Origin of the sequence: Massilia sp. TWP1-3-3, from assembly GCF_049897805.1 — a bacterium.
Lineage (GTDB): Bacteria > Pseudomonadota > Gammaproteobacteria > Burkholderiales > Burkholderiaceae_D > Telluria_A.
Genome location: NZ_JAFCWX010000001.1, coordinates 1 through 229,027 on the forward strand (window position 1 = coordinate 1; position 229,027 = coordinate 229,027).

General features: G+C 63.1%; 205 protein-coding genes, 1 tRNA gene and 5 pseudogenes (1 of these 211 cut by a window edge). 76 read left to right on the forward strand and 135 right to left on the reverse strand.

All coding sequences use genetic code 11. From position 1 onward, the window contains the following. From ACP7D4_RS00005 to ACP7D4_RS00025, 5 genes and pseudogenes are all read left to right on the forward strand, one after another. Positions 1-152: pseudogene (locus ACP7D4_RS00005) on the forward strand (IS630 family transposase); the annotation flags it as partial. A gap of 25 nt (positions 153-177) precedes the next feature. Beyond that, positions 178-722, forward strand: a pseudogene (locus ACP7D4_RS00010) (transposase); the annotation flags it as partial. Between the two features lie 210 nt (positions 723-932). After that, positions 933-1,151: pseudogene (locus ACP7D4_RS00015) on the forward strand (fasciclin domain-containing protein); the annotation flags it as partial. Positions 1,152-1,175: 24 nt separating this feature from the next. After that, positions 1,176-1,871, forward strand: a complete 696-nt coding sequence (locus tag ACP7D4_RS00020; protein WP_426103600.1) for an SDR family oxidoreductase — start codon at positions 1,176-1,178, stop codon at positions 1,869-1,871. Between the two features lie 532 nt (positions 1,872-2,403). Further along, entirely contained in the window at positions 2,404-4,407 is a 2,004-nt protein-coding gene (locus tag ACP7D4_RS00025; RefSeq protein ID WP_426207427.1) for a serine hydrolase, read from the forward strand. A 26-nt stretch (positions 4,408-4,433) separates the two neighbouring features. On the opposite strand, the gene ACP7D4_RS00030 is transcribed toward ACP7D4_RS00025, so the two are convergent. After that, entirely contained in the window at positions 4,434-5,963 is a 1,530-nt protein-coding gene (locus ACP7D4_RS00030; protein ID WP_426207428.1) for an acetyl-CoA hydrolase/transferase family protein, read from the reverse strand. 33 nt (positions 5,964-5,996) lie between these two features. Further along, positions 5,997-6,938 carry a bestrophin family protein gene (locus ACP7D4_RS00035; RefSeq protein WP_426207429.1) on the reverse strand — a complete coding sequence of 314 codons (942 nt, stop codon included), beginning with the start codon at positions 6,936-6,938 and terminating at the stop codon, positions 5,997-5,999. Between the two features lie 152 nt (positions 6,939-7,090). Between ACP7D4_RS00035 and hpaR the strand changes: the two genes are divergently transcribed. The 3 genes from hpaR to ACP7D4_RS00050 all read left to right on the forward strand — a co-directional run bounded on the left by hpaR (position 7,091) and on the right by ACP7D4_RS00050 (position 10,513). Further along, the gene (gene hpaR, locus ACP7D4_RS00040) at positions 7,091-7,561 is read left to right on the forward strand and encodes a homoprotocatechuate degradation operon regulator HpaR (RefSeq protein ID WP_426207430.1); all 471 of its coding nucleotides are present in this window, start codon (positions 7,091-7,093) and stop codon (positions 7,559-7,561) included. Positions 7,562-7,771: 210 nt separating this feature from the next. Continuing rightward, positions 7,772-8,935: a cytochrome P450 gene (locus ACP7D4_RS00045; RefSeq protein ID WP_426207431.1), complete on the forward strand. Its 1,164-nt coding sequence runs from the start codon at positions 7,772-7,774 to the stop codon at positions 8,933-8,935. A gap of 171 nt (positions 8,936-9,106) precedes the next feature. Further along, positions 9,107-10,513, forward strand: a complete 1,407-nt coding sequence (locus ACP7D4_RS00050; protein ID WP_426207432.1) for an aspartate kinase — start codon at positions 9,107-9,109, stop codon at positions 10,511-10,513. Positions 10,514-10,542: 29 nt separating this feature from the next. On the opposite strand, the gene ACP7D4_RS00055 is transcribed toward ACP7D4_RS00050, so the two are convergent. Beyond that, positions 10,543-11,487, reverse strand: coding sequence for an MYG1 family protein (locus tag ACP7D4_RS00055; protein WP_426207433.1), 945 nt, complete (start codon positions 11,485-11,487; stop codon positions 10,543-10,545). A gap of 190 nt (positions 11,488-11,677) precedes the next feature. On the opposite strand from ACP7D4_RS00055, the gene ACP7D4_RS00060 reads away from it, so the two are divergent. After that, on the forward strand, positions 11,678-11,842 hold the full coding sequence (locus ACP7D4_RS00060; RefSeq protein ID WP_426207600.1) for a DUF2256 domain-containing protein: 165 nt from the start codon (positions 11,678-11,680) through the stop codon (positions 11,840-11,842). Between the two features lie 11 nt (positions 11,843-11,853). On the opposite strand, the gene ACP7D4_RS00065 is transcribed toward ACP7D4_RS00060, so the two are convergent. After that, entirely contained in the window at positions 11,854-12,063 is a 210-nt protein-coding gene (locus ACP7D4_RS00065; protein ID WP_426103588.1) for a DUF2945 domain-containing protein, read from the reverse strand. A gap of 234 nt (positions 12,064-12,297) precedes the next feature. On the opposite strand from ACP7D4_RS00065, the gene ACP7D4_RS00070 reads away from it, so the two are divergent. The 3 genes from ACP7D4_RS00070 (at position 12,298) to ACP7D4_RS00080 (ending at position 17,187) form a co-directional block, all read left to right on the forward strand. Then, a complete protein-coding gene (locus tag ACP7D4_RS00070) occupies positions 12,298-13,239 on the forward strand; it encodes a histone deacetylase family protein (protein ID WP_426103587.1) in 942 nt (313 codons plus the stop codon). Between the two features lie 28 nt (positions 13,240-13,267). Then, positions 13,268-15,955: a GNAT family N-acetyltransferase gene (locus ACP7D4_RS00075; protein WP_426207435.1), complete on the forward strand. Its 2,688-nt coding sequence runs from the start codon at positions 13,268-13,270 to the stop codon at positions 15,953-15,955. Positions 15,956-16,104: 149 nt separating this feature from the next. Next, a complete protein-coding gene (locus ACP7D4_RS00080; RefSeq protein WP_426103585.1) occupies positions 16,105-17,187 on the forward strand; it encodes a phospholipase A in 1,083 nt (360 codons plus the stop codon). 84 nt (positions 17,188-17,271) lie between these two features. Here the strand turns inward: ACP7D4_RS00080 and ACP7D4_RS00085 are convergent, their stop codons facing one another. Both ACP7D4_RS00085 and ACP7D4_RS00090 read right to left on the reverse strand, forming a co-directional pair. Then, complete coding sequence (locus tag ACP7D4_RS00085; protein WP_426207436.1) at positions 17,272-17,400, reverse strand: hypothetical protein; 129 nt, start codon at positions 17,398-17,400, stop codon at positions 17,272-17,274. 101 nt (positions 17,401-17,501) lie between these two features. Then, positions 17,502-19,040 (reverse strand): hypothetical protein, encoded by a 1,539-nt coding sequence (locus ACP7D4_RS00090; RefSeq protein ID WP_426207438.1) that lies wholly within the window; start codon positions 19,038-19,040, stop codon positions 17,502-17,504. Positions 19,041-19,660: 620 nt separating this feature from the next. Between ACP7D4_RS00090 and ACP7D4_RS00095 the strand changes: the two genes are divergently transcribed. Next, positions 19,661-21,241 carry an isocitrate lyase gene (locus ACP7D4_RS00095; protein WP_426103583.1) on the forward strand — a complete coding sequence of 527 codons (1,581 nt, stop codon included), beginning with the start codon at positions 19,661-19,663 and terminating at the stop codon, positions 21,239-21,241. A gap of 67 nt (positions 21,242-21,308) precedes the next feature. On the opposite strand, the gene ACP7D4_RS00100 is transcribed toward ACP7D4_RS00095, so the two are convergent. Next, positions 21,309-23,363, reverse strand: a complete 2,055-nt coding sequence (locus ACP7D4_RS00100) for a M13 family metallopeptidase (protein WP_426207439.1) — start codon at positions 23,361-23,363, stop codon at positions 21,309-21,311. Between the two features lie 131 nt (positions 23,364-23,494). Continuing rightward, positions 23,495-24,034, reverse strand: coding sequence for a DUF2058 domain-containing protein (locus ACP7D4_RS00105; protein WP_426103581.1), 540 nt, complete (start codon positions 24,032-24,034; stop codon positions 23,495-23,497). A 140-nt stretch (positions 24,035-24,174) separates the two neighbouring features. Here ACP7D4_RS00105 and ACP7D4_RS00110 point away from each other — a divergent pair, with 140 nt between their 5' ends. The 6 genes from ACP7D4_RS00110 (at position 24,175) to ACP7D4_RS00135 (ending at position 27,776) form a co-directional block, all read left to right on the forward strand. Next, positions 24,175-24,486, forward strand: coding sequence for a metalloregulator ArsR/SmtB family transcription factor (locus tag ACP7D4_RS00110; protein WP_426207440.1), 312 nt, complete (start codon positions 24,175-24,177; stop codon positions 24,484-24,486). Further along, entirely contained in the window at positions 24,483-24,890 is a 408-nt protein-coding gene (locus ACP7D4_RS00115) for a hypothetical protein (RefSeq protein WP_426207441.1), read from the forward strand. The genes ACP7D4_RS00110 and ACP7D4_RS00115 overlap by 4 nt, the downstream gene beginning before the upstream one ends. Before the next feature lie 11 nt (positions 24,891-24,901). Beyond that, positions 24,902-25,240 (forward strand): rhodanese-like domain-containing protein, encoded by a 339-nt coding sequence (locus ACP7D4_RS00120; RefSeq protein ID WP_426207442.1) that lies wholly within the window; start codon positions 24,902-24,904, stop codon positions 25,238-25,240. A 209-nt stretch (positions 25,241-25,449) separates the two neighbouring features. Further along, positions 25,450-26,202, forward strand: coding sequence for an ice-binding family protein (locus tag ACP7D4_RS00125; RefSeq protein WP_426207443.1), 753 nt, complete (start codon positions 25,450-25,452; stop codon positions 26,200-26,202). Between the two features lie 159 nt (positions 26,203-26,361). Further along, complete coding sequence (locus ACP7D4_RS00130; protein ID WP_426207444.1) at positions 26,362-27,267, forward strand: CAP domain-containing protein; 906 nt, start codon at positions 26,362-26,364, stop codon at positions 27,265-27,267. A gap of 80 nt (positions 27,268-27,347) precedes the next feature. Then, entirely contained in the window at positions 27,348-27,776 is a 429-nt protein-coding gene (locus ACP7D4_RS00135; protein ID WP_426103575.1) for a DUF2177 family protein, read from the forward strand. Here ACP7D4_RS00135 and ACP7D4_RS00140 read toward each other — a convergent pair. Further along, entirely contained in the window at positions 27,763-28,503 is a 741-nt protein-coding gene (locus ACP7D4_RS00140; RefSeq protein ID WP_426103574.1) for a LytR/AlgR family response regulator transcription factor, read from the reverse strand. The genes ACP7D4_RS00135 and ACP7D4_RS00140 overlap by 14 nt on opposite strands. Then, positions 28,500-29,651, reverse strand: a complete 1,152-nt coding sequence (locus ACP7D4_RS00145) for a sensor histidine kinase (protein WP_426207445.1) — start codon at positions 29,649-29,651, stop codon at positions 28,500-28,502. Before ACP7D4_RS00145 ends, ACP7D4_RS00140 begins: the two co-directional genes overlap by 4 nt. 345 nt (positions 29,652-29,996) lie before the next feature. On the opposite strand from ACP7D4_RS00145, the gene ACP7D4_RS00150 reads away from it, so the two are divergent. Then, on the forward strand, positions 29,997-31,844 hold the full coding sequence (locus ACP7D4_RS00150) for a hypothetical protein (RefSeq protein ID WP_426207446.1): 1,848 nt from the start codon (positions 29,997-29,999) through the stop codon (positions 31,842-31,844). A 115-nt stretch (positions 31,845-31,959) separates the two neighbouring features. Here ACP7D4_RS00150 and ACP7D4_RS00155 read toward each other — a convergent pair whose 3' ends face one another. The 4 genes from ACP7D4_RS00155 to ACP7D4_RS00170 form a co-directional block, all read right to left on the reverse strand. After that, the gene (locus ACP7D4_RS00155) at positions 31,960-32,193 is read right to left on the reverse strand and encodes a hypothetical protein (protein WP_426207447.1); all 234 of its coding nucleotides are present in this window, start codon (positions 32,191-32,193) and stop codon (positions 31,960-31,962) included. A 99-nt stretch (positions 32,194-32,292) separates the two neighbouring features. Beyond that, positions 32,293-35,610, reverse strand: a complete 3,318-nt coding sequence (locus tag ACP7D4_RS00160) for an SNF2-related protein (protein WP_426207448.1) — start codon at positions 35,608-35,610, stop codon at positions 32,293-32,295. Positions 35,611-35,644: 34 nt separating this feature from the next. Further along, complete coding sequence (locus ACP7D4_RS00165) at positions 35,645-36,268, reverse strand: phospholipase domain-containing protein (RefSeq protein ID WP_426207449.1); 624 nt, start codon at positions 36,266-36,268, stop codon at positions 35,645-35,647. Continuing rightward, positions 36,174-37,691 carry a phosphocholine-specific phospholipase C gene (locus ACP7D4_RS00170; protein WP_426207450.1) on the reverse strand — a complete coding sequence of 506 codons (1,518 nt, stop codon included), beginning with the start codon at positions 37,689-37,691 and terminating at the stop codon, positions 36,174-36,176. Before ACP7D4_RS00170 ends, ACP7D4_RS00165 begins: the two co-directional genes overlap by 95 nt. A gap of 105 nt (positions 37,692-37,796) precedes the next feature. On the opposite strand from ACP7D4_RS00170, the gene ACP7D4_RS00175 reads away from it, so the two are divergent. From ACP7D4_RS00175 to ACP7D4_RS00185, 3 genes are read left to right on the forward strand one after another with little or no spacing between them, the layout of a single operon-like run. Beyond that, a complete protein-coding gene (locus ACP7D4_RS00175) occupies positions 37,797-38,192 on the forward strand; it encodes a GntR family transcriptional regulator (RefSeq protein ID WP_426103567.1) in 396 nt (131 codons plus the stop codon). After that, positions 38,185-39,012: an ABC transporter ATP-binding protein gene (locus ACP7D4_RS00180; RefSeq protein WP_426103566.1), complete on the forward strand. Its 828-nt coding sequence runs from the start codon at positions 38,185-38,187 to the stop codon at positions 39,010-39,012. The genes ACP7D4_RS00175 and ACP7D4_RS00180 overlap by 8 nt, the downstream gene beginning before the upstream one ends. Continuing rightward, positions 39,009-40,364 carry a hypothetical protein gene (locus ACP7D4_RS00185; RefSeq protein ID WP_426207451.1) on the forward strand — a complete coding sequence of 452 codons (1,356 nt, stop codon included), beginning with the start codon at positions 39,009-39,011 and terminating at the stop codon, positions 40,362-40,364. The genes ACP7D4_RS00180 and ACP7D4_RS00185 overlap by 4 nt, the downstream gene beginning before the upstream one ends. On the opposite strand, the gene ACP7D4_RS00190 is transcribed toward ACP7D4_RS00185, so the two are convergent. The 3 genes from ACP7D4_RS00190 to ACP7D4_RS00200 are packed head-to-tail and all read right to left on the reverse strand — an operon-like array spanning position 40,361 to position 46,233. After that, entirely contained in the window at positions 40,361-40,666 is a 306-nt protein-coding gene (locus ACP7D4_RS00190; protein WP_426207452.1) for a hypothetical protein, read from the reverse strand. The genes ACP7D4_RS00185 and ACP7D4_RS00190 overlap by 4 nt on opposite strands. A gap of 22 nt (positions 40,667-40,688) precedes the next feature. Continuing rightward, complete coding sequence (locus ACP7D4_RS00195) at positions 40,689-43,979, reverse strand: response regulator (protein ID WP_426207453.1); 3,291 nt, start codon at positions 43,977-43,979, stop codon at positions 40,689-40,691. Positions 43,980-43,986: 7 nt separating this feature from the next. Further along, complete coding sequence (locus ACP7D4_RS00200; protein WP_426207454.1) at positions 43,987-46,233, reverse strand: TonB-dependent receptor; 2,247 nt, start codon at positions 46,231-46,233, stop codon at positions 43,987-43,989. A 337-nt stretch (positions 46,234-46,570) separates the two neighbouring features. Between ACP7D4_RS00200 and ACP7D4_RS00205 the strand changes: the two genes are divergently transcribed. The 9 genes and pseudogenes from ACP7D4_RS00205 (at position 46,571) to ACP7D4_RS00245 (ending at position 59,107) form a co-directional block, all read left to right on the forward strand. Beyond that, positions 46,571-48,724, forward strand: a complete 2,154-nt coding sequence (locus ACP7D4_RS00205) for a putative bifunctional diguanylate cyclase/phosphodiesterase (protein ID WP_426103561.1) — start codon at positions 46,571-46,573, stop codon at positions 48,722-48,724. 104 nt (positions 48,725-48,828) lie between these two features. Next, a pseudogene (locus tag ACP7D4_RS00210) lies at positions 48,829-49,295 on the forward strand (host attachment protein). Between the two features lie 148 nt (positions 49,296-49,443). Continuing rightward, a complete protein-coding gene (locus tag ACP7D4_RS00215; RefSeq protein WP_426207455.1) occupies positions 49,444-50,676 on the forward strand; it encodes a branched-chain amino acid ABC transporter substrate-binding protein in 1,233 nt (410 codons plus the stop codon). A 104-nt stretch (positions 50,677-50,780) separates the two neighbouring features. After that, positions 50,781-51,083, forward strand: a complete 303-nt coding sequence (locus ACP7D4_RS00220) for a PsiF family protein (RefSeq protein ID WP_426103559.1) — start codon at positions 50,781-50,783, stop codon at positions 51,081-51,083. 18 nt (positions 51,084-51,101) lie between these two features. Further along, entirely contained in the window at positions 51,102-52,241 is a 1,140-nt protein-coding gene (locus ACP7D4_RS00225) for a TIGR04552 family protein (protein ID WP_426103558.1), read from the forward strand. Positions 52,242-52,284: 43 nt separating this feature from the next. After that, complete coding sequence (locus ACP7D4_RS00230; protein WP_426207456.1) at positions 52,285-52,818, forward strand: hypothetical protein; 534 nt, start codon at positions 52,285-52,287, stop codon at positions 52,816-52,818. A gap of 168 nt (positions 52,819-52,986) precedes the next feature. After that, a complete protein-coding gene (locus ACP7D4_RS00235; protein WP_426103556.1) occupies positions 52,987-54,189 on the forward strand; it encodes an ammonium transporter in 1,203 nt (400 codons plus the stop codon). Positions 54,190-54,346: 157 nt separating this feature from the next. Next, complete coding sequence (locus ACP7D4_RS00240) at positions 54,347-57,661, forward strand: DUF2339 domain-containing protein (RefSeq protein WP_426207457.1); 3,315 nt, start codon at positions 54,347-54,349, stop codon at positions 57,659-57,661. Continuing rightward, entirely contained in the window at positions 57,662-59,107 is a 1,446-nt protein-coding gene (locus ACP7D4_RS00245) for a DUF3999 family protein (RefSeq protein WP_426207458.1), read from the forward strand. 30 nt (positions 59,108-59,137) lie between these two features. Here ACP7D4_RS00245 and ACP7D4_RS00250 read toward each other — a convergent pair whose 3' ends face one another. The 4 genes from ACP7D4_RS00250 to ACP7D4_RS00265 form a co-directional block, all read right to left on the reverse strand. Next, on the reverse strand, positions 59,138-59,563 hold the full coding sequence (locus tag ACP7D4_RS00250) for a BLUF domain-containing protein (RefSeq protein WP_426103553.1): 426 nt from the start codon (positions 59,561-59,563) through the stop codon (positions 59,138-59,140). Positions 59,564-59,584: 21 nt separating this feature from the next. Continuing rightward, positions 59,585-60,292, reverse strand: coding sequence for a GTP cyclohydrolase I (folE, locus tag ACP7D4_RS00255; RefSeq protein WP_426103552.1), 708 nt, complete (start codon positions 60,290-60,292; stop codon positions 59,585-59,587). Positions 60,293-60,354: 62 nt separating this feature from the next. After that, a complete protein-coding gene (locus ACP7D4_RS00260) occupies positions 60,355-61,173 on the reverse strand; it encodes a pyridoxamine 5'-phosphate oxidase family protein (RefSeq protein WP_426207459.1) in 819 nt (272 codons plus the stop codon). Continuing rightward, positions 61,170-61,781: a glutathione S-transferase family protein gene (locus tag ACP7D4_RS00265; protein ID WP_426207460.1), complete on the reverse strand. Its 612-nt coding sequence runs from the start codon at positions 61,779-61,781 to the stop codon at positions 61,170-61,172. The genes ACP7D4_RS00260 and ACP7D4_RS00265 overlap by 4 nt, the downstream gene beginning before the upstream one ends. 100 nt (positions 61,782-61,881) lie before the next feature. Between ACP7D4_RS00265 and ACP7D4_RS00270 the strand changes: the two genes are divergently transcribed. From ACP7D4_RS00270 to ACP7D4_RS00320, 11 genes are all read left to right on the forward strand, one after another. Beyond that, on the forward strand, positions 61,882-62,769 hold the full coding sequence (locus ACP7D4_RS00270) for a LysR family transcriptional regulator (protein ID WP_426207461.1): 888 nt from the start codon (positions 61,882-61,884) through the stop codon (positions 62,767-62,769). Between the two features lie 55 nt (positions 62,770-62,824). Beyond that, on the forward strand, positions 62,825-63,232 hold the full coding sequence (locus ACP7D4_RS00275; RefSeq protein WP_426207462.1) for a hypothetical protein: 408 nt from the start codon (positions 62,825-62,827) through the stop codon (positions 63,230-63,232). Positions 63,233-63,390: 158 nt separating this feature from the next. Next, positions 63,391-63,927 carry a DUF882 domain-containing protein gene (locus ACP7D4_RS00280; RefSeq protein ID WP_426103547.1) on the forward strand — a complete coding sequence of 179 codons (537 nt, stop codon included), beginning with the start codon at positions 63,391-63,393 and terminating at the stop codon, positions 63,925-63,927. Positions 63,928-64,088: 161 nt separating this feature from the next. Beyond that, positions 64,089-64,802: a hypothetical protein gene (locus tag ACP7D4_RS00285; RefSeq protein ID WP_426103546.1), complete on the forward strand. Its 714-nt coding sequence runs from the start codon at positions 64,089-64,091 to the stop codon at positions 64,800-64,802. Then, positions 64,799-65,140 (forward strand): hypothetical protein, encoded by a 342-nt coding sequence (locus tag ACP7D4_RS00290; RefSeq protein ID WP_426207463.1) that lies wholly within the window; start codon positions 64,799-64,801, stop codon positions 65,138-65,140. Before ACP7D4_RS00285 ends, ACP7D4_RS00290 begins: the two co-directional genes overlap by 4 nt. Before the next feature lie 68 nt (positions 65,141-65,208). Further along, positions 65,209-66,825 carry a diguanylate cyclase domain-containing protein gene (locus tag ACP7D4_RS00295; RefSeq protein WP_426207464.1) on the forward strand — a complete coding sequence of 539 codons (1,617 nt, stop codon included), beginning with the start codon at positions 65,209-65,211 and terminating at the stop codon, positions 66,823-66,825. Further along, positions 66,771-67,181: an EAL domain-containing protein gene (locus ACP7D4_RS00300; protein ID WP_426207465.1), complete on the forward strand. Its 411-nt coding sequence runs from the start codon at positions 66,771-66,773 to the stop codon at positions 67,179-67,181. Before ACP7D4_RS00295 ends, ACP7D4_RS00300 begins: the two co-directional genes overlap by 55 nt. A 99-nt stretch (positions 67,182-67,280) precedes the next feature. Further along, the gene (locus ACP7D4_RS00305) at positions 67,281-67,652 is read left to right on the forward strand and encodes a nuclear transport factor 2 family protein (RefSeq protein ID WP_426207466.1); all 372 of its coding nucleotides are present in this window, start codon (positions 67,281-67,283) and stop codon (positions 67,650-67,652) included. A gap of 295 nt (positions 67,653-67,947) precedes the next feature. Then, on the forward strand, positions 67,948-68,547 hold the full coding sequence (locus ACP7D4_RS00310; RefSeq protein ID WP_426103542.1) for an RNA polymerase sigma factor: 600 nt from the start codon (positions 67,948-67,950) through the stop codon (positions 68,545-68,547). Positions 68,548-68,569: 22 nt separating this feature from the next. Then, on the forward strand, positions 68,570-69,052 hold the full coding sequence (locus tag ACP7D4_RS00315; RefSeq protein ID WP_426207467.1) for a hypothetical protein: 483 nt from the start codon (positions 68,570-68,572) through the stop codon (positions 69,050-69,052). Between the two features lie 22 nt (positions 69,053-69,074). Next, positions 69,075-70,145: a hypothetical protein gene (locus ACP7D4_RS00320; protein WP_426207468.1), complete on the forward strand. Its 1,071-nt coding sequence runs from the start codon at positions 69,075-69,077 to the stop codon at positions 70,143-70,145. A 93-nt stretch (positions 70,146-70,238) separates the two neighbouring features. Here the strand turns inward: ACP7D4_RS00320 and ACP7D4_RS00325 are convergent, their stop codons facing one another. Further along, the gene (locus ACP7D4_RS00325) at positions 70,239-70,724 is read right to left on the reverse strand and encodes a DUF3016 domain-containing protein (RefSeq protein WP_426207469.1); all 486 of its coding nucleotides are present in this window, start codon (positions 70,722-70,724) and stop codon (positions 70,239-70,241) included. Between the two features lie 150 nt (positions 70,725-70,874). Here ACP7D4_RS00325 and ACP7D4_RS00330 point away from each other — a divergent pair, with 150 nt between their 5' ends. Continuing rightward, positions 70,875-71,351 (forward strand): DNA-formamidopyrimidine glycosylase family protein, encoded by a 477-nt coding sequence (locus ACP7D4_RS00330; protein WP_426207470.1) that lies wholly within the window; start codon positions 70,875-70,877, stop codon positions 71,349-71,351. Position 71,352: 1 nt separating this feature from the next. Then, positions 71,353-71,637: a hypothetical protein gene (locus ACP7D4_RS00335; RefSeq protein WP_426207471.1), complete on the forward strand. Its 285-nt coding sequence runs from the start codon at positions 71,353-71,355 to the stop codon at positions 71,635-71,637. Here the strand turns inward: ACP7D4_RS00335 and ACP7D4_RS00340 are convergent. Next, entirely contained in the window at positions 71,634-72,164 is a 531-nt protein-coding gene (locus tag ACP7D4_RS00340) for a hypothetical protein (protein WP_426103537.1), read from the reverse strand. The genes ACP7D4_RS00335 and ACP7D4_RS00340 overlap by 4 nt on opposite strands. A 598-nt stretch (positions 72,165-72,762) precedes the next feature. Here ACP7D4_RS00340 and ACP7D4_RS00345 point away from each other — a divergent pair. After that, positions 72,763-73,134, forward strand: coding sequence for a hypothetical protein (locus tag ACP7D4_RS00345; protein ID WP_426103536.1), 372 nt, complete (start codon positions 72,763-72,765; stop codon positions 73,132-73,134). A 268-nt stretch (positions 73,135-73,402) separates the two neighbouring features. On the opposite strand, the gene ACP7D4_RS00350 is transcribed toward ACP7D4_RS00345, so the two are convergent. Further along, the gene (locus tag ACP7D4_RS00350; protein ID WP_426103535.1) at positions 73,403-74,146 is read right to left on the reverse strand and encodes a metallophosphoesterase family protein; all 744 of its coding nucleotides are present in this window, start codon (positions 74,144-74,146) and stop codon (positions 73,403-73,405) included. A 165-nt stretch (positions 74,147-74,311) separates the two neighbouring features. Between ACP7D4_RS00350 and ACP7D4_RS00355 the strand changes: the two genes are divergently transcribed. Then, on the forward strand, positions 74,312-75,175 hold the full coding sequence (locus ACP7D4_RS00355) for an outer envelope protein (protein WP_426207472.1): 864 nt from the start codon (positions 74,312-74,314) through the stop codon (positions 75,173-75,175). Positions 75,176-75,216: 41 nt separating this feature from the next. On the opposite strand, the gene queC is transcribed toward ACP7D4_RS00355, so the two are convergent. Beyond that, positions 75,217-75,930, reverse strand: coding sequence for a 7-cyano-7-deazaguanine synthase QueC (gene queC, locus ACP7D4_RS00360; RefSeq protein WP_426103533.1), 714 nt, complete (start codon positions 75,928-75,930; stop codon positions 75,217-75,219). An 80-nt stretch (positions 75,931-76,010) separates the two neighbouring features. Here queC and ACP7D4_RS00365 point away from each other — a divergent pair, with 80 nt between their 5' ends. Together ACP7D4_RS00365 and ACP7D4_RS00370 are read left to right on the forward strand one after the other, a co-directional pair. Further along, entirely contained in the window at positions 76,011-77,867 is a 1,857-nt protein-coding gene (locus ACP7D4_RS00365; protein WP_426207473.1) for an autotransporter assembly complex protein TamA, read from the forward strand. Further along, complete coding sequence (locus ACP7D4_RS00370) at positions 77,867-82,339, forward strand: translocation/assembly module TamB domain-containing protein (protein ID WP_426207474.1); 4,473 nt, start codon at positions 77,867-77,869, stop codon at positions 82,337-82,339. The genes ACP7D4_RS00365 and ACP7D4_RS00370 overlap by 1 nt, the downstream gene beginning before the upstream one ends. 170 nt (positions 82,340-82,509) lie before the next feature. Here ACP7D4_RS00370 and ACP7D4_RS00375 read toward each other — a convergent pair whose 3' ends face one another. After that, on the reverse strand, positions 82,510-82,668 hold the full coding sequence (locus ACP7D4_RS00375) for a hypothetical protein (RefSeq protein ID WP_426103530.1): 159 nt from the start codon (positions 82,666-82,668) through the stop codon (positions 82,510-82,512). 121 nt (positions 82,669-82,789) lie between these two features. On the opposite strand from ACP7D4_RS00375, the gene ACP7D4_RS00380 reads away from it, so the two are divergent. Both ACP7D4_RS00380 and ACP7D4_RS00385 read left to right on the forward strand, forming a co-directional pair. Further along, positions 82,790-83,299: a hypothetical protein gene (locus tag ACP7D4_RS00380; protein WP_426207475.1), complete on the forward strand. Its 510-nt coding sequence runs from the start codon at positions 82,790-82,792 to the stop codon at positions 83,297-83,299. Beyond that, a complete protein-coding gene (locus ACP7D4_RS00385; protein WP_426207476.1) occupies positions 83,296-83,817 on the forward strand; it encodes a hypothetical protein in 522 nt (173 codons plus the stop codon). Before ACP7D4_RS00380 ends, ACP7D4_RS00385 begins: the two co-directional genes overlap by 4 nt. Positions 83,818-83,909: 92 nt before the next feature. Here the strand turns inward: ACP7D4_RS00385 and ACP7D4_RS00390 are convergent, their stop codons facing one another. The 5 genes from ACP7D4_RS00390 to ACP7D4_RS00410 form a co-directional block, all read right to left on the reverse strand. Next, positions 83,910-85,319, reverse strand: coding sequence for a HipA domain-containing protein (locus ACP7D4_RS00390; protein ID WP_426207477.1), 1,410 nt, complete (start codon positions 85,317-85,319; stop codon positions 83,910-83,912). After that, entirely contained in the window at positions 85,319-85,615 is a 297-nt protein-coding gene (locus tag ACP7D4_RS00395) for a helix-turn-helix domain-containing protein (protein ID WP_426103526.1), read from the reverse strand. The genes ACP7D4_RS00390 and ACP7D4_RS00395 overlap by 1 nt, the downstream gene beginning before the upstream one ends. Positions 85,616-85,866: 251 nt before the next feature. Further along, positions 85,867-88,698, reverse strand: coding sequence for an AAA family ATPase (locus tag ACP7D4_RS00400; protein WP_426207478.1), 2,832 nt, complete (start codon positions 88,696-88,698; stop codon positions 85,867-85,869). 8 nt (positions 88,699-88,706) lie between these two features. Further along, positions 88,707-89,423: a hypothetical protein gene (locus ACP7D4_RS00405; protein ID WP_426103524.1), complete on the reverse strand. Its 717-nt coding sequence runs from the start codon at positions 89,421-89,423 to the stop codon at positions 88,707-88,709. Next, positions 89,416-90,786: a hypothetical protein gene (locus ACP7D4_RS00410; protein WP_426207479.1), complete on the reverse strand. Its 1,371-nt coding sequence runs from the start codon at positions 90,784-90,786 to the stop codon at positions 89,416-89,418. The genes ACP7D4_RS00405 and ACP7D4_RS00410 overlap by 8 nt, the downstream gene beginning before the upstream one ends. Positions 90,787-91,017: 231 nt before the next feature. On the opposite strand from ACP7D4_RS00410, the gene ACP7D4_RS00415 reads away from it, so the two are divergent. Then, the gene (locus ACP7D4_RS00415) at positions 91,018-92,793 is read left to right on the forward strand and encodes a DUF885 domain-containing protein (RefSeq protein WP_426207480.1); all 1,776 of its coding nucleotides are present in this window, start codon (positions 91,018-91,020) and stop codon (positions 92,791-92,793) included. A 75-nt stretch (positions 92,794-92,868) separates the two neighbouring features. On the opposite strand, the gene ACP7D4_RS00420 is transcribed toward ACP7D4_RS00415, so the two are convergent. Genes ACP7D4_RS00420 through ACP7D4_RS00430 form a run of 3 tightly spaced genes read right to left on the reverse strand, consistent with a single transcriptional unit; the run spans position 92,869 to position 94,756 of the window. Next, complete coding sequence (locus ACP7D4_RS00420) at positions 92,869-93,156, reverse strand: hypothetical protein (protein WP_426207481.1); 288 nt, start codon at positions 93,154-93,156, stop codon at positions 92,869-92,871. 60 nt (positions 93,157-93,216) lie between these two features. Continuing rightward, positions 93,217-94,368: a serine hydrolase domain-containing protein gene (locus ACP7D4_RS00425; protein ID WP_426207482.1), complete on the reverse strand. Its 1,152-nt coding sequence runs from the start codon at positions 94,366-94,368 to the stop codon at positions 93,217-93,219. A 16-nt stretch (positions 94,369-94,384) separates the two neighbouring features. After that, positions 94,385-94,756, reverse strand: coding sequence for a hypothetical protein (locus tag ACP7D4_RS00430; protein WP_426207483.1), 372 nt, complete (start codon positions 94,754-94,756; stop codon positions 94,385-94,387). A 39-nt stretch (positions 94,757-94,795) separates the two neighbouring features. Between ACP7D4_RS00430 and ACP7D4_RS00435 the strand changes: the two genes are divergently transcribed. Beyond that, positions 94,796-95,053 (forward strand): DUF885 family protein, encoded by a 258-nt coding sequence (locus ACP7D4_RS00435; RefSeq protein ID WP_426207484.1) that lies wholly within the window; start codon positions 94,796-94,798, stop codon positions 95,051-95,053. 22 nt (positions 95,054-95,075) lie between these two features. Here ACP7D4_RS00435 and ACP7D4_RS00440 read toward each other — a convergent pair whose 3' ends face one another. The 17 genes from ACP7D4_RS00440 to ACP7D4_RS00520 all read right to left on the reverse strand — a co-directional run bounded on the left by ACP7D4_RS00440 (position 95,076) and on the right by ACP7D4_RS00520 (position 110,842). Next, entirely contained in the window at positions 95,076-96,239 is a 1,164-nt protein-coding gene (locus ACP7D4_RS00440; protein WP_426207485.1) for a serine hydrolase domain-containing protein, read from the reverse strand. After that, the gene (locus ACP7D4_RS00445; protein WP_426207486.1) at positions 96,226-96,510 is read right to left on the reverse strand and encodes a hypothetical protein; all 285 of its coding nucleotides are present in this window, start codon (positions 96,508-96,510) and stop codon (positions 96,226-96,228) included. The genes ACP7D4_RS00440 and ACP7D4_RS00445 overlap by 14 nt, the downstream gene beginning before the upstream one ends. A gap of 215 nt (positions 96,511-96,725) precedes the next feature. Then, a complete protein-coding gene (locus tag ACP7D4_RS00450; protein WP_426207487.1) occupies positions 96,726-97,889 on the reverse strand; it encodes a serine hydrolase domain-containing protein in 1,164 nt (387 codons plus the stop codon). A gap of 33 nt (positions 97,890-97,922) precedes the next feature. Beyond that, positions 97,923-99,629, reverse strand: a complete 1,707-nt coding sequence (locus ACP7D4_RS00455) for an ABC transporter ATP-binding protein (RefSeq protein ID WP_426207488.1) — start codon at positions 99,627-99,629, stop codon at positions 97,923-97,925. Beyond that, positions 99,626-100,951 carry a TolC family protein gene (locus tag ACP7D4_RS00460; protein WP_426207489.1) on the reverse strand — a complete coding sequence of 442 codons (1,326 nt, stop codon included), beginning with the start codon at positions 100,949-100,951 and terminating at the stop codon, positions 99,626-99,628. Before ACP7D4_RS00460 ends, ACP7D4_RS00455 begins: the two co-directional genes overlap by 4 nt. Next, entirely contained in the window at positions 100,944-102,206 is a 1,263-nt protein-coding gene (locus ACP7D4_RS00465; RefSeq protein WP_426207490.1) for an ABC transporter permease, read from the reverse strand. The genes ACP7D4_RS00460 and ACP7D4_RS00465 overlap by 8 nt, the downstream gene beginning before the upstream one ends. After that, on the reverse strand, positions 102,203-102,865 hold the full coding sequence (locus ACP7D4_RS00470) for an ABC transporter ATP-binding protein (RefSeq protein ID WP_426103516.1): 663 nt from the start codon (positions 102,863-102,865) through the stop codon (positions 102,203-102,205). Before ACP7D4_RS00470 ends, ACP7D4_RS00465 begins: the two co-directional genes overlap by 4 nt. Next, positions 102,858-103,931 (reverse strand): efflux RND transporter periplasmic adaptor subunit, encoded by a 1,074-nt coding sequence (locus ACP7D4_RS00475; protein ID WP_426207491.1) that lies wholly within the window; start codon positions 103,929-103,931, stop codon positions 102,858-102,860. The genes ACP7D4_RS00470 and ACP7D4_RS00475 overlap by 8 nt, the downstream gene beginning before the upstream one ends. Next, a complete protein-coding gene (locus tag ACP7D4_RS00480) occupies positions 103,918-104,511 on the reverse strand; it encodes a CPBP family intramembrane glutamic endopeptidase (protein ID WP_426207492.1) in 594 nt (197 codons plus the stop codon). The genes ACP7D4_RS00475 and ACP7D4_RS00480 overlap by 14 nt, the downstream gene beginning before the upstream one ends. After that, a complete protein-coding gene (locus ACP7D4_RS00485; RefSeq protein ID WP_426207493.1) occupies positions 104,493-105,113 on the reverse strand; it encodes a GNAT family N-acetyltransferase in 621 nt (206 codons plus the stop codon). The genes ACP7D4_RS00480 and ACP7D4_RS00485 overlap by 19 nt, the downstream gene beginning before the upstream one ends. Continuing rightward, complete coding sequence (locus ACP7D4_RS00490; protein ID WP_426207494.1) at positions 105,110-105,565, reverse strand: GNAT family N-acetyltransferase; 456 nt, start codon at positions 105,563-105,565, stop codon at positions 105,110-105,112. Before ACP7D4_RS00490 ends, ACP7D4_RS00485 begins: the two co-directional genes overlap by 4 nt. Beyond that, positions 105,562-106,494: a lysophospholipid acyltransferase family protein gene (locus ACP7D4_RS00495; RefSeq protein WP_426207495.1), complete on the reverse strand. Its 933-nt coding sequence runs from the start codon at positions 106,492-106,494 to the stop codon at positions 105,562-105,564. Before ACP7D4_RS00495 ends, ACP7D4_RS00490 begins: the two co-directional genes overlap by 4 nt. Positions 106,495-106,641: 147 nt before the next feature. Further along, positions 106,642-106,869, reverse strand: coding sequence for a hypothetical protein (locus ACP7D4_RS00500; RefSeq protein ID WP_426207496.1), 228 nt, complete (start codon positions 106,867-106,869; stop codon positions 106,642-106,644). Between the two features lie 92 nt (positions 106,870-106,961). Further along, complete coding sequence (locus ACP7D4_RS00505; RefSeq protein WP_426207497.1) at positions 106,962-107,219, reverse strand: acyl carrier protein; 258 nt, start codon at positions 107,217-107,219, stop codon at positions 106,962-106,964. Beyond that, on the reverse strand, positions 107,216-108,439 hold the full coding sequence (locus ACP7D4_RS00510) for a beta-ketoacyl-[acyl-carrier-protein] synthase family protein (protein ID WP_426207498.1): 1,224 nt from the start codon (positions 108,437-108,439) through the stop codon (positions 107,216-107,218). Before ACP7D4_RS00510 ends, ACP7D4_RS00505 begins: the two co-directional genes overlap by 4 nt. Before the next feature lie 726 nt (positions 108,440-109,165). Further along, a complete protein-coding gene (locus ACP7D4_RS00515; RefSeq protein WP_426103507.1) occupies positions 109,166-109,903 on the reverse strand; it encodes a DUF3108 domain-containing protein in 738 nt (245 codons plus the stop codon). Between the two features lie 15 nt (positions 109,904-109,918). Continuing rightward, positions 109,919-110,842: a DUF3108 domain-containing protein gene (locus tag ACP7D4_RS00520; protein ID WP_426207499.1), complete on the reverse strand. Its 924-nt coding sequence runs from the start codon at positions 110,840-110,842 to the stop codon at positions 109,919-109,921. 207 nt (positions 110,843-111,049) lie between these two features. Here ACP7D4_RS00520 and ACP7D4_RS00525 point away from each other — a divergent pair, with 207 nt between their 5' ends. Continuing rightward, the gene (locus ACP7D4_RS00525) at positions 111,050-111,775 is read left to right on the forward strand and encodes a PhaM family polyhydroxyalkanoate granule multifunctional regulatory protein (RefSeq protein WP_426103505.1); all 726 of its coding nucleotides are present in this window, start codon (positions 111,050-111,052) and stop codon (positions 111,773-111,775) included. Positions 111,776-111,844: 69 nt separating this feature from the next. On the opposite strand, the gene ACP7D4_RS00530 is transcribed toward ACP7D4_RS00525, so the two are convergent. From ACP7D4_RS00530 to ACP7D4_RS00555, 6 genes are all read right to left on the reverse strand, one after another. Next, positions 111,845-112,060, reverse strand: a complete 216-nt coding sequence (locus ACP7D4_RS00530; RefSeq protein WP_426103504.1) for a hypothetical protein — start codon at positions 112,058-112,060, stop codon at positions 111,845-111,847. A gap of 175 nt (positions 112,061-112,235) precedes the next feature. Continuing rightward, positions 112,236-113,915, reverse strand: coding sequence for a tetratricopeptide repeat protein (locus ACP7D4_RS00535; protein WP_426207500.1), 1,680 nt, complete (start codon positions 113,913-113,915; stop codon positions 112,236-112,238). After that, the gene (locus tag ACP7D4_RS00540) at positions 113,912-114,619 is read right to left on the reverse strand and encodes a sensor histidine kinase (RefSeq protein ID WP_426103502.1); all 708 of its coding nucleotides are present in this window, start codon (positions 114,617-114,619) and stop codon (positions 113,912-113,914) included. Before ACP7D4_RS00540 ends, ACP7D4_RS00535 begins: the two co-directional genes overlap by 4 nt. Before the next feature lie 154 nt (positions 114,620-114,773). After that, positions 114,774-116,450, reverse strand: coding sequence for an FAD-dependent 5-carboxymethylaminomethyl-2-thiouridine(34) oxidoreductase MnmC (gene mnmC, locus ACP7D4_RS00545; RefSeq protein ID WP_426207501.1), 1,677 nt, complete (start codon positions 116,448-116,450; stop codon positions 114,774-114,776). Then, positions 116,419-116,982 (reverse strand): DNA-3-methyladenine glycosylase I, encoded by a 564-nt coding sequence (locus ACP7D4_RS00550; RefSeq protein ID WP_426207502.1) that lies wholly within the window; start codon positions 116,980-116,982, stop codon positions 116,419-116,421. The genes mnmC and ACP7D4_RS00550 overlap by 32 nt, the downstream gene beginning before the upstream one ends. Before the next feature lie 81 nt (positions 116,983-117,063). Continuing rightward, positions 117,064-118,548 (reverse strand): PLP-dependent aminotransferase family protein, encoded by a 1,485-nt coding sequence (locus ACP7D4_RS00555; RefSeq protein WP_426207503.1) that lies wholly within the window; start codon positions 118,546-118,548, stop codon positions 117,064-117,066. An 89-nt stretch (positions 118,549-118,637) separates the two neighbouring features. Between ACP7D4_RS00555 and ACP7D4_RS00560 the strand changes: the two genes are divergently transcribed. Further along, on the forward strand, positions 118,638-119,102 hold the full coding sequence (locus tag ACP7D4_RS00560; protein WP_426207504.1) for an OsmC family protein: 465 nt from the start codon (positions 118,638-118,640) through the stop codon (positions 119,100-119,102). Between the two features lie 3 nt (positions 119,103-119,105). Next, complete coding sequence (locus ACP7D4_RS00565; protein ID WP_426103497.1) at positions 119,106-119,702, forward strand: FMN-binding negative transcriptional regulator; 597 nt, start codon at positions 119,106-119,108, stop codon at positions 119,700-119,702. A gap of 436 nt (positions 119,703-120,138) precedes the next feature. Here the strand turns inward: ACP7D4_RS00565 and ACP7D4_RS00570 are convergent, their stop codons facing one another. From ACP7D4_RS00570 to ACP7D4_RS00635, 14 genes are all read right to left on the reverse strand, one after another. Further along, positions 120,139-120,663 (reverse strand): hypothetical protein, encoded by a 525-nt coding sequence (locus tag ACP7D4_RS00570; protein ID WP_426103496.1) that lies wholly within the window; start codon positions 120,661-120,663, stop codon positions 120,139-120,141. Between the two features lie 179 nt (positions 120,664-120,842). After that, positions 120,843-123,716, reverse strand: a complete 2,874-nt coding sequence (locus tag ACP7D4_RS00575; RefSeq protein WP_426207601.1) for a diguanylate cyclase — start codon at positions 123,714-123,716, stop codon at positions 120,843-120,845. A gap of 79 nt (positions 123,717-123,795) precedes the next feature. Further along, entirely contained in the window at positions 123,796-124,932 is a 1,137-nt protein-coding gene (locus tag ACP7D4_RS00580; RefSeq protein ID WP_426207505.1) for an AEC family transporter, read from the reverse strand. Positions 124,933-125,007: 75 nt separating this feature from the next. Next, the gene (locus ACP7D4_RS00585) at positions 125,008-125,838 is read right to left on the reverse strand and encodes a DUF4142 domain-containing protein (RefSeq protein ID WP_426103494.1); all 831 of its coding nucleotides are present in this window, start codon (positions 125,836-125,838) and stop codon (positions 125,008-125,010) included. A gap of 144 nt (positions 125,839-125,982) precedes the next feature. Then, positions 125,983-127,278 carry a sugar MFS transporter gene (locus tag ACP7D4_RS00590; protein WP_426103493.1) on the reverse strand — a complete coding sequence of 432 codons (1,296 nt, stop codon included), beginning with the start codon at positions 127,276-127,278 and terminating at the stop codon, positions 125,983-125,985. A gap of 24 nt (positions 127,279-127,302) precedes the next feature. Next, on the reverse strand, positions 127,303-128,286 hold the full coding sequence (locus ACP7D4_RS00595) for a glucokinase (RefSeq protein WP_426103492.1): 984 nt from the start codon (positions 128,284-128,286) through the stop codon (positions 127,303-127,305). Beyond that, positions 128,283-130,790, reverse strand: a complete 2,508-nt coding sequence (locus tag ACP7D4_RS00600; protein ID WP_426207506.1) for a glycoside hydrolase family 3 N-terminal domain-containing protein — start codon at positions 130,788-130,790, stop codon at positions 128,283-128,285. Before ACP7D4_RS00600 ends, ACP7D4_RS00595 begins: the two co-directional genes overlap by 4 nt. Positions 130,791-130,870: 80 nt before the next feature. Beyond that, on the reverse strand, positions 130,871-131,887 hold the full coding sequence (locus ACP7D4_RS00605; protein WP_426103490.1) for a LacI family DNA-binding transcriptional regulator: 1,017 nt from the start codon (positions 131,885-131,887) through the stop codon (positions 130,871-130,873). Positions 131,888-131,897: 10 nt separating this feature from the next. Continuing rightward, positions 131,898-132,977, reverse strand: a complete 1,080-nt coding sequence (locus ACP7D4_RS00610; protein WP_426207507.1) for an ABC transporter ATP-binding protein — start codon at positions 132,975-132,977, stop codon at positions 131,898-131,900. A 4-nt stretch (positions 132,978-132,981) separates the two neighbouring features. Further along, a complete protein-coding gene (locus ACP7D4_RS00615) occupies positions 132,982-133,854 on the reverse strand; it encodes a carbohydrate ABC transporter permease (protein WP_426103488.1) in 873 nt (290 codons plus the stop codon). Next, entirely contained in the window at positions 133,851-134,735 is an 885-nt protein-coding gene (locus ACP7D4_RS00620; RefSeq protein ID WP_426207508.1) for a carbohydrate ABC transporter permease, read from the reverse strand. Before ACP7D4_RS00620 ends, ACP7D4_RS00615 begins: the two co-directional genes overlap by 4 nt. Before the next feature lie 223 nt (positions 134,736-134,958). Then, a complete protein-coding gene (locus tag ACP7D4_RS00625) occupies positions 134,959-135,123 on the reverse strand; it encodes a hypothetical protein (RefSeq protein WP_426207509.1) in 165 nt (54 codons plus the stop codon). 111 nt (positions 135,124-135,234) lie between these two features. Beyond that, a complete protein-coding gene (locus ACP7D4_RS00630) occupies positions 135,235-135,474 on the reverse strand; it encodes a hypothetical protein (protein ID WP_426103485.1) in 240 nt (79 codons plus the stop codon). Between the two features lie 90 nt (positions 135,475-135,564). Continuing rightward, a complete protein-coding gene (locus ACP7D4_RS00635) occupies positions 135,565-135,912 on the reverse strand; it encodes a ribonuclease E inhibitor RraB (RefSeq protein ID WP_426103484.1) in 348 nt (115 codons plus the stop codon). 84 nt (positions 135,913-135,996) lie between these two features. Here ACP7D4_RS00635 and ACP7D4_RS00640 point away from each other — a divergent pair, with 84 nt between their 5' ends. Beyond that, positions 135,997-136,362, forward strand: coding sequence for an SLOG family protein (locus tag ACP7D4_RS00640; protein ID WP_426103483.1), 366 nt, complete (start codon positions 135,997-135,999; stop codon positions 136,360-136,362). A 92-nt stretch (positions 136,363-136,454) separates the two neighbouring features. On the opposite strand, the gene ACP7D4_RS00645 is transcribed toward ACP7D4_RS00640, so the two are convergent. The 24 genes from ACP7D4_RS00645 to ssuE form a co-directional block, all read right to left on the reverse strand. Further along, entirely contained in the window at positions 136,455-137,762 is a 1,308-nt protein-coding gene (locus ACP7D4_RS00645; protein ID WP_426207510.1) for a glycoside hydrolase family 3 C-terminal domain-containing protein, read from the reverse strand. Beyond that, positions 137,738-138,895: a glycoside hydrolase family 3 protein gene (locus ACP7D4_RS00650; RefSeq protein ID WP_426207511.1), complete on the reverse strand. Its 1,158-nt coding sequence runs from the start codon at positions 138,893-138,895 to the stop codon at positions 137,738-137,740. The genes ACP7D4_RS00645 and ACP7D4_RS00650 overlap by 25 nt, the downstream gene beginning before the upstream one ends. Positions 138,896-138,954: 59 nt before the next feature. Continuing rightward, on the reverse strand, positions 138,955-141,678 hold the full coding sequence (locus ACP7D4_RS00655; protein WP_426207512.1) for a TonB-dependent receptor: 2,724 nt from the start codon (positions 141,676-141,678) through the stop codon (positions 138,955-138,957). Positions 141,679-142,033: 355 nt separating this feature from the next. Next, positions 142,034-144,118 carry a carbohydrate-binding protein gene (locus ACP7D4_RS00660; RefSeq protein WP_426207513.1) on the reverse strand — a complete coding sequence of 695 codons (2,085 nt, stop codon included), beginning with the start codon at positions 144,116-144,118 and terminating at the stop codon, positions 142,034-142,036. A 147-nt stretch (positions 144,119-144,265) separates the two neighbouring features. Continuing rightward, the gene (locus ACP7D4_RS00665; RefSeq protein WP_426207514.1) at positions 144,266-145,660 is read right to left on the reverse strand and encodes a glycoside hydrolase family 5 protein; all 1,395 of its coding nucleotides are present in this window, start codon (positions 145,658-145,660) and stop codon (positions 144,266-144,268) included. 81 nt (positions 145,661-145,741) lie between these two features. Next, positions 145,742-146,755 carry a LacI family DNA-binding transcriptional regulator gene (locus ACP7D4_RS00670; protein WP_426207515.1) on the reverse strand — a complete coding sequence of 338 codons (1,014 nt, stop codon included), beginning with the start codon at positions 146,753-146,755 and terminating at the stop codon, positions 145,742-145,744. A gap of 432 nt (positions 146,756-147,187) precedes the next feature. Continuing rightward, positions 147,188-149,599 (reverse strand): FtsX-like permease family protein, encoded by a 2,412-nt coding sequence (locus tag ACP7D4_RS00675; RefSeq protein ID WP_426207516.1) that lies wholly within the window; start codon positions 149,597-149,599, stop codon positions 147,188-147,190. Next, complete coding sequence (locus tag ACP7D4_RS00680; RefSeq protein WP_426207517.1) at positions 149,599-150,288, reverse strand: ABC transporter ATP-binding protein; 690 nt, start codon at positions 150,286-150,288, stop codon at positions 149,599-149,601. Before ACP7D4_RS00680 ends, ACP7D4_RS00675 begins: the two co-directional genes overlap by 1 nt. Before the next feature lie 182 nt (positions 150,289-150,470). Next, entirely contained in the window at positions 150,471-151,073 is a 603-nt protein-coding gene (locus ACP7D4_RS00685) for a TetR/AcrR family transcriptional regulator (protein WP_426103474.1), read from the reverse strand. Between the two features lie 273 nt (positions 151,074-151,346). Beyond that, complete coding sequence (locus ACP7D4_RS00690) at positions 151,347-151,724, reverse strand: hypothetical protein (protein ID WP_426103473.1); 378 nt, start codon at positions 151,722-151,724, stop codon at positions 151,347-151,349. Between the two features lie 19 nt (positions 151,725-151,743). Then, positions 151,744-152,523 carry an enoyl-CoA hydratase gene (locus ACP7D4_RS00695; protein ID WP_426103472.1) on the reverse strand — a complete coding sequence of 260 codons (780 nt, stop codon included), beginning with the start codon at positions 152,521-152,523 and terminating at the stop codon, positions 151,744-151,746. A gap of 108 nt (positions 152,524-152,631) precedes the next feature. Beyond that, positions 152,632-153,828, reverse strand: coding sequence for an acetyl-CoA C-acyltransferase (locus tag ACP7D4_RS00700; RefSeq protein WP_426103471.1), 1,197 nt, complete (start codon positions 153,826-153,828; stop codon positions 152,632-152,634). Positions 153,829-153,888: 60 nt separating this feature from the next. Continuing rightward, positions 153,889-154,335, reverse strand: a complete 447-nt coding sequence (locus tag ACP7D4_RS00705; RefSeq protein ID WP_426103470.1) for a PaaI family thioesterase — start codon at positions 154,333-154,335, stop codon at positions 153,889-153,891. A gap of 60 nt (positions 154,336-154,395) precedes the next feature. Next, complete coding sequence (locus tag ACP7D4_RS00710; RefSeq protein WP_426103469.1) at positions 154,396-156,792, reverse strand: 3-hydroxyacyl-CoA dehydrogenase/enoyl-CoA hydratase family protein; 2,397 nt, start codon at positions 156,790-156,792, stop codon at positions 154,396-154,398. A gap of 171 nt (positions 156,793-156,963) precedes the next feature. Further along, entirely contained in the window at positions 156,964-158,754 is a 1,791-nt protein-coding gene (locus ACP7D4_RS00715) for an acyl-CoA dehydrogenase C-terminal domain-containing protein (RefSeq protein ID WP_426207518.1), read from the reverse strand. Between the two features lie 101 nt (positions 158,755-158,855). Further along, positions 158,856-159,455, reverse strand: coding sequence for a TetR/AcrR family transcriptional regulator (locus ACP7D4_RS00720; protein ID WP_426103467.1), 600 nt, complete (start codon positions 159,453-159,455; stop codon positions 158,856-158,858). Positions 159,456-159,624: 169 nt separating this feature from the next. Beyond that, the gene (locus ACP7D4_RS00725) at positions 159,625-159,999 is read right to left on the reverse strand and encodes an RNA-binding S4 domain-containing protein (RefSeq protein WP_426207519.1); all 375 of its coding nucleotides are present in this window, start codon (positions 159,997-159,999) and stop codon (positions 159,625-159,627) included. 35 nt (positions 160,000-160,034) lie between these two features. Then, positions 160,035-161,195 (reverse strand): phospholipase D-like domain-containing protein, encoded by a 1,161-nt coding sequence (locus ACP7D4_RS00730; protein WP_426207520.1) that lies wholly within the window; start codon positions 161,193-161,195, stop codon positions 160,035-160,037. A 26-nt stretch (positions 161,196-161,221) separates the two neighbouring features. Then, the gene (locus ACP7D4_RS00735; RefSeq protein WP_426207521.1) at positions 161,222-162,037 is read right to left on the reverse strand and encodes an endonuclease/exonuclease/phosphatase family protein; all 816 of its coding nucleotides are present in this window, start codon (positions 162,035-162,037) and stop codon (positions 161,222-161,224) included. Positions 162,038-162,103: 66 nt separating this feature from the next. Then, a complete protein-coding gene (locus ACP7D4_RS00740) occupies positions 162,104-162,874 on the reverse strand; it encodes an ATP-binding cassette domain-containing protein (protein ID WP_426207522.1) in 771 nt (256 codons plus the stop codon). Positions 162,875-162,886: 12 nt separating this feature from the next. Then, entirely contained in the window at positions 162,887-163,666 is a 780-nt protein-coding gene (ssuC, locus tag ACP7D4_RS00745; protein ID WP_426103462.1) for an aliphatic sulfonate ABC transporter permease SsuC, read from the reverse strand. A gap of 1 nt (position 163,667) precedes the next feature. Then, positions 163,668-164,816: an FMNH2-dependent alkanesulfonate monooxygenase gene (gene ssuD, locus ACP7D4_RS00750; protein ID WP_426103461.1), complete on the reverse strand. Its 1,149-nt coding sequence runs from the start codon at positions 164,814-164,816 to the stop codon at positions 163,668-163,670. A gap of 15 nt (positions 164,817-164,831) precedes the next feature. Continuing rightward, a complete protein-coding gene (locus tag ACP7D4_RS00755) occupies positions 164,832-165,821 on the reverse strand; it encodes a sulfonate ABC transporter substrate-binding protein (RefSeq protein WP_426207523.1) in 990 nt (329 codons plus the stop codon). Next, positions 165,818-166,390, reverse strand: a complete 573-nt coding sequence (ssuE, locus tag ACP7D4_RS00760; protein WP_426207524.1) for an NADPH-dependent FMN reductase — start codon at positions 166,388-166,390, stop codon at positions 165,818-165,820. Before ssuE ends, ACP7D4_RS00755 begins: the two co-directional genes overlap by 4 nt. Positions 166,391-166,594: 204 nt before the next feature. Between ssuE and ACP7D4_RS00765 the strand changes: the two are divergent. Further along, positions 166,595-166,876, forward strand: a pseudogene (locus tag ACP7D4_RS00765) (acyl-CoA dehydrogenase family protein); the annotation flags it as partial. 169 nt (positions 166,877-167,045) lie between these two features. Then, positions 167,046-167,462, forward strand: coding sequence for a hypothetical protein (locus ACP7D4_RS00770; protein WP_426207605.1), 417 nt, complete (start codon positions 167,046-167,048; stop codon positions 167,460-167,462). 1 nt (position 167,463) lies between these two features. Here ACP7D4_RS00770 and ACP7D4_RS00775 read toward each other — a convergent pair whose 3' ends face one another. Genes ACP7D4_RS00775 through nudB form a run of 4 tightly spaced genes read right to left on the reverse strand, consistent with a single transcriptional unit; the run spans position 167,464 to position 169,417 of the window. Continuing rightward, complete coding sequence (locus ACP7D4_RS00775; RefSeq protein WP_426207525.1) at positions 167,464-167,874, reverse strand: hypothetical protein; 411 nt, start codon at positions 167,872-167,874, stop codon at positions 167,464-167,466. Between the two features lie 9 nt (positions 167,875-167,883). Next, on the reverse strand, positions 167,884-168,207 hold the full coding sequence (locus tag ACP7D4_RS00780; protein WP_426207526.1) for a hypothetical protein: 324 nt from the start codon (positions 168,205-168,207) through the stop codon (positions 167,884-167,886). Continuing rightward, positions 168,182-168,931, reverse strand: a complete 750-nt coding sequence (locus tag ACP7D4_RS00785) for a substrate-binding periplasmic protein (RefSeq protein ID WP_426207527.1) — start codon at positions 168,929-168,931, stop codon at positions 168,182-168,184. Before ACP7D4_RS00785 ends, ACP7D4_RS00780 begins: the two co-directional genes overlap by 26 nt. A gap of 42 nt (positions 168,932-168,973) precedes the next feature. Next, positions 168,974-169,417, reverse strand: a complete 444-nt coding sequence (gene nudB / locus ACP7D4_RS00790) for a dihydroneopterin triphosphate diphosphatase (RefSeq protein WP_426207528.1) — start codon at positions 169,415-169,417, stop codon at positions 168,974-168,976. Between the two features lie 335 nt (positions 169,418-169,752). Here nudB and ACP7D4_RS00795 point away from each other — a divergent pair, with 335 nt between their 5' ends. Beyond that, complete coding sequence (locus ACP7D4_RS00795) at positions 169,753-170,445, forward strand: hypothetical protein (RefSeq protein WP_426207529.1); 693 nt, start codon at positions 169,753-169,755, stop codon at positions 170,443-170,445. A 143-nt stretch (positions 170,446-170,588) separates the two neighbouring features. On the opposite strand, the gene aspS is transcribed toward ACP7D4_RS00795, so the two are convergent. From aspS to ACP7D4_RS00810, 3 genes are read right to left on the reverse strand one after another with little or no spacing between them, the layout of a single operon-like run. Further along, complete coding sequence (gene aspS / locus ACP7D4_RS00800) at positions 170,589-172,385, reverse strand: aspartate--tRNA ligase (protein WP_426103597.1); 1,797 nt, start codon at positions 172,383-172,385, stop codon at positions 170,589-170,591. Positions 172,386-172,415: 30 nt separating this feature from the next. Then, positions 172,416-173,018, reverse strand: a complete 603-nt coding sequence (locus ACP7D4_RS00805) for a DUF502 domain-containing protein (protein WP_426103453.1) — start codon at positions 173,016-173,018, stop codon at positions 172,416-172,418. Positions 173,019-173,052: 34 nt separating this feature from the next. After that, positions 173,053-173,370, reverse strand: coding sequence for an FmdB family zinc ribbon protein (locus tag ACP7D4_RS00810; protein WP_426103452.1), 318 nt, complete (start codon positions 173,368-173,370; stop codon positions 173,053-173,055). A 162-nt stretch (positions 173,371-173,532) separates the two neighbouring features. On the opposite strand from ACP7D4_RS00810, the gene ACP7D4_RS00815 reads away from it, so the two are divergent. Next, positions 173,533-174,465, forward strand: coding sequence for a peptidylprolyl isomerase (locus ACP7D4_RS00815; RefSeq protein ID WP_426207530.1), 933 nt, complete (start codon positions 173,533-173,535; stop codon positions 174,463-174,465). 195 nt (positions 174,466-174,660) lie between these two features. On the opposite strand, the gene ACP7D4_RS00820 is transcribed toward ACP7D4_RS00815, so the two are convergent. The 5 genes from ACP7D4_RS00820 to ubiE all read right to left on the reverse strand — a co-directional run bounded on the left by ACP7D4_RS00820 (position 174,661) and on the right by ubiE (position 179,106). After that, the gene (locus tag ACP7D4_RS00820; protein ID WP_426103450.1) at positions 174,661-175,275 is read right to left on the reverse strand and encodes an SAM-dependent methyltransferase; all 615 of its coding nucleotides are present in this window, start codon (positions 175,273-175,275) and stop codon (positions 174,661-174,663) included. 7 nt (positions 175,276-175,282) lie between these two features. Then, positions 175,283-176,845: a ubiquinone biosynthesis regulatory protein kinase UbiB gene (gene ubiB / locus ACP7D4_RS00825; RefSeq protein ID WP_426103449.1), complete on the reverse strand. Its 1,563-nt coding sequence runs from the start codon at positions 176,843-176,845 to the stop codon at positions 175,283-175,285. Beyond that, positions 176,845-177,477: a ubiquinone biosynthesis accessory factor UbiJ gene (locus tag ACP7D4_RS00830; protein ID WP_426207531.1), complete on the reverse strand. Its 633-nt coding sequence runs from the start codon at positions 177,475-177,477 to the stop codon at positions 176,845-176,847. Before ACP7D4_RS00830 ends, ubiB begins: the two co-directional genes overlap by 1 nt. Before the next feature lie 143 nt (positions 177,478-177,620). Next, positions 177,621-178,361 (reverse strand): Tim44 domain-containing protein, encoded by a 741-nt coding sequence (locus tag ACP7D4_RS00835; protein WP_426207532.1) that lies wholly within the window; start codon positions 178,359-178,361, stop codon positions 177,621-177,623. Positions 178,362-178,371: 10 nt separating this feature from the next. Continuing rightward, entirely contained in the window at positions 178,372-179,106 is a 735-nt protein-coding gene (ubiE, locus tag ACP7D4_RS00840; protein ID WP_426103446.1) for a bifunctional demethylmenaquinone methyltransferase/2-methoxy-6-polyprenyl-1,4-benzoquinol methylase UbiE, read from the reverse strand. A gap of 169 nt (positions 179,107-179,275) precedes the next feature. Between ubiE and ACP7D4_RS00845 the strand changes: the two genes are divergently transcribed. Then, a complete protein-coding gene (locus ACP7D4_RS00845; protein WP_426207533.1) occupies positions 179,276-180,424 on the forward strand; it encodes an alkane 1-monooxygenase in 1,149 nt (382 codons plus the stop codon). Between the two features lie 38 nt (positions 180,425-180,462). On the opposite strand, the gene ACP7D4_RS00850 is transcribed toward ACP7D4_RS00845, so the two are convergent. The 5 genes from ACP7D4_RS00850 to ACP7D4_RS00870 all read right to left on the reverse strand — a co-directional run bounded on the left by ACP7D4_RS00850 (position 180,463) and on the right by ACP7D4_RS00870 (position 187,636). Then, positions 180,463-180,879, reverse strand: coding sequence for a gamma-butyrobetaine hydroxylase-like domain-containing protein (locus ACP7D4_RS00850; RefSeq protein WP_426207534.1), 417 nt, complete (start codon positions 180,877-180,879; stop codon positions 180,463-180,465). Continuing rightward, positions 180,879-181,307 (reverse strand): HIT family protein, encoded by a 429-nt coding sequence (locus ACP7D4_RS00855; protein WP_426103443.1) that lies wholly within the window; start codon positions 181,305-181,307, stop codon positions 180,879-180,881. The genes ACP7D4_RS00850 and ACP7D4_RS00855 overlap by 1 nt, the downstream gene beginning before the upstream one ends. Beyond that, complete coding sequence (locus ACP7D4_RS00860; RefSeq protein ID WP_426207535.1) at positions 181,304-185,332, reverse strand: DUF3683 domain-containing protein; 4,029 nt, start codon at positions 185,330-185,332, stop codon at positions 181,304-181,306. The genes ACP7D4_RS00855 and ACP7D4_RS00860 overlap by 4 nt, the downstream gene beginning before the upstream one ends. A gap of 418 nt (positions 185,333-185,750) precedes the next feature. Further along, positions 185,751-186,518: a LytR/AlgR family response regulator transcription factor gene (locus ACP7D4_RS00865; protein WP_426103441.1), complete on the reverse strand. Its 768-nt coding sequence runs from the start codon at positions 186,516-186,518 to the stop codon at positions 185,751-185,753. Beyond that, entirely contained in the window at positions 186,515-187,636 is a 1,122-nt protein-coding gene (locus ACP7D4_RS00870; protein WP_426103440.1) for a sensor histidine kinase, read from the reverse strand. The genes ACP7D4_RS00865 and ACP7D4_RS00870 overlap by 4 nt, the downstream gene beginning before the upstream one ends. 157 nt (positions 187,637-187,793) lie before the next feature. On the opposite strand from ACP7D4_RS00870, the gene ACP7D4_RS00875 reads away from it, so the two are divergent. Beyond that, entirely contained in the window at positions 187,794-189,905 is a 2,112-nt protein-coding gene (locus ACP7D4_RS00875; RefSeq protein WP_426207536.1) for a TonB-dependent receptor plug domain-containing protein, read from the forward strand. Positions 189,906-189,916: 11 nt separating this feature from the next. Here the strand turns inward: ACP7D4_RS00875 and ACP7D4_RS00880 are convergent, their stop codons facing one another. After that, positions 189,917-190,408 carry a YqaA family protein gene (locus ACP7D4_RS00880; RefSeq protein WP_426103438.1) on the reverse strand — a complete coding sequence of 164 codons (492 nt, stop codon included), beginning with the start codon at positions 190,406-190,408 and terminating at the stop codon, positions 189,917-189,919. A gap of 217 nt (positions 190,409-190,625) precedes the next feature. Here ACP7D4_RS00880 and ilvA point away from each other — a divergent pair, with 217 nt between their 5' ends. The 6 genes from ilvA (at position 190,626) to ACP7D4_RS00910 (ending at position 197,553) form a co-directional block, all read left to right on the forward strand. Further along, positions 190,626-192,164, forward strand: coding sequence for a threonine ammonia-lyase, biosynthetic (gene ilvA / locus ACP7D4_RS00885; RefSeq protein WP_426207537.1), 1,539 nt, complete (start codon positions 190,626-190,628; stop codon positions 192,162-192,164). A 12-nt stretch (positions 192,165-192,176) separates the two neighbouring features. Then, positions 192,177-193,007: an NADPH-dependent 7-cyano-7-deazaguanine reductase QueF gene (gene queF / locus ACP7D4_RS00890; protein WP_426103436.1), complete on the forward strand. Its 831-nt coding sequence runs from the start codon at positions 192,177-192,179 to the stop codon at positions 193,005-193,007. A 421-nt stretch (positions 193,008-193,428) separates the two neighbouring features. Beyond that, positions 193,429-193,911, forward strand: a complete 483-nt coding sequence (locus tag ACP7D4_RS00895) for a PTS sugar transporter subunit IIA (RefSeq protein WP_426103435.1) — start codon at positions 193,429-193,431, stop codon at positions 193,909-193,911. A gap of 60 nt (positions 193,912-193,971) precedes the next feature. Continuing rightward, entirely contained in the window at positions 193,972-194,907 is a 936-nt protein-coding gene (gene hprK / locus ACP7D4_RS00900; protein WP_426103434.1) for an HPr(Ser) kinase/phosphatase, read from the forward strand. 158 nt (positions 194,908-195,065) lie between these two features. After that, positions 195,066-195,929 carry an RNase adapter RapZ gene (gene rapZ / locus ACP7D4_RS00905; RefSeq protein ID WP_426103433.1) on the forward strand — a complete coding sequence of 288 codons (864 nt, stop codon included), beginning with the start codon at positions 195,066-195,068 and terminating at the stop codon, positions 195,927-195,929. Between the two features lie 898 nt (positions 195,930-196,827). Further along, positions 196,828-197,553 (forward strand): SMI1/KNR4 family protein, encoded by a 726-nt coding sequence (locus ACP7D4_RS00910; protein ID WP_426207538.1) that lies wholly within the window; start codon positions 196,828-196,830, stop codon positions 197,551-197,553. A gap of 363 nt (positions 197,554-197,916) precedes the next feature. Here ACP7D4_RS00910 and ACP7D4_RS00915 read toward each other — a convergent pair whose 3' ends face one another. The 8 genes from ACP7D4_RS00915 to ACP7D4_RS00950 form a co-directional block, all read right to left on the reverse strand. After that, positions 197,917-199,005: an enoyl-CoA hydratase/isomerase family protein gene (locus ACP7D4_RS00915; RefSeq protein WP_426103431.1), complete on the reverse strand. Its 1,089-nt coding sequence runs from the start codon at positions 199,003-199,005 to the stop codon at positions 197,917-197,919. A 93-nt stretch (positions 199,006-199,098) separates the two neighbouring features. Further along, entirely contained in the window at positions 199,099-199,452 is a 354-nt protein-coding gene (gene hpf, locus ACP7D4_RS00920) for a ribosome hibernation-promoting factor, HPF/YfiA family (RefSeq protein WP_426103430.1), read from the reverse strand. A gap of 70 nt (positions 199,453-199,522) precedes the next feature. After that, a complete protein-coding gene (locus tag ACP7D4_RS00925) occupies positions 199,523-201,007 on the reverse strand; it encodes an RNA polymerase factor sigma-54 (RefSeq protein ID WP_426103429.1) in 1,485 nt (494 codons plus the stop codon). A gap of 13 nt (positions 201,008-201,020) precedes the next feature. Further along, positions 201,021-201,779, reverse strand: coding sequence for an LPS export ABC transporter ATP-binding protein (gene lptB, locus ACP7D4_RS00930; protein WP_426103428.1), 759 nt, complete (start codon positions 201,777-201,779; stop codon positions 201,021-201,023). Further along, positions 201,776-202,381, reverse strand: coding sequence for a lipopolysaccharide transport periplasmic protein LptA (gene lptA, locus ACP7D4_RS00935; protein ID WP_426207539.1), 606 nt, complete (start codon positions 202,379-202,381; stop codon positions 201,776-201,778). The genes lptB and lptA overlap by 4 nt, the downstream gene beginning before the upstream one ends. Then, positions 202,378-202,974: an LPS export ABC transporter periplasmic protein LptC gene (gene lptC, locus ACP7D4_RS00940; RefSeq protein WP_426207540.1), complete on the reverse strand. Its 597-nt coding sequence runs from the start codon at positions 202,972-202,974 to the stop codon at positions 202,378-202,380. The genes lptA and lptC overlap by 4 nt, the downstream gene beginning before the upstream one ends. A 57-nt stretch (positions 202,975-203,031) precedes the next feature. After that, entirely contained in the window at positions 203,032-203,562 is a 531-nt protein-coding gene (locus ACP7D4_RS00945) for a KdsC family phosphatase (protein ID WP_426103425.1), read from the reverse strand. Further along, positions 203,562-204,584, reverse strand: coding sequence for a KpsF/GutQ family sugar-phosphate isomerase (locus ACP7D4_RS00950; protein WP_426207541.1), 1,023 nt, complete (start codon positions 204,582-204,584; stop codon positions 203,562-203,564). The genes ACP7D4_RS00945 and ACP7D4_RS00950 overlap by 1 nt, the downstream gene beginning before the upstream one ends. Before the next feature lie 85 nt (positions 204,585-204,669). Here ACP7D4_RS00950 and ACP7D4_RS00955 point away from each other — a divergent pair, with 85 nt between their 5' ends. After that, positions 204,670-206,655 carry a monovalent cation:proton antiporter-2 (CPA2) family protein gene (locus ACP7D4_RS00955; protein ID WP_426103423.1) on the forward strand — a complete coding sequence of 662 codons (1,986 nt, stop codon included), beginning with the start codon at positions 204,670-204,672 and terminating at the stop codon, positions 206,653-206,655. Between the two features lie 111 nt (positions 206,656-206,766). On the opposite strand, the gene ACP7D4_RS00960 is transcribed toward ACP7D4_RS00955, so the two are convergent. Together ACP7D4_RS00960 and ACP7D4_RS00965 are read right to left on the reverse strand one after the other, a co-directional pair. Next, positions 206,767-207,906 (reverse strand): DUF484 family protein, encoded by a 1,140-nt coding sequence (locus ACP7D4_RS00960; RefSeq protein ID WP_426207542.1) that lies wholly within the window; start codon positions 207,904-207,906, stop codon positions 206,767-206,769. Between the two features lie 114 nt (positions 207,907-208,020). Beyond that, positions 208,021-208,872: an MOSC domain-containing protein gene (locus ACP7D4_RS00965; RefSeq protein ID WP_426103421.1), complete on the reverse strand. Its 852-nt coding sequence runs from the start codon at positions 208,870-208,872 to the stop codon at positions 208,021-208,023. 174 nt (positions 208,873-209,046) lie between these two features. Here ACP7D4_RS00965 and ACP7D4_RS00970 point away from each other — a divergent pair, with 174 nt between their 5' ends. Continuing rightward, complete coding sequence (locus ACP7D4_RS00970) at positions 209,047-210,723, forward strand: hypothetical protein (protein WP_426103420.1); 1,677 nt, start codon at positions 209,047-209,049, stop codon at positions 210,721-210,723. Between the two features lie 100 nt (positions 210,724-210,823). Here the strand turns inward: ACP7D4_RS00970 and ychF are convergent, their stop codons facing one another. The 3 genes from ychF to ACP7D4_RS00985 form a co-directional block, all read right to left on the reverse strand. Further along, positions 210,824-211,915: a redox-regulated ATPase YchF gene (gene ychF, locus ACP7D4_RS00975; RefSeq protein ID WP_426103419.1), complete on the reverse strand. Its 1,092-nt coding sequence runs from the start codon at positions 211,913-211,915 to the stop codon at positions 210,824-210,826. Positions 211,916-212,027: 112 nt separating this feature from the next. Then, the gene (locus ACP7D4_RS00980) at positions 212,028-212,579 is read right to left on the reverse strand and encodes an HD domain-containing protein (RefSeq protein ID WP_426103418.1); all 552 of its coding nucleotides are present in this window, start codon (positions 212,577-212,579) and stop codon (positions 212,028-212,030) included. A 165-nt stretch (positions 212,580-212,744) separates the two neighbouring features. Next, on the reverse strand, positions 212,745-213,833 hold the full coding sequence (locus ACP7D4_RS00985) for a patatin-like phospholipase family protein (protein ID WP_426101421.1): 1,089 nt from the start codon (positions 213,831-213,833) through the stop codon (positions 212,745-212,747). Between the two features lie 71 nt (positions 213,834-213,904). Here ACP7D4_RS00985 and ACP7D4_RS00990 point away from each other — a divergent pair, with 71 nt between their 5' ends. Both ACP7D4_RS00990 and ACP7D4_RS00995 read left to right on the forward strand, forming a co-directional pair. Next, positions 213,905-214,429 (forward strand): hypothetical protein, encoded by a 525-nt coding sequence (locus ACP7D4_RS00990; RefSeq protein WP_426101423.1) that lies wholly within the window; start codon positions 213,905-213,907, stop codon positions 214,427-214,429. Between the two features lie 173 nt (positions 214,430-214,602). Continuing rightward, positions 214,603-216,444, forward strand: coding sequence for a DUF3857 domain-containing transglutaminase family protein (locus ACP7D4_RS00995; RefSeq protein WP_426207543.1), 1,842 nt, complete (start codon positions 214,603-214,605; stop codon positions 216,442-216,444). A gap of 3 nt (positions 216,445-216,447) precedes the next feature. Here the strand turns inward: ACP7D4_RS00995 and pth are convergent, their stop codons facing one another. From pth to ACP7D4_RS01030, 7 genes are all read right to left on the reverse strand, one after another. Beyond that, a complete protein-coding gene (pth, locus tag ACP7D4_RS01000; RefSeq protein WP_426207544.1) occupies positions 216,448-217,032 on the reverse strand; it encodes an aminoacyl-tRNA hydrolase in 585 nt (194 codons plus the stop codon). 112 nt (positions 217,033-217,144) lie between these two features. Next, positions 217,145-217,786: a 50S ribosomal protein L25/general stress protein Ctc gene (locus tag ACP7D4_RS01005; protein ID WP_426101429.1), complete on the reverse strand. Its 642-nt coding sequence runs from the start codon at positions 217,784-217,786 to the stop codon at positions 217,145-217,147. A gap of 251 nt (positions 217,787-218,037) precedes the next feature. Beyond that, positions 218,038-218,988, reverse strand: coding sequence for a ribose-phosphate pyrophosphokinase (locus tag ACP7D4_RS01010; RefSeq protein WP_426101431.1), 951 nt, complete (start codon positions 218,986-218,988; stop codon positions 218,038-218,040). Between the two features lie 151 nt (positions 218,989-219,139). Next, positions 219,140-219,216: transfer RNA gene (locus ACP7D4_RS01015), tRNA-Gln, on the reverse strand. Between the two features lie 66 nt (positions 219,217-219,282). After that, complete coding sequence (gene ispE / locus ACP7D4_RS01020) at positions 219,283-220,188, reverse strand: 4-(cytidine 5'-diphospho)-2-C-methyl-D-erythritol kinase (protein WP_426101433.1); 906 nt, start codon at positions 220,186-220,188, stop codon at positions 219,283-219,285. A gap of 2 nt (positions 220,189-220,190) precedes the next feature. Then, entirely contained in the window at positions 220,191-220,817 is a 627-nt protein-coding gene (locus tag ACP7D4_RS01025; RefSeq protein WP_426101435.1) for a lipoprotein insertase outer membrane protein LolB, read from the reverse strand. Between the two features lie 75 nt (positions 220,818-220,892). After that, complete coding sequence (locus ACP7D4_RS01030) at positions 220,893-222,671, reverse strand: tetratricopeptide repeat protein (RefSeq protein ID WP_426101437.1); 1,779 nt, start codon at positions 222,669-222,671, stop codon at positions 220,893-220,895. A 76-nt stretch (positions 222,672-222,747) separates the two neighbouring features. Here ACP7D4_RS01030 and mutM point away from each other — a divergent pair, with 76 nt between their 5' ends. The 3 genes from mutM to mutY are packed head-to-tail and all read left to right on the forward strand — an operon-like array spanning position 222,748 to position 226,656. Continuing rightward, positions 222,748-223,581, forward strand: a complete 834-nt coding sequence (gene mutM / locus ACP7D4_RS01035; protein WP_426101439.1) for a bifunctional DNA-formamidopyrimidine glycosylase/DNA-(apurinic or apyrimidinic site) lyase — start codon at positions 222,748-222,750, stop codon at positions 223,579-223,581. Positions 223,582-223,630: 49 nt separating this feature from the next. Beyond that, entirely contained in the window at positions 223,631-225,562 is a 1,932-nt protein-coding gene (locus ACP7D4_RS01040) for a dynamin family protein (protein ID WP_426101874.1), read from the forward strand. Then, the gene (mutY, locus tag ACP7D4_RS01045; RefSeq protein WP_426101441.1) at positions 225,559-226,656 is read left to right on the forward strand and encodes an A/G-specific adenine glycosylase; all 1,098 of its coding nucleotides are present in this window, start codon (positions 225,559-225,561) and stop codon (positions 226,654-226,656) included. The genes ACP7D4_RS01040 and mutY overlap by 4 nt, the downstream gene beginning before the upstream one ends. A gap of 42 nt (positions 226,657-226,698) precedes the next feature. Here the strand turns inward: mutY and ACP7D4_RS01050 are convergent, their stop codons facing one another. Continuing rightward, complete coding sequence (locus ACP7D4_RS01050) at positions 226,699-227,838, reverse strand: deoxyguanosinetriphosphate triphosphohydrolase (RefSeq protein WP_426207545.1); 1,140 nt, start codon at positions 227,836-227,838, stop codon at positions 226,699-226,701. 29 nt (positions 227,839-227,867) lie between these two features. Further along, positions 227,868-229,027: the 3' portion of a bifunctional shikimate kinase/3-dehydroquinate synthase AroKB gene (aroKB, locus tag ACP7D4_RS01055; RefSeq protein ID WP_426101876.1), read on the reverse strand. 469 nt of this gene lie beyond the right edge of the window; only the last 1,160 of its 1,629 coding nucleotides appear in the window; its start codon lies off the right edge, out of view — the gene reads right to left on this strand; the stop codon is at positions 227,868-227,870.

The window sequence follows — 229,027 nt, forward strand, 5'->3', positions numbered from 1 at the left end:
AGTCAGTCCCAGACCTGACCGAATCGATTGGACAGTTCATTGCAAAACATAATATGGCACCGAAACCGTATATATGGACCGCGAAAGCGACCGACATTCTTGCCAAAGTCACGCGCGCTCGTGCCAAACTTAATAAGCTTCAATCTGTTTGACGCACTACACTAGATGCCGGCGCCAAAAGTGAACAGGATCAGGCAGCAGCGTACGCGGAGCTTGCCGGAAATGCTGCACGATTTGCCCAGCGTTTGCGACTGCGGCGCGAAGTGCAACGCGCAAGGCTACAAAAATAGCTGGAACGGCTATTAGCTACACATCGACACAGCCGATTGCGGCGTGCCGGTCAGTGCCGTTCTCACCCGCGCTTGAGTGCACGACAGCCCGGCGGCGGAGCCGCTGGCGACGATGACGGCGGCGCGCGTGACAAACCTGTATGGGTGTTCGACGCGGCGTACTGCAGCAAGTAATTGCACGAGCATAGCCGAAGTCTGAGCCACGTTGCGCCGATCGACTACAACGCGCGCGGCGGACTGAAGGAAAAGTTTGAACCTGCCGACGCCGTGCGCTACAAGGAGCGCACCGTGGCCGAGCGCAGCAACGCAAGGCTCAAGGATGAATTTTGTGGGCGCAACATCTGAGTGCGCGGTCCGGACAAGGTGATGTCGCATTTGATGTTCGGCTTGGTGGTATTGACGAAAAATCAGTTGATGCGATTGTTTAAATAGCAGCGCAGGCCGGAGATCGGGAATTGCACCGATTGCGCGCGGAGGCGTTGCAGTCACCGGCGCCATCGGCGGCTATAGTGGACCCACGATTTGAGACAGCGGTTTAAGCTATGGTCCTTACTGGAGGATTGTGGCAAAGCTTAGCCGGGTGCGCTGCTGAAGGATTAAAAAGCGTTGGCAAAGGTGCTGACCTACTAAGTCGTCTCGGGCAAGGTCAAGACAGCTGACGTCGCGCCCGGGATGGTCAAGACAATGGAAGGCGGTCCGGTGATCGTCAAGTTCAACGTAGGTAAAATAACAATCGACAAGGCGCGCGTTGCCAAAACCGGCATTGTGGCCGACAACAGCGTGATCCATGTCATCAACACGTTAGCGATGTCAAATATGCAATTCAAGCAGCGCCAGCATCCGTGCTGTTGCTATGTTTAATCAACCATGGAACCGCACCCAATGATGAATAGCTTACCTGACCAGTTTCACGCGTTGATAATCGGTGCATCCGGCACGATCGGCGCCGCGTTTATTGATCTGCTCCGGGAATGCCCGCGTTGCGCCTCGGTGCAGGCGCTCCACCGGCAGACCAAGCCCCACCTCGATTTCAATGACGAAGACAGTATTGCCGAAGCCGCACGCGCACTGGCTGCTGGCCCGCAATACCATCTCATTATCAATGCTGCCGGCGTCCTGCATGCTGAATCGTTCATGCCTGAAAAGCGCTTGGCAGATATGAATTACGCGCAGATGCAGGCCACGTTCCAAGCCAATGCCTTCGGTCCTGCGCTGGTAATGCGCCACTTTGCGCCGCTCTTGCACAGCGAACGGGCGATCATGGCCATGCTGTCGGCGAAGGTGGGCAGCATTGGCGACAACCGGCTGGGTGGCTGGTACAGCTACCGAGCGTCAAAGGCTGCGCTAAACATGCTGATCAAGACTGCTGCGATCGAGCTGGCGCGCACGCAGGCTAACAGCGTGCTGGTCGCGCTGCATCCGGGCACAGTGAACTCGCGCCTGTCGCGCCCGTTTCGTGGCGAATCCATCGGCCGTGCCGCGCGAGATGCTGCGGCCGACATGCTAAACGTGCTTGACGAGCTTACGCCCGCCGAAAGCGGTTCATTCAGATCGTATGACGGAGCGGAACTGCCCTGGTAGCAAAACCTTGGGCCAGGCAATAGACATGCACTGTGCCAGCGCGCGCCCGCTCAACCAGGCCGCTTCGACGGTGCAGTCGTTCAGCTAGTGTCCCGAGTTTGAAGTTCGCAGTATAAATATCCCGAGAATCCCCGCGATACTGCGTCAAAAATGCTCGCAAGGCCTCGGCCTTGCTCCGCTTTTGTTCCTTGTCTCTCGGCGATTTCGGAACATTTATAAGCAACGAACTTCCAACTCAGGACACTAGTCGCCACACGACCCAACCGCAGCGCATCCCAGTGGCTGACCTCATCCGGCGCATGCGCCGTGCTGCTGCAGCGCCAGCGGTGGATGCGCGAGCCTTCCGGCGCGAACGCTCCCGATTCGGCAAAGGCGGAATACATGACTTTGCGCCGACTGCCTGAAGGATCGGAACCGTCCGGTACGCTTCGGCCGCGAATGAATTGTCAGCCGGCATATATGTATCCGAAACAATAACATATATAAATATTATCCAGCTATGATGAGTTTTGATCAACTTATCAAGGCTGCCATGAAGTACTCCTTCGCCGTTTTCGCCACCGTCCTGCTCGCCAGTCCTGCGTTCGCCGCCGACACCGACATCGATGCCTTGTTCTCGGCGTGGAGCAAGCCCGATTCCCCCGGCGCGGTGCTGGCGGTAATCAAGGACGGCAAGGTAGTGCGGCGCGGCGCCTACGGCATGGCCGACATCGAACGCGAGGCCCCCAACAAGGCCTCCACTCCCTTCCATGTCGCTTCGGTGTCGAAACAGTTCACCGCCTTTGCTATTTACCTGCTGGCCCAAGATGGCAAGCTCGGCCTGGACGACGACATCCGCAAGTACCTTCCCGAGCTGCACGACTTCGGCCGCACGATTACCATTCGCCAGCTCATTTCCCATACCAGCGGCTTGCGCGACCAGTGGAACCTGCTGGCCTTGGCCGGCTGGCGCCTGGAGGACGTGATCACCGAAAACGACGTGCTGCGCGTGGTCAGCGCCCAGAAGACGCTCAATTTCACGCCCGGCCGGGAGCACCTGTACTGCAACACCGGCTATACGCTGCTGGGGATTATCGTCAAGCGGGTCGCAGGCACATCGCTGGCGGCGTTCACCAAGGAGCGCATGTTCGATCCGCTCGGGATGACGCACACCCATTTCCATGACGACTACCAAACGCTGGTCAACGGGCGCGCATCGTCGTATGCCAGAGGCCGGGACGGCAAGTGGCAATACGTCGCGCTGTCGTATTCGAACGTGGGCGCAACCAGCCTGTTTACCACGGTCGACGACCTGGCCCTGTGGGACCAGAATTTCTACGACGGCAAAGTCGGCGGCAAGGCGCTGCTGGCGCAGCTGCAGACCAAGGGCAAGCTGGCCGGCGGGCGCGAGATTGACTACGCGGGCGGCCTGGCGATCGGCCAGTACCGCGGCCTTGACATTGTCGAGCACAGCGGCGGCGACGCCGGCTACCGTTCAAATATCGTGCGTTTCCCCAAGGAGCACCTGTCGGTGGTGATCCTGTCCAATGCCGGTGACCTGAACGCGCCGGGTCTGTCGCGCCAGGTGGCCGATGCCTACCTCGGCACCAATGCCGAGCCGTTGCCGGTGGCAAGCGCCAAGATCGAACAGAAGGAGATCAAGCTCGATCCACAGCGCCTCGATGCCTTGGTCGGCGACTTTGCCCTCACCCCGTCGTTCGTGATCAGCTTCACCAAGGAAAACGAGCGGCTGATGACCCAGGCCACCGGCCAGCCCAAGTTTCCGCTATTCCCGTCGAGCGAGCGCACCTTCTTCCTGAAGGTCGTCGAGGCACAGTTCACCTTCGACGCGCCGGGCCCGGACGGCATTGTCAACGGCGGCACGCTGCACCAGAACGGCCAGGATCACCCCGCCAGACGGGTGAAGGCCACTGTACTAAGCGACGAGGAACTGCGTGCACGCAGCGGTACCTTCTACAGCGCGGAACTGAACGTCATCTACCAAATCAGCCAGAAGGATGGCACCTTGGTGCTGCACCACCCGCGCGACGACATGGCGCTGAGCGCGATTTCCGCCACCACGTTCAACGCACCATTCCCGATCGGGAAAGTGGAATACCGCTGCGACGCCAAGCGCGCCTGCAACAGCTTTAGCATCAATAACGGGCGCGTGCGCAATCTGGTGTTCAGCAAAGTGGCGATCACACCGCTGGCGCCCCCTGCCCCGCAGGTATCGGCCTTCGCCGCCACCCCGGTCTACCTGCGCGGCAGCATGAACCAGTGGGGCGTGGGAACGCCCTTGCGGGCGAAGGGCAAACAGTTCACGGCCACGGTCACGCTGGAGCGCGGCTCGCACGAATTCAAGATCGGCTCGGACGACTTTGCCGCCATCGACTTTGGCGCCGTGAACGGCAGTGCCGCCATGGCGCCGGGCGAAACGCGCAAGCTGGAAGCAGTCGGCGCCAACATCAAACTGAACGTGCCGGCCACGGCGGCTTATACCTTCATGGTGGACGTGTCCGACCCGGAAACGCCGTCGCTGACGGTACGCCAGTAAGGTTTGCTGCAACGAGCCGTCAGGCGCTATTGCCCGCCAGGCCCGCTGTCACCTGGCTCGGGCAGCATTGAACCGGTCGCTGCGTAGCGCACATGCCACGACAAGGCCTGTTCCAGCACGTGCGGGGTGTGGCCGCCGCGCAGCTTCGCCGCCGCCACATAGTCGCGCAGCATCTGGCGGTACGGGTCGGCCACGCAGTTTTCGATAATGACCTCGGCGCGCTCGCGCGGCGCCAGGCCGCGCAAGTCCGCCAGGCCGATCTCGGTGACGATGATGTCGACGTCGTGCTCGTTGTGGTCCACGTGCGACACCATCGGCACGATGCTCGACACGCGGCCGCCCTTGGCCAGCGACTTGGTGGCAAACACGGCCAGGTAGGCATTGCGCGCAAAGTCGCCCGAGCCGCCGATGCCGTTCATCATGTGCGTTCCGCCCACGTGGGTTGAATTGACGTTGCCGTAGATGTCCGCTTCGAGCGCGGTATTGATCGCAATGATGCCGAGCCGGCGCACCACCTCCGGGTGGTTGCTCACTTCTTGCGGGCGCAGCACCAGGCGCTCCTTGTAGCGGCCGATGTCGCCGAACACCTGCGCCGCCTTGGGCGCCGACAGCGTGATCGACGAGGCGGACGCGAAATCGAGCTTGCCGGCGTCGAACAGGTCGAAGGTCGAATCCTGCAGCACTTCCGAATACATGGTCAGGTGCTGGAACGGGCTGTCGATGAACCCGGCCATTACGGCATTGGCGATGGTGCCGATCCCGGCCTGGATCGGCAGCAGGCGCTCGGTCAGCCGTCCGAGCGCGACCTCGCGTTCGAAAAAGGCGACCAGGTGGGCGGCGATCGCCGCCGTGTCCTCATCGGCCGCCAGGATGGTCGAGCAGCTGTCGCTTTTTTCGGTGATGACGATGGCGGCGATTTTTTCGGGGGCGATCATGATGGCGGTGGTGCCAATCCGGTCGTTCGGCGTCATCAAGGGAATCGGTTCGCGTTGCGGTCGGTGTTTCGGAATAAAGATGTCGTGCAGGCCTTCCAGCGCCAGCGACTGGGCCAGGTTGATCTCGACGATTACCTTGTCGGCCAGGATGGCAAAGCTGGCGCTGTTGCCGACTGAAGTCGTGGGAATGATGGCGCCGGTTTCGGTGATGGCAATCGCCTCGATCACGGCGATATTGATTGGCGCGATCTGGCCGGTGCGCAGCAGCTCCACCGTTTCGGACAGGTGCTGGTCGATGAACATGACTTCACCGCGGTTGATCGCCGCGCGCAGGGTCGGATCGGACTGGAACGGCATGCGGCGCGCCAGCACGCCGGCCTCTGTCAGGATCTTGTCGACATCGCTGCCCAGCGAGGCGCCGGTCATCAGGGTGATCTGCAGCGGATCATGGCGCGCCCGTTCGGCCAGCGCCAGCGGCACTGCCTTGGCGTCGCCGGCCCGCGTGAACCCGCTCATGCCGACCGTCATGCCGTCTTCGATCAGCGCGGCGGCAGCGGCGGCGCTGGTGATGCGATCCCACAAGAGGGGGTTGCGGATGCGATCCTGATACTCGTCATGCATGGTAAGTCCTTTTTTACGGCAGAAATGGGGCAATCAGGTCAGGCAATCATTGACGGGCGCCAGCGGCGCCGGCACATTCACGTCGCACAGCGCCGAGCGCAGGTCGATTTCGATGGCGCGGCAGATAGCGTCGAGCGGCAGGTCGTTCGGTTCCAGGCCGAACGGTTCCTCGATCTCGTCGCCCAGGGCGTCGAGGCCGAAAAACGTGTAGGCGACAATGGCCACCACGAACGGCGTCATGAAACCGATCGAATCGACCAGCCCGAACGGCAGCAGAAAACAATACAGATACGCGGTGCGGTGCAACAGCAGCGTGTACGAAAACGGCACCGGCGTGTTCTTGATCCGCTCGCACGAGGCGCCGGCGCCGGTCAGGGCCGACAGCGTGGCGTCGATGGCAGCGGCCAGGCACGGGTCGATCCGCCCTTCTTTCAGGCACCGGCGCAGGTCCATTCCCATCTGCAGCATCAGGAAGTCGGGCTTGTTGCGGGCGCGCTCCATCTGCTCCCATTCGGCCGGCAGCAACAACGCTGTCAAGCCCGCGTCCGATGGCTGGTCGCGCAGCAGGTCGCGCACGGCATGCGTGAACGCGATGGCCCGGTACACCATGCGCACTCGGGCGTCGGCCAGCCCGTCTGCAAAGTTTGCCGGCGCGGGATAGTCGATCAGGCTGAGGCACTGGCGCGCAAAATTGCGGCTGCGCAGCACCAGTTCGCCCCACAACTTGCGCCCTTCCCAGAAGCGGTCGTAGGCGGCGTTGTTGCGAAAGCCGAGAAAGATCGACAGCGGCAAGCCGATCAGCGTGAATGGAATCGTCGTCAGCGTGATTTTTAACTGGAACACGTCGCCATGCGACCAGGTTACCAAGGTGGCAATGGCAATGTTGACGACCAGTGCCGGCAAGATGCGCGGCAATACGGAACCGCGCAAAGCGAGGAATAGCCTGAGCCCGGACGGCCGGTCGCGCACGATCATGGCCGGTCTTTTCTGTCAAAAGGGAAGGAAGTACGGGTATAATTCACTAGCATATGAGTGATTTAATCACTCATATGCTAGCAAGTCAAGTCATGCGTGCATGCTTGCCGACAATTTTGCCCATTTCACCGCGACCGACATCAGGAGTTAACGTGGCTCACCGCTTCACCCACCGCAACTTGCCGCAGCAGTTGCTCAAGGCGCGCGACGCGCTGATGACGCATTTTCGCCCCGTCCTCAATCACTACGGCTTGACCGAACAGCAGTGGCGGATCCTGCGCGCGCTCGATGAACACGCGCAACTCGAACCGCGTGAAATTTGCGCGCTGTGCCAAATTCTCAGCAGCAGCATGGCGGGCATCCTGGCGCGCATGGAAGAAACCGGACTCGTGCAGCGCAGCCGGATCGAAGCGGACCAGCGGCGCTTGCTGATCAGCCTGGCGCCAAAAGGGGATGCACTGATCGATCATATGGCGCCGCTGATCGAATTGCAGTACCAATACCTTGAGCAAGCGTTCGGCAAGCATGCACTCGAGGCGTTGTCGAGCGCGCTTGAAGGTTTCATCGACGCGCAAGCCAAGCCCGTGGCGCGGGTGGCGTTGCCACCAATAACAAGTTTGTGAACCCGTGGCCGGCAGCGTACGCACTGGCTGGAACGGACTCCCAATAAAGATGCATATAGTATATTGCTTTAAGCGAGGCATTACCCTAGACTGGTCTCCAGTGGACAGGGCCTGGCATGCACGGCGCCACCTGAGGTTCTGCGCCGAGCATGGCGAAGGCTACGATGCGCGCGATTGCGGCAAAACACGCATGCGCTTATAGGGGGCAAGATGACAAGCGAACCAAAAAACGATTGGGATCCAAGGGGTGAAGCGGCGCTTGGCGATCAGATTGCCGTGTACGATGACATGCGCCAACGTTGCCCGGTGGCGCACAGCGACTATCTGCACTGGTCGCTGTTCCGGCATGAAGATGTGGCGCGCGTGCTGGACGACCACGACAGCTTCAGCAATCACGTTTCCAGGCACCTTTCCGTGCCAAATGGCATGGATCCCCCGGAACACACTGCGTACCGACGCATTCTTGATCCTTATTTCAGCGCGCAGCGCATGGACGCTTTCGAGCCTGCGTGCCGCGGCATCGCCGCCAAGCTGGTGAGCCAGATGGCGGCGCGCGAGGAAACGGATCTGATGGCGCAGTTCGCGCAAGACTTTGCGCTGCAGGTCCAGTCCGACTTTCTGGGCTGGCCGGCCGCTTTGCACGAACCGCTGCGCCACTGGATCGGCAAGAATCACGCGGCCACCCTGGCGGGCGACACCGGCGCCATGAACGCTCTGGCGTTCGAATTCGACAGCTATATTCAAGCCTTGCTCACCGCGCGCCGCGACGCCGGCGCCGACGCCCCCGACGATATCACCACCAGCCTGCTGCGCGACAGGATAGGCAAGAGCCTGCTGGGCGATCGGGACATTATCAGTATCTTGCGCAATTGGACGGTAGGGGAACTGAGCACGATTGCCAGCTGCGTGGGCATTCTGGTCCATTACCTGGCCGAGCGACCGTCGCTGCAGCAACAACTGCGGGAGGAACCGGCATTATTGCCCGCCGCAATCGATGAAATACTACGGATTCATGCCCCGCTGATTGCCAGCCGCCGGATTACCACCAGGCAGGTCAAGATCGGCGAGCGCACGCTCGCGGCAGGAGAACGCATCAGCCTTATCTGGGCCTCCGCCAACCGCAGCGAAACCGTCTTTGGCAATCCCGATGAATTCCGGCTGGACCGTGACCCAGCGCTAAACCTGCTGTACGGTGCAGGCATCCATGTTTGCCCGGGCGCGCCGCTGGCACGGATGTCGCTGCGCATTTGCATGGAGCAATTGCTGGCACGCACCGTCCACATCGCCCTGATGCCGGGAATGGAAGCCTTGAAGGCGGTGTATCCAGCCTCCGGGTTTTCTGTACTGCCACTGTCAATTCGGTACGCACCCTAGCGTTGTTCGCTGCAAGCCAGGTGGCTTGGTGGTACGCGGCAAACTTTGACAAGCACCGGAGGCGCCGCCATACTTCCAGAGTCTCGCACAAGGCAAGCCTGCCGCGCGGCGATGCCGCGCCAGTTGCCAGCGCCACCCCACATGATCGCCATGCCCATCCAGGAACATCAAATGAAGAAAATCGTCGTCAAATTCGGGGGTTCCAACCTGCGCCGCCCCGAAGACATCGATCGCGTGGTCAATGTCGTGCAAACCTACCAGCGCCCGCTGGTGCTGGTGGTGTCGGCCTTTTTCGGCATCACCAACGCGCTCGTTGCCTGCGTCCAGGCGGCCAAGGAGGGGGCCGGCAAGCTCTCCGCGCTGGCCGAGAGCCGCGACTACACGCTCACCTTGCGCACGCTAAAGAAGGACATCCTGGACGCCAACATCGCCGACCTGGAGCAGCGCAGCCGCACCGAAGCGGCCCTGAACGCGCGCCTCGACCAGCTGGAGCGCTTCCTGACCGGCATCCACTATATTGGCGACGTTCCCGACTTCGTCAATGATGTCATCTTGAGCTATGGCGAACGCCTGTCCAGCCTGCTGGTGACGGCGGTGCTGCAAAGCCGCGGCATCGCCGCCCGCGAAGCCCTGCCGGAGGATATTGGTCTGTTTACCGACGGCGTGTTCGGCAACGCCGCCTGCGATTTTGACGCCAGTACCGGCCCGGTGTCAGCGGCCCTGGCCGGCGACGGCATCGTTGTCGTGCCGGGCTTTTACGGCGTCAGCCGCGACGGCAAGACCACCCTGTTCGGGCGCGGCGGCTCCGACTATTCGGCCGCGTCGATCGCGCGCTGCATCGGCGCCGAATCGCTCGACGTCTGGAAAGACGTGGACGGCTTCCTGAGCGCCGATCCGGGCGCGGTCGAATCGCCCCATCCGATCGCGCGCCTGCACTACCTGGAAGCTGCCGAGCTGTCCTACTTTGGCGCCAAGATCCTCCATCCGCGCACCGTGGAACCGCTGTTCGACCAGGCGATCCCGATCCGCATCCTGAACATCACCCGTCCTGACCTGGGCCTGCACGCATTTACCGTCATCGACGGCGAACGCACCGTCACCCATGATGTGGTGAAAAGCGTCTCGTCCAGCGACGACGTCGCCATTCTCAAGTTGCACGGCCCGGGCGTGGGCTTCAAGCCCGGCATCCTGGCCGAGGTCACCTCCACGCTCGACCGCCAGGGCATCAACATCAAGAGCGTATTGACGGCCCAAACGGCGATCAATATCTTGCTCGCGCGCGAGCACCTTGAAGCAGCGTACGATGCGCTGGCAACCCATCACATGGCGGGGGTCGTCGAAGTGAGCCGCAATGATGCGGTTGCCATCGTGGCGGTGGTCGGCGACGGCGTGCTCGACGCGTCCAACGTGGGCAGCGCGATCGCCAGCCGGGCCTTGTCGGCGGCGCTCGCCGGCGGCGTACGCGTGACGCTCAGCGCTGCCGGCGCCAGCGAAGTGGCCGCCTATATGCTGGTCGATCGCGAAGACCGGCGCCTGGCCTTGCGCCTGATCCACGCCGAATTTTTCAGCGCGAGGTAAATCGCAAAAAACGCGCCGGCGCCAGGGCGCTACTGCCCGAGCGCCTGCAGCGCCTGCGCCGCCATGCTGCGTATGCCTTCATACGACTTGGCCGACGCGATGAAGCGGCCATTATGGCAAAAACCGGCATCGGCCACGCCGGTGACGGCAGCGAGTTGCGCGTCGCGCAAGCCGGCCCATGCGTCGGGCAGATCGGCGCGCGCCTTAAAACTGTCAGGGCTGACCGGGATCGTGTGAATCATGTAGCGCTGCTCGGCGATATTGTGGCTGATGACAAACATCACCTTGGGCATTTCCTTGCGCACCACCTGGGTCCAGGGCAGCGCGCCGTTTTCCAGGAACAGCACCCTGCCATCGTCAAGCACTGTTGCCTGCCTCACCTGCTCCACCGACAGCAGCGCGCCAACGCGGTATTTGACGGCGTTGATCATGATGTCGGTGAGTAGTTCCATGGCGCGCGTAAATTGGCTCAGCCGGTAGGCAGCGTCGGCGTCGCCGTAACCCACCCTTTGCTCGTCGAGCCAGTTGGGGTTGAAGCCGGACACCACGGCCGAGAGGCCATAGCCGCCCGGCGCATTCTTGGCCGCGCCCACATCCGACAAGTCCAGATACTGCACGACATCGGCGTCGATGGCATGGGCCATCTCGACCGCCCTGTCGTCGGCCAGGGTGGTGCCCGTATGCGCCGCCGCCAGGGCGCTGACGCAGCGCGCGCCGTATTCCTTCCATACCAGCCCCGCGCTGGCATACGGCACGCCGGTCGCGCGCGCGCCGCAAAAACCTTTCTGGTGATGGTCGAAGCGCCCCGTCGCCGGGTCCCAGATACCGCCGACGTCGACGGCAAAGTCAGCCGCCTCAACTATTGCGGCATCGCGCGTGCGCACCACTTGCGCCTGCGGGAACAGTATCTTCAGCGCCGCGACGGCCCACGCGTCGTCGGCGTGAAACTTGCCGCTGTGAGTCACAATTACCATACAAAAATCCAGTCTCGTTCATGTGCGGCGCCTGGAAAATGCCCATCCTGCATAGGCGCCCTCGCGCAATGATACCGGGTTTGGCGCACGGTAACCGTGCATCTGCGCCGCATTGCCGGCGGGCGCGCGCTGCAGGCCGTGGTCCGGTTCCGGTCCGGCGAGGTACGGCTGTAGAATGGCCGGCATGAAGATGCGAAAAAAATCCGAGCTGCCCTCCAAGCTATGCGCCCACTGCGCGCTTCCTTTTACCTGGCGCAAGAAGTGGGAACGCGACTGGGAACAGGTCAAATATTGCTCAGAACGGTGCCGCCGCGCGACCGCCCCGAGCCCAACTGAGGGTGGCGAACGGCGCTGACGCCGTTTGCCTTAGGCTTTTTTCAGTGCCGAAGCCTTGTGCGCGGCCTGCGCGCCCGTCTTGTCGCTGACCACCAGGTATTCAGGGTTATCAGGGGACGCCGCCACATGGTGGCCGTGGATTTCCATTGGCTCGGTGAGCTTTTTCTGGATCGTGCCATGCACCGTGCCCTGCGCTGACTGCCATTGCACCTTGTCGCCCACCTTGAATGCCTCTGCCATGGTGATTCCCCTTTCCCGTCAATCGTGGTCTATCAGTCCATTTGACCATAGCGACAAGACGCGTGGCGCACTGTGTACTGAGATTGTCAATTTTGATCTGGATCAACGAATTGTTTGACATCGATCATTACACTGAGCTAAAACCACATCATTACATTCCCGATCAAGTACGGGCCCGGGTACGCCGCGTGCCTGCAACGTCAAACAAAGGCAGCGATGCTCCCAGCCTCAACGATGCTCCCAGCTTATATCTCCCACCCCGACTGCCTGAAGCACACGATGGGAGAGCAGCACCCCGAGTGTCCGGAACGCCTAGGCGCCATCCGGGATATGCTGCTGATCAAGGGTTTGCTCGACTTCATGCAGCCGTGCGAGGCACCGCTGGCGACCGAAAAGCAACTGGCGCAAGCCCACTCCAGCCTGTATATCCACACCCTTGCCGCGCTCGCGCCCGAGGAAGGATCGGTGCAGGTCGATCCTGACACCAGCATGAACCCCTTCAGCTACCAGGCTGCGCTGCGTTCGGCAGGCGCCGCCGTGCTGGCCACCGATATGGTCTTGACCGGCGCCTGCGCCACCGCCTTTTGCAATGTGCGCCCGCCCGGCCACCATGCCGAATATGCCGCGGCCGGCGGCTTTTGCTTTTTCAACAATGCCGCCGTCGGCATCCGCCACGCCCTCAACGTGCATGGCTTACAGCGGGTCGCCTTGATCGACTTCGACGTCCATCATGGCAATGGCAGCGAAGACATTTTGCATGATGACGAACGGGTGCTGATGTGCTCCATTTTCGAAGACAAGCTGTATCCGTTTTGCGGCAACATCGCGCGCGGGACAAACATGATCAACGTCGCCCTGCCGGCCCGTTCCGGCGGCGAGCTGCTGCGCCAGGCTGTGACGGACCAGTGGCTGCCCGCGCTGGAGCGCTTTCGCCCGCAACTGATTTTTATGTCGGCCGGCTTTGACGGCCACCGCGACGACGACATGGGCAACCTGGCCCTGGTCGAAGCCGACTATGCCTGGGTCACCAGGCAAATCCTGGACGTGGCCCGGCGCCATTGCCAGGGCCGGATCGTCTCCTGCCTGGAAGGCGGCTACGAGCTGTCGTCGCTGGCGCGCAGCGCCGCCGCCCATGTCAAGGCACTGCTGGGGCTTGACGACCAGTCCGACCTGTAACGCCCCCCTTCACTTGCCAGGCACGCTCATGGAAAATCACTACCTCACGCCGCTGTTTTCACCCCGCTCGATTGTCGTCTTCGCGGGCAAGGCCGACCAGCCAGAGCTCCCGCCGTCCCAGACCAGCTACGGGCGCGACATCGGCGCGCAACTGGAGCAAGGCGGCTTTACCGGCCCGATCACCTTCCTTGACGTCGGCATGAGCGGCACCCTGACCGACCTGGCCCAGTCGCGCGCCGACCTGGCCGTGATCGCGCTTCCCAACGACGAGCTGGCGTTCGCGCTGGAAGTGGCCGGGCGCATCCAGTGCCGCGCCGCGCTGATCCTGTCGAGCGGCGTGCAAAGCCCGCTGGCCAGGGAACTGCACGCCATCGCCCGCAAGTTCGGCATCCATTTGCTCGGCCCTAACTGCCTGGGCTACCAGCGCCCGCGCCTGCATATCAACGCCAGCGTCGCCGGCGCCATGGCCCAACCGGGCAGCCTGGCGCTCATTTCGCAATCGGGCGCGCTCACCTCGGCCATCCTCGACTGGGGCAGCCAGAATGCGGTCGGCTTTTCCACCGTGGTCTCGCTGGGCCCGAACACCGCCGTCGACCTGGCCCAGACGCTGGACTTTCTGGCCACCGACCCGGCCACCCAGAGCATCGTCATCTACATGGAAGGCTTGACCGACGCGCGCCGCTTCCTGTCGGCCCTGCGCGGGGCCGCCAATACCAAGCCGGTGGTGGTGCTCAAGGCCGGCAACGCGGCCGCCGCGTCGCAGGCGGCGCTGACCCACTCCGGCGCCTTTGTCGCCAGCGACGACGTGTTCGACGCCGCGCTGCGCCGCACCGGCGCGGTACGGGTCAAGTCGTTCGTGCAGCTGTTTTCGGCGGCCAAATGCCTGGCCTCGCGCTACCGCCCGGTCGGTCCGCGCCTGGCCATCATCACCAACGGCGGCGGGCCCGGCGTACTGGCGGCCGACTGGATTGGAGAGCTCGGCCTGCAGCTCGCGCGCCTGTCCGAGCCCAGCGTGCAGGCGCTGGCCCCGCTGCTCTCGCCCCTGGCCACCCTCTCCAATTTGATCGACCTGTCCGAGGAGGCCGACGCCGACGCCTTCTGCGCCGCGGTGCAGGCCTGCGCGCGCGACGCGCTGGTCGACGGTATTCTGGTGATCTATTCGCCCAAGCTCGGGGGCGACCCGGCGGCCGTGGCGCGCGCCGTGAGCACGCTGAACGCCAGCCTGGGCAAGCCGCTCCTGACTTGCTGGATGGGCGACCGGCAAGTGACGGCAGCGCGCCAGATCATCAACGCGGCTGGCGTAGCCACCTTCCGCACGCCGGAAGCGGCGGTCGACGGCTTTAGCAATATCGCCGCGTTTTACCAGAACCAGCAGTTGCTGCGCCAGACCCCGCCGCCGCTGTCGCAACTGACCAAGCCCGATCTGGACGGCGCGCGCCTGCTGATCGAAGGCGTGCTGGCCGAGCGCCGCAAGGTGCTCACCGAGATGGAATCGAAGGCGCTGCTGGCAGCGTTCCACATTCCGATCACGCACACCATCCTGGCGCGCAGCAGCAACGAAGCCATGCTCATCGCCAGCCAGCTAGGCTACCCGGTGGCGCTGAAAATCGACTCGCCCGATATCGCCCACAAGTCCGACGTGCAAGGCGTGGTGCTCAACCTCACCAATGCGGCCGCCGTGCGCGACGGCTACTGCGACATGATGGCCACCGTGCGCCGGCTGGCGCCCGAGGCGCGCATCAATGGCGTGACGATCCAGAAAATGGCCGGCAAGCGCCATGGCCGCGAGCTCTATATCGGCGTCGTCACCGATCACCTGTTCGGCCCTGCCATCAGCTTTGGCGCGGGCGGCACCATGATCGAATTGATCAACGACCGCGCCGTCGAATTGCCGCCGCTGAACCAGTTCCTGGCGCAGCGCCTGATCGGCAGGGTACGTGCGTCAAGCATGCTCGACGAATGGCGCGGCGCGCCGCCGGCGTGCCGCGAAGCGGTCGAGAACATGCTGCTGCGCGTTTCTGAAATGGTGTGCGCGCTGCCGCAGCTGCGCGAAATGGACATCAACCCGCTCATCGTCGACGAGCACGGGGCGCTGGCGGTCGACGCCCGCATCGTCGTCGACGCCGCGCCGCAAGCGTCGCACAGCTATGCTCACCTGGCCATTTTGCCTTACCCGTCGAACTACACGCAGGAGTGGCCGATGCGCGGCGGCGGCCAGTACCTGCTGCGGCCGGTGCAGCCGGACGACGCCTGCATGCTGCAAGACCTGGTGCGCGGCCTGTCGGAAAAATCGCGCTACTACCGCTTTGCCTCCTCGCTGCGCGAGCTGTCGGTGCCGATGCTGGCGCGCTATACGCTGATCGACTACGACCGCGAAATGGCGCTGGTGGCGGTGCAGACGCAGCGCGCGCCAGGGCCGGACGGCGACTTTGTCGAAACGACCAGCATCATCGGCGTGTCGCGCTATATCGCCAACCCGGACCGCAGCAGCTGCGAGTTTTCGCTGCTGGTCGACGACCGCTTCAGCGGCCAGGGCTTGGGCACGCGCCTGATGCTGGGGATCATGGAGGTGGCGCGCGACAAGGGCCTGACCGAGATCGACGGCCTGGTACTGTGCAAAAACAGCGGCATGCTCAAGCTGATGGGGAGCCTGGGTTTTCAGATTCGTCCGTACACCGAGGACCCGGACTTTCGCCTGTGTAGCAAGGCACTGTAGAGGCGCGCTTGGCGGCACCGCCGGCGGCAGGCGCGTGGCAGCCGCCGGGCAGTGGGTGTCTGTCTGCAAAGAAAATGCCTTTAGGCTAAACTGCGTCGCGTTCAAGCGAGCGCGCCACGCTCTTTCCCCTTCCTATAGAAATTATTTGTATGCACCTTGCCGTACCCCGAATCGTCGTCGCCACCCTCCTCCTGTCCACCGCCGCCGCGCAGGCTGGCGAACTGGAGCAACAATTGCTGCGCTGCTCGGCGCTGGGCGACGCCAGCGCCCGCCTTGGCTGTTTCGATGAGCTGACCCGCGCGGCCACCGCCGCCACCGTGGCGGGCAACCCCACGGTGGACCGCACCGTCGCCCCCGCCAACCCGGCCGCCGCAGCCACAGCCGCCGCCGAACCCAAGGTGATCGCGCCGGTGGCGTCGGCCACTGCCGCCCCGCCCGAAACGCCCATTTCGCGCACCGAGCAATCATGGGAACTGGTGCCGTCGGCCCGGCGCGGCGTGTTCTCGTTCCGTCCGCACCACGAAAACTACCTGCTGCTGGCAAACTACAGCGCGCAGTCAAACACCGAGCCCTACCGCGCGCTGACGCCGGCCGGGCTGCCGCCCAAGCGGGTGGAAATCAGCTATCAGCTCAGTTTCAAGGTCAAGGCGGCCGAGCAGGTCGCCGGCTCGCCGATCGATATCTGGCTCGGCTACACGCAGCAAAGTTTCTGGCAAGCGTATAACCGCGCCGCTTCCAGCCCGTTCAGGGAAACCAACTATCAGCCAGAAGTCATGGCGGTGGTGCCCATCAAGAAGGAATTTGCGGGGCTTCACTTCCAGTATTTTAACGTCGGCATCGTGCACCAATCGAACGGCCAGACCAGGACGCTGTCGCGCAGCTGGAACCGGATGTATGCCGAACTGGGCGTGGACCGCGGCAACTTTTCAGTGGCGGGACGGCTCTGGCGGCGCCTGGACAATGCCAAATCGAACAACGACAACCCGGACATCACGGACTTCCTGGGCCACGGCGACATCCACGCCGTGTACCGCGACAACGGCTATGAATATTCGGTCACGGCGCGGCGCAACTGGCGCACCAGGCACGGCGCGCTGCAGGCGGCCTGGGCTTATCCGATCACGACCAATCTGAAGGGCTACCTGCAAGTGTTCTCCGGCTACGGACAAAGCCTGATCGACTACAACTATTCGCAAAAATCCATTGGCGCCGGTTTCAACGCCGACTTTTAAAAAAAGTGCCGGCCCCTGCCAGCCCCATTAAAAAAGCCGCCCTCAGGTGGCTTTTTTTGCTACGCGGAAACGGCCGCGAGCTGATCAGTTCGCGATCAGGTAGATGACGACCAGCACGACCGCCGGAATACCCAAAATCCATCCCAATACATATTTGCCCATGCTTGCTCTCCTGTGATTGTCACTGCTGGAGAACAGCATGGCAGGGTCCATGCACATGCTCTGTACGGTGCTGCACGGAAATCGGCATCTTGCCTCACTGGTTGACACTGAGGCTGTAAGCGCCGCCGGCGTTGCTGTAATAGCTGGACACTTCAATCGTGTACACGCCGCCGCTGCCGGCAGGCAAGGTAAAACTGTCGCTGCCGTACGGGATGCGAGTTGGTGCCGCCACCGCCGTCGTCATCGGACTTGATCACCACGCCGGAGGGGTCGCGCAGAAAGAGGTAGGTGTCGAAGGCGGACGAAGTCAGCAGGATCGTCACCTGCCGCCCCGGCATGCTGGAAAACGTATAGCGGTCGGTGTACAAATTGGCGCCGCGCGCGCAGGCGCTGCAGGCCGACGCCTGCAAAGTGCCGCTCGACGGTAAAGCGCTGCCAAGCGCATTCGTGCAGGCACCCGGCGCACCCGCCGACGCTTGGCTCAGGCCAAAAGTGGAGGACACGCCGGGACCGGTCACCGCGCCGTTGGCGCTGCGCGCCGCGCCATTGTTGGCGCCCACGGAGAACGAAAAACTGCCGTCGCCGGTACCGTCCGCACCCACGGTGAGCGTGACCCAGCTTGGCAGCGCGCCCACATGCCACGGGCAACTGGCAGCTGCGCTGACGCTGACGGCGCCGCTGCCCCCACCTGCCGTCAGCGCCGCGCTGGTCAAGCTCAAGGCGGGTGCGCTCGGGCACAACGGGGCCGCTTCCTGGTTCATGGTAAACGCGCCGCTCATGTCCAGCGCATCGATCCGGCCCTGGCCGCTGCGCGCGGCGCCCCCGTTGGCCGCAACCGCATAGCTGACGCTGCCGTTGCCCTTGCCGCCCAGGCTTGAGGTGGCCGTCACAAAGCCGGGCAGCGCGCTGATGCGCCACGGGCAGCTCGGTGCGGCGCTCACGTTAATGGCGCCGGTGGCGGCGCAAGACTTGAGCGCATAGGTGGGCGAAAAGGTCGGCATCGACGGGCACGCCGGCACGGATGGCTGGGTCAGCGTGGCCGTCTCGTTGCCCAGCATGAAGCTGGCCGTGCGCGGCGAGCCGGTGGTGTTGGGCGCGGCCATGAAACCCATTGCCAGGCTGCCTTCGGCCGCCATTTCCAGCGCTTCGCCAGTGACGCGCGTGAGCCAGGCGGGCAAGTCGGCCGCGTCAAAGTGGCAACCCGGCGCGCCCGTCACGGTCCAGCTGAGCGCGCCGCCGTCGCCGTCCACGCCTTGCGCGGGCAGCGGCAGCGCCAGCTTTTGCGGGGCGCACGCCGGGTCCCATAATGCGGCACTTGCGGTGGCGTCGTTAAGGGCGGCGCCGCCGGCCAGCAGCAGCTTGCCGTTCGACAGCCGCGTCACGCTGGTGTCGCGCGTGGCTGCGCGCTTCGGCCCCGTGACATTCCACGCGCCCGTGGCGCTCTGGTAATGCATCAGATTCCTGGACGTGGGGCTGGTCAGGATGACGTTGCCGTTCTCGAGCAGCGTGGCCGTATCGATCTTGAGCGGCTCGGGCATGGCCGTGGCCTGGTGATACGTGCGCGCAGCGCCCAGGCTGCCGGTGGTGGTGGCGCCGGTGCTGGCGCAGTAGAGCGCCAGCACCGGCAACAAGGCACAGGCCAGGACGCTCATGGCGGAGAAACGGGTAGGTGGCACGCGCGAAAGTGGCAAGGTTTTCTCCTGGACGGTGGACGGCGCAGGTGGACGGAATAAGTGGACAAGATCAGGTCGATCCAGGATGTGTCGAGCCTCAAGCTGCTATGCGCATTTACAATATTGCTGTAGCGCATTTTTTTCTACGATCAACTTTGGCGCAAGGTTTGCACAAATCCCACACTGCGATGTGCCCGCCACTTGCGCCGCACCAGTTAGCCTGCCCCGCTGGCGTGCAGGTTGACACCGTCTTTACAGCATGCCATCCTAAAACGTCGCCTTCGCGGGACCAGACGCGGCTTCCAGGCGGCGGCGCTGTGTTTTCGCATGCCTGGATTGCTTGAGCTGAAAAACCATTTCACAATGTGAGAGGCAGCCCGCCTGCAAACCCCGCCGACCATCCCATTTTTTGAAAATTCATTCCACATACCGAAATGCAAGTACCAAGTGCTTGAAAACGCACGAAAAAAATAGAGTTATATGTCTTATATAAGACTCGATCGTTTTCGAAAAGTCGTCTATCATTCTTGTGTGCAGTTTTGCTTTCGATTTCCGCCCCCGGGCAGTGCGAGCGTGAACAGAAGGTGCGTTTCGAATCCGATTTTTCTCATTTTTGCTTCATCATCTAGGAGATTCACATGTCCCAGTATCAAGACGACATTCAAGCCATCGCCAGCCTGAAAGACAAAGAAGGTAGTGCCTGGAACGCGATCAATCCTGAGTCCGCCGCACGCATGCGCGCCCAGAACCGCTTCAAGACCGGCCTTGACATTGCCAAGTACACCGCAAAAATCATGCGCGACGACATGGCGAACTACGACGCCGACTCGTCCAAGTACACCCAGTCGCTGGGTTGCTGGCATGGTTTCATCGGCCAGCAAAAGATGATTTCGATCAAAAAGCACTTCAACAACACCGACCGCCGCTACCTGTACCTGTCGGGCTGGATGATTGCCGCGCTGCGCTCCGAGTTCGGCCCGCTGCCGGACCAGTCGATGCATGAAAAAACCGCCGTCGCCGACCTGATCCGCGAGCTGTACACCTTCCTGCGCCAGGCCGATGCGCGCGAACTGGGCGGCCTGTTCCGCCAGCTCGACGCTGCCGAAGGCGCCGCCAAGGCTGCCATCCAGGACCAGATCGACAAGCACATTACCCACGTGGTGCCGATCATCGCCGACATCGACGCCGGTTTCGGCAATGCCGAAGCGACCTACCTGATGGCCAAGCAGATGATTGAAGCCGGTGCCTGCTGCATCCAGATTGAAAACCAGGTATCGGACGAAAAGCAGTGCGGCCACCAGGACGGCAAAGTCACGGTCCCGCATGAAGACTTCCTGGCCAAGATCCGCGCCGTGCGCTACGCCTTCCTGGAACTGGGCGTGGACGACGGCCTGATCGTCGCCCGTACCGACTCGCTCGGCGCCGGCCTGACCAAGCAGATCGCCGTCACCCGCGAGCCGGGCGACCTGGGCGACAAGTACAACTCGTTCCTGGACGTGGAAGAAGTGTCGACCGAATCGATGAGCAATGGCGACGTCGTCATCAAGCGCGACGGCAAGCTGCTGCGCCCGAAACGCCTGCCGAGCAACCTGTTCCAGTTCCGCGCCGGCACCGGCGAAGAGCGCTGCGTACTTGACTGCATCACGTCGCTGCAAAACGGCGCCGACCTGCTGTGGATCGAAACCGAAAAACCGCATATCGCCCAGATCGGCGGCATGGTCAGCGCGATTCGCAAGGTGATCCCGAACGCCAAGCTGGTCTACAACAACAGCCCATCGTTCAACTGGACGCTGAACTTCCGCCAGCAAATGTTTGACAGCATGAAGGCCGAAGGCAAGGATGTTTCATCCTACGACCGCGCCAAGCTGATGAGCGTTGAGTACGATGCGACCGAACTGGCGCTGGCCGCCGATGAAAAGATCCGCACCTTCCAGGCAGATTCTGCCCGCGAAGCCGGCATCTTCCATCACCTGATCACGCTGCCGACCTACCACACGGCCGCCCTGTCGACCGACAACCTGGCCAAGGATTACTTCGGCGACCAAGGCATGCTCGGTTACGTGGCCGGCGTGCAGCGCAAGGAAATCCGCCAAGGTATCGCCTGCGTCAAGCACCAGAACATGTCCGGTTCGGACATCGGCGACGACCACAAGGAATACTTCAGCGGTGAAGCAGCCCTGAAAGCGTCGGGCAAAGACAACACCATGAACCAGTTCTAAACACTGCAGACAGTGACAAGAAAGCCCGCTCAAGCGGGCTTTTTTTCGTCCGTAGACCCACTTCACTTCACCAAAAAATCACCCGCTGCTCCGGCGGCAAATACATTTTGTCGCCCGGTTTGACGTCGAAGGCCTGGTAAAACCCCGGGTGATTGCGCATGCTTCCGTTGACGCGGAACTCGGCCGGCGAATGGGGATCGGACTTGACCTGCGCGATCAGGCTCGGCTCGCGCGCCTTGCCGCGCCGCGCCTGCGCCAGGCCCATGAACAGGCGCTGCTCGGCGCTAAAACCATCAATCACCGGCCCCTCCTTGCCGCCTTGCGAGATGCGGTACGCGCGGCTGGCCATGACCGCGCCCGCGTTGTCGGCAATATTTTCGCCCAGCGTCAATTCACCATTGATGAAGTATCCCGGCAGCGGACTGTAGGCGCCGTATTGCGCCACCAGCACCTTGCCGCGCGCGGCGAACTTGGCGCTGTCTTCCTTGGTCCACCAGTTGCGCAGGTTGCCGTCGCCGTCGTACTGCGCGCCCTGGTCGTCAAAGGCGTGGCTGATCTCGTGCCCGATCGAAATGCCGACCGCGCCATAATTGATCGCCGGCTCGGCGTTCGGATCGTACAAGGGGTACTGCAGGCGCGCAGCCGGAAACACGATCTCGTTCATCTCCGGGCTGTAATACGCGTTCACGGTTTGCGGCGTCATTTCCCACGCCAGCCGGTCAACCGGCTTGCCCAGCTTGGCGATATCGTGTTCATGCGCAAAGGCGCGCGCGCGCATCACGTTGCCCAGCAGGTCCGCGCGCGCCACCTTCAGGGCGCTGTAGTCGCGCCATTTGTCGGGGTAGCCCACCTTCACGCCAATTTTCGACAGTTTGACCTGCGCCTGTTGCTTTGTCTCGGGCGACATCCAGTCCAGCGTGGCGATGCCATCCTTGAACGCGGCCAGGAAGTTTTTCACCATCGCTTCCACCTGCCGCTTGCGCTCGGCCGGGAAATGCGCCTTCACGTAGGCCGCGCCCACCGCTTCGCCCATCGCGCGGTTCACTTCACCAATGGCGCGCTGCTGCAACGGCCGGTTCACTTTCGCGCCCGACAGCACCACGCCGCGAAAGCCAAAGCTCTCGTCGGCGAACGGCTGCGACAGGAAAGGCGCCGTTGAACTGAGCAGGCGGAAGGTGAAATACGATTGCCAGGTTGCCAGCGGCGTCTCGTGCATGATGGCATCCAGCGCGCCCAGGTAGCTCGGCTGGCTGACGATCAGTGACGTCACCTTGCCTTGCACACCAGTTCCCTTCAGGTAGGCCGGCCAGTCAAAGCCGGGCATCAGCTTGTTCAGCGCGGCCAGGTCGAGCTTGTTGTAAGCCTTTACCGGGTCGCGGTTGTCGACTGCGCTCCACTGAGCGCGCGCGATCTCGGTCTCGAGCGCGACGATGTTCGCCGCTTCGGTCGCCCCCTGCTCGTGGCCGGCCAGCGCCAGCATGCTTTGCACGTGCGCCTGGTACTTGGCGCGGGTGGCCGCCAGCTTGGCGTCATCGAGCGCAAGGTAATAGTCGCGGTTGGGCATACCAAGACCGGACTGCGAAATATTGACGATGGTGCGTGTGGCGTTGCGGTTGTCCTGGCCCACCGACAGGTTGAGCGGCGTGCCCACGCCTATGCGCGTAAAGTGGGCGATCAGCGCTGCCAGCTGGCGCGTGTCGCGCAGCGCGGCAATGCCGGCCAGCTCGGCCTTGAGCGGCGCGAGACCGAGCGCGTTGCGGCGCTTTTCATCGATGAAGCTGGCGTAGTAGTCGCCGATCTTGCGCCCGTCCGCGCCGGCCTGCGGGTCTTGGTCTGCCTTTTCAACCAGCGCCAGGATTTGCTTCTCCACATTATCCTGGGCGATGTTGAAAGCGCCCCAGCTGGCACGGTCCGCCGGAATCTCGACGTCATTGAGCCACTTGCCCAGCGAATAGCGAAAGAAGTCATCCTGGGCGCGCACCGCGCTGTCGTGCGAGCCGACGTCAACGCCGGAGCGCGCGGCCTCCACGATTGGCGCCGCCGTGGCCAGACCCGCCGAGGCCACGCACGACATGCCGGCCAGCAGCCCCACGATGACGGTATTGCACAAGGTTCGTTGCATGTTTCGCTCCTGACGAGGTTTGTTGTCCGTCAGATGCTAAAGCAGACGGTGGTCACTGAACAGGCCACGCGCGATAAATCGGATATGCATGTGTGGCGCCGCCGCGTACGTACGCAGCGCGCGCCCCGCGGCTACCACATCAGGTCGTCGGGAATCTGGAACGCCGCGTACGGATCGTCGGCATCGACCTCGGTGCTGGCTTTTTTGTTCACACGGACTACCATCGAGGCGTCGCGTTCGGCGATCTTGTCGGCAATCACGCGCGGCACCAAGTCGGTGGCCGTACCCTGACGCACGATCACCAGGCGCCCCGCCATCAGGTGCGCCTGCACCGCGGCCGATACATAGATCCGGTCGATCTTGTTGTTGTGCGTGAAGTTGTAAGCGATGTCGCCATTGCCCTTGTTCTGGCGGTTCTTTTGTACCATTTGCGCAATCTGCGCCAGGATCGCCTTCTGGGTGGCGGCTGCATCGCGCTGGGCGTTCGCTTCGCGCGCCTGTTCGGCTTTCTTGCGCTGCGTTTCCAGCGCGGCCAGGCGCACTTCATCGACCGTCTGCGTGCCGCTGCGGCGCTCGTCCTTTTTTTGCTTGGTCTTTTCCTGGTTGGCCTGCTTGGCCTTGTTCTTGTCGACCAGGCCGGATTTCAAAAACTGCTCTTGTAACGAGGCCATACTTGCCACTTTCGTAAAATAAAGGCACCTGCGCGCGCCGGTGCAAAGGCGCTAGCATAGCAAACCTGGCGGCCCGGCAGATTGGGGATTGCCGCCGATTTTGCTTGCAATAGTTCGATGGTTAGCTAATAATCGATCACATGAGCACAATCTTCAAAGCCTTGTCCGACCCCACCCGCCGCCAGGTCCTGCAGCATTTGCAGCAAGGACCGCTGGGCGCGGGCGAACTGGCCGACCTGTTCGACGTTTCCAAGCCAACCATGTCGGCCCACTTTGCCGTGCTCGTTGCGGCCGGTCTCATCGCGCCGGAAAAGCAGGGGCGCACGATCACTTACCGCCTCAAGCTGTCGGTGCTCGAAGATGCACTGCTCATGTTTGCGCAAACGTTCGGCCTGCAGGTAAGCCGCCCGGAAACGGGCACGACCAACTCGTCATCGAAGGAGAAACCATGAGTGCCGCCAATACCGCTTCCCCGCTGGGCCGCTCCCTGCTTGCCGCGGCCATCATCATTGCCGTCTCGGCCGCACTGGCATGGCTGGCGCCGGTGTATATCAGCACCGAGCTGTCGCACCGGCTGCTTGGCGCCATGCTGGGCGCGGTGGTGGTGGTGTATGCCGACGCTATTCCCAAGGCGCTGGTGGCACGCGCGCGGCGACGCTGCACGGCCGCGCAAGACCAGGCTGCGCGCCGCTTTGCCGGCTGGGCACTGGTGCTCGGCGGCCTTGGCTACAGTACGGCCTGGCTGTTGGCCCCGTTCGCCATGGCTGGCCTGATCGGTGGCGCCGTGCTCGCTTTTGCGCTGATTCTTGCCGTGCTGCGCTGCGTGCGCACCGGCGCCGGCAACGCACCAAGCTGAAGGAGGATGCCATGTTCGCCATGCTGATGGGACTGAAGTCCATCTCACCACAAGACTTGCACGTGCGCATGCAGGGTGGTGCGCTGACCATTATCGACGTCAACTCCCGGCAATCGTGGCAGAAGGCGCGGGTGCCGGGGGCGATCAATCTGGGCGTCGACTTCGATGCGGGCGCGCTGCCGGCTGACAAAAGCGCGGGCTTGGTGTTTTATTGCTCGAATCCACTGTGCAGGAAGGCGCCGGGCGCTGCCAGGCGCGCAAAGCAGCTGGGGTACACGGACGTACGGGTGATGTCGGCCGGTATCACGGGCTGGACCGCGGCCCGGCTGCCGGTCGAGAGCGCCGGCTGACCATTTTCCCGCGCCTTCGGGCGCGCTTCTCGCTCCTGAATGTCAAATATGGAGCCCAGTCAAATGTAACTTGTGTAACTAAGCGCGCTACCGCACACAATAATGTAAAGCAACAACTGTATAACGTAGGCACTGCAACGGCCCCCGTGCCGGCCCATTCATCACCCGAAAAACCCGGTGGTGGATGCGCAAAAAATAGAGAGAAACCCATGACCCGTTTTGACACCCAGCCACGCGCCTTATTCCTTGCCACGCTGTTGAGCGCACTGCTCGCAGTGCCCGCCATTGCCGGCGCAGCAAGTTCACAGGCTCCGGTCAAGCTCGGTTCAGCGGGCACCTTTGCCCTGCTGAGCAAGACCGGCATCACAGATGTATACGCTTCGGTCATCAACGGCGACGTGGGCGCCAGCCCGATTACCGGCGCGGCCATTGGTCTTACCTGCGGTGAACTCGCCACCGGCATCCTCTACACCGTCGATGCCGCCGGCCCGTTGCCTTGCAGCGTAACCGCGGCCACCCTGCTCACGTCAGCCGTGAGCGACATGCAAACTGCCTACCTCGATGCAGCCGGCCGTGTGCGCCCGGATTTCACTGAACTCGGTACCGGCGAAATCGGCGGCTTGACGCTCAAGCCAGGTCTGTACAAATGGGGCACCGACGTCAAGATCTCGACCGACGTCACGCTGACCGGCAGCTCGACCGATGTGTTCATCTTCCAGATCGCCGGTGGCATCAAACAGGCCAGCGCCACGCGCGTGAACCTGACCGGCGGCGTGCTGGCCAAGAACGTGTTCTGGCAGGCAGCCGACGTGGTCACGATCGGCACCACGGCCCACTTTGAAGGCGTCGTGCTGGCCAAGACCTTGGTCGCCGTGAAGACCGGCGCAACGATCAACGGCCGCCTGCTGGCCCAGACCGAAGTGACCCTGCAAAAAAATACCGTGACCCAGCCCGCGCCTTAATTGCGCACGCTGGCCGCGATGAGCGGCAAGATAAACGCACCAAGAAAAACGCCAACCCTGGGGTTGGCGTTTTTTTCGTCCGGCCACATGCGCTGGCAGTCATGGCGTATCCTCCTGGAACCGACATTGCCCGTAACGTCAGGACGACATTTTCTCTTCATGGAAACGAAAAGCACGCTGTACTTACAATTGCACCATGCCGCGCGCCCGTACGGAGCGCCAGGCCTGGCCCTGGCAGTGGCGCTGCTCGCCGCCAGCCCCGTGCTGGCCGGGCAGCGCGACCCGTTGATCGACGCCGTCAATGCCTACCGCGCCGCGCCCGGCCGCTGCGGCGAGCGCGTACCGGCTCCGGTGGCGCCCCTTGCCGCGCATCCGGCCCTGGCCGATCTGAACATCGGCGCCGGCGTCTTCCTCGACCAGGTGCTGGAACGGGCCGGCTATCCGGTGGCGCAGGCCGACGCCATTTCGGTCAGCGGCGCGGGCGAAGCCCGGTCAGTGCTGGCCGCCATGCTCGTCACGCACTGCGCCGCACTGCTGAACCCGCAATTTACCGCTGCCGGCGTTACGCGCACGGGCGACACCTGGATGCTGGTGCTGGCCCAGAGCGCCCCGCCGGCGCCGGTGCGCATGCTGCCGGACGCGCACAGTGCCGGCCCGGCAATCCTGGCGGCCGTCAACGCGGCGCGCGCCGCGCCGCGCACCTGCGGCAAGCAACAGTTCGACGCTGCCGCGCCGCTGGCCTGGAATAACGCGCTGGCCCAGGCGGCGTTCAGTCACAGCAGCGACATGGCCGAGCAGCGCTATTTCAGCCACCAAGGCAAGGACGGGCGCCAGGTGGCGCAGCGCGCAACACAAGCGGGCTATGGCTGGCGCCTGATCGGCGAAAACATCGCCGCCGGGCAAGATAGCGCGGCCGATGCCGTCGCCGGCTGGCTCGACAGCCCGGGCCACTGCGTCAATATCATGAACCCCGGCTTTACCGAGATGGGCGCGGCCTTTGCCATCAGCGGCGGCGAGCGCGCCGGCCGGGTGTACTGGACCCAGGCACTGGGCGCGCCACGCTGAACGGCGCGTCACGCAGGTTTGTGTTAGCGTTCAAGAACTTACTTCTGAAATTGAACAGTTATCCCGCAAAGGTTCCCCGCATGAGTGTCCGCAAGCTGCTGTTCGCCTTTTTCGCCACCATGCTCACGCTGCTGGCCATCGACGCCCTCTGGCTTACCGTGCTGATGGGCGCTACCTACCAAGCGTATATCGGCGCGCTGATGCTGGCCGAACCGAAGCTGGCGCCGGCAGCGCTGTTTTACGTGTTGTACCCGATGGGACTGGTCGTGTTTGCCGTCGCGCCCGCCGTGCGCAAGCGCGACTGGCGCGCCGCGGCCGGGCTGGGCGGCCTGCTTGGCCTGGTGGCATATGGCACCTATGACTTGAGCAACCTAGCCACCTTGCGCGGTTGGCCGTGGCAGCTGACCATCATCGACATGGCCTGGGGCACGTTGCTGTCGGGCGTGGCGGCTGGCGCGGGCTATGCCGCGGCCACGCATGCTCCCGCCAGCGCCGCTACATCTGCTTGAACAAGCCCTGGTACGCCACCGACACCCTGATCCGCTCCGGCCGCTCCTTCAGGATCACTTCCATGTTCTCATCGACCCGGTACACGCTGGCCACGTGCCGCACGTTGACCACCGCGCTGCGGTGCACCTGCCAGAACCACTGCGCATCGAGCTGCTCGATCAACTCGCGCAGCGGCATGCGGATCAAGGCTTCGCTGTCGGCCGTCACCACGCGCGTGTACTTCGCGTCCGACTCGAAATAGTGGACGTCGTCCACGTGGATCAGCCGCACTTGCGCGCCGACTGACGCCTTGATCCATTGCAGCGCCTGCGACGGCGCCGCATGCGCGCTCGGCACTGGCGCTGGCGCCCGGCTGGCCACGCCCTGCACGATGCGCTCCTTCAGGCGCAGCACGACCTTTGCCAGGCGCGCCAATTCGACCGGCTTGAGCACATAGTCGGCCACGCCTTTTTCAAATGCGCTCAAGGCGTAGTTGTCGTACGCCGTCACCAGCACCACGATGGTTTGCCCGCCCAGCGCCTCGGCCACTTGCAGGCCGGTCATGCCGGGCATGCGGATGTCCAGGAACGCCAGCGTGGGCCGGTGCGCCTGGATCGCCTGGAAAGCGTCAAGGCCGTCGCGGACCGTGGCCAGCACGGTCAGTTCCGGCCACACCTGCGCCAGCGCGTCGACCAGGCCGGCCAGCGCGAACGGCTCGTCGTCGGCAATGATGGCGGTCACGGTCATGCGGGGTTCCCCGCAATGGTGACGGTGGCGCACACGCCGCCGCCATGCGCGGCGCTGATGTCGAGCCGGGCGCGGCCCTCATAAGCTGCGGCCAGGCGGTCGCGGATGTTGCGCAATCCCACGCCGCCGCTGACCGTCTCGGCCGCACCAAACCCAACCCCGTTATCCTCGACGCTGATGACAATCTCCCGCTGCGCGCCAAGCGCGACGCTGCGCGCCAGCACGGCAATGCGCACGGCGCCGGTTTTCATTTCAATGCCGTGCTTGATGGCGTTTTCCACCAGCGTGTGGATGATCAGCGCGGGAAAGGCCACTTGCGCCAGCGCCAGATCGCAGTGCACGTTCACCTCGAGGCGAGCGCCCATGCGCACGCGCACAATGTCCAGATAGGTCTGGACCGACGCAAATTCGCGCTCCAGCGTCGACGCCGCGCCGCGCACTTCCGGAATCGCTTGCCGCAGGTAGCTGATCAGCTTGGTCAGCAAAAAATCGGCCTGGGCCGGATCGTTGCGCACCAGGTGCTGCACGCTGGCCAGGGTATTGAACAAAAAATGCGGCTCGATCTGCGCCTTGAGCATCTGCAGCCGGGCTTCTGCCAGCGCCTGGCCTTGCTCGGCGGTGTGCCGCTTGAGCGCTTCATTGGCAACGCGTTCGTGCCACAGGCGGATGATCACCAGCCGCCAGTAGCTGGTGGCAATCAGGAAGCCGACGCCAATTTCCGGAAAAAAGCGCATGAAGCGCGACACATTGGCAATCGGCTGGACTTGCTGCAGCAAAAAAAATGCCAGGTGGCCCAAAGGCAAGCCGAGCACCGCCGTGAGTGCAGCCCAGGCGGCAAATATCCGGTTGGACGGCGGCCGGTCCGGATGCTTGTCGAGCGTGTGCGCCAGCCAGGTGCTCACCGCAACGGGCGGCAAGACGCACAACATCATGGCAATGCCCGTCCAGCGCCTGGGGGAACGGTTTGAACTCCACCACATCAGCAGCTCAAAGGCGACAATGGCCGCCATGAGCAGGAACTGCACCAGCACGGCCTCGCGCGAAATGCGCGTAACCCACACGCCGCTGTGCACCGACAAATCGTTACCTTGATATACCAGACTGCCCGCGCGGCGCAGCCCCTTCCAGAGCGTGTTGAAAAGTTTCATTGTGTTTCAAGTGTAATGGTTGCGTTGCAGATCGACAATCGATCCCTAGAGCACGGCCAGCGCCAGCACCAGGAACAGCCCCATCAAAACTTGCGCCATAACGGCCGCAAGCGGCACACGGCTCACTATCAGATTCATGGAAAAGTCCTCGCAGCGTTGTTGTGGTGCGACGAGGATAAGCGCGCCACCGCCCCCCGGGGAAACGCGTGCGACGAACACCGGAATCGAAGGGACCAGTGCGGGGCGCGGCGGACGAACGCGCGGCGGGAACTCGCCGCCCCGCCCCGCATCTAAGCTACTCCGACGTCGCATTCGGCCCCATACGCACAGGCCGAAGGGGGAATTATGAAACTGAAACAGACGATCATTGCCGCATCGCTCACTGGTGGTGCGCTATTTGCCGTAACCTTCGTCAGGCCGTCGCTGGCCGCGTTCGATCCCATCGCGTTCGATCCGGTCGCGTTCGATGCCATCGCGTTTGATCCCGTCGCGTTCGATCCTTTGTTTTCCTCTGGCGCTGCGTGCATGCCAGCACAAGGCGGCCCGCCGCTGCTCTTGGCGCGGCTGATCCAGGCCCAGGGCGAAACGGCGCCCTTCCGCTCTGCGCAGCAAGGTCCCATTCAGATCAACGCAGCCCTGCCGCCACTGTTTGCCGACCTGGGAAAACTGCATGTTCCCGTCAGTACGGCCAACCCCAGGGCCCAGGCATATTTTGACCAGGGCATGCGCCTGACGTTTGCCTTCAACCACGCCGAAGCGGCCCAGGCCTTCCGCGCCGCCCAGCGCTTCGACCCCGGCTGCGCCATGTGTTTCTGGGGCGAGGCACTGGTGCTCGGTCCCAACATCAACGCGCCCATGTTTCCCGCCGCCGCAGCGCCTGCCGCAGCGGCAGCCGCGCAAGCGCTGCGCCTGGCCGGTAGTGCGCGCCCGGCCGAACAGGCCTTGATCCGCGCCGTCGCCCGCCGCTACACCCACGAGACGGCGGCCGACCGGGCCCCGCTCGACCGCGCCTACGCCGACGCCATGACCGAGGCCGCGCACGCCTTTCCCAACGACGACACGATCCAGGTCTTGTTCGCCGAAGCGCTGATGGACCTGTCGCCCTGGGATTACTGGGAAGCGGCCGGCAGCAAGCCCAAGAACCGCACCGCCGAGATGGTCGACGCGCTCGAACGGGTACTCGAGCGCAACCCCACCCATCCCGGCGCGGCCCACTACCATATCCACGCGATGGAAGCGTCGACCCACCCCGACAAGGCCTTGCCGGTGGCGCGCGTGCTGGCCCGGCAAATACCGGGCGCCGGCCACATTGTGCACATGCCGTCCCACATCTACTACCGGGTCGGCATGTACAAGGAAGCGCTGCAGGCCAACCTGGACGCGATTGCCGCCGACGAACGGTACTTCCGCCGCTCCGGCAGCGATCCGGTCTACAAGGGCGCCTACTACCCGCACAACATCCACTTCGTGATGGTGTCGGCACTGATGGGCGGCGACGGCAAGACGGCGCTCGCCGCTGCCGCCAAGCTGGACCGGGCGCTGCCGGCGGCGCTGCTCAAGGACTTTGCCAACTTGCAGCCAGTCAAGGCCGCGCCCTATTTTTCGCACGTGCAGTTCAGCCGTCCGGAAGTGCTGCTCGCGCTGCCCGATCCCGGCCCCGACCTGGTGCTGGTCCGGGCCATGTGGCATTACGCGCGCGCCACCGGCTACGCCCGTACCGGCGCGCTCAGCGAGAGCCAGAAGGAAATCGACGCCATCGCGCAGATCGAGCGCACGGCCGACTTTACCCCGATTGCCAAGTGGGGCATCCCGGCGCAGGACATGGTGCATACGGCGCGCGCAGTAGCGGCCGGGCGCCTGGCTGACGCTGCGGGCGACTTGCCGCGGGCGATCCGGGCTTACCAGGAGGCGGTCGCGGTGCAAGATGCCCGGCCCTACACCGAGCCGCCGTACTGGTACTACCCGGTGCGCCAGTCGCTGGGCGCCGTGCTGCTGCGCGCGGGCCGGTTAGACGACGCCGAACAGGCCTTTCGCGCCTCGCTGGCGCGCACGCCGTCGAACGGCTGGGCGCTGCGCGGGCTGGTCGAGGTGTATCGCCAGCGCGGTGACGCGGCCGCACTGGCAGCGGCGCAAAAACGCTTTGCGACCACGTGGCTGGGGAAGCCCGGCGGGCCGGCGCTGGCCGTGCTGTAGCGTTTTTAACAGTTTCCTCAATCGACAACGCCAACCCACAGCTTGGCGTTGTGATTGACGGCTAAGCGCACGCGGGCCGGAGCGAACGCCGACCTTGCGTGCGCGCCAGTATTCGTCAGCGGCGTGCTACCCCGCCGTGATGCCGGCATTGGCGCACCACGCGCCGCGAGCCGTCGCGGCAGCGCACCAGCTTTTGCGCCCTCACGCGCGGCGCCATGCGCTGCTGTTGCTCGATCTGGACCGTCGCCGCGCCGGGGTTGATGGGACGGGTGCTGCCCGATTCGAAGTGGACCTGGGCTTGCGCGCTTCCGGCAAGCACCATGGCCAGCATGCAAAGTAGTTTTTTCATCGTATTCCCAAGTCAATGTGTTGGAAAACGATTGTCGCACGTTAGCACCGCAGGGCGCCGTCCAGGACGGCACCCTGCCTTTGCCGTGGCTGCAGCGCGCTACTTCTGTTCGTGCAGCGGCGCCAGGATGGCTTGCAAGTCGTCCTGGGTCAGCGCCAGGTTTTGCGAGGCGCCGCCGTCGAGCACGGCATCGGCCAGGTCGGCTTTCTTGCGTTGCAATTCCTGGATTTTCTGTTCCAGCGTGCCGCGCGCAATCAGCTTGTAGACAAACACCGGCTTGTCCTGGCCGATGCGCCAGGCGCGGTCGGTGGCCTGGTTTTCGGCCGCCGGATTCCACCACGGATCGTAGTGGATCACGGTGTCGGCCGCCGTCAAGTTCAAGCCCACGCCGCCCGCCTTCAGGCTGATCAAAAATAGCGGTACATCGCCGCGCTGAAAAGCGGCCACTTGACCGGTGCGGTCGCGCGTTTCGCCCGTCAGCAGCGCGTACGCTATGGCGCGCGCGCGCAGCTCGTCCTCGATCAATGCCAGCATGCTGGTAAATTGCGAGAACACGAGGATCTTGCGCCCTTCGTCGAGCAGCTCGACGATCATGTCCATCAGCTCGACCAGCTTGGCCGACGGCGCCGGGGCACCCTTTTTGCCGGCGATCTTGACCAGGCGCGGGTCGCAGCAAACCTGGCGCAGCTTAAGCAGCGCGTCGAGGATCACGATCTGGCTGCGCGCCACGCCCTTGCTGGCAATCGCGTCGCGCACTTTTTTATCCATCGCCAGGCGCACCGTTTCGTACAGGTCGCGCTGCAGCCCGGTCAGTTCGACTTCGCGCACCATCTCGGTCTTGGCCGGCAATTCCTTGGCCACCGCGTCTTTGGTGCGGCGCAGCAAAAATGGCTTGATGCGGCGCACCAGAAAATCCTTCCGGCTGGCGTCGCCCAGCTTTTCGATCGGTTTGCGGTAATTCGCATTGAACGCTTTTTCCTCGCCCAGCAGGCCGGGCATCAGAAAATGAAACTGCGACCACAATTCGCCCAGGTGGTTTTGCAGCGGCGTGCCGGTCAGGCACAGGCGATGCGTGGCCACCAGCAATGCTGCCGTCTGCGCCGCCTTGGCGCGGCTGTTCTTGATGTATTGCGACTCGTCCAGGATCAAGAGGTGGAAGCGCTGCGCGCGCAGCTGCGTTTCGTCGCGCGCCAGCAAGGCGTAGGTGGTCAGCACCAGGTCGTACTGGCCGATATGGGCAAAATGCTGCTGGCGCTCGGCGCCGTGCAGCAGCAGCACGCGCAGGCCGGGCGCAAAACGCGCCGCCTCGGCCTGCCAGTTGCCCATCAGGCTGGTGGGCGCCACCACCAGTGCCGGCGAAGTCAAACGGCCGGCTTCTTTTTCCACCAGAATGTGGGCTAGCGTTTGCACCGTCTTGCCCAAGCCCATGTCGTCGGCCAGGATGCCCGCCATGCCAAACTCGCGCAGGAACTGCATCCACGCCAGGCCGTCGAACTGGTAGGCGCGCAAGCTGGCCTGCAAGCCCGCCGGCGCGGCGACCGCCTGCACGCCCTTGAAGTCGCGCAGCTTGTGGCCGAGCGCGCGCAGTTGGGCGCCGCCCGCCCAGCGCAGGCGCGCGCTCGCCTCCAGTTCGGCCAGGCGCGCCGCGTCCAGCGCCGACAGGCGCAGCGTGCTGCCTACGTGGTCGGTGAAATACAGTTCGCCCAGGGTGCGCAAGATGGGCTTGATGCGGCCCCAAGGCAGCGCCACGCGCACGCCGTCGGGCAGTTGCGCGAGCAATTGTTCATGGTCCGGATGGGCTTCGAGCGCAGCCGGATTGAATTCGTGCGGCGCGCTGCCGATCAGCTGCAGCAGCAGCGGCATGAGCGCCACGCGGCTGCCATTGACGACAATGCCAAGTTCCAGGTCGAACCAGGCGCTGCCCCCTTCGTCGCCCTGCTCGACGTCGGCATACCAGTCGTCGACCTCGGTCAGGTCGAACCGGAACGACGGGTCTTGCTCGATCTCCCAGCCAGCCTCGCGCAGCAGCGGCAATTGCTCGCGCGCGAAGCGCATCCAGGCGTCGAGGTGCGCCAGGCGCCGCATGCCCTTGAGCGCGGCCGGCACCGAAAAGCCGAAGTCGGCCAGCATGGCTGCCGCTGCTGCTTCGCGCGCCATGTCGCGCACGATGGTTTCAAAACCGGCCGCTGTATGCCGGTGGATGTCGCCGGCGGGGCCGGCGCGCTCGCCGTCGTAGTCGAAGCCGAGCACCGCGTAGTCATCCCAGCCGGTCTGGCCGGTATGCGGGTCGCGCTTGGCAATGCTGCCCAGCCACAGCACGGGTAGCGGCGCGATATCGCTGCGCACCGAGTTCTGCAAGTTGGGGGGCGCGGGCAGCAGCAAACCGAGGCCCTGCTCGACGATGCGGCGCGCGACGGCGTCGCGGTCGCGCGGGCTGACCGGCGGCGCGTGCAGCAGCAGCGCCTGCAGTTCGGCGATCGGCACCGTCCGGGCCGAATCGGGCAGGATGAATTCGCCCACCCGCCCGCCATGCACATACATGGGCGGCACGGTTGGCAAGACGCAGGCCACCGCTTCGGCGCCCGTGAACTGCCAGTCCAGGCGCAGACTGTCGCTGTGCTCGCCCTCGGAAATCCAGGCGATCTGGCCGGCGCGCGCCGGCCCCTGTTCCAGCAACTGAAGGTTGCCGGTCTTGAGGTCGCTATGCTCATCGGCCCAGGCCAGCGCGCCACCGTCGAGCGCCTGGCGCAGGAAGCGGGCGCCGTCTTCGCCGTGCACCTCGGCGGTCGGAGAAGCGTACAGGCCGCCGTTGGCCATGCCGACCAGCAGCGCCACGGCGGCCCGGTCGGCAGCCCGGACAAACGGCTGCGTGTTGCGCAGCAGGCTGTAGGAGTCGCCGAACAGGGTGGCGGAAACGACCTTGCCGTCGTCCATTTTTGCCTTGGCCACGCGCACATCGATGCGGTGGAAGATGTGATCGGGCTGCAGCACGAACAGCAGGCGCAGCGACGCGGTCCGCACTTTTTTTGGCTTGGCGGCGCTCTTGTCGGCGATCTTTTGCATCTGCTCGACCTGCTGCAGCCAGGCCGACATGGCTTGCGGGACGACCGGGCCGGCATCGGGCTCGTTTGCCATGAACGGTTCCCGGTCCAGATACGCGAGCAGGGCCGCCACCACGTGCTTGCAATTCGATTGCATGGGACAAGAGCAGTCGCCGTCAATGACGACGCCCGACTTGGAGGCGCCGAATGAAATGGACTGGCGGTACAGATGGCCGCCGCTACCGCTCACTTCGCTCTGGATCACGCCGCGCACCATCGCCAGCGCGCGCACCTTGCCGCGCTGCGCATAGTCGTGGCCCCGGGAATAGGTGCCGCGATCGTAGTGTCGAAGGATATCGTTCAGGGAGAATTGCATGGAGGGACGGCCGGGACATGGAGCAAGGCAGTCATTATCGCAGAACGGCGCCCATCGCCGGGTCGCTGATGCCGTCGCTCCCGGTTTCGATGCGCCAGGCCAGACGCCGCAGGTAGCCGGGCCACGCGTGCACCTGCACGCTCAGGTCGTACCAGTTGCCGCTGGCGGCAAGCGGCCAGAGGCGCACCGCGCTCGCGCCTGGCGCGACGGTGACAATCCAGGCCGGCGCGCCATAGACGTTGTCGCTGACCGTGCAGGCGAGCGCGCCAGGTTCGGGATTGGCCAGCGCGATGGCAATGCCGTCAACGCCATCAGCGCAGCGCACTGCCAGGCCTTGCGATCCGTGGCCGCAAAAATGGCGATGAAAGCCGTTCGGGCCCAGCACCCACAAGTCGTAGCCGCCGTCGGCGTCGGGCAGCCAATCGGCCCGCAGCTCCTTGCCCGCTTCAACCGTGTAGCGGCGCGGTCCAAGCTGCAGGCGGCGCTCGTCATAGACATGGAACACGGCGCCGGCCTGCCCGCTGTTGACGAAGGCAAGCGCGATGCGGTCATTGTCGATCAGGTCATGGACGTGCAGCACGTAGGGCAGCGCGCGCGATGGTTTGGTGCCGCCCTGCTGCACAGGCAGGGAGGCAAGCGGCGGCGGCGCCGGCAACACGGTGCCGGCCAGTTCGCGCGCGCGCGGCCAGCTCGCCGGTGGCGGGCAGCGCGGCGAAAAACGCGCGATCATCCGGACGGGTGAAGTCAAAAGCGCTCGTCAGGTCGCCGCACACGGCGCGCCGCCATGGCGAAATATTCGGCTCCGGCACGCCGAAACGCCGCTCCATGAACCGGATCACGGAGCTGTGATCGACCACCTGCGAATTGACCCAACCGCCCGTGCTCCACGGCGAAATCACATACATCGGCACGCGCGGGCCCAGGCCATAGGGGCGGTGCATCAGCTCCGGCGTTTCGCTCGCCTCGGTGCTGGCAAATTCGTGGTATTCGCCGGCCGTGGTGACCGTCGAGGCGCCCGCCAGCACGGCCTGGTCCGGATCGGCGTCCCAGCGCTGGTACGAGGGCGCGGCCGGGGGCGGCATGTGATCAAAAAAGCCGTCGTTTTCATCGAACATCAGCAGCAGCACGGTCTTGCTCCACACCTGGGTGCATGCGCTGAGCGCCCCGATGACGCCCGCCGTGTAATTGGCGCCCTGCGCCGGGCTGGAAGGGACGGGATGCTCGGATCCGTCGGCGGTGGCGACGATGAACGACACCTGCGCCAGGGTGCCAGCGGCAACGTCGGCGCGCAGCTGGTCCAGCGTGCGGGTGCTCATGCCGCGTTCGCGTAGCGCAGGATCCGATCCGCTCACGCCGGCTAGGGCGTCGCGAAATGCCTTGAAACCGGCCAGCGGATTGTCGGTGTCGTTGTCGGCCGTGTCTTGGTACACCTGCCAGCTCACGCCCGCCGCCTGCAGGCGCTCACCATAGGTGCTCCAGGTGTAACCGCCGTCCGGGTCGAAAAGCACGTTGTCGTAGCTGTTGCCGATGACCGGACTATGGCCCTGCCGCAGCGGATCGATGCTGCCGGTCCAGGCGTACACGCGGTTCGGATTGGTGCCCGCCTGGACCGCGCAATGGTAGGCGTCGCATACCGTAAAGGCGTTGGCCAGCGCGAACTGGAAGGGGATGTCCGCTTGCGTGAAGTAGCCCATCGCGTGCTTGTGCTTGTGCGTGGGCCAGGCATCGAGAATGCCGTTGTTCCAGGCGCGCTGCGCGTCCGGCCAGGTGTGGGGCGTTCCCGCTGCGCGCATGTGCGCGAAGGATTGTCCGGTATCGAGATGGAATGGCGAGATCAGTGTGCCATCGGCGGCGCGCTGGGTCCAGACGTCGCGCTCCTGCCCGCTTGGGGCGAGAGCTGAAACGGGAACCGGGATCGGGAAGCGGTCGCCAAAGCCGCGCACGCCGGGCATGGTGCCGAAGTAATGGTCGAAGGAACGGTTTTCCTGCATCAGGATGACGATGTGCGCCACGTCCATGATGGTGCCGCTGCGGCAATTGTCTGGAACTGCGCTACCGGCCGGCTTTTTATTCGACGCCATAACTTGCTTCCATTAACTCGCTAGCAACCATTCTATTACAGCAATACTACCAGCGCGCTGAAAAGAACTAGCTAGGTGAATTATTGTAGTGATACACTGATTCACATGGACTTTGACATCTTTCCGAACGCCCCAACCCCGATCTACCGCCAAATTGTTGAGCAGATACGGCGCCGGGTCGCCAGCGGCCAGCTCAAGCCTGGCGATGCGCTGCCTTCCGTGCGCGCCGTGGCGCAGCACTATGCGATCAACCCGATGACCGTCAGCAAGGCCTACAGTTTGCTGGAAGGCGAGCAACTACTGGTGCGGCTGCGCGGGGTGGGCATGGCCATCGCCGCGGTCACAGGCGTCACGCCGCACCAGGAAAAGCTGGCAATGCTGCAACCGGCGCTCGACGCCGCCGCACGCACGGTCCGCCAGCTTGGCCTGAGCAACGCCGACGCAATGTCCCTGTTTGAACTGAGCCTGCAACAATTTACCCAGAAAGAAGATAATGAATAAGCCGGCCATCAGCGCCCAGCGCCTAACCGTCCGCCACGCCGACGCCACCATTCTCGACCGCATCACCTTCGACATCCCGTCCGGCGCGGTAGTCGGTCTGGTGGGGCGCAACGGTGCGGGCAAGTCGACCTTGCTGCGCTGCCTCGCCGGGCTGCAGGAGCCCGACAGCGGCGCCAGCCAACTGCTGGGGCGAGCCTCGCTTGACCTGGACGACGCCACCCGCGCGCGCCTCGGCTACGTCGGCCAGACGCCTGACCTGCTTGAATGGATGGTGGTGTCGGACCACCTGCGCCTGGTCGGCGAAGCGTATCCCGGCTGGAGCCTGGAGCGCTGCGACGTGCTCGCGGCGCGTTTCCAGTTGCCGCTGGCGGGCAAGGTGGGCGAACTGTCCGGCGGCGACCAGCAAAAAATGGCCCTCGTGATGGCCCTTTCGCACGACCCGGACTTGCTGCTGCTCGACGAACCGGTCGCCAGCCTCGACCCCCTCACGCGCCAGGAATTCATGCGCGCCATGTTCGCCCGCGGCGACGCGTGCGAACGCACGGTCATGATCTCCAGCCATGTCCTGACCGACCTTGAACGGGTGGTCTCGCACGTCGCTTTCATGCGCGGCGGCGTTTTGCAACTGCTCGACACCTGGGATGCCATGCTCGACTACCTGCGGCTGGTGCCGGCCGCCAGCGCCGTGGACCCGGCCGCCATCGTCAGTGCGCCGCCGCGCCACGCGAGCATGATCATCGACACTCGCCACGCGCCCTCACTGGCCGCTGCCGGCAAGGCCATGACACTGCCCGAACTATTCGCGGAACTGAATCAATGAGCACCGCCATCCTCAAACCGATGCGCCATGCACAAGCCTACCTGCTCGTGATGGCGATTTTCCTGGTGTACTGGATCTGCATGCTCGTCTTCGATGCGGCTCCCGGGCGGCCGCTAGCAGCGGCGAGCACCGTGCTGATGTTGCCCGTGATGGGTACCATGTTTTGGGTGGCCCGCTTTCAAAGTGCACAGCTGGTCCGCGCGCTCGTCATGCTCGGCGAACGCCAGTCGCCGCGCCGCCTGCGCCAGAGCCTGATCCGCGGCACCAGCATGCGCCTGGCCCTGACCTGGGCTTTCCTGTCCGCGGGCATCGGTTTGCAATTCCAGCTTCCGCACTCCCCGTACACCCCGCTGAGCGGCGCCGCCCTCGTCTCGCTCACGGCCTGTCTCGGCCTGTTAAGAAGAGCGCCGGGCACTGGCCGGGGGAGCATGGCGCTGGCCTGGCTGCTGGAAGCGGCGCCTTGGCTGGCGGGCGTCGCAGTGCTGATCGGCGGTGTGGACAAGGTGCTCGCCGGGCTTGACGGCTTGCCGCCGCTGCTGCTGGCCGGATGCGTACTGCTGTTCCCTGCCCTGCTATTGGGCACACAGTTGCAACGCGAACGTGGCTTGCAATCGTACCGCTCGCAGCCGAAGCGCACGGGTGGCTTGCACCTCTGGTTCGGTGCGCAACTGCGGCGCTGGACGATCCTCGGCTGGGACCAAAACGGCATCCCGGGCCCCGCTTCCACGGCAGCACTCCTGACACAGCGGGTACTCCAAATCGGCATGCCGCTGGCGCTGCTGACGACCCGGCCGGTGGCCCATGACGGCGTGCTCGACCTGGCGCGCTTGGGCGGCCTGGCGATGGGCGCTGCCTTCATCAGCTGTTCATTGCTGATGCGCGACCTGCACCTGCGCGAACTGCTGGTGCCCGGCGGTCTGCGGCGCGGCCGCATCGCAACGCGCATTTTCGGCTTCACGTTCGCGGCGCAATTGCTGCTCATGCTGGCCGCGTATGCACTGCTTGGCGCCTGGTTGCTTGGCCGCGGCGTCAGTAGTTCACTGTTGCTCGCCAATCTGCTGGGCTATTGGCCAAGGCTGCTGGAATTGGCTCTGATGACCAGTGGCGCGCTGGTACTGGCGGGCCGTTACGGTCCGGCGCGGATCAAGCTGGTTGGGGGTATTTACTGCGTGAGCCTGCTGTTTTCTCCGTCGCTTGACGCTTCGATGCATGTGCGGGTGGCGCCACTCACGTATGCGATCTGCACGCTGGCCGCGTCGGCTTTGCTGCTGTGGTTTGCCAACCGCACCTGGACGACGGGAAAATTGTTCGGCCGGTACGGTCAGCGCCCAGGGTTCCCATCGGCCAGTTAACTGCCGCTATAGAGCTTTTCCGTTGCCTTTTTAAGTTCGGCAAGCGGCAAGAATGGATCCGAAATGGTGAGAATGGCGTGCAAATTGTTCCTCAATTTATCGCGCTCGATGGGTCCTGGCGCAATTGCTGTTTGCAATAAATGAATCGCCATGTCAGCCAACAGTAAACGCTGCTTCTCGCGCCAAGCGTCCGCGGCGTTCTGATCTTGCCTGGTGGCGGGATGGCGAAGGTAGGCTTCTTCCACCGCACTGTGCATTTCCCAACCCGTTTGTATAAGTTCGTGTCGCTTTTTTTCATCCATCCGTCATTCTCGCACAGGCTCGCTACTCCCCTCGGTCTGCGTCTGCAGGTTGAGCGCGTACGTCAGCCAACGCCGCGAGCAGCGTGTCGAGCAACTCAATCAGTTCGGGCGCGAGCGCGGCCGCCTGTTCGGATCGCCCGGCGCGCAGCGCCTGTTCGACCGTGTTCGACATGGCCGACAGCGCGCTCGCGCCCACGTACACGGCGCTTGACTTGAGGTTGTGCGCCAGGCGCTCGAGCGCATCGTAGCGACCGCTCGCGACGGCGTCGCGCACCACTTGCGGCGCGCGCGCGTACTCGCGCAGAAAGCTGCGCAGGCGCTTGTGCAGGCGCGGCAGGCTGCCGTCCACGTCGGCCAGCGCTTTATCCCACTCAATGCCGGGCACCGGCGCCGGCATGCCGTCCGCGCCCGCGACCGCCGCTCTTGCGTTCTCCACGGCGCGGCGCCCGGCCAGGCGCGCCGGGTCAATCCACTTGAGCAGCGTGCGAAACAGGTGTTCCGGGTCGATCGGCTTGGTCACATGATCGTTCATGCCGGCCGCCAGACTTTGCTCGCGGTCGCCCGCCATCGCGTGCGCCGTCATGGCGACAATCGGCACCTCGTTGCGGTGCCCCAGCGCGCGGATCTTGCGGGTGGCGGCCAAGCCGTCGATGTCGGGCATGGCGATGTCCATCAGGACCAGGTCGTAGTCGTGCTCGCGCACCATGCGCACCGCGTCGGCGCCATGCATGGCAACGTCCACCTGCATGGCGGCGGCAGCCAGAAAGTCGAGCGCTACTTCGCGGTTATTGGCGTTGTCTTCCACCAGCAAAATGCGCGCACCGTTCAAGCCCGACAAATCGGGCACGCGCGGCCCCACGCGTCCCGGCTCGCCCTGCGCCTCGCCCAGCTCGGGGCGCAGCACCTGCAGCAGGCTGTGATACAAGAGCGACGGCCCCACCGGCTTGGACAAAAAACCGTCCGGCTGCAGCTGGGCGTGGGCGTTGGCGTTGGCGTTGGCGTTGGCGTCGGCGTCGGCGTCGGCGCGGACCATGTCTTCGCGCGTAAGGGCGCTCACCATCAGGATCGACGGCGGCGCCGCAAAGCGCGCATCGCCGCGAATCCGGCGGATCGTTTCGATCCCATCCCAGCCCGGCATCATGAAGTCCATCAGCACCGCGTGGTACGGCGTGCCCGCCTCCACCGCAGCGGCCAGCATCTCGAGCGCGCGCTCGCCTGAATGGGCCGACTGCGCATTGATGCCGAACGAGCCGAGCATCTCGACCAGCGCATCGGCGGCCGTCACGCTGTCGTCGACCACCAACACGCGCACCTGGTGCAGCAGCGCCACGGGAGTGGCCAGCGGCACCACGGCGTCGCTGCCGATTCCCAGCTGCACGGTAAAGCTGAAGCGGCTACCCACGCCCGGCGTGCTGCTGACCGCAATCGTCCCTTTCATCAGTTCCACCAGTTGCCTGGAGATCGACAGGCCAAGCCCGGTGCCCCCGTAGCGGCGCGTGATCGAGCCGTCGCCCTGGCTGAACGACTGGAACAACCGGGCCTGCTGCTCGTGGTCCATGCCAATGCCGGTATCGGTCACGCTAAAGCGCAGCACCAAGGCATCGTCCAAGCGCTCGGCGACGTCAACGGCGACGACGATGTCGCCTTTTTCAGTGAACTTGACGGCGTTGTTGGTCAGGTTGATCAGCACCTGGCCCAGGCGCAGCGGGTCGCCCACCAGCGTGGAAGGCACGTCGCGCCCCACCCGAAACACCAGCTCCACGCGCGACGCATCGGTCTTGATGACCGTCATGCTCGACAAGTGCTCGAAAATGTCGGCGAGCTTGAAGGCCACCGATTCGACACTGAGCTTGCCCGCTTCGATCTTGGAAAAATCGAGAATGTCATTGATGATGCCCAGCAGGTGCTCGCCGGCGCCGTGGATCTTGGCCAGGTAGTTGCGCTGCGTGGCGTTCGGGCTGGTCATCAGGGCCAGCCGGCTCATGCCGATAATCGCGTTCATCGGCGTGCGGATTTCATGGCTCATATTGGCCAAGAAATCCGACTTGAGGCGGCTTGCCGCTTCGGCGCGCAACATCGCCTCTTGCGCGGCTTTGCTGCGCATACCCAGGATGCGCATGAAGATCAGCATGTCGAGCGTATTGCCGAACTGGCCCACATGCATGGTCCAGAAGGTCGCCCCCACCCTGCCCGAGATGACCTGCGCCACTGTCAGCGAAGCGACAAAGCTGATCGCCCAACCGACTAAAAAATATGTGCCGACCGTGTCGCCGCGGCGCGCGCGCAGAAAGGCGCCCGGAAGCCCGAGCAGCATCGGCATCAAGCCCAGCGTGCTGACGATCAGCACCAGTTGAGCCACGCTGACCAGGTCCAGGCCATAGGCGAGCGCGGCGAGCACCGTCAGGACCGCGCCGGTTTTCATGAGGCAGCTGAACACGTGGTCCTTGCCGGGGCGCGCCAAGGCCTGCTCGACAAACAGGTAAGCGCCGCATGACGCCATCAGCGCGAAAATGCCGCCGCAATGCACGGTCATCCACAGATTGTTCTTCCACAGGTACTGGGTGCCGATGCCGAAAAACTCGATCGTGAACAGATTCAGCCCCGCCACCATCAGCGCATATTTGGCAAACAGCGGCGAGCGCAGGTTGACCCACTGCGCCAGGCTGTACAACAGCAGGCAAACGCTCAAGCCGATCAGCAGCCCCTGCAGCATTTGCTCGTTCATGGCCGTGGCATGAAAGGCGTAGGGCTTAGACAGGCGGATCGGCAAGATCTTGGCGCCCGAGTTTTCGACCCGCAGCAGCAGAACGTAACTGGTGCCGGGCGTTAGTTCAAGCATGCTGGCCGGCGTGCGCCCGGCCAGCGACGCTGCCGAATTGTCGCGCAGGCTGCCCAGCGCGGTATGGCGCGTGAGCTTGCCGCCATCGATGACATACAAGTCCACGCGATTGAGCAGCGCGTAATCGATGTTCATGATCCAGCGGCCATCGCCGGCGGGCGCCACCACCACGGGAATGCGCAGCCACACCACTTCCTCGCGCACACCCAGCGTGGCGTAGGCCGAGGTGGGCGCGGCGAAAGCGCCGGCCTTGGCCAGCGCGGCGGCCGGCGTGAGCTGCCCGCCGGCGTCGTACAGCACCCGCACGGCGGGCCAGGCGTCAATCTGGGCGTCCTGGTCCTGCAGCAGCAGCGGGGCCGCGGCCGGCGAGGCAGCGGCCGGCGGCACGGCCAGCCATATCAGGCAGGCCAGCGCCAGGGCCAACAGCCGCGTCAAGCCGGCGTCCTGTCGACGGTTGAAGATCGGCGTTGCCATGTCGCCCCTAAAAGCGGTAGTCCAGGCGCACCCCGCAGGTGCGCGGATCGCTTGGCTGGACCATGCCAAAGCTGTCGATGGCGATCGGCGCGACCTTGTTCTGGAGGTTTTTCACGTGCGCATGCAGGCTCCATGCGCCCTGCTGCGGCCGGTACCCAACGCTGATGTCGCTTTGCGTGCGGCGTGGCACGCGGTACTGCAGCAACTGGCTCGGCACGCTGATGAAGTAAGCGGCGCTGGTGCGCGAAAACATCCCCGCAGTGAGCTGCGCCGCCTGCAGGCCAAAGGTATGCTCGTAGCCGAATGTGACGCTCGCGCGCGGCGCGCGGTCGAGCTTTTTGCCGGCCCACGACGTGACGCCGTCCGGCAGGTAGGCGTCGTAGTGGGCGTCGAGCAGCGCCAGCGCATAGCTGATGCTGTCGGCCGCGCTTGGCCGCAGCTGGCCTTCAAGTTCGAACCCCGTGACCTTTGCCTGGCCGGCATTGGTGGTCGTAAAGCGCGGCGCGCCGGAGATCACCACCACGCCCGACAGCTGCAAATTGGCGTAGTCATAATGGAAGGCGCTCGCTTGCAGACTTGCCTTGTTGCCCCAAAAGCTGGTCTTGACGCCGGCTTCCCAGGATGTCAGCGTTTCTGGCTGGTACAGCAGCGCCGCTTCGGGCACCGCCAGCACGGCCGGGCAGGCGATGCCGTCGGCGCTGGAACCGGCGCGGCAGCCGTCATTGAAGCCGCCGGCCTTGTAACCGGTGGAAACGCTTGCGTACAACAAGGTGCGCGCGCCCAGGTCCCATTCTCCCCCCAGGCGCCAGGTCGTCTTGTGCGTGTCCAGCGATGCTGCATTCGGCAGGCTGAAGTCGGTTGCCGCGTTAAATGCGGGGCCTTGCTGGAAACTGGTGCTGCCCAGGCGCGACTTGCCGTCGTCCGAATAGCGCGCGCCGAAGGTCAGGCGCGCGCGTTCGGTGAACGCCCACGTTGCCTGCCCGAACAGCGCCTTGCCGACGGCCACGGTCGGGCCCTGGTGGAACAGGTAGTAAGGCGGCAGACCGAGCAGTTCCAGGTCGCGGAAATCGGCGCGCAGGTCCGATTTTTCGCGGAAGTAGTAAATACCGGCCTGCGCGGTGAGCGGTCCCTTGGCCGCGGTAGCAACGCGCAACTCGTGCGAGTCCTGCCGGTACTGGCCGCTGTAGCCCGCGCGCACGCCGATCGCGAACGCGGGGGCGATGCGGTAATAGTAGTTGACGCGGTAGTCGTGCGCAAAATGACGGTGCGAACCGAGGTAGTGCACGCTGTACGGCCCCAGGTTCCAGTCGAGCTGTGCGCCCAGGCCGGACGTCTTGCCGCGGCTTGCGCCCTGCTGCAGTGGCGCGTTGGGCGGCGCAAAAGCATTGGTCAGACGGGCGTTTGCGTTGCCGCCAACCCAGACCGGATGGCCGGCGGCGTCGCGCGCATAAAAATTCGATTCGGGGACGATGCTGTCCTTGTTCTGGTCCTGGGTGGCGCTGTCGTAGCGCAGCACCAGCGCCGCCGCCGGGCCGAGCGCGAGCCTGGCCGACAGGCGCGCGGCGCGCTCGTCGCGGTCCAGTCCCAGACCAAAGCCGGTGCCTTGGCCGTTGATCAGGTAGCTGCCATGCTTGTTGTAGGCAAGCGCGGCGCGCAAGGCCAGTGTTGCCGACACCGGCACATTGAGCATGGCGCTGGCATCGCGGCTGGCATAGTTGCCAAGGGCGATGCTGGCCGCGCCTTCCAGCTGACCGGCGGGCGTGTTCGAGACCACGTTGACGACGCCGGCCGTTGCATTGCGTCCGTACAGCGTGCCTTGCGGGCCGCGCAGCACCTCGACGCGCGCCAGGTCGAACATGCTGACGTTCATGCTTTGCGGGCGCGCTATATATATACCGTCAAGCATGAAGGCGGCCGACGGGTCGCCCTTTTCGCTGGTGTCGTTGTTCGACACACCGCGCATGGTAATGCGCAAGCCGTCGGCGGCGCCATCGATATGCACGTTGGGAAGGCGCGCACCGATCGCGGCGGGGTTGTCGATTGCGGCCCGCGCCAGGGTGGCCTCGCCCAGCACCGACATCGAGACCGGCGTTTTGGAGGCGGGCGCCGCGCTGCGCTGCGCCGTGACGATCACTTCGACCCCGTCGAGCACGTCGAGCACTTTGGCCAGCGCCGGCGCGTTGACCGCTGCGGACGGCTGCTGCGCCGCAGCGCCCGAAAACACGCACATCAAAGCAGCTGGCAACGCCCGCATACATCGCCCAGACTGTCTTGTCATCGGGTGCGTCCCCTGTCGTTGTGTAAGAGTGATTAGGCGTGCCGCAGCCGGCCCGGATAGCCTGGTCTTCGCGAGACCAAGCTTGCTAAAAAATTCATACAAGCAGGAGAAGTTTCATCTGGACATCTATTTTCAAAATTTTAACAGGTAGGCAGGACATTGCCAACCGTCGCAGGGCGCGAGTGCAAAAAAACCGGAGCAGAGTGCACAGCGCCGTGAAATTTGCAGGCTTCAAGCACATTACTGTAGCGCATTGATTGTCACTTCTGGCTTACACTGGCACACGCGGGACATCAATTTTCAAGGACAGCAAATGGCGCGGGACGATGGCGAATACGGCAAGCAACGCCTCGAGCTGGTGATGGAAGCTGCGGGCATGGACCTGTGGGAGAACGATCTCGTCACGGGCGCCGTGACGCGCAAGGCAGCCAAGATTTTTGCCGAGCTCGGCTACACCGACGGGGAAGCGGCTGCCTGCATCGACGACCTGTTCCTGCTGGTCCATCCCGACGACGTGGCCGGCGTCAAGAGCGCGCTGGCCGAGCACCTGGCCGGCGTTACGTCAACTTACCGCTGCCAGTTTCGCCTGCGCTCCAGCGCCGGGCAATGGGTGTGGTACGCCAACCACGGCAAGATCATGGGGGACGACACGGGTGTGCGCGGACACAGGCTGATCGGCGTCACCTTCAATATCGACGAGCGGCGCCGCCACGAAGAGCAGATCGCCGAGCAGCAGCGCCAGCTCGTCGAAAGCGAACGCGAGCACCGCGAACTGCTGCGCAACCTGCACACCGCCATCGTGGTGCACGCCCCCGACACCAGCGTCATCTACTGCAACCCGCACGCCTCGGCGCTGCTTGGCCTGTCGCCGGAGCAAATGCGCGGCAAGGTTGCGCTCGATGTCGCCTGGTGCTTTGTCGACGAGCAAGGCGCGCCGATTGCGCCGCAAGATTACCCCGTCAGTCGCGTCATCCGCAGCAGCGAGCCGCTCGAAGCGCTGGTGGTGGGCGTGCGGCGCGACCAGACGCTGCGGGTGGTCTGGCTGCTGGTGCACGCATTTCCCGAATTCGACGGCCAGGGCGTGCTGCGCCAGGTGGTCGTCAATTTCGACGATATTTCGCCGCGCAGGCAGGCCGAGGAAAAAATCCATCATCTGGCGTTTTTCGATTCGCTCACCGGCCTGGCGAACCGGCACCTGTTGATGAACCGGCTGCAGGTAGCGACGGCCACCTCGGCCCGCAGCCTGCATTACGGTGCGGTGATGTTCATCGATCTGGACAAATTCAAGGCCATCAACGACGTGCTCGGGCACGCCGTGGGCGACCAGATGCTGATGCAGGTGGCGCAGCGCATCCTCGGCTGCGTGCGTGAAACCGACACTGTCGCGCGCATCGGGGGCGACGAATTCGCCGTATTGCTGGGGGAACTGGACCCTGGCGTGGAAGCCGCTTCGCAGTCGAGCGCCCTGGTGGCCGAGAAAATCCGGCGCGCGCTCACCACCCCGTTTTACCTCAAGGGCAGCGCGCACCACAGTTCGCCCAGCATCGGCGTAAGCCTGTTCGTGGGCAATGGCGAGAGTGCCGACGTGCTGCTGCGCCAGGCCGACATGGCCATGTACAAGGCCAAGGATGCCGGGCGCAACACCATGCGCTTTTTCAGCGCCGCCATGCAGCTGGCGGTTGAAACCCACGCCGCGCTGGAGGCCGACCTGCGCCACGCGGTCGGGCGCGGCGAACTGAGCCTGCATTACCAAGTGCAGATCGACGCCGACGCCCGCGCGCTGGGGGCCGAAGCGCTGGCGCGCTGGACCCATCCGACCCGCGGCGCCGTCTCGCCGCTGCAATTCATCCCGATCGCCGAAGAAAGCTCGCTCATTCTCGACATTGGCGACTGGGTGCTGGCCACCGCCTGCGCCCAGCTGGCGCGCTGGCACCGCGACGCGCGCCTGCAGCACCTGACGCTGGCCGTCAACGTCAGTGCGCGCCAGTTCCACCAGAGCGATTTTGTCCCGGCGCTGGCCGCGCTGCTGGGACGCCACGCCTTTGACGCCGCCCGGCTCAAGCTGGAATTGACCGAGAGCGTGGTGCTCAACGACGTGGCCGACATGGTCACCAAGATGGTGGCGCTGCGCGCCCTGGGCGTAAGTTTGTCGATGGACGACTTCGGCACTGGCTACTCGTCGCTGTCGTATCTGAAGCAACTGCCGCTGGACCAGATCAAGATCGACCAAAGTTTCGTGCGCGACATCACCACCGATGCGACCGATGCGGTGATGGTCAAGACCATCATTGACCTGGCGCGCAATTTTCATTTTCATGTGATTGCCGAAGGGGTGGAAACGCAGGCGCAGCTGGACTTTTTGCAGCTGCACGGTTGCACCGCCTACCAGGGCTATTTGTTCAGCAAGCCGGTACCGATTGCAGCGTTCGAGAAAATGCTCGAAACCCACTATCTGCCGGCCCTGTAACAGCTGCATGGCACGTCCCATGCGCTGCACAAAAATTGCGGCAGCGCGGGAACATAAGCGCCCTCAACCCACTCTAACCTCTAGCCAACTTGCCTGGAGCCGCCTTGGACCATACCTGGATCGTCGTCGCCAACGCTTCCCGCGCCCGTCTTTTTTCACGCGCAGGCGCCAACGGCGCCCTTGATGAAATCGACGACATGGTCAACGCTGCCGTTCGGCTGCGCACGGCCGAGACCGAAACGGACCGCCTGGGACCAACGTCGGCGGGAAACAGCATCCACAACACCGGCGGCGCCCTGCCCAACAAGGCGTACGAGCCGCCGCAAACGCCCACCGAACATGAGACCGAACTGTTCGCCCGCAGCGCCATTGCCGCCTTGCTGCAGGGCAACAGCAAGGCCGCTTCCAGCACGTTGCCCTGATCGCCAGTCCCGAATTTCTCGGCTTGCTGCGCCAGTTGCTCGACCCGCAACTCAAGCCGCTGCTCGCCTGGGACTTGAACAAAGACTACACCCAGGCCAGCCTGGCCCAGCTGCGCGAGCATATCGACGCCCAGCGCTTGCCCGGTTAAGCGGCGCCGCCAACAGCAGTTTCCTGCAGCGCAAGGTCCGCGTTGCCAGGGTGTGGCGGTGCGCCGGCGTACCGGGCGCCGCGTGCAGAGCGCCACGCTACAATCAGGGGTCACGGCCTGCCAGCCGCACACCGATGCCAAGGATCCCATGCGCGCGACCTTTTCCCCGCTGTCCCTTTCCTTTTCCCTCTCCCTTTCCCTCGACTTCGACTTCGCCTTCGCCCTCCCCCGCGCCCTCCCGCGCGCCCTCGCCCTCGCCCTCGCCCTCGGCCTGACTGCCGCCAGCTTCACCGCGCGCGCCGCCGACGACGTGGTCCGCATTGGCAGCGCCGCCCCCGCCAGCGGCGCCGGCGCCCACCTGGGCAAGGACATCGAGAACGGCGCCCGCATGGCCATCGAAGACTTGAACGCCAAGGGCTTCACCATCGACGGCAAAAAAGTGCGCCTGGTGCTGATGGCCGAAGACGACGGCGGCGACCCCAAGCAAGGCACTGCGGTCGCGCAAAAGCTGGTTGACGCCAAGGTCGCCGGGGTGGTCGGTCACCTCAATTCCGGCACCACCGTGCCAGCCTCGAAAATCTATGACGCCGCCGCCATCCCGCAAATCACGCCGTCCGCCACCACGCCGGTCTACACGCGCCAGGGCTTCAAGTCGGCGTTTCGCATTGTCGCCAACGACACCCTGATCGGCAGCACGCTGGCGCGCTATGCGCTGGGCAAGCTGCAGGCGCGCCGCATTGGCGTGATCGACGACCGCACCGCCTTTGGCCAGGGCCTGGCCGACGAATTCATCAAGGGTGTCAAAGCGGGCGGCGGATCGGCCCGGATCGTGGGCCGCCAGTTCACCAACGACAAGGCCACCGACTTCAGCGCCATCCTCACCCAGCTCAAGAGCAAAACGCCTGACCTGGTGTTCTATGGCGGTCTGGACGCGGTCGCCGGCCCCATGCTCAAGCAAATGCAGGCGCTCGGCTTCAAGGCCCGCTTCATGGGCGGGGACGGCATCTGTTCCGAAAAACTGCCGCTGCTGGCAGGCGAGGCGCTCGGCGAGGGCAATGTCACCTGCGCGGTGGCCGGCGGCGTGACGCCGGCGCAGGAAAAGGGCTACACGGACTTTGTGGCGCGCTACCGCAAGACTTACAAGGTGGACCTGCAGGCTTATGCGCCGCACGCCTACGACGCGGTGATGGTGCTGGCCACGGCCATGCAACAAGCGAAATCGCCGGACCCTGCGCGCTACGCCCCCTACATCAAGCGCATCAACTACCAGGGCGTGACGGGCAACATCCGCTTCGATCCGCAAGGCGACTTGCTCAATGCGGCCATGACGATCTACACTTTCCGGGGCGGCAAAAAGACCAAGCTGGAGGTGATCCGCTGACGCGGCGCTTGCAGCGCAAAATAACGGGCGAAAAATGCCGGGCTATCGTATAGTCGTGATGTTGCAAAATTGCATTCATTCCTCAACGACTGAAGGAGACTTATATGAAAACACTGTTTGCCCTGATCGCCGCCCTCACCCTGTCCAGCGGCGCCTTTGCCGCCCCTGAAGCTGTCGCGCCGGCCAAATCCGCGCAGCAAAACAAGATGGTCACCTGCAACGCCGACGCAAGCGGTAAAAAGGGCGATGAGCGCAAGTCGTTCATGAAGCAATGCCTTAGTGCCAAGCCAGTCAAGGCCATGACGCCTCAGCAGGAAAAAATGAAAAGCTGCAACACCGACGCCACCGGCAAAACTGGCGGGGAGCGCAAAGCCTTCATGAAAACCTGCCTTTCCGCCACAAAGTAAAGCGCGCCGCCCCAGTTTATGTCGGAGCACGTTGCATCGCTCAAAAGCAAGCACAAGTTTTCGCTGAACTGGGGCTATCTCACTGCCATCACCAATGGCATGTCGGCCATTGACCTGGCGTCGCTGGCGCTGCGCAATATGCACGACGCGCGCCAGTTCGCGCGCGAGTACGGCTTTGACCTTGAGAACGCGGCCACGGTCGCGCGCATTGTGCGCGGCCACCGCGAAGCGGTCGCCTTCATCCTGTCCCATTTCCTCGAACCCAAGCAGAGCGAGCTGATGCCGGCGCAAGTGCGCCTGGCCGAGGATCCGCTGCAACTGCTGGTCTACGCCTCGCAGCGCGCGGAGCACAATGACGCGCTGCACATGTGGTCGTGCGCGGTGCTCAAGGTCATGCACGGGATCTTCTACATCGACAGCGACCTCAAGCTGCGTCACTTCCACACCATCCGCGAGCAAGTGTTCGCCAGCCTGGATGAAGTGATCCGCAAAGATGGCGAGCAATACTTCCTGACCGACGGCGAAGTTTGCCTGCCGCTGCTACATTACGACAAGAAAAGCAACAAGGGACGCGACAGCATTCTGTTGAAACTGCTGCAAAAGGCAGCCTACCTGGCGTCCGACATTTACGACCATCTGGGCGTGCGGCTGACCTTTGCGACACGCTTTGAATGCCTGCTCGCGCTGCATACGCTGCAGCGGGTTCATTTGCTGTCGGTCACCAATATCGATCCCCAGCGCACGCGCAATACGCTGCTCGACCTCGATGCGGCAAAGCAAGTCTTCGTCAAGTACCGCACTCTGCTCGACCGCAGCGGGCCTTATCCGGCCGAACTGCTGCAAACAATGGATGACGAGCTGCTGGCGCTGTCCGAACCGCAAACCCGCAGCGACAATCCGCACAGCGGCAGTGGCTTCAACAGCTTGCAGGTCACGCTGCGCAAGATGATCCACCTGCACGGCGAGGGCGGCGATGTCGATTTCTTTTTCGAGTACGAAATCCAGCTGATGGACCGAGAAAGTCACGAACGCAGCTTGAGCGGGCCGGCCAGCCATGCGGCGTACAAGCGGCGTCAGGTGGAAGCGGCGCGCATTCGCGTGTGCGGGCGCGAATTGCTGGACTGGATTGCGGCGCAGGCCGGCGGTACAGCGTCGTAAAAAAGGAAAACCAGTGAAAGCACCGTTATTTACAGCAGTCCTGTTGACCTGCATGTCCGGTGCGGGCGCGTACGGCGTACCGGACGCGCCCGCACCGGACTTGCACGCCATGAGCGCCAGGCAAATCAACACCCTGTTTGGTGAAGATCGCCAGGACACGCTGAATAACGATTTCTTGTTGAAAGATGCTATCAACCTGTCGATGGGTAATCCCGCACCGAATGAAGTATTAACGGATGGGACAATACTAATCCACGGCTGCCGCCCCCATAGCTGCATTGAAAAATCCGCAACGATCATGGAAGGAGCCGCCGGCCGGGTCCTGGCCGCCGGCTTGCTGCATTTTAATTGCCGCCTGCTGGTGCGCGAAGACGTCCCGGCGTCGAACGCCGCCCTGCCGGACCGACCTTGCAGGCAAGAGCCGACGCTGGAGGTGTTCATCATCCGGCGCAGCGACACACCGCAAGCATTGGCCCGGGAAACCGGCTACCTGTCGGCGCTACGGCAATGGGGCAGACGAAGCGGATACGAGGGCGAAAGCGTGCACGTCAAGGTCGTCGGCGCCAGGCGCAGGTAGCGGCGCGCACTGAAAAGGGGCAAACATTTTGGTGCAAGCGGCGGGCACCCGAAAGCGTGGGACAGAAAAAGTTCATTACGAACAATGACTTAGTTTACTGCACCAATTTGGAACGATTGTTGCTTAGCAACTGCTATCTTCCACTTTTGCACCTTTTTCGGGAATCCCATGAACGTCATTCACAGCGGCGCCGACGCCCTCTTTATATTGCTCGGTGCCATCATGATCCTGGCCATGCACGCAGGATTCGCTTTTCTTGAACTGGGCACGGTTCGCAAGAAAAACCAGGTCAACGCCCTGGTCAAAATCCTTGCCGACTTTGCCGTCTCCACCATTGCCTATTTTTTCGTCGGTTACAGCGTGGCTTACGGCGTCGATTTCTTTTCGGGTGCCGAGATCCTGGCCCAGAAAAACGGCTACGAGCTGGTCAAGTTCTTCTTCCTGCTGACCTTTGCCGCGGCCATTCCTGCCATTATTTCGGGCGGCATCGCCGAACGCGCCAAATTTCATCCACAGCTGATCGCCACCTTTATCCTGGTGGCGCTGGTCTATCCACTGTTCGAGGGCATCGCCTGGAACCAGCGCTTCGGCTTCCAGGCCTGGCTCAAGCTCGCCTTCGGCGCCGAATTCCATGACTTTGCCGGGTCCGTCGTGGTGCATGCACTGGGCGGCTGGGTGGCGCTGCCGGCCGTGCTGCTGCTCGGCGCGCGCCGCGGGCGCTACGGGCGCAACGGCGCCATCGCCGCCCACCCGCCTTCGTCAATTCCCTTCCTGGCGCTGGGCGCCTGGATTCTGACGGTGGGCTGGTTTGGTTTTAACGTCATGAGCGCGCAAACGCTCGAAAAAATGAACGGACTGGTGGCGGTCAACTCGCTGATGGCCATGGTCGGCGGCACGCTCGCCGCGCTGATTGCTGGCAGGAACGATCCCGGCTATGCCTACAACGGCCCGCTTGCCGGCCTGGTGGCCGTGTGCGCCGGCTCGGACCTGATGCATCCGCTGGGTGCGCTGGCCACCGGCGCCATTGCCGGCCTCATTTTCGTGGGAATGTTTACGCTCACCCAAAACCGCTGGAAGATCGACGACGTGCTGGGTGTCTGGCCGCTGCACGGCCTGTGCGGGACCTGGGGTGGCATCGCGGCCGGCATTTTTGGCCTCAAGGCGCTCGGTGGGATGGGCGGCGTGTCGCTTGCCTCGCAAACGATCGGGACTTTGCTCGGCATCGCCATTGCACTGGCGGGCGGCTGCGCTATTTATGGCGTGCTCAGGGCGACGATGGGTTTGCGGCTCGATCCCGAGCAGGAATTCCAGGGTGCCGACCTGTCGATCCACCATATTTCGTCGACACCTGAGCGCGAATCGAACTGGTAATGTGCGCGTGCGCTGCGGGCCGCGCTACCCGAGGTCGCGCGGATTGATACCACCGAACCAAGGTAGCATAAGTTAATAAAGAATTATTCTTTTGCACCCGCCGTCAGTATACAATCCTCTTTGGAAACTTTTTCAGAATGACAAGAAGAGGGGTTGTATGTTTCTGGCGGCGGTATTTGGTATTTTATTCATCTTCGGCTATCCGTTCCTGGCGGCGCTGATAGCGACCGGGGCGGTCCGGCGCCGGCTTGACAATCTCGAGAGCGCCAATCGGCGCCTGGAAGCTGAGCTCGACGAGGTGCGGGCCAAGCTCAAGACTGCTGCTGCGCCGGCGCAAGCTGAAAAGACCGCGCAGCCCGTGCCTTCCTTTGTGCCGCGCGCCAGACCTGTACCGGCACCTGAAACCATCCCTGCCCCCACCCCTGCGCCGGTGTCGGAACCGGAACCACTGTCTCCGCCGCCGCTCGCGCCGCAAAAGCCGGTGCCCGCCATGGCCGCTGCTACCCCTGCGCCTAACACTGCCTCGGCGCCGATTCCCGCATCTGCACCCGCACCTGCACCTGCACCCGCACCTGCACCTGCACCTGCACCCACAATGCTGCCCGAGCCGAGCCCCGTCTACCCACGGGCGGAAACGCCGGCATGGATCAAGGCCGTCAAGAACTGGCTGTTTACCGGCAACCTGGTGGCCAAGATGGGCCTGCTGATCCTGTTCATTGGCGTGAGCTTCCTGCTCAAATACGCGTCCGAGCACGTCACCGTGCCGATCGAACTGCGCCTGGCCGGCATCGTGCTGGCCGACATTGGCCTGCTGGTATGGGGCTGGCGCATGCGCCTGACGCACCGCGGCCTGAGCCTGCCGATCCAGGGCGCCGCCCTCGCAATCATGATGCTGGTGACCTTTGGCGCCTTCCGCCTCTACCACCTGATTCCCTCCGGCCTGGCCTTTGGCCTGCTGTTCGTGCTCACTGCCTTTACCTGCCTGCTGGCGGTGCTGCAAAACGCCTTCTGGCTGGCCGCCTTCGGCATTGTCGGCGGCTTCGTCTCGCCGATTCTCACTTCCACCGGCAGCGGCAGCCACGTGGCGCTGTTTTCGTACTACACGCTGCTCAACGCCGGCATCCTGGCCATTGCGCTCAAGCGCAGCTGGCGCGCGCTCAACCTGCTCGGCTTTGCGTTCACCTTCGTCATCGGCACCGCCTGGGGCATGCGCAGCTACGTGCCGGAACTGCACTACCTCTCCACCCAGCTGTTCCTGATCCTGTTTTTCGTCTTTTACGTCGCCATCGCCCTGGTCTGGGCCATGCGCCAGTCGCTCCAGCTGAAAGCCTATGTCGACGCCACGCTGGTGTTCGGCACGCCGCTGGCCGCCTTCGGCCTGCAGATCGCATTGATGCAAGGCACCCACTTCGGCAACGCGTTTTCGGCCCTGGCCATGGGCGGGTTTTATACCGCGCTGGCGCTGGCCCTGTGGGGCCGCCGCAAATCGCGCCTCAAGCTGCTGATCGAATCGTTCCTGGCGCTTGGCATCGTGTTCGGTACGCTGGCCATTCCGTTTGCGCTGGACGGGCGCTGGACGTCGGCCGCCTGGGCGCTCGAAGGCGCAGGCGTGGTCTGGGTTGGCCTGCGCCAGCGCCAGAAACTGACGATGATGTTCGGCCTGCTGGTGCAAGCAGCGGGCTGGATCTCGTTCCTGGGCGCCGTCAGTGGCCTCGACCAGCAGGCCGCCAGACAGTCGAACCTGTGGCTCGGCTTCCTGATTTTGGCCGGCACCGCCTTTTTCATGGCGACCACCTTCCGCGCCCAAAAAGATGAAAACGGCACCGACCACGCTTTCCCGCGCGCCGCCGCGCTCTTTCTTGGCCTGGCCGCTGCCTGGTTCATGGCCGGCGCCTGGACCGAAATCATCCTGCACCAGCGCGGCACGGCAATGGCCAATATGCTCGTGGCCAGCGGCCTGGCGACAGCGAGCATCCTGGCCGTCATCGCAGCGCGCATGCAGTGGGCGCGCGCCCGCACCTTCGCACTGGTCGCACAGGTGCTGTCGGGCGTTGCGCTGACGCTGCTGATCGCCACCGAATGGTCGTGGACCGAGCCGACGGCCGGCCTGTTCGACAATGCTTTGCTGGGCGCCTTGATGATTTTCGGGGCCGCCTTTTTTACCAGTTGGACCCTGTGGCGCTCGCGCGACGCGCAGGACCTGGAAGGCATCTCGCGCCTGATGCTTGGCTGGTCGGCGTTATGGTGGTTCGGCCCCATCCTCAATGCGTTGTCGGGTTTTCTGATGCTCACGATCACCCCGCTCGCTGCCGACACCATGCGCGAGCATGCCTGGTGGTCGTGGTACCTGGTGTGCATCGGCGCGTCCACCGCCGGCTTTGCCTTGCTGGCGCGCCGCCTCTCCTGGCCAGTGCTGCGCCTGTACAGCGCCAGTGCGTGGCTGGCGCTGGCCCCGGCCACGCTGCTGGTCCTTGCGCTGCTTTTTGTCGAGCAGCGACTGCCTGTCGCGCTGGTTTGGATCGGCTTTGGCGCGACCTGGGCCGCCAGCGAACTGATGCTGCGCCTGTGGCCGGCCAGTGGCTGGAACACGCCTGACTTTTTGCTCAAGCCGATCCACCTGCTGCGCACCGCGGGACCGTGGATCATGCTGTGGAAAGTGGGCGAAATTGCGATTAGCACCTGGCTGTACGGCGCCGGCGCCGAGGCGCGCCTGCTGGCCGAAGGCGGCTTTCAGGTGAGCGGCAGCTGGGCCAACTTCGTGCCGGCGTGGGCGATGATGCTCGCCGTGCTGTGGCTGATGCGCCGCAGCGCGCAGGAACGCTGGCCGGCGGCGCCGCTGGCCGCCTGGTACCGTCACCTGCTGCTGCCGGCGGCGACCATTTGGTCGCTGGTGCTGGCGGCCGTCTGGAATCTGTTCCAGGACGGTTCAATGGCGCCGCTGCCGTACGTGCCGGTCCTCAATCCACTCGACCTGACCACCGCTTTTGCGCTGATGCTGGGCGCGTTCTGCTACCGCATGCTCAAGGCCGACAGCGCGCAACTGGCCGGGGCCAGCAATGCGCTGGTGGCACTGGTGGCACTGGTGGCACGCTTGCCGCTGGCCGGCATGATCGTCGCGTACGCCTGGCTCAACCTGATTTTGCTGCGCAGCGCCGCGCACTACCTTGACATCGGCTACCAGGCCGGCGCGCTGATCGCGTCGCTGTTCGTCCAGGCCATGCTCTCGTTGGTGTGGAGCGTGACGGCCATGGTCATCATGCGCGCCGCCACCCGCCGCCGTTCGCGCGGCTGGTGGATGGTGGGCGCGGGCTTTTTGGCGCTGGTCGTGGCCAAGCTGTTCCTGATCGACCTGGCCAGCAACGGCAGCGTTTCACGCATTGTCTCGTTCGTGGGCGTTGGCTTGCTGATGGTGCTGATCGGCTATCTGGCCCCGTATCCGAGCGAGCAGGAACCACAACCCTCAGGAGCATAAATGACAAACATGACCATTCTGCGCAGCTTGACGCTGGCCGCTGGTTGCTGGGCGTTGGTGGCGGCGGCCCAGCCGGCCAGCGACACCGCAGCCGACTATTCGCACGCAATTGGGCTCACCGTCAGCGGCAAAAACGCAGTGGTCCAGCTGCGCCTGCCGCAAGCGGTATACCTCAACGCCCGCAGCGCCGACCTGCGCGACCTGCGGGTGTTCAACGCCAGCGGCAAGGCGCTGCCGTTCGCGCTGGTACAGACAGCGGCGCAATCGCAGGCCAGCAGGCGTGAAGTGCCGGTGACGGTGTTCCCCGTCAACGCGCCCGGCCAGGCCGCAAGCGTGAAGAACGATGTTGAGATCAAGACCTCGGCCGACGGTTCGGTCACCTCGGTCACATCAATTACGACGCGCCACGGCGCCCCGCTGAAGAGCGGCGCCGACGGCGCGCGTCTCGAGGCGCTGGTGTTCGACATGGGCAAGGCGCAAGGCGCGCCTGCCGCCTTCGACGCGCTCTCGTTCACGCTGCCCGACGCCGTGACCAATTACCACGCGCAGGTGGAGCTGGAAGTGAGCGACGATTTGCGCAGCTGGGAAAGCCTGGGCTACGCGAGCCTGAGCTGGCTGGCCAACAGCGAGCGCCAGACCCTCACCAGCAACCGCATGGAGTTTGCGCCGCGCGCGTTTCGCTATGCGCGCCTGTCGTGGCGCGAAGGCACGCCGATCCAGTTTGCCCGCATCGTGGCCGAGTCGCCCACGCTGACCGACCTGCCGCCCGCGTTCGACAGCGTGGTGCTCAAGCCGGAACCCGGCAAGCTCGCCGGCGACCTGGTTTATAACGCAGCCCAGGCGATTCCGGTGCGCCGCATGAGCCTGCAGTTTTCGGATAAGAACGTGGTGCTGCCTGCGGTGTTTGGCAACTACGTCGAGCTGCCCGCGTTGAAAGGCGCAAGCACCTCGCGCTGGGAATTTCGCCCGCAGCTGCAGGCCACGTTCTTCCAGATTACGCAAGACGGCAAGCTGCGCAAGTCGGGCGACGTGATCGTCGACGACGCGCATGAAGCGCGCTGGGTGCTGCGGCCAACATCGGCGCCAAGCGATGCGGCCCCCGAACTGAAACTGTCGTGGCTACCGGCCACGCTGGTGTTCATGGCCAGTGGGCCGGGGCCTTATTCGATGGTCTTCGGGCGTGCTGGCGCCAAGAGTGCGGCGCTGGACGTGGCGCAAGTGGCGCCTGGATTTTCAGCGGCGGAATTGCAGGCGGTGGAGCAGGCGGTGGCAGGTCAGATGAAGGCTGGCAGCGTGCAGGCGGCAGCGCCGAGCGACGCCGCCGCTGCCGGCAGTGCGGCGCGCAACCGGATGCTGATGCTGTGGGGCGTGCTGCTGCTGGGAGTGTGCGTGCTCGGTTTCATGGCGTACCGGCTAATCGGCCAGATGAAAAACAGCGGCGAATAAGCGGCGCGAACCGTCCGTTGCCGCCTTTTCTTACGGGCGGCCGACGATGGTGGCGGTCGCCATCAACTCGTCGATCAACGCCAGCGAATTTTTGCCCGACATGGCATGCGGATCGATATCGGGCAGGTCGCAAAAGCGCAGCAACACCGAGGCATTGACCTTGGACAGGTTGGCCTGCCCCATGGTCCAGCCGGCGTAATGGCGCTCGCCGATTTCTTCGTAGTGCAGCAGCACCACGTCGGTGTGCCGCTCGTCGCACAAGATCTTGGCATACAGCGAATTGATGGCGTCGCGCCCACCTTCGAGCACTTGCATGTACACCTTTTCGCTATGGCACAAGATGCCCGTCACGCCGTTGCTCGGATTGTAGGCATGCGATTTTTGCATGATGTTCTGGACCGCTGCGCAATCGATCTTACCGACGGCACGGCTGGCATACAGGAGTCGGACTAGCATGGTGGCCTCTTTCGTGTTCGGTTAGCGTTTGATCAGCGAGAGAAACTCGCGCCGCAGGTTCGGGTCCTTGAGGAACGAACCGTGCATGACACTGTTGATCATTTTCGCATCCATGTCCTTGACGCCGCGCCACTGCATGCAAAAGTGATCGGCTTCCATCACCACGGCCAGGCCATCGGGCTGCATTTTTTCCTGCAGCAGGTCGGCCAGCTGGACCACGGCTTCTTCCTGGATTTGCGGGCGGCCCATGATCCACTGCGCGATGCGCGCGTACTTCGACAGGCCGATCAGCGCCGAGTGCTCGTTGGGCATGACGCCGATCCACACCTTGCCAATTACCGGGCACAGGTGGTGCGAGCAGGCGCTGCGCACGGTGATGGGGCCGACGATCATCAGCTCGTTCAAGTGCGATGCGTTGGGAAACTCGGTCACCGGCGGCATGTCGACGTAACGACCGCCAAACACTTCATTGATGAACATCTTCGCCACGCGGCGCCCGGTGTCCTGGGTGTTGTGGTCGTTCACGGTATCGATGACCAGGCTTTCGAGCACGCCCTGCAACTTGGCGCTCACTTCGTCAAGCAGGGCGTCAAGCTCGCCCGGTTCGATGTAGGGCGCGATATTGTCGTTGGCGTGAAAGCGCGTCTTGCTCGCGACCAGGCGCTCGCGGATACGCTGCGACACCGGAACGTTGACCGGCGTGAAGGACATTGTCAAATCAGTTGGCATGCTCGGGCCCATAAAAGTGGAACTGCGACTCAAATTATACTGTGACAACTGAACTGTAGCATTTAATGCCAGCAGAATGGGAGGGCCGCCGGCGCCAGCAGCCCCTGGGTGCAGCGAAAACGCCAGCTGCGCGCGTTTTCTTCCCACGCGATGACCACCGTGCCGGCCGGCGTCAAGACGTCGCCGGAGGCAAAATCGATGAACAGCAGCGCCGCGCGCGCGTCCAGCAGCAGGTTGCCAAAAGTGTTGAAGTAGCGGTTGCCGCTGAAGTCGGCAATGACCAGGCTGTCGCCTTCGGTGTCGCCTTGAATATGCACAAAGCCGGGCGGACCGCCGCGGTGCGAGATATCCAGCCCGTGCCCGGCGCCGCTGCTGGCCACAAAAAAAGTGTCGGACGCGGCCACCAGCGCGCGCGCCGCCTCGCTGAGCCCTTCAAAGGCGATCGGCGCGAGCGGCAAGCGCGGCGCCGTTTGCACAGTGCGCGGCGTGATGTACTTGGGGCAGTTGCCAAAGCTTTCGCGCACCTCGATGACCAGCTTGCCCAGCGCATTGCTGCGCACCACCCGGTTGGCGCGGTTGCGGCGCCGGGTGGCGAAATCGATCCCCAGCAACCCCACCTGCGCGCCCGCCGCCAGCTGGCAATTGCACGCAACTTCCAGCGTCTGCGGATCGGGACTATGGATGAAACCGGGGGCGCCGTACAGCACTTGCGCTCGCGGTGAGCCCTCGTGCGCGGCGCTGGCAAGCAGCACAAAAGGCAGCGCCTCGAAAGACAGGCGGTGCTGTTCGGTCATGAACTCGTTAATGCCGTGGCGGGCCGGCGCCTGCCCCGCCAGCTGCTGCGCCTGCAGCTCACCGGCATGAAAGGGAGCGTCGATCATGGCAGCGGCGAATCGGACATCGGAACAAAGCCGGGCAACGCTTCAACGCGTTGCAGCCAGGCGTGCAGCGCCGGGTAGCCGTCCAGCTTGACGCCACCCTCGGGCGCATGCGCCACGTAGCCGTAGCAGGCCAGGTCGGCAATGGTGGCGTGTTCGGCTGCCAGGAATGCGCGCCCAGCCAGGTGCGTTTCCATAAAGCCAAGCAGACGCTGGGCGATGGCGCCGGCGCGGGCCGGGTCGCCCGGCGCCTTCCATAGGGCAATGGCGCGTGCATTGGCGGGACCGAAGGCCAGTTCGCCGGCGGCAATGGAAAGCCAGCGCTGCACGCTGGCGGCCCCGGCGGCGTCGTCTGGCAGCCAGTTGCCTTCGGGAGCGTAGCGCTTGCACAGATACACCAATATCGCGTTGCTGTCGCAGACGGTCAGCTCGCCGTCCTGCAGCACCGGGATCTGGCCGAGCGGGTTCAGGGCGCGAAAGGCGGCGCTGGCGCGCACGTCGGCGCCCGCTTCCACAAAAGCGTAGGGCAGCTCCAGCATGTGGAGCAACAGTTTTACCCGGTGGACGTGGCCGGACAAGGGGGTGCCGTGCAGGGTGATGGTATTGGTCATGGTGCCTCCGCTGTCAAAGAAGATCCCATCCTAGCCATTTCACGGCTTGACCACAATAATGTTAAAGTGGAAATAATTATTTCATTTACTGGAAGAATCAATGGACCGCATCGATGAACTTGAAGTTTTCATCGCCATTCTGGAGGCCGGCAGTTTGAGTGGCGCTGCGCGACGGCTGCGGCGCTCGCCGCCGTCGGTGACGCGTTCGCTTGCCGCGCTCGAAGAGCGGGTCGGCGCGCGGCTGGTGGAGCGCACCACGCGCCGCCTGGCGGCCACCGACGCTGGCCTGCGCCTGGCCGACAGCGCCCGGCGCGTGCTGGCCGACTACCAGGATGCGGTGCGCGAAGAAGACAGCGCCGAGCTGCGCGGCAAGTTGCGCATCACGGCGCCGCACGTATTTGGCCGGCGCCATGTGACCCCGGCCATCATCGCGTTCCTCGACCTGCACCCCGCGCTGCAGGTGGAAATGGTGTTCCACGACCGCAATCTGGACTTTATTGAACACGGCATCGACCTGGCAGTGCGCATCGGCCCCCTGCCCGACACTGGCATGGTGGCGCGCAAGGTGGGCGAAGTCACGCGCGTGCTGGTCGCCAGTCCCGACTACCTGGCGCGGCGCGGCGCACCCGCCACCCCGCAGGAACTTGAAGGACACGATGTGATCTATAACTCTGGGCTTGGCAACAACACCGAATGGCGCTTTCGCGACCAGGTGGTGCGCCTCACGCCGCGTCTGTCGGTCAATGAAATCGACGCCATGCTGATGGCCGTGCTGGCCGGGCGCGGTATCGGTCGGCCGCTGTCGTACCAGGTCGCCGACCAGCTCGCCAGCGGCGCGCTGCAGCGCCTGCTGGTCGCGTACGAGCTCGCGCCCGTGCCGGTCCAGCTGGTGCTGCCCAGCGCGCGCCACATGCCGCCCCGACTGCGGGCCTGTTTCGATTTTCTGCTTGAAAAATTATCCGCGCTGCCAGTGCTCTCGCCGTTCTAGCGCTTTTCTTGCGTGCCGCGCTTGCCAACACGGCAAGCGTGGGCGATCATCAAGCATGAACATCTCGTCTTCCGTCGTGCGCCTGTGCGGCGCGGTCCTGCTTGGCGCTGCGGGCAGTGCCTGCAGCGGCGTGAGCACGCAGGCGGCGGCGCCCGCTCCCAGCACGGCGTTGCTGCAGCAGTTGCGCGCCGAAATTGGCGGCGCAGCCTGCGACGCGGCCCAACAATGCCGGACAGTCGCAATCGGCCACAAGGCATGCGGCGGACCGGAAACTTACCTGGCCTGGTCCACCAAAGGCACCGACGGCGCCAAATTGCAGCGCCTGGCCGACGCCTACGGCGCGCGGCGCAAGGCCGACAACCTGGCCTCGGGCATGTTGTCCAATTGCTCAGCGGTCATGGATCCGGGTGCAAGCTGCAGTGCGGGACGCTGCGTTAGCGGCGGAAACAACGGGGCGCTCTGACTGGTCTTGCCAAGGCGCAGGCGTCGCACAATCGCGACAATTGACAGAAGTTGCCCGTTAAATACTTGACAATAAGAACATTGCTGCTCGGAAATCTCAGCAGAAAGTTGCCGATGGGGTTATCATGATCCCTTATGAACACGTGCAGGGGACTCTCCATGAACCAACGCCGCTCCTTCTTAAAGACTTCCGCTGTCATCGCTTCGGCAATGAGCGTGCCCGCCCTGGCGCGCGCCGCGGTGACGGCGCCCAACGAACGCGTTTTGCGCTTGTACAACACCCACACCGGTGAAAGCGTCAAGAGCGTGTTCTGGGCCGAAGGTCAATTCGTCCCAGACGCGCTGGCCGACATCAACAAGCTGCTGCGCGACCACCGCAACGACAGCATCGCCAATATGGACCCGCAACTGCTGCTGCTGCTTGAGCGCGTGAGCAAAAACGTGGGCCCGAACGACATGTTGCACGTGATCTCGGGCTACCGCTCGCCGGCATCGAACGCCCTGCTGGCCGCCGCCAGCGACGGCGTGGCCAAGCACAGCATGCACCTCGAGGGCAAGGCAATCGACATCCGCATGCCGGGGCGCAGCCTGGCCACGCTGCACAAGGCGGCCATGAACGCCAACGGTGGCGGGGTCGGCTATTATCCCGCCTCGCAATTTGTCCACATGGACACTGGCCGCCCGCGTCACTGGTAACGGCCATGCGCCACTCGCGCTCATTGCCAGCACCGCATCGGCTCCGCGCGGTGGCGCATTGGTTCGCCTCTTGCGCGGCCATCGCTGCGCTCGCCTTGCTGGTGCCCGGCAGCGCGGCGCTTGCTCAAGCTCAGGTCCAAGCCCAAGCGCAGGCAGCGCCAATGCAAACCGTGCACGTGCCCTTTGTACGCGATCCGGTCGACAAGTCCTACCCCAAGATGATCAAAGGCATGGAGCGCTTCGCGCGCGAACATGCACTGGCCCCTGCAGCCACGCTGCGCTTTCGCGTGCTGCCGCGCTTGCCCAATTCAAAGCTCGACGGCGTCACGCTGCGCGTGCTTGCCGACAATGCGACGGTGCCGGTGCCAGTGGCGCCCGACTACAGTTTTGTGCTGCCGCGCAACGAGCAGGCGCTGCGCGAAAACGCCGCCGTCATCGCCAACCGCCGCAGCGACTCCATGACCTGGCGCGCCTGGGTGCAAACGCCGGGCCTGGCGAGCGGCACCCGCCGCCTGGGCGACCTGCGGCTGGAATGCCGGGTCGGCATGGACGCGGGCCTCATTTCCAACAGTTCGCCCATGTTCGGCTGGCTCTCGAACGCGCTGGCCAATACCGACCAGGTGTGCAGCAATGCCGATGGCAATTACCTGTTTTTTGCCGACCGTCCCGTGTTCAGCGTCACCCTGCGCCACGGCGGGCGCAGCGAGGTGTTGCCATTCAAAATGCTGTACGCCGGCGGCGACCAGACGCGCGAGACGCTGCCGTTCTGCGATTGCCAGGTCTTGCTCGACCGCAGCTACTACGCGCCGCTGTGGGACCGCAGCTGGCCGGACGACACCATCATCGAATTCGATTATATGGATGGCCAGCCATGACGCGCCCCGTTTTTTCTGCCGCGGCGCTGGCTTGCCTGCTAGTCCTGGGCGCCTGCGCCACCAGCGCGCCGCCGCCCGGCACCCAGGTTGACGAGCAGCGTTTTTCGGCCAGTGTGGTTGCGGGCGCCACCAAAGCAAGCGTGCAGGCCGCGCTCGGCCCCACGCGCAACATTGCCTTCGACAGCGGTTACGAAGTGTGGCTGTACCAGACGCCACGCGCGGGCGGCCAGTTCGCCGAATACGTGGTCTTGTTCGACCGCGCCGGTATGGTCAGCAAGACACGCCGGCGCGAGCCGCTTCCCGCCGTTCCCGTTCCCGCTCCCGCCAAATCCAACTGAACTCCATACCGCCGCGATAGTCTAAAAAGGTTCACTCCTTTTGGCGCGTGCCATGAACCATTCATCTGGTGCAGTTTTACGAAGATGACGTTCTCCTCATCAAGGGCTTGGCCGACTACATCGGCAATGCCATTGCAAGCGGAAGCCAAGGCATCGCCATCGCCACGTCCGAGCATCTCCACATGCTTGAAAGCTCGCTGGCGGCACGTGGCTTGCTCGACGCGCAGGGCTGCGCGCGCAATGGCACCTATCTGCCGCTGCGGGCCGATGACATGCTACCGCTATTCATGCACGCTGGCATGCCTGACGAAAACCGCTTTCGCGATGCCATCGGCGGCGTGATCCGCCACGCTGCCGAGCATGGCGGCGGCCAGGTCTATGTCTTTGGCGAAATGGTGGCCATCTTGTGTGCCACCAGCCACTGTTCGCTGCAGTCGGCGGGCAAGCATGACGCTGCCATCCGGGTCGAGCGCTATTTCAACAATCTGCAGCGCCATTTTGCCTTTTCGCTGCTGTGCGTCTACCCGCTCAACGCTTTTCCCAGCGCCAATGACGCCAGCATGTTCAACGAAGTGTGCACCTTGCACAGCCACGTGCTGCCGGCCGAAAGCTTCAACCCCGGCGTCAATGCGCAGACGCTGCACCGCACCATCGCCGCGCTGCAGCAGCAGCAAGCTTATTCGCTGACGACAGAGGTGCGCGACCGCCAGCAAATCGAGCAAGCGCTGCGCGAAGTAAACGTCGACCGCTTGACCGGCCTGCCCAACCGCAACGTGTTCCACGACCGCCTCGAAATGGACATCAAAAAGGCCAACCGCAGCGGCTTGCCGCTGGCGCTGCTGTTCATCGACCTGGACCACTTTAAGGAAATCAACGACACGCTGGGGCACGCTACGGGCGACCTGCTGCTCAAGCAGGTGGGGCAACGGCTGCAAACCTATGTGCGCGAAACCGATACCGTGGCGCGCCTGGGCGGCGACGAATTCACCGTCACGCTCAGCGAACTGCACGACATTCACACCGCGACCGACATCGCGCGAAAAATCCGGCACGACCTGGCGCGCCCGTTCCGGCTGGGCGGCGAGCTGGCCTACATTTCGGCCAGTGTGGGCATTACGCTCTACCCGCGCGATGGCACCACCGTGGGCGACTTGTTGCGCAACGCCGATCAGGCCATGTACCAGTCCAAGGACCACGGCCGCAACCGCGTCACTTACTTCACCAGCGGCATGCAAGAGGCGGCCCAGGCCCGCATGGCCATGAGCAACGAGTTGCGCCGCGCCCTAGACGGCGACCAGCTCGACGTATACTATCAGCCGATCATCGACATGACGAGCGAGCGCATTCGGAAGGCGGAAGCGTTGCTGCGCTGGCAGCACCCGGAGCGGGGCGACGTCAGCCCGGCCGACTTCATTCCCATCGCCGAGCACACCGGCCTGATCGTCGGCATCGGCAACTGGGTGTTCCACCAGGCGCTGGCCGAGGCGCGGCGCTGCCGGGCCTGGAACGCGGAACTGACCATCAACGTCAATGTGTCCCCGGCGCAGTTCTATCACAGCAATGGCGAAGACTGGTGGAACTGGCTGACGGGCGACGGCATGCCTCTTGGCGGGGGACGGGCACGCCGGAAGTGGGACTCGAAATCACCGAAGGCTTGCTGCTCGCCTCCAACAGCGCCGTCATGAAGCAGCTGCTCGCGTTTCAGCAGGCCGGCATCAAGATTTCCCTGGACGACTTCGGGACCGGCTATTCGTCGCTGTCCTATTTGCGCAAGTTCGATCTCGACTATCTGAAAATCGACAAATCCTTCGTCTACAACCTTGAGAACGACGCGGCCAACGTGGCGCTGTGCGAAGCGATCATCGTCATGGCGCACAAGCTCAATCTGAAGGTCATCGCCGAGGGCGTTGAAACGCAGCAGCAGTACGACGTGCTGCGCTCGGCCGGGTGCGACTATGGCCAGGGTTTCCTGTTCAGCGTTCCCTTGCCCCCGGCAGAGTTCGAAGCGCTGCTCAGGCAAGAAGGAGCGGTCGCCGCCTGACAGCGGGTCCGCAGCAGCAAAGTTTCTTGGTGCCAGTACAATCATCGGGCCGGGCGCAGCCGCGCCTGATCACGTCCATCCCACCAAGAAAAATACCATATGACCGACCCTACCCCCGCCGCCGTCGTCCAGCGCCAGCTCGACGCCTACAACCGGCGCGACCTTGACGGCCTGCTCGCCACTTACAGCGAGCACGCGCGCCAGTACGAGCACCCCGCCACGCTGGCCGCGAGCGGCGCGGCGCAGATCCGCGAACACATGGCCTTGCGTTTCCAGGAGAGCGACTTGCACGCCAGGCTGGTGCAGCGCGCCGTCATGGCCAATATCGTTATCGACCAGGAAGTCGTCACCCGCAACTTCCCGGAAGGCATCGGCGAAGTCGACCTCGTCGCCATCTACGAAGTCATCGACGGCAAGATCGCCTCGGCCAGCGTCCAGATCAGCAACAAGCGCCTGCGAAACATTTTTTAATAGGGGTCAGACCTCCAAATCCGGGCAATGTTTTTTAATTGGGGTCAGACCTCCAGATTTGAGAAATATTTACGCGATGAAAATTGCTAGCCGCAAATTTGCACCGTTTCGGCCAGTGCCCGCCCGGAGAATCCACGCACCGCAATGCCGCGTACCGCATCGCAACAGATCCATTTCAAAAAGCAAAGCGATTCCTTGCACGCTGTGAAATGTTTTTTAATTGAGGTCTGACCCCGGGGTTGAAATAGTTGGAACTTTTCGCGGTCGAAACGGGAATAGTAGTAGAGACACGACAATGACAACGAGCACCCCTGCCACCGATACCGATACCGATTTGCTGCGCCAGCTGCGCTGCGGGATGGCGGCCGCGTTCCAGGCCCTGTACCGGCGTCACCAGGGTCCGCTGTACCGCTTCGCGCTGCTGCGCTGCGGTTCGCCCGATACCGCGGCCGACGTGGTGCAGGAAGTGTTCATGGGTCTGCTGACCGACAGCTTCAAGTTCGATCCCTTGCGCGGGACGTTGCCCAACTTTTTGTTCGGCGTGACCCGCAAGCTCATTTTGAAACACGAGCATCCGCGCCAGCGCGAAGACCAACTCGCTGAGCCAGATGACGAGGGCGACGAGGATCCGGACAGCGCCAGCACCGCCCACGAGCCGCTCGCGCGCCTGCTCAGCGAGGAATTGGCCGAGCAAGTGCGGCGCGCCATCGCGCTGCTGCCACCCCATTACCGCGATGTGGTCATTTTGTATGAAATGCACGAGCTGTCCTACCTGGAAATCGCCGACATTTGCCAGGTCGATATCGGCACCGTGCGCTCGCGCCTGTCGCGCGGGCGCGCGGCGCTGGCCAAGCGACTGGCGCTCCACCGCCGCGAACCGATCAACGCAGCCTGATGCTGCAACTAAGGTGCAAACAATGAATATCGACCAAGCAGCCGACCCCGCCCTCGCCGCGCCCCTGGCCGCCCTGCGCGGCGCCATGCAGGCACAGCACGCGCCGCCAGCGCTGGAAAACGCACTCATGGCAGCCTTCGCCACGCGTTTTCCCACACGGCGCTGGTATCACGCATTCTCGCCACGCCAGTGGCGCGTAGGCGCCGGCAGTACCGCACTGGTGGCACTCACGGCCCTGATGCTGACGCTGCAAGCCACGCCCGAGCCGGGCGCGGCCCCCGCCATGATGGGCCAGGACAGCGGCGCCTTCATTGCACTGGAATCGGCCGAACGCATCGAGCAGGAAACCGACCCGCGCGTACTCGAAGCCGATGTCCCGCGCACCGCGTTGGCCGCGCTGGGCCTGCCGGTCAGTCCCGAAAACGCGGGCGACTCGGTCCGCGCCGAGATGCTCGTCGGCGCCGACGGCGCGCCGCTGGCCCTGCGTCTTGTTTCACTCCCTTAGCAACCCACCACCAGAGGACGACATGAATACCAAGCATATCCTGATCGCCGCGCTGCTGACCGGCGCCTTTGCCCCGGCCATGGCCGGCGCCGCCGCGCTGCAGTTCCACGCCACGGCCTTCGCCAGCGGCGCCGCCGACGACACGGGCGGACCGCGCGACGTCGAGCGCGAGCGCATCGTCATCCAAGGTGAGGACGTGGGCGGCGCGGTGCCGATCGGGCGCGGCCCCCTTGGCGGCCCGATGATGCAGATGCATGTCAAGAGCATCAAAAATGCGCCCTACAGCGCCGAAGTGGTCACCGAACAGCAGCACAACCTCGCCGACGGCAACCAGATCGTCAACAAGACCAGTTCGATGAGCTACCGCGACAGCGCCGGGCGCACCCGCCAGGAACTGCGCGACGCGTCCGGCAACGTGCGCAGCGCGACGATCCACGATCCTGTGGAACAGGTGACTTATATCCTCAATCCGCAAGCCAGGACCGCCACCAAAGTTGGTCCCCACCGCGACCTCGCCCGCCTGGCGGCCCAGAAAGCCCGCGCTGCCACCGACAAGGCGCGCGCGAACGTTGAAGAGGCGCGCTCGGACGACGGCGAACAAGTCATCGTCAAGCGCATCGAACGCCCTGCCGACGGCGAGGCGCGCCAGCGCCTGCGCGAAGATGTACGCATTCGCGTCCTAAAGGACATCGGCGACGGGCCGGCCCGCGCAGCCTTGGAACGCCTCGGGCCGCTCGTCGCAGGCGCCTTTGGCGACATGAAATGGGCTGCAAAAGCCACCGTCACGGACCTGGGAACGCGCGACATCGAAGGGGTGAAGGCCCAGGGCAAACTGAAAAGCTACGAGATCCCGGCCGGCGAGATAGGCAACCGCAATGCCATCGTAGTGACGACCGAGAGCTGGTATTCGCCCGAGCTGCAGGTAACGTTGCTCAACAAGCGAACCGACCCGCGCTTCGGGGAGCGCACCTGGCGCGTGGCGGGCATCAAGCGCGACGAACCGGCCGCGTCGCTGTTCAGCGTACCGTCCGACTACACCGTCCGCGATATGATGGCCCAACTCAGGAAAGGCGACAAGATCGAAAAAAGGTAAGGCCCTGCCCCAGCAGTCAGGCACTGGGGGGCGGGCAAGACAGGCAACGGTTTTTCACCCGTGCCCCGCAAGCCGTGCCGCAAGCCGTGCCGCTTAGCGCACCGCCGTCAGCGTCTTGAACCAGGTATCGAGCATCTGCTTTTCATACCGGAGCGTATCGCCGCTCGAATACCGGTTCAGCCGCGACAGATAATCCATGCTGTGCAACATCTCGTCGCCGCCCTTGACCACCTTGCCGTCGTGCGAAATTGTGTACCGGAACTTGATATGCGGCCAGTCCGCGCCGCCGTCAAGCACCCGCAATTCGCGCATGCCCCAGCCGCCGGGCCAGCTGCGCCCCGCCATGTCAACGTCCAGTACTTCCACCTTCATTTCTTGCCCGGCAGGCAGCTTGGCCGCAAGCGCGCCAAAATGCTCGCCCAGATCGGCCAGCACCTGCTCGCGTTGGTAAGCGTCGCGCGGCAGGTCGGCGAATTGGTCCGGATTGGCAAAGCTCACGCTTGCGGTGCCCGCGCTAGCCGCGCCAGCGGCACACAGCAGCGCCGCAGCGAGCGCCAAGGGGCGTATCAGGGTCATCATGGTCTTTCCTTTCGATTCTTTACTGTACCAATATACGCCGTTTCGCATCGTCCGCCAGCGGCAGATCTTCGCAAGTTTGTATCGAATTGTTAGAGGACGCACACAGCTGTTTCCATTTCGCCCGCACAATGGCGTGAAAGGAGGCGCACCGTGCCAGAAGGACCATCGCTTGTCATCTTGCGGGAACAATCCGCCGATTTCGCCGGCAAACAAATCGTCCGCGCAGAAGGCAATACCAATGCCATCGACCTGGACAGCCTGGCGGGCCAGCGCGTGCTGGCGCTACGCAGCTGGGGCAAGCATTTCCTGATCGCCATGCCCAAGTCCGCCTTGCGGATCCACTTCATGCTGTTCGGGAGCTACCGCATCAACGAACGCAAGGAAAGTGCGCCCCGCCTGTCGCTGCAGTTCACCGACGGCAGCGAACTCAATTTTTACGCCTGTTCCGTCAAGCCGGTCGACCAGGACCTCGATGCCGACTACGACTGGGACGCGGACATCATGTCGCCCACCTGGGATGCGGCCAAGGCACGCAAGAAGTTGCGCGCCCAGCCGGACATGCTGGTGTGCGACGCCCTGCTCGACCAGGACATCTTTGCCGGTGTGGGCAATATCATTCAAGAATGACGTGCTGTTTCGCATCCGGCTGCACCCCTTGTCGACCATCGGCGGCTTGCCCGCGCCCAAGCTGCGCCAGCTGGTGGAGCAGGCGCGCCAGTACAGTTTTGACTTCCTCGCATGGAAAAAAGCGTTTGTGCTGAAGAAAAACTGGCTGGCACACACCAAATCGACTTGCCCACGCTGCAAGATTGCCTTTTCAAAGGGGCGCCTTGGCAATACCCCGCGGCGCTCCTTTTATTGCGAGCGCTGCCAGAAGCGCTACCCGCCGCTGGCCGGCGTGACGGAAAGTTAGCCGTGCTGCGGTGACGGATCGCGAAAGTCGTTTTCAATCCACTTGATGGCGCTTGAGGTCGACAACTTGAAGGCGGCCGAGGTGCGCACCTTGCCAACCTGTTCGCCATCCATGTCGAAAGCGGCCAGCATCGCATACGGATGCTCTTCGTCGGGAACGATGTCGAGCGTGACCTTGTATTCGGTGCCCTCGATATTGACCCAGATATTCTTGTGCAGGATGGCATGCAGTTGCTGCTCGTGGCGGCGGATGACTTCGGCGGCGGTCTTGACCAGCGTATGGAAGGCGTTGGTGTCGAGCGGCTTGGGGTTTTTCTTGTCGCGCCCCATGGTCCACGGGCCGACCAGCGCCGGTTCGGGCTCGCCATCCTTGATCATGGCCACGGCCCAGCCTTCGTCATCTTCGTTCTTGATCACCTTGGCGGTCCAGCCATTGCCCTGCCACAGGCGCGGCTCCTGGACCAGGCCGTCGCCGGTGTCTTCTTGCTCGGGTTCGTCGGCGGCGGCGTCGGGTGCGTGATCGGTCATGTGCGGGGCTCAAGTAGGGAAAACTGCAGGGGCCTGAATGATAGTCCAATTCCAGCCAGTTCGCAGCGAGCGCGGCGCATAGGCGCACCAATAAATAGCCCGCTTGACGCGGGCTGGGCCTTACTGAAGTGCGCTTTCGAAGCGGCAATCCGGACGGCGCGGCGGTCGGATCGGAGGACCCACGGGCGTCACGCGCGGATCGATGGCCGGACCGGGCGTCTGGTAGCTGAACGGATTGATGATAATTGGCGGAATCGCAGGGGGCGCTGATGGCGGCCCCTTCGGTCCCCCACCGCCGAGCAAGGTACGCAGCTGGCGGGCCAGATCCCCGAACGCCGCGTAGGCGAGGTGGTCTGCTGGATAATAAACGAAATGCATATTTTGAATCCCTATACCGGATAGAACAGGCATTCAGTATAGGCAACGTAAGACAATTTACAAGGTGAAAAATTGCCTCATTTCCCGTGTTGGCAAGGGTGCAATTTGATGTGCCCAAAGCCACCATTCGACCCCGCGAACATGCAGTCTGTCGCAAACGGATGGCGCCGTTGCAGGCTTCTGGCTACAGTCAAGCCATACCACTTGACGAGGTTCCGACATGAAAAAGCTCTTTCCCTTTCTTCTTTTATTCATCATGGCGATGTGGATCTGGGATGCCACTTTCGATCCCTGGCAGATGTCGTTCAACATCGACGACGCCGATGCCGACGGCCCGCTCGGCGCCCTGCTTGCGGGCGGCGGCCTGCTGGTCGCCATGGTGGCCCTGGTGGTCGCCGCAGTGGTGACGGCAGTGGTATGCGCCGGCGTGGGGATCGTGGTCATCGTGGCCGTGGTGCTCGCTGCCATCGCCGCCGTGCTCGCGCTCTCGCCGCTGATGCTGCCGGTGTTGATCCCGGTCGCGATCATCTGCTACCTGTCGCGCCGTGACAAGCGTCGCCACCACGACCTGAAGCAGCGCGCTGGCTCCTAGCCGGGCGACGCCTTTGAAAACAGGGTACGGTGCCCCGCCAGGACCACGCTGTCTATGATGACGAGCATCTCAACAACATCGTCCTCGCGCACGCGGGGACCTATAGAACGGTGCGATTTAGCAACTGTTCCATGGGTCCCCGCGTGCGCGAGGACGATGTTATTTGGGGTTTCAAGGTGGGAAATAGCGCGGCGTTTGTGCAGTCAAAGGGTCGCCAAAAGCGTTGCAACACTCACACGCGCAAGGACGATGTAGGCAATGTGACAGGTCAAATCCCCTCGATCAGGCGCATCGCGAACACGATCGGCAACCCAGCCGCGATCACCTTGCGCGCCGCCGCTCCATGGTCATACGGCACCCTGAAATAGCTCAGTTCGCGCGTCTGGTCGTCATACAGCGCGTAGCACGCGGCGCTGTTGCCGTCGCGCGGCTGCCCGACTGAACCGGGAATCACCAGATACTGGTGCTGAGGATGAATCGCGATCCGCTTGCCCGGACCCGGTACATGCGAGCCCATGCGGCCATCGTCCGCCCTGCGGTACAGCGCCGGCGCGTGCACATGGCCCGAAAACACCATCTTGCAATCGGTCGCCTGCAAGCTCAGTTCAGCCTCTTCCAACCCCGTCACGTACTCCCACTTGGGCGGATTGTTGGCGCTGGCGTGCACGAACAGCATCTGCTTCATCTCGCGCACCAGCGGCAGCTCGGCCAGAAAGCGCACTTGTCCGGCGTCGAGCTGGCGGCGCGTCCATTCGATGACTTCGCGCGCTTCGGCATGCATGCTCGGACGCGAGTCGCGCGTGGCCGCAATGTCGTGATTGCCCTGGACCGCGATCGCGCCGCGCTCGACGTAAGCGGCCACGGTATCGACCACCCAGGCCGGATCCGGACCGTAGCCGACAAAATCCCCCGTAAACGCGTACTGGTCGGCCTTTTGCTGCTCGGCGTGGGCCAGACAGGCGCTGGTGGCCTCTCGGTTGGCGTGCAGGTCGGTCAGTAAGGCAAGGCGCATGGTCACAATCTGTGGGTTTTACTGCAGAATGGGTCGGTCCGCTTTTTTCAGAAAAACAACACCCATACCAACATTGCCGTGCTGCTGTATGACTGCGCACTGCAAGGTGCGATGATTATAGCTCGGAAAACCATGCTATACGGATAGCCCCTACAGGAGCAAATCATGGCCAAAGCTAAGCCTGCACTGCTGCAGTGCGCGTGCATTTTCTTGCTGTTTTGCCCGGGCGTCCACGCCGCCGACTGGAGCGACACGGCGCTGAGCTGGCGCATCGGAAACACGTTCCGCGAACCCTACAACCCGCTGGACATTCGCAAGAACATTGTTGCCCTCACGCACGCCAGCGGCTACCGATACGGCAGCAATTTCCTTAACGTCGACTTGCTGCAGTCCGATGAGAACGACCCAGGCTCGCTGACCCAGCGCGACGGCGCCCAGGAAGCCTACGTGGTGTACCGCCACACGCTCGACATCGGCAAGCTGCGCGGCAGCGAGATCAAGTTCGGCGCCCTGCGCGGCCTTGGCGCGACCATCGGTTTCGACTGGAATAGCAAGAATGATGTCGGCTACAATTCGCGCAAGTGCATGCTGGTGGCCGGTCCCACGCTGATGTGGGATGTGAAAGGGTTTTTCAACACCAGCCTGCTGTTGCTACGCGAAAGCAATGCGCCCAGCGGCGCCTTTGCGCCCATTTCCACCGTCACCGGCCGCTACACCTACAACACCCACCCCATGCTGACCGCTTCCTGGGGCTTGCCAATCGGCGAGCGGCTCGCTTTCGAGGGCTATGCCAACTATATTGCCGCCAAGGGCCGCGACGAAGTGGGCAATGACACGGGCGCGGAAACCAATATCGACATGCAGATCATGTACGACGTCGGGCTGGACCTGGGGCAAGGCAAGAACAAGTTCCGGATCGGGCTGCAATACCAGTACTGGAACAATAAATTCGGCAATACGTCGGCCACGACGGGAGGCCAGGGTTATCGGGCCAGTACGCCAATGCTCAGGGCCGAGTACCACTTTTAAAAAGCACTTTTGATGTGGTGCGCTGACGCGGTATGGCCGGACTATGGCATTGCCGCGGCGTATTGCTGGTACCCGCGCGCGCGCAGCTCGCAGGCTGGGCACGTGCCGCACCCGTAGCCCCACGCATGCAGCGCGCCCCGCTCGCCCAGGTAGCAGGTATGTGTCCCGGAGCGAATCAGGTCGACCAACGCCGTGCCGCCTGCCGCATGGGCAAGCTGCCAAGTTTCCTTTTTGTCGATCCACATCAGCGGCGTTTCCAGTTTGACCCGGGTGGCCATCCCCAGGTTCAACGCCACTTGCAGTGCTTTCATCGTGTCGTCGCGGCAATCCGGGTAACCCGAAAAATCGGTCTCGCACATGCCCCCCACCAGCACGTTCAAGCCGCGCCGATAGGCCAGCGTGGCCGCCACTGTCATGAATAGCAGGTTGCGGCCAGGTACAAAAGTGTTCGGCAGCCCATTGTCCTGCATGGCGATGGCAACGTCGCTGGTGAGCGCGGTATCGGATATCTTGCCAATCACCGACAGGTCGACCATGTGATCTTCGCCCAGCCGCGCGGCCCATTCGGGCTTGATAGCACGCACGCCGGCCAGCACTGCGGGGCGCACGGTCAGCTCCACGGCATGCCGCTGGCCGTAGTCGAATCCGACGGTCTCGACGTGCCCGTAGCGCTCCAGCGCCCAGGCCAGGCAAGTGGTGGAATCTTGCCCGCCGCTAAACAAAACGAGGGCGCTGTCGGTAGGGTGAATTGGCATGAAGTTCTCTAATGTTAAGCGTTCGCCACCAAAGTAGGCAATCCGGTAAGATGTGCCAGCAATTTCCCCAATGGAGCGACATGTATTCTGCACGACCCGCACACACGCCAGCGCATGCGCCGCGGCGGCCACGAATTCTGGCACACATTGCCATCACCGTGTTCAGCTTGCAGGCAGGAGCCGCCGCATGGGCCCAGGGCATTAAATACAGCGTGGCAATCGACGCGCCCCGCCCTATCGAAAAGCTGCTCAAGGAAAACCTCGACCTGCTGCGCTGGGAGGGCAATCCGCGCCTGGACATCGACCAGCTGCAGCGCCTGGTCAAGGCCGCGCCCGACCAGGTCAAGACCCTGATCGCCACCGAAGGCTATTATTCGCCGCGCGTTTCCGCCGGGCTGGACACCAGCGGCGCCACGCCGATCGCGCGCGTGCTGGTCGAACCGGGCGAACCGGTGGTGGTGGGCGACGTCGAGCTGATCTTGCAGGGGTTCGAGCCGATCGAAGGCGGCGCCAAGCCCTTCGACAGCGCCGACCTGCGCAGCCGCTGGTCGCTGCCGGCGGGCCGCCGCTTTCGCCAGGACGACTGGGAAACGGCCAAGCGCGACCTGCTGCGCCGCGTGATCCAGAACCGCTATCCGCGCGCCCGGCTGGTCGAGTCGAGCGCCGTCGTCGACCCGGACGTCAAGCGCGCCCTGCTCAAGGTGGTCCTCGACAGCGGCCCCGAGGTGCGCTTCGGCGAACTGCGCATCGAAGGCTTGAAGCGCTATGCCCCCGCCATCATCCTGAACCTGAACGAAATCAAGCCGGGCGAGGTCTACAACGAGGCGGCCATGCAAGCGTTCCAGGCGCGCTTGCAAGATACCGGCTATTTTAGCGGCGTGGAAGTGAGCACCGACCAGACCGAAACGCTGGCCGAAGAAATCGAAGCGCTGACCGACGAGCAAAAAGCGGCCGCCCCCAAGAAACCGGTCGACAATCCCATGCTCCTGCCGCTGCTGGTGCGGGTGACCGAGAACAAGCAAAAAAATATTTCAGTCGGCCTGGGTATTTCAACCAACACCGGCAACCGCGCCCAGATTACCTACGATGACCTGTCGGTGTACGGCCTGCGCATGAAGAGCAACCTGATTGCCGAGACCAAGCGCCAGAGCGCGCGCGCCGACTTTTATTTTCCGACCAAGCCGGGCGGCTACAACGACAATTTCGGCGCCGGCTTCGAGCGCAACGACGTGCAGGGCGAGGTCACCGCCGTGGCCTCGCTGGCGGTGCGCCGGGCCTGGGGTTCGCCCCTGCTGGAACGCTCCATCACGCTTGAATACCTGAGCGAGAAACGCAGCGTCGACGGCTTGCCCGACCGCGGTAGCAAGAGCGTCCCGTTCACCTACAACTTCACCAAGCGCGCGTTGGACAACCTGCTGCTGCCCACCAAAGGCTATGTCTTCAACGCGCAGGGCGTGGCCGCCGTGCTGCCGCTCCTGACCGACGAGCGCTTCTTGCGCCTGACCACGCGCTACATCACCTACCGTCCGCTGGGCGACTCCGGCACGCTGGTGCTGCGCGCCGAAGCGGGCGCGCTGGGATCGAAACAAAAAGCGGGGGTACCGGCCACCTTCCTGTTTCGCGCCGGCGGCGACCAGTCGGTGCGCGGCTACGGCTACCAGCAACTGGGCGTGCGCGAAGGTAACGCCATCGTCGGCGGGCGCTACCTGCTCACCGGCAGCGCCGAATACCAGTACTGGTTCAAGCCGCCCTGGGGCATCGCCTTTTTCTACGACGCCGGCAACGCCGCCGACGCCATCAAGGACTTGAAACCGGAGTCGGGCTACGGCGTGGGCGCGCGCTGGCGCAGCCCGGTCGGCCCGATCAACGTTGATATCGCTTACGGCCAGGCCGTTAAAAAAGCCCGCCTGCACTTCTCGCTTGGATTTACATTCTGATGAACGACGACGCCCTACCTGCAGCTGCAGCTACACTTGTGCCCACACCAGCACCGGCAGCCACGCCTGCCGAGGCAAATTCGACTGTTCCTCCAGCGGCGCGCGCGCGCCGCTGGCCGCGCCGGGTCGGAGTTGGCGTGGCCGTCACCGGCGCCGTGCTGGTTGGCGCCTACTGGTACCTGGGGCGCGAATCCACGCTGCAGTCGCTCGCTGCCCGCGTGGCACGCGAGAGCGGCGGCAGCATCGTCATCACCGGCGTCACCGGCTCCCTGTACAGCTCCATGCACATGGACAAACTGGTGTTTCGCAGCCCGGAACAACTGATCACGGCCGAAAACATCGCCATTGACTGGTCTCCGTTCCAGTATCTGACCAAAGGCATTGCCATCAGCAAGCTGCACGTGATGACGCTGCGCATGGACACGCTCAAGGAAGGCGAAAAAGCCAAGATGCCCACCTCGCTGGCCGCGCCTTTCACGCTGCAGCTGAACGACGCGCGCATCAATGAAGTCATCATGACCAACAAGGGCGTCAAGACCGTCATCGCCGACGTGCGCTTCGACCTGGCGGGTACCAAACAGCAGTGGAAGCTTGGTAACGGCAGCGCCATCACGCCGGTGGGCTACGCCAAGGCCAGCGGCACCATCAACGCGAACAAACCATTCAAGCTCGATGCCAGCGCCAGCCTGACTCAGCTCGCGCCGCCCAAGGGCCAGGCGGCGGCGCAACTGAACTTGCACGCCACGGGCGACCTGGTAACGACCGAACTGGCCGCCACCGGGCAGTCGGGCAAGGCGATTGGCGACGCCCGCTTCACGCTCTCCCCGTTCGATCCGGTGCCGCTGCGCGCCATGTCGATCAACGCAAAAAATCTGGACCCGGCCTTTTTGAACCCGGCCCTGCCCAAGGCCGACCTGACCGTGACGATCGCGGCGCGCATCGAAGCGAACCGCAACGTCAAGGGTAGCGTCAACATCGAAAACCAGGGCCCGGCCGGCACCATCGACCAGCAACTGCTGCCGCTGCGCGCCATGCATGGCGACATGAGCGGCAACCTGCTGGCGCTGGTGTTCAACAACGCCGTCATCGACTTTGGCGGCGCCGGAAAATTTACCGGCTCGGGCAGCCTGGCGCGCCAGGAAGAACAGGTGGGCCTGGGTACCGCCAACTTCGTGCTGCACACCGACCGGCTCGACCTCAAGCAGCTGCACAGCCGCATGAAGAGCACGAAAATTGCGGGCGACCTGTCGCTGGCAAGCTACGGCAATACGCAAACCTTGAGCGCCAAGCTGGCCGAAGCGGGAATGCGCCTGGACGCCGACGCCACCCTGGCCGACAATCTGCTGCAGATCAAAAAAGCGAGCATCGCGGCCGGCAGCAGCGTGGTGCACCTGACCGGCAACGCGAGCCTCACGGGCAACCAGGAATTCAAGGTCAGCGCCAGCGCCAACAGCTTTAATCCCGCCTCGTTCGGGGACTACCCCAAGGCCGACATTAATGCCGACATCAACGTCAACGGCTTCGTGCTGCCCAAGTGGCGCGTGGCTGCCGACGTCAACCTGCGACCGAGCCGCGTGTTCGACCAGCCGCTCGCCGGCAAGGCGAAACTGAACGCGGACGCGGCCCACATCAGCAACGTATTGGCCACGCTCGCGATGGGCGGGAACGTTGTCGATATCCGCGGCAGTTTTGGCGCCCCGGGCGAAAAACTGCTGTGGCGCGTCGACGGCAAGCAGCTTTCCGCCGTGCGCAAGGACCTGTACGGCACGCTGGTGGCCACCGGCGCCGTCAGCGGCACATTCGGGGCGCCGCGCACCTCGTTCGAGGTCGACGCCAAGGGCCTGGGTTGGGCGCCGGCGGCGCGCGCCAACAACCTGGGCGTGCTGCACGCCAGCGGCGACGCTTATCTGACAGCGCCGGCCAAGGATGGGGCGCGCTTTGTCGAAGTCAAGGCCAAGGGCGCGGCGCAGCAGTTCAATCCCGCCGCCTTGGGTTCCCCCATGGCCGGCAGTATCAACGGCAGTTTCGACGCCGACGCCCGCTTGGGTCCCGACTGGCGCGGCTCGCTCAACCTGGCGCTGCAGCCCTCGACATTGGGCACTTCGCCGCTGACCGGTTACGCCAAGCTGGCCGCCGACGCGCGCCACGTGTCGAACGCCGACGTCGACCTGCGCCTGGGAGCGAACGTCGTCAACGCCAAGGGCAGTTTTGGCGCCGGGGCCGACGTCCTCAACTGGCGCATCGATGCGCCGCAACTGGGCGCGCTCGGTCCCGACTTTGCCGGCGTGCTGCGCGGCTCGGGCACCGTCTCGGGCACCATGGCCGCGCCGGCGGTCAACGCGGCGCTCGAAGGCCAGAACCTGCGCCTGCTCGGCAAGCATGAAATTCGCGCCATCAAGGCGTCGGCCAACCTGGGCACCGGGCGCGGCGCGGCCGACCCGTTGGTGAGCAACATTGTCGTCACCGGCTACGTGAATGGCGACACGCGCGTCGACACGGCCAGCTTGACCACTGGCGGCACGCGCGGCGCGCACACGCTGCGTTTTGCCGCCCGCAATCCTGACCTGGACGCGGCCGGCGACGTGCAAGGCGGCTGGAACGCCGGCGTCTGGAGCGGCACCGTGGCCGCCTTGCAGAACAAGGGCCGCTACGCGTTCGCGCTGCAAGCGCCGGTACCGCTGCGCATCGCAGGCGCCCCGGGCTCGGGCGTCATGGGTCTGCTCAAACCGACCGACATCGCGCTGCGCGACGCCGTCGTGCGGCTGCCCAACGGTACCGTCAGCCTGCAAACGCTGGACAAAAAAGGCCTGCACTGGACCAGCAAAGGCGCCGCCGCCGGCGTGCCGCTCAATTACCTGGCCCAGTTTTCGCCCGCCATGCGCGAGAACGTTTCCGGCGACCTGACCATCGGCGCCGACTGGTCGCTCGACATGCAGGGCCCTGCTGCGGCCGGCGCGCCGCCTGCCCTGAACGGCATGCTGCACGTGTTCCGCGAAAAGGGCGACCTGATCGTCGGCTCAGAAATTCCCGTGGTGCTTGGCCTGCGCACGCTCGACGTGCGCGCCGACGTGGCCGGCGGCGCCTTGCGCACGCAAGTGCGCTTTGACGGCGCACGCGCCGGCCAGGCCAGCGTCGACGCCACCGCCCAACTGGTCGGCGGACGCCTGACCAACGCCAGTCCGCTCAAGCTGGCCGTCAACGCCGACATGACCTCGATCGCATGGATGGCGCCTTTGTCGGGCCAGCCCGGGCTTGAACTTGGCGGCGGCCTGAAGCTGGCGCTGACGGGCGCCGGCACGGTCGGCACGCCGACCCTGAACGGGAGCGTGAATGGCGACAACCTGGCGGTGCGCTGGGCCGAGCAAGGCGTCAAGCTGCGCAACGGCGTGCTGCGCGCGCAGCTGGCCGGCGACCAGCTGCTGCTGCAGCGGCTCACCTTTGACGGCGTGCAGGGACGCATGACGGCCGACGGCAACGTGCGCTTTTCCGGCGGCGAAGCGACCGCGCAACTCAAACTCGTGGCCGACAAGCTCGAGATTCTCTCGCGTCCCGACCGCACCTTGGTGGTGACGGGCGAGAGCACCCTGGTCCGCGACGCCAAGCGTTTTGAACTGGTCGGCAAATTCAAGGCCGACCGCGCGCTGGTGGAACTGGCGCCCCAAGGGCGCCCGACGTTGTCGGACGACGTGATCGTTCTGGGCCGCACCAAGCAAGGCACGATTGAAAAGCCAAGCGCCCCGCCGCTGCCGCTGACCATCGATCTCGATGCCGACCTGGGCGACTCGTTCCGCCTGCGCGGGATGGGCATCGACGCCGATCTGACCGGCCAGGTGCGCATTCGCAGCAATGGGCGCGGACCGCGCGCCAACGGCAGCATCCGGGTGGCGAGCGGCACCTACAAGGCGTACGGCCAGAACCTGACGATCGAACGCGGCGTGCTGACCTTTAGCGGCCGGTACGACAATCCCGCCTTGAATATCCGCGCGGTGCGCCGGCGTCCGGAAGGCGAGCAGCTGTCCGAGACCAACGTGGAAGCCGGCGTTGAAGTGCGCGGCACGGCGCTTTCGCCCGTGGCCAAGCTGGTGTCGACGCCGAGCGTGACGGACAGCGAAAAGCTGGCCTGGCTGGTGCTGGGGCATGGCATGGAAGCGGTGTCGGGCAATGAGGCGGGCGTGTTGACGGCGGCGGCCGGCGCGCTACTGGGCGGCAATGGCGGCGGCTTCCAGTCGCGCATCGCCAATACGCTGGGCCTCGATGAGCTGGGATTGTCGCAGGCGAAGGGACTGGAAAGCACCGTGGTCACGGTGGGCAAGCGCTTGTCGAAAAAGGCATACCTGAGCTTTGAACAAGGTGCGACGACGGCGTCGAGCCTGGTCAAGCTGCGCTACAAAGTGACGCCGAAGATCACGCTGCAGTTCCAGACCGGGACCAATACGGCGCTTGATTTGCTGTACACCTGGGCCTACGACTAGGCGCCCCCCGTCCTCGAAAACGGAGGGATTGCAAAACAGTTGGCTACAAGGTCGAAGGGGCCGAAGGGGCCGAAGGGGCCGAAGGGGCCGAAGGGGCCTGGGCGGCCCATTCTTTGGACAAGCACCGTCGAGACACACGGCGCAATGCGGCCTGGCCCCTTTTTTGCCCCTTACATCATGCTCGGCTTGTGATCCGGCACCGGCTCATCATCATTGGGCCGGTTTACCGGCGGATGGTGGGGGTGCGGATTGTCAAACGGCTCGGGCAGCGGTTCCTCGACTGGCGCCGGGTCCGGGGCGCGATGAAATTCGTAGGGCACGGGATTCATGGTTTTGCTCCTGATGATGAAGTAATGACATTACCATGAGACCGGCCGCCACGCCTGCCCGTTACGGCGTGGCTTACAATGCTCGTCTCGTTTTCCTTCCATGTCATCTCCAGGACAAAAAATGATCAGCAATACGAATATCGTCATCATGGCACTTGCCCCCTTGCTGATGTATCGCGTCTACAAGCGCGTACAGCGCCTGACGGTGCGCCAGCAGTCGCGCACCTGGCGCCACTGGTGCGCCGTGACCCTGTTTCCGCTGTTACTGGTGGGCCTGGCTGTGGCCGTCATTCACATTCCTTTGGCGCTGGCCGCGATTGCCGGCGGCGTCGTCGTGGGCGCCATTCTAGGCGTTGTCGCACTGCGCCGCACCGGCTTCGAGCGCGTCGGCAGCGACTATTTTTATACACCGTACGCCCCGATCGGCATGGTGGTGTCGATGCTCTTCATCGCGCGCATGGCGTACCGGATTTTCGAGATGGTCACCCTGGGCGTGCAGCAGACGCCAAACCTGGGCAGCAGCCCGCTGACGCTGTCCATCCTGGGCATAATGGCCGGCTACTACCTCGCGTACGGCGCGGGACTGCTGCGCTGGCGCAGCGCCGAGCGCGCCCTGGAGCAAAAAGCTTGAACGGCCTGTCCGTCTATACGCTCGCCTTGCTGGCGCTGGCGCCGCTGCTGGTGTGGCGCATCTACTCGCGCGTCAAGGGCATGATGAAGCGCCAGCGCTCGGTCATGCAGCGGCACTACACGGGCGCAGGCGTGTTCACGGCCATCGCGGCCGTCACGGCGTCGCAGGTGGCGCCTGACCTGGCGCTGCTGGGCTGGCTGGCGGTCGGTGTCGCGGGCGGTATCGCCTACGGCGTCTGGGGCTTGAAGCTGACGCGCTTCGAGGCGGTGCAGGATGGTTATTTTTTCACGCCGAATGCCCGCCTTGGGCTGGTGATCGCGATGCTGTTCGTGGCGTGCGTGCTGTTTATCGGCTTTGAGATTTATGCGAACGACGGCTCGGGACAGCCGACCCCGCGCGTGACCGATTATGTGTTTTTCCTGCCGTGCCTGGGCCTGATGCTGGGGCATTTCGGGACCTACTCGGCCGGGATGCTCCGGTGGCGGTGGAAGCTGCGCAAGGCGGTGGATGCCGGGTAAGGCCGCGGTTGTTGACGGAGGCGCAGGCTCAGGTACCAACAAGGGCCGCCTCTTCTCGTCTGACGAATGGTTCAGGCGGTTCGCTCGATATTCTATCGTGGTGCACCTTGGACATTTTCAAACAAAGACAGGTCGACCTTGGGGACGTCGCGCGCAATAGTCAGTAGCTGCCTGGCCTGGGCGCAAATATACGCGGCAATCTGAGCCACAAGTGCGCGCTCGTCGCCGATGTAGATGTCCATGGCTGCTTGCTCGGGCGCCAGGCGCAGCACAGTGCGTGCAATTAGTGTGACTTCACGTGCCAACTGAGCTGGTGGCGTGCCCGTGCGATGTGCGAAGTCGGCAAGCGCATACGGCGTTATACCCTCAGGTATAAACACGTCCCCGTAGGCCATGGCCATGTCTCGCTCGACGTCGTCGCCATAAGCGTTGACGCAGACCAGGTCATACATTGGCGCGGGCACCAACCCGGCAGGGCGAACGAAAAATGAAATGTTTTTCCCATGGGCGTCGCTGTTGCCAAGCAAAAGTTGCAGGATTGCCCATCGCAGCAAGTAAGAGCGCGCTGCGGCCGGCACAACCGTCTGTTTAAGCAGCCCGAACAGTCGTTCGAAACTCACGCCCTCCCGTATGTGGCTCACGTCCTTGCCGGCGCCCAGGTTCCGCTCATATTTCAAGGTCGATGGGACGTCCAAGGCTTGGCAAGCGTCGATGATGTGCATCCGCGTTACAGCCGTCACGGCATCAGGAGCTTGCCGGTTCCACTCTACAGCACGGTCGAACCGTTCAATCAGCAGGATCGGTTCTGGCAAGCGTCTGATGCTGACCGGTGCGACCGGCAGGTTCAGTCGCGCTGCAAGATTGACCCGCGCCGCAAGGCTCATGCAAAAGTGTTCATTGGCAACCATGCATGGCATGTGCGAATGTTGACTTTCTGGCTTGAGCAGATGTGTCGAGCTAAGCGCGCCATCGACGAGCGATATGCGGTCGCCCTCAACCAGGACCTGCAGCTTGTCTTGGTAGCCCGCCAACGACAAGCGCACTTTGCCGTCCCAGACTGGGAAGGGAATGGCGTCGCGTTCGCGGATGCGTTGGCTCAGCTCGTCATCTGAAATAGATCGGCGAACCACCTCGTTCAACCGCTCCTGTGCAATGTTTGCGGCCTCCTCGGGTGAAGCGTCCAATGCCAGGAAACTGAAGGCCCCGACCGGCTCCTTCCCCAGTAGCCGTACCAACGCGAAAATATTGCTCTTCGAAACTTGGCTTACCAGGGCCGCAATGTCCAGCGCGCGTCCCTCCGGCAGCAGGTTTTCCAGGAAGCGTTTTACGGAACCCGGGCTGTGCGGAGCAGCGTTGAGGGGAATCGCAGGCGCCAAGTAGTAGCTTGCAGTCGACCGGGTCCAGGCAGCGTCATACTGGAATCCATAATTGTCGTCCTGAGATTCAAAGATGATTTCCCCAACTGCAGCACCCATCGTGGCAACATGGAGGCGATGGGTCATCATGGCCGTCCGTAGCATCCATCGCTGGCCGGCAGAATTGCATGGGCATGCTCTTTGGTCGTGACCAGCATGCTCAGCCCGAGACCGGCCAGTACGAGCAAGAGGCGGTCAGCACCAATCGGCCCGCCATTCTCAAGGCGGGAGAAGACGTTGGCCGCCACGCCACACGCATGCGCAGCGTCGTCAATGCGCAGTCTGAGCTCCAGGCGGCGGTTACGGACCAGGTCGCCCAGGTCTGCGAGGCTGGCAATACGTGGTCCAACCGGCGTGCCGGGATGGGACAAGGAGCGAGCCATTGTTTCCTCATTCAGAAATTAACGATGCAGAAGTAGCTTGAGAGTAGGTTGTTTCCATAAATGGAAATAATACGCTCTAATTGCTGCTTATGTGCAGAATTTCCCAATAAAGAAACTATCAGCTCTGGTCGGGTCTCGCATGCCACCGTAAGCGCTGGAACCAGTGGGCAATGGCGCCGGCGGAGCATGGCGGAATGCGCGATTTATCAAGTGGCGGTTTTTCCACCATGAGCCCCGGACCGTGCAGTGGGTCAGGCGGCGGCTTTTTTGTCGGCCGCCAGCCTGCGCTGCAGCACGAAAATCGGCTGCGCCCACTGCATGTCTTTCTTCTTCTTGCTGGTGATGAGCGTGAGCTCCGACGGGTCATACACATCCGTATTGTGCGTCAGCGGCGTGGTCATCAAATACTGCGCCTCGGTGTTCTTGAGGAACTCGCCCACCAGCTGGATATTGCGAATGTCCAGGTGCGCAAACGGTTCATCGATAAACACGAACCCGCCCGAGCCGTCTTCCGACTTGAGCAAACCAATGAGCAGCACCAGCGACTTCATCACCTGCTGGCCGCCCGACGCTTCGCCATCGTTCATCCCGATCTGGTCCTTGCCGTCGAACTTGAAACGCACGTGCAGCCCGGCCTGCGCCAGTTGCACGTCGTCGTTCTCCAGCCGCACCGTGTCGGCATGCACTTCGATCCCCGCCAGTTCACCCAGTTCCTTGATGTTCTTGCTGTAAGTCTTGATGGTATAGCGCAGCCGTTCGATATACGCGCCGCGCGCATTGCCGGTCGCTTCAATCGCCCGGTTGTTCTGGTAGCGCCGCTCGTCGGTTTCCGACTGCCGGCCCTGCAACTGGTCGTTCAGGCGGTGGTGCTGGTCGATGACGGTCGCGTCGAGCTCCCAGTCGTCGCGCGCCAGGCTATGCTGCAGCGAGGCCACGCGCAGGTCGACCTGGTGCGTGTTCTGGTGTTCGGCCACCAGCGAGGCGCGCCTGGCGCGCCGGCGCCAGCTTTGTGGCAGGTGGCGCCAGCTGCGGCGCAGATCAACCAGCGCCTTGGCATGTTCGCTGCGCTGTTCGATCTGGCGCTTGTGCCCCAGGCGCAAACCCGCTTCGGCCTCCGACAAGGCCAGGCGCGCGTTCTGCCACACGGTGTCGGCACGCGTGCGCGCCACCGTTGCGGCCTTGGTCAGCCCTTGCAATTCACCCAGGCGCGAACCGACTTCCAGCCGCTCGGCCTTCAAAGGCGCGGTACTGCGCAGCGCTTCTTCAAACTCCGCGTGGCGCGCCGTCAGTTCCTTGGCCGCGTCCACGCCGGCGATGCGGCCCTTGAGCGCGCCCACTTCGGCGGCCAATTTGCTGATCGCCAGCGTCAGCTCATCTTCCTTCGCTTCCAGGCCCGGCAAAGACCTTTGCAGCGCTTCCAGGCGCTGGGTGCGCCCGGCGTCGCCAAAGCGGTAACGCGACGCTTCCACAAACAGCGAGCGCCCGCCGCGCCGTTCGCGATGATACGCGTCCGGCGTGATCCATTCGGCTTCCTTGCCCAGCTTGAAACCCGCCTCCACCGAATCGACACGGTCGATGCGGGCCAGCTGGTCGATCAGCCAGGACGGCGCCGGCGCCGAAAAGCGCACCACCGACAGCAAGCTGTCATCCCTGGTATTGGGCGCGTCGACGCATTCGGGCACGATGAAGTGGCGATAGCGCTCCTTTTCGGCCAGCCGATACGCGGCCGGCGCATCCTTGGCGCGTTCGAGCAGCACCACGGAAGCGTAACCACCGAGCACGCCTTCCACCGCGCCTTGCCACTTGGCGTCCGTCACCTCGACGATATCGGACAGCATGGCATGCAGTATGCCCGCCTCGCGCAGCGCGCGGCGCATGCCGCGCACCGCTTCCGGCTCGGGCATGGCGCTCTTGCCCTGCAGCGCGGAGATGGTCGACTGTTCGGTCGCGATGCGGTTCGACAGCGTTTCGCGCGCCTGGCGCTGGCGCGTCAGCTCCGCTTCCTTGGCGTCCAGCTGGGCGGCCACTTCGGCAATGTCGGCGCCCGAATCGGCGGCCAGCTTTTGCAGCCGTTCCTTCTGTTCGAGCAGGCTGTCCAGGGGCTTGAGCTTGGCGTTAATTTGCGTCAGGCGGCTGGCCAGCACGGTGCCTTCCTGCTCCAGCAAGGTCTCCTGCTGCTGGGCGTCCGTCAGTGCCTTGGCCTGGGCCGCAAGGCCATTGCGCTTTTCCACCAGCTGCGAATCGGCCTGCGCCATGGGTTTGCGCTCGTCGCGCAGTTTGCGGCTGACCGCGCCGGCTTTTTCACGCGCTTCGTGGTACTCCAGGCTCGGCATGATTTCTTCGAGCAGGTTGCGCCGTTCCTTGTGCAGGTCTTCCCACTGGTGGTAGTTGGCCACGCGCAGGCGCAGGCCTTCCAGGTTGGTGCGCGACGCTTCCAGCTCCGTCTCGAAGCGCTTCAGTTCCGTCTCGGTGTCGCGCTGGTGGCGCTTGGCCTCGTCGTACGCGTCCAGCACTTCCTTGTCGCCAAAGACCTGGAACACCAGGTCGAGCAGCTGGCGCGGTGCGTACTCGCACAGCTTGTCGGTTTCGCCCTGCTCGAGCGCCAGCACCTTGGCCATGGCGGGCGACAGGCCGGCGTTGGCCAGGCGCTTGCGGTAGTTTTCCACGCCCAGCCAGTCGTTCGCTTCCGTCACATCCTCGATCTGGATATTGCCCGGGCGCATAAGATACTGGCGCTTCCAGTCGCCGCCGTTTTTCTGGATCTGGCAAAACAGCGTGACTTCGTCGTCGCTGAAAAATCCGGAACTGCGAAACGGCCGGTTCGACAGCTGGCGACCAACGTTCTTGTTGTCCACCACGGCGCGAATCCACGCGGTCTGCTGGCCCGAGTGGCGCGCGTAGTGCTTGTAGGTGCGGCCCATCGAACAGTCAAGACCAAACAGCGTGCGCAGCGCGTCGAGCAAGGTCGTCTTGCCCGAGCCGTTCTGGCCGGCGATGGTGATGATCTTGGCGTCGAGCGGAATATTCTTGATGCGTTGCCAGTAATCCCAGTGGACCAGTTCTAGCGATTTAATATGGAACATGGTCTGCCTCAGGTTATCGGGTCTGCTGCGCTGTCGGAATCGACGCCAGCGTCAGGGTCAAGGATGGCCACCGGGTCAGCCACCGGGTCAGCCACTGCCACCGGCGCGCGCTTGAACACGTCCGCCAGGGCGCCATTGATGATGCGCTCCTTGAGCACGTCGGTGTCCATCAGCAGGTCGAGCAGCGCGCCTTCGAGGATCACGTCGCCGCGCCGCTCGATAAAGCCCATGCGCGAGAGCACGCCCAGGTTCATGTCCATGCGCGTTTTTTTACCCAGTTTGTCGCCAAAGTCCGACAGCAGCGCCGTGTACGAAATGCCGATCGAGGTGTCTTCGGCGCGCGGCATTGGTTTGTCCTTGTCGAACATGTCGTCCTGGTCGTCGTCGGCGTTCTGGTGCGTTTCCTGCCGCTCGCGCTTGGGCAGAATAATCTGCGCCCACAGCACCACCAGCAGCGCCACGCCGTCGCGCGTGAGGCCGAAGTTATTGTTTTGCCAGATATCCTTGGCGCCGAAAATTTTCGGCTCCACGGCGCGGTGCAGCGCCAGCGTGACATGGTCGGCATACACGTTGTCGATCATCTTCAAGCCCGAGTCGAGCAGGCGCTTGTCCACCTCGGCGCGAAACAGTTCGTCCGACAGCACGCGCTTGACCAGCTTGTCGTCGCGCCGCAGCGTTTGATGCGTGAGCAGGCGCGCGATCAGGATTTGGGAATCGTCATTCATCAAGCGGGCCGCTTTCGAGGTCTAGTGAGAGGGTGGCAATCGACATCGCAAACACGTGCGGATCGTTGAGCATGACCATCTCGTCGGTAGGCGTGAAGGTAATGGGCAGGCGCGCCAGTTGTGCGGTGGCGCCTTGCAAGCTCGCTTCTGACGCGTCGCCCAGCAGCGGCAGCATCGAGGCGCGGTAGGAGGCGATTGCAAAGCTGGCTGGCAGCAGCGAATCCTGGATCGGCACTGTCTTGGGACCGTCTTCCGAAAAACTGGGGAAGTTGCCCAGGTTGGCAAAGTCGGACAGGCGCGCCAGCCAGTCGTCAAGTTCGGCCTGCATGGGCGGCGCGTCGTTCACGGTCAGCGGCGCATCCTGGCCGACCGGCAGGCCGGCCTGCGCCATGACGGCAAAGCGTTCCTGCAGCAGTTCGGTCTCGGCCACGTCGATCATTTCGGCCGGGGTGCAAAACATCGGCATGACGGGGCGGTCGATGGCGCCGGTGGCGAGCGAGGCCAGGTCGTCGTGTGCCAGCAGCCAGCGCTTGACGTCGGTCGTCGACAGGCCGGACTGGCCCAGGTGCACGCGCTGGCGTTCGATCTGGTTGAGCGCGCGCGAAAACATGCCCTGCATGTTGAGCAGCGCGCTCTGGGCGCGGCCGATCGCCTGCGCCGCCTTGTGGGTGGCCGAGTCGGCCCGTTCGTCGGCCAGAATGGCGCGCAGAATCAGCGAGCCTTTCTCGACCCAGTCGCAGGCCATGTGCCACTTGGACTGCGAGGTGCGCAGCTTGAATTCGGAACCGGAGGCGATCGCGTCGCGAAACTCCTCGGTCAAGTCGACCAGGCGTCCGAGCAGGTGCTTGAGCTGTTCGACCGTCACCCCGCCCACCGCCTGCGCGCCGGCCACTTGCGAGAGCAAAAAACCCATCTCGGCTTCGTCGTCGGCCTTGCCCAGCGAGAGCAGCGTGTCGAGCGCCGAGAGCACGTTGCGCGCCATGGGCGTGACGCGGTACACGGCGCCTTGCGCATCCCAGGCCAGCAAGCCATGCGAGCGCAGTCGCAGCAGCACCGTCTCCAGGCTTTCCGGAATCAGGTACGACAGCTTGAGGTTGATGTCGGCGCGCGTAAACGCGGCCGTGCTGGTGTCGGCCGCCAGTTCGCGCAGCACCAGCAGGCGAATCAGCACGCCGTCGGCGCCGCCGTGGAACAGTGCCGTGAACGCCTGCAGCGTCGGCTGCGCGCGCTTGAGGTGAAACACTTGCTCGATTTCGTCGGCCGAAATGCCGGCGTGGAAGTGCGACTGCAGCGAATCGTGATCGTCCTGCCCGGAGGTAAGTTGTTCTGCGGTCAAAACCGCGCCTGCCATATTGTCCATCATTGTAATTTCGGGCGCTTCTCTGCTCGTTCGCGGGGGCGTCAGTATATCAGTTCAGTCCGCCCGGGCCGCATAAAAGGGGGCACGAGCCGATCGGCAAATATTCCCGGCGAAGCCAGGCGCCCAGGCGGCAGCGCATGCATACACGATTGTGCGAAGATTTTGCTGACATGGGACGCGAGCGCCTCCTATACTTGCCGATGCCGCTATTGGCCACTACCGAGGAGGAATGGCATGTCGCATACATATAAAAAGGCCCATGTTTTGCTGGCCGCGCTGATCATCGGCGCGCTGTCGCTGCCCGCCGGCGCGGCCCAGCCAGCCTGGGTCACCAAGAGCAATGAGAGCGCCAAACTGCTGCTCCATGTACTGGCCAAATATTCGCCCGAAAGCGCCAGCGGCCTGGGGGTGGACGGCTACGACGAACAGATCACCGACCTGTCGCGCGACCAGTTCGAGGCCTCGAACAAGGACTTGCGCGCGGCCATCGCGCAACTGCAAAAGCAGCTGGCGTCCGAGCTTGACCCCAAAGTGCGGCAAGACCTCGCCATCCTGATTGGCGCCGGCGAAGACCAGATCCGCTCGGCGGCTCTGAACCGACGCTATTTTCTGCCTTTTATCGACGTAACGGGGATGATGTTCGGCGTAGTGCGCGAGATGCTCGACCCGCGCATTCCCAAGGAGCGCCAGAAGGCGCTGTTGGTGCGTCTGGAAAAATATGCGGGCCTGACCAAGGGTTACCGGCCGCTGACGGTGCTGGCCAACGAGCGCTTGCAGGAGCGGCTGAAAGCCGACGGCAAGCTGCTCGGGCCTTTCAAGGATGAAGTGGAGCAGACCATCAACGACAGCCCTACCCTGATTCAGGGCATGCGCGAGCTGCTCGCCAAAAGCGGCCTGGTTGGCTGGGAGAGCACCTTCGCCACCCTCGAGACGCAGCTGGTTGCCTACAACGCGCAAGTCAAAGCGCAAGTGCTGCCGCGCGCGCGCCTGGACCACCGCCTGCCGCCCGAAGTGTATGCCAACAACCTGCGCCAGTTCGGCGTCGACATCAGCCCGCAAGAGCTGATCGCCAAGTCGCTCACCTCGTTCGCGGAAATTCGCAACCAGATGAACATCACCGCTGGCCAGATCGCGCGCGAACGCAAGCTGCCCGTGGCCGACTACCGCGCCGTCATGCGCGAACTGAAAAAGCAGCAGTTAAGCGCCGAACAAGTGATGCCGCTGTATGCCGAGCGCCTGGCCACGATCGAACAGGCGGTCAACGAGCAGCGCATCGTCTCGCTACCGGCGCGCAAGGCCGTGATCCGGCTGGCCAGCGTGGCCGAAAACGCCGCCTCGCCCGCGCCGCACATGAACCCGCCGCGCCTGCTCGGCAATACCGGCGAGTACGGCGAATTCGTGCTCACCACCGGCATGGCGCCGGACGCAAAGGGCAAGACGCTTGCATTCGACGATTTTTCGCACCAGGCGGGCACCTGGACCATCACGGCGCACGAAGCGCGCCCGGGCCACGAGCTGCAGTTCGCGAAAATGATCGAGGCGGGCGTGTCGACCGCGCGCGCGGTGTATGCGTTCAACAGCGTCAACGTCGAAGGCTGGGCCTTGTATGCGGAGGCGGAAATGCAGCCTTACCTGCCGCTCGACGGGCAGCTCTTCGCGCAGCAGGCGCGCATGCTGCGCGCGGCGCGCGCTTTTCTCGACCCGATGGTCAACCTGGGCGAAATTTCACCGGAAGGCGTGAAAGCGTTCTTGATGGATGAAGTGGGCCAGTCCGAAGGCATGGCCATGCAGGAGATGCAGCGCTATACCTTCCGCGCGCCGGGCCAGGCGACGGCCTATTTTTACGGCTACCAGCGGCTGATGGAAACGCGCCAGGCGGCCGAAGTTGCGCTGCGCAAGAAGTTCGACCGGCTCGCCTTTAACGACTTCGTGCTCTCGCAAGGGCTGGTGCCGCCGGCGCTGCTGCGAAAAGCGGTCATGCAGGAATTCGTGCCGGCGCAGGGGAAGTAGCGGCCCGACCGCTGCGCGCCAAAGCTGCCTGCACCAGCTGCGCGGCGCCGCGACTGCGCCGGCGATCCTCACGCTTCAAGGCTTGGCGTTGTCGCGTTCTTTGCGCCACTGCTCGTAGGAGCGCTGGTTCTGCTGCCTGCAAGCGAAGTAAGCGCTGGCGTCGATGTTCTTGCGTTCGCATTCACGGCGGTTATACCCCTCTGCCGATTTGGCCAATACGGCGTCAACTTCCTCGGGGGTCTGCAAACGCGGGGCACCGCATCCGGCAGCAGTTAGCGCCACGGCCAACAGCGCCGCCAGCGCCAGGCGACTGCCAGGCCGCCGGCGCATCAAGAAACCATTGCGTCTCACATCTTGGTGCATCTCTTTACTCCTTGGTTTAACCGCACTACTGGTCACAGCTCATCATTGGATCGGCGCGCACTATTCGTACAGCGGTTGCACCACCTGCAGCACGGCATCGAGCGTCTTCTCAGTTGCATCGCCGCCATTGCTAAGTATTACGTAATAGATTCCTTTTGTATAGTTGACGCGCATGATGTTGCGAAAACCGTCCGCACCGCCCCGATGAGCAAACAAGGTCAGGGGCGAGGAGTTGCGTGGCATAAACCATCCATAACCGTAGTACTCACCACTGCCAAGTACGGGAAAGCCCGATTTCGGACTCGTCATAACGGCAAGTGTGTCCAGCGAAACCAACCGACCGGTCCCCAGACTGCGTAACAGCAGCGTCATGTCGGCCGCCGAACTGTGCACGCCGATCGGTCCCACCGTCACGAAGCTGGCGCCGTGAGTCGTCGTGCTGCGCGCATAGTTTAACGCCGCGTCGCCCGGCTGGAGCGCGCTGGCACCAGTGACATACGAGGAGCGCATGCCGAGCGGCGTAAAAATATTCTCCTGCACGTATTGCGCATAGCTGCGGCCCGATGCGCGCGCGATGATCTCCGCCAAAATGACGTAGTTGCTGTTGCTGTAGGCCGCACTCGTGCCGGGGGCAAAATTGAGATGGCTGTCAAGTGCGAAGCGCTTGAACAGGTCGTCGTTGGTAAAGCCGTCGAGCTGCAGGGCGGCCAACGGCGAGATGCCGCCCATATAGTCGGGAATACCGGTTTGGTGCGACAGCAACTGGTGGACCGTGATGGCGCCCCATGTCTGCGGCAGTTGCGGCAGCCACTTGGCGATCGTATCGTTGAGCGAGAGCAGTTTGCGCTGCTCGAGCTGCATCACGGCGATCGCGGTAATCGGCTTGGTCAACGAGGCAAGCTCAAAGACGGTCTGCTCGCTGATAGGCGTGTTGCGGGCGATGTCGGCCATGCCCTTGCTGCGACTGTAAGCAACTGCGCCGTCCTTGACAATCACGATGCTCAGGCCGGGCTGGGACGCATCCTGCTGTTGCGCCAGCAAATCGTCGATGTGGGAGACCATGTAGGCGTGCTTCTCCTCCAGCGTCCCCGTACGCGGCACAGTCGAGGCGCCCGGACCGCCGCAGGCTGCCAGCGTCAGTCCCAGCAACAGCGCCAGTCCCAGCTTGACGGTGCGGCCCAGCGCAGGTGTGTTGGAATAATAGTGCGTCATGTAAAGCTCCTTGTCATTATGCTTGAATTGTTGCCTGGACTTCCCGAAGGGAGTTGTTCAAAGCCTGCACCTTGCCCGCGCCGCAGATTAATCCGCTGCCTGCCCGTCGGGCGCGAGGGGCGAGACGCTTGCTTTTGACCACTGTTCGCACCAGGCTGGCACCTGGACCATCACCGCGCAAAAATCGCGGCCGGGTCGCAAGCTGCAATTCGCGAAAATGATCGAGGCGGGTATATCGCCCACGCTCGCGGTGGATGCGTTCAATAACGTCACCGTCGAAGGCTGGGCCTTGTAGGCGGAAGTGGCAATGCAGCCTTACCGGCCGCTCGACGGGTAGCTCTTCGCGCATGCTGCGCGCGGCGCGCGCCTTTCTCGAACCGATGGTCAACCTGGGCGAAATTTCACCAGAAGGTATGGAAGCCTTTTGATGGATGAACTGGGCCAGTCCGAAGGCATGGCCACGCAGGAGATGCAGCGCTATACCTTCCGCGCGCCGGGCCAGGCGACGGCATATTTTTACGGCTACCAGCGCTTGCTGGAAACGCGCCAGGCGGCCGAAGTTGCGCTGCGCAAAAGGTTCGACCGGCTCGCCTTTAACGACTTCGTGCTCTCGCACGGGCTGGTGCCACCGGCGCTGCTGCGCAAGGCGGTCATGCAGGAGTTCGTACCGGCGCAGGGGAAGTAGCGGCTTGGGCGGGCCGCGACGCCTATTCGTAGACGTACTGCACGATGCCGGACAGACGATCGACAAGGTCATCAGTTGTCTGCCCGCCATTGCTCAATATCACGTAACTGATGCCGCGCTGATAATTACTGCGAGTTAGGTGACGAAACCCGTCGAGGGTCCCCTTGTGTGCAAACACGGCCAAGGGCAATCCCTTCGGCCGCACATACCAGCCATAGCCGTAATATTCCGACAGGGCATTGATCGGGTGGGCCGATTGGGGCGCGGTCATCGCCTCCATGGACTGGCGCGACAGCAATGTGCCGCTCGCCAGAGCGCGCAGCAGCAGGGCAAAGTCGGCGGCCGAACTGTGCACGCCGAGCGGCCCGGGTGTCATGAAGGACAGGCCGAACGGCTTGGCGTCGCGCGCAAAACTAATTGCTTCGCTGCCCGGCTGCGGCGCAACCTGGCCCGACACGTAGGTCGCCTGCATGCCCAGCGGCGCGAAAATATTTTCTTGCAAATACTGGGCATAGCTGCGTCCGGAAACGCGCGCGACGATTTCAGCCAATACGACATAGTTGCTGTTGCTGTATTTCGTGTCCGTCCCCGGGAGAAACTTGAGCGCGCCATCCAGCGCAAAGCGCTCGAACAAGCCCTGGTTGGTCATGCCATCGATGTAGCGCGACTGCTCCAGGTAATGCACGCCGATAAATTCGGGAATGCCGCTCTGATGTGACAGCAACTGATGGACTGTGATGCCGGCCCATGCAGGGGGCAATTGCGGCAGCCATTTCCCAAGCGGGTCCTGCAGCGACAACAGCTTGCGCTCGTGTAGCTGCATGATGGCGATGGCGGTGATCGGCTTGGTCAATGAAGCGAGCTCGAATACCGTCTGGTCGCTAATCGACGCATGCCGGGCCCGGTCGGCGATCCCCTTGCTGCGCTGATAGACGACGGCGCCATCCTTGAGAATGATAATGCTCAGCCCCGGCGCGGCAGGGTCCTGCCGTTCTGCCAGCATGCCGTCGATCCGCCTAGTCAGCTCAGCCTGCTTGTCCGCGGGCGAGCTTGCGGAGCTGACCACGCGCAACAATGTCGGGCCAGCCGTGCCGCAACCGACAAGCGTCGAGCCAAAGGCCAGCACCAACCCCGCCCGCCACAGCGTGGCGGCGCAGCGCCCGCGCCCTGCCTCAAGGCTTTGCATTGCTGCGCTCCTTGCGCCACTGGTCGTACGACTGCTTGTTTTGGTGCTTGCACGCGAAGTAGGCGCTCGCGTCGATATTCTTGCGCTTGCATTCGCGCTCGTTATGTGCCTGCGCCGCCTGGGCCAGTCCGGCATCGATTTCCTGGGGCGACGTCAGGCGCAGCGGGCCGCATCCGGCGCCAAGCGCGCTCAGCGCAAGAGCCGACGCCAGCAGCAGGGCCGGACGGCCTGGGAACCTCGCGCGCCACCGTTTTTGTCTGCTGGTGTTCATATTTTCTCCTTGAAAGCACATTGTCGACTGATCATCATACTTGCAGCGCGCCTGGCAGCCTGTCGGACTTGAGGAGGCGAGCCAAAAATGGGCCGGCCGAAGAAAGATCTCGACGTTTTCTCAGGGCAACAGTCATTCCATCGACCCGAAAAGCGGCAAAATTCGGACCCGTCACGTGGTTTTTTTGGTCCGTCCACGCGAAATACGACAGGCTGTTAGTTATAGGTCGTCAGGACGAATTTCTTTACCTCGGCGGCCACGCTGGCAGTCGCATCGCCGCCATTTTCCAAAACGATGTAATACAATTCTTTGGTCTGGTCGGCGTAGATGATATGGTGAAAACCGTCGAGCTGGCCGGTATGGGCGAACACGGTCAGCGGCGCCGCCCCTGCCGGCACATACCAGCCATAGCCGTAAAATTCGCCGCTGGTATTGATCGCACGGCCCGACTGCGCGCTCGTCATGGCCGTCAGGGTGGTCATCGGAACCACCTGCCCTGCGGCCAGCGCGCGCACCAGCAGCGTCAGGTCGGCCGCGGAACTGTGCACGCCGATCGGGCCGACGGTGGCGAAGGTGGAATCGTACGGGTTTGGCTTGACGCTGCGAGCAAAATTGAGCGCCTCGACGCCGGGCTGCGGCACGCCGCTGCCGAACACATAAGTAGAGCGCATGCCGAGCGGGGTAAAAACACGCTCCTGGAGGTACTGGGCGTAGCTGCGCCCGGATGCGCGAGCGATGATTTCGGCCAGCAGCAGATAATTACTGTTGCTGTATTCGGACTTCGTGCCGGGTCCAAAATTAACATGGCCGTCGGCGGCGAAGCGTGCAAGCAAGTCGTCATTGGTCTTGCCGTCGAGAAGCTTGACTTCGGAAGGCAAGATGTTGCTCATGTAATCGGGAATGCCGCTCTGGTGCGACAGCAGCTGGTGAATGGTGATGCCCGTCCATGCCGACGGCAACTGTGGCAGCCATTTGGTGACCGGGTCGGTCAGCGCAAGCAAGTTTGCATCACGCAGCTGCATGACGGCCAGCGCCGTAATGGGTTTGGTCAGCGAGGCCAACTCAAAGACCGTATTCTCGCTGATCGCGCTGTTGCGGCCGAGGTCGGCCATCCCTTTGCTACGGCTGTACGTCACCACGCCGTTTTTGATGACGACGATGCTCAGGCCCGGATCGGCGGCCTTTTGCCGACTTGCCAATACCGCATCAATATGCGACGTCAGGTAGGCTTGCCTTGCCTCGGCCGTGCTGCCGGCGGGCGGCCCCGACGAGTCCGAACCTGAACCTCCGCACGCGGACAGCGCGAGCGCAAGGCAAAGCCCCCCCCCAAGACGGCGGACGGACCCGGCGATGGAAATCGGTAAGTAAGCGTGGCTCATTGGTAACTCCTTGTAATGATATTGAGGGCCGATTCAGGCCGGTTGCACAGGTTGCGCGGTACCAGCCGATACCTCGAGCGTACGGTCGATAATGTCCTCGAACGACGCGCCATGCGTCACCAACAGGACGGTGCAGCAGCCCTTGAGCCGGTGCAGATAGGCGCGCAGGTGGGTGAGCGCATGGTGGTCAAGATTGTTTTCCGGCTCGTCGAGCACCAGGATGGATGGCTGGTTGACCACAGCGCGCAGCAGGGCGATCTTTTGTTTCTGGCCGCCCGACAAATCGCGCCCGCTTTCCAAGATCACTGAGTCCAGTCCGTGCTTCCAGTCCGCCAAAAAATCAGTCAGTCCCAGTTCGGTAGCGGTGGCGTGCACCTGCGCGTCGCCGATGGGGCGCCCCATCGTGATGTTCATGCGCAGCGTATCGCCAAAGACCAGGATATCCTGCGGGAGGTAGCCGAAATGGTTGGCAAGGTAATCGGCCTGCAGCGACGTTACCGGCTCGCCATTTAACAGTACCGTGCCGGCGGCGGGCGATTCCAGGCCGCACAGCAGCGACAGCAGTGTCGATTTTCCGGCGCCGTTGCTACCGGCCAGCGTAGTGCACAGACCAGCGGGGATGCTCGCGCTAAAGCCGGCGAAGACGGGATCGGCACCGTAGGCGAACGCCAAATCGCGCACTTCGATCGACGGCGCGGCTACACGCGGCCCGATGGCGCGGGCCGTCACCGGCTGTGCACTGCCGGGTGTGCCGCCCAGCGTGGTGGCGGTAAACAGCGCGGCCACACGCTCAAAGGCGGACACTTCAAAGACATAGCCCGAGGCAACGCTGAACAAGCCGTTGATCGGACCGTACAGCAGCGACAGCGCAAACATGAAGGACACCAGGTTGCCCACGGTCATCTCGTTGTTCGAGATTTTAGCGCCACCGACGAACCAGATGATGGCGGTGACCATGATAGGAATCAGGCCAAGCGTACCGTACATCAGGGCGCTGTAAATGCGCGCCTTGAGCAGCTTGTTTTCGCTTTGCATTAGCGAGTCCGCCAGGCGGCGGTGATGGAACGGACGCGAGCCGGTGACCCGGCCTTCGCGCAAGCCATTGAGCGATTCGAGAATGGTCGCGTTCGACAGCGCAACGCCGGCGTGCGCGGTCTTGGCCAGCAGCGTCATGCGCTTGCGGGCGACATGAAAGATCAGCCCCGCCAGCGGCAGCATCCACACGATATACAGCACCACCGTCGTGCTCAGCTTGAGCAGGATGACGCCATACACCAGCAGCGCACAGACGTGGCGCGCCGCCCCCGCCAGGCCGGTCGGCAGGAAGTGGTTGAGCACGGCGAGGTCGCCCGTCAGGCGCGTGTACAGGTCGCTGACGTTAAACTGACTGGAAAAACGCAGCGGGGCATTTTGCAGCGCGTCGAAGACAGTTAAGCGCGCGCCCAGCGCGAAACGCTTGTTGAGCAACGCAGCAAAGACCTGGCCGCCGATCCCCAGCGCCAGCCCGGTCAACGACAGACCCACCAACAGGAAGATCACCGGCTGCAGTTCGGCGAACGGCAGGCCCCGGGAAAGGCCATCGATTACCTTGCTGAGCAGGAAAGGCAGCGGCACCTGCAAACACATCGCGACAATGAGCATCGCAAAATACAGGGCAATGCGCCCGCGCACCGGCCTGATCAGCCGCAGGTACAGGGGGCGCACGGAAACGCTGGCCGGGATGGCTTGATGGTCGCTCATAGGGTTCCCTTGCGCAGCAGCAGCCGGGCCTTGAAATAGTCGATCGTTTCGGAGCGTTTTTCCAGCTCCAGCTCCTGGACCGCAAGCTCGGTCTGCGCGCTCGTCACCGCATGCGCGTCGATCTTTCCCAGCTCGAGCTTGACGCGCGTGATTCCCAGTTTTTTCTGCATCAGTTCCAGCCTCTTCTTTTCAGTCTGTTCATCTTCCTCGGCGTCGGCCAGGGGCCGGCCCAGGTCATCGATCTGCTTGGCCAGATCCCGGGCGACCACTTTATAGTCGGCCTGCGCATAGGCCATGCGCGCCCGGCTGGCGGCCACGTCGGACGACGTGTCGAAGCCGTCGAACAGGTTCCACGTCAGCGCAAAGCCGATGAATTTCTTGTCTTTAGCCTGTCCCGTGTAGGCCCGGTTGAAGTCGTTGCGGTCGACGCCTGCGCTGGTGATACGCGCATAGATATCCACGCGCGGCAGGTAACGTCCCTTGGCCCGCGCCACATCCAGGCTGGCCTGACGGATGCGCGAGGCCGACAGTTGCACCTCGTTGGCCGCCCCCAAGGCGCCAAAACCCCAATGAGTCAGGACGTTGCGGTAGCCATGCTGGGGCGCCGGCAAAGGCGCGGCAAGTGCCGGCAGCGCGCGCGGCGCCTCGCCGATCAGCACCGTCAGGTCGCGTAGGGCATTGCGGTAGGCCCGTTCGCGGGTCGAGGTAGCCAGCGCGCGCATCTGCGCCTCATATTGCGCTTCCGACACATTCAGCGCTGCGCGGCGCCCAAGCGTGAAGTCGCCTTCCACGACCCGCAGCTGCTCGTCCTTGGCGTCCTGCTGTACTTCGGCGATGCGCAATTCCAATTCAGCCTGGCGCAGCGCGTGGAATTGGTCGAGCACCTGCGAGGCCAGCGTTGTGCGCTTGAGGTAATACTGCATGCGCGCTTCCTGCACCTTTTCGCGGCTCGCATCCAGGTTGGCTCGGTCGATGCCACCGTTGTACAGATTTTGCGTGAGCGACAGGCTGCTGCTGGCGCTGTAGGCGTAGCGGCTGCCGGCCAGCAGCAGCGTTTCCAGGCCCGGCACGTTGCTGTAGGCATCAATGCGCGCAGTGCCCACGCTCAGGTCAAGGCGCGGCATGAAAGGGCTCAGCGCGCGGCCCGATTCCTGCTCGGCAATCTCCACTCCCAGCGCGCCCTTGCGCAACTCCGGGTCATTGAGCATGGCCTGGCGCAGCGCCCGGTCAAAGCCGGGAGCCGGTGTGCGCGCGGCAGTGGCGGCGGCGGTCGCGCCGCTGGCCAACAGTAGCAGCGTGATAGCGACGGCTTGTTTATTCATGGCGCAAAGCCTCCACCGGCGCCAGGCGCGAGGCCGTCAAAGCCGGGTAATAGCCGGACGCGACGCCCACTGCCAGTGTACTCAGGATGGCCAGCAGCAAGCCGTCGAAGGAGATGTTCACCAGCAGCGACGAGACGGCCGAAATGAGGCGCACCACGCCGATGCCGAGCACGATGCCGATGGCGCCGCCGATGGAACTGATCAACACCGCTTCGGTCAGGAACTGGGCCCGGATGGCCACCTGGGGCGCGCCGATCGCGCGCCGCACGCCGATTTCGCGGGTCCGCTCGATCACCGACGTGGACATGATGTTCATGATCGCCAGGCCGCCGACGAGCAGCGAAACGCCGGCCGCCACGATGCCGATCAGCGCCACGCCGCCGAGGATCTTGTTGGCCGTGGCCACATAGCTGGCCATGCTTTCGCCCTTGTAGCGGAACGCGCCGCGGTGGCTGGCGCTGAGTGTATCGACGATGTGCGCGATGGCCTCGTCGGAGCGGTTTAAATCCATTGCCTGGCCCTGTAAATAACTGACGAAATCGGAGTCACCCATCATTTTTTGGCGGGTGGTGTAAGGAATTAAAATACGCGCGCCCGTTTCTTCGCCGCGCCCAGCGCCAATGCTCGTGATCAAGTCGCGGCTTTTTTCGCGCAGCACGCCGACCACCTCGAACCACTGGTCGCCCAAAGTGAATTTCTGGCCCACTAAATCACCTGCACGTTCGGGAAAGAGCTTTTCTCCCACCGCTGAACCGATCACCGCCACGTTCAGGCGCGCGCTGATATCGTCCTCGGTGAGAAAGCGCCCGCTGGCGGTCTCGTCGCCGTCGATCACGTCAAAGTCGTGGCTCACGCCCTGCAGGCGCACGCGCGCCGTCTTGCCATTCTTGGCCGCGACCACTTTTTCGCCCGGCATTTCAACCACGGGCGACAGTCGTCCCAGCACGCCCTTCCCATCCCGCAGCAACTGTCGGTAGTCGGCGCTGCTAATGCCCGAACCGACGGCATCTTTTTCCAGCCGATCTTCGCCGGCGAACGAGCGGAACACCCAGATCGTTTTCAGGCCAAACGTTTCCAGTTCGCGAAATACCATGTCGCGCCCGGACGAGGCAATGCTGCTGACCACGATGATGGAAGCGATGCCGATCGCCACGCCCAGCAGGCTCAGGGCCGAACGCAGGCGGTTGTCGGCCAGCGCCTCATAGGCTTCGGCGACCAGCGAATGGGCGGGCAGCCCCAGCCAGGAACGGTTCACGCGGCCACCTTGCCGTCGGCCAGGTGGATGGTGCGGTCGGCATGCGCGGCCAGCGCCGGGTCGTGCGTCACCATGACCACGGTGCGGCCCTCGCCGCTCACTTCGCGCAGCAGCCCCATGATGTCGCGCCCCGTCGCCGAATCGAGGTTGCCGGTCGGTTCGTCGGCAATCAGGATGTCGGGGTTGGTCACCAGCGCGCGCGCGATGGCCACGCGCTGTTGCTGGCCGCCCGACAGCTGAGACGGCAAGTGCGAGGCCCGGTTCGACAGCCCTACGCGCTCGAGCATGCTGGCGGCGCGCGCGCTGCGCTCGGCGGCGCCGGCGCCCTGGTAGATCAGCGGCTTTTCAATATTCTTGAGCGCGCTGTTGCGGGCGATCAGGTTGAAACTCTGGAAAATAAAGCCGATGCGGCGGTTGCGGATGGCGGCCAGCTCGCGGTCGTCCATGGCCGACACATCGTCGCCCGACAGGCGGTAGCTGCCGGCCGAGGCGGTGTCGAGGCAGCCGATGATGTTGAGCAAGGTCGACTTGCCCGAACCGGACGGCCCCATGATGGCGACGAACTCGCCCTTGCCGATGAACAGGTCGATGCCGCGGATCACGCCCAGGGTGCCCCCGCCAATCACGAAGTGCTTCTCGATGCCGGCCAGCTCAATCATTGGCGGTCCTGGCAAGCTGACCCTTGCGCGCCAGCAGGTCGGTGCTGGAAATGCCCGCCACCACCCGGTCGTAGGTGGCGTCGCCGCGGCTGGTCTGAACCGCGCGCGCGCGCACGCCGTCCTTGGTGACGACGTTGACGAATTTTTGCTTGCCGTCGAGGTATACGCGGTCGCGCGGCACACGCAGCACGGACTTTTCCTCGAGCACGATGAATTCAACGTAGAGCTGCTGGGCCACGCGCAGGTCGTTGATTGGCGCCGTCGGGGCGATCACGATCTTGACCGCGTTCTGGCGCTGCGCGGTGGCGATGGCGCGCGCGATTTCTTTGACCCGTCCGGCGCGCCGCACGCCGCCGTCTTCCTGGTCGCTGAACACTACAGCCTGGCCGACGTGCAGCCGTTCCACGTCCATCGCATCGACATAGGCGGTCACGGTACGGCTCTCGCCGCCGACCAGGGTCAGCAGTTCCTCGCCGGCGCTAACCAGCTGGCCGGCGACGGCGGACACCACAAGCACCTGGCCGTCGAGCGGGCTGTTCAGCCGGCCCATGGCGCGTTTGTCGACCAGGCGTGCCTGGTCGAGATTGGCGCGCTCGATATCCTTGGCGGCCATGTCACGCTCGACGGTTTTTTGCTCGAGTTCATAGGCCGCTGAGCTACCCACTTCAACCAGCCGGCGCACGACGCGCAGTTCGCGCTCCAGTGCGTCAAGCTTGGCCAAGGCGCGCCGCTTGTCGAGCGCGCGCAACGCCGCTTCGCTATCGTCTTGCATGTCCTGCAACTGCAGCAAAGGCTGGCCGCGGTGCACATCGCTGCCCTCTTGCGGGACCTGCGCGCCGATCCTGCCGCTGAGCGGGGCACGCAGCACCAGTTGGTGTTCGTAGGCGACCGTGCCCTTGGCGATGATCACGTCACGCAGCGGACCGATGCTGGGCAGTACGGTGCCGGCCATGCGAGCATTGGCAGCCTTGGCCGCGCCGAAGCTGGCGCTGCGGGTGGCCATGACGGCGCCGCCGACGGCCAGCGCGGCGAGGGAGAGCAGAAAAACGGTTTTAAACTTTTTCACTTCGATATCCACTAAGTCCAATGAGGTAATTGCGAATGGCGTGCGGCAGGATCGCTGCCAGCGGGTCGCCCGTGTACAAGTAGAGCAATCCGAGGATCAGGGAAAAGAAGAACAATTCGAGCGTGCGCGGCCAGCTGGCGGCGGTACGGTGCCGGTGCCAGTGCGTGAAGGCTGCAGCCACCGCAAACAGCGCCGCCGGCGAACCGATGCAGGCGCACAGCGCCGTTTGCAGCACCACGCGCCACAGTGCCTCTTCGTACAGCGCCACCAGCAGCGCGCGCCGCGCCAGCTGCGCATGGCGCGGCGCTCCCGCGTGGCCAAGTCCCGTCAACACGCTGGCCAGATAGGCGCGCGGCGCTGCGGCCGTCATGCACACCGATAGCGCGAACACCAGCAAGGAGCCGAGCAGGTAAGCGGGCAGCGCGCGCCAGGCGGGCGCCAGCGCGGGTGCGGCAGCGCCCTGCACCACCATCAGGATGCCGAGCGCCACTAGCAGGGCGTCGAGTAGGAATCCGGTCCGCCTTGCGCTGCGGCAGCGCAAGGCCATCAGCAGCAGCCATGTTATTGCCCAGGTTGCCAATTGATCAGCCCGCGCTCGACATGCTTTTTCAGCAGAGTGGCGGCGTGTTGGTTGACGAACGCCGAAAATTCACGGTCCAGGATCGAAAACACATGGACGTCGGACGCGACCCCGGCAAGTACCCGATGGCGGCGCAGCGTGCCGTCGCGCCGCCCGCCGTACGACGTCATGCGCAGCGATGCGGCGTTGGTGTCGTAAATGTAGCCGTACACCTTGCGCAGGTTCAAGTGATGGAAACAATAGTTGTACATGACCATGTTCATGTCGCCAGCGGCCAGCTTGCTGCGGTTGGCGTCATCGCCCACCAGGCAAGTGTATTCCGCATGCCGGTGGCGCCAGTCAATCTTGCACAGCATGGCGAGCCCCACCGGCTCGCGCGTAAAACGGTCTTCCGCCAAAAAGTACCTGTTGGGCGAATAGTCATCGGCATTATCTTGAAGCATTTGCTCGGCTAGCCTGCGCGCCTGCCCGGCTTCGCGCGCGGCGGCGCCGCCAATGTTGTTCAGGTACGACTCGGTCGAGACCCAACGGGTCAGGCAGTCGAGGTCGTCCAGTTCTGGCTTGCGCACATTGATGACCAGGCCGGGCAGCTGGAAAATCATGGTGCCGCCTCGACACGGCCGTAGACGCAGAGGTCGGCGTAGGTGCCATTGATGAACAGATGATCGCGAAAACACGCTTCCTGGGTAAACCCGAGCGCTTCCAGCAGAGCAACCTCGGCGGCCTCGTGCGGGAACACGTAGGAGTACAGGCGAGTAACTTGCAATTGCTCCGACAAGCGCTGCAGGAACGCGGCCAGCGCGCCCCGCGTATCGCTGCCATGCACCTGAATCCTAGCATGACCCTGGATCTGGTCGACCGCGTGGACCGACAGCAGCAGGGGCGGTTCGCAGGCATCGTCAATAAATTGCAAGTTCTGGGCGTCGGACAGGATGGCATCGAGTTCGGAGACCGAATTGCCGAACGAGGATGCCAGCGCCACATAGCTGCTGTCGGCGCCGGGGGCGCTCTGGACTAGCAGCTGCGGCAAGTGTTGCGGACCGAGACGGATCATGGGGCCACCGCTTCGGTATGGCTCGACCCTGGCGCGGCGGCGGGCAGCTGGTGCCAGATCGTTTCAGCCAGGCCGGACCAGAACATGACCTGGTTGGGATCGATCCGGATCCATGCCTCCAGGTTGGCAGCGATGCCTTGCGTCAGACGACCGACTGCCTGACGGTTCGACTCGCCCGCCGGTCCGGCGTCAGGATACAGCGGGTCATCGACGCGCAGTACTTCTCGCCCTTGTGCGTTAATGTAATTCTGAACCGGAATGACTACCGCGCGCGTCATGACGGCAAGCTGTGCCGGGCCACTTTGCATTTGACAAGCATGACCGAAAAATTCGACTGTCTGGCGCGTCGTCACGTGTACTTCGAGATCGACCGTCATGGCCACGACGTTGCCCCTACGCAGCTCCATGAATGCCTGTCGGCCGCCGTCCTCGGTGGCGCGCAGGATGGTCACGTCGTGCCCCTGGCGCTTGTAGGCGGCGAGCAAGATCGCCTCGTTGCGGTCTGCCTTGCTCATCTTGAAGACCGATAGCTTGCGCCGCGTCTGAATGGAAGACAGCAGTTTCAGGAAGCCAAGCTGAAAATTCCCCATGTGCATAGTTACCAGAAGCACGGGACGGTTCGATTCGAGGAAGGGGGTGAGTTTTTCCACCCCTTGGATCTCGATCGCCTCGGTCCGCGCCAGCATCTGATCAACGCCGGCGAGGCAGGTCAGCAGGTATTCGATATTAAAGCGGGCGAAACAACTCAGGCTGCGCTTGAAGATACGGGTTGCAGCGTGGCGGTCGACGCGCAGCGACCTGCCGATGGCGGCAATTGTGGAGGAATTGTATCTGCCCAGCCGGTGCCATAGCATCAGTCGGATGATCGGCGTTAACAGCATATTGCTCAGGCGACGCCCGAGGAGCGGGGCAAACGAGTAGGGCGACATAAGCTCTGTAATAATGGTAATCTGTTTAAAAGTAAAACAAGGTGTTATTGCAGTTTGTAGCCAATTGGAATGGGTGCCGCACTGACATGCGACACCCAAACATCAAGTCACGACGTTACTAGGCGTTGTGAAGTGACGATTCTGCAATTAACCGCAGCAGTTGGTGCTACCCGACACCTGAATGCCACCGGTGCCGCCGTTGCCCGTGTTGCCGCCGGCGAAGATGCTGACGCCGCTAGTCGTGGTGTAGGTGCAACCGTAGGCGGTGGATTGATCAGCGATGGTGGCGGTGGTCGGGCAGTTGAGGCCTGGGGTAGGCTCGTCGCCCTTAGCCAGGACAGGACCTTGTGCTGCTTTGTTGATGTTCAGTTTCATGTAATGCCTTTAAATAAATACATCGTTAATACATCAGTCTGGCTGATGCGCCCTTCGCTCCCGTTACGGAGCGAATTCTCTGGATACCGGTATCACACTTCAATCTCGTAGCCGAGGCCCTTGAAGGTTGATACCAGTTCCGCAATCGTGGATAACCCGCTCAGCTTGCTGAGGTACTGGTCGTCGATCTGCACATTCAGCTTGTCTTCGATTGCAAACAGCAAAGTGGCAAAACCGAGCGAATCGATGCCCAGGTCCGACAGCTTGTCGTCCGGCTTGACCGCGTCGATGCTTACGCCGGTGACGTTTTGCTTGATAAGATCAATGAATTGTTGACGGTCGATTTTCATGCATATGCTCCAAAGACAAGACTGACGTTATTGTTTCCAAATCCGAAGGAATTGTTCACGGCGTACTGGATGCGCCTGCCGTAGGCTTCGCCGGTCCTGATATTCAGGCCGGAAGTGCCGTTGACGTGCGCGATCGGCGTGACGCACGACTCGGCGATCGACTTGACCAGGTGCAGCGACTCGATCGCGCCGGCCGCGCCCAGTAAGTGGCCGGTCAACTGCTTGGTCGGGGTCACGGCGATGTCTGCCAGGTGGGCCCCAAACAGCGCCTGCAGCGCCACCCGCTCCGCTTCGTCGTTGAGCATGGTGCCGGTACCGTGCGGGTTGATCAGGTCGATCTGGCCGGCCTGCACGCCGGCGTCGGCCAGCGCGCGCGTCATCGATGCGACCAGGTCGCTGCCGTCCGGACGCGGCATCACCGCATGGAAGGCGCCGCCGGTGGCGCCGTAACCGAGTACTTGCGCATAAATTTTTGCGCCGCGCGCTTTGGCGTGCGCTTCGCTTTCCAGCATCAGCATGGCGGCCCCTTCGGCCATCACGAAGCCGTCGCGGTCGTCCGAAAACGGGCGGCAGGCCAGGGTCGGCGTATCGTTGCGGGCCGACATGGCGCGCAGCCGGTCGAAGCCGGCAAACACCAGCGGCGAGATGGTCGCCTCGACGCCGCCCGTCAGCACCGCGTCGCAGCGGCCGTAGCGAATCATTTCCATGGCCATGCCGACCGCATGTGCGCTGGACGAACAAGCGGTCGACACGGTGAACTGGCGCCCGGTCAGGCCCCACTTCATGGCGATCTGGCTGACGATCGAATTAGGGTCGACGAACGGCACCGTCATCGGGCTCACGCCACGGGGGCCGACTTTGCCGAGCGCGGCGATGGCTTCTTCGCTGTAGTAGATTCCACCGAGCCCGCTGCCCAGGCAGATGCCGATGTCGGCGCCGCCGGTGGGAATGTTCAGCACGCCGCTGTCGGCCAGCGCATCGGCGGCGGCAGCGAGCGAAAACTGCGCATTGCGCGACAAACTGGCAACGTTCCAGCCCAGCAGTGCGGAGACGTCGGCAGTTACTTCGCCGCCGATCCGGGTCCGGTATTTTTCAACATCGAAGCGCTGTAAAGGTGCAATCGCGGAGCGAGCGTGCTTGAGGCCATCCCACAATGCGGCCGCGTCGGCGCCCATCGAGGTCAAGGCGCCAAGCCCGGTTACCACTACTTTCTGATGCATACGAACCTTATTCTTCTATCAATAAAAAACGACTGAAATACACTTGCGCAAATTGTATGAGTAATATTTTAATAAGTGTAATGTTATAGAAATGTTTTTTTCTTTTTTTGTTACTTGTTGCATCTAACATCAGCGTCGACGCGACTGGACGCGCGCACGGCAAGCACTGATGCAAGTTATTTGGAAATGTGTCGTCGGTGCGCGCCGCGAGCGCGCAAAAGCCACCATTCTCGATGCCTTGAAGAAGATCGGCAGGCGGCAAAAGAGCGCGAGAGTGCACACGCAATACCCACTGCGGCCCGTGGTTGCTGGCTCCGTTTCAAATGGGCCTTCGGCGGAAGGAGCACGCGAGCACCTTTGCAGCAATCACCAGGCTGGTAAAACTTGCTTATACAACATTGCGCAAAGCTTAACGTAAATCAGGCAAAAATAGTATCCCTGATAAGAATTCTTTTTGAACATTTTTTCATGCAGGGCAAGGAAAAAGTATGTTATAGCAAGGTAGCCAAGAAGCACAATTTATTGGCTATTGTTAAATTTGGTGATAATGTCGACAAAGCGCAGCGACTGGAAATACGCAAACGTCACGGCGATCACCTCTTGCGCAGGCGGCAGGCGGGGGATGGGGAAAGCGCGCCAGGCGAGGACCGTTTGGCGCTGGCAGGGCAGCGTACGTGGCGTATGGCGGGCCCGGTATTGCGCCGGGTCGTGCAGGATAACGCCGTGCTATTTTTTGACGAGCTTGTCCAGCGTTTGCTCGACAAACTCGCCATCTTCTTCGGCAAAGCGCAGCTTGACCGGATACCATTCCAGCGACGGCGCCAGCCACAAGTCGAGCGACTGGCCGCGCGCATCCGGTGATGGCGACTTCACCAGGTGCACCGTCGGCAGCGTTCCCATGCCGGTCTTGAGCATCTCGCGGTTGACCACCTTGAAAGTCCACATTTCGGCATCGCGCCGGCCGGCGACAAAAAACTTCCACTCGGACCCGGGCGTGAATTTTTCGGGCGCGCCGCGCCCCACCGCCGCCAACTGCCACTGCACGCTGCCGCGATCCTGCTCGCCGCCGGTCAAGGGATAGCTCAGTTTCCCATCGTTGAAGACGATCGTTTTGGCGGCGCGGTCGAACGTGGCGATGGTCTGGTCCTTGCGAAAGCGCTTTTCGCGAAACTGCAGGGGCGCCAAGCCATAGACGTCGATCAAGCCTTCGCTGCGGTTATCCAGGATCTTGCCGAGCAGCTGAGCACGCGCGGTATTGCCCGCGCTGTATCTGCCGGCGCCCACGCGCCAGTTGACCTGGGCCTCGCCCGACAGCGAAATGCCCTTTTTGCGCGCCTCGATCTTGTAGGTCAGGTCGGCCGAAGGCGGCAGGTCCACCGGCCGCTTGACCGATGCATGCTCCTGCGCCCACGCGCCGAGCACCACCCCCATCAGGACCGCGCCGGCGGTACAGCGTTTGATCATCACACTTTGCATAGTTCAGTTTCCTGCATCCTTGACGACGATCTTGCGGATCGTCTGGGTGGTGACCGTTCCATTGGCCTCGGTACTGCGCAGCTGCACCGGGTACCACTCAAGGCCCGGTGCCAGCCAGATATCCATGCCGGCATGGTATGAACCCGGCGCGATGACGCGCGTCAGGCGCCAGCTCGCCAGCTTGCCCATGGCGGTGTCGATCTCTTCCTGCCCCTGCACCACGAAGCGGTATTGGCTGGCGTCCTTTTCGGCGCCGACCAATATCGCCACACCGGCGGCGAGCTGCGCGGGATCGGCGCGCGCAATGGCGGCCAGCTGCAGCGGCAAGGTCGCCCGGTCCTGCGCCCCGCTTTGCATCGGCACGGCCGCCTGCGTCGCCGAGAAGGTAATATTGCCCGGCTCATCGAAATGGGTTGCCGTGCGCGCCCGATTGCGGCGCTTTTCGCTCATCGTGCGCGGGATGATGCCTGCCGCGCCGAGCCGCCCTTCACTGTCCATCTCGGCCAGTTCTCCCCGGTAGTGGAGCCGATAAGCGGAACCGTCGCGGCTCCAGGCCAGCAGCGCCTGCCCGTTCCAGGAGCCGCCCTGGGCATCGATGCGGCCAACATCGAACGTCAGTTCGGCGGCCGGTGGCAGGCTGACACGGTAGCGCGGCGCCACGTCAGCCTGGTTGACGGATTGTACTGGCCGATCTGGAACCACAGCGCCCGCTTCCACAACTTTTTTCCGCGCCACACGCCGGGGCGAAGCTGCCGGCGCCTCAGCGACAGTCTGTGCTTGTGCGCCAGGCGGCGCGCGCAAGGTTGCGATCACGGTTGCTGGCGCGTGCTGGCCGGAGCGCGGCGACTGCCTTGCCGCGCCGCTGCCAACGTCAAGCCAGCGCGCGCCCAGATAATGCACCAGCAAGCTCGCGGCACACAGCGCCACGATGCGACGCCATCGGCACCGAGCCATCGAGCTTGCCATCGTACTCGCCATCGCACTTGCCATCGCACTTTCCATAATAACGCCCCAGACCAGGGTTGCGATGACAAGCCCATGTTCAATGCATGAGCCTGCATAATTGATTCGCAACAATTTTTGAAAGCGAATTCATTATCTGCTACGCTGATGCTTCACACATCGGAGACCCTCATGCTGAAACCGCAAATGCCAAACATTCCTGGCGTCGCTGCCGTGACTGACACCCTTGATTTCGTCAAGAACCTGTGGGGCAGCATGAGCGTGCCCGGCATGAGCATTCCAGGCATGGCCGCGCCAACCATGTCGGTTGACGAGCTGGACAAAAAAATTGCCGACCTGAAGGCGGTCGAATCCTGGCTCAACGTCAATGTCGCCATGTTGCGCGGCACGATCCAAGCCCTCGAAGTGCAGCGCGGCACGATCGCGACGCTCAAATCGATGGGCGCGGCACTCTCGAACGCCGTCAAGCAACCGGGCGCGAACGAAAAATCGGTGCTGGCAGCCGCACCTTACGCATCAGCATTCTTTGCCCAGCCGGCAGCCGAACCCGCAGCGCGCGTGGAGCCCAAGCCGGAACCGAAAATCGCGGCCGCGCCCGCGCCCGCGCCAACCAGCGATAGTGCGCCAGCGGTACCGCCCTTGGCCAATCCCGCCCTGTGGTGGAACTTGCTGCAAGACCAGTTCAAACAGGCAGTGACCACCGCGATGTCGTCGGACACCATGGCCAACGCCACTTCCAAGGCGCTGGACGCGGCAGGCAAGCTGACGGCGGCCTCGAGCGGGGCGGCGGGAAAACCGGGCAAAGGTGGGAAGGCGGCCGAAATGCCCGAGGCGAAGGCCAAAGTGGAAGCCAAGCCGCGGGCAAGCAAGCCCAGAGCTGGCAAGAACGCTAGTTGAACTGATTAAAAAGTACGCCCGAAGTACGCCCGAAGTACGCCAGAAATACGACCGGCCGCGCTGGCCTGGTCAGGCCAGGCGCTGGATGCGGATGGCGTCGATCAAGCCATCGTCCTGGCGCTCGACCCTGGAGATGGAAATGAGCCCGTCTTCCGCCATCTGTTTGGCTTGCTCATGCACTGCCTGAAATGCGGGCACCGTATCGCCCTTGGCGGCAACAGGCTTGATCCACGCACTGTTACCAACTCTCATCTTTTCGTAGACTTCCTTTGCGATGTCGCGCATGTACGTCCCTTTTCCTGATGAAATGCGGAATATCCCGCGTAACTTGCAGTTTACCACTAGCATGCGTTCAGACGAAGAAAACCGGCGTGCAGCGTAATAAATACGACGCTTTGAAGTCGCTTGTTGGGTGCAGCGCAAAGCCGTGTCGATTCGCTTGGGCGGCCTGGTTTCCCTATCACGCGGCCGTGCCCGCCTCTTCATCGCTCTTGGGGGACAGCGACGCCAGCTGTTCCATCAGTTGCGCAAAGCGCTGCTGGCCCGGCATCACCTTGTCCACGTGCAGCAATACCTCAGTGGTTTCGTCGGCCAGCGCCGCATCGTAACCAAGCTGCTGCAAATGCGAAATTAAGATCTGCGCAGCATTGAACAAGATGCGCATATTGTTGGGCAATGTCGCGCGCGCATCGCGCATCCAGAGCACCGCCTCGGCCAGCTTGCCGGTCTTCCACAGCAACACGCCCTGGTTCATCAGGTCCGACGCTTCCTTCTTCGACGCCTTGATCAGCGCAACGCCCTCGTCGCTCATGCGTGCCTTGTCGAACACTTTTTGCACATCGTCGAGCAGCACCGTGTTGTCGTGGTTGTTCTTGATGACGTAGCACAGCAAGTCGACCGGCGTCTCCTTCACGCCCACGGCAAACAGCAAGGTTGCCGTCTCCATGCAGGTCGCCGTATCCGGGCGCACCGGATCGCGCACCAGCATTTCCTCGATCTCGTCGCCGGCCTTGCGCGCGCGCCGAAAGTCGCCGCTCTCGTGATACACCATGCCTTCGGTGATCTTGGCGCGCAGCTGGATCTGGTCGGTCGCGAACTCGCGCTGCGCCGTCAGCAACAGCGCGAGCGCTTCCTTGGTGTCGTTTTTCAGGCCGCATACGCGCGCCAGGCCCAGGTAAGGGTCGGCGCTTTTGAGCACCGAATATTCACCGATCGCGATGCACTTCCTGAACGCCTTTTCCGCCATGCCCACGTTGCCCAGCTTGAGCGAGACCTGGCCGAGCGCGCGCTGGCGCGTCACCGAATTGGGCGACAGGCGCGCGGCCCGCTCCAGGATGGTACAGGCTTCTTCGGCCTGCCCCATCTCGGTGTAAGCCTTGGCCAGCTGGTCGTAGGCGTCCATGTAATAGCGGTTATCCGCGATCACGGCCTGGAAAATCTGGCGCGCCTGATCGAATTCGCCGTTGGCCATGCGGATCTTGGCCAGTCCGGCGCGCGCCCATTGGTATTCGCGCTCCTTGAGTACGCGTTCGTACGCTTCGCGCGCCTTGCCCGGCTCGCCGCTCTTGAGCATCAGGTGCGCCTTCATGCGCAGCAGGTCGATCTCGTGCACCTTGTTCTGCCCCATCTGCTCGTCGCACATTTTCGCCGCGCGCAGGAAATCCTTCTTGGCATACGCCTGGTCGATCTTTTTGAAGACCTGCTTCTTGTGCCAGACGCGGTTCAAGCGCGTCAGCAGCACGCCTTCGGTGATCGGCTTGATCAGGTAGGCGTCGGGCTGGTGCTCGGCTGCGCCCATGACCGATTCGGTGCTTTTTTCGGCCGACACCATCAGCCACACGCTGCTGGGCATCAGCAGGTTGCGCATGCGCGCTTCCTCCAGCACCTGCTGGCCGTTCTTGCCTTCTCCCAGGTTGTAATCGCACAGCACCACGTCGTAGCGGGTGCGCACCAGCAAGGCCATCGCCTCGCCGCCGCTGGAGGCCTGGTCGACGTTCTTGGCACCCAGGTTGCGCAGCGACTCGCGCAGCAGCTGGCGCACGCCGATGAAGTCGTCGACGATCAGATAGCTCTTGGCCGACCAGTCGATATGCTGGCTGGACGTGGCCAGCGACGCGTTCAGCTTGAGCGCCTCGCTCATGGCAAAGTCAGTACAAAGCAGCCGCCGCCAAAGGCGCCGCCGTTCTCGAGCCGCAAGCTGCCGCTGCGCTCGCGGTGCTTGTGCATCTTGGCCACCTCGCTGGAAAAATACAGCCCCAGGCCGGTGCTGTTGGTCAGGAAGTTCACGCCCGCGCGCTTGCCCTGCATGGCCGACACGCCTGCTTCGAGCATCGCGGCCGGATAGCCGGTGCCGTTGTCCTCGACCCGGATTTCAAGACAGTCGCCGACCTTAACCGCAGCCAGGCGGATCGTGTCGCGCGTGTAGTTGACGGCATTGTTGATGGCGTGGCCGAGCACGCCGATGATCAAGTCTTCATCGAAGTGCCAGATCAGCGCGGGATCGAAATCGGTGACCAGCGTGATGCCCCTGGAGGTGAGCAGCACGCGCTCGGCCGCGACCACCTGCTCCATCAGGTTGCCCAACTCGAGCGGCTGGATGTCGAACGGGTATTCGGGTTTGCCGACCTGCTTGTACAGCGCCAGCAGCTGGATCAGGTTGTCGTTCAGGCGCTTGGTCTGGTACAGCATGTGCGCCATCTGCGGATAGGCTGACTCGGTTTCGGGCGAGGCGCCCACGATCAGCGTTTCCAGCGTGCCCGACAGGACGCTGATGGAATTTTTCATGTCATGCGCGGTGGACGCAAGGAACAGAAAAAGCTCTCCGGAGCTCGGCGTATCGTCCATCTTTCCCAGTCTCCCGTGGCAGCGGAACAGAAAAGTTGCCGCAAGCCAATTATACGATGCTTCGCCGGCCGATTCGTTTGAATCTGCTTGCAGTGTTGTATCACGGGTGTTGTATCACGAGTGCTGTATCACGAGTGTTGTATCACGAGTTCTGTCACAGGCGACGCCGCGCACGCACCTGGAAGCGTGCCGGATCGAGCGCGGCAGTCAGTTCGGCTTCCAGCGGCAGCGGCTCGCCGTCCAGTTGCGAAGCGAGCAGCTCGGCTGCCAGCGGCGCCCACGCCAGGCCGCGCGAGGCATAGCCGAGCAAGCCGTACAGGCCGTTCTGGCGCGGCACCTGGCGCAGCCGCTCGATGCGCGCGCCGTCGTCCTGCTGCGGCAGCGCGCCCACCAGCGGCAAGCGGTCCGGGGCCACGCAGCGAAAGCCCACGCGCCCGGCCAGCGGCGCAGCGCCGCCCAGCGCCGGGTTGTCCAGCATCGAACCGATCTTGACCAGGTTTTCAAGCTGGCTGGCCTGGCGCAAGGCCGGATCGGGATCGGCGTCGTAGCTCGCACCCAGGCTGTGCCAGCCCTTGACTGCAGGCGTCAGGTAAGCTTCGCGGCACAGCACAAACGGCAAGGCCGGCAAGGCGCCTTCAGCCAGGTAGGTGACTTGTCCGCGCACGCTGGCCAGCGGCAGCGCATCGGTTTGCGCCAAGTGGCGCGCGCCGGTGCCGTTGGCAACGATGACGACCGGCGCACTGGCCACCAGCGTGCCCGATGCGTCCAGCGCCGACCATTGCCCGGCGCCGTGCACCAGGCGCACGCTGCCCGCGCCAAAGCGGCGCACCAGCCTACTACCGCAGGCGTCCAGCATGGCCGCGCACACGCTGGCCGGCTGCGCCCAGCCGGCCTGGCGGAACAGCCAGGCGCCGTCCGGCGCGGCGCTGCCCAACAGCGCGCTGGCGGGGCCCTCTTCAAGCCATTGCGCGTACTCGGACGGATAGCCATGGCGCGCGGCGATGGCGCGCTGAACGCCGGCGTGCTGCGCGCCGCGCGCCAGCTGCAGCACGCCGCAGGCGGCGCCATGGATGCGCGCCCCAGGCCCGATACCGCCCAAGGTATCCCAATACGCCAGCGCATACAGAAAGGCCGCGCGCGACAGGCGCGTCATGACATTGTCGTCCTGCGAGAGCAGCGGCATGTAAATGCCGGCCTGGTTGCCCGATGCCTCGCTGGCCGCTTGCGCATGGCGCTCGACCAGCGTTACGTGCCAGCCGCGCGCGCACAGGCGCTCGCAGGCGGCAGCGCCGGCGATGCCGGCGCCCAGCACGATGGCGCGCCGCTGCGGTTCTGGTGTGCGCATCCACGGCGATGGCGGCTTGCGGGTGGTGAACACGGCGCGCAGGGTGCCGTCAGGGCCGCTGGTGCAGGCAAAGCCGGCGCCGCCCAGCGTGTGCGCCTGCGCCGTTGTCAGCGCGCTGGCAGTGAGCCGGGCGCCGGGCGCCGCCAGGCGCGCCAGGGCGCGCGCAAAGCTGGTCCCGGCAATGGCGTGCAGCGTGATGGCGTCGAGCCGTGCATCGAGCTGCGCGAGCGCCTCGTCAAGCGGGGCGCACAGCAGGTCGAGCGTGACGCCGGCGTCCATCTGCGGGATGCGGCGAAAGCCGGGCAAGGGCGAAGCGTGCAGCGCGATGTAATGCAGGCGCGCCGGCCGCGCGCCGTCATCGCGCCAGCGTTGCAGCAAAGTGCGAAACCGTTCGCCGTCGCCGTAGTCGCTGTCGAAAACGGTAAATTGCGCGCGCCCTTGCCAGTCCATGGCGCTACTTGCAGCCGTGCCGGAAGCAGGCAACATCGTGGTCGTCTACCATCCCGATGCCCTGCATGTAGGCGTACACGATGGTGGAGCCGACGAACTTGAAGCCGCGCTTGGCGAGGTCCTTGGAGATGCGGTCCGACAGCTCGGTTGTTGCCGGCCGCGTGTCCGACGTATACCGGTTGCAGAGCGGCTTGCCGTCGACAAATGCCCACAGGTACTGGTCGAGCAAGCCGCCTTCGGCGCGCAGGCGCAGGTAGGCCTGGGCATTGGTGATGGCGGCGGCCACCTTGAGCTTGTTGCGCACGATGCCGGCATTCGACAGCAGTTCGGCCACTTTGTCGGGACCGTAAAAGGCGATTTTTTCAGCGTCCCAGTTGTCAAAAGCGATGCGGTAAGTGTCGCGCTTGTTCAAGATGGTTTCCCAGCTCAGGCCCGCCTGCGCGCCTTCGAGGTTGAGCATTTCGAACAAGCGGTTCTCGTCGTGGCAAGGCACGCCCCACTCGGTGTCGTGGTAGTCGAGGTAGCGCGGGTTGGCCGGATTGGCCCAGGAGCAGCGGATGGTCGTCATGGGCGCAGTATAGCGCCTGCGCGGCCGGCTGAAAATCGTAGGGGAAAAAATTCAGGCGCAGCGGCAAGCGCGGCGCGCGGGTCAAACCTGAATCTTCCCGGCGGCGCGCAAGACCTTTTCCAGCACGTCCAGGCCGTGCGCGATTTCGGCCGGCTTGATCGATGAAAAACCGAGCAACAGCCCGGGCGCCGTGGCGCATTCGGGCGTGGCCACGCGGCTCGCGTAGTACGACAACGGCCGCGCCTCCACCGCCTGCTCGAGCGCCATGCGCGCCACCTGGTCCTGGTCCAGCGCGCGCTGGAAAAAAACGCACAGGTCCAGCCCCGCATCGGCCGGCCCGCAACGCAGCTGGTCGCCCAGGCGCGCGGCAATCCCGTCCAGCAGCGCGCAGCGCCGCTCGGCGTAAGCCTCGCGCGTGCGCTTGATGTGGCGCGCGAAATGGCCTTCGCCCATGAAGTCGGCCAGCACCATCTGCGGCACGATCGCGTTGTGGCGGTCGAGCGCCGCCTTGGCCCGTACGATGGGTTCAACCAGCGCCGGCGGCGCCACAATGTAACCGAGGCGCAGTCCCGGAAACAGCACCTTGGACAGCGTGCCCACGTACACGGTGCAGTCGGCGCTGTCGAGGCCCTGCAGCGACGCCAGCGGCGGACCGGTGTAGCGGTACTCGCTGTCGTAATCATCCTCGATGATCCAGGCGCCGTTGGCGCCGGCCCAGCGCAGCAATTCGAGGCGGCGCTGCAGCGACATCGTCACCCCCAGCGGCAGCTGGTGCGACGGCGTCGAGAGCACCATCTTCGCATCCGGATAGCGCGCCACGCCATAGGCGACATCCATCCCTTGTTCGTCGACGGGCACCGTGCAAACTTGCGCGCCCATCGCGAACAAGGGAGCGCTGGCGCCCTGGTAGCCAGGCGACTCGACCCACACCTTGTCGCCCGGGTCGAGCAGCAGCGCGCACAGCAGGTACAGGCCCTGCTGCGAGCCGGAAGTCATGATGATCTGGCCGGGCGTGCAGTTGACCCCGCGCGCGGCGCGCAGGTACACGCACAGCAGCTCGCGCAGCGGCGCGTAGCCGGCCGGGTCGCTGTAACCCATGTGGTGGTCGGGCCGGCGCCAGCGGCGCGCCTCGAGCCGGCTCCAGACGTCGAACGGGAACAGGTCCAGGCCCGGCATGCTGGCGCGAAAGGCGCGCACCGGTCCCTGGTGGTAGCCGACGTACTTCATGGCGCCGGCGTAGTTGGTCCCGCGCGCCGACAGGGGCCGCATCAGGCCGCGCGGCGCCGGCGTGCGCGCGCCCACCGGCAACTGGCTGCCGATGAAGGTACCCTTGCCGACGGTGCCGCTGAGGTAGCCTTCGGCCATCAGCTGGTCCCAGGCATTGAGCACGGTCTGGCGCGAGACGCCCATCAGGCGGCACAGTTCGCGCGTGGGCGGCAGCTGCATGCCTGATCTGAGCGTGCCGCGCAGCACGGCGTCCTTGACGGCGCCGTACAGCTGGCGAAACAGCGGCGCGGCGGCATTGCGGTCAAGCGTCAAGGACGCGAAGAGTTCGGCAGTATTCATTGGCCTTTCCATATTCGCTCAAATTGGCTATTTGAACAAGCCAAAGCGCATCGTAAGATGACTGTCACTTATCTTTTTCGGGAGCCGCCATGACGCAATTTGTTGCCACCATTGCCTGGGAACGCGGCGCGCAGCCGTTTGCCGACAACCGCTACAGCCGCGCGCATGCATGGCGTTTCGATGGCGGGCTGACGGTACCGGCCTCGTCCTCGCCGCATTCGGTGGCGCTGCCGATGTCGGACCCCGGCGCGCTCGATCCGGAAGAAGCACTGGTGGCTGCGGTCTCGAGCTGCCACATGCTGTTTTTCCTGTCGATCGCCGCGCAGCGCGGCTTGATCGTGGACAGCTACTGCGACCAGGCAGTGGGCCTCATGGACCGGAATGGCGAAGGCAAAATGGCGATCACGCGCATTACGCTGGCGCCGGCGATCGTGTTCGGCGGCGAGCGCGCGCCTGCGGCGGCGGAACTGGACGCGATTCATCACAGCGCCCACCAGAAATGCTATATCGCCAATTCGATCAAAGCCGAAGTCCTTATCAAGGGAGCACCCTGAACCATGTACTCACCCCCGCCTTTCGATGAAACCCGCCCGGCACTGCTGCAGCAGCTGATTGCGCAGCACCCGCTGGGAACCGTGATTGTCAATGGTGCCGACGGGCTGGCAGCGGACCACATACCGTTTGAACTGGGCCCGGCAACGCTTGATGCGCCGTTGGGCGTACTGCGCGCGCACGTGGCGCGCGCCAATCCCCTGTGGCGCCACGACGGCGAGACGATGGTCGTGTTCCAGGGCCCGTCGGCGTATGTGTCGCCGTCGCTGTACGAGGAAAAGCAGGTCAGCGGCAAGGTGGTGCCGACCTGGAATTACGCGGTGGTGCATGCGCATGGACGGCTGCGCGCGGTGGAAGATGCACAGTGGCTGCTGGCGCTGCTGGAGCGGATGACGGCGACGCACGAAGCGGCGCGCGCCGCACCGTGGACGGTGGATCAGGCGCCGCGCGCGTGGATTGACAAGATCATGCAGGCGATCGTGGGGATTGAAATTCCCGTGAGCAGGATGCAGGGGAAGTGGAAGATGAGCCAGAATCGCACGCCGCAGGATCAGGCGATGGTGGCGGCCGATACCGGGTTGGCGCTGTATCGGCGCGCTTAGCCGGGCCGGAGAACCGGTACCCGGCCCTGTCAGTTGGGGCACGGGGTGTAGGGAGTGTGAAAATCCACCCGGCCCCTGAACATTTGAATTTGTTCACAGGCGTTCACTTGCACGCCCCCGACGACCTGTTTGCCGGCCCGCGCATCGGGCGCTGCCAGAGCGCCAAGCCCAGCGAGCAAGCTCGCTTGCAAGACTGTGCGCCGCCATTGGCGTGTGCGGCGCGATCTGGTGCGGGTGGTGTTCATCATGATGGATTCGGCAAAGTAGGCAAGCGTCCCGGCGCGCCGGAGACGACGTTCCATCATACACGTGCCGGGTGCTGCGGCACTGCCATGGCGCCGGGTTGACGACCGTGCTCACCTGCCTGCATCTTGCTCGCAGCGTGCGCTGCCTGCTTCCCGGCATACAAGCGCCGGGAAACAGACGGCGCCGTGCTTTAGCCGATCGGCGCCTTGCGCGCCAATGGTGCTTGACCTTCCACATCGGTCGCCGCAGCGGCGGCGCCGGGGAACGCCGGTTCGCCGGGGCCCAGGCCGTCGCCCGGCACGAAATACCCGATCAGTTTCGCCTCCGCGTGAGACGTCGAGAAGGTCGTATTCCTGAACGTGGGCGTATGGCCGGACGGGATCACATAGGCGCCGGACAACGGCGTGTGCATGGTGTTGTCGGTCAGGAGGGAGGCCTCGAAATGGCGCTCCTCGCCGTTGGTAAAGGCGACGATGGCAAGGATGTAGCGCTTGGGATCGGGCAGCGGCCCGGACACGGGACTGGCGGCGACGGTGATGTCCGTGACGACGAACGACCAACCCTTCGGTACGCTAAATGGGGCGCTAAACTGCCGGTCATAATAGAATTTATGGCCGCCGGTATTGTCGTTCGGGATCGTAAAACTCGACAGGAACACCATTTTCTTTTGCGAGACGTTCAAGTGCGTACATGCGCACGGCTGCGACGTTGCCATCTTCCAGACTCCCTGGTGGGTGATGCGCTATCGGTCGATGAGCGCGGATCCACCATATAACGAGTCCGAGATTATTTCCTTGCAGAAACTCAAGCAGCCGCCAATGACCTCATGCTCGGAGCATCGCTAATCATATTTGCTACTGGCCCCCAAAGCATGACGACATCCTTGCCCGTTTTTTATGCAAATTTCAGGTGGGGGGTATGTGGTGTGGTTGCCGCGATTTCCGTCACGCGCCACTCTCGGGCGCCCGGCATTTCCAGATGCGCCAGATTGGTGACGACCTTCGCTTCGCCACCGGCCACCGCTTGCGCCAGCTGCGTGACCAGCCTTGGAAAGAGCTCATTGAACTGGCTTTCCGGCGTGCCGTAAATGCCCGCCCAGCCATCGCGCCCCGAACGCTTGACCAGGTACAGCGCCTGGTCCGCCAGCTCCACCACTTCCGACCAGGACAGCAGGCGCGGCTCTTCGGGCACGAACGGAAAGCACGCAAAGCCGATCGAACAAGTCTTGGCCAGCTCGGTGCCGTCGGCCAGCACGAACGTACGCTTGGCCACGGCCTGGCGGATGCGCTCGGCCACCACCTTGGCGTCGTCGCGGTGCGTGGCGCGCGCCAGCACCAGGAATTCCTCGCCGCCCCAGCGGATCAGGTAGTCCGACTCGCGGAACACTTCACGCAGCCGTTCCTGCATCTGCACCAGCACCGCATCGCCGGCGGCATGGCCGTGCACGTCGTTGACGTCCTTGAAGTGATCCAGGTCGACCATGAAGAACACCATGTCGCGCCCAGGCCCGCAGTGCTCGTCGTTGGCCGTGCTGCGCAGCGGATCGTCATGATGGCGCAGCGCCATGCCGACGTCTCCCTCCACGTGCTGCAGGAAAAAGCGGCGGTTGCGAAGGCCCGTCAGCTGGTCGGTGAGGCTGAGCTCTTCCAGCGCCTGGTAAGCCTTTTCAAGCGCGAGATTTTTTTCCACCAGCTGCGCCTGGGTGGCGCTCAAGGTTGTCAAGGTGGCCGCCACCTGGCGGTAAGCGTTGGCGTTGTCGAGCGCGATGGCGCCGTACGAACAGAGTGAGCGGAAGATCAACCGTTCGCGTTCGCCGTAGGCGTGCGCGGCCTGCGACTGCACCGTCATCGCGCCCAGCACGCGTTCGCCGATCAGCAGCGGCGCAAACAGCTCGCTCAGCACGGGCGCCTGTTCGCCTTGCGCCCCGTCGCTTTCAGTGAGAACGCGCTCAGCGAGAACGCGCTCAATGAGAATTTCGCGCCGCTCGCGCACGCAGCGGGCCGCCTCGCCGCCCTGACCGGTCAGCGAGAGGCGCGCGGCCGAAGCCGGCCTGCCGTCGTCAATGCTGTAAGCGCAGCTGAGCGAGTCGCCGTCGGCCTCGACGACGAAAATCGACAGGTGCGCGCCATCGAGCAAGCCGTGCACGTGGCGCGCGAGCGCGCGGTACACGGCGCTGGCCTCAAGATGGGTGGTGATCTCCTGGCCGATGGCCACCAGATGTTCGAGCGTGGCGCTGGTTTGCCGCTGCACTTCGGCGCGCAAGGCGTCGGCGGCGGCAATGCCGCGCTGGTGCGCCGCTTCGTTGCGCGCGGCCTCGCCCTGATGCTGCACGCGCAAGGCGGCGGCGCGGTTGGCGGCCTGCTGCAGGTGGGCCGCCTCGCGCGCGGCGCTGGCCTGCAACGCCACTTCATAAGCGCGCGCATGCTCGCCCACGCCGGCGTATTCGCTGGCAACGGCGTCGAGCAAGTCGGCCGGTATGCTGTAGCCGTCGATGGTCGCGGCCACCGCCATGGCCTGGCGCAGGAAATGCAGCGCGGCGTTGGGGCCGAACATGGGGTCGGGCGCGGGCAGTGCGTGGCGCGTGTGGATCAGCGCCAGCACCGTCAGCGCGGCGATCTGGTTGTAGGTGTCGTCATGCTCGCGCGCCAGCGCCAGCGCGGCGTCGGCCTTGGCCAGCGCGGCCTGCGGCCGGTTCAGGCTGGACAGCGCGTGCGCCTGGCCGCGCCGCGCGCCGCTCTGAAAATCAAGCTGGCCGAGCGCCACGCCGCGCTCTTCGAGCTTGTGGAAGCTCTCCAGCGCGCGTTCGTAGTCGCCGCCGTCGAGCGCCAGGTCGCCGTGGTATTCGAGCGCGATGGCGTAGGCGCGTTCCTGCGGCAGCGGCGCGAGCGTGACCAGCGCTTCATCGAGCAGCGCCAGCGCGGCGGCGCGTTGGCCGAGCTGGCGCAGCGTTTGCGCCGTCTGCATCAGGGCCAGCCCTACGCTGATGGGCCAGTGCGTGGTGCGCGCCAGCTCCAGGCCACGCTGCATCCATTCAAGCGCCGCTTCCTGCGCGTTCAGGTTGATCAAGGCGTTGCCGATATTGCTGGCCAGGTTGATCGCGCGGCGCAGCTGGCCGGTCGCGCGGGCCGCCTCGTAAGCCTGCGTCAGCGGGCCGACGGCGGCGCCGAAGTCGCCCCCTTGAAAGGCGCTGGAACCCTGGTAGTCGCGGATCCAGCCATTCACGGCCAGGTGGGCGCCACTGGCGCGCGCGTCAAAGCGGACGGCCCATTGTTCGGTGGCGGCGCCCAGGTCGACGTAGCACGCGAACACGGCGGCGCCGGCGTCGAACACTTCGATGCGCAGCGGGTCGCCGGACTGGCGCACGTAGCCGCCGGCGCTGGCAAGTTCGTGTTCGCCGACCGCGGCATTGCCGCGGTCGATTTCGAGCCAGGCGCGCAGCCAGCGCGCGTCGGCGCTGCCGATGGCGTCGCCCTGCTGGTCGAATTCGATGCAGGCCTGGTCGGCCAGCGCACGCGCCGCATCATGCTCGCCGAACAGCCATTTGGCTTCGCCTTCAATCAGCATCAGGCGCGCTTCGGCCCGGCTGCGTTCGGGTTCGGGCAGCAGCGCGAGCAGTTCGCCGGCGGCATGCGCCAGGCTGCGCGCGCGCGTCACGTCGCGCTGGCGCAAGTGCCACGCCAGGCGCACCATCAGGTGCAGGCGCGCGCCATCCTGCAGGGACGGCAGCGCCGCCTCCCACTGCGCCAACTGCGCGTCCATTACAAACATCTCTAACACGTGATTTCCCTGTCAATACCGGCACAGCCCGGCGTTCGGACGTTATTATTTCACAAACATCCACCGCTAGTCATGACAATATTGCAACGGCTGCCAAGAAGCTGAAAAACGAGAGTGCCGTCGAGACCAGGATGATGCGCGCTACGCGGCCGGTATCGGCGCCAAAGCGTTCGGTCAGCAGCGCCACATTGCTCGCGCTTGGCAAACAGGCGACCAGCACCAGCACCTTGAACGCAAACGGGTCGAGCGGCGCGCCGGCGGCAATTGCGGCGTGCCCGGCGCCGAACACCAGCAGCGGATGGAGCAGCAGCTTGGCGAGCGCGAACGGGACGACGTGGGACCAGACAGTCGACCAGCGGCTGGACCGGGAGGCGGACCAAGAAGCGAAACAAGAAGCGAAACAAGAAGCGAAACAAGAAGCGAACCAAGAAGCGAACCAAGAAGCGGACCAGGAAGTGGACGAGGAGGTGGACGAGGAAGTGGACGAGGAAGATGCCCCGCCAGTGGACGCGGCAGTAGACCCGGCAGAAGGCCAGGCAGCCGGTCCGGCGGCCTGCATTTGCGAGCGCGCCAGCACGGCGCCAATGGTGAACAGCGCAACGGGCGACGCCGCGCCCGCCAGCAAGGCAACCGTGCCGTTGACTGGCCCCGGCAGCGTGATCGCCATACCCGAAGCGAGCGCGCCGAGCATGATCGCCCATGGCATGGGATTGCGCAGCACGCCCGCCAAGGCGTGGCGCAAAGCCGTGCCGCTGCCGCCCTGCCCCAGTCGCGACAGGGCGATGCATAGCGATGTGGTGATGAGCAGGTCGATTGTGATGGTGACGATGACCGGTCCCGACGCGCGTGGCCCCAGCAGGGCCACCAGCAAGGGCACGCCCATGAAGCCGGTGTTGGGAAACGCCGCCACCAGCGCTCCGAAGGCGCCATTATTCCAGTCTACGCCGCGCACGCGCGCAAACCCCACCGCCAGTGCCACCATGACCAGCGCGCACAGCAAATATACGCCGAACACACCCGGATCGAGCAGTTGCGCCAGCGGCGTGGTCGATCCGAATCGGTACAGCAGGCATGGCAGCGCGAAGTACAGCACAAAGCCGTTCATGCCCGGAATGGCAAGCTGCGGCAACATGTGCCTGCGCACAGCCACATAGCCGCACAGCACAAGTGCAAAAAACGGGAAAGTCGTGGCGAGGATGGCTTGCATGGAGCGGTCATTGTAGCCTGACCGCCCCGCTCGTACGCCTGAACCTGCCTGCAACGCCCATTGGCCTTTGGGTGCCTATTTTTTGTCGGTCTTGTCGGTCTTGTCGGCCTTGTCGGTCTTGTCGGTCTTGTCGGACGAGGCACCGGTATTGCCCTGGGTGCGACTGCTGCCGCGCGCCGTATCCTTGTGTAACTGCTGCGCCGAGCTCAAGTGCTGATCGACAACGGGCATGGTGCGCGCGGCCAGAGCCTTGACGTCGGGATCCTTGGCCTGCGACTGTACTTTTTGCAGCAGACTGTGGGTGGCCTTGTGGTCGGCCAGCCCTGCCTGAGCCATGTAGGCGCGGTCGAAGGCGTCGCCGGACAGCGCGGCCATGCGTTCGGCCTTGCGCTTGTGCATGCGGTCGAGCTCGGTTGGCAGCGCCACGCCCTTGGCTTGCGCAAGCTGCTGCACTTCGCCCAATGCCTTGGTATGGTCGTCAATCATTTGCTGCGCAAAACTTTTCACTTGATCGCTTTGCGTTTTTCCTTGCGCCATGCGGCCAGCTTCGATTTCGGCCAGGTTGGCCATAGCCATGTCCTTGATCAGTTTTTGGTCGGCCCGGCTCGGTGCCGCGCCGCCCATGGTGCCAGCGCCGCTTGCCGTGCTGCTGCCTGCCTGAGTTCCGCTCTGGGCGCCGCTCTGGGTGCCGCTCTGCGTTCCAGTCTGCTTGCCACTGTGCATGCCCGCATGGCTGCCCTCCTGGCCCGCAGTGGGCTGCCCGGCTGGCTGGCCGGTACCGGACTGGCCTGCGCCCGTCGACCCGGCGCTGCCGCCGCCCGTTTGCGCCTGGACCGCGAGCGCGGCAAACAAGGCCGCAACGGCCGAGATCGCCAGCGCGCCTCTGGCTAATTTGGTTTTCAGCATTTCACTCTCCTGTTCGGGTTGGGGATGGTGTCAACTTTTTGACAACGCGTGTCGCCACCAAGTTCAGTTGGCGTGCCACGCCCCAAAACGAAAAAAGCAATGATTCCCAGTCGGAAATCATTGCTTTCACCTGAGCGTCAGAATTTAGGGCTTGCTGTACATCCCCGCAAACTTCAGCCCATAGAACAAGATGAAGGTGTAGCAGGCGGCGGGCACCAGGAACGACATCTGCAGCCCGACCGTATCGGCCACGAAGCCTTGCACGAAGGGCACCAGCGCACCACCCACGATGGCCATGCACAGGATGCCCGAACCCTGGCCCGTCAGCGGCCCGAGTTTGTTGAGCGCCATGCTGAAAATAGTCGGAAACATGATCGAGTTGCACAGGCCCACCGCCAGGATGGCATACATCGCCACCTTGCCGGAGCCAAAAATGGCAATCAAAATCAGCGCGATCGAACACGCCGCATTGAAGGCGAGCGCCTTGCCCGGGCTGACGTAACGCATGACCGCAAAACCAATAAAGCGGCCCACCATGGCCCCGCCCCAATAATAGGCCACGTAGTTGGCTGCGCTGTCTGAGCGCAGTCCGGCGATTGACGGATCACCCATAAAGCTGATCAGGAAGCTGCCAATGCTCACTTCGCCGCCCACATACAGGAAGATGCCGACCGCGCCCAGCAACAGGTGCAGGTGCGACAGCGCCGACGGCTTGCCTTGCGCCGCCGCCACACTGCTGACCGGCTCGGCGTGGGTGATCTTGGGCAGGCGCGCCAGCGCAAACAGCACCGCCAGCGCCATCAAGGCCGCCGCCAGGGCAAGGTAAGGACCCGAGACCATCGCCGCTTCCTTGGCGCGATACGCCGCCTGCTCGGCCGCCGGCAGCGCCGCCAGCTCGGTCACGCTCAGCACCACGCCGCCCAGAATCAGCATGCCGCCCAGCGGCGGACCGACCGTGGTGCCCAGCGAATTGAAGGCCTGGGTCAGCGTCAGCCGGCTCGACGCCGTCTGCGGATTGCCCAGTTCAGTGACATACGGATTGGCCGCCACCTGCAAGATGGTAATGCCCGAGGCCAGCACGAAAAACGCCAGCAGGAACAGGCCATAGCCGGACGTGGCGGCCGGATAGAACAGCGCGCACCCGGCGGCGGCGATCATCAGGCCGGTGACGGCGCCCTTCTGGTAGCCGATTTTCTTGATCAATATCCCGGCCGGCAGCGACACCACGAAATATGCGCCGAAAAAGCAGAACTGCACCAGCATCGCCTGCACGTAGGTGAGCGTGTAGACCGATTTGAGGTGCGGGATCAGCACGTCGTTCATCGATGTGAGCAAGCCCCACATGAAAAACAGGATGGTGACGATGATGAGCGGCCCGGTGGTGCTGCCCTGCTCCGCGTAATTGCTGCGCAGCGCGCCCGGCTGTGAAATGTGTTCCATGTAGTGAAGTCTCCGTTGGGTGTTTTAATGCCGGTGCGCCGGTTGTTCGGACAGGATCGCCGACACGCCGAGGAACGCGGGGTACTGCTCGGTAATGAGGTACGTCGGGATTTTTTCCAGGTAGCTCTGCAGGCGCCCTTTGGCCTCAAAGCGCGCCCGAAACGGCGACTGCGCAAACAGTGCGCCCAGGCGCGGCACGATGCCCCCGCCAATATACATGCCTCCGGTCGCGCCCAGGGTTAAGGCGACATTTCCCGCAACCGAACCGAGTACGCCGCAAAAGCAGTCGACCGTGCGCAGGCAGTCGGCGTCCTGGCCGGCCAGCGCGCGTTCGGTGATGGCCGCCGCCCCCAAGGCGCCGCCCGAGATGACGCGGTAGATCAGTTCCAGCCCGGGCCCCGACAGCAGCCGTTCGGCCGAGGCGTGTCCGAAGTCGTGCCAAAGCTGCTGCATGATGGCGATTTCAATATCGTCGGCGGGCGCAAAGCTGGCGTGCCCGCCCTCGCTGGCCAGCGGCGCCCAGCGCCCGTCCACCGGCACGATGCCCGACACGCCAAGGCCGGTGCCCGGCCCCACCAGCCCGATGGTGCGCCCCGGCAGCTCGACGCCGCCGCCCACCCGGATACGCTGCGACGAGCGCAAGTACGGCAGCGCCATCGCCAGCGCCGTGAAGTCGTTCACCACCAGCAGCGTGGACAAATCAAGCTCCTTGCGCAGAGCGGCCGTCGAAAAGCTCCACGTATGGTTGGTCATGCGGATGGCGTCGCCGTCGATCGGGTTGGCAATGGCGATCGCCGCATGGCGAACCGCGCCCGCATGGGCACTGGCCGCGCCGCTGTTCAGATACGCCGCGGCGGCCGCGCCCAGGCTCGGGAACGCACTGCACGGCAGCACCGCAACGGCGTCGAACTGTCGCGGCGACGTTTCGATGGCAAAGCGCGCGTTGGTGCCGCCGACGTCGGCCAGCAGGCGCGGACCATCGGAAAAGCGCACATTGTCGAGGTTCATTTGGCCTCCGCGCAAGTCAAGGCATCCTTCTCTTTGGCGCCACCGCCAACGATCTGGATGTTGGCGAAAGCGGCCGTGAAGGCGGCCTCGCTGTCAACGGCGAACGGGGTATCCATGCTGGCCAGGTTGGCGCCCTTGGCGCTAAAGCATGCCAAGGGAATGCGCACTGTTTGCTTCTGCTTGCCGGCCAGGCGTTCAAACACGCCGGTCACGTCAAGCGCAGCGGCGCCAATTGACACGGTGACCTTCCCCTTTGGCGCGGCGCTGACGATGGTATCGAACTGCAGCGCGCCGTCAACGCTGGCAAAGGCCGGCAGGGCGATCGCCCTGGCGCCATGCGCCTCGAGCCGCGCGGGGCCGGTCCAGGTGGCCTGCTTGCCGTCTTGCTGGGTGTTGACCTGGGTGGTTTCCACTTTCAGATTGGGCACGGTAGCCACGCTGTTGACGTCCAGTCCCAGGGCGGTGCGCTGCGCGCCGCTGACGGCGTACAAGGGCCAGGTGGCGCGGTCGGCCTGGTGAAAGACCGGGTACATATTGGTCACGCCGCAGCCGCCGTCGGCAAATGCCGCGTCCAGCTGGCCGACCTTGACGCGGCTCGCGTAATCAAGCCCGTAGCCGTAAGCGAACAGCGGCGCGTAATCCTTGTCGCCCACGTTGAGCGAACCCTGGCAGACGGCCTTGGGCCACGAGAACGACAGCTTGCCCGTAAAACCATAGCCTCCCTTGAACAGCACGTCGGCCACGCCCTTGCCTTCGGTGCCGGGCAGCCAGGCGGCGACAAAACTGTCCGACAGGTTCATCAGGTCGTTGGTGTACAGCGGGCGGCCCGCCACCAGCACCGTGATGACCGGCTTGCCCTTGCCGGCCACGGCCTGCAGCAGCGCCAGGTCTTCAGGATGGCGCGCGCTGTGGCGCAGCGTGCCCGATGGGCCGATGTCGCCGTCGCCCTCCGCATAGGGCGTCTCGCCGATGACCGCGATCACCGCGTCGAACGCTGCCACATCGACACCCGCCGCCGTTTCGCTGTAGGTGACGTTGGCCGCGCCCGCTGCCTCCTGGATGCCTTTCAGGATCGAGTCGGCGTTGGGAAAGTCGCTGTTCCGGTTGGCGGTGCCCTGCCAGGTCAGGCTCCATCCGCCGCTCTGGTTCGACAGGTTGTCGGCGCTTTTGCCGACCACCAGGATTTTCTTGCCGCGTGCCAGCGGCAGCGCGCCGGCGTCGTTCTTGAGCAGCACCAGCGATTCGCGCACCGCCTGGCGCGCCAGCGCGCGCGCCTGCAGCGCCTCCGGCTTGCCTGCAAACGGGTTTGCTGAAGGCTTTTTGCCGAACAAGCCGGCGCGCAGCTTGACGCGCACGATGCGGGCCACGGCGTCGTCGATGCGCGCCATCGGAATTTCCCCGGCTTCCACTTGCCTGACGGTGTTGGCGATGAAGGCCTTCCAGTCGTCAGGCACCATGACCAGGTCGATGCCGGCGTTGATCGCCTGCGGGCAGCTGTCGTTGGTGCAGCCGGGGACCTGGGCAATGCCATTCCAGTCGGAGACGACCATGCCGTCAAAGCCTATTTTCGTTTTCAGGACATCGGTCAGCAAGGCTTTACTGCCGTGCATTTTGCCGTAATCGACACCGCCGGCCACATCGTTCCAGCTGTTGAACGACGCCATCACCGTCTGCGCGCCGGCCGCCAGGGCGCTGTAATAGCCCTGGGCGTGCAGCTTGATCATCTCGGCCTTGCCGGCCTTGTTCACGCCCTGGTCCTTGCCCTGGTCGGTGCCGCCGTCGCCGATGAAGTGCTTGGCTGTGGCCACCACGTTGGCGTCGCCTTTCAGGTTGCCCTGCAGGCCGCTCACGTACTGGCCGCCGTAGCTGCTCACCAGTGCGGGGTCTTCCGAAAAACTCTCGTAGGTGCGGCCCCAGCGATCGTCGCGCACCACGGCCAGCGTGGGCGCGAACACCCAGTTGATGCCGGTGGCGCGCACCGACTGGCCCACGGCCGCGGCCATCTTGCGGATCAAAAGCTTGTCGCGCGCCGCGCCCAGGCCAATATTGTGCGGGAACAGCGTGGCGCCGTACACATTGCTGTTGCCGTGCATGGCGTCGATGCCCCAGATGACCGGTACCTTGGTCGCCATGTCGGTGCTCATCGAAGCGTCGTAGTATTTGTCGGCCAGCGCGACCCAGTCGGCCGGCGTGGCGTACTTGTTCCCGTTCGGCCAGCTGCCGCCGCCATTCAAGACCGACCCAATGTAAAACTCCCTGACCTGGTCGGGCGTGACGGACTTGATTTCGGGCTGCGTCATCTGGCCGATTTTCTGGCGCAGCGACATGCCGGCCACGATTTTTTTGACTTGCGCTTCAAGCCTGGCGTCGGGCGGGACGGCGCTGCGGATGCGGGGCCAGTCGGCCAGTGGCGCACTGACGGCAGCGGTGGGGGCAGTTGCGGCGGAGGCGGCGCCGGCGTGCAGCAGCGCGGCGGCGGCGATGAGACAGGAATGTTTGATCATGGTCTTTGCGCAGGGTCGGTGGAGGTCAAATTGGAAGCGATTCCAATTAAGATCGATATTGCGGTCTCGGGGTGTTTTTGTCAATCTGATTGTGCGGCTTTGGCGAGCGAAGCGCGCTGCGTGACGCTGATCGGAAAATCGCGCGTGACGGCGCGCTCTAGGCCATAGCAGCGGTTGAGCAGCGCGTTCAGCCCGGACCGCGTGACCGTGCGCCACGGGACGTGCACCGACGTCAGGCGCGGGGCCGAAAATTCAGTGCTTGGCGTATCGTCGTAGCCCAGCACCGACACGTCGCCCGGCACCGACATGCCAATCTCGTGCAGGAACGAGAGCGCACCGACGGCCATTTCATCATTGGCGCAAAATAGCGCCGTGAACACGTGGCCTGACTCGACCAGCTCCTTGGCGCAGGCCCAGCCGCCTTCGGGCGAAAAATCGCTCTCGGCCACCCACATGGCGGCCGTGTCGATCCCCGCGCGCTCCATTTCGCCCATGAAGCCGGCGATACGGGCCACGTTGTCGGGCAGCGTGGAAGGGCCGGCAATCACGGCGATTTTGCGATGCGCAAGGTCGAGCAAGGCGCGCGCCGCCAGCACCCCGCCTTGCGTATGGTCGGCCGTGAAGCACTGTTCGGGAATGCTCGCAAAGCTGTGGTTCAGCACCACCAGGCGCGATTGCTTCGGCCCCAGCGCCGCAATGTCGGCGTCGGTCAGGTGGTTGGTCATGGCGATCAAACCGTCGCAGCCGCGCTCCATCAGAAATTCGATGCCTTCAATTGCCTGCTCGCGCGGGTTGCCCAGGCCTACGCCAAAAGCGACCACCATGTGCAGCCCGGCGGCGCGCAGCTCGGTGTCGATCAATTGCAGGATCGGCGTGTAAAACGTCCCCTTGAGCACCGGGATGTAAACCCCGATCATTTGCGAGCTGCCCGAGAGCAGCGAGCGGGCCGCGTGCGAGGGCCGAAAGTCGAGCTCCTCGATCGCCTGTCTGACTTTTTCCATGGTTGCCTGAGACACCGAGCCCTTGCCGCTGACCACGCGCGAAGCGGTTCCCAGTCCCACGCCCGCCAGGCGGGCTACATCCTTGATAGTGGCCATGTCATTTTCCTCAGGATGCGGCGAGCCGCTGCTCGCTCGTTTTGTCGAACAGGGACAGGCGCGCGCAGTCGACGCCAAAACGCACCGCTTCATTGAGCGCGAAAACGCGGTTGTCGTTGACGATCGCCGACAGCTTGCGCTCGCCAATCCTGATCCACACGATCTGGTGATTGCCCATCGGTTCCACCAGCGCCACCGTCCCGGTAAAAGGCCCCGAGTCGCCGAGCAGGATATGTTCGGGACGAATGCCGAGCACCACCTTGCCGCCAGCCAGGCTGCAAGAGGGACCGAGCGCGAGCGTCAGCGACGGCGACGGCGACAGGGACGGCGACATAAAGCGCCCGCCGGCGTCGAGCGTACCGTCGATGAAGTTCATCGCGGGCGTGCCCAGAAAGCCGGCCACGAACAGGTTTTGCGGGCGCTCATAGACCTCTGCCGGCGCGCCGATCTGCTGCACTTTGCCGCCCTTCATGACTACGATGCGGGTGGCCAGCGTCATCGCTTCGACCTGGTCGTGCGTCACGTAGATCATCGTCGAGCGCAGCGTCTGGTGCAGCAGCTTGAGTTCGCGCCGCAGCTCGGCGCGCAGCTTGGCGTCCAGGTTCGAGAGCGGCTCGTCGAACAGGAACACGCCGGCCTCGCGCACCAGCGCGCGCCCGATCGCCACGCGCTGGCGCTGCCCGCCCGACAGCTGCGCCGGTTTGCGCTGCAGCAGCGCGTCGAGGTGCAGCATCTCGGCGGCGCGCGCCACGCGGCGCGCAATTTCCGCCTTGGGGGTGCCGGCGATGCGCAGGCCGAAGGACATGTTCTTTTCCACCGTCATGGTCGGATACAGCGCATAGGACTGGAACACCATGCCGATCCCGCGCTCGCTCGGGTCGGCGAAGGTCATGTCGCGCCCCTTGATTTCAACCGTGCCGGAAGTGACGTCGATCAGGCCTGCAATACTGTGCAGCAGGGTCGACTTGCCACAGCCGGAAGGCCCGAGCAGCACCAGGAACTCGCCCTCCTCCACGGCCAGGGTCAGGTCCTTGATGATCTCGTTCCCGCCCAGGTTGATGCACAGGTCCCGCAAACAAACATTCGACATGACGTTAGCCTTTTACCGCGCCGGCGGCGATACCGCGCACAAACCAGCGCCCTGAAATAAAATAGATCGCCAGCGGTACCATCGACGTGAGGATGGTCGCGGCCATGTTGACGTTGTACATGCGCGTTCCGGTGGTGGTGTTCATCACGTTGTTCAGCTGGACCGTCATCGGATAATTGTCGGTGCCGGCGAACTGCAGCCCCAGGATGTAATCGTTCCACACGCCCGTCACCTGCATGATGGCCGCCACCACGATGATCGGCAGCGACATGGGCAGCATGACTTGCGCGAAGATGCGGAAAAAACCGCCGCCATCGATGCGCGCGGCCTGGAACAATTCGTGCGGCACGCCCGCGTAGTAATTGCGAAACAGGAGCGTCATGACCGGCATCGCAAAGATGATATGCACCAGCACGATGCCCGACAGGGAGCCGAACAGGCCCATGGCGCCGGTGACGCGCACCAGCGGATAGATCATCACCTGCAGCGGCACGAAGGCGCCCACCATCAAGACCGCGAACAGGAGCGCCGAGCCGCGCGGGCGCCAGAACGAGAGCGCATAGCCGTTGATCGCGCCCAGCAGGATCGGCAGGATGGTGCTGGGGACGGCGATTGCCACCGAATTCCAGAAGCCGCCGCGAATGCCCTCGCATGACAGGCCGGTGCAGGCGCTGCTCCAGGCCTGGCGCCAGGGTTCAAAGGTGACCTGCAGCGGCAGCGCGAAAATATTGCCGAGCCTGATCTCCTCCATCGATTTGACCGAGGTGACCAGCATCACATACAGCGGCAGCAGGAAAAACAGCGCGGCGCTGAACAGGAACGCGTAGATGCCCAGGCGGGCGGGCGAAAATCGCGAAAATTGCGAGCGGCGCTTCATGCATGATCCTTGCGCCGGCGCGCATACAGAAATGGCGCGGCCATCGCAATGACCGGCACCAGCATCACCACCGCTGCCGCCGAGGCCAGCGCGATGTTCGCGCGCTGGAACAAATGATCCATGATGAACTTGGCCGGCACTTCGCTGGCGGTGCCGGGGCCGCCCTGGGTCATGGCGACGACCGCGTCGAACAGCTTGACGACGGCGGTAGTCAGCAGCAGCAGCACGGTGGCCACGGTGGGGCCGAGCATCGGCAGCACGATCGACATGTACACGCGCCAGACGGGAATGCCATCGAGGCGCGCGGCCTTCCAGATTTCGGCGTCGATGCCGCGCAGGCCGGCCAGCATCATGGCCATGACCAGGCCTGACGCCTGCCACACGGTGGCGATCACGATGGTGTACATGACCATGTCTTCGTTCTCGATCCAGTCGAAGGAAAAGCCGGCAAAACCCATCTGGATGACGGCGTGTTCAATGCCGTCGGCCGGTTTGAGCATCCATTGCCATACCAGTCCGGTGGCCACGAACGACATCGCATACGGATACAAAAAGACGGTGCGCAGCACGCCTTCGCCGCGCACTTTCTGGTCGATGAACACGGCCAGCAGAAAACCGATGACCAGGCAGGCGGCGATGAACAGCACGCCATACAGCGCCAGGTTGTGCAGCGAGACCATCCAGCGTTCGTTGTCGAACAGGCGCGTGTACTGCGCCATGCCGACGTAGGTATCGGTGGGAAAGGTGCGTGCGTTGGTAAAGGAAGTATTGAGCGACCAGAGCACGGTGCCCAGATAGCCGACGATGACGGTCAGCGCCATCGGAATCAGTGCGGCAAACGGGATGAGTCTGCGAAGCAGGTGCTTGCTTGGTGCGGCCATCGTGTCTCCGGGTGGGCGGATCTGTGTCCGCTTGCTTGGAAGACGCCAACTTGGAAACGTTCCCAACGCAATATCGAGAATATAACACCCATCGATTTTGGGTGTCAATTCATTCTGAGCGTGGGTTGGAAATGAAGGTTGGAAATGAAGGTGAGGACTGAAGGTGAGGAATGAAGGTGCGAACTGAAGCCGGGAATTGACGCCGACGATCAGGCGAAAAAAACTAGCCGCCGTAGGTCATGCCAGCGGCGCGGATGATTTCGAACCAAAACGTCCCGTCCTCATGCTGTGCGGGGGGGCGCTTGTTCGGGCCCGTCAGCACCCGCACCGACACATGCATCGGCACGCCATAGGTAGCAAGATAGGCGGCAGCGGCACGCGTGGACATCTGCTTCTGGACCATGAGGCCCTTCTCAACCCGGTAAGCCATCAACCGGTCTTTCCGCTCTTGAACCATCGTTTCCTCCGAATTCACCAATATACATCCCCGGAGAAACTTTCACAATTGCTTAGCCGCAAGATCGGGTGCGGAGCTTGTGGTCTGCCCCCGGTTGCCGTGCAACTCTTTACACAAATACACGAAAGGCGTGCTCGACCGCGGCGTACCCGTCGCGTTCAACGATGTGGTTGTGGCGCCGATGCCGCCTTTATCGACGCGCCAGACAAGCGGCACCACCTGTTTTTGGGGCACGGGGGAATGCAGCCACAGCCTGCCGTCACCCAGGCGCACGATGGTCATGCGCGACGACACGGTGGAACCGGCGATCGTGAAGGCGTGCTGAACATGCCACAGCTTGGACGCGATTGACTGCAGCGTGAAACTCCTGGTTTATTTTGGCGTGATGGGGCCGACGTCCATGCCGTCGTAACTATCGAGTTCGTGCTTGGCGGCCAGCTCGTACAAGCGCGCATTTTGTGCGAACAGCGACTCGGGCGTGTGCACGTCCACCTTCACCACATGCAGGAAAAAATAGTCTTCCTGCCCTTTTTCAAGCTGGGGAATGAAGATGTCAACGTAGCGAAAGCCCAGCTTTTGCAGTTCCTTGAGCGCAGACTCCAGCTTGGCGCGCTTGCGGTCGGTGAAGAAGTAGCCCCATTCCATGGGCTGCGCGAGGTCCCAGCCGGCGTTTTCGCCGACGTTGGCAAACATCGCCTTGATCTGTTCAAGATCGATCATATACAGTACTCACTTTGGTAGCTATTTCAACAATTAATACCTTACCTTAATTGCCGCCAGCTTGCCAAAACAGGAGAGAAACTGATGCGCGTACTGGTCACCGGATCGACCACCTGGACCGATGCGCACGCCTTGCGGCGCGCGCTGTCGGCGCTGCCGGAAGGGTCCACCATTGCGACGGGGGACACGCCCGGCATTGATGCGCTGGCCATTGCGCTGGCCGCCGAACTGGGCTTGGCGGCCGAACCAATGAAGAAGAACCGGGCCGACCGCAAAGCCTACCCGGCCGACAGCTGGAAGGGACTGAACGAGCGCATGCTCGCGACCGGCATCGACCTGGTGCTGGCGTTTCATGCCCAGTACGGCCAGCCGGGCTGCGCGCGCGGGACGGTGCACATGGTGGCGCTGGCCACCGCCGCCGGGATCGAGGCGAGGACTTTCCTGCGTTAGTGGCCAATAGCGCTCGATAGTGGCGCCTGATCGCGGGATTCGTCACGGGTCCCGTCCTGTTTGAGGCGGGTATCAGCTTGGTGGCGACCGCATCATGGCGGACAGGCCAGCGCATCACGGCTCTTGGCGCCGCCGCCAACGATTTCAATATTGGCAAATGCCGCCTTGAACGCGCCTTCGGTATCGATGCTGAACGGCGTGATGATCTTGCCCAGGTCGACCCCCTTGGCAGTAAAGCAGGCCAGCGCAAGTTTGACGGTTTGCTTCCCTTTGCCAACCAGGCCTGCCAGCGTTGTGGCGATGTCAATGAACTCGCCGTTTATTCCGACCATCACGGGTGCCGTGGGTGTGGTGTCGACCATGGTATCGAATTGCAGCGCGCCGTCAGTGGCGGCAAAGGCCGGCAGAGCACGCGCCTTGTTGCCGCTTGCCTCAAAGCGCGCCGGCCCGCGCCACGTGATGCGCTTGCCGTCTTGCTGGGTGTTCATTTGTACCGTTTCTACCGTGGCGCCCGACACGGTGAAGACCTTGTTCAAATCGCTGCCCAGGGCAATGCGCTCGGCGCCGCTGCCAAGATACAGCGGCCAGCTCGCGCGATCCCCTTGCGTGAGCACCGGCCACGCATTCGTGATGCCGCAGCCCCCCTCTGCATAACGCGTGTCAAGCTGCCCGACCGTGGCCGAGCTGCCGTAGCGCAGGCCGTAGCCAAGCTTGAACAGAGGCGCGCTGTCTTTGCCCGCCGTGCTCAGGTCCGTCTGGCAAACGCTACCGGGCCACGCGAATGACCATGTGCCGCTGAAGGGGCGTCTGCCACTGGAATGTGAGTCCTTTGAATGCCCTCCTCCTGAATGCATTCCTTTTGAATTTACGCCTGTGAACAAGACATCCGCGATACCTTTGCCTTCCGTGCCGGGCAGCCACGCGGCGACAAAGCTGTCCGACAGATTCATCAAGTCATTGGCATACACAGGCCGACCGGACAACAGTACCGTTACCACCGGCTTGCCCTTACCCCCAACAGCTTTCAGCACCTCCAGGTCTTCCGGATAACGCGCGCTGTGGCGCAGCGTTCCCGCAGGCCCGATGTCGCCCGCGCCTTCCGCATACGGCGTTTCACCAATGACCGCAATCACGGCGTCGAATGCGGCCACGTCGATGCCTTTCACATCGTGGCTGTACGTGACGTTGGCCGCTCCCGCTTTCTCGACAATGCCGGCCAAAATCGTATCACCATTGGGAAAGTCGCCATTTTTGTTGTCCGTGCCTTGCCACGTCAGCGTCCAGCCGCCATTTTGCAGCGGCAGGCTATCGGCCCCCTTGCCCACCACCAGAATTTTTTTGCCTGGCGCCAGCGGCAAGGCATTCCCGTCATTTTTCAGTAAGACCAGGGATTCGCGCACGAGTTCACGCGCACGATGCGGGTGACCGCGTCGTCAATGCGCGCCATCGGAATCACGCCGCTTTCCACCTGTCCGATAGTGTTGGCGATGAAAGCCTTCCAGTCGTCCGGCACCATGACCATGTCGATGCCCGCATTGATGGCTTGCGGACAGCTGGCGTTGCTGCAACCGGGCACTTGGGCGATGCCGTTCCAGTCCGAGACGACAAAACCGTCAAAGCCCATCTTTTGTTTAAGCGCTTCGGTGATCATCGCTTTGCTGCCGTGCAGCTTGCCATAGTCGATGCCGCCGGCCTTGTCATGCCAGCTGTTGTACGACACCATCACCGTCTGCGCGCCGGCGGCCAGCGCGCTGTAGTACCCCTGGCCGTGCACATTGATCATCTGTGACCGCGTGGCCAGCGCGTTGCCCTGGTCCTTGCCCTGATCGGTGGCGCCGTCGCCCATGAAGTGCTTGGCGGTGGCGATCACGCTCGCGTCACTGCCGAGCTTTCCCTGCAGGCCGCGCACGTAGGCGCCGGCGTAGGCATTGACGACGGCCGGGTCTTGCGAAAAACTTTCGTAGGTGCGGCCCCAGCGGGCGTCCCGCACCACTGCCAGCGTGGGCGCGAACACCCAGTGAATGCCGGTGGCGCGCACCGCCTTGGCCACCGCCGCGCCCATCTTGCCGACCAGGCGCGCATTGTGCGCGGCGCCCAGGCCAATGTTGTGCGGGAACTGGGTGGCGCCCACCACGTTGCTGTTGCCGTGGATGGCGTCGACGCCCCAGATTACGGGCACCTTCAGGCGCATGTCGGTGGCCATCGACGCGTCGTAATACTGGTCGGCCAGCGCCACCCAGTCGGCCGGCGCGGCGTGCTTGTTCATGGCCGGCCAGCTGCCGCCGCCGTTGAGCACCGAGCCGAGGTAATAGCGGCGTACGTCGTCCGGCGTTGCGGTTTTGATTTCCGGTTGCGTCATCTGGCCCACTTTCTGGGCCAGCGTCATCGCGCCGACGATTTCCTTGACGCGCGCTTCGAGGTGCGCGTCGGTGCGCACCGCGCTCGTGATGTGCGGCCAGTCGGCCAGCGGCGCGGCGCAGGCGCTGGCGGCACAGGCCAGGGCGGCGAGAATGAGATAGATATTCTTATGCATGGAGTCGCTCACAAATAGAGGGCGCAGCTGCCTTGCTGCAGCGGCGCCCGACTGGTTAATTACAGCTTGTAGTTCAGGCCCAGCAGCACCTGGCGCCCGTACGTGGTGTAGCGTTCCGGCGCATACGAGCCGCCGGTAAAGGGGTCGCCCTGCATGGTCTGGTATGGTGCGTTCTTCACGTTGTTCACCTGCAGCAGCAGCGCGGCGCCTTTCAGGGGGCCGGTGTCAAAGCTGTAGCCAAGCTGGAAGTCGACCTGGTTTTCGGCCAGGATTTCGCTAATGGCGCGCTGCGCAAACAAGCCCGTGACTTCACCGCGATAGGCCGAACGGTAGCGCCGGCTCACGCGCGCCGAAAAGCCGTTTTTCTCATAAAACGCCGTCACGTTCGACACCACGCCCGACAAGCCGGGCAGCTTTTCCTTGGTACCCGGACCGTTGGGATGGATCGAGCTTTCCGTGGCCGATATGCTGGCCAGCACGCCAAAGCCCTCCAGCGCGCTCCACAGGCGGCTGGCTTCGAAGGAGCCAGACAACTCGGCGCCGCGCACCATGCCGCCCTCGCCGTTGGCCGGACGGTTCATGGTGCCGGTGTTCGACAGCGGCACCACGCTCGACGGATTCGGAAAACCCATAAAATCGAATACCGTTTGCTGGTTGTAGATATAGCTTTTGAGCTTTTTGTAGAACAGTGCGCCGGCGATGTACCCGCTCTTGCCGAAGTAATGTTCAAGCGAGAGGTCGAAGGCGTTCGCGCGCCAAGGCTGCAAGCCTGGATTGCCGCCGCTGCCGTTCCACATTTTGGTCGTGGCGTCCACGCCACCGGTGGCGCCGGCGCGCATGTCGGCCATGCGCGGCCGGGCCAGCGTCTTGGCCACGCCAAAACGCGCGGTGGTGCCGCCCAGGTAGTGGCTCAGGTCGAAAATCAGGTTCGCGCTAGGCAGCACGTCGGTGTAGGCGTCGCCGCCCGAAATCGGCTTGGTGGTGTTGCCGGACAAAGCAATGCCGTCCGAATCCTGCTGCATGCGGATCATTTGCAGTCCCAGGTTGCCGCGCAGGGGCACCTGGCCCAGATCCGTATCGATCGACAGCTTGCCGAAGGCGGTGGTCTGCTTTTCCGTCACGCTCCAGTTGTTCAGCGCGTCGTTGTCGGGGCGCGCCGGTTGCTGGTCGTAGTATTTGTCCAGCACCGCGAGCGTGTCGTAGCTCAGGGTGCCCGGCAGGCCGGCGAACGACAGCGAGGTGGTTGGCACCAGCAGGTCGGACGACACCGTCGCGGGGGCGCGATTGTTCTTCAGGAAGTAGTAGTTGTTGACGTCGACGTGGGTCTTTTCGCGCCTGGACTGGCTGATGCCCGTTTCAACGCTGCGGAAAAAACCACCAAGGTCATGCCTGGCGCTCAGCTTGAACGCGCCCAGCGTGTCTTCCACCACGGGGCGGTGCATGTCGCCGTCCTTGCCCCAGCCGCCGACGTCAGTGAGCTTGATTTTGCCCGGGTTGGCAAAGTCGACGCTCGGCGTGAAAGTGGGCAGCCCGGCGCCAGTGGGAATCTTGAACTTGAAGTCGTTGTCGGTGAGGCCGGCGTTGGCAGGACCGAGGCCGGCGTAGGTTTCCAGCACCTGCTCGCGGCGCTTGGCGCTCGAATACGACAGGTCGCCGTCCAGCGCCCAGCCGCCCACCTTGAGGCGGTTGTTCCAGCCCAGCGCGCCGATCTTGTCCTTGCGCGTATTGAAGTCGTTGCGCACGATCGGCTCGAGGTTGACGATGGCGCCGGCCGTGAGCAGCTTGGTGCCGCCGATGGTGTCGATCACCGGATTGTTGTAGCGGACTGCGCTCCACTGGTGCGAATTCCACATCATGCCGCGCATCGTGGTTTCCTGGTCAAACTCGGAGTAGTACAGGTCGAGCGCCGTGCGGTAGTTCTTGCCCGGCTTGAAGTCGATCACCGCCATCAGGCCGTCGCGCCGCTGCTGGCGTGACGAGGCGGTTACTTCGGCGCCCTTGAGCGCTATCACGTCGGCCGGCAGGCCATTGTTCTCGCCGCCCCACCACCATGATTTGTATTCGCGCTGCTGGCCGGGTGAATCGAGATGGGCAAAGCCGACCGCCACGCCCAGCGTATTGTTGAAAAACTGGTCGATGTAAGAAAAGCTCATGCGCTTGCCGCCCGCTTTTGAGCCGTCGTTGAGGGCGCCGTTCGAATTGCGCTCGCCGCGCAGGCCGATGGCAATGGTGCGTCCGCGCCGGTCGAGCGGGCGCACCGTCTGCAGGTCCACGGTGCCGGACAAGCCCTGCCCCATCAGCGTGGCGTCGGGGGTCTTGTAGACGGTCACGCCGTTGATCAGCTCCGACGGATACTGGTCGTATTCGGCGCCGCGGTTGTCGCTGGTCGAGACCAGTTCGCGTCCGTTCATCAAGGTGCCCGCGAAGTCGGGGGCCAGGCCGCGGATCGAGATCACTTGCGCGCGCCCTTCGACGCGCTGCGCGGTCAGGCCGGCCAGGCGCGAGATCGATTCTGCGATGCTGACATCGGGCAGCTTGCCGATGTCTTCGGCGGTGACCGCTTCGACGATCGAATCGGAGTCGCGCTTGATGGCGATCGAGCTGGCGATGCTGCCCCGAATCCCGGTCACGGTCACCACATTGGTGCTCTCGCCAGTGGGCGCGGTGCTTTGCGCTTGCGCAGCCGCGGCCGACAGCAGCAGCGCGCAGGCGGCGGCGATCGGGGTGATCTGGATGATGCCGCGCGGGTGAAGCTGGCGCGTCTGGTTACCTTGGGTATGCATGGTGTCTCTGTCTCCGGTTTATTTTTATGAAGAGCAAGCGGTGATGCCGGGTCGGTGATGCAGGAACAATCTGGAAGCGCTTCCACAGTGACCCGAAAATTTTGCCCGGGTTTGGCAGCCAGGCGCACCTGCTGGGGAGCGCAACGACTGAAACCGGGGCAATGACATGATGTGGGAGCGTTCCCACATCATGTGTTGATCGTAGCATTGGGGTGTTTGCGAAGTCAATCGATTTGATGACGAATGTTCACTCGTGGCTGGGCGACGCCAGCTCTTCGGACACCAAAAAAAAAGCAACAGCGCCGCTGCTGCGCCGCTGTTGCAAAGAGGAGCTACAGAACGTCTATTGCTTGGTCTATTGCTTGTTCAGCTGCCACCAGTTCAGGTTCCACCCGCCCACGCGCGAGTAGATCGCCAAGTCCTGCTGCCCTGCCGTCAACTGCACCGTCGCACTGACCGTGGTCCACGCCTGAAAGCCGCCCGTATTGGGCACATTGATCAGCGCCAGATCGGCGCCGTTTTTACTGAGCACCAACTGCCCGCCCGTAAAACCGCTGGCGACGCGGAACTGCACCGTGTGGGCACCGCCGACCGGCACATTGATCGGATACGTCATCCAGTCATTGTTGTCCGTGTAGCCCACATTGAAGCCGCCGCCAGTATCCGTGGTCGTCTCCACGCGCATGCCGACGTGATTATTGAACATTTCCGCTTCAATCCGCGTGCCCACCGTCGGCTTCCAGTTCATCCACGTGGCCATCGCTTCATTTTTGACCAGCGCTTGCGTGCCAAAGCCGCGGAAATATGCTTCGATCGCCGCGGCCGACGCGGTGCTCACATTCAGGTTGCCATAGGCGCCGGCGGTGCTGTTGGTGACCATGCCCCAGTTCCAGCCGCCGCCGTTCCAGCCTGCCTGCGACGTGGTCTTGTACGACCAGGCGGTGCCGCCCCAGCCAAGCATGTTGAAGATGTCGTGGGTATGGCGCGTCATCTGCGCACCGTAGTTGCCCAGCAAAGTCCACGGCTGGAATTCACCCACCAGGAACGGCGTGCTCAAAGCGGTCAGCTTGGTATTCCAGGCGCACACCTCGCGCGCGTCGCCGGTGCCGCACTGCAGCCAGTCCGCATACATGTTTGCCTGCGCCGCGGGACCGGAGACTTCGTTCCATCCCCAAAGGCCGGGATAAAAATGCATCCAGAACGCGACGTTGCTCTTGCCGCGCGCATTCGGGTTGCCATAGGCGTCGATGCCCGAATTGTGCCCCGGCAGAATGATCATGTGCTCCGGATCCTTGGCGCGCACGGTGTCGAACAGCTCGTAGCCAAAGTTGGCCAGCGTGGTGGCGTCGGTCCCCCACGGTTCATTGAGCAGGTCGTAGGCGGCCACCGCGGTGCGGCCGCGGTAGTGGCTGGCGACCATGTCCCACACCCATTTAGTGCGGTCGCGGTAAGTCTGGTTGGTCCACATTTCCGCCGGGCCCACGCAGCCGTCGTGCTGCTCGCTGGCCGCCGCCGCGCCGCCAACGGCGCCGTGCAGGTCGAGGATCACATACATGCCGCGCTTTTCCGCTTCGTTGACGGCAAAGTCGAGGTACTTCCAGGCGTCAGCGCGCAGCGTGTAGGGCGCGTTCTTGTTTTCGACCACGTCATACAAAAAAGGCACGCGCACCACGTTCATGCCCATTGCCTTTATCAGGTCGAAGTCGCGCGCCGTGATGTAGCTGTCGCGCCAGACGTTCATCAGGCGCTCTTTTTCGGTCACGCCAAAACGGCTGGCAAGCGTGGACTCAAGCGTGCACTGGTCGGCGATCGCCCCGCCGCTGTTGGCAATGGACGAATTCATCATCCACATTTCCATCGCCAGCCAATTGCCCAGATTCACGCCGCGCAGGTTCACGCGCGCGCCGCTGGCGTCGACCCAGTATTTGCCGCTCTGGCGAATCGCCGGCAGCGCGGCGGTACTGGCTTCCCTGGTGAAACCGATCCAGTTCAGGTTGAAGCCGCCGCCCTTGGCGAACACCGTCAGATTCTGGGCGCCCGCCGACAGGTAGACGCGCGAGGCGATGGTAGTCCAGGTTTGCCAGCCGCCCGTGTTTGGCACGCCAGTTACGCTGCTGATATCAAGGCTGTTCTGGCTCAAGACGATCTGGCCGGTGGTGCCGGCCGAGGCCACCCGGTACTGCACCGTGTACCAGCCCGCCGACGACGGATTGACCGAATAGGTCATGTAGTCGTTGGCGTCGATCCAGCCAACGTCGCTGCCGCCGCCGGCGTCGCCCGTCGCTTCGAGCGCGACGCCCGCCATGCTGGTGTAAGACTCTGCCTGCAGCGTGCCCGGTAGTGCTGTCTGGGCCGCGCTGGTCGCTCCGGCCAGGGCCAGACCAAGCCCGAGCAAGAGTCGAAGGGCGCCTGGGGCGCGCATAGTTATTTGCGAATGCATGTTCTCTCCATTATCAGTATAGGCCGCGCGCTGCCGGGAATGTGCATGCGGGCGCGGTATGACATGACTGTGTCCGTTCATGGCCAGGCCATGACGGTTTGGCGCGCTTGTCGCCTCCTCCCTTGGGCAGTGAACAGTAAACAATACCTATTTGGCAAACGGCGTGGGCGCGGTGGTGCTGGTCATCCAGTCCATCACGCGCTGCTGCGGCTCATACTGCACGCTGCCAAAAAGCTTGAACAGCGACTCTACCTGCGCGTTGGACGCGGTGGTGAAGTCGACCTTGGGGATGCTCTGGCCGGCAGCGTTGGTGACCAGGCCCCAGGTCCCTGCGCCCTGCCCGCCGTCGTTGGTGACCAGCTTCCAGGTCCAGGCGGTGGCGGCCCAGCCGAGTTTGCCGTAGGTGTCGAAGGTCACGCGCGTGATCTGGCCGCCCAGGTCCGCACCCAGCCCCGCCCATGGCTGCAATTCGCCGATGAAAAATGGCGTGTCGAGCGCCTTGATGCGCTGGTCCCATTCGCACACGCCGCTGGCGGCGCCGCCGCTGCAGGTCAGCCAGTCGCGGTGCACGTCGGCGCCGATGGCGCCCCAGCCGAACATGCCGGGATAGAAGTGCATCTCGAAGGCGACGTTCTTCATGCCCGCCGCCGCCGGATTGCCGTAGGCTGCAATGCCCGAGTTATGACCCGGCAGGATGATCACGTGGCTCGGATCGACGGCGCGCACCGCCTCGTACAGCTTGGCCACCACCACCGCCAGATTGGCAGCACCCGTGCCCCAGGGCTCGTTGAGCAGGCTGTAACCGGCCACTGCCGGCCGGTCCTTGTAGCGCGCAGCGATCTGCTGCCACAGCCAGATGGTGCGCTCCTGGTACTGCGGCGTGGACCAGTACAGATTGCGGTTGGCGCAGCCGCTGTGGTGTTCCACGCCCTGGCTGCCGACGGCGCCGTGCAGGTCGAGGATCACATACATGCCCCGCTTTTCGGCCTGCGCGACGGCGTCGTCCAGATAGCGCCAGGCGTCGGCGCGCAGGTGGCGCGGATTTTTTTCGTCTTCGACCACGCTGTGGATGAAGGGCACGCGCACGGCGTTCCAGCCGTATCTGGCCATCAGATCCCAATCGCGCTCGCCGATCCAGTTGTCCCGGAACACCTTCATCAGGCGCTCGCGCTCCGCGTAGCCGAAGCGCGTATCGAGCGCCGCATCGAGCTTGCAGTTGTCGTCGATGCCGTTGGAGCCCTGGCCCATCATCCAGAATTCATTGAGCAGCCAGTTGCCTAGGTTGACGCCCTTGAGCAGCACGGGCGTGCCGTCGGCGCGCACCCACTTTGCGCCTTGCGCATGGATCATCTGAGAGGCGTTCAGGATGGGCGCGGCGGGCGGCGGCGCGACCGGCGTTGCGGTGACGACGACCGGCGGGACAGGCACGGCGGGTACCGCGGGCACGCTGGGCACCGAGGGCGTCACCCCGCCCCCGGCGCCGCCGCAAGCGGCAAGGGCCGTCGCCATCAACACGGTCAAGCACGTATTTTTCAAGTTCATCTGATTTGTCTCCTGCGACATGGGAGCGCTTCCATGTTAATGTTAAAAAAACTCGCGTGCCAGGCGAGAACTATTGCGTTATTAGGTGCCGGGCGGCCGGGCGAGCGACGCGCGCTGGGTGATCGAAATGAGGAAGTGGCGCTTGATGGTGCGCTGGGTGCCGTAGCAGCGGTTGAACAGTTCGTCGAGCGCTGCCATCGTCATCTCCAGCCAGGGAATGCGCACCGACGTCAGGCGCGGGCTTGAAAATGCGGCGCTCGGCGTGTCGTCGTAGCCGATCACCGAGATATTGCGCGGCACTTCACGCCCGTTCTCCTGAAAATAGGCCATGGCGCCGACGGCGATTTCATCGTTGGCGCAAAAAACGGCGGTGAACTGGTAACCTGACTCGATCAGCCGCGCCGCTTGCGCCCATCCGGCTTCCGGCGAAAAGTCGCTTTCGGTTTGCCACACGCCGGCCGGGTTGATGCCGATGCGTTCGAGTTCGCCCATGAAACCGGACAGGCGCGCCACGTTGTCGGGCGAGGTGGACGGCCCGCCGATCACGGCGATCTTGCGGTGGCCATGTTCGAGCAAGGCGCGCGCCGCCAGCACGCCGCCATAGTGATGGTCGGCCGTGAAGCAATGCGACTCGATACCGTCAAGCAGATGGTTCATGAAAACGATGCGCGACTGGTTCTTGCCAAGCGCGAGCACGTCTTCCTCGCACAGGTGATTGCTGATGACGATCAGGCCGTCGCACCCGCGCTCGAGCAGGAAGTTGATGCCTTCCACCGCCTGGCGGCGCGCGTCGCCCTTGCCCACGCCGAAAGCGACCACCATGTGCAGGTCGGCCGCACGCAGCTCGGCGTCGATGGCCGCGAGGATGGGCGTGTAGAAGGTGCCTTTCAGGATGGGGATGTACACGCCCACCATTTGCGAGGTGCCCGACATGAGCGCGCGCGCCGCATGCGACGGCCTGAAGTCGAGTTCCTCGACCGCCTTTTGCACGCGCGCGATGGTGGCCGCCGCAACGTAGCCTTTGCCGCTGACGACGCGCGACGCGGTGCTCATGCCGACGCCGGCGCGCAAGGCGACATCTTTGATCGTTGCCACGTAATTAACTCCTGGAAGTGATTTGCGAGAGAATGGCAAAAAAAGCGCTCAGGCGGGCTGCCACATATGCAGATACTCGCCTGCATGCATCGACCACGCCCTGATCGACTGGGTCTCCCGTTCCACTCAGCAAGCCCACACCCGGGGTAGATTGCGCGACATGTTGGCGGGTGCAGCCTTTTTGCTGGGTCTTCAATAAGGCGTGTGGAAGCGCTTCCATGCAAGTGATAGTAGCACCGGCAAGTTTTGAGCGTCAACGCTTTTTTTGGCGGCGCGGCCGGCTGGCGGCGCCTTCGACGCGCTGCGCGCGCTCAGTGTCCGTGCAGCTCGCTGATGACGCCGGCGAAGTTGAAGCGGTGAGCCGCAATGAGCAATCCCACGAGAACAACACCCATCAAAATGTATAACAACCGTTTGTGCATCGCGTGCTCCTTAAAGGTGAATAAGCGCTTTTTGAATGGTCAGGCTGCTTGCGTTGAACGCCGGCACGGCGCTAGCGCCAACGGCGCCGAGTACGACCACGCCCAGCCAGGTCAGCATCGCCAATGGCGCCAGCGTCAACGGTAGCGCCCATTGAAAAGCGAGCTTACCGATCGTGCGCCCTACGAGCAGGGATAAGGGCAGGGAGAACAACACGGCCATGCACCAGCTCATCAAACCAATCGCCACTGCCTCGATGACAACGCTACGAACGACGATACGGCGCGTGCCGCCAACGGCGCGCATGACGCCAAATTCACGCGTGCGCTCAAGCACGCTGGTGCTCATTGCCGACATCAGTCCCAAGGTGCCAACGATGGCCATCACCACCGACATGGCCCTTAGCGCAAAGATCAAGAGCGACACGTGGCCGCTCAAGGCGCGCGCCAGGGTGCTTTCGGAAACGACGATTTTCATGCTGACATTGGTCCGCTCCAGGGTTTGTTCAATCCGCCGGGTGATCGCGTCAACGCTGGCCGTGTCGTGCCGCGTCGTCACCACACGCAAGGCGTTGAGCGTACCGGCTTGACCGGTGGCATGCGCGTAGCCTCGGGCGCTTGTGTAGGCACTGGCCGGGGTAATGATTTCGCGCGCTATCCCCACCAGCAGAAAGCGCGCTTGGCGCCCATCGAGATTGAGCGCAATGTGCTGGCCGACCTTGGCCTGGGGCAGCAAAGCGTGCGCCACATGATTTAACACGACCGCGTCCGTGTCGTCGTCGCACAACCAGCGGCCTTCCAGCACCGTCAGAGCGGTCGAGCCATCGCCTGCGGGCACCGAGCGCAATGAAAAGCTGCCATGGCCGCCGTCGGGATAGGTGCGAACGATGTCCAGGCCATCCGGTCGTGCCGGCGCCGCTGGCGACACATTCCATGCCTCTGCCCAGGCCACCCCTTCCATCGCACGCACGGCGGCAAGCATTGGTTCGTGCGGTGCAGGGTGGCTCAGGCGTACTTCAAGGTCGTAACGACGGTCCGCCGCAGCGTCGGCAAGATTGCGTTCCCAAGCCGACTTGACGTTTACGCTGGTCATGAACATCGCCCCTGCCGAGGCCAACAGTGCCAACGTGAGTACCAGTCGGCCGCGACGCCGAAAAATATTTCGAAATGACATCAAGTAGCTGCGGTCAATGGCCGCGAATTTCCCCAGCCACGCGAACAAGTTGCCGGCGCCACTAGCCGGTCGGCCAACGCCGAAGTCGCTGATCGCACTGCGCACAGTCACGCGGGTAATTCTGACAATTGGTACCAGCGCGATACACAAGGGAGTCAAGAGGCCTGCCATCACCGCGATCAGGTAACGGCTGGCCGGGATGGCCTGGCTGTACAGGGTGAAATTGAGCTCGTGGGAAATCGCCTGCGCGAAGCCGCGCCCGGCCATCACGCCCGGCGGCATGCCGATGGCCAGCGCTGCAAGGCTGATCAACACGATCAGTACCACATACAGTTGCACGATCTGCGCAGTGCGCGCGCCGATGGCCTTCATGATCCCGATCTGCCGGATCTGTTGCGTGAGCAGCGTATCGATCATGCTCGCGATAAGAATGCCGCCCAGTACCAGTGCCATGGAACTAAACAGCAGCAGCATGATCAGGATTGCTGTCATCTGGTTTTGATGGGGATGCTTGCCTGGCGGAGGAATGCGAATTTCCTGCACCTTGTGCCCCTGCGCGCGCAGCCATGCGGCCAGCTTGCCGACCGTATCCTGCGCCGCAGCGTTGTCCGACCGCCCTTGCCGCAGCGTGAGCTTGAGCAGGTGCAAGCGCGCCGGCTCGCCTAACCAGGCCAGCGTGGCCGGCGTGATATAGCCGTAGGCGGTCTGCTCCTGCATGGCTGGCGCCAGCGCCGGATCGTGTACGGCCCCGGCCAGCCGCATCGACCGGCGCGCCCCGTCAGGCGACTGCACGGCAAGGCTTGCCCCCGGCCGTGCTTCCAGCAGTTCAAAAGCAGTGCGCTCAAGCAGCATGCTGCCAGTCGGTGGCGGCCAATCACCAGACTGCCGGGTAAAGCGGCCGATGCGCACATCGTTAAAGTCGGGCACCACGAACAATAATAAGGGCAGCCATTTGCCCGTCGTGGTCTGCACCCGCGACAACACAGACGCGCCGGCTTGGGCGTCCTCGATACCGGGAAAGCGCCGTACCACGTCGAGCAGCACCGCATCAACCTGGTCGAGCTCGATAAGCGCCGCAGCCGGGTGCGTTCCCAGGTAATTGACACTGATTTCGCGCGTCAAAATGGTGTACGCGCTCAAAATGGCGGTCACGCCGAATATGCCGACCGCCACCGCCAGCACCATCATGACCAGCCGGCTTTGCATGGCGCGTAGGTCGCCGGCCAGTTTTTTCCAGCGGGGGCTGAGCATCACGCGTCCCGCGCCGGGGCAACAACGGCGCCGTCGGAGAGCATGATGGTACGCGTGAAATAACGGCTCAGGTCGCGTTCATGGGTCACCATCACCACGGTCTTGCCTTCTTTCGCCAGCGCCGCGAACAGTTGCATGACGTCATCCGAGGTTTTGGAGTCGAGATTGCCGGTGGGCTCGTCGGCCACCAGCACTGGCGGATCGTTCGCCAGCGCGCGCGCGATCGCGGCGCGCTGCTGCTGCCCACCGGACAAGTCAGCCGGCAATTTGTCGGCCTGATCGGCAATACCTAATTTGGTCAACAAGGCAAGGGCGCGCGGGCGGCGCGCCGCGCTCGGGTAGGTGCGGCAAAAATCCATGGGCAGCATGACGTTTTCGGCGATGGTCAAGGTGGGCAACAGTTGGAAAAACTGGAAGACAAGGCCGATCGCCTTGCCGCGCCATACCGCCAGTTGCTCCTCCGACAGCGTGTGCACGGCGGTGGAACCAATCTGGATGTGACCGGAGGTGACGGTGTCGATCCCGGTCAGCAAGTTGATCAAGGTCGTCTTGCCACTGCCGGACTTGCCCACCACCGCGACAAATTCACCGCTGCTGATCTCAAGCTCAATATCACGCAATGCATCGAAACTGCCCGACGGTGTTTGGTAACGCTTGCCCACGTTGCGCATCGAGATCAGTGCCGGCAAAGCGGACCGATCCGGGATAACTGTGTTCGTGTCATGCGCAACTGGGTGCATAAGGCTTCTCGCAATCTGGCGTTTATTTATAAGTAATAACTTACTTATAGATTTACGCGAGTGACGGGCGCATGTCAACTAGTACAACTGGTATTTTTGGCAATTCACCTGAGCGGTGAACATTTGCCCGCTCAGCGAAGCGGCGTGCTTGTAACCGGCGGCTGCATGCCGCGCCACAATGCCTCGACAAAGCCGTCGATCAGTTGTTCCGTATTCCCGCCATGCACACCCATCAATTCGAACAGCGGCAAACTGTGGATGGCCGCGATGAACAGACCTGCGGCCGGCAAATGATCGTGCTTGGCAATGACGCCGCGGGCGCCAGCCTGATCGAGAAAATCGGCCAGCGCCTCGGTGAGAGCAACCGGAGGCGAGCGCTCGAAATGGCTGGAAATGTCGGCAATGTTGATCGATGGATGCGTCAGTAGTTGCAGCAGGACGGGAATGAGCTGGCGGAAGTACGCCAGCATGCGGTGCCCGATGGCGACCAGCGCCGAACGCACGTCTTGCGGCGCAAGGCCGGTACCCATGATGGCATCGATATCGACGACGGGCGGCACCATCGCGGCCATAAACAGCGCCGCCTTGGTGGGGTAACGCTGAAACAGCGTCGCTTCCGAAATACCGGCGCGACGTGCAATCTCCTTGGTGGAACCTACCGCGCCATGCTCAAGAAAAACCGCCCGTGCCAAGTCGCGTATTTGTTCATCTTGCACCGTCTTGTGTCGACCCATGTCATTCCGCCCGTTTTTTATAAGCTACTGCTCACCTAATGTAATAGCTGCCAGCGGCGTGGTCAACCCCTGCCGGTCTTTGCTCACCGTCGAATCGCTTACTTGCGTGGGAGGGCAGCACCGGGAAGTTTTTGGAGAAAGACAAACAGGCCAAAAACCGTGGCGATGACGTTGTAGACAGAATCCATTCACATTCCCAGAAAGGCCAACCCGGGCGGGCGTGGCAGGCGTGAAGCAGATTATGCCTATTCGGCAATAAACACCAGGAAATGACTAGCGTTTCCGGGACGGGGGGTACGCGTTGACCAAAATGTCCCAGCGTCTTTTTTGAACGGACTTGTCGCACAAGACCATCACGCCCGGCCCCTCCTGGCCGTCAGATTGCACAGCCCACCTGCTTCGCAAGGGAACCAGGCAACGCTCGACCTGCATTCTCAGGTCGGGTCCGAAACCAACCCAGTTCGTGTGGTGCTTACGGTTATAGGCACGCAGAAACCGTTGCCCTTCCGCGTTAATTTCGAACAAACCGTGCACGTCATCGACCGTGCGATATTTCGTCAGGTCGCCCACCACCACGTGCGCGGCGCGGCAGGAGGCCGAGGCTGCGAGCAGCAAGCCGATGACGATGAATAGTTTATTCGACTGCCACATTGAGGTATATTTTCCTGCCCTATGCAAAGGTCGAAAAATCCGGCTTGCGCTTCTGGAAGAACGCCGTAAATGCTTCCTTCGCTTCTGGCGCCAGCAGCATTGCCCCGAACAGTTCATTTTCCGCCGCCATGGTGTCATTGATCGGCCCCATCCTGGCACGCTTCATCAGCGCCTTGGTGGCGCGGATCGACGCTGCAGGCAGCGCCACCAGCTTGGCGGCCTGGCCCTGCGCAAAGGCCATCAGGTCGGCCAGCGGCAGCACGCGCGACACCAGTCCCATCTCGAATGCTTCCTGCGCCAGAAACGCTTCGCCGAGCAGCAGCTTTTCAGCGGCGCGCGGGTAGCCCGCCAACTGCGGGAACAGCAGCGACGACGCAAACTCCGGGCACAGCCCCAGCTGCGCGAACGGCATCGAGAACTTGGCGTTGTCGGCCGCGTAGACCAGGTCGCAGTGCATCAGCAGCGTGGTGCCGATGCCGACGGCCGCACCGGACACCGCCGCCACCACCGGCTTGCTGCTGCCCGAGAGCGCGCGCATGAACTGAAATACCGGGCGCGCGTCGGCAGGCACGCCTTCAACCGGCACCGAATTTTTCATGAAGTCTTCAAGGTCATTACCGGCCGTGAAAATCTCCGGCTTGCCGGTGATGAGGATGGCGCGCACTGCCGCGTCGCTCTCGGCGCCAACCAGCGCATCGGCCATGACCTGGTACATCACGCCCGTGATGGCGTTTTTGCGCTCGGGGCGGTTGAACGCGATTGTCAAAATGCCGTCAGCCTTGCTGATCTCAATATCCATGCGTAACTCCAAAAAGTGAAAAGGGCGCCGAGGTAATCCGCAGCGCCCTTGATGACAATATTTTAACCGAACAGTTAAACCGCTCGAGCGTCTAAACAGCTCGAACCCTTATACGCGCTCGAAGATACCCGCTGCGCCCATGCCGGTACCGACGCACATGGTGACCATGCCGTACTTGAGGTTATTGCGGCGCAGTGCGTGGATCACGGTCGCGGCGCGGATAGCGCCGGTCGCGCCCAGCGGATGGCCCAGCGCGATAGCGCCGCCCATCGGGTTGACCTTGGCCGGATCGAGACCCAGGTCGCCCATCACAGCCAATGCCTGGGCTGCGAACGCTTCGTTCAATTCGATCCAGTCCAGCTGGTCCTGGGTGATGCCGGCCGCGGCGCACGCCGCTGGAATGGCCACTTTAGGACCGATGCCCATGATTTCCGGCGGCACGCCGCGCACCGCGAACGACGAGAACTTCGCCAGCGGCGTCAGGTTGTGATCGCGCAGGAATTTTTCGCTGACGATCAACAGCGCGCCGGCGCCGTCGGACATCTGCGAGCTGTTGGCCGCGGTGACGGTACCCTTGGCTGCGAAAACCGGCTTCAATTTGCCGAGCGACTCGAGAGTCGAATCGGCGCGCGCGCCTTCGTCGGTGTCGACCGTGCGGGTAGCGACGTCAATCTGGCCGGTCGCCAGGTTTGGCGTGCGGGTGATGATTTCGACCGGCGTGGTCTCGTCCTTGAAAAAGCCCGCCTGCTGCGCGGCGATGGCGCGGCGGTGCGACTCGACCGAGAACGCGTCCTGCTGTTCGCGGGTGATCTTCCACTGCTTGGCCACGTTTTCCGCGGTCAGGCCCATGCCGTATGCCATGCCGACGTTTTCGTCGGTGAACATCTCCAGATTCATCGATGGGTGGTGGCCCATCATCGGCACCATCGACATCGACTCGACGCCGCCGGCCAGCATGACGTCGCACTCGCCAACGCGAATCCGGTCAGCCGCCATCGAAATTGCCGTGATGCCGGACGCGCAGTAACGGTTGACGGTTACGCCGCCAACGGTCTTTGGCAGGCCTGCCAGCAGTACCGCCATGCGGGCGATGTTGAAGCCCTGCTCCGCTTCCGGAAACGAGCAGCCGATGATGGCGTCGGTGATCAAGGCGGGGTCCAGGCCCGGCGCTTGCGCCATGGCCGAGCGGATCGCGTGGACCAGCAGGTCGTCCGGACGGGTCGACTTGAACATGCCGCGCGGCGCCTTGCCGATCGGAGTGCGGGTTGCGGAGACGATGTACGCTTCAGTAAGTTGTTTGCTCATGTTGTTCTCTCAAAAATTCTGTGGTTCGAAATGGGGATGACCGGGTCCACGACTGGACACTTACCGCTTTTCCGACAAGTACCAGTCGACCTGCACCTGCGCCGCCAAGGTTCCCTGTTCGTCGAAGATATCGACTTCAACCGGGAAAGCTATCTTGCCGTCTGCTTTCAACGTCGCTTTCAATGCCGCGATATCGCCCGGAACGCGGCCTTCGGCGCGGGTCGCGCCCTTGGCCACTTTCTGGTACTGGATGCGCGACTCCTTGGCGACCGGACGCAGACCCATGATCAGGTCGGCAAAGCCGCCCGCCATGGCAGCGCCGGATGCCGTTTCGGCCAGCGTGAACAAGGCCCCGGCGTGCGGCGTGCCGAGGTGATTGTTCAGCTTTGGATCTGACGGCATCGACACTTTTGACGTGCCCGGTCCGATCTCGTCGATCCTGATCCCCAGCAGCTGCACAAACGGCAGCGTCTCCATCATTTGCTGCTTGATACGGTCATACACCATGCTTGGCCTCACGCGCAGTAAAAGTTTGAATGCTTGGGACAGGAGCGACATGCAGGTCGATCAGTTGCGTACCGGTTTACCGGTCTGCATCATGCCCATGATCCGTTCCTGGGTTTTCGGATGGTTCAGCAGCTCGAGGAAAGCTTTACGCTCCATGTCGAGGAACCACTGCTCGCTGACCACGCTGCCCTGGTCCACATTCCCGCCCGATACGATCTCGGCGATCATCTCGCCCAGCTTGAAGTCGTGCGCGGAGATGAAGCCGCCGTCGCGCATGTTCACCAGCTGCGCTTTGATGGTGCCGTAGCCGTAGCGGCCAACGACCGTCACCGGCTTTTGCAGCGGCGGACGGTAGCCCGCGTCGAACATCGCGCGCGCTTCCACCTTGGCCACGTGCAGCAGCTCGTAGATGTTAAAGACGATGACGTCGTCTTCCTTCAGGTAGCCCATCGCTTTGGCTTCCAGCGCCGACTTCGACACGTTGGCCGTTGCCGCGTTGGTAAAACCGGTCTTCAAAAATTGCAGGATGTCGGTGCCCTTGGCGTCGTTCGAAGCGCGCACTGCCGCCTCTTTCAAGCCGCCGCCGGCAGGAATCAGGCCCACGCCCACTTCCACCAGGCCGATGTACGACTCGATCGATGCGACACGCTTGGAAGCGTGCAGCGCCATTTCGCAGCCGCCGCCCAGGGCCAGGCCCGCCACCGCGGCCACCACTGGCACGTTCGAATATTTCATTGCCATGAAGGTGTCCTGCAGCAGCGCGATACCCGGCTCCATGGCCTTGGCGCCGCCCTGCATGAACAGTGGCAGTGCCGACTGCAAGTCAGCGCCGGCCGAGAAGGCGCCGCCGTCAGCTGCATCCGCATTCCAGATGACCAGGCCCTTGAAGTTTTTCTCAGCCTCGGCCTGCGCCATCTTCAGGCCGTTGATCACGCCTTCGCCGATGACGTGCATCTTGGTTTTCAGCGAGATGATCAGCACGTCGTCGTTTTGGTGCCAGATGCGCACCGAGTCGTCTTCGTGGAAGGTCACGCCGGCGGTCTTGCCGTCGACCGCACCGGCGCCCAATACTGGCGCGCGGAATGGCTGGCGGTCATACACCGACAACGTCGAGCGTGGAATGTACGCGTTGCTCGAGGCGGAGTACGAACCTTCCGGCGTATGCACGCCTTTTTCAGCGACCTGGCCTTCGAAGACCCATGCCGGCAAAGGTGCTGCGCACAGCGCGCTGCCAGCGTCGATGTCTTCCTTGATCCAGGTGGCGATCTGGGTCCAGCCTGCGCCCTGCCAGGTTTCAAACGGGCCGACGTTCCAGCCGAAGCCCCAGCGCATCGCAAAGTCGATGTCGCGCGCGTTGTCGGCGATCGAGCCGAGATGCACGGCGATGTAGTGGAACGCGTCGCGGAAGATCGCCCACAGGAACTGCGCCTGTGGATTGGTCGACTCGCGCAGGGCCTTGAACTTCTTGACCGGATCCTTTTCCTTCAGGATGCGCGCCACGATGTCGGCCGCCTTGCCGCCGCCGGCAACATATTCGCCGGATGCGAAGTCAAGGCGTTGAATGTCCTTGCCGACCTTCTTGTAAAAACCCGCACCGGCTTTTTGACCCAGTGCGCCTGCAGCGACCAGCTTGGCCAGCACATCCGGCGTCTTGTAGACGGAGAAGAACGGATCGTCAGCCAAATTGTCCTGCATGGTCTTGATCACGTGGCCCATCGTATCGAGCCCGACAACGTCGGCGGTACGGAAGGTGCCCGACTTGGCGCGGCCCAATTTGGCGCCGGTCAGGTCGTCGACCACGTCCACGGACAGGCCGAATTTTTCGGCTTCGTGGATGATCGCCAACATGCCGAAGATACCGACACGGTTGGCGATGAAATTCGGTGTGTCCCTGGCGCGTACTACGCCCTTGCCCAGGGTCGTCGTCAGGAAGCCTTCGAGCTGGTCGGCGATTTCCGGACGGGTGGACTCGGTCGGGATGATCTCGACCAGGTGCATGTAGCGCGGTGGATTGAAGAAGTGCACGCCGCAAAAGCGCGCCTTCAGTTCGGCATCAAAGCCTTCGGAGAGCTTGGTGATCGAAAGCCCGGACGTATTGGTCGCGAAGATCGCGTTCGGCGCGATGTGCGGCGCGACTTTCGCGTACAGGTCGTGCTTCCAGTCCATGCGCTCGGCGATCGCTTCGATGATCAGGTCGCAGCCGGCCAGCAGTTCGAGGTTGTCTTCGTAGTTGGCGATCTGGATCAGGGCTGCATCGTCCTTGTTGCCAAGCGGTGCAGGGCTGAGCTTCTTGAGGTTGTCGATGGCGCGCTTGACGATGCCGTTCTTGTCGCCTTCTTTGGCGGGCAAGTCGAACAGTACGACCGGTACCTTGGCGTTGACGCAGTGGGCAGCGATTTGCGCGCCCATCACGCCGGCGCCCAGGACGGCGACTTTTTTAACGATGAAATTTGTCATGGCTTTCCTTGGTTTTTCTAAATGCGTCTGTTTCACGCGGTCCCCGCTCCCCCGCCACATTGTCCTCGCGCAAGCGGGGACCCAAGTTCGTAGCGAACCAGCGAAACTGGATCCCTGCGTTCGCGAGGAAGATGTGCGTGAGGCGCGGGCCGAAATGCAGTAGCTGGTGTCTTAAAACAAATCAGCGTCAAGCGCCATCAGATTGGCCGAACCCGAACGTGCCTGGCGAATCAGCATTGCCGTCTCGGGCTGCAGGCGTGCAAAGTAAAAGCGTGCCGTGGCCAGTTTGGCTTTGTAAAAGTTGTCGCCCGAGTCTTCCTTGGCCAGCGCGATCTTCGCCATCTGCGCGAAAAAGTAGCTGTAGATCAGGTGGCCGACAACGCGCAGGTAAGGCACAGCGGCGGCGCCCACTTCGTCCGGATTCTGGAACGCCTTCATGCCAATTTCCATGGTCAGCTTGGTGACCTTGTCGCCCAAGTCGCCCAGCGGCGTGATGAACTCGGACAGCGCTTCATCGGTGCCGTTGTCTTCAACGAAGGCCTTGATCTTCTCGCCGAACTTGCGCAGCTTGGCGCCGTTGTCCATCAGGACCTTGCGACCGAGCAGGTCGAGCGCCTGAATCGTGTTGGTGCCTTCGTAAATCATGTTGATGCGCGCGTCGCGCACGTACTGCTCCATGCCCCACTCCGAGATGTAGCCGTGGCCGCCGTAGACTTGCATGGCTTCCGACGTCGCGACCCAGGCGTTGTCGGTAATGAAGGCCTTGATGATTGGCGTGAGCAGCGCGACTTCGTCGGCCGCTTCCTTGCGTACGTCTTCGTCGGTATGGTTCAGTTCCTGGTCGATCTTGAGCGCGACATACGACGAGAAAGCGCGCGCGCCTTCGGCGTAGGCCTTGGCCGTGAGCAGCATGCGGCGCACGTCGGCGTGCACGATGATCGGGTCGGCCTGCTTGTCCGGCGCTTTTACGCCCGACAGGCTGCGCATCTGGATGCGGTCCTTGGCATAGACCAGCGCGTTCTGGTACGCCACTTCGGTCAGGCCCAGCGACTGCATGCCAACGCCCAGGCGGGCCGCGTTCATGAACACGAACATGGCGTTCAAACCCTTGTTCGGCTGGCCGATGATCCAGCCTTTGGCGCCGTCCAGGTTCATCTGGCAGGTCGAGTTGCCATGGATGCCCATTTTTTCTTCGATCGCGCCGCAGGCAATGCCATTGCGCTCGCCAACCGAACCGTCAGCGTTGGGCAGGAATTTCGGCACCAGGAACAGCGAAATGCCTTTCGAGCCTTCCGGCGCGTCAGGCACGCGGGCCAGCACCAGGTGGATGATGTTTTCGGACATATCGTGCTCGCCCGCCGAGATGAAGATCTTCGAGCCGGTGATCGACCAAGAACCGTCTTCCTGTGGCAGCGCCTTGGAGCGCAGCATGCCAAGGTCGGTGCCGCAATGCGATTCGGTCAGGCACATGGTACCGGTCCACTCGCCGGAAACAAGCTTCGGCAGGTAGGTTTTTTTCTGTTCTTCGGTACCGTGCTCGAGCAGGCACTCGTAGGCGCCGTGCGACAGGCCGGGATACATCGACCAGGCCTGGTTGGACGAGTTGAGCATCTCGTAGAACGAGTTGTTCACCACGATCGGCAAACCCTGGCCGCCGTATTGCGGATCGCACGCGAGCGCAGCCCAGCCGCCTTCGACGTACTGCTTGTAGGCTTCCTTGAAGCCTTTTGGCGTGGTGACCGACTTGCTGGCCGCGTCGAAATGGCAGCCTTCGCGGTCGCCCGAATGGTTCAGCGGGAACAGCACGTTCTGGGTGAACTTGGCGCCTTCTTCCAGCACCTGGTTGATGATGTCGGTGTCAACGTCTTCGAATTTCGGCATCTGCTTCAATTCGTCGGTGACGTTGAGGAATTCGTGCAGCAAAAACTGCATGTCCCGGATTGGCGCGACGTATTGACCCATGATTTTCTCCTGACGATCTTTTGATTGATGACCCGGCGGGCAAAATGCCATACCGGGCGGGGTGTTCGTAAAGTGTTATTGAAGTGACGTGGTGAAGCTGCTTACTGGGCTGCGGTATTCTGGTAATTCATGATCAGGCGTTCAAAGCCCGTGCGTGCGCGGTCCACGCTGCCCGGCATGCGCAAAAAGCGCGCATCGTGGTGCAGGGCCAGAATCAGGCCGTACATTTCGTAGACCATCTGGCCGGCGTCGGTGTCCGCTTTCAGGTCGCCGATTTCAATCGACTGCTCGACACAGCGCAGCAGCGCCCCCTGCCAAGCACGCACCATCGAGACCAGCTCCTCGCGGATCGGACCCGGACGGTCGTCGTATTCGACGGCGCCACTAATATAGATGCAGCCCGAGGCGATTTCAACGCTGACGCGCTTGATCCAGCGCGCGTACATCGACGTCAAACGGGCGATGCCGCGCGCTTCCTTGACGGAGGGGAAAAACACTTCCTGCTCGAAGCGGTGGTGGTACAGCTTGAGCACTTCCATCTGCAAATCCTCGCGCGAACCGAAGTGGGCGAAAACGCCGGATTTGCTCATGTTCATCTTGTCGGCAAGAAGACCTATGGTGAGGCCTTCCAGACCTTCGCGGCTGGCGAGGTCGAGCGCGACATCGAGGATTGCCGCTCTGGTGAGCTCGCCCTTGCGCATGAATTTGGCTGAAGTGTTAATAAGCTTACTCGCTGTATAGTTGGAAATGACGCATGCGCAAATGAAATCTGAACGCTCGTACTATTATCCACTACCGAGTAAATGTCAAACGGGAACTTAGAAGTGATGTTCTATTGGTGCGCCGCACCAATAACGACCATTTGCTCGCTTATTCGCTGGCCTTGGAGAGGGCGCGGCGGTCGCGCTTGGTGGGACGGCCCTTGATGGTGGTGCCGGGCTCGCGGTAGAGCTTGCGCGCCTCATGGTCGTGCTCGCGTTTGGCCACGCTTTCATGGGTTTCTTCATAGAGAAGACGGGCGATTGGCGCCGCGCCGCGCACGTCGGAAATGCCCAGCACGCGTACTTCCCACAGTTCCGCACCATTGTCGATTAATAGCTTGTCGTCAATCTTTACCGTGCGGGCCGGCTTGATGCGCTCGCCTTCCAGGCGCACCCGGCCAGTGTCGACGGCGTCGGTCGCCAGCGAACGGGTTTTAAAAAAGCGCGCGGCCCAGAGCCACTTGTCGATGCGTACGTTATCCATCGTTGTTCATCGTTGTCCATCGTTGTCCATGTCGGTCAAGCGTAACCGATTGCGAAGATCCGCATCGCCATTCTATAGAAAAAATACGCCGTCCCGTAGCCGGTGCGGCGCCACCAGCCCACGTGCTCGAATTCTTCCGCGCAGATCGGCACGCCCTCGGCCAGGCCTTTTTGAATCCGCTCGCGCATCACCGTGGCAAAGCCGACGTCCTTGACGACGATGTTCGCTTCCTGGTTCAAAAACAGCGACAGGCCGTCGCAGTTGCTTGAACCTACGGTCGACCAGTCCTCGTCGATCACCGCCACCTTGGCGTGCAACTGGGTCTTGCGGTACTCGTAGACTTTGACGCCGGCGGCAAGCAGCTTGGGGTAGAACGAGCGCGCCACCATGTCTTGCAGCGTGATCTCGCCCACGCCGATCAGGAGCTTGACCTCGACCCCGCGCTGGCCGGCCACTGCCAGCGCCTTGCGAAATTTGTGCCCCGGCGCGAAATACGGATTGACCAGCAAAATGCTTTTCTTGGCACGGCCGATGGCTTGCAGGTAAGCGCGCTGGATCGTGTGGCGGTTGCGCAGGCTGTCGCGCACGATAAAGGCGGCCAGCATCGGCTTGTCGCCGTCGGGCAGCTGCTGCTGGCGCATTTCGCGAAACAGGCCGATGCGCTTGATCAGGCCCAGGCGCCCTACCCGGGCCCACTGGGCCTGCATTTCATGGTGAATGGTGGCGACCAGCGGGCCGCGAATTTCTGCGGCAAAATCCCAGCGCGGGGCCGGCAGGCGCTTGGTCGCGTCATAGTCGCAATACCAGTCGTCGTTGATGTTGATCCCGCCGACATAGGCCACTTCGCGGTCGACGACGGTGATCTTGCGGTGGGTGCGGGCCACGCCGCGCTTGAACCAGGCGTTAAAGGCGCGGTAGCGCACCCCTGCGGCGGCAAAGGCGATGCCCAGGCGCGTGCACTGTTTACCGCCGGTCCCGAACCAGTCGGTGACGACGCGCACGCGCACGCCGCGCCGGCTGGCCGCAATCAGTGCCTGCTCGACGGCGCGGCCGGTCGCGTCATCGGCAAAGATATAGGTTTCGAAATAGATTTCATACTGGGCGCCTTCGATGGCGGCCAGCATGGCCGGAAACAGTGCGAGACCGGTTTCCAGCAGCGTGATGTCGTTGTGGGCAACAAGATTAACCGAACGCATAGTGCTTCAGGGTTGCTTGCAGTTTCTCATGCCAGTTTGAGATTGGCGACGATCGGGGCGTGGTCCGACAGCTTGGCCCATAAAGTACCATGCAACACCTGTGCGGTATCGACCTTGAAGCCGCGCACATAAATGCGGTCGAGGCGGAACCATGGCAGTGCGGCCGGGAACGTGCGCGCTGGATGAATGATTTTTTCGCGCCCTGACAGGTTGCGCACCAGGTCGCCGATTTTCGACGTCTTGCCCAGCTCGTCGAACACTTCCACCACGCCGAGCGCATCGCGCAGCTTGCCGCTGAGCGTGTTGCGCCAATCATTGAAGTCGCCGGCGATGATCACCGGTTCGCCGTTCGCAGCCGACGCGTTGACGCAATCGATCAGCGCCTGCGTCTGGCGCCCGCGGCCGGACTCGAACAGCCCAAGGTGAACCACGAAGCAGTGGATCGGGCACGATGCGGTATTGATCACGCAGTGCAAGATGCCGCGCTGCTCGTAGGCGTGGTCGGAAACGTCGTGGTTGTGCGAGTTTTCAATCGGGTACGAGCTAAGCAAGGCGTTGCCGTGATGGCCATGGTCGTAGATGGCGTTCATGCCGTAGGCGGCGTGGCCGTGCAGGTCGTCGGCCAGGTACTCGTGCTGGGATGCGTCGGGCCAATGGCGGTGGCCGCGGCTTTCCTCGCCAAACTTGCCGGACAAGCGATCGTGCCGCCCTTGCACTTCTTGCAGGAACACGACGTCGGCGCCGAATTCGCCGATGGCCTTTTTGAGGGCAAGTACGCGGGGTGTGCTCCGGATGGAGGACACGCCTTTATGGATGTTGTAGGTGGCGACACGAATCTTCATAGGAACATTCTAACCCCATCAGCCAGAGTTCTTCAGAAGAAACTCTATCGTGCGCAACTTGTCTCCTTAGCCAGATTGCACCTGCCGTCCCAGCACCCGCGCCAGGACCTGTTGTTCGAGTGCAGCAAAGGCGGCCGAACCGCGCCGCGCCCCGCGCGGCAGCTCGACCCGCAAGTCCAGGCCAATGCGGCCATCCTCGATCAGCAGCACGCGGTCGGCCAGCGCCAGCGCCTCCGTCACGTCGTGCGTGACCAGCACGGCGGTAAAACCCTGCTCAATCCACAGCGCTTCGATCAGCTGCTGCATGTCGATCCGGGTCAGCGCATCGAGCGCGCCAAGCGGCTCGTCGAGCAGCAGCAGGCGCGGCGCGTGCACCAGCGCACGCGCCAGGGCCACGCGCTGGCGCTGTCCACCCGAGAGCACGGCCGGCCATTCGCGCGCGCGCTCGCGCAGGCCGACCGTGGCCAGCGCTTCGGACACGCGCGCGGTCGCACCGGTCAAGCCCAGCGCGACGTTATCGATCACACTTTTCCAGGGCAGCAGGCGCGCTTCCTGGAACATGATGCGCACTTCCGGCTTGCTCCCGCCGTCGCCGATCAACACGGTACCGGCGTCGAGCTGTTCGAGTCCGGCGATGGCGCGCAGCAGCGTGCTCTTGCCGCAGCCGCTGCGCCCGATGACGGCGACAAATTCGCCGGGCGCGAGGCGCAGGTCGATATTGTCCAGCACGGTGCGCGCGGCATACGCCTTGCTGGCGCCGGCCAGCACCAGGCTCACGCCATGTTCGGCCGGCGCGGCGGCGCGCACGGTGTCTTTTTCGATACGGGTATTATGCATGGGGTCCCTTGGTTAGCGGTAAGCCGGATTCCAGCGCAGGAAATAACGTTCCAGTGCGCGCGAAAACAGGTCGGCGCCCTTGCCCAGCAGCGCGTACAGCAAGATGCCGACCAGGACGATGTCGGTCTGCAGGAATTCGCGCGCATTCATTGTCATGTAGCCGATCCCCGACTGGGCCGAAATGGTCTCGGCCACGATCAGCAGCACCCACACCAGCCCCAGCGAAAAGCGCACCCCCACCAGGATCGACGGCAGCGCGGCCGGCAAAATCACGTCGCGGTACAGCGGCCAGCCCGCCACGCCATAGCTGCGCGCCATTTCAATGAGGCCCTGGTCGGCCGAGCGAATGCCGTGGAAGGTATTCAGGTAAACCGGGAAGAACACGCCAATGGCCAGCAAGAACAGCTTGGCCGTCTCGTCAATGCCGAACCACAGGATGACCAGCGGGATCAGGGCCAGCGCCGGGATGTTGCGGATCATTTGCAAGGTGGTGTCGAGCAGCGTCTCGGCGCGCTTGACGCTGCCGTTCAACAGGCCGAGCAGCAGACCCAGACCGCCGCCGATGGCAAAGCCGCTCGCCGCGCGCCACAGGCTCGTGCGCAAGTGCACCCACAGTTCGCCGGACGCGGCGAGCGTCCAGAACGCCTTGGCCACGGCCCACGGTTCGGGCAAGATGCGGCTCGACAGCCAGCCCCCCTGCGCCGCCACCTGCCAGGCCACGACCAGCGTCAGCGGCACCGCCCACGGCGCCAGCAGCGACGCGCGCGCCGGTTCTGGTACGCGGGGCGCCATCTCAGGCCGCCTTCTGCGGCTTGATATCGCTGGCCATCATTTCGCCAAACGGGCCGCTGATCGATTGCTCGCCATGTGCCTTGCCCTTGCCCAGCAGCGGGAACACCAGCTCGGCGAAGCGGTACGATTCTTCCAGGTGCGGGTAGCCCGACAGGATGAAGGTGTCGATGCCAAGATCAGCGTATTCCTGCATGCGCGCGGCCACTGTTTCAGCGTCGCCCACCAGCGCGGTGCCGGCACCGCCGCGCACCAGGCCCACGCCCGCCCACAGGTTGGGCGAGACTTCGAGCCGGTCGCGCCGCCCGCCATGCAGGGCCGCCATGCGGCGCTGGCCGACCGAATCCATCTTGGCGAACGCGGCCTGCGCCTTGGCGATGACGTCGTCGTCCAGGTGGCTGATCAATTCGTCGGCCGCGCGCCAGGCCGCCTCGTTGGTTTCGCGCACGATCACGTGCAATCGGATGCCGAAGCGCAGCGTGCGTCCCCGTTTGGCGGCGCGGGCGCGAATGTCGGCAATTTTTTCGGCCACGGCGGCCGGCGGCTCGCCCCAGGTCAGGTAGACGTCCATTTGCTCGGCCGCCAGTTCGTGCGCCGGTTCCGACGAGCCGCCGAAGTACAGCGGCGGATACGGCTTTTGCACTGGCGGGTACAAGGTCTTGGCGCCTTTGACCTGGATGTGCTTGCCCTCGAAATCATAGCCGGCAGCGCCACCCTCGCCCGCCATCGTGGCGCGCCACACGCGCAGGAATTCGTCCGAAATTTCGTAGCGCTTGCTGTGATCGGCAAACACGCCGTCCGCCTCCAGCTCGCCTTGGTCGCCGCCGGTGACGACGTTGATCAAGAGGCGCCCGTTGGAGAGGCGGTCGAAGGTGGAGGCCATCCGCACCGACAGGCCGGGGCTCGACAAACCCGGCCGGATCGCGACCAGGAACTTGAGCTTTTGGGTGACCGCGATCAGCGACGATGCAACCACCCAGGCATCTTCGCACGAGCGCCCGGTGGGCAGCAGCACGCCGTCGTAGCCGAGCGTGTCGGCGGCTACTGCCACCTGCTTGAGATAGTCGGCATCGACCGGGCGCGCGCCCTGCGTGGTGCCAAGATAGCGGCTGTCGCCGTGGGTCGGTATGAACCAGAATACATTGAGTGACATGGAAGACTCCTGTGCTTACAGCTTGAACGGCAGCTGCGCGTCTTTGACGACGATGGTTTTCGGGATCAGCTTGAGGCGCGCAAAGACGTCGGCGATCTTCTGCTGTTCGACGACCACTTCGGCGCTGACCGGCTTGACGCCATAGGAATAGCGGCTGGCCGCCAGCTCGACCACGGCCGGCTCGAGACCGGTCTGTTTGGACAGGATCGCGCTGACCTCCTTTGGATTTTTGCGGCCCCAGTCGTCGACCTTGGCCACTTCGTCGAGCACGATGCGCAGCGTTTCCTGGTTGGCCTGCGCGTAAGGGCGCGCGGCGAGGTAGAACTGGTGATTGGCGACCAGGCCCTTGCCGTCGGCCAGTACGCGCGCGCCGAGCTGCTTTTCGGCGGCCGCCAGGAACGGATCCCAGATCACCCAGGCATCGACCGCACCGCGCTCGAACGAAGCACGGGCATCGGCCGGGGGCAGGAAAATGGTCTGCACATCGTGGTAGTCGATGCCGGCCTTTTCCAGCGCCTTGACCAGCAAGTAGTGTACGTTCGAGCCTTTGTTGAGGGCGATTTTCTTGCCTTTCAAGTCGGCGAGGCTGCGAATCGCCGAGTCCTTGGGCACCACGATCGCTTCGGTCGCAGGCGACGGCGGCTCGTTGCCGACGTAGACCAGATTGGCGCCGGCCGCCTGCGCGAAGATCGGCGGCGCCTCGCCCACCGTGCCAAAGTCGATGCTGCCTACGTTCAAGCCTTCCAGCAGCACCGGGCCTGCCGGAAACTCGGTCCACTTGACCGTGATACCCTTTTGCGCCAGCCGCGCTTCAAGTGTGGCGCGGCCTTTGAGCAGCGTCAGCGTGCCGTATTTCTGGTAACCGATCCGCACTTCCTTGCTGGCCTGGGCCTGGGCGCCGGCAGGCAGGCCGGCGCCGACGGCAGCGGCAAACAACAGTCCCAGGGTCAGGCGGCGGGCGGTGCGCTGGCCGGTATGGTGGGTATGGCGGGTATGGTGAGTCATGTGCAAGTCTCTTTCGTAGTGTCGGGCTGCGAGAGCCGGGATAGGGTGTAGAGGTCGGCCGACAGCTGGGCCACGCCACGTGCCAGGCGCGCAGCAATCGGCGCGTCGGGCGCCAGGCCGCCTTCAACGCTCCACGGCAGCTGGGCCGACGTGGCGTAAATGCCCGGCAAGATGGCGCGTGGCGAGAGCGACGCCAGTACCTGGCGCAGCGCGTAGTCGAGCACCAGCATGTGTGACTGGCTGCCGCCGGTGGCCAGCGGCAGCACCAGCTTGCCGTCCAGCCCATCTTGCGGCAGCAAGTCAAGGAAAGCTTTTAGGATGCCGGTGTAGGACGCCTTGTAGACCGGGGTGGCGATGACGATAGCGCGCGCTTCGCGCACCAGCGCCAGCGCTGCGGCGATGGCCGCGTCCTGCGTGTCGCCATGCAGCAGGGCCTGTGCCGGCAAGTCGCGCACTTGCAGCCGGGCGCAGCGATGGCCCTGCGCCACCAGCCGGTCGCCGATGTAGTGCAGCAGCCTGCCCCCGCTCGATGAAGCCGAGGGACTTCCGCCCAATAGTAATACGCTCATGGTGTGTCCGTTCCGGGTAGGTTGTCAGTCAGTGGATGGCTACAGCGTACGGCGCAGGCCTGAAAATACGAACGAATGCTTTCACGCTTGAATATGCGGTTTCCGTTCGAGCGTTTTGCGCATATCGAAGGCCGCAAATCTTCGTTCCGGCAGGCTGGCGTCGGTGCAATACTGGCCGCATCGCTTACCTCAGGGTCTTGCATCATGCATGCCATCGCGCTCCCCGATCCCGTCGCCGTCGCCAGTGCGCTCGCCACGCAACTTGCCCGCGCCGCCGAACGTGAATTGATCCGCGAAAGCGGTCTGCTCACGCTGTCGATTCCGGTCCGCTTCGGCGGCCAGGGCGCCGCGTGGCCGACCGTGTATCAGGTGATCCGCATCCTGGCGGTGGCCGACCGCGCACTGGCCCACCTTTTTGGCTTACACCACCTGCAACTGGCCGGTATCCGGCAATCCGGCAGCGCGGCGCAGCAGGAACGCCTGCTGACGGCGACGGTGGCGCGGCGCCTGTTCTGGGGCGATGCCTGCGATCCGCCCGAACAGCGCACGAACGGACGCCGGCGCAGGTACAGGTACGGGACAGGGCGGCGCCTGTGCGGGCAATCCGGCGGCAAAGTGCTAAAGTCTGGCATCTTTACAATCGAAAGCTCCCACCATGAAAGCTCTTTTGATGTTGCCAGCGACCATCGCCTTGCTGCTGGCGCAACCGGCCTTTGCCGCCGCGCCTGCCTGTCCATCGGACAAGTTCGAGCCCTTCTTCAAAGCCTACGCCGAAAGCGCGGCCGTGCAAAAGGCGTTCACCGAGTACCCGCTGGCCCACGTGCTGCTCGACCACTCGGCGGAAAAGCCGCGCGCAATCAAGGTTGCCTTGCCCCAGGCGAAACTGAGCTTCCCCCTGCTGCCGTCGGCCGCCAAGCGCAAGGCCGACCATCTAGCGTTTCGGGTCGATGCCGTCACCGCCGACAAGGCCCAGGCCACCATCTTCAACACGGAACGCGGCTACCAGAAAGCCTACTTTTTCCGCAAGTCCGCTTGCTGGAAGCTGGAGCTGATCGAGGACCGCTCGCTCTGATTCATGGCGCCTGCAAGTAGTCGAACCTGAGTTCGATGGCCCGGTAGGTGCCGTCCATTTCCATATCGTGCAATGCTGCGTTCATACGCGCGGCCACAGGCTCCGGCAGCGCGCGATTGCAAGCCAGGTACAGCTTGGCCTGATGGAACGTCAGCAGCGGCACCACCTTCCCCGTCAACCCCAGCCTGGCTGGCATCGGACCCGATGAACGGGTGCTATTGGCCCACAAGTCGATCCGGTCGAGCATCAGCTTCTTGGGATTGGACTCGTCGTTCTGGACAAATTCAACGTTCATGCCATGGTCCGCCAGCCACTGGCCGCGCGAGTCGCCGTTGTACGAACCGATCCGCAGGCCGCGCGCCTGCTCCACGCTTTGCATGATGGCATAGCGATCGGCGCGTCCATACAGCACCCAGTCGGCCTACGAAATCGGGCCAATCCATTTGAACAGCGGCCCCCGCTCCGGCGTCCGGCTGGTCATGAACACGCAGGCGTTCTGCGCCGTCGCGGCCAGCGTGTAGGCGCGCTTCCAGGGCATGGTCGCCATGCTGTAGTCGATGCCGGTGCGGCGCATGATCTCATGGATTTTTTCGGCGGCGTGGCCGGTGACGCGCGCGCCCTGCGTCATCACGGCCGGATAGGTCGTCTCCGCCGTCAGCGTCAGTTTGAGCGCGAGCGCCGGCTGCATCAGCGTGGCCGCCAGCAGCCCGGCGCACAGGCTAGCGCTGTACACCGGTGCCGGCATAATGGTATTTTTTCTCGATGGCTGCCGACACGCCTTCGCTGTTCATCGCGCGCAGGGCAGTGTTCATTTTTCTCACCAGCGCGTCGGGCAAGCCCGGATTGCAGGCCAGGTAAAGCTCGGTGCGGCGGAAGGTCAGCACCGGCACAATCTGCCCGCCCCAACCATTTTCCGCCACGATGGCGCTGCCAACGCGCATGCTCGAGGCCCACAGGTCGATGCGGTTGACCAGTAGCTTGCGCGGGTTGGCCAGCTTGTCCTGCACGGTGTCGACGATGAAGCCCTGGGCGATCAGCGCCTCGCTGCGCACGTCGCCGTTGTAGGCGCCGATGCGGTAGGCGCGCGCGTCTTCGATGGAGGCGATGCGGTAGCGGCGATCGGCCCGGCCAAACAGCGTCCAGTCGTTTGCGTGCGTGGGGCCGATCCACTTGAACAGCGCTTCGCGCTCCGGCACGCGGGTGGTGGAGTAGACGCAGGTGTTGGTCTTGGTTTGCGCCAGCAGGTAGGCACGCTTCCAGGGCAGCATCTCGATCTCGTAATCGATGCCGACACGTTCCATGATGCGCCGGACTTTTTCGGTCGCAAAGCCGATCACCATGGACTGGCCCATCATCGCCGACGGCGGCGAACTCTCGGTGGTGATGTGCAGGCGCGGGCGGGCCGCGGCACCGGCCGCGCACAGGCAGGCCAGCGACAGGATGGCTAGCCGGCGCGTTGTTCTCTTCATCGGCGCAAGGATAGCGCAAGAGGGCAACGCGGGCCAGAGGAATTACATGCGTTGCGGCAACTGGAGAATGGCTTCCGCATTGGAAGATGAAAAACAGCGGTCGGCGGCGGCCATGTAGGGCAGCCACGCGTATTGCAAGTGTTCGCGTGGGCTGAGAATGATGGGCGTGTCGCTTGGGACGCACACGCCGAAAACGTGTTCGGTGTTGTGAGTGACGCCGGGGGCATAGCGGTGCCGCCAGACGGGGTAGATTTCGTAGATGTTGGACAAATGCCAGTCATGCAGGGCGATGATCTCCCCGTCGGCGACGATGCCGGTTTCCTCGAACAGTTCGCGCCTGGCGGTGGCAAGCAGCGGTTCGTCGGGGGCGTCAAGCGAGCCGGTGACCGATTGCCAGAAGCCTGGTTTGTCGGCGCGCTCGATGAGCAGCACTTCCAGTGCGGGCGTGTGGATGACGACCAGGACGGATTCGGGAATTTTGTGCAACGTAGCTCCATGCAAAATGGACGAAACGCAAGAATACTACGACTGCAGCGATGATGCTGGACCAAGGCTTGAAAGGCCTCTCGGTCGTTGTCAGGCCTATGGCGCCATTGCTGAAGAAATTTTTCCGCTCTGTCGTGCCGGCGCCCCAGTTCCAGGCCACATCAATGATTTCTTTTGAAGAATATTTCAAATGTGCAATACTGACGCGAGTTCAACAACGCCTACTGCCGGTACACGCTGTGCCGGGTCACCGGCGCACCGGATCCATTCAACCAAGCATCAAACCGACCGCGTCTCACCCCCGTAGATTGCCGCGTCATCACTGGAGCTGCCCCATGTTTCAATCGAGTTTTTCTACGCGCACCCCACCCGCTCTTCGGCGCAGCGTTTCCATAGCATGCCGCTTTATTACCGTGGCCGCGTTGGCCACACTGGCGGGGTGCGCCGCGATCAAGGCGATCGACAACGCCATCGACCCGCTGGCCACGCCCTTGGGCGACCCTGCCCGGCCCGTCATGGAGCAAGGTCAGGGGGCGGTAGCGAGCAGTTTCGAGTACGTGATGCCGATTCAGGAGTTTGCGCAAATGGGACGGCTCATCGCCACCATTCACCTTGAAGCCGTCGACGGCAGCAAAAAAATCACTTATCTCAGCACGGGCCGCGATGTGCCCAACCTGCAGACCAAACTTGCGCACGAGCCGAATGTCGTCCCACCAGTCCTGTTCATTCACTCAGTGCCGCCGGGGAAATATCGCATTAAAGAGATAGCGATCGGCGCCGACTATCGGAACTTACAAACCTTTCAAATCTACGATAGTCCCGACATTACAGTTGTGGCCGGCCAGTTGAACTACCTCGGAAATTTCTACGTCAAATACATGACCAGATTTACCAGCAAAGGGGAACTCGTGCTGCGCCACGCCTCGTTGTCTGGTCCGCACAACAAATTCGAGCGGGACATCGCCGAACTCAAGACGGCTGAAAAGAGGCTGGACACTGTCGTGATAACGAACCCACTAGTGCGCTAAGCCCACGCGAACGCAAACGCCAACGGGGTCAGTTACCCCATTGCGACACGGCCTCATCTGTAACGTAGTTTCCACTAGCGTTACAGATGAGGCAGTGTCGCAATGGGGGAACTGACCCCGTTTGAGATGCGTTTAAATGTTGCTTAGACGACTTTTGGCTCGGCGTTGCGCAGGCGGATATGCAGTTCGCGCAATTGCTTCTCGTCGACTTCGGACGGTGCATTGGTCAGCAGGCATTGCGCGCGCTGGGTTTTCGGGAAGGCGATCACGTCGCGGATCGAGTCCGAACCGGTCATCATCGTGACAATCCGGTCCAGGCCGAAGGCCAGGCCACCATGCGGCGGCGCGCCGTATTGCAGCGCGTCGAGCAGGAAGCCAAACTTGAGCTGCGCTTCTTCAGCATCGATCTTGAGAGCGCGGAACACTTTGCTCTGCACTTCTTCGCGGTGGATACGGATCGAACCGCCGCCCAGCTCCCAGCCGTTCAAGACCATGTCGTAAGCCTTGGCGATGCAGGCGCCCGGATTGGTCTCGAGCATGTCTTCGTGGCCGTCTTTCGGCGCCGTGAAGGGGTGGTGCGTCGCGGTCCAGCGGTCGCTCTCTTCGTCGTAGTCGAACATCGGGAAATCCACCACCCACAATGGCTTCCAGACGTCGTCGAACAGGCCGGCCTTTTTGCCGAAGTCAGAATGGCCGATTTTAACGCGCAGCGCGCCGATGGCGTCGTTGACGACCTTGGCCTTGTCGGCGCCGAAGAAAATCAGGTCGCCGTCTTCGGCGCCCGTCAGCTCGATCATTTTGGCCAGCGCGGCGTCGTCAAGGTTCTTGACGATCGGCGACTGCAAGCCGTCACGGCCCTTGGCTTTCTCGTTGACCTTGATGTAAGCGAGGCCCTTGGCGCCATAGATGCGCACGAACTGGTCATAGGCATCGATCTCGGAACGCGGCATGCTCGCGCCTTGCGGTACGCGCATGCCGACCACGCGGCCGCCAACCATGTTGGCCGCGCCGGCAAATACCTTGAACTCGACCGACTTCATCACTTCGGTCAGGTCGGTAAAGGCGAGTTTGACGCGCATGTCCGGCTTGTCCGAGCCATACAGGCCCATCGCAGTGGCAAAGTCCATCACCGGGAACGGGTTTGGCAGGTCGATGTTCAGCGTATTCTTGAAGACGATGCGGATCATGTCTTCGAACAGGTCGCGGATTTCCTGCTCGGTCAGGAACGACGTTTCGCAGTCGATCTGGGTAAATTCCGGCTGGCGGTCGGCGCGCAAGTCTTCGTCACGGAAGCACTTGGTGATCTGGTAGTAGCGGTCGAAGTTGGCCACCATCAGCAGCTGCTTGAACAGCTGCGGCGACTGCGGCAAGGCAAAAAAGCTGCCCGCGTTGACACGCGACGGCACCAGGTAATCGCGCGCGCCTTCCGGGGTCGACTTGGTGAGCATCGGCGTTTCGATGTCGATGAAACCCAGGTTGTCGAGGTACTTGCGCACTTCCATCGTCACCTTGTAGCGCAGGCGCAGGTTGTTCTGCATTTGCGGACGACGCAAATCGAGCACGCGGTGCGTCAGGCGGGTGGTCTCGGACAGGTTGTCGTCGTCCATCTGGAACGGCACCGGCACCGACGCGTTGAGCACTTCCACGGCGCTGGCGACGACTTCGATCTTGCCCGACTTGAGGTTGACATTGACGGTGTTGCCGATCCGTTCGGTCACCACGCCGGTGATGCGCAGGCAGTACTCGTTGCGTACCGTGGAGGCGACCTTGAACATGTCGGCGTTGCCGGGATTGCAAACCACCTGCACCAGGCCTTCGCGGTCGCGCAGATCGATGAAAATGACGCCACCATGGTCGCGCACGCGATGAACCCAGCCGCACAGGCTGACGGTTTGGCCGAGCGATTCTTCAGTGACAAGGCCGCAGTAGTTTGTACGCATCGAGGACATATTATTTTCAGTCTAGGTTAATTATTTGGTTGGCAAATGCTCGGGAGCGACGACGCCCATCGAGACGATATACTTCAATGCGGCGTCGACCGTCATGTCGAGTTCAACCACGCGGCTGCGTTCCATCATCAGGAAAAATCCGGAGGTGGGGTTGGGCGTGGTGGGCACGTACACGCTCACGTAGTCGCCGCTCAGGTAGTTCTTGACGTCGCCGCCGGGCACGCCGGTCAGAAAGCCGATTGTATAGCTGTGCTCGTGCGGATACGGCAGCAGCACAGCCTTGCGAAACGCATTGCCGGATGACGAAAACAAGGTGTCGGACACTTGCTTGACGCTGCCGTAGAGCGAACTGACCACGGGAATGCGATGCAGCAGGCGTTCCCACAGCCGCACCAGGTAGTTGCCGATCAGGTTATTGCACAGCAAACCGGTAACGAACACAATGGCCACCGTCAGGATCGCGCCCAGGCCGTGGATGTTGTAGCTGCCGATATGCGGCTTTTGCCAGGCGGCAGGCAGCAACAGCAGCGACTGGTCCATAATCGCAATGACCGAGCTGAGCACCCACACGGTGATGCCGAACGGAACCAGGATCAGCAAGCCGGTGATGAAATATTTACGCATTAACACTCTCGATCAAGGTGGGGCGACGATTGCTTCAGGCCGTCCCGCTGCCAGGCGTGGCTGTCGTCGGGGCAGCCGCCGCCGCGGCGGGCGTTGCCTCCTTGGCTGCGGGGGCTGCTGGCGCGCCCGCTTCGGCCGGACCGGTCGGGATGGCCGTGGACGGCGCAGCGCCGCCGCGGAAGTCGGTGGCGTACCAGCCCGTACCCTTGAGCTGGAAGCCGGCGGCGGTCAGTTGTTTCTTGAAAGATGGCTTTCCACAAGACAGGCAGACCGTCAACACCGGGTCTGAAATCTTCTGCAGTACATCTTTGGCAAAACCGCATTCATCGCAGCGGTAAGCGTAAATCGGCATTGAATACTCCGCAAAAATCGTCAAAACCCTGAATTATAAGCCTTTTTTAAGGCTGCCAGCATAAACTCGGCGACCTGGACAGTCCATTGCCCGCGCAAGCTGGTAAGATGCGGACCTGCTGCGCCGGCATGAGCCGGGCTAACTTAAATAAGGAATCTCACGATGTTGATGAAGTCTCGCGTTTTGATGATCGGCGCCGCCTCCGTGCTGGCATTGTCGGCATGCACCAAAAAAGTGGACGGCGCACCCGTAACCGCCACCGCCACCGCGCCTGCCAGCGCTGGCGCCAGCGATAACAAGGTTGCCGCTACGGTCAACGGCACGCCGATTTACGCGGCCACCGTCGAGATGATGGTCAAGGAGCGTACCGCCCAAGGCCAGCCGGACAGCCCGGAACTGCGCAAGGCGATCATCGACAACCTGGCCATGCAGACCATGGTTGCCGCCGAAGGCCAGAAAAAAGGCCTGGACAAGGCGCCCGAAACGGTACGCCAGCTGGAAATCCTGAAGCAGTCGGTACTGGCCCAGGCTTTCGTACAGGACTACATCAAGGCCCATCCGGTGACCGATGCCATGGTCAAGGCCGAGTACGACAAGCTCAATGCCAAGGCTGGCGGCAACGAATACAAGGCGCGCCACATCCTGGTAGCGAGCGAAGCGGAAGCGAAAGACATCATCGCCAAGCTGAAAAAAGACATCAAGTCTTTTGCCGCACTGGCCAAGGAAAAGTCAATGGATCCGGGTTCGAAGGCCAACGGTGGCGACCTGGGCTGGTTTAACCCGGCCGGCATGGTGCCTGAATTTGGCGCCGCTGTCGCCAAGCTGGAAAAAGGCAAGTTCACCGAAGCGCCGATCAAGTCGCAGTTCGGCTACCACGTGATCGTGCTCGACGATTCGCGCGCGCTGACGCCGCCACCGATGGAGCAAGTGTCGGAGCAGCTCAAGCAGCAGATCCAGCGCCAGAACCTGAAGACGTTCTTTGACGACATGAAGGCCAAGGCCAAGATCGATATCGTTGGACAGCCTGCAACGCCGGCAGTTGCGCCGGGGGCAGCGCCCGCAGCGGCACCAGCACCTGCAGCACTGCCGCACTAAGCCACTAGAAGCGCAAAAGCCCGCTTCGGCGGGCTTTTTTATTGGCGAAACGACTACCGGTGAATAACTTGAATCGGCAAGACCCTATTCGTGTTCGGGGTGTCGTTACTCGTAGGGCGGAAAAGGACGCAGTCCGCATTCCGCCATGAGTCGTCGACGGCGCTTGGCGCAATGCAAACTGCGTCCTTTTCCGCCCTACCTTGGGTGCGTAGCGGGTTTTCGCTGCCAGACTTGCCAGCGCTCTTTGCCTGCAAAGACGGGGATCGAATCTTCAACCGCAGCATCTTCGATCCTGACGAAATAAGGTGTCAGCAGCCCAGCGAGCTGCTCGGGCGCGATCCCGAACGGTGGCCCTTTCTGCGCATCATCGAAAAAGAAAAAACCCGCCAGCAGCGCGCCCGGCGGCAACAACTGGGCGTAGCGCGCCGCCAACTGCGGCCACATCGCCCGCGGCAGCGCACACAGAAACGCCCGCTCATAGATCAGCTCAAGCGGGAGCGCGGATTCATATTTGAAAAAATCTGCCTCCACGACCCGCTCGGCCCACTGCCCCACCGCCGCCTTGGCAACGCCCACCGCCGCCGGCGAAAAATCAATCGCCGTCGCGTCCCACCCCACATTGCTCAGGAACGCAAGCTCGTATGCCGATCCGCACCCGGGAATCAAGGTGCGCCTGGCACCGACCGAGCGCGCCACGAAGTCGCGCAAGGCAAGCGGCACCCCGCCCCTGTCCCAGGGCGTGAAACCACGCTCAAAGCGCTCATCCCAAAACCCGGGCTGCAAAGGATCGCGGCGCGAAAAATCGACCATGGCCAGGCTAGTGATACCAGCGCGCGTAGACGCTGTAGGCAATCAGGGCTGTGCCAAACGTGCCAACAAAGTACACGAAGAACGACAGCATCCGGTTGGTCCGCCTTTGTTCGACTACCAGCAGTCGCAGGAGTTCATCATTGGCTGACCTAGGCTCGGCCGCTTGCGTCAGCGCGCGGTGCACCAGGCGCGGCAACTGGGGGAGGATGTGGGTAAAGCGCGGCGCCTCGGCCTTGAGACGCTCGACCATGCCCTGGATGCCGACCTGCTCGCCCATCCAGCGCTCCAGGTAGGGTTTGGCGGTCTTCCACAGGTCAAGGTCGGGATCGAGCTGGCGGCCCAGGCCTTCAATATTGAGCAGCGTCTTTTGCAACAGCACCAGTTGCGGCTGGATCTCGACATTGAAGCGGCGCGAGGTCTGGAACAGGCGCAGCAAAATCTGGCCGAACGAGATATCTTTCAGCGGACGGTCGAAGATCGGCTCGCACGTTGCGCGCACAGCAGACTCTAACTCGTCGACCCGCGTTTCGCGCGGCGCCCAGCCTGATTCGATATGCGCCTCGGCCACGCGCTTGTAATCGCGCCGGAAAAACGCCAGGAAGTTTTGCGACAGGTAATCCTTGTCGAAGTCGTTGAGCGTGCCGACGATGCCGAAGTCAAGCGCAATATAGCGGCCCATTGTTTCCGGCGCGACCGACACTAGAATATTACCCGGGTGCATATCAGCATGGAAAAAGCCGTCGCGGAACACTTGGGTGAAAAAAATTTCTACCCCATCGCTGGACAGTTTTTTCAGGTCGACACCCTCGGCCGCCAGCCGTTCAATTTGCGACACGGGAATGCCGTGCATGCGTTCCATCACGATCACGCTGTTGGAGCAATAGTCCCAGTACATTTCCGGCACCATCAGCAAATTGGAGCCGGCAAAGTTGCGCCGCAGCTGGCTGGCGTTGGCCGCCTCGCGCATCAGGTCCAGTTCGTCGTGCAGGTATTTGTCAAACTCGGCGACCACTTCCTTGGGCTTCAAGCGCTTGCCGTCGGCCCACACGCGGCCGATCCAGTCGGCGGCGATGTGCATCAGCGCCACATCTTCGTCGATCGATTTTTTCATGCCGGGCCGCAGCACCTTGACCGCGACTTCCTTGCCATTTTTTAAGGTTGCGAAGTGGACCTGGGCAATCGATGCCGACGCCACCGGCGTGCGTTCAAACGTGGCGAACAGTTCGTCCGGATGCGCGCGCAGCGACTTGGTAATCTGGGCAATGGCCAGATCCGAGCTGAACGGGGGCACGCGGTCTTGCAGGCGCGCAAGTTCATCGGCCAGGTCAGGGGCGACCAGGTCGCGCCGGGTAGAGAGCACTTGGCCGAACTTGACGAAAATCGGCCCCAACTCTTCAAGCGCCATGCGCAGGCGCACGCCGCGCGGGGCGGATATGTCGCGCCAGAAAATGACGGTATCGATCAGCTTGGCCGTGCGCGGGACCTTGAGTCCGGAAATGGCGATCTCGTCGAGACCATACTTGATCGCGACGCGAAGAATTTTAAGCAGTCGCAGGAATTTCAATATCATTAAATGTCCAAATCCTGTGGCCCGGCAATGCGGGGAGTCATGCCAGGCTCGGCATTGCGGGGTGCCAGCCTGCTTTCCAGCTTGGCGATGCGCTTGGCGGTGCGCTCGACGTCGTCGCGCAGGCGGCTCACTTCGCCTGCGTATTCCTCGACCATGGCCGGGCGAATCAGCAAGGGATTTTCTTCGAGGAAGTATTCGGCAACGTTTTCCGCCAGTTTTTGCTGACCCGTGCGGGCCGCGTCGAACAAGCCCTTGGCGCTGCCGACCACCCGGTTGGCGGCGATGGGGCCGATGAAGCGCTCGAGGTCGTGCTCGGCCTCCCAGCGCAAGCCCTTGCCCAGTTGCGATATCGTGTTGGCAAACTCGGCGTCGCCCTCGATCTTAACGTAGGAAAAGGCGCGCTCATGGTTGTGGGCGATCAGCGGCAAGTCGGCCAGCTTGACGCGGATGGTGACGTTGGCCGTGTCGTCCGCATTGCTCGCTTCGACCATGCCATCGGCCGTTACGCGCAGGCGCAGCGTGACTGTGCTCGCGTCGATGCAGGCTTGTTTTCCTGCGTGCATGGCGAGCGCATCGCGCGCCCACGCTTCCTGTGCCAGCAAGTGATTGATGGCCGCGACGACGGGCGCCATGAGCGTTGACTGGGAAGTAAAGGAGTTCGAAGGTGGCATTCTTTATACGCATATGAAAGCAAAACCGCCCTGAAAGCGGGCGATTTGATCTTACCAGTTTGCCGGGCACATTTCCCGCAGCGCAGGAACTTTCCACATTTATATTAAGAAAGCTGCTGTATTCCGGCCAACATCCAGCCGCCACTGCCGTTCAAGGGCTTGGCCAGGTTCCACACTTCGGCAAACGGTTCGGCCACGGCGGTGGCCGACGATTTAATCATGCCGTTGAACTTGACGCTGGCAAGATGGTCTTCGCCCATGGTTTCGATGCCGAGCAATTCAGCATCGATGGCCACCACGTCGGTCACGTCGTTGCTTTGCGGGCGCTGCTCGACCTGCGCTTTGAGTTCTGCAAACACTTGCGGCGTGGTGAACTCGCGCAGATCGTTGGTGTCCGCCTTGTCCCAGGCTGCTTGCATGCGCACAAAACTCGCTTTGGCTTGCTGCAGGAAGAGCTGGTCGTCAAAGCCTTCGGGCATGCCCCATTTTTGCGCGGGCGTGAGGACGGGCGCCACCGGCACCACTGGCACCGGCACCGGCTTGGGCTTGACGTGGCCGCTGCGCTTGGGCGGCTCGGTCGGCAAAATCTGCTTGGTCGAGCCCGACAGCGCGGGACTGGCCGGCGTGTCTTTGCGCTTGACCATGCGCACCATGAACAGCACGGCGCCGACGGCCAGCGCGAGTGCCAGCAGGGTGACGATCAGGTGCGCCGTGTCGCCGCTAACGCCAAGGCCCGTGAGGAACGCACTCCAGCCGTTTTCAGCGGGCGCGACCGGTGTATTGGTTTGGGCCATGGCCGGCAAATTAGCCAAGACAATCATCATGCTCAGTAAAAGTTTTTTCATGCAGTCATCCTTATAACTTGATACCAGTGTGCAAGGCGGCAACGCCAGCGGTCAGATTGAAATATTCGACGCGCTCCAGTCCTGCCGTTTGCATCATGGTCTTGAGGGTTTCCTGATCCGGGTGCATGCGGATCGATTCGGCGAGATAGCGATAACTTTCCGCGTCGCCGGCGATTTTTTGTCCCAGCCAAGGCAGCACCGAGAACGAATACACGTCGTACGGCTTTTGCAGCGGCGCGGCAACCTTGGAAAATTCCAGCACCAGCAGCTTGCCGCCCGGCTTGAGAACGCGGTGCATTTCCGCCAGCGCCTGGTCCTTGTGCGTCATGTTGCGCAGGCCAAAGGCCACGCTGACACGGTCGAAATAATTGTCCGGAAAAGGCAGCTTTTCGGCGTCGCACAGCAAGGTTGGTGTAACCAGGCCTTTGTTAAGCAGGCGGTCGCGGCCCACGCGCAACATCGATTCATTGATGTCGGTGAGCCAGACTTCGCCAGTCTTGCCCGCCTGCTTGGCGAATGCCTTGGCCAGGTCGCCCGTGCCGCCGGCGATATCGAGCACCTTGAAGCCGGGCCGCACCGCCGCGTTGGCGATGGTAAATGTCTTCCAGAGTCGGTGCAGCCCGCCCGACATCAGGTCGTTCATGACGTCGTACTTGGAGGCGACCGAATGGAAGACCTTGGCGACTTCGTGAACCTTGTCGTCCTCGGAAACCGTTTTGTAACCGAAATGGGTGCTGTTTGTCATAGTAGGGAGGCCGTTTAACGTAGCTGCATTATACAAGCGTCATCGTTGTACGGGCGCGCGGGGAATGCACCTGCGCCGGAATCGGGATCAGATTTGACATCAGATTCGGGGCCAAACCACTGTTACAATGACTTGTTGCGCTTTATACAATCCCAGGAACCCTGACTTGATGAACGCCTACCGCGATCCGAAACGCTACTCCTGGCTGCTGTCGCTGCTGGTGCCTGCCTCGCTGGTCGTCGGCCCGGCCGTGTACTTGTGGCGTCACCAGGCCTGGGGCTTGTGGGTGCCGGTTGCCGTCACGTACATCCTGATTCCCCTGCTCGACATGCTGATCGGCGAAGACCGCAGCAATCCACCCGAGGATGCCGTGGCAAGCCTGGAGGCCGACCGTTATTACCGCTACATCACGTATGCGCTGGTGGCGGCCATGTGGCCCTGCATCATCTTTTGCGCCTGGTTCGTGGCCACGCAGCACTTGCCGTGGCATGCCTGCCTGGCGGTGGTGATCAGCACCGGCATGATGGGCGGTTTTTGCATCAATGTCGGTCACGAACTCGGTCACAAGCGGACGGTGCTCGAGCAGACATTGGCCAAGCTGGTGCTGGCGCCAACCGGTTACGGGCACTTTTATGTGGAGCATAACCGGGGCCATCACCGGCATGTGGCCACGCCTGACGACCCCGCCTCGGCGCGCATGGGTGAATCGATTTACGCGTTTGCCCTGCGCGAACTGCCGGGCGCGTGGCGCCGCGCCTGGGCGCTCGAAAGGCAGCGGCTAGGCGGCGCGCCATGGCATTGGAAAAATGAAGTCCTGCAGCCGCTGGCGCTGACGATCCTGCTGTGGACGGCGCTCGCTGCGTGGCTGGGAGCGGGCATCCTGCTGTTCATGCTGGCGATGTCGCTGTGGGCCAACTTCCTGCTGACCTCGGCAAACTATATCGAGCATTACGGCCTGCTGCGCCAGATTGCGCCCAATGGCAAGCCAGAGCCGTGCCAGCCGCACCACTCGTGGAACAGCAATCACGTGGTGACCAACTGGATGCTGTTTCACTTGCAGCGCCACTCCGACCATCACGCCCATGCTTCGCGGCGCTACCAGTCGCTGCGCAATTTTGATGAGGTGCCACGTCTGCCGAACGGCTACTTCGGCATGTTCTTGCTGGCCTATGTCCCGCCGCTGTTTTTTGCGGTGATGAATCCGCGCTTGCTGGAGGCTGTGGGACGGGATTCAGCCAGGATAAATTTTCAACCCGGCAAACGCGAGCGGCTTAGCGAGCGGTATGGGATCGAAGACCGGGACCACACCTTTTCTTGACCCGAATGAGCGGGATCTGGCCCGCCAATACCACCAGACTAGTGCTTGTGCCCGCAGCCTTTGGCGGCCGTCGCCGCGCCCTCGATGACGGCGCCGCTATCGCGTCCGCTGTCGCCTTCAAAGCCGGCCGCCTGCAAGCGGCCCATGTAATCATTCCATAGCGCGGCTTGCTCGCTGCCCAGCTTGTACAGGTAATCCCACGAAAACAGCCCGGTATTGTGGCCGTCCGAGAACGTCGGCTGAATCGCATAATTGCCAACCGGTTCCACGCCCGTGATGCCTACCTCGCGCTTGCCCAGCTGGAGCACTTCCTGCCCCTGCCCGTGGCCGCGCACCTCGGCCGACGGCGAATACACGCGCAGCAGTTCGAACGGCAGCGAGAACGCACTGCCGTCGTCAAAGGCAATATCGAGCACGCGGGATTTCTGGTGGACGGTCAGTGCAGTCGGATTCATTATTTGCCCAGTCGGCGGACGATATCGGCCGCCAGTGTTGGCAGCAGCGCGCGGCGCGCCGCCAGGATTGGTTCTTCGGTCACGCGCACGGCAGCGCCCCACACGGGATTGGGAAAGTGCGCGTCGTCGGCGAAGCGCGGTATCACGTGCCAGTGCAGGTGCGGCGTCATGTTGCCAAGGCTGGCCACGTTGACCTTCCCCGGCGCCATGACGGCGCGCAGCGCCAGTTCAACGTGCCACACCGCGTCGTTCACCAGCATGCGGTCAGGGGGCGACAGGTCGCTCATTTCCTTGACGTGGTCGTTCCAGATGACGCGGCAAAAACCCGGGTAGGCCGCATCGTCAACCAGAATCACCGACAGCTTGTCATCCCGGTAAATCGGGGCGACGGCCAGCTCGCACAATTCGCAGGCAGTGGCAACCGTCATACCAGCACCCTTTCGATGCCGCCGTTGTTGGCGCGCGCCACATACTCGGGCATCCAGTTCTCGCCCAGCAGGTGCCTGGCGATCTCGATGACGATGTAGTCGGCCGTGGTGCCCGCATCTTCGCTGTAGCGCGAGACGCCGCCCAGGCATGCCGGGCAGCTGGTGAGGATTTTCACGTCGCCCGTGAAACCGTCGGCGCGCAGCTTGTCGGCGCCCTTGATCATCTCTTCTTCCTTGCGAAAGCGCACCTGGGTGGAGATGTCGGGGCGCGACACGGCCAGCGTACCGGCGTCGCCGCAGCATCGATCGTTCTTCTCGATCTTGACGTTGTCGATCGTCGAAATGAGCGCGTTGACGGTCTTGACCGAATCCTGCAGCTTCATCGGATTATGGCAAGGCTCGTGGTACATGTAGCGCGTACCGTTGACGCCTTCGAGCTTGACGCCTTTTTCAAGCAGGTATTCGTGGATATCCATGATGCGGCAACCCGGGAAAATCTTGTCGAACTCGTAGGTCGCGAGCTGGTCGTAGCAGGTGCCGCAGGAAACGAGTACGGTCTTGATGTCCAGATAATTGAGCGTGTTGGCCATGCGGTGGAACAGCACGCGGTTATCGGTCATCATCTTCTCGGCCTTGTCGAATTCGCCGTTGCCGCGCTGGGGATAGCCGCAGCACAGGTACCCTGGCGGCAGCACCGTTTGCACGCCCACCTCCCACAGCATGGCTTGCGTGGCCAGGCCCACTTGCGAGAACAGGCGCTCCGAGCCGCAGCCAGGGAAGTAGAACACCGCTTCCGTATCGGCCGTCGTCGTCTTCGGATTGCGAATGATCGGAATCACCTTGTCGTCTTCGATATCGAGCAGTGCGCGGGCCGTTTTCTTGGGCAGGTTGCCCGGCATTTTCTTGTTGATGAAGTGGATCACCTGTTCACGCACGGGCGCTTTTCCGGTCGTCGGCAACGGCGCCCTGGTCTGCTTCTTGGCGAACTTTTTCAGCACGCGGTTGCCCAGCCGCTGGGCCTTGAAACCCCAGCCGAACATCACGGTACGCGCAGCGTTGATCGTGGTCGGGTCGGTTGCGTTAAGGAAGAACATGGAGCTTGCCAGTACCGGCTTGAAGCTCTTTTTATCCATCTTGCGCAGCAGATTACGCATGTTCATCGACACTTCGCCGAAGTCGATATTCACCGGGCATGGCGTGACGCACTTGTGGCACACGGTGCAGTGGTCGGCCACGTCTTCAAACTCTTCCCAGTGCTTGATGGAGACGCCGCGCCGGGTTTGTTCTTCGTACAGGAACGCTTCGATCAGCGCCGACGTGGCGAGGATCTTGTCGCGCGGCGAATAGAGCAGGTTCGCGCGCGGCACGTGGGTGGCGCACACCGGTTTGCATTTGCCGCAGCGAAGGCAATCCTTGATGCTGGTGGCGATCTCGCCGATATCGCTTTGCTGCATGATCAGCGATTCGTGGCCCATCAGGCCGAACGACGGTGTATAGGCATTGCGCAGGTCGGCGCCGAACTCGGGCAGGTTGAGCAGTTTGCCCTTGTTGAAGCGCCCTTCCGGATCGATGCGCAGCTTGTAGTCGCGAAACTCGCCGATTTCGTCTTCGGTCAAAAATTCGAGCTTGGTGATGCCGATGCCGTGTTCGCCCGAGATCACGCCGTCGAGCGAGCGCGCCAGCTTCATGATGCGCGCGACCGCTTCATGCGCGTCCTGCAGCATCGCGTAGTCGTCGGAATTGACCGGCAAATTGGTGTGCACGTTGCCGTCGCCGGCGTGCATGTGCAGCGCCACGAACACGCGCGAACGCAAAATTTTCTGGTGGTGCGCAGTGCACTCGTCGACGATCAGCTTGAACGCGGCGCCATTGAATATCTGGCGCATCTGGGCGCGAATTTCCTGCTTCCAGGAGATGCGCACGGTGCGGTCCTGCACCACGTCGAACAGCGTAGCATGGGGCTGCTGCGCCAGGCGCGCGTCGAACACCACGGCCAGGCGGTCCAGGCCGAGCGCGTACAGCGACTCGGCCACTTGCGCCAGCGGCTTGTCGAGGTTGGCCAGAATGAAGGTCCAGCGCGCACGCGCGCCGTTCAGCACGTCCTGCGCCTGCGGCACGCGGTCGCCCAGCATTTCCTCGGCGCCGATCGCTTCGCCCGCAGCGTCGTCGCTTTTCCCGACCGGCAGATGACCGGCGGCGAAAAAGTCGATCAGGCTGTCGGCCAGCTGCAGCTTGTTCTTGATCGACAGCTCGATGTTGATGCGCTCGATGCCGTCGGTGTATTCGCCCATGCGGTTAAGCGGAATGACCACGTCTTCATTGATCTTGAAGGCGTTGGTGTGCTTGGCGATGGCCGCGGTGCGGGCGCGGTCGAGCCAGAATTTTTTGCGCGCCTCAGGGCTGACGGCGACAAAGCCTTCGCCCACGCGGGTGTTCGCAATGCGCACCACTTCCGAGGCGGCCTGCGCGACCGCGTTTTCGTCGTCGCCGACGATGTCGCCAAACAGCGCCATCTTGGGCAGCACGCCGCGCTTCGATTTGGTGGCGTAGCCGACCGCGCGCAGGTAGCGTTCATCGAGGTGCTCCAGGCCCGCCAGACGCACCGTGGCAAAGGCGTCGCCGCCCTTGGCCGGCAAGCCGTCCAGGTAATCCTTGATTTCGACGATCGATGGAATGGCGTCGCGCGCCTGGCCGAAAAACTCCAGGCAGACGGTGCGCGCGAACTTGGGCATCTTGTGCAAAATCCAGCGGCCGGACGTAATCAGGCCGTCGCAGCCTTCCTTCTGGATGCCGGGCAGGCCGGACAAAAACTTGTCGGTGACGTCCTTGCCCAGGCCCTCTTTGCGGAACTTGCTGCCCGCGATGACCAGTTCTTCGGTCCGAAACGGCGCGTCGCGCCGCTCGCCACGCACCGACGGATGGGTCCATTCGAGCTTGAACTTGGCCACCGGCGCATCGTGGATCTTGCCCAGATTGTGTTCGAGGCGGGTGACTTCGAGCCAGTCGCCGTTCGGGTCGACCATGCGCCACGAGGCAAGGTTGTCGAGCGCGGTGCCCCACAACACGGCTTTTTTACCGCCCGCGTTCATGGCGATATTGCCGCCGATGCAGGATGCCTCGGCCGACGTCGGGTCGACCGCGAACACGAAGCCGGCCTTGTCGGCGGCGTCGGATACGCGCTTGGTGACCACGCCCGCGCCCGAGTAAATGGTCGCGTATTCGCGGTCCACGCCGGGCAGCATGGTCATTTCGACGTCGCCCAGCGTGATCAGTTTTTCGGTGTTGATGACGGCCGACATGGGCGTCAATGGAATCGCGCCGCCCGTGTAGCCGGTGCCGCCGCCGCGCGGGATGATGGTCAGGCCAAGTTCAATGCAGCCCTTGACCAGGCCTGCCATTTCATCTTCGGTGTCGGGCGTGAGCACCACGAACGGATACTCGACGCGCCAGTCGGTGGCGTCGGTCACGTGCGCGACGCGCTTCATGCCGTCAAAGCAGATGTTGTGCTTTTCGGTGTAGCGGCCCAGCACCTTGGTGGTTTTCTTGCGCAGGTCCCAGGTCTGGCGGAATTCGTTGCCGAAGTCTTCGACCGCTTTGCTGGCGGCCTTGAGCAGTTTTTCAACGCTGTCGCTGCGCATGCGCGTAGCTTCCGGATTCGCGTCTGCGCCCTCGCCGGTGTCGACCGTCAGGCGCCGCTTGTCGACTTCGGCCAGCCGGTGATGCAGCGCGTCGATCAGTTCCTGGCGCCGCTTCGGGTTGTCCAGCATGTCGTCCTGCAGGTAGGGATTGCGCCGCACCACCCAGATGTCGCCCAGCACCTCGTACAGCATGCGCGCCGACCGGCCGGTCTGGCGCGCACCGCGCAACTGGTCGAGCAATTCCCACGAGGACTCGCCAAGCAAGCGGATGACGATTTCGCGATCCGAGAACGAGGTGTAGTTGTAGGGAATTTCGCGCAGGCGGGTTGCTGCGTGGCCGTTCGGCGTTTCCGCCAGCAAGGCGGTAATTTGTGCGGGGGCGTTCATGTATGCGTGGACTTTGCGACTGACCCTAAGGGGAATCCATTCTAGCGTATTGCGGTGCACCACGCTGGCGCCATGGCCGTTTGCACCTGCTGGCAAGCAGGCAATCCTCAATAGATTGCATGGTTATCTGTTCACTTGCAAAAATTATTGCAAGTAAATGCATCAATCTGACACTGCAAAAATGGCACACTGCAGAAAAGGCAAATAATCTGAAGCATGGCTCGGATTTTTCCTCGGGGGCAATCGCGGCCCTGTAAGATTCTTAATCTTGTCAAAACCAACGCAAAGGATGTCATGTCCGAATACCAGCGTCCGGAAGATTTTGCCCTCGTCAAGGATGAGCCTGGCCCCCAAGGACGGTCGGGCACGGCCTGCTCGCGATGCGCCTGTTCGTTGAAGCATCGGCAAAGGCGCAAGGCTAGCCTGCTGCGCGCTCGCCCATCCGTTGGCGCACCGCCGCGCTATAGCGTTCGCTGGCGCTGACCACTGCGCCGCAGTGCAGGCCGAGGCGATAGGTGCCGTCGCCCGCCGCCTCGCAGGTGTGCAGCTGGTCCACCCGCACCACCACCCCGCGGTGCACCTGCATGAAGCAGGCCGGATCGAGCCGCTTGACCAGGGCGCCGAGCGGGGTGCGGTGCATGATGCTGCGTCCGGCCTGGTGCAGCAGCACGTAGTTGCCCGACGCTTCGATCCAGCGCACGTCGGCCAGTTGCACGCACTCGATGCGGCCCACCGACTTCACGCTGAGCTGCTGCAGGTACTGGCCGGCGTCGGCCACATAGGCACGCAGCGCCTGGCCGTAGCCGGCGCGCTGGCGCTGTTCGAGCATCAGCGCGGCGCGCGCAATGGCCCCGGCCAGGCGTTCGTCGTTGAGCGGCTTGAGCAAATAGTCCAGCGCGTGGACCTCGAAGGCATCGACGGCGAACACGTTATGAGCGGTTACGAAAATGACCAGCGGCGGATGAGCGCTGGCGGCCAGCGAACGCGCCAGCACCAGGCCCGAGTCGGCCGGCATCTGAATGTCGAGGAACACCACATCCACCTCGGTTTCACCGAGCACGCGTTTGGCGCATGCCACGCTGGCGCATTCGTCAACCACTTGCCAGGCAGGATAGTCGGCCAGCGCGCAGCGCAGGTTAACGCGGGCCGGCTCCTCGTCGTCGACGATCAGCGCGCGGATCGTCATGCGGCCAGTGCGTGGCGCGGCATGCTGATCGACACCAGGAAGCGTCCGTTGGCCGGAGCCGCACTGAGCGTGGCGGCGGCGCCGTAGGCCAGTTGCAGGCGCGAGCGCGAATGGTGCAAGCCCAGTCCCAGGCCGGGGTTGGTGGTGCGCCCATCGCTGAGCGGGTTCGATACGCTGATCGTCAGGCGCTCGGCGTCGCCCCCGAACACGAGCCGGATATCGCTGGGCCCTGCATGGCAGTCAAGGTCGTGCCGCAGCGCGTTTTCGATCAGCGGCTGCAGCAGCAGCGGCGGCACGTCGCCGGCCAGGCCGCGCGCGTCGTCACCGTCGATGTGCACCTGCAATCGCGCGCCATAGCGCATTTTTTGCAAGGCCAGATAATCGGCCACGAACTGGCGCTCATCGACCAGGCTGACGTGTTCGCGCTCGCTGGCCTGCAGCGCGTAGCGCAGCAGGTCGCTCAGGTGGCCGATGCCGGCCAGCGCCATCTTCCCATCCTGGGTGCGCACCAGGGCGCTGATGGCGTTCAAGGCATTGAACAGGAAATGGGGATTCAACTGGCCGCGCAGCGCGAGCAAGCGCTGCTGCTCAAGTTCCAGGCGCAGGGCGAAATTCTCGTTTTGCGACTGCATCCAGGCTTGCCGGCGTTCGCGCGCATCGCGCCAGTTGCAAACGGCGACGACGGCGGTGAAGGTGAAGGTGGCCCAGGTGAATTCAAAGAAGAAATGCAGGGAATATATCTGGGGCAAAGCCGTCAGAAGGCCGCCGGGAAGGACGGGTTTGTCCTCCAGGACTTGCCGCATGGCCGTCTGGAACAGGACCTGGACCGGCACGAAGCACAGCACCAGCGCGATGCACATCAGAGCAAAGGAGCGGCGGCTGGCGACCAGGTCGGGACGGCGCCGGAACAGTTCATGACAGGCGCAGGTAAGCACGATCAGCAGCACGTGATCGAAAAACCAGCCTGCCAGCAGGGCCGAGAAAACCGGGGAGTCGCCGCGTCGGGCCTCGTCGCTCATGCTGCCGAGCGAACCGAGTACGATCAAGGCGCCCCACAACAGCACGATGACGCCGATCGACGACAGCGTGCGCCGCAAAGAATGGGGATGATTGTTCATGATGTCCAATTATACTGGCGCCCCCACTGCCGATTAGCACAGCCAGGCGCCTTTGGTCACGCAGTTGCGGCGATTCGTCACTTGCTGCGCTGCCCGCCCGGCCACTGCTTCAAACTACGGTATCCGGCCAAGCGCCCAACGCCCAAACACCACTTTTATGCGCCACCCTGTTTTGCTTGCCTTGCCTGTTTTGCTTGCTTCCTGCGCTGCCGTTGCGCAAAGTGCGCCCGCGCCAATACAGAAAGTTAAAATTCGCGCCCCGAACGACCTTGACCAGCGCCGCGACGACACCTTCGCCCGCTTGAGCGTCACACGCGACGACATTGCGCGCTATGGCGACGTCAACGTCGCGGCGCTGCTGCGGCGCCAGCCGGGCATCGCCGTGGTCAATGGCGAAGTGCGCATGCGCGGCATGGGCGCGGGCTACACCCAGATTCTGATCGACGGCGAAGCCGCGCCCCCAGGCTTTGCGATCGACAGCCTGGCGCCGTCGATGATCGAGCGGATCGACATCATGCGCAGCGGCTCGGCCGAATTTGGCGCCCAGGCGATGGCGGGCACGATCAACATCATCATGCGCAAGAACCATGCGCGGGCGCAGCGCGATCTGACCGCTGGCGCCGGCGCGGCGCGCGGCTACCTGGTCGAGCCCTCGGTCGCGCTGCGCTGGGCCGACCAGCAGGGCGAACTGGCCTGGTCGCTGGGCGTTGAGCTGTCGCGCCCGAATTTTCATTTTGATGAGTCAAGCTACGAGACCGAACGCGATGCCGCGGGCAGTATTATCAACGAGCGCATCATCCGCGCCACCGGCGGCACCAACATAGCCAAAATATCGTTCAAGCCGCGCCTGACCTGGAAGCTGGGCGGCGGCGACTCACTCGCATGGGGCGCGACGATTGAGCGCAATGGCGTGACCACGAGCGCTTGTGCCGCCGAGACGCTGCTGGCCGGCGCGTACACGAGCTACCCGGACAACTGCTTGCGCATCGATCTGACGCGCAAGTCACTGCGCAGCGACGTGACATGGATTCGCACCATCGGCGCCAGCAAGCTGGAGGCCAAGGCGGCCGTCAACCGCTACGACCGCACGTCCGACTTTTTATTTGCGGGCGCGGGCAGCACGGCGACCCTGGCCCGGCGTGTGCTCTCCGATGCACTCGACCACACCACCACGCTCAGTGGCAAGTACCTGACGCCGCTGGGCAGCGCGCACAGTCTGGGCCTGGGCTGGGATGGCGGACTGACGCGGCGCACCGAATTTCGCAACCAGCACGACACCACCACCGGCAACGCCGTGCCCGAAGTGGTGGACGAGGACTACCAGGCCAGCGTCAACCGGATGGCACTGTTCGCGCAGGATGAATGGGCCATCACGCCGCGCCTGCAAGCCTACCTGGGCTTGCGCTGGGAAGGCTTGCAGACCGATGTGCAAGGGCGCACGATGGACGGGCGCGTGCGCAATTCGTCAAGCGTGTTCAGTCCCGTGGCAACGCTGCTGTGGAAGCTGCCCGGCTCCGGCAATGACCAGGTCCGGCTGTCCCTGTCGCGCACCTACAAGGCGCCGCTCACCAGTTTGCTGGTGCCCCGCCGCTATACGACCAACAACGGCAACAGCCCGACCAATCCGGACGTGCGCGGGAACCCGGAACTGCGCCCGGAACTGGCGTGGGGCCTGGACGCCGGCTACGAAAAATACTTCGGCAAGGATGGCGTGGTCAGCGTGTCCACGTACGTGCGGCGCGTGCAGGGCGTAACCGTGCAGTACGTGGACCCGAACATCCGCCCCTGGCTCTCGACGCCCATTAACAAGGGCAATGCGAATGTGGCCGGACTCGAAGCTGACACCAAATTTGCGCCGAGTCCCAAGCTGGATGTGCACGCCAACGTGGGCTACAACTGGTCCGAGCTGGACGCCATTCCGGGTCCGTACAACCGGCTGGCCGAGCAGGTAGCGGGCACCGCCAATGTGGGGCTGGACTACCGCCCTGCCCCGGCGTACACGGTGGGCATGAACCTGAACCTGCAGTTCGGGGGGGCCGTGCGCTCAAGCGAACAGCAACGGGCCTATACCGGCCCGGTGCGCAGGCTGGACCTGTATGCGCCGTGGAAGCTGAACGAAACGACCAAGTGGCGCCTGTCAGTGTCTGAAGCGCTGCAGCAGGACCAGGTAAGCGAGCGCTCCTACAGCAGCGACGCCGGCGCCTTTAACCGGCGTTTCGTGGAAACGAACCGCATGGTCATCCGGGTGGTGCTGGAAAAACGCCTATAGCCACCACTAAATCACCACAGCATTGCCGCCAGATTTTTCCAGAAGCTGTCGGGAATGTACAACAGGGCTGCGGTCATGGTCAGGTAGCGCATGAATTTGCCGATGGCCATGTAGACAATGCTGGGCCAGAACGGCAGGTGCAGCCAGCCGCCCAGCGTGCACAGCGGATCGCCAATCACCGGCACCCACGACAGCAGCATGGTCTTGGCGCCGTAGCGCGCCAGCCAGCCGAACCAGCGGCTTTCGCGCTCCTTGGCAAAGGCGACCTTGGCGCGGTATCCCAAAAAGTAGTCGAGCGCGCCCCCAAGCGTATTGCCGCACGTGGCCACCAGAATGGCGGGCCAGAACATGGCGGGGTTGACCTTGATGACGGCGAACACGGCCGGCTCGGACCCCAGCGGGACCAGCGTGGCCGAAACAAAGGCGATGACGAATACGGACGACAGGCCGACGGCGGGGGCGGCGAGCAGCGCCAGCAGCCAGTAGACGGCGCGTTCAACCATAAGGTAATGCGGAGGGCGAGGACATGGCGACTCGGCGGTGACAGGACCGGTCCATTATAATGAGGAATAACTATTGCAACGACACGATACGCCGAGCCCGCTACCCGGGCTGGCGCATCGCACTGCAGCCTCGGTCATCCGCCGACGACACAGTCCAGCGTCATCTTAGAATCGCGTTTCGGCGCGGCCGGCCCAAGAATTTACCTGTCTGCAGACTATGACCATCGACTACCTGAAGAAAATACTGACCGCGCGCGTGTACGACGTCGCTTCCGAAACGCCGCTCGAACTGGCGCCTATCCTGTCGCAGCGCTTCGAAAACCGCATTTACTTCAAGCGCGAAGACATGCAGGACGTGTTCAGCTTCAAGATTCGGGGGGCGTACAACAAGATGGCCAACCTGGCGCCGGCCCAACTCAAGCGCGGCGTGATTTGCGCGTCGGCCGGCAACCACGCGCAAGGCGTCGCAATGTCGGCAGCGCGCCTTGGCTGCCGCGCCGTGATCGTGATGCCAACCACCACGCCGAGCGTCAAGGTCGATGCGGTCAAGACCTTTGGCGGCGCCAATGTCGAGGTGATCCTGCATGGCGACTCTTACACCGACGCCTACAACCATGCGCTGACGCTGGAAAAGGAGCAAAAGCTGGCCTTTGTGCACCCGTTCGACGACCCGGACGTGATCGCCGGCCAGGGCACGATCGGCATGGAAATCCTGCGCCAGCACTCCGGCCCGATTCACGCCATTTTCGTGGCGATCGGCGGCGGCGGTTTGATTGGCGGCGTGTCCGCTTACGTCAAGCAGATCCGTCCCGACATCCGCATCATCGGCGTGCAATCGATGGATTCGGACGCGATGGCCCGTTCGCTCAAGGCCGGCGAGCGAGTGACGCTGGCCGATGTGGGCTTGTTTGCGGACGGCACGGCGGTGCGCCTGGTGGGCGAGGAAACGTTCCGCCTGGCGCAGCAGTATGTCGATGAAATCATCATCGTCGACACCGACGCCATCTGCGCGGCGATCAAGGACGTATTCCAGGATACGCGCAGCATTCTCGAGCCATCGGGCGCGCTGGCCATTGCCGGCGCCAAGGCGTACGTGGAGCGCTCGGCCCTGTCGAAAAACCCGATCCGCAACGAGACGCTCATTTCAATCGCCTGCGGCGCCAATATGAACTTCGACCGGTTGCGCTTTGTTGCCGAGCGCGCCGAGCTGGGCGAAGCGCGCGAAGCCGTGTTTGCCGTGACGATTCCGGAAAAGCGCGGCAGCTTCAAGCGCTTTTGCGAACTGGTCGGCCCGCGCAATGTGACTGAATTTAACTACCGCATCAGCGACGCCAGGGATGCCCACCTGTTCGTCGGCATCCAGATCGCCAGCCGCGGCGAATCGAGCGTGCTGGCGCGTACCTTCGAGCAGAGCGACTTTCGCACGCTCGACCTGACGCATGACGAACTGGCCAAGCTGCACATCCGCCATTTGGTCGGCGGCAAGAGCGCGCTGGCCGAAGACGAGCTGCTGTATCGTTTCGAATTCCCCGAGCGGCCGGGTGCGCTGATGCGCTTCCTGTCGAGCATGGCGCCGAACTGGAATATCTCGCTGTTCCATTATCGTAACCAGGGCGGCGACGTCGGGCGTATTCTAGTGGGGCTGCAAGTGCCGACCGGTGAAATGGACGAGTTCCGCCAGTTCCTGACCACGCTTGGCTACCGCTATTGGGACGAAAGCCTCAACCCCGTGTACAAACTGTTCCTGGGTACTTGATACAATAAACGCATGACCAATACTGCTGATCAATCACCACTGGGCAAGAGCGCCGCGTACCAAACCCAGTACGCGCCCGAGTTGCTGTTTCCAATTCCACGCCAGCAAAAGCGCGACGAACTGCAGCTGACGGGCACGCTACCGTTTTTTGGCGTGGATATCTGGAACGCTTACGAACTGTCGTGGCTGAACATGCGCGGCAAGCCGCAGGTGGCCATTGCCACCATCAGCGCGCCGGCCGATTCGCCCAACATCATTGAATCGAAGTCATTCAAGCTGTATCTCAATTCCTTCAACCAGACGCGCCTGGCCAACACCGACGCGCTGCTCGCGCTGCTGCGCGAAGACTTGTCGAACGGCTTTGGCGCGCCGGTGCACATTGTGCTGACCCAGCCGGACGGCTTCGAAGGCGTCAAGATGGGCGAACTCGACGGCCTGTTGCTGGACCGGCTCGACGTGGACATCGACCAGTATTCGCCCTCGCCTTCGCTGCTCAGTTCGGCGCGTGGCGAGGCGCCGGTCGAGGAAAAGCTGGTGTCGCATTTACTCAAGTCAAACTGCCTGGTCACCGGGCAGCCGGACTGGGCGAGTGTGCAGATCCGCTACGTGGGTCCGCAGATCGAGCAGGAAGGCTTACTTAAGTACCTGATTGGTTTTCGCGAGCATAACGAGTTCCACGAGCAGTGCGTGGAACGCATTTTTGTCGATATCTTGCGCCAGTGCGCGCCGCAAAAACTGGCGGTGTATGCGCGCTATACGCGGCGCGGCGGACTGGACATCAATCCCTGGCGCAGCAATTTCAGTGGACCGCCGCCAAAGAACCTGCGGACGGCACGCCAGTAATTTGACCCATCGCAAAGGCTGACCAATCAAGCTTTGACCTGATTGACGCTCGGGAATACGTTTCTGTGAGCATTGGCATGCTCGGTCTTGCCTATAACGCTGTGATTTACAAAAAAACAACAGTATTGATAGTATGCTGAGGTTTTGCCAGGTAGCGAATAGACTATCCGTATTGTTGGTTTGCCGGAAATTTTCGTAGCGAAAAGTGGGCGAACGCTGCATTTTTCCATGCGTTCTTCATGTTTTGCAGGGGCCGGCATTGCGCCATGCTTATCCTGTTGTGTAAGTCGCCATTCCTCTTGCAAAAGGTCAATGCAAGGCGGATACTTGCCGACGACAAATTTGAATGCCATCGCTGTAAAACAGGCCTATAATTCTGGCTCCCAAGCACATTTGTGCATTGCACCATTTGACTCGTGTTATGACTAACCTCAGCAAAATCCTCTCGCTCGAGAACGTGTTACTCGATTTGGAAGTATCCAGCAAGAAGCGTGCTTTCGAGCAGGCTGGACTCATTTTCGAGAACAATTGCGGCATTGCCCGTTCGACCGTCTCGGACAACCTGTTCGCGCGCGAACGGCTGGGCTCGACCGGCCTCGGGCATGGCGTTGCCGTGCCGCACGGGCGCATCAAGGGCAGCAAGAGCCTCAAGTCGCCGCTGGGCGCGTTCGTGCGCCTGGCTGAACCCATTCCATTCGAGTCGCCCGACGGCCAGCCGGTGAACCTGCTGTTTTTCCTGCTCATTCCCGACCACGTGACGCAGCAGCACCTGGAAATCCTGTCCGAAATCGCTGAAATGTTTTCCGACGACGCTTTCCGCACCGCCCTGGCGACCGATCCTGATCCCAAGTCGGTCCATTCGCGCATCACCAATTGGCAACCAAGTCTACAGGCCTTGGGTTAAACTTCCCGGCGCCGGGCGCCGCCATTGACATAGCCCCCACCAACCTGAAGACGCCCGACCATGCTGCAAACCCCGCTGACCATCCAACGGCTTTACGACGACAATCGCGAAAGCCTGCAGCTTGGCTGGTTCGCCGGCTTTCCGGGCGGCGAGCGCCTGATCTCGGGCGACGTTGCCTCCGCCGCCGACCAGGTCGGCCACCTGAACCTGATACACCCGGGCCGCATCCAGGTGTTTGGCCACCAAGAATTAACCTATTACCACCGTCTTAAAAGCGGCTCGCGCAGCCATGTCATTGGCGAACTGATCGCTGGTGGGCCGCCGGCGCTGATCATCGCGCAGGGACTGGACACGCCGGCCGACATTCTCGCCATTTGCGACGAGCAGAATATTCCCCTGTTTTCAACGCCCTTGCCCGCTGCACAGGTGATTGACTTTCTACGCGTGTATCTGTCCAAAAAGCTGGCGCAGCGCATCATCATGCATGGCGTTTTCATGGATGTGCTGGGCGTGGGCGTGTTGATTACCGGCGACTCGGGCCTGGGCAAGAGCGAGCTGGGGCTCGAACTGATATCACGCAGTCATGGCCTGGTGGCCGACGATGCGGTCGAGTTTTCGCGCATTGCGCCCAACATGATCGAGGGGCGCTGCCCGCCATTGCTGCAGAACCTGCTGGAAGTGCGCGGCCTGGGATTGCTGGATATTAAGGCGATCTTTGGCGAGACGGCGGTCCGGCGCAAAATGCGGCTCAAGCTGATCGTGCATCTGGTACGCAGGAGCGCGCTCGAGGAAGAAGTCGAACGGCTGCCGTTTTTGTTTCCAACCGAAGATGTATTGGGGCTGCCGGTGAGGAAGGTTGTCATTCCGGTGGCTGCGGGCCGGAATATTGCGGTGCTGCTGGAGGCGGCCGTGCGCAATACGATTCTGCAATTGCGGGGCATTGATACGTTGCAGGAATTTATGGAGCGCCAGCGGCAGGCGATGTCGGGGGACTAGAAACTACCCGTTACTGCCTGGTTTGGAATCGCAGCTGAGACCGGATTGCTGAGCGTCCCAAAAAGAGCCGGCGACATCAGCGATTCGAAGTATTGGGAAAGTCACACATATACGTTTCCGTCCCGCAAAAGACGGTCGCATGCGGTATCATAATTACCATGCGCATCGTACTCATTACAGGTATTTCAGGTTCCGGCAAATCAGTGGCAGTCAAGGTGCTGGAGGATTCCGGCTACTATTGCGTTGACAACCTTCCACCCGCCCTTCTGCCGAGCCTGGTAACCGCCCTGATCGCCGACGGGACCGAATCACTGGCCGTCGCGGTCGACGCGCGCAGCGCCGAATCGCTGGTGGAACTGCCTGCCAATATTCGCATGCTCAAGGACGAAGGCCATGACGTCAAAGTCATGTTCCTCACGGCAAACACCCATTCGCTGGTGGCACGGTTTTCCGAGACCCGTCGCAGCCACCCGCTGTCGCACCAGTTGCGCCCGGACGAAAACCCGGCTTCGCGCCGCACGCTGATCGAATGCATCCTCGAAGAGCGCGAGCGCCTGTCCGCCATCGAACAACTGGGCCATGTGATCGATACGTCGGAATTGTCAGCCAACAAGCTGCGCGCGTGGATCAAGGAGCTCGTCGAGATTGAACGCGCGCCCATCACGCTGTTCTTCGAGTCCTTCGCCTTCAAGCTGGGCGTGCCGCTGGACGCCGACTTTGTGTTCGACGTGCGGGCCTTGCCCAACCCCTACTACGACCTGACGCTGCGCCCGCTGACCGGCATGGATGCGCCCGTGATCGCCTTCCTCGACGCCCAGCCAAGCGCGGCCGAATTGCTGGAAGACATACGGGCTTTTATTGCCAAGTGGTTGCCGTCGTTTAAGACCGACAACCGCAGCTACTTGACGGTGGCGCTCGGCTGCACAGGGGGCCAGCACCGCTCGGTCTACATGGCCGAGCGCTTGGCCGCTCACTTCAGCCCGACCGAGCGGGTCGTGCTGCGCCACCGCGAGCAGTGCTAGACGTAGCGGCGCGCGTTGGAGAACAACCGTGCTCGCACTTGGCGCCGATCTGGACGCGAACTACCTGGGTTTTTACTGAAAATGGAACGGCGCTCGTGCTTGCATGAACGGCAAATGTAGACCTGTCCAACCTACCATTGCGACAACGGAAAAACTTCCCTGTTGAGACTAGAGGTGTCTCGCTCAAGTAACCCGTTTGGGTACACCCCGATCGAACTGCTCAGGGGCCGTAATAGTTGCTTGCGAAAATAACACGGTTGGCCGTACACTCAGCCGGACAAAGGCCGCTTTCGGCCAAAGCGGTCATTGCATCAAGCGGCCTTGGTACTGCGGCTAAGCTAAATGATTTTTTCTCCGTTTACTCATTCACGCCAAACAGTTTTCCTCATGTCGCTTCAACGGAATGTTCAACAACAGAACGAACTAGCGTTTCACGAAATGCTTCCCGCAGCGGAGCATTTTAGCGCGAGTGGATTCCTGCTGGAGCCCGGAATTTTCTAAGCAAGCAGGGGATTGACCTCGACACGTCCGTAATCGTCGCAGCATCCGAGGGTTTTGTACTTTGGTTTTCCTTCGGACTCGGCGGAATACTTCTGACGGCAGACCGTCGGTTCTTTAGCTTTGAATTGGAGCTCAATGACGCACTCCACAGATGTTGTGTTTGTGCACGAATTTGCTGACGTGACCGCCCAGTTGAGGCCGTCGCTATGCCGTCGAGTACCATCGACCGACAGGGACCGGCCATAACCTGACACTCGCGGAAGTCGGTGATAGGGCATCATCAAGGCACTCCTGTTGAGTAGCGGGTTTAGACTGTCAGATTTTGCAGTGTGCTCTGACTTCGATGATGTCGGGTTCATGGCTGCCATTTGCCGACATGTGCACGGAGAATTAACTGATGTGGGAACTGGTACTTGAAAAAATTCAACGTCTGAGACAGTTCGACGCGCAACGCCAAGCCTTCGGCGCGGAACTTCATCAATACGAAGCGGCAGCCCCATTGAGTGAAGGGGAGATCGCCGCTGCGGAAGCACGTCTTGGCTGCGCACTTCCAAGTGAACTCGCAGGCTTCTATCGCGAGGTCGGAGATGGCGGCGTGGGGCCATATTACGGAACCGTGCCCGTCAATTCGCTGCAGACAGAGGATGCTAAATACATATTCATCGGTGAGCAAGGCTGCGGACATCGAACTTATGTCATTTCGTCGGGACCGAAGGCGAACGCGATCGTGTTTCGAGATTTGGATGAGGACGGCTTCACCGAGACTGCCACTTCGCTTCTCGCGTTTTACGAAAATTGGCTCGATGATGAACTTGCAGCCTTTCAGGAGGTAAGGCGACTGATTGACGAGGGTTTGTCCGCCGAGGCGATTGTGCTGGAACTTTCGAAATCCCATAAACGGCATGACGGACGCGATCTTGTCGCGAGTGTCATCGACGCTCAAAAGCCAGTAGGACTGTTTGGGTCAAAAGGGCAGCGGATCTATCACGGAGCTACGCAGTTCCCATGGTATGAAAACAGGCTGAACGAGTTCCGCCGACGGACTGCAACTGGGGGTGACTCGCCGGATTCGAGTAAACCAACGGGCGCCCGGGACCAACCTTGGTGGCGCATTTGGAATTAGGCGGTGGTACTCATGAATGTCGAAATGAGCGCAAGTTGAACTCCGGATACTCTCGCCGGCGCCTGGCGAACCGTACACGACCCAGCAGAAAAACGTGCGTCCTCAGTGGGCAAAGCAATGAAATGATCACTTGCCGGTGTCTGACCGGTAGCGTTTTGGCGAACGAAACGGGCCAACGTGCATCCGGAATAGGGCGACGGTAGCGGCCCTTTATAAAAAAGTTGCGAAACTTTCGGAGGCCCGTCAGCGGCCCCACTACCCCCGTCAGGTTTGACCACTTTGGTTCCTTAGCGAGCTGATTCAGGTTCAACCCTAGCGGCGAAATTGCGTGGAAAACGCCGACATTGCCGTGTCTTTACAGCATCACCCTTGCAAATGCCGCAGCGGGTGCGCGCCAGCCGGCCACACCGGCGTAAAAAAGCGTTCGACCATCTCACCACTCACTTCGTCCAGCGTGCGCGGATTCCATTGCGGCGCATTATCCTTGTCGATGACCAGCGCGCGCACGCCCTCCAGCACTTCGCCATGCTCAAAATTGTGGCGCACCAAGGTGCGCTCCATGCGCAGGCAGCTGGAAACGTCGAGCCCGGCACCGCGGCGCAGCAGTTCGCGCGTCACGCACATCATCAGCGGCGAGCGCTGGGCCATGGCCGCATGGGCTCTTTGCGCAAAGACGTCGCTGTCCCCCGCCAGCGATTGCATGATGGCCGCCACGCTTGGCGCACTGAAATGGTGGTCGATCCGGCTGCGCTGCGCTTCCAGTTCACTGGCGCCGGCGAACCCCGCATACGGCGCGGCAAAATCTGCGATCATGGCGCGCAGCTCGGCCCCGGGCGTGCTGTCGATGCGTGCGGCCAGCGCGGCCATCTGCTCTTGCGGCACGAACACGTCGGCCAACCCCGCGTACAGGGCGTCGGCCGCGCCGACCGTCAGTCCGGTCAGGCCCAGGTAGTTGCCCAGCTGGCCAGGCGCGCGCGACAAAAAGTAGCTGCCGCCCACGTCCGGAAACAAGCCGATGTTTACTTCCGGCATCGCCATCTTGGTCTTCTCGGTGACGATGCGGATACGGCAGTCGGGCCCGCCCTGCGCAATGCCCATCCCGCCGCCCATGACCACGCCGTCCATCAGCGCCACGTAGGGCTTGGGATAGAAATGGATCAGGTGATTGAGCGCGTATTCTTCGGTAAAAAAGTCTTCCAGCAAGGCACTGCCGCCCATCGGGCTCTTGCCGCCCACCTCATGGAAAAAACGGATGTCGCCGCCGGCGCACAGCGCCTTGGGGCTGCTGCTGCCAAGCACGACCGCATCGACGGCGTCATCCGCGCGCCAGGCCTGCAGCACCGCCGTCAAGTCGCGCACCATCTGCAGCGACAGCGAATTAAGCGCTTTGGGACGGTCGAGGGTGATGATGCCGGTACGGTTGGCAACGCGGGTCTGGACGTATTCGCTCATGGAAGGCTGACAATAAATGGATAGACCCATATTTTAGCCTCCGCAGATGCAAAAAGGGCGCCGCAGGCGCCCTCGTGTCAAGAATCCCGGGCCTTAGATGGCTTCAGGGAGTTCTTCTTCAGGCAGGTGCTTGATGGCCTGGTGATTATGGTCCTGGACCTTGTCCTTGTACTTCATGACTTGACGGTCGAGCTTGTCGATCAGGGTGTCGATAGCGGCGTACAGGTCATGCGACAGGCTTTCTACATACACGGTCTTGCCCGACAGGCGAAGGTTGATTTCAGCCTTTTGTCGTTTTTCTTTTTCAGTCAGGTTATCCACGGTGAGGATCACGGCAATATCAATCACGTGATCGAAATGGCGCTTGACGCGCTCGAGCTTGGTTTGTACGTATTCACGGATGGCTGGGGTCACTTCGAGATGATGTCCGCTAATTGTGAGATTCATACACACTCCTAATAATGGTGTCACTTTCCGTTCGTGCGCGGCGCGCAGAGGAACGGCATAAAAATGCCGATTACAGACACTTCCTGAGGCTGACGGGCGGGATTTTGAGCGCTTCGCGGTACTTGGCAACGGTGCGGCGAGCGATGACCATACCCTGTTCCCCCAGCATGTCCGCAATCTTACTATCGGATAATGGATTTTTAGGGTCTTCTGCTCCTGTCAATTGCACGATGAGTGCACGAATCGCCGTGGAAGATGCTTCTCCCCCCGCTTCGGTGGCGACATGGCTACCGAAAAAGTATTTCAACTCAAACATGCCATGCGGGGTCAGCATGAATTTCTGAGTTGTTACACGAGAAATAGTACTCTCGTGTAGACCAAGTGTATCAGCTATTTCGCGCAGCACAAGGGGACGCATGGCTACCGCGCCATGGCTGAAGAAATTGCGCTGGCGCTCAACAATAGCCTCGGAGACACGCAAGATGGTGTCGAAGCGCTGGCGCATGTTTTTGATCAGCCACTTCGCTTCCTGCAACTGGGCGCCCATCTGGCCTTCGCCCTTGCCCTGCTTGAGCAGGCTCGCGTACATATTGTTCACGCGCAGGCGCGGCATCACGTCGTTGTTGAGCGAGACCGACCAGCCGCCCTTGGCCTTGCGCACAATCACGTCCGGGACCACGAAGTCCGACACATCGGAGGCGAACACGGCGCCCGGGTGCGGATTGCAGCGGCGGATGATGGTCTGCGCCTCGCGCAAGTCTTCGTCGTCGCAGTCGAGCGCTTTTTTCAGCTTGTTGAATTCACGCTGGGCGAACCAGGTCAGGTGCTTTTCGACGATGGCCAGCGCCATGCGGCGCGTCACCAGCGGCACGCCGCGCATGGCGCGAATCTGCAGCGCCAGGCACTCGGACGCATTGCGCGCGCCCACGCCGACCGGATCAAAACTTTGCAGCAGCGACAGCGCGGTCTTGAATTCATCGAAATCGATCTCGAGTTCTTCGGGCATGCGCGCATGGATTTCTTCCAGCGTCTCGGTCAGGTAGCCGTTGTCGTCGAGCGCGTCGACGATCAGTTCGACCAGCGCGCGGTCGCGCACTTCGAGCACCAGCACGCGCATCTGTTCCATCAGATGCTCGCGCAGGGTGGTCGCGCTGCCCTCGAGCTGCGGGCGCGAATCTTCGTCGTCGCTGCTCTTGGCGCGGCCCAGGTCACCCCACTCGCCGTCGTTGTCGTTGTTGTTGTCGTTGTTGCTGGCAGCTTCCCCCTCGGGTGCATCGGCGCTTTGGCCTTCGGCCGGCGCCGGTGCATCCTGCGCGCCCGGTTCGGGCGGCGCCTCGGCCGGCGTGGCGCTGCTGCCGATGGCGCCGTCGGCCAGCAGGCGCACCGAATGGTCGAGCGGATCGTCAAGCCGTTCGAGCAGCGGATTGTCGGTCAGGAGCTGTTCGAGTTCCTGGTGCAGTTCGAGCGTGGACAACTGCAGCAGGCGGATCGACTGCTGCAGCTGCGGCGTGAGCGCAAGGTGCTGCGAGGTGCGTAGTTGCAGGGATTGTTTCATCGGTTTGACCTGCTTACATCCGGAAGTGCTCACCCAGATAAACGCGGCGTACCGATTCGTCTGCGATGATGTCGTCCGGACGGCCAGAGGCCAGCACCGCACCCTGGTTGATGATGTAGGCACGGTCGCAAATGCCGAGCGTTTCGCGCACATTGTGGTCGGTGATCAAAACGCCGATGTCGCGCTCCTTCAGGAACCGCACGATGCGCTGGATCTCGATCACGGCGATCGGATCGACCCCGGCGAACGGTTCGTCGAGCAGCACAAAGCGCGGATTGGTGGCCAGCGCACGCGCGATTTCCACGCGCCGCCGCTCGCCGCCCGACAGCGACATGGCCGGGTTCTCGCGCAGCTTTTCGATCTGCAGGTCATGCAGCAGCGTGTCGAGCCGCTCCTTGAGTTCTGGTTTGCTCAGGCGCTTGCCGTTGACCTTTTGCAGTTCCAGCACGGCGAGGATGTTTTCTTCGACCGTCAGGCGCCGAAACACCGACGCTTCCTGCGGCAGGTACGACAGGCCGAGCGCGGCGCGCCGGTGAATCGGCAGGCTGGAGATATCCACGCCGCTGATGTCGATCGAGCCGGCATCCGACGGCACCAGGCCCACGATCATGTAGAACGAGGTGGTCTTGCCGGCGCCGTTGGGCCCCAGCAGGCCGACTACCTCGCCGCATTCAACCTGCAGCGATACGTCGCGCACGACCAGTTTTTTGCCGTAGCTTTTCTGCAGGCCGCGCACGATCAGCGTGCTGCCACAAGCTTTCGGTTCGATCATGGCATGCCCGTCGGAGCTGGCGTGCCAGTCGGCCCCGTTGGCGCAGTTGGCGCGGTTGGCGCCGGCGCGGCGCGCGGCTTGCGCGGCGCGATGATCAGCTGGCCGCGGCCCTCGCCCGGCTTGCTCGCGCCGCTGGCGTCGTTACGGGCGGTGAATACCTCGCGCATGCTGTCGTACGAAATGAATTCGCTCTTGATTTCGTCGGTCATGGTGCTGCCCTCGATCTGGCGGATATGCGCGCTGCCGAACAGCTTGACGACGCCGCTGCGCTCGTCGTATTCGATGCGCTGCGCATTGCCTTCGACCCACAGCTCGGGGCCGCCGTCGCGCTTTTGGCGAAACGTCGCCATCTTGCCGGGCACGCCCGTGAGCGTCACCTGCATGTCTTCTTCGGGACTGGTCTTGATCACCGCTTTTTCAGCGCGCAGCACCAGCGTGCCCTTAGTGACGACGATGTTGCCGGTAACGATGGTGACCTGGGCGACTTCGTCCACCAGCAGCGTGCCGTAGTCGATTACCGCGCGCTTGCCGGCGTCGGCTTTCTCGGCCGAGGCGCCCAGCGCCACTAGGCCAAACACTGCAATTGCTATTATTTTTTTCATTTTCTACTGCCCTTGGGTGGAACGATGATCTGGCCACCGCCGGCAAACTGCACCTGGCGCGTGGCGTTGTTGGCCTTCATGCCGACGCCGGTAATGGTGTTGGCGCCCAGCGCCATGTCGACCCGCACGCGGGACTCCATGCGGTCTTCTTCCGGAAACACGGTCAGCGCTTCGGTGGTCATGTGCATCAGGCGCGCCATAGGCGAAGCGGGGCGAAAGACGTCGACCTTGCCCAACAGGTCGACCTGGTCGTCCGCATGCCGCAGGCGCGCTGTGTTGGCCTTGACGGTCATTGGACTCTGGCCGGGCGCCAGACTTTGCAGCATGGGCTGCTCGACGTCCGAGACGTCGCCCAGCGGACGGTGGGTCAGCTTGGCGCCGTAGAACAGGTAGCGCGGCTTGCCTTCGGGCGTCATGCGCACGAAACTGAATTTTTCAACGATGTAGTCAGGCTCGTTGCCGGCTGCGGCCGGATCGACCTGGCCGTCGCCGCGCTGCATCACCTGCACCAGCCAGAAGCTGCCCAAGGCGGAGAAGATGAGCGCCGTGATGGTCAGCAGCAGCGGCCAGCGATGGGCGGTGCGCTTATCCATGGCGGCCCCCGCCCCGCAGGCATGGGTCCCGCAGGCCTGATTCCTGATTCTTGCCTGTCACGCGAAATACGGCGCCAGCGCCGCCTCGTACGTGCCCTGCGCGCGCATCACCAGGTCGCACACTTCGCGCACGGCGCCGCGCCCGCCGCCGGCGCGCGTGACGTAATGGGCGCGGTGTTGCACCTCCGGGTGCCCGGTGGGCACAGTGACCGCAAAGCCGACCTGCAGCAGCAGTGGCAGGTCGATCACGTCGTCGCCGATATAGCCGCACTGCTGCGCCGTCAAGCCGGTCGCTTCCAGCAGTCTGGCAAAGGCGATGCGCTTGTCGTGGATGCCCTGGTGGACATGCATGATGCCCAGGTCGGCCGCGCGCCGCACCACAATCGGCGACTCGCGCGCGCTGATGATGGCGGTGGCCACGCCGCTTTTTTGCAGCAGCTGGATGCCCAGGCCGTCGAGGACATTGAAGGTCTTGGTGGTTTCGCCATCCGGGCCGTAAGTCAGGCTGCCGTCGGTGAGCACGCCGTCGACGTCGAAGATCATGACCTTGACGGCCGCAGCGCGGCGCATGTGTTCGAGCTGGTTCATCAGATTACCTTTGCGCGCGTCAGGTCGTGGATGTGCAGGGCGCCGACCAGGCGCCCGTCGTCGTCCACCACCAGCATCTGGTTGATGCGAAACTGCTCCATGACGGCCACCGCGTCCACCGCCAGCTGTTCGGGGCGCACGCGGCGCGGTTCGGCATGCATGACGTCGCGGATCGTGATCTTGGTGAAGTCCTGGACTTTCTCGATCAGGCGGCGCAAGTCGCCGTCGGTGAACACGCCCACTGGACGCTGGTCGGCGTCGACGATGGCGGTCATGCCCATGCCCTTTTGGGTAATTTCGAGCAGCGCGGCGGCCAGCGGCACATCGGCCGTCACCATCGGCACGTCCGAGCCGCTGCGCATCACGTCCTTGACGTGGGTGAGCAGGCGCCGGCCCAGCGCGCCGCCCGGGTGGGAGCGCGCAAAGTCTTCTTCCTTGAAGCCGCGCGCGTCGAGCAGCGCCACGGCCAGCGCGTCGCCCAGCGCCAGCGTGACGGTGGTGCTGGCCGTTGGCGCCAGATTGAGCGGGCACGCTTCCTTGGCCACGGAAACGTCCAGGTGCACGTCGGCCAGCAGCGCCAAACTTGATTTGGGGTTGCCCGTCATGGCGATCAGCGGCGCGCCCATGCGCTTGACGATCGGCAGGATCGACATCAGTTCGGCCGTTTCGCCGGAATTGGAAATGGCGATAAAGGCGTCCTTGGGGGTCACCATGCCCAGGTCGCCGTGGGCAGCTTCGGCCGGATGGACAAACATGGCCGGGGTGCCGGTGGACGAGAGCGTGGCGGCGATCTTGCGGGCGATGTGGCCCGACTTGCCGATGCCCGAGACGACCACGCGCCCGCCGCATTCGAGCAGCATGGCCACTGCCTGGCCGACGCTGTCGTCGCCGACCAGCCGGTCCTGCAGCGCGTGCATGGCGTCGGTTTCGATTTCCAGCGTTTCGCGCGCCATCGCCATGGCGCGCTCGACGACGTTTTTGTCAAAAGCTTTCAGCATTGTTTTTTCATCGGTTACACTCATGGAAGCAGTATAAACGAATTGCGAAAGCAAAAAACTTGCCAGACGCAACAAATAGCGTTTTACCCCTCCACGTCAACGGCATAGCATGGTTTCAGGACTTGAACTTACCCTCTTATTGCTAGGCAGTGCGGTGCTCGGCGTGGTCGCCTTCCGCATGCTGCATCTGCCGCCCATGCTCGGTTATCTGGCAGTTGGCATCCTGATTGGCCCGCACGCGCTGGGCCTGGCCGAAAACAACCATACCACCGAAACGCTGGCCGAATTTGGCGTCGTCTTCCTGATGTTTTCCATCGGCCTGGAGTTTTCGCTTTCCCAGCTGATGGCCATGCGCCGCATCGTGTTCGGGCTGGGCATGGCGCAGGTGGTGCTCACGATCGCGGCCACCATGCTGTTCGGGTGGCTGCTCGCCACCCAGCTGCCGGCCAGCATTCGCATCACGTGGCAGGCCGCCTTTGCGCTGGGCGGCGCGCTGGCCATGTCGTCCACCGCCATTGTCGTCAAGATGCTCACCGAGCGGCTCGAACTGGAAAGCGCGCATGGCCGCAAGATCATCGGCATCTTGCTGTTCCAGGACCTGGCCGTGGTGCCGCTGCTCATTCTGATTCCATCGCTGGGCAAACCGGCCGACGAACTGGCGGGCACGCTGGCCTTGGCGGGCCTGAAGGCGGTCTTTGTGCTGTTGCTGCTGCTGTTCATCGGCCAGAAGATCATGCGCAAGTGGTTCACCATCGTCGTCAAGCGCCGCTCGCAGGAGCTGTTCATGCTCAACCTGCTGCTCATCACGCTGGGCGCGGCCTGGATCACCGAGCGCGCCGGCCTGTCGATGGCGCTGGGCGCTTTCGTGGCCGGCATGCTGATTTCCGAAACCCAGTACCGGCACCAGGTGGAAGAAGACATCAAGCCGTTTCGCGACGTGCTGCTCGGGCTGTTTTTCATCACGGTGGGGATGCTGCTCAATGTGCGCGTGGTGCTGGAAAACTGGTGGCTGGTGCTGATTTTGCTGTGCGGGCCGGTAATGGTCAAGTTCGCGCTGATCGCCGCGCTGGCCAAGCTGTTCGGCGCCTCCGACGGCACCTCGATTCGCACCGGCCTGGGCCTGGCGCAGGCCGGCGAATTCGGCTTCGTGCTGCTGACACTGACCGCCGACGCCAATCTGATCGACCCGTTCATCATCCAGCTGGTGCTCGCCTCGATGGTGCTCTCGATGCTGGCCGCGCCATTCATGATCGAGAAAGCGGACATGATCGTCATGAAGATTTCGTCCAACGAATGGATGCTGCAGTCGCTGCAGCTGACCCAGATCGCCACGCGCACCATGGCCAGCCAGAAGCATGTGATCGTGGCCGGCTTCGGGCGCAGCGGGCAAAGCCTGGCCACGCTGCTGTCCGAGGAAAAAATCGCCTACCAGGCGCTCGACCTGGACCCGGAGCGGGTGCAGGAAGCGCAGGCGGCCGGCGCCCACGTGTCATACGGCGACGCGGCGCGCCGGGAGAGCCTGATCGCCGCTGGCGTGTACCGCGCCAGCGCGCTGGTGATCACGTATGCGAGCACGCCGTCGGCGCTCAAGGTGCTGCACCTGGTGCACGAGCTCGCACCCGCGCTGCCGGTGATCGTGCGCAGCCATGACGACACCGATCTGGACTTGCTCAAAAAAGCCGGCGCCGCCGAAGTGGTGCCCGAGGCGCTTGAGGGTAGCTTGATGCTCGCCTCGCATGCGCTGGTGATGATGGGCGTGCCGCTAAGGCGCGTGGTGCACCGCGTGCAAAGCGCGCGCGACGAGCGCTATGCGTCGCTGCGGGGCTACTTTCACGGCGCGAGCGATATCGGGGACGATCCGGAGCATACCTATGTGCGGCTGCATTCGGTGACGCTGCGCGACGACGCGGGGGCGGTCGGCAAGCGGCTCGAGGAACTGGCGCTGCATGAGGTGGGCGCCGAGGTGACCACGATCCGGCGCGGCAAGGAGCGGCTGGAGGTGACGCCGCGCACGGAACTCAAGCTGGGCGACGTGGTGGTGCTGCGCGGCTCGGCCGAGGCGGTGGACCGGGCTGAGGGGCGCTTGCTGCATTAGACAACGTGATGCAGGCATGGCGCAATGCGCTGCGCTTTTGCGCCCTACGGGTTGCGGGCGGCGGCCGATTTTTCGAGTTTTGATAGCCGATTTTGCGCCGTCGTGACGGCGCTATGCCCGTTCGGGGTGGTACGCGATGACGCGGTTGCGGCCGGCCTGCTTGGCTTTGTACAGCGCAGAATCGGCCTGCGCCAGCAGCACCTGGGCCACGCCTTCCACCGGGTTTTCGCGCGCAAAGTCGTCCAGCGTCGCCACCCCGATCGAGACCGTGACCGGCAGCGACAAGCCGCACGTCAGGTCAAAGGCGCGGTCGGCGATGCTGGCGCGGATGCGCTGCGCCACCATGCTCGCGCTGTCGAGCTCGGCGTCGATCAGGAGCACCACGAACTCTTCGCCGCCAAAGCGCCCCAGCGCGTCGGAGACGCGCAATTCATCCTTGATGCGCGCCGAGATTTCGCGCAGCACTTCGTCGCCGCCCTGGTGCCCGACGGTGTCGTTGACGGTCTTGAAGTGGTCGATGTCGATGTACATGACCGAGATGCGGTAAGCCTGGCGCCGCGCGCGCGAAATTTCTTCGATCAGGCGCCGGTCGATGTAGCGCCGGTTATACACGCCGGTGAGCGAATCGGTCAGCCCGATGTACTTGAGCATCTCGTTGCTGATTACGTTCTCGAGGCAGATCGCGATGATCGACGCCATGTGCTCGACAAAGTCGGTGCCCATCGACGGCGTGAAGCGCACCGGATCGAGGCTGCCCAGATTCAGGCTGCCGATCAGCCGCTTGTTGCGCAGCAGCGGCACCAGGGCAATGCTTTGCAGGCCGGCGGGAGGGTGAGGGAACATCGGCTGGTGGGTGGCGGGAATGTAGGGGCCGAGCATCGGCTTGGGCGGGCCGGTGTGCTCGCTGCGCGACGGCACGAAGCCAAGCGCCCCGCTGGCGGCTACAAACACCAGGTGCGGGAAGTCGGCGAAATCCACGCCCAGCTTGTTCATGACGGTGCGGATGTCTTCGCCTTCGTCGACCAGGCTCAGGGTGACGATATCGAGCTCGGAAATCACCGGCAAGCTGCGAAAGATGGTGGTGATCAGGGAGGGAAAGCTGTCGGAACCGACGATCTCCAGGTCGAACGCCTGGTGCCGGCACATGATGCCGTGATTGCGCTCGGCCTGTTCCATCATGTAGGCCATGCTGGCGCGCAGCGATTCGTTTTCTTCGGCCAGGTCGCGCGGTAAAGCGCCCGCATCATGCATACAGATCCTTCCCTTGTTCCGTGTTCATACTTAGCTCAACGTTACGCCAATTGCCGTACCCGACCCATATTATGCCCTGCCCCGCCTACGGCGAGCGTTTTGCATTCTTTTGCCTTAAAAGGCGAGCGTCATGGTCGCCGCCTGGCCGACGTACAAGCGCTCGCCGTCGCCCTGGGTGACGATGCAGTTCATGCCAAAGCAGATGGCGCCATCCAAGGCCGGCTTGGCGCGGTAGCGGCTCAAGATATCGAGCGGATCGGGACCGGCCACGCCGGTGCCCTGGTCGACCGAGGGAATCGGGCAGCGCGGGCAGGGTTTGACCGGTTTCAGGTGCGCCTCGCCCAGGGCGAACAAGTCGGCGTAGTCTTCCTCGAAGGCGTCGATGCCGTCGATGACAAGATTGGGACGGAAGCGGTTCATGGGCAGTGCATCGCGCCCGGCTGCGGCCAGCTTTTCGTTCAAGTCAGCCAGCGAGGCCGAACCGATCACCAGCAGCGGGTAGCCGTCCGAAAACAGCGTCGGCGCTTCGACGCCGCCGGTCCACTTGGTGCTGGTCAGGCGCGTCACGCTGGGGTGAAAACGCACCAGCCGGCACGCCACGCCGATTGCTTTCGAAAACCAGGCGGCGGTGGTCTCGTCGCAGTCGTAGGCCAGCCAGGTGTCATCCCACAGCGTGACCTGGCGCGTTTTCTCGTGCTCCGGATCAGGCAGGCCGAGCGGAATTTCCAGGCGCAGCATGCCGGACGCGCGCAATTCGAGCGTGTCGGTTTTCAGGCGCGGCACGATCAGCGCCATGCGCGGATGCTCGCGCTGGGTGAGGAAGACGCCATCCTCGCCCACCACCATCCACTCGCGGTCGTAGACGGCATCGACCGACAGGCCGGCGCTGGTCAGCGTTGCTTCGCGCACCGAAATGCCGGCACAGGACTTAACAGGGTACAAGATGATTTCCGAGAGAATCGCCATGCTGTTTCATTCCGTAAAGATAATGGCGGGTAGTATGCCTCGCAAATCCAATTGCCGCCAGTCCTGGCAGTCCTGGTAACCCCACAGCCATTCTGCGCAGAAAATTGGGAAAAGAACAAAAAACCGTTTAGTATCTGCAATATTAAATTTAAATACACTTTTACCGGGGACTTCATGCTCAAACTTCAACATTTTGCCGCCGCCAGCGCCCTGCTGGCGCTATCGGTCACGCCGGCAACGCAGGCCGCGGCAGCGGCGCCCGCCGGTTTGAAGAGTGCGCTCGCCGACGGCAGCATCGGCCTGCTGCCGGTGCAGAATTTTCGCCTGACGGATGGCAAGTGCGCCGACTGCGCCACCTTGCCGCAAGCCTTATGGTACTTCAAGGACGATGTACTGGCCGTGCCCCAAAGCGCGCAGCCCATGTCCGGTTATGCCGCGCATGCCGCCAATATGCAGGATGTAAAGGAATGGTCGGCCACGCTGGGTGCGGCCACGCTCGCCCATCCGCCCCTGGTGTGGCTGGGCGCGCCCTATCTGTTCGACGACGTGACGCTGCTGCCCAACGGGCGCGAGGTGCGCGCCGCGGACGGCAGCCTGAACGCGCTGCACCTGGCATCGAAAATCCCGACCAATCTGTCGTACTGGAATGAAAAGACGACGGCTTACTTTGCCAAGCGGCCGCTGCGCATGCGTGGCAGCATGAAGGATGTGGCGGGCACACCGACCTTTGTGGCGCGCACCGTCTGGCCCAAGGATTTTGCCATCGATGCCGCCAGCATGCCGGTGCGCCCCTTTGCTGCGGGCGAGAGCCTGACCTCGTTCGTGCAGGAAGCGGGCGGCGGCGCGGCCAGTGCGTTTTCGACGCGCCTGCTGTGGGAGCGCAGCGCCGGCCAGGGCCGCCAGTGGCAGGACAAGCCGGTCATCGGCATCATGCTCAACGGCGCGCAGGGCGATGACGATGAAGCCTTCGGCGGGCACTTTGCGGTTGCCACCGGCACCATCGGCCAGCAGGGGCAAATGTCGGACTGGGTCGTGAACAACTTCTACAATCTCGATTCGTTCAGCGAAAAAGGGATTGTCGCCGCGCCCGTCCCGATGGACAACTACCTGATGGACTTGAACAGCGGGCAGCAGTATTACCGGCCCTCGTACATGCTGGTGGCGGTGCTTGGAAGTGCGCGCACGGCCGTGGCCTACCAGGGCGGCGTGCAGCGCGTCTTCAACCATTTTTACAAGCACGACTTCACTTACCGGCATGCGGCGGCCAATTGCGCCGGCATCAGCGTGGATGTGTTCAAGGCCCTGGGCTGGAATATTCCGCAACGGGGTGCGACCAGCAGCCTGAAGGCAATCGGCGCCTATGGTTACCTGTCGGCCAAGGACATGAGCCTGGCGAGCGGGCGCAAGATCTACGATTACTTGACCGAAGAGCAGACGCGCCTGTATCCGGCGGTTGCCTTCGACGCGGCCGGTACGGACCTGATGCAACTGGTCGGCGCCGGCGCGGCCAAGCCGGTGCGCGAACTGACCGGCTTTGAAAAGCAGTTGCGCGACGACGTCGAAGCGATCGTGCTGGTGCGCATTCCGCAAATTCCATCGAGCCGCGCGATGGGCTCAAACCCGATCTTTTCGTTCGACGAATTCATGGCCCGCACCCCGCCCGACCAGAAGGACTGGAAGATCGTGCCCGTCGGTCCGCGTCCATTTCCAGCCGAACTGCGGGGCGACACGCCGCTGGCTGCCGGACCAAACCCGGTGCCTCTGCCGGTGGCGGGGATCGCGGCCGTTGGCGTGATCGGGATCGGCGCGTTCATGCGCCGGCGCAGGAATGGCAAGGCGAAGCGCGGCTAAGGGCGCGTCGACTTGAGCGCTTGGGAAAATCCACTCCCACCACAACAAAAAAGCCGCGAATTTTCGCGGCTTTTTAATTGTGCACAAGTACTGGCTGCAATCAGACGTTGAACAGGAAGTTCAACACATCGCCATCCTTGACGACATATTCCTTGCCCTCGGCGCGCATCTTGCCCGCCTCCTTGGCGCCGCTCTCGCCCTTGAACGCAATGAAGTCGTCGTAGGCAATGGTCTGGGCGCGAATGAAGCCGCGCTCAAAATCGGTGTGGATCACGCCGGCCGCCTGCGGCGCGGTGTCGCCCACATGGATGGTCCAGGCGCGCACTTCCTTGACGCCGGCCGTAAAGTAAGTCTGCAGGCCCAGCAGTTTATAGGCGGCGCGGATCAGGCGATCCAGTCCCGGCTCTTCCATGCCCATGTCGGACAGGAAGGCGCCTTTGTCGGCGTCGTCCAGATCAGCGATTTCCGACTCGATCGAGGCGCAAATTGCTACCAGCGGCGCGCCCTGGCTCTTGGCGTATTGCGTGAGCTGGTCGAGCAGCGGGTTATCCTTGAAGCCCGTGTCGGACACGTTGGCCACGTACATGGCCGGCTTGGCGGTGATCAGGCACAGCGGCTTGATCAGCAGCAACTCTTCGGCGTCCAGGCCCATTGCGCGTACCGGCTTGGCGTCGTTCAGGAACGGCATCATGCGTTCCATGACGGCCAGCAGCTTGGCCGCATCCTTGTCGCCGGAGCGCGCTTTCTTGTTTTCGCGGTGAATCGCTTTTTCAACGGTGCCCATGTCGGCCAGCGCCAGCTCGGTCTGGATGACTTCGATATCGTCGAGCGGGCTGACCTTGCCGGCTACGTGGATCACGTTGTCGTCTTCAAAGCAGCGCACCACGTTGACAATGGCGTCGGTCTCGCGGATGTGCGATAGAAACTGGTTGCCCAGGCCTTCGCCCTTCGAGGCGCCCGCCACCAGGCCGGCGATGTCGACGAATTCGACAATGGCGTTGACCATGCGCTCAGGCTTGACGATCGCCGCGAGCGCATCCATACGCGGATCCGGCACTTCGACCACGCCCACGTTCGGCTCGATCGTGCAGAACGGATAATTCTCAGCCGGAATGCCGGCCTTGGTCAGCGCATTGAAAAGGGTGGACTTGCCGACGTTAGGCAGGCCGACGATGCCGCATTGCAGACTCATGGGAAAACTTTCTAATTCGATTGACGATGGGCGCTACCAGCATACGCGACCCTGAACCCCATATTGTAACTCGGAAGGGACCTCGCGCCCAATTTCGGCGGCTCGCCCGCCTTCAGAGCAAGGCCCCGTATGCTGCAATCTTGTCGGCCAGGCGGGCCGCAAGCCGAGGGCTGGCCGAACCGAGCGCATCGAGGATGGTACGCGCCTCGATCTTGTATTGCGCGACCTTGTCGGCGTTCCAGTAAAACGGCGGATGATACAAATTGGCGATGCGGTCGGCCAGCTTCACTGCCCAGACCTCTTTCGGCTCCAGTTGTATGCGGCGCAGGGTGTCCTGCATGCGCAAGGCGCTGGTGCCGAGCTGCGCATCCTTGCTCAAGGCTTGCACGCCGCGCGCCACTGCGATGCCGAACCGGTCACGCACGTCGTCGAAGGTGGCGTTCGTATCTTCGATCACGTCGTGCAGCAATGCGCACTGAATGGCCAGGCCGGCATCCCATCCCGCTTCGCCGCCTATGCCCCAGGCCACTTCGGCCGCCACGCTGGCCAGGTGGTTGATGTAAGGAATTTGCTGGTCAGCACTGCGCCCGCCGTAGGTCTGACCCATGTGCTTGAGCGTTACGTATTCCCACGCGCGTGCATAGGTGTCGATATCGGCAGTCATTATTTCCTTTCGATGTGGAGCTCGGTTGCTCGGCCAACCCGGCCATGGAAGCGGTCCACCCAGTATGCACCATCGAAGCTGCACTGGCTGATGAGCCGGCGGTGCATGCCCGCTCTCGACCAGCCGCCGTCGCCCCCCCCCCCCCCCCCGAAATGCCCTTGACCGTCACAGGGGTTTTACGCGCGACATGTCGTTTTTCACGGCAAAGGCGGCGAAGTCGTCGCGCAGGGCTTGGCCCTGGATGATCGCCTGTTGCCAGTTGGCGTGGCGCAGGTCGTGATCGAGTCCGTAATGCTTGAAATCCTGGCGGTCGGGCAGTTTGCCGCGCGGCAGCGAGCGCAGGAATTGCCTGGTGGGCGCCACGATCAGTACATTGTCGAGCCAGCCGCGGTTGGCGCCGCGCGCGGTACGCCGCCACGCCATGGCCTTGTCCAGCCAGCCCGGAACGATGTGCTCGCTGAAATGGGGATACAGCACCAGCTCGCCCGGTCCCAGGCGCGAATATGGCAGCGCCAGATTGTAGTCGATGATGCCGCCATCCCAATACGTGCCCGGCGGGGCGCCGGCAAGGCCGCGCACCGGTTTCATTACGAGCGGCAAGGTGCCCGACGCGAGCAATGCGGCGCCCAGGTTGCCTTCGCTAAGTTGCGCGAAATGGGTGGTGAAGTTGTCGAAGCGCGGCGCCAGCCACGCCGGAGCGCCCGGCCCGCTGCTGAGCACGACGCGCTCGAGCATGTGCGCCAGGCGCTTGCGCGAAGCGGCGTTGAGCAGCGTTGCCGTGACGAAGCCGGCAACTTCGGCGCGCCGATGCGCGGGCGCGGCCAAGGCGCGCAAGCCGCGCACGGTCAGCAGATGCAGGCGATGCTGCGGATGGTTGACGACCTCTTCTTCATAACCGCCGACGAAGCTACTCAGCAATTGCCGGCAGACGTCGTCGATTTCCTGCGGCGACGGCGTCAAGCTGTGGTAGCGCTGGCCGCAATACACATCCCCCAGCCGCGCAAAGGCGGCGACCGGGTCGGCATGGCAGGCGGCGGCCATGCGCCAGGCGCCGATGGACGAGCCGATCAGCGCGCGCTCGCGGGGCGCCGCCGCCAGCCAGGTGCCGAACAGGTATTGGTCGAGGGCCTGGAAAATGAGCCCCTTGGGCCCGCCTGCGGCGGCCGGTACAATGGCGACGTCGGCGGCCCGCAGGCCGTGGGCCTGCAAGTGGGCCAGCGCGCGCGGGCCGGCGTGAAAGGAAAGTGCATGCATTGCCGGATTATCCCGGCTGAGCCCGCAATCGTCCAGTCGGCGTTCCATCCACAGCTAACCGCGGGAAATCAATGAAAAAGCTGATCGTTATTTTGCTCGTCCTGTTGACCGCATGTTCGAAAGTTTCTTCCGCTCCCCCTGAGCAGCCCGATCTGGAAGCGGGCCTGATCAAGGCGCTCAGTCTCAATCCGAGTACCCGTGACCGCCTCGGCGACTCGGGCCAAGCGCTGCAGGCCTACATCAAGGCGGGCTACCTGGACTTGAAGCCGGCGCAACGGGCCGACTACACGGACTACCGTGTGTTCAAAAAGCCGGCAACGCTGATGGGGCACACGCTCGTCATCGTGGAGGAAGAATACATGACCCGTTTTATTGGCTGCTGCGTGAGCCCAGGCGTCGGCGTGACGGTTCGCCTGTCCGGCAGCAGCGACAATCTGGAAAAGTTTGCCGACAAAAATGGCTGCGCCTTCATCGCACTGGAACATCCTCAAGCGGAATTGTCAACCTTCGGCATCAAAGCAAGTTTTCCGAAAGGAAAATATGCGTCATTAAGTTGCAGAGAGCGCGACGCCCTGGCTGATCCGGACAAACGCTGATGGGGTAACAGCGGCGGGGTAACAGCAGCGGGGTAATAGAAGCGGGGCAAAAGCAAACCACGCATTCACGAAAAAAAACAGCACCCGGTATCGCGCGCTTGCGTGCGCGCATGGGCAGGCCTCAAGGGCCTGCGTACCATGCACGTTTGCCTCACGCCTTGCCGGAGATTTTCATGCCACTGCGCCTACTTGCGGTCCTGTTCTGCCTGCTCTACTCCTTGCGTGCCGGGGCGGCGGACGACACCGATCCCTCGCTCGTGATCGACAGCTACGTCCAGCAGTACACGGTGGCCACCAACGGCGGCTACCGCATGACGGTGGATCATGCCAAGACCATCGTACAGGCGCGCGCGGTGCAGGAACACAGCCAGTATTACATCAGCTACAACCGCGCGCTCGACGTGGTGGAAACGATCGACGCCCATATCCGCAAGCGCGACGGGCGGCGCGTGCCGGTAGCATCCGCGCAGATCAAGGACCAGCAGGAGGCGGTGTCCAGCGACGCGCCCATGTTCCAGGACACGCGCCTGAAAATCATCGTGTTCCCCGGCATTGAAGCAGGCGACCAGCTGGTGGTGCACTACGTCGTGCGCCGCCACACGCCGCTGTTTCCCGGCCACTTTGAAGACCTGTCGTTTTCGCGCTCCTTTGCCAATCCGCACTTCCAACTCATCTACGATATGCCGGCGTCGATGCCGCTGTATGCCGACGCGGTCGGCTTCGCACCCGTCCAGCTCGCCAGCGCGCCAGGACGCAAGCGCTACCAGTGGCACTACATCGACGGGCCCAACCCGCGTATCGAAGACGGCTCGGTCAGCTATCTCGACTACGGCAAGCGGCTGGCGGTATCGACGTTTCCGGGCTATGGTGCCTTTGCGCGGGCCTACGACGCGCGCTCGGCCGGCCAGGCGCGCGTCACGCCAGCCATCGCCGCGCTGGCGGCGCAGCTGGTGGCACACTTGCCCGACCCGCGTGCGCGCGCGCTGGCGCTGTCGGACTGGGTGCGCAAGCATATCCGCTATGTGGGCGTGTATGTGGGACCGGGCGGCGTGGTGCCGCATGCTGCCGCCATGGTGCTGGCCAAGCGCTACGGCGACTGCAAGGACCATGCCATTTTGCTCGAGTCGCTGCTGCGCGCGGCCGGCATCGAGAGCAGCGCCGCGCTGGTCAACAGCGGCAATGCCTACCGCCTGCCGGCCACGCCCACACTGGGCATTTTCAACCACGTGATCACCTACGTGCCGGCGCTCGATCTGTTCCTGGACTCGACGGCCGAATCAATTGCCGCGGGCTACTTGCCGATGGGCGTCATGGATAAACCGGTGCTGCTGGCCAAGACGGGAACGCTGACACGCACGCCGTCGCGCCAGCCGGAGCGCAACCGCAGCTTCACCTGGTTCGCCATCGACAAGGATGGGCGCAGCAGTTTTAGCATGGCGAAAATCAACGCGGGCGCGGTGGCCGAACCGTACCGGCAGGCGGTGCGCGACACCAAGGAAGCTGACCGCCGGCTGTTGGTCGAACAGATGCTGCAGGGACTGGGGCAACGAGGCGAAGGGGTGTTTGATGCTGGCAAGCTCGACGACAGCGGCGACGAATACAGCATGCGCCTGAGCGGCAACAGCGACAATTTCGCCAGCCTGCCGGGGCCGGTGGGGCTGCCGACCAGTTTCAATTTTTGGGGCGGGCTGGGCGAGACGGTAGTTGCTTTTGGCCAGGAGCGCGCGCGTACGCAAGACTTTGTGTGCCCCGCCTTTGACACGGAAGAGGAAACGGGCTTTACCTTTCCTGACGGCATACGGATCATCGCCATGCCCAGGCCGGTGGCGCTGCACGACGCCAATCTCGACTACAGTGCGCGCTACACGCTGCGCGGCAACGTGGTCGTCGCGCAGCGCCGCGCCACCTTCCGCCATGACGGCATGGTGTGCACGGCGGCCGAGTACCAGCGCATGCAGCCGCTGCTCAATAGCATGATCGCCGACCTGAAAAGCCAGGTCATCATCGGCGACTAGGCCCTAGGCAGTATGCAACTGCATGGTTGCGGTGTCGAATTTACCTTCGACCGCCAAGGGCAGCACGCGCAGGCATTTTTCGATCGATTCCTCGATCAGCACTTGCTCTTCCTTGCGCGGACGGTGCAGCACATAGTCGGCTACTGGCTGCTGCGAGCCCAGCGTGCGCGGATGGCCGATGCCGATCCGCATGCGCCAGTAATCCTGTGTGCCGAGCGCGGCGGTAATATCTTTCAGGCCATTGTGCCCGCCGGACGAGCCGCCCTTCTTCATCTTGACGATGCCGGGCGCAAGGTCGAGCTCGTCGTGCACGACCAGCACTTCGTCGGCGTTGATCTTGAAAAAGCGCGCCAGGCCGCCCACCGACTGTCCGGAGCGGTTCATGAAGGTTTGCGGTTCGAGCAGCCACACTTCCTGGCCCTTGATCACGCTTTTGGCGACCAGGGCGTTAAAGCGCGACTCGCGTTGCAAGCGGCAACCCGGCAAGCTGTTGGCCAGGTTGTCCACCAGCCAGAAGCCGGCGTTGTGGCGGGTCAGTTCATATTCGGCGCCGGGGTTGCCCAGGCCGACGATCAGGCGAATTGGCATGTTCTTGTCGTTGTAGTGAGGTGTCGCAAGGATAGCAGACGTTAAAAAACCCGCGCGGCGCGAGCCAGGCGGGCTTTCCATCCATTTTCCGCATTGCTGCGGAAAAAGATAATTACTTCTTCTTGCCGGCTGGCTTGGCAGCAGGAGCGGCGGCTGGCGCTTCTGCGGCGGCAGCGGTGGCTTCAGCGGACACGTGGCCAGCCGGAACCGACGCGGTAGCGACGGTCGGGTTCTTGCCGTGGGTGATTGCGGTTACGCCTTTTGGCAGCGACAGGTCGTTCACGTGGATCGAGTGGCCAACGTCGATGGTCGACAGGTCAACTTCGATGAACTCAGGCAGGTCGGTAGCCAGGCAGGAAACGTCGAGCGACTCCATCACGTGCGAGATGGTTGCGCCGTGCAGTTTGACTGCTGGCGAAACGTCGGCGTTCGTGAAGTGCAGCGAGATCTTCTTGTGCAGCTTGCTCTTTGCGTCAACGCGCTGGAAGTCAGCGTGCAGGACCAGTTGCTTAAATGCGTGCATCTGGAAGTCGCGCAGCAGCACTGGCTGGGTCGTGCCGTCGATTTCCAGGTCCAGTACGGAACCGTGGAACGCTTCTTTTTTAAGCGCGTGGTACAGGGCGTTGCCGTCCAGTGCGATCATGACGGGGGCTTGCTCGCCACCGTAGATGATGCCTGGGGTTTGGCCAGAAATGCGCAGGCGGCGGCTCGCTCCGGACCCCTGCAAAGTGCGATTGAATGCGATAACTTTCATGTGTTGCTCCAAAAATTGCAGGGCTAGATTGCCCCACGGTGTGAAAACCCCCGCGACCAGGGGTTTTCGAAAACGGCCGTCAACAACAACGGCCGGAAAAATCTGACTTGAGATACCCGTAGGGCGGAAAAGCGCCAGCGCATTCCGCCATGAGCCGTCAATGACTCATGTCGGAATGCGAGGGGAACTCAGAGCCCGGAGCTTTTCCACCCTACGAATTTCGACGATGACGGACGGCTTACCGCTAATTCTTAATCAATAAACAGCGACATCACCGAGTCGCCCTTGCTGATCCGCTTGAACGTCTCGGCCAGCAAAGGTGCGCACGTCAGCTGGCGAATCTTGCTGCAAGCCAAAGCTGCCGCGGACAGCGGAATGGTATCGCACACCACCAGTTCGTCCAGTGGCGAGGCGGCAATGCGGTCAATCGCCGGGCCCGACAATACTGGGTGGGTACAGTAAGCAACAACCTTCTTGGCGCCGCGCTCCTTGAGCACTTCGGCCGCCTTGGTCAGCGTGCCGGCGGTGTCGACCATGTCATCCATGATCACGCAGTTGCGCCCTTCAACTTCACCAATGATGTTCATCACTTCCGACACGTTCGCCTTTGGGCGGCGCTTGTCGATGATGGCCAGGTCGCAGCCGAGGCGCTTGGCCAGCGCACGGGCGCGCACTACGCCGCCAACGTCGGGCGACACGACCAGCAGGTCGTCGTAGTTGCGCTTTTGCAGGTCGCCCAGCAAGATGGGGGAAGCGTAGATGTTATCTACCGGAATATCGAAGAAGCCCTGGATCTGGTCTGCGTGCAAGTCCATGATCAAAACGCGCTCGACGCCGGCTTTTTCAAGCATGTTGGCGACGACCTTGGCGGAAATGGCCACGCGGGCGGAACGGGGACGGCGATCCTGGCGGGCATAACCGAAGTAAGGAATCGCGGCGGTGATGCGCCCGGCCGAGGCGCGCTTGAGCGCGTCGACCATCAGGATGATTTCCATCAGGCTATCGTTGGTGGGGGCACAAGTCGATTGCAGCACGAAGACGTCTTTACCGCGGACATTTTCGTTGATTTCGACCATCACTTCGCCATCTGAAAACTTGGAGACGACTGCCTTGCCAAGTGGGATGCCGAGGTTTTTTGCAACTCCTTCAGCCAGGGCCGGGTTAGCGTTTCCGGTAAAAACCATCAGGTTTTCGTAAGCCATGGGAGTCCCAAGAGGTAAGCGTTGATTTCTTGAATGACGACAGCCAGATATTCCTGGACGCCGCTTGTACTATAGGATGACCCGCGAGAGCGAGGCCACCGCGCTCGCCTGCTGGACGCTGACTTCGCATCGACAGATCAGGCTAAACGAATGGCAGGGGAACAAGGAGTCGAACCTTGGTATGCTGGAATCAAAATCCAGTGCCTTAACCAGCTTGGCGATTCCCCTACGCAACTGACTACTTGTCGTCACATTCAACGCATTTTACCGTCGAACTCAACGCCAAGCCAAATTTTATACTACATCCGGCTCAACTTGCAACACAGCGTGAAGCGGATGCCGCGCCAGCGCTTGTGCTTTCCAGGCGAGCCAGACGGCAGGCATGTCAGCCAGCACCGCATCGCATTCGCTCTCGCTGGAAAACGCGCAAAACACACACGCTCCTGAGCCAGTCATCCTGGCATCACCGTAAGACCCCAGCCATTCGATCGCCTGAGCTACCGGCGGGAACAGCAAAGATGCTACAAGCTGCAAATCATTTTTACCAAACTGCTGGAAGTCTGCTCGACTTGTCAGGTGCCTGGAAAAGTCCGCTATTCTGACGGGTTTCGTGTTCCTTGTCAAATGATCAGAGCAAAAAATTGCTGCCGTGGGCACTGCAACCCCTGGCTCGATGACGACGTACCAACAATCGGGCGTGTGCACGGCTTGCAGGTCTGCGCCTACACCTTCGGCAAATGCGCTTTCACCAAAGATGAAAAACGGGATGTCGGCCCCCAGCGGCAAGGCCAGAGCGATCATATCCTGGCGCGACAGTCCAGACCCCCAGATTCGATTGACCGCCATCAAAGCCGTGGCCGCGTCCGACGAGCCGCCGCCCAGGCCGCCGCCCATGGGCAATATTTTGTCGATGGCGACATCGATGCCGGGCGCCGCGACCCCGTGGCGGCGCAAGTGCTCGGCCTGCAGCAGGCGCAGGATGCGTACGATGAGGTCATGCTCTTCGGGCACGCCGGGAACATCGGTCGTGCGGCGCACCTGCCCGTCGGCGCGCAGGTCGAAATGCAGCACATCGCCGTGATCGATCAGCTGGAACACGGTTTGCAGCAAGTGGTAGCCGTCGGCGCGCCGGCCATTCACATGCAGGAACAGATTCAGTTTGGCCGGCGCCGGGCAGTGATGCAGGAACGTCAATGCCATGCTCAGCCCTTCGGGTCGACCAAGATGCGCAGCGCCAGCTGGCCGCTCGTTGCGGTGGCGTCGCGCTGGGCGTCGATGCGGCGTGGCACGGGCAAGGCGCCGGGTGCGTCTTGCCCGCTGACCTCTTGCCAGCTGACAAAGGTCAGCTTCCAGCCATCTGCCGTGGTGACGGTGTTGTTGGCGGGCGAAGCGGCAAAGCGCTTGCCGTTGGCGAGCGTGGCATAGCCTTGCAGCCAGTCGCGCAGGCCCGACACGGGCAAGGCAAAGCCCAGCGTTTGCGCGGCCAGGGTGTCGATGTCACGCGCGATGCGCGGCACCTGGCCGCCTTGCGTCAGCGTGGCCGCGTCTGGCGTGACGGAAATTTTCGCCATCGTCTGACCGGTTGGCGACAGCAGCGAGACGCCCGTTTCGCGCGCTGTCTGGGCCCAGGCGAACTTGACGGACAGTAGGTCCGGCTTGCCGTCGCGCTCGTAGTTGACGAGCAGGCGGCCGGTCAGGTCGATGGCGTCGCGATAGGCGCCAACGACCGTGTCGGGCGCAGGGGCGGTGCGGGTGCCAGTGGTGGCGCAAGCCGACAACAGTGCGCAGGCGAGCGCGGTAGCGACCGCTCGTAGCAAATTATTTTTCATTGATGCAATTTCCAGAAAATGCGGCCCGCCAGGGCGAAGAAAAGCATTATCGCCCATTTGGCGTTAACCGCAGCGTTACAGGCTCAGCTGCAATCGCGCCAGCGTGCTCTTGAGGGCATCGTTCTTGGGATCCTTGGCGCGCGCTTCGCGCCACAGTTTTTGCGCGTCGTCTTTCTGGCCTTTTTTCCATAACACTTCGCCCAGGTGCACGGCAATATCGACATCGCTGCGCAGCGCATAGGCCCGCCGCAAGTGCTGTTCCGCCTGGTCGAGATTGCCTAGCCGGTACTGCACCCAGCCCATGCTGTCCATGATGAACGGGTCGCCCGGTGCCATTGCCAGCGCCTTGCCGATCAGCGCCAGCGCTTCTGGCAGGCGCACGTTGCGCTCGGCCAGCGAGTAGCCCAGCGCGTTGTAGGCGTGGTGGTTGTCCGGCGCCTGTTCCATGACCGTGCGCAGCGTGGTTTCCATGACGTCCAGGCGGCCGGTTTTTTCGGCCAGCAACGCAAAATCGTACAGCAGGTCCGGGTTCGACGGAAAGCGCTTGGCGCCGGCGGCCAGCAGCGCGTAGGCCGCCTCGTTCTGGCCGGCGTCGCGCAAGACCTGGCCCTGGGCCAGCACCACCAGCGCCTGGTCGGACGGGGCCTCGGCCTTGAGCGCGCCAAGAAATGCGCGCGCCCCTTCAAGGTCGCCCTGGCGGGCCATCAATTGGCCGCGCCGGACCTGGGCCGAAAAATACGTCTCGCCTTCTCCGGGTGCGACTTTTTCAAGCCAGCGCTGGGCCGCTTTCAAGTCGCCGCGCTCTTGCGCGAGCTGCGCCAGGATCAGCAGCACCTTGCCCGGGTCGCGCTCATCGTCGTCGCTTTTTTCGAGCAGGTCGACATATTGCGCAAAGTATTTCTCGGCGCCGGCAACGTCGTCCAGCTGCATCGATACCAGTGCAAGCGCATATACGGTGCCCGCGTTGGCGCCGTCTTGCCTGAGCAGCTCGGTGAACTCGGCGCGCGCCAGTTGGTACTGCTTCTGGCCCAGCAGCACGCGCGCGCGCGCAGCGCGCACTTCGCGCGCCTTGGGATTGGCCGCCAAAAACCTGAGCAGCAAGGCATCGACCTCGGCCTGGTCGCGCGTGACCTGCGCCAGCGTCAGGACCGCGATTTCAGAGTCGGGTTTGCTCGCCAGCGCCGCCTGCGCCTGGCGCGCGGCGCGCTCGACGTCGCCGCGCGCAAAGGCAGTTTGCGCCAGCAGCAAGCGCGCCTCGAAGGTGTCGGCGTAGGGAGCGAGCAGGCGCTCGAGGAGCGCGCCGGCCTTGTCCTTGTCGCTGGCGCGCAGCAGGTATTGCTGGACCTGGTACATGGCCATGCCGCGCGCGGCCGGCGTGGCTTCCTTGAGGCGCTGGGCGAACAGGGTTTCAGCTTCCGACAGGTCGTCCGACAGCACGGCCAGCCCCAGGTAATACTGGGCCGCCTCGTCGGAGGCGGGCGCCAGTTCGCGCCACAGGCGCACCGCGGCCAGCGATTCGCCGCTTTGCCGGGCCTGCAGCGCCACTTCGGCCGCGCGGCGCGCCAGGCGCGGGTCGCGCGTTTGCTGGGCCAGCCCCAGCATGGCCATGTAGGCGCTGCGCCAGTCGCCGCCACGGGCGTCAAGCTCGGCCTTCATGAGGCGGTACAGCAAGTCGCGCGTCAGCGGCACCTTGGGCAGCGTTGCATCCTCGGCGATGGCGTCCGAGTCGGCGTCAAAGTCGCCGGCGACTGCCACCGGCATGGGCTCGATGCGCGCGGGGGCCTGCTGTGCGGGCGCCACGGCGCACGCCGAGATCAGGCTAGAGAGGGTTACAATAACGAAAGCGTTTTTCAAGGCAATTCCAGAATGACGGCGGCACAGATCAATTCTGCGCCCACCTGTTCAATTTACACCATTTCGCCAATCTCCCATGCCTGAACTGCCAGAAGTCGAAGTCACCCGGCGCGGCGTCGCGCCCCACCTGGAAGGCCGCGTCGTCGACAGCGTGCTGGCGCGCCGCGAGGGCCTGCGCTGGCCCTTCCCCGCCGGCCTGTCCGGCAAGCTGGCCGGACGCACCATCGCGCACATTGGCCGGCGCGGCAAATACCTGCTGATCGGCTTTGAACACGGCACCTTGATCATCCACCTGGGCATGTCGGGCCACCTGCGCGTGTTGCCAGTCGATACGCTACCCAGAACGCATGACCATTTCGACCTGGTGGTGCACGGCGCGCATGGCTTGCAAGTGCTGCGCCTGAACGATCCGCGCCGCTTTGGCGCGGTGCTGTGGCACGCGGCCGACGACGGCGACCTGGACCAGCACGTGTTGCTGCGCGGCCTTGGCGTGGAGCCGCTCGAAGACGCGTTTTCGGGCGCCCTGCTGTACCGCGCCACGCGGCGCCGTTCGGCGCCCATCAAGCAGGTGCTGCTGGCCGGCGACATTGTCGTCGGCGTGGGTAATATTTATGCGTGCGAGAGCTTGTTTCGGGCCGGCATCAACCCGAAAACCTCGGCGGCGCGCATTGGACGTGAACGTTATGACAAGCTGGCGCTCGCCATCCGTCAGATTCTAGCCGAGGCAATTGTGCAAGGAGGCAGCACTTTGCGTGATTTTATTGCCGTCAACGGGCAATCGGGCTATTTCCAACAGACATATTTCGTCTATGATCGTGCAGGCGTACCCTGCAAAATTTGTGGCACGGCAGTACGCCAAATCAGACAGGGACAGCGGTCGACTTTTTATTGTGTTATTTGTCAAAAATAACAAATTGCCAGGTTCGCAAGGATCGGCGCGCGAGGTGAATGTGAGCATCATGGTGCAGGATTTTGAGCAGTACACGCAGTGGCGCCAGGCAGTCGTCGCCGCCCTCGAGGAGTACCGGCGCTGGGTCGCGCAGGCCGAGCTGACCGACCAGGCCACCGACCAGCGCATCGCGCGCGCGCTCGCGCGCCTGGCTGACGACAAGCTGTCGGTCGCCTTTGTGGCGGAGTTTTCGCGCGGCAAATCCGAGCTGATCAACGCGCTATTCTTCGCCGATTATGGCCAGCGCATCTTGCCGTCGGCGGCCGGTCGCACCACCATGTGCCCGACCGAGCTGATGTACGACGCCGCCTTCCCGCCCTGCCTGCGTTTGCTGCCGATCGAAACGCGCGCCACCCATTTGTCGACCAGCGATTATCGAGAAGACGCTTCTGCCTGGACCGTGCTGCCGCTGGCGCTGGACGCCGGCGACGAGATGAGCGAAACGTTCAAGCAGGTCAGCATGACCAAGCAGGTGAGCATCGCCGAAGCGAAACGCTACGGCCTGTACGACGAGACCGACCCGGACATCGCTTCCACGCTGGACGGCGACGGCATGATTGAAATTTCGCTGTGGCGCCACGCGATCATCAACTACCCGCACCCGCTGTTAAAGCAAGGCCTGGTCATCCTCGACACGCCGGGCTTGAACGCGATCGGCACCGAGCCGGAACTGACGCTCAACCTGATTCCGAGCGCGCACGCGGTGCTGTTTATCCTGGCTGCCGAAACGGGCGTAACCAAGAGCGACATCGAAGTGTGGCGCACGCATATCGGGCCGGGCGCCGGGCGCATCGTGGTACTCAATAAGATCGATGCGATGTGGGATGAACTGAAGTCCGAAGCGGACAATAATGCCGAGATCGAGCGCCAGCAGGCCAGCGTGGCGCATATGCTCGCGATCGATCCGCGCCAGGTGTTCCCGGTGTCGGCCCAAAAGGCCTTGGTCGGCAAGATCAACGCCGACATGGCACTGCTGGAAAAGAGCCGCTTGGGCGCGCTGGAGGCAGCGCTGTTCAACGAAATGATCCCGGCCAAGCAGGACATCATCCGCAAGCAGCTGGCCGACGACCTGGGCGCCCTGATCGCCACGCAGCAGGGCATGCTGGCTGCGCGCGTGCGCAACATCGTCGAGCAGCTGCAGGAACTCAAGTCCCTGCGCGGCAAGAACAAGAGCGTGATCTCGCACATGATGAAGCGGGTCGAAGTGGAGAAAAAGGAGTTCGACAGCAGCCTGTTCAAGCTGCAGGGCACGCGCTCGGTGTTTGCGCGCCTGTCCACCGAGTTGTACACCACGCTGGGCATGGAGCTGGTGCAAACTGAAATCACCAAGGTGCGCGAAGCGATGGAAGCGTCGCGCTTTGCCACCGGCATGCGCGGCCCGGTCAAGGAATTTTTTGAGCAGGCGCGCGTGAACCTGGATATCTCGTCGGGCAAGATCGGCGAGATCAGCGAAATGATGGAGATCATGTACCGCAAGTTCGCGGCCGAACACGGCCTGACGCTGGCGGTGCCGATGGCGTTCTCGATCGAGAAGTACCGGCGCGAACTGGACAAGATCGAAGAAGTCTACAGCAAGCAGTTCGGTACCACCACGCTCTTGATGACGAGCCGCAGCCAGATCCTGGAACGCTTTTTCGATTCGATCGCCTCGCGCGTGCGGCGCACCTTCCGCGCCGCCAATGCCGACGTCGAAGCATGGCTGAAAGTGATCATGTCGCCGATCGAAGCGCAGATCCGCCAGCACAAGGACCAGCTCAAGCACCGCCTGGCCTCGATCCAGCGCATCCACGATGCGTCGGACACGCTCGAGACCAAGATCACTTCCTTTGAATCGAGCCAGCTGCAGGTCGAGCAGGTCAAGGCGCGCCTGGCGCAGCTGGCCGGCGGCGTCACCATGGCGATGAACGCGGGTTCGGCGCCGGCGCTGGTGGCCGCTGCGTGAAACGCCTGACCGAGTTCGACGAACTGGCCGACCCGTCGTTTTCGCTCGCGGTTGTCGCGTGGCAGAAAACGCACGGCCGACACGCGCTGCCGTGGCAGAACACGACCGACGCTTACCGCATCTGGCTGTCCGAAATCATGCTGCAGCAAACCCAGGTCGCCGCCGTGCTGGGCTACTATGCGCGCTTCCTGGAACGCTTCCCTACGCTGCAGGCGCTCGCTGATGCGCCCGCTGAAGAGGTGATGGCGCAGTGGAGCGGCTTAGGCTACTACACCCGCGCGCGCAACCTGCATGCCTGCGCCAGGCGCGTGGTGGCCGAGTACGATGGCGTGTTCCCCACTGACCCGGCATTGCTGGCCGACCTGCCGGGCATCGGGCGTTCGACGGCGGCGGCAGTGTCGGCTTTTTCAAGCGGCACGCGCGCGGCGATTTTGGATGGCAACGTCAAGCGCGTGTTTGCGCGGGTGTTCGGCATCGAGCAGTTCCCGGGCGAGAAAAAGGTGGAGGACGGGCTGTGGAAGCGCGCCGAAGCTTTGCTGCCGCAGACGGGTATCGAAGCCTACACGCAGGGCTTGATGGACCTGGGGGCCACGTTATGCACGCGCAGCCGGCCCGATTGCTCCCGTTGTCCGCTGCAGCAGCGCTGCGTGGCGCATGCCACCGGCCGCACTGCCGAACTACCGGTCAGAAAGCCGAAGAAGACGATTCCCGAAAAGCAGGCGGCTTTGCTGATCGTGCTCGATGGCGGTCAGGTACTGCTCGAGCAGCGCGCCCAAAGCGGGATTTGGGGCGGGCTGATGTCGCTGCCGGAGGTGGGCGGGCATGGCGCGCGCGGTCAGGTCGATGAGGCGGCGATGCTGGCTGCCGCGGCCGCGTTTGGCGAGGTTGAAGAGATGCAGGCGCTGCTGCCGCTGGTGCATGTGTTCACGCATTATCGGCTGCATATTGCGCCGTACAAAGTGGCGTTGGCCAGACGTGGCGCGACGCCGCAGCAGCATCTGTGGTGGGATCTGGCGGACATACAACGGGCTCCGCTGCCGGCACCGGTTAAAAAACTGTTATCGGAACTGGCCAAGCCAACGCTGTTTTCGTAGGGCGGAAAAGCGTAGCGCATTCCGCCCTACAGGTTTAGAGAGCTACAGCTCTTCGAGCGAGAATATGCGGCGGTGCTCGCGGATCGCGTAGCGGTCCGTCATGCCGGCGATATAGTCGGCGATCTTGCGCGCCTGTTTGGCCGACTCGCCCGACCCATCCTGATAGTCCGGCGGCAGCAGCACCGGCTCGGCCATGAAGGCTTCATACAGTTCGCGCACGATGCGGCTCGCTTTGACGCGCATCCGGTTGACCTTGAAATGGCGGTACAGATTGGCGCGCAAAAACCGTTTGAGCTCCGTCGCGTCCTTGCGCATCGGGTCGGAAAAACGAATCAGCGGCGCACTGGCGCGCACCGCGTCCACGTCGCTTGGGGCGGCCTCCTGCAGCAGCGCGCTGGAAGTGGCGATCAGGTCGTCGGCCAGCACCGTGATCAGGCGCCTTAGTGTCTCGTAAATGGCGCGCCGTCCGGACAGGCCCGGGTAGGCAGCCTGCACTTCATGCCAGCGGCGCGCAAAAAAGTCGACTTCCTCAAGCTGCGCAATCGTGATCAGCCCCGAACGCAAGCCATCGTCGATATCGTGGCTGTTGTAGGCAATTTCGTCGGCCAGATTGGTCAGCTGCGCTTCCAGGCTGGGCTGGGTGCGGTCGATAAAGCGCTGGGCCACCGGCCCCAGTTCCCTGGCGTTGGCCAGCGAGCAGTGCTTGAGGATGCCTTCGCGCGTGTCAAACATCAGGTTCAGGCCGTCGAAGGCGCCGTAGTGCTCCTCCAGGGTGTCGACCACGCGCAGGCTTTGCAGGTTGTGTTCAAAACCGCCGAAGTCCTGCATGCATTCGTTGAGCACGTCCTGCCCCACGTGGCCGAATGGGGTGTGGCCCAGGTCGTGCGCCAGCGCCAGCGCTTCGACCAGGTCTTCGTTCAGGCGCAGATTGCGCGCCATCGAGCGGCCCACCTGGGCCACCTCGAGGCTGTGGGTCAGGCGCGTGCGGAACATGTCGCCCTCGTGATTGAGGAAGACCTGGGTCTTGTATTCGAGGCGGCGAAAGGCCGAGCAGTGGATAATGCGGTCGCGGTCGCGCTGGAATTCGCTGCGCGAGGCATGCGCCGCTTCGGGGTAGCGGCGCCCGCGCGCCGTGGCCGACTGCACGGCGTAGGGCGCGAGGTGCTGGTCTGCGGGGTTCATGCTCGACTCATGCTCAACTCATGCTCAACTTAGCTGGACTTGACGCAGGCGCCCAGCGTTGCCAGCAGCAGCGCTTGCGGCACGCCCTGGATGCTCGGGCTGCCCAGCGGCTTCATCAAGATGAACTTGATCGCGCCGCCTTCGTTTTTCTTGTCCACTTCCATCAGCTCGAGCCAGCGTTCGGTGCCCAGGTCGGGCGCCTCGGTGGGCAGGCCGGCGGCGGCCACCAAAGCGCGCATCCGCGCCACGGTGGCAAAGTCGACCAGCCCTGCGCGGTGCGACAAATCGGCCGCCATGACCATGCCGCAGCCGACCGCCTCGCCGTGCAGCCACTGGCCGTAGCCCAGGCCAGCTTCAATCGCGTGGCCGAAGGTATGGCCAAAATTGAGGATGGCGCGCAGGCCGCCTTCGCGCTCGTCCTGGCGCACCACATCGGCCTTGATTTCGCACGAGCGCGAAATGGCATGCGCCAGCGCCTGCGGCTCGCGCGCCATCAGGGCGCCGACATTCTGTTCGATCCAGTCGAAGAACGCGGCGTCGATAATGGCGCCATGCTTGATCACTTCGGCCAGGCCGGCCGACAGTTCGCGCGCCGGCAAGGTGGCCAGCGTGGCGGTATCGGCCAGCACCGCGCGCGGCTGGTAAAAAGCGCCGATCATGTTCTTGCCGAGCGGGTGATTGAGGCCAGTCTTGCCACCAACGGACGAATCGACCTGCGAGAGCAGCGTGGTGGGAATTTGCACGAACGGCACGCCGCGCATGTAGCTGGCCGCGGCAAAGCCGGTCAGGTCGCCGATCACGCCGCCGCCCAGCGCCACCATGGTGGTCTTGCGGTCGCATTTGTTGGCCAGCAGTGCGTCGAACACTTGCATCAGGCTGGCCCAGTTTTTATGTTCTTCGCCGTCGGGCAGCACGATGGCGTGCACCTCGTGCCCTGCCGCGCGCAACGGTGCGGCGACCTGCTCCAAGTACAGCGGGGCGACGGTGGTGTTGGTGACAATGGCCACCTTGCGACCGACAATATGCTGGGCCAGCAGGGACGGGTCGGCCAGCAGGCCGGCGCCGATGGAAATCGGGTAGCTGCGCTCACCGAGGTCAACATGGAGGGAAATGGAAGATTGCTGGTTCATCGATGGTTCGGTATCTTGGGCGCGCCCAGACCCGGCGCCGGAGTTTTCGAGCGCGGCAA

Bases quoted from the DNA above. Each gene is read 5' to 3' on its own strand.
- ACP7D4_RS00895 (WP_426103435.1), top strand. From the start codon at position 193,429: ATGACTAACCTCAGCAAAATCCTCTCGCTCGAGAACGTGTTACTCGAT.
- ACP7D4_RS00675 (WP_426207516.1), bottom strand. From the start codon at position 149,599: ATGCTCAGCCCCCGCTGGAAAAAACTGGCCGGCGACCTACGCGCCATG.
- ACP7D4_RS00560 (WP_426207504.1), top strand. From the start codon at position 118,638: ATGACGCAATTTGTTGCCACCATTGCCTGGGAACGCGGCGCGCAGCCG.
- ACP7D4_RS00420 (WP_426207481.1), bottom strand. From the start codon at position 93,156: ATGCACCAAGATGTGAGACGCAATGGTTTCTTGATGCGCCGGCGGCCT.
- ACP7D4_RS00275 (WP_426207462.1), top strand. From the start codon at position 62,825: ATGAACATCTCGTCTTCCGTCGTGCGCCTGTGCGGCGCGGTCCTGCTT.
- ACP7D4_RS00285 (WP_426103546.1), top strand. From the start codon at position 64,089: ATGCAAACCGTGCACGTGCCCTTTGTACGCGATCCGGTCGACAAGTCC.
- ACP7D4_RS00695 (WP_426103472.1), bottom strand. From the start codon at position 152,523: ATGGATATTGAGATCAGCAAGGCTGACGGCATTTTGACAATCGCGTTC.
- ACP7D4_RS00625 (WP_426207509.1), bottom strand. From the start codon at position 135,123: ATGTCCACGCGTGCCGCTGCCGCCTATCTTGCTACCTATGGCGTGCCG.
- ACP7D4_RS00410 (WP_426207479.1), bottom strand. From the start codon at position 90,786: ATGATGGACAATATGGCAGGCGCGGTTTTGACCGCAGAACAACTTACC.
- ACP7D4_RS00350 (WP_426103535.1), bottom strand. From the start codon at position 74,146: ATGCGCCTTGCCTTACTGACCGACCTGCACGCCAACCGAGAGGCCACC.
- ACP7D4_RS00755 (WP_426207523.1), bottom strand. From the start codon at position 165,821: ATGACTCACCATACCCGCCATACCCACCATACCGGCCAGCGCACCGCC.
- ACP7D4_RS00690 (WP_426103473.1), bottom strand. From the start codon at position 151,724: ATGTGGCAGTCGAATAAACTATTCATCGTCATCGGCTTGCTGCTCGCA.
- ACP7D4_RS00240 (WP_426207457.1), top strand. From the start codon at position 54,347: ATGTTTCTGGCGGCGGTATTTGGTATTTTATTCATCTTCGGCTATCCG.
- ACP7D4_RS00925 (WP_426103429.1), bottom strand. From the start codon at position 201,007: ATGAAACAATCCCTGCAACTACGCACCTCGCAGCACCTTGCGCTCACG.
- ACP7D4_RS00120 (WP_426207442.1), top strand. From the start codon at position 24,902: ATGTTCGCCATGCTGATGGGACTGAAGTCCATCTCACCACAAGACTTG.
- ACP7D4_RS00345 (WP_426103536.1), top strand. From the start codon at position 72,763: ATGAAAAAGCTCTTTCCCTTTCTTCTTTTATTCATCATGGCGATGTGG.
- ACP7D4_RS00395 (WP_426103526.1), bottom strand. From the start codon at position 85,615: ATGGCTCGCTCCTTGTCCCATCCCGGCACGCCGGTTGGACCACGTATT.
- ACP7D4_RS00585 (WP_426103494.1), bottom strand. From the start codon at position 125,838: ATGCTGAAAACCAAATTAGCCAGAGGCGCGCTGGCGATCTCGGCCGTT.
- ACP7D4_RS00550 (WP_426207502.1), bottom strand. From the start codon at position 116,982: ATGACGACCATCCGCTGCTCCTGGGCCAATCCGGCCAACCCGCGCTAC.
- hprK (WP_426103434.1), top strand. From the start codon at position 193,972: ATGCTGCAAACCCCGCTGACCATCCAACGGCTTTACGACGACAATCGC.
- ACP7D4_RS00610 (WP_426207507.1), bottom strand. From the start codon at position 132,977: ATGTCGAATGTTTGTTTGCGGGACCTGTGCATCAACCTGGGCGGGAAC.
- ACP7D4_RS00225 (WP_426103558.1), top strand. From the start codon at position 51,102: ATGTCGGAGCACGTTGCATCGCTCAAAAGCAAGCACAAGTTTTCGCTG.
- ACP7D4_RS00710 (WP_426103469.1), bottom strand. From the start codon at position 156,792: ATGACAAATTTCATCGTTAAAAAAGTCGCCGTCCTGGGCGCCGGCGTG.
- ACP7D4_RS00195 (WP_426207453.1), bottom strand. From the start codon at position 43,979: ATGGCAACGCCGATCTTCAACCGTCGACAGGACGCCGGCTTGACGCGG.
- ACP7D4_RS00055 (WP_426207433.1), bottom strand. From the start codon at position 11,487: ATGGTAATTGTGACTCACAGCGGCAAGTTTCACGCCGACGACGCGTGG.
- ACP7D4_RS00915 (WP_426103431.1), bottom strand. From the start codon at position 199,005: ATGAGCGAATACGTCCAGACCCGCGTTGCCAACCGTACCGGCATCATC.
- aspS (WP_426103597.1), bottom strand. From the start codon at position 172,385: ATGCGTACAAACTACTGCGGCCTTGTCACTGAAGAATCGCTCGGCCAA.
- ACP7D4_RS00405 (WP_426103524.1), bottom strand. From the start codon at position 89,423: ATGAATGACGATTCCCAAATCCTGATCGCGCGCCTGCTCACGCATCAA.
- ACP7D4_RS00870 (WP_426103440.1), bottom strand. From the start codon at position 187,636: ATGAACAATCATCCCCATTCTTTGCGGCGCACGCTGTCGTCGATCGGC.
- ssuD (WP_426103461.1), bottom strand. From the start codon at position 164,816: ATGTCACTCAATGTATTCTGGTTCATACCGACCCACGGCGACAGCCGC.
- ACP7D4_RS00145 (WP_426207445.1), bottom strand. From the start codon at position 29,651: ATGAAACTTTTCAACACGCTCTGGAAGGGGCTGCGCCGCGCGGGCAGT.
- ACP7D4_RS00320 (WP_426207468.1), top strand. From the start codon at position 69,075: ATGAATACCAAGCATATCCTGATCGCCGCGCTGCTGACCGGCGCCTTT.
- ACP7D4_RS00215 (WP_426207455.1), top strand. From the start codon at position 49,444: ATGCGCGCGACCTTTTCCCCGCTGTCCCTTTCCTTTTCCCTCTCCCTT.
- ACP7D4_RS00575 (WP_426207601.1), bottom strand. From the start codon at position 123,716: ATGTTTGTAATGGACGCGCAGTTGGCGCAGTGGGAGGCGGCGCTGCCG.
- ACP7D4_RS00415 (WP_426207480.1), top strand. From the start codon at position 91,018: ATGTCGCATACATATAAAAAGGCCCATGTTTTGCTGGCCGCGCTGATC.
- ACP7D4_RS00655 (WP_426207512.1), bottom strand. From the start codon at position 141,678: ATGCATACCCAAGGTAACCAGACGCGCCAGCTTCACCCGCGCGGCATC.
- ACP7D4_RS00910 (WP_426207538.1), top strand. From the start codon at position 196,828: ATGTGGGAACTGGTACTTGAAAAAATTCAACGTCTGAGACAGTTCGAC.
- ACP7D4_RS00950 (WP_426207541.1), bottom strand. From the start codon at position 204,584: ATGAGTGTAACCGATGAAAAAACAATGCTGAAAGCTTTTGACAAAAAC.
- ACP7D4_RS00875 (WP_426207536.1), top strand. From the start codon at position 187,794: ATGCGCCACCCTGTTTTGCTTGCCTTGCCTGTTTTGCTTGCTTCCTGC.
- ACP7D4_RS00630 (WP_426103485.1), bottom strand. From the start codon at position 135,474: ATGACCATCGTGCGCCTGGGTGACGGCAGGCTGTGGCTGCATTCCCCC.
- ACP7D4_RS00220 (WP_426103559.1), top strand. From the start codon at position 50,781: ATGAAAACACTGTTTGCCCTGATCGCCGCCCTCACCCTGTCCAGCGGC.
- ACP7D4_RS00605 (WP_426103490.1), bottom strand. From the start codon at position 131,887: ATGGCCACTATCAAGGATGTAGCCCGCCTGGCGGGCGTGGGACTGGGA.
- ACP7D4_RS00960 (WP_426207542.1), bottom strand. From the start codon at position 207,906: ATGCATGATGCGGGCGCTTTACCGCGCGACCTGGCCGAAGAAAACGAA.
- ACP7D4_RS00315 (WP_426207467.1), top strand. From the start codon at position 68,570: ATGAATATCGACCAAGCAGCCGACCCCGCCCTCGCCGCGCCCCTGGCC.
- ACP7D4_RS00380 (WP_426207475.1), top strand. From the start codon at position 82,790: ATGATCAGCAATACGAATATCGTCATCATGGCACTTGCCCCCTTGCTG.
- ACP7D4_RS01040 (WP_426101874.1), top strand. From the start codon at position 223,631: ATGGTGCAGGATTTTGAGCAGTACACGCAGTGGCGCCAGGCAGTCGTC.
- ACP7D4_RS00785 (WP_426207527.1), bottom strand. From the start codon at position 168,931: ATGAAGAGAACAACGCGCCGGCTAGCCATCCTGTCGCTGGCCTGCCTG.
- ACP7D4_RS00540 (WP_426103502.1), bottom strand. From the start codon at position 114,619: ATGGACGATACGCCGAGCTCCGGAGAGCTTTTTCTGTTCCTTGCGTCC.
- ACP7D4_RS00795 (WP_426207529.1), top strand. From the start codon at position 169,753: ATGTTTCAATCGAGTTTTTCTACGCGCACCCCACCCGCTCTTCGGCGC.
- ACP7D4_RS00730 (WP_426207520.1), bottom strand. From the start codon at position 161,195: ATGCGTTCGGTTAATCTTGTTGCCCACAACGACATCACGCTGCTGGAA.
- ACP7D4_RS00460 (WP_426207489.1), bottom strand. From the start codon at position 100,951: ATGAATAAACAAGCCGTCGCTATCACGCTGCTACTGTTGGCCAGCGGC.
- ACP7D4_RS00355 (WP_426207472.1), top strand. From the start codon at position 74,312: ATGGCCAAAGCTAAGCCTGCACTGCTGCAGTGCGCGTGCATTTTCTTG.
- ACP7D4_RS00985 (WP_426101421.1), bottom strand. From the start codon at position 213,833: ATGCATGCACTTTCCTTTCACGCCGGCCCGCGCGCGCTGGCCCACTTG.
- ACP7D4_RS00185 (WP_426207451.1), top strand. From the start codon at position 39,009: ATGAGCACCGCCATCCTCAAACCGATGCGCCATGCACAAGCCTACCTG.
- ACP7D4_RS00050 (WP_426207432.1), top strand. From the start codon at position 9,107: ATGAAGAAAATCGTCGTCAAATTCGGGGGTTCCAACCTGCGCCGCCCC.
- ACP7D4_RS00700 (WP_426103471.1), bottom strand. From the start codon at position 153,828: ATGAGCAAACAACTTACTGAAGCGTACATCGTCTCCGCAACCCGCACT.
- ACP7D4_RS00085 (WP_426207436.1), bottom strand. From the start codon at position 17,400: ATGGACCCTGCCATGCTGTTCTCCAGCAGTGACAATCACAGGAGAGCA.
- ACP7D4_RS00635 (WP_426103484.1), bottom strand. From the start codon at position 135,912: ATGATCGATCTTGAACAGATCAAGGCGATGTTTGCCAACGTCGGCGAA.
- ACP7D4_RS00130 (WP_426207444.1), top strand. From the start codon at position 26,362: ATGGAAACGAAAAGCACGCTGTACTTACAATTGCACCATGCCGCGCGC.
- ACP7D4_RS00100 (WP_426207439.1), bottom strand. From the start codon at position 23,363: ATGCAACGAACCTTGTGCAATACCGTCATCGTGGGGCTGCTGGCCGGC.
- ACP7D4_RS00455 (WP_426207488.1), bottom strand. From the start codon at position 99,629: ATGAGCGACCATCAAGCCATCCCGGCCAGCGTTTCCGTGCGCCCCCTG.
- ACP7D4_RS00075 (WP_426207435.1), top strand. From the start codon at position 13,268: ATGGAAAATCACTACCTCACGCCGCTGTTTTCACCCCGCTCGATTGTC.
- ACP7D4_RS00490 (WP_426207494.1), bottom strand. From the start codon at position 105,565: ATGATCCGTCTCGGTCCGCAACACTTGCCGCAGCTGCTAGTCCAGAGC.
- ACP7D4_RS00035 (WP_426207429.1), bottom strand. From the start codon at position 6,938: ATGATCGTGCGCGACCGGCCGTCCGGGCTCAGGCTATTCCTCGCTTTG.
- ACP7D4_RS00620 (WP_426207508.1), bottom strand. From the start codon at position 134,735: ATGGCCGCACCAAGCAAGCACCTGCTTCGCAGACTCATCCCGTTTGCC.
- ACP7D4_RS00260 (WP_426207459.1), bottom strand. From the start codon at position 61,173: ATGATCGACGCTCCCTTTCATGCCGGTGAGCTGCAGGCGCAGCAGCTG.
- ACP7D4_RS00290 (WP_426207463.1), top strand. From the start codon at position 64,799: ATGACGCGCCCCGTTTTTTCTGCCGCGGCGCTGGCTTGCCTGCTAGTC.
- ACP7D4_RS00855 (WP_426103443.1), bottom strand. From the start codon at position 181,307: ATGACGGTTGCCACTGCCTGCGAATTGTGCGAGCTGGCCGTCGCCCCG.
- ACP7D4_RS00770 (WP_426207605.1), top strand. From the start codon at position 167,046: ATGAAAGCTCTTTTGATGTTGCCAGCGACCATCGCCTTGCTGCTGGCG.
- ACP7D4_RS00025 (WP_426207427.1), top strand. From the start codon at position 2,404: ATGAAGTACTCCTTCGCCGTTTTCGCCACCGTCCTGCTCGCCAGTCCT.
- ACP7D4_RS00555 (WP_426207503.1), bottom strand. From the start codon at position 118,548: ATGAATACTGCCGAACTCTTCGCGTCCTTGACGCTTGACCGCAATGCC.
- ACP7D4_RS00340 (WP_426103537.1), bottom strand. From the start codon at position 72,164: ATGACCGATCACGCACCCGACGCCGCCGCCGACGAACCCGAGCAAGAA.
- ACP7D4_RS00425 (WP_426207482.1), bottom strand. From the start codon at position 94,368: ATGACGCACTATTATTCCAACACACCTGCGCTGGGCCGCACCGTCAAG.
- ACP7D4_RS00160 (WP_426207448.1), bottom strand. From the start codon at position 35,610: ATGCAATTCTCCCTGAACGATATCCTTCGACACTACGATCGCGGCACC.
- ACP7D4_RS00140 (WP_426103574.1), bottom strand. From the start codon at position 28,503: ATGACCGTGACCGCCATCATTGCCGACGACGAGCCGTTCGCGCTGGCC.
- ACP7D4_RS00565 (WP_426103497.1), top strand. From the start codon at position 119,106: ATGTACTCACCCCCGCCTTTCGATGAAACCCGCCCGGCACTGCTGCAG.
- ACP7D4_RS00725 (WP_426207519.1), bottom strand. From the start codon at position 159,999: ATGGATAACGTACGCATCGACAAGTGGCTCTGGGCCGCGCGCTTTTTT.
- rapZ (WP_426103433.1), top strand. From the start codon at position 195,066: ATGCGCATCGTACTCATTACAGGTATTTCAGGTTCCGGCAAATCAGTG.
- ACP7D4_RS00970 (WP_426103420.1), top strand. From the start codon at position 209,047: ATGCTCAAACTTCAACATTTTGCCGCCGCCAGCGCCCTGCTGGCGCTA.
- ychF (WP_426103419.1), bottom strand. From the start codon at position 211,915: ATGAGTCTGCAATGCGGCATCGTCGGCCTGCCTAACGTCGGCAAGTCC.
- ACP7D4_RS00190 (WP_426207452.1), bottom strand. From the start codon at position 40,666: ATGGATGAAAAAAAGCGACACGAACTTATACAAACGGGTTGGGAAATG.
- ACP7D4_RS00245 (WP_426207458.1), top strand. From the start codon at position 57,662: ATGACAAACATGACCATTCTGCGCAGCTTGACGCTGGCCGCTGGTTGC.
- ACP7D4_RS00375 (WP_426103530.1), bottom strand. From the start codon at position 82,668: ATGAATCCCGTGCCCTACGAATTTCATCGCGCCCCGGACCCGGCGCCA.
- ACP7D4_RS00095 (WP_426103583.1), top strand. From the start codon at position 19,661: ATGTCCCAGTATCAAGACGACATTCAAGCCATCGCCAGCCTGAAAGAC.
- ACP7D4_RS00105 (WP_426103581.1), bottom strand. From the start codon at position 24,034: ATGGCCTCGTTACAAGAGCAGTTTTTGAAATCCGGCCTGGTCGACAAG.
- ispE (WP_426101433.1), bottom strand. From the start codon at position 220,188: ATGGCATTGACGTTCCTGCATCACTGCCCGGCGCCGGCCAAACTGAAT.
- ACP7D4_RS00580 (WP_426207505.1), bottom strand. From the start codon at position 124,932: ATGCAAGCCATCCTCGCCACGACTTTCCCGTTTTTTGCACTTGTGCTG.
- ACP7D4_RS00590 (WP_426103493.1), bottom strand. From the start codon at position 127,278: ATGGAACACATTTCACAGCCGGGCGCGCTGCGCAGCAATTACGCGGAG.
- ACP7D4_RS00995 (WP_426207543.1), top strand. From the start codon at position 214,603: ATGCCACTGCGCCTACTTGCGGTCCTGTTCTGCCTGCTCTACTCCTTG.
- ACP7D4_RS00325 (WP_426207469.1), bottom strand. From the start codon at position 70,724: ATGATGACCCTGATACGCCCCTTGGCGCTCGCTGCGGCGCTGCTGTGT.
- ACP7D4_RS00615 (WP_426103488.1), bottom strand. From the start codon at position 133,854: ATGAAGCGCCGCTCGCAATTTTCGCGATTTTCGCCCGCCCGCCTGGGC.
- ACP7D4_RS00020 (WP_426103600.1), top strand. From the start codon at position 1,176: ATGAATAGCTTACCTGACCAGTTTCACGCGTTGATAATCGGTGCATCC.
- ilvA (WP_426207537.1), top strand. From the start codon at position 190,626: ATGACCATCGACTACCTGAAGAAAATACTGACCGCGCGCGTGTACGAC.
- ACP7D4_RS00495 (WP_426207495.1), bottom strand. From the start codon at position 106,494: ATGTCGCCCTACTCGTTTGCCCCGCTCCTCGGGCGTCGCCTGAGCAAT.
- ACP7D4_RS00445 (WP_426207486.1), bottom strand. From the start codon at position 96,510: ATGAACACCAGCAGACAAAAACGGTGGCGCGCGAGGTTCCCAGGCCGT.
- ACP7D4_RS00250 (WP_426103553.1), bottom strand. From the start codon at position 59,563: ATGCTAGTCCGACTCCTGTATGCCAGCCGTGCCGTCGGTAAGATCGAT.
- ACP7D4_RS00115 (WP_426207441.1), top strand. From the start codon at position 24,483: ATGAGTGCCGCCAATACCGCTTCCCCGCTGGGCCGCTCCCTGCTTGCC.
- ACP7D4_RS00570 (WP_426103496.1), bottom strand. From the start codon at position 120,663: ATGGCAACGTCGCAGCCGTGCGCATGTACGCACTTGAACGTCTCGCAA.
- hpf (WP_426103430.1), bottom strand. From the start codon at position 199,452: ATGAATCTCACAATTAGCGGACATCATCTCGAAGTGACCCCAGCCATC.
- ACP7D4_RS00990 (WP_426101423.1), top strand. From the start codon at position 213,905: ATGAAAAAGCTGATCGTTATTTTGCTCGTCCTGTTGACCGCATGTTCG.
- ACP7D4_RS00065 (WP_426103588.1), bottom strand. From the start codon at position 12,063: ATGGCAGAGGCATTCAAGGTGGGCGACAAGGTGCAATGGCAGTCAGCG.
- ACP7D4_RS00735 (WP_426207521.1), bottom strand. From the start codon at position 162,037: ATGAAGATTCGTGTCGCCACCTACAACATCCATAAAGGCGTGTCCTCC.
- mutM (WP_426101439.1), top strand. From the start codon at position 222,748: ATGCCTGAACTGCCAGAAGTCGAAGTCACCCGGCGCGGCGTCGCGCCC.
- pth (WP_426207544.1), bottom strand. From the start codon at position 217,032: ATGCCAATTCGCCTGATCGTCGGCCTGGGCAACCCCGGCGCCGAATAT.
- ACP7D4_RS00845 (WP_426207533.1), top strand. From the start codon at position 179,276: ATGAACGCCTACCGCGATCCGAAACGCTACTCCTGGCTGCTGTCGCTG.
- ubiB (WP_426103449.1), bottom strand. From the start codon at position 176,845: ATGATATTGAAATTCCTGCGACTGCTTAAAATTCTTCGCGTCGCGATC.
- ACP7D4_RS00030 (WP_426207428.1), bottom strand. From the start codon at position 5,963: ATGCATGACGAGTATCAGGATCGCATCCGCAACCCCCTCTTGTGGGAT.
- ubiE (WP_426103446.1), bottom strand. From the start codon at position 179,106: ATGACAAACAGCACCCATTTCGGTTACAAAACGGTTTCCGAGGACGAC.
- ACP7D4_RS00685 (WP_426103474.1), bottom strand. From the start codon at position 151,073: ATGGGTCGACACAAGACGGTGCAAGATGAACAAATACGCGACTTGGCA.
- ACP7D4_RS00125 (WP_426207443.1), top strand. From the start codon at position 25,450: ATGACCCGTTTTGACACCCAGCCACGCGCCTTATTCCTTGCCACGCTG.
- ACP7D4_RS00865 (WP_426103441.1), bottom strand. From the start codon at position 186,518: ATGACGATCCGCGCGCTGATCGTCGACGACGAGGAGCCGGCCCGCGTT.
- ACP7D4_RS00235 (WP_426103556.1), top strand. From the start codon at position 52,987: ATGAACGTCATTCACAGCGGCGCCGACGCCCTCTTTATATTGCTCGGT.
- ACP7D4_RS00155 (WP_426207447.1), bottom strand. From the start codon at position 32,193: ATGAAAAAACTACTTTGCATGCTGGCCATGGTGCTTGCCGGAAGCGCG.
- ACP7D4_RS00450 (WP_426207487.1), bottom strand. From the start codon at position 97,889: ATGAGCCACGCTTACTTACCGATTTCCATCGCCGGGTCCGTCCGCCGT.
- ACP7D4_RS00500 (WP_426207496.1), bottom strand. From the start codon at position 106,869: ATGAAACTGAACATCAACAAAGCAGCACAAGGTCCTGTCCTGGCTAAG.
- ACP7D4_RS00715 (WP_426207518.1), bottom strand. From the start codon at position 158,754: ATGGGTCAATACGTCGCGCCAATCCGGGACATGCAGTTTTTGCTGCAC.
- ACP7D4_RS00080 (WP_426103585.1), top strand. From the start codon at position 16,105: ATGCACCTTGCCGTACCCCGAATCGTCGTCGCCACCCTCCTCCTGTCC.
- ACP7D4_RS00830 (WP_426207531.1), bottom strand. From the start codon at position 177,477: ATGGCGCCCGTCGTCGCGGCCATCAATCACTTGCTGGCACAGGAAGCG.
- ACP7D4_RS00435 (WP_426207484.1), top strand. From the start codon at position 94,796: ATGGATGAACTGGGCCAGTCCGAAGGCATGGCCACGCAGGAGATGCAG.
- ACP7D4_RS00390 (WP_426207477.1), bottom strand. From the start codon at position 85,319: ATGACCCATCGCCTCCATGTTGCCACGATGGGTGCTGCAGTTGGGGAA.
- ACP7D4_RS00440 (WP_426207485.1), bottom strand. From the start codon at position 96,239: ATGCAAAGCCTTGAGGCAGGGCGCGGGCGCTGCGCCGCCACGCTGTGG.
- ssuC (WP_426103462.1), bottom strand. From the start codon at position 163,666: ATGGCGCCCCGCGTACCAGAACCGGCGCGCGCGTCGCTGCTGGCGCCG.
- ACP7D4_RS00835 (WP_426207532.1), bottom strand. From the start codon at position 178,361: ATGAAAAAACTTTTACTGAGCATGATGATTGTCTTGGCTAATTTGCCG.
- ACP7D4_RS00945 (WP_426103425.1), bottom strand. From the start codon at position 203,562: ATGAACCAGCTCGAACACATGCGCCGCGCTGCGGCCGTCAAGGTCATG.
- ACP7D4_RS00665 (WP_426207514.1), bottom strand. From the start codon at position 145,660: ATGAACTTGAAAAATACGTGCTTGACCGTGTTGATGGCGACGGCCCTT.
- folE (WP_426103552.1), bottom strand. From the start codon at position 60,292: ATGCCAACTGATTTGACAATGTCCTTCACGCCGGTCAACGTTCCGGTG.
- ACP7D4_RS00200 (WP_426207454.1), bottom strand. From the start codon at position 46,233: ATGCGGGCGTTGCCAGCTGCTTTGATGTGCGTGTTTTCGGGCGCTGCG.
- ACP7D4_RS01010 (WP_426101431.1), bottom strand. From the start codon at position 218,988: ATGGCTTACGAAAACCTGATGGTTTTTACCGGAAACGCTAACCCGGCC.
- ACP7D4_RS00705 (WP_426103470.1), bottom strand. From the start codon at position 154,335: ATGGTGTATGACCGTATCAAGCAGCAAATGATGGAGACGCTGCCGTTT.
- ACP7D4_RS00270 (WP_426207461.1), top strand. From the start codon at position 61,882: ATGGACCGCATCGATGAACTTGAAGTTTTCATCGCCATTCTGGAGGCC.
- ACP7D4_RS00805 (WP_426103453.1), bottom strand. From the start codon at position 173,018: ATGCGTAAATATTTCATCACCGGCTTGCTGATCCTGGTTCCGTTCGGC.
- ssuE (WP_426207524.1), bottom strand. From the start codon at position 166,390: ATGAGCGTATTACTATTGGGCGGAAGTCCCTCGGCTTCATCGAGCGGG.
- ACP7D4_RS00400 (WP_426207478.1), bottom strand. From the start codon at position 88,698: ATGTTCCATATTAAATCGCTAGAACTGGTCCACTGGGATTACTGGCAA.
- ACP7D4_RS00505 (WP_426207497.1), bottom strand. From the start codon at position 107,219: ATGAAAATCGACCGTCAACAATTCATTGATCTTATCAAGCAAAACGTC.
- ACP7D4_RS00280 (WP_426103547.1), top strand. From the start codon at position 63,391: ATGAACCAACGCCGCTCCTTCTTAAAGACTTCCGCTGTCATCGCTTCG.
- ACP7D4_RS00510 (WP_426207498.1), bottom strand. From the start codon at position 108,439: ATGCATCAGAAAGTAGTGGTAACCGGGCTTGGCGCCTTGACCTCGATG.
- ACP7D4_RS00310 (WP_426103542.1), top strand. From the start codon at position 67,948: ATGACAACGAGCACCCCTGCCACCGATACCGATACCGATTTGCTGCGC.
- ACP7D4_RS00060 (WP_426207600.1), top strand. From the start codon at position 11,678: ATGCGAAAAAAATCCGAGCTGCCCTCCAAGCTATGCGCCCACTGCGCG.
- ACP7D4_RS00810 (WP_426103452.1), bottom strand. From the start codon at position 173,370: ATGCCGATTTACGCTTACCGCTGCGATGAATGCGGTTTTGCCAAAGAT.
- lptB (WP_426103428.1), bottom strand. From the start codon at position 201,779: ATGATCGAACCGAAAGCTTGTGGCAGCACGCTGATCGTGCGCGGCCTG.
- ACP7D4_RS01025 (WP_426101435.1), bottom strand. From the start codon at position 220,817: ATGAAAAATAATTTGCTACGAGCGGTCGCTACCGCGCTCGCCTGCGCA.
- ACP7D4_RS00045 (WP_426207431.1), top strand. From the start codon at position 7,772: ATGACAAGCGAACCAAAAAACGATTGGGATCCAAGGGGTGAAGCGGCG.
- ACP7D4_RS00170 (WP_426207450.1), bottom strand. From the start codon at position 37,691: ATGGCGTCGAATAAAAAGCCGGCCGGTAGCGCAGTTCCAGACAATTGC.
- ACP7D4_RS00980 (WP_426103418.1), bottom strand. From the start codon at position 212,579: ATGACTGCCGATATCGACACCTATGCACGCGCGTGGGAATACGTAACG.
- ACP7D4_RS00175 (WP_426103567.1), top strand. From the start codon at position 37,797: ATGGACTTTGACATCTTTCCGAACGCCCCAACCCCGATCTACCGCCAA.
- ACP7D4_RS00180 (WP_426103566.1), top strand. From the start codon at position 38,185: ATGAATAAGCCGGCCATCAGCGCCCAGCGCCTAACCGTCCGCCACGCC.
- ACP7D4_RS01050 (WP_426207545.1), bottom strand. From the start codon at position 227,838: ATGAACCCCGCAGACCAGCACCTCGCGCCCTACGCCGTGCAGTCGGCC.
- ACP7D4_RS00850 (WP_426207534.1), bottom strand. From the start codon at position 180,879: ATGAATCCGACTGCACTGACCGTCCACCAGAAATCCCGCGTGCTCGAT.
- ACP7D4_RS01005 (WP_426101429.1), bottom strand. From the start codon at position 217,786: ATGAAAGTTATCGCATTCAATCGCACTTTGCAGGGGTCCGGAGCGAGC.
- ACP7D4_RS00485 (WP_426207493.1), bottom strand. From the start codon at position 105,113: ATGATTTTCCAGCTGCCCGGCCTGGTCATCAATGTGCGCAAGCCAGAA.
- queC (WP_426103533.1), bottom strand. From the start codon at position 75,930: ATGCCAATTCACCCTACCGACAGCGCCCTCGTTTTGTTTAGCGGCGGG.
- ACP7D4_RS00150 (WP_426207446.1), top strand. From the start codon at position 29,997: ATGAAACTGAAACAGACGATCATTGCCGCATCGCTCACTGGTGGTGCG.
- ACP7D4_RS00525 (WP_426103505.1), top strand. From the start codon at position 111,050: ATGCTGAAACCGCAAATGCCAAACATTCCTGGCGTCGCTGCCGTGACT.
- ACP7D4_RS00955 (WP_426103423.1), top strand. From the start codon at position 204,670: ATGGTTTCAGGACTTGAACTTACCCTCTTATTGCTAGGCAGTGCGGTG.
- ACP7D4_RS00205 (WP_426103561.1), top strand. From the start codon at position 46,571: ATGGCGCGGGACGATGGCGAATACGGCAAGCAACGCCTCGAGCTGGTG.
- ACP7D4_RS00780 (WP_426207526.1), bottom strand. From the start codon at position 168,207: ATGCCGGCACCGGTGTACAGCGCTAGCCTGTGCGCCGGGCTGCTGGCG.
- mnmC (WP_426207501.1), bottom strand. From the start codon at position 116,450: ATGTTGCCTGCTTCCGGCACGGCTGCAAGTAGCGCCATGGACTGGCAA.
- ACP7D4_RS00600 (WP_426207506.1), bottom strand. From the start codon at position 130,790: ATGATCAAACATTCCTGTCTCATCGCCGCCGCCGCGCTGCTGCACGCC.
- ACP7D4_RS00110 (WP_426207440.1), top strand. From the start codon at position 24,175: ATGAGCACAATCTTCAAAGCCTTGTCCGACCCCACCCGCCGCCAGGTC.
- ACP7D4_RS00880 (WP_426103438.1), bottom strand. From the start codon at position 190,408: ATGGTTGAACGCGCCGTCTACTGGCTGCTGGCGCTGCTCGCCGCCCCC.
- ACP7D4_RS00815 (WP_426207530.1), top strand. From the start codon at position 173,533: ATGTTGATGAAGTCTCGCGTTTTGATGATCGGCGCCGCCTCCGTGCTG.
- ACP7D4_RS00530 (WP_426103504.1), bottom strand. From the start codon at position 112,060: ATGCGCGACATCGCAAAGGAAGTCTACGAAAAGATGAGAGTTGGTAAC.
- ACP7D4_RS00740 (WP_426207522.1), bottom strand. From the start codon at position 162,874: ATGCATAATACCCGTATCGAAAAAGACACCGTGCGCGCCGCCGCGCCG.
- lptA (WP_426207539.1), bottom strand. From the start codon at position 202,381: ATGAAAAAAATAATAGCAATTGCAGTGTTTGGCCTAGTGGCGCTGGGC.
- ACP7D4_RS00370 (WP_426207474.1), top strand. From the start codon at position 77,867: ATGAACGACGACGCCCTACCTGCAGCTGCAGCTACACTTGTGCCCACA.
- lptC (WP_426207540.1), bottom strand. From the start codon at position 202,974: ATGGATAAGCGCACCGCCCATCGCTGGCCGCTGCTGCTGACCATCACG.
- ACP7D4_RS00265 (WP_426207460.1), bottom strand. From the start codon at position 61,781: ATGACCAATACCATCACCCTGCACGGCACCCCCTTGTCCGGCCACGTC.
- ACP7D4_RS00535 (WP_426207500.1), bottom strand. From the start codon at position 113,915: ATGAGCGAGGCGCTCAAGCTGAACGCGTCGCTGGCCACGTCCAGCCAG.
- ACP7D4_RS00070 (WP_426103587.1), top strand. From the start codon at position 12,298: ATGCTCCCAGCTTATATCTCCCACCCCGACTGCCTGAAGCACACGATG.
- ACP7D4_RS00720 (WP_426103467.1), bottom strand. From the start codon at position 159,455: ATGCGCAAGGGCGAGCTCACCAGAGCGGCAATCCTCGATGTCGCGCTC.
- ACP7D4_RS00595 (WP_426103492.1), bottom strand. From the start codon at position 128,286: ATGAACCTCGACAATGTGCGCTTTTCCGATGGTCCGCGCCTGCTGGCC.
- ACP7D4_RS00820 (WP_426103450.1), bottom strand. From the start codon at position 175,275: ATGGTCGATTTTTCGCGCCGCGATCCTTTGCAGCCCGGGTTTTGGGAT.
- ACP7D4_RS00515 (WP_426103507.1), bottom strand. From the start codon at position 109,903: ATGATCAAACGCTGTACCGCCGGCGCGGTCCTGATGGGGGTGGTGCTC.
- ACP7D4_RS00640 (WP_426103483.1), top strand. From the start codon at position 135,997: ATGCGCGTACTGGTCACCGGATCGACCACCTGGACCGATGCGCACGCC.
- ACP7D4_RS00965 (WP_426103421.1), bottom strand. From the start codon at position 208,872: ATGGCGATTCTCTCGGAAATCATCTTGTACCCTGTTAAGTCCTGTGCC.
- ACP7D4_RS00860 (WP_426207535.1), bottom strand. From the start codon at position 185,332: ATGAACGCCCCCGCACAAATTACCGCCTTGCTGGCGGAAACGCCGAAC.
- ACP7D4_RS00365 (WP_426207473.1), top strand. From the start codon at position 76,011: ATGTATTCTGCACGACCCGCACACACGCCAGCGCATGCGCCGCGGCGG.
- ACP7D4_RS00135 (WP_426103575.1), top strand. From the start codon at position 27,348: ATGAGTGTCCGCAAGCTGCTGTTCGCCTTTTTCGCCACCATGCTCACG.
- ACP7D4_RS00305 (WP_426207466.1), top strand. From the start codon at position 67,281: ATGACCGACCCTACCCCCGCCGCCGTCGTCCAGCGCCAGCTCGACGCC.
- ACP7D4_RS00470 (WP_426103516.1), bottom strand. From the start codon at position 102,865: ATGATTGAGCTGGCCGGCATCGAGAAGCACTTCGTGATTGGCGGGGGC.
- ACP7D4_RS00660 (WP_426207513.1), bottom strand. From the start codon at position 144,118: ATGCATTCGCAAATAACTATGCGCGCCCCAGGCGCCCTTCGACTCTTG.
- queF (WP_426103436.1), top strand. From the start codon at position 192,177: ATGACCAATACTGCTGATCAATCACCACTGGGCAAGAGCGCCGCGTAC.
- ACP7D4_RS00650 (WP_426207511.1), bottom strand. From the start codon at position 138,895: ATGCATAAGAATATCTATCTCATTCTCGCCGCCCTGGCCTGTGCCGCC.